Source organism: Pseudarthrobacter sp. WHRI 8279, assembly GCF_040224115.2.
Classification (GTDB): domain Bacteria; phylum Actinomycetota; class Actinomycetes; order Actinomycetales; family Micrococcaceae; genus Arthrobacter.
The window spans coordinates 3076642-3306518 of the sequence record NZ_CP168162.1; the positions used below are offsets into that span (position 1 = coordinate 3076642).

The 229877-nt window shown below is 65.4% G+C and carries 200 protein-coding genes, 6 rRNA genes and 1 pseudogene (2 of these 207 only partly in view); 82 read left to right on the forward strand and 125 right to left on the reverse strand.

Annotation, left to right across the window (positions count from 1 at the left end; all coding sequences use genetic code 11):
* The 5 genes from ABRP28_RS14205 to ABRP28_RS14225 all read left to right on the forward strand — a co-directional run.
* Positions 1–170 carry the 3' end of an aldehyde dehydrogenase family protein gene (locus tag ABRP28_RS14205; RefSeq protein WP_350006017.1) on the forward strand. It extends 1348 nt beyond the left edge of the window, so the window shows 170 of its 1518 coding nt (coding positions 1349–1518); its start codon lies beyond the left edge, outside the window; the stop codon is at positions 168–170.
* Positions 171–1826, forward strand: a complete 1656-nt coding sequence (locus ABRP28_RS14210; RefSeq protein WP_350006019.1) for a GMC family oxidoreductase N-terminal domain-containing protein — start codon at positions 171–173, stop codon at positions 1824–1826.
* 77 nt (positions 1827–1903) lie between these two features.
* The gene (locus tag ABRP28_RS14215; protein WP_350006021.1) at positions 1904–3658 is read left to right on the forward strand and encodes an APC family permease; all 1755 of its coding nucleotides are present in this window, start codon (positions 1904–1906) and stop codon (positions 3656–3658) included.
* 4 nt (positions 3659–3662) lie between these two features.
* On the forward strand, positions 3663–5351 hold the full coding sequence (locus tag ABRP28_RS14220; protein WP_350006023.1) for a helicase HerA-like domain-containing protein: 1689 nt from the start codon (positions 3663–3665) through the stop codon (positions 5349–5351).
* A gap of 69 nt (positions 5352–5420) precedes the next feature.
* Positions 5421–6413 carry a hypothetical protein gene (locus tag ABRP28_RS14225; protein WP_350006025.1) on the forward strand — a complete coding sequence of 331 codons (993 nt, stop codon included), beginning with the start codon at positions 5421–5423 and terminating at the stop codon, positions 6411–6413.
* A gap of 46 nt (positions 6414–6459) precedes the next feature.
* Here ABRP28_RS14225 and ABRP28_RS14230 read toward each other — a convergent pair whose 3' ends face one another.
* The 17 genes from ABRP28_RS14230 to ABRP28_RS14310 form a co-directional block, all read right to left on the reverse strand.
* Entirely contained in the window at positions 6460–7341 is an 882-nt protein-coding gene (locus ABRP28_RS14230; protein WP_350006026.1) for a type IV toxin-antitoxin system AbiEi family antitoxin domain-containing protein, read from the reverse strand.
* A gap of 176 nt (positions 7342–7517) precedes the next feature.
* On the reverse strand, positions 7518–9542 hold the full coding sequence (locus tag ABRP28_RS14235; protein WP_350006028.1) for an NHL domain-containing thioredoxin family protein: 2025 nt from the start codon (positions 9540–9542) through the stop codon (positions 7518–7520).
* Positions 9542–11716 carry a cytochrome c oxidase assembly protein gene (locus ABRP28_RS14240; protein WP_350006030.1) on the reverse strand — a complete coding sequence of 725 codons (2175 nt, stop codon included), beginning with the start codon at positions 11714–11716 and terminating at the stop codon, positions 9542–9544. Before ABRP28_RS14240 ends, ABRP28_RS14235 begins: the two co-directional genes overlap by 1 nt.
* A 115-nt stretch (positions 11717–11831) precedes the next feature.
* Positions 11832–12119 carry an HU family DNA-binding protein gene (locus ABRP28_RS14245; RefSeq protein WP_009358243.1) on the reverse strand — a complete coding sequence of 96 codons (288 nt, stop codon included), beginning with the start codon at positions 12117–12119 and terminating at the stop codon, positions 11832–11834.
* A 564-nt stretch (positions 12120–12683) separates the two neighbouring features.
* A 5S ribosomal RNA gene (gene rrf / locus ABRP28_RS14250) occupies positions 12684–12800 on the reverse strand.
* A gap of 212 nt (positions 12801–13012) precedes the next feature.
* Positions 13013–16138, reverse strand: a 23S ribosomal RNA gene (locus tag ABRP28_RS14255).
* A 512-nt stretch (positions 16139–16650) separates the two neighbouring features.
* Positions 16651–18173: ribosomal RNA gene (locus ABRP28_RS14260) — 16S ribosomal RNA — on the reverse strand.
* Together the 16S, 23S and 5S rRNA genes form the textbook arrangement of a ribosomal RNA operon.
* Before the next feature lie 566 nt (positions 18174–18739).
* Positions 18740–21772 carry a glycoside hydrolase family 2 TIM barrel-domain containing protein gene (locus ABRP28_RS14265; protein WP_350006239.1) on the reverse strand — a complete coding sequence of 1011 codons (3033 nt, stop codon included), beginning with the start codon at positions 21770–21772 and terminating at the stop codon, positions 18740–18742.
* Between the two features lie 93 nt (positions 21773–21865).
* A complete protein-coding gene (locus ABRP28_RS14270; protein ID WP_350006237.1) occupies positions 21866–22873 on the reverse strand; it encodes a LacI family DNA-binding transcriptional regulator in 1008 nt (335 codons plus the stop codon).
* 118 nt (positions 22874–22991) lie between these two features.
* A 5S ribosomal RNA gene (rrf, locus tag ABRP28_RS14275) occupies positions 22992–23108 on the reverse strand.
* A 212-nt stretch (positions 23109–23320) separates the two neighbouring features.
* Positions 23321–26446 (reverse strand): 23S ribosomal RNA (locus tag ABRP28_RS14280).
* 512 nt (positions 26447–26958) lie between these two features.
* A 16S ribosomal RNA gene (locus tag ABRP28_RS14285) occupies positions 26959–28481 on the reverse strand.
* Between the two features lie 663 nt (positions 28482–29144).
* Positions 29145–29450 carry a 30S ribosomal protein S14 gene (gene rpsN, locus ABRP28_RS14290; protein ID WP_009358853.1) on the reverse strand — a complete coding sequence of 102 codons (306 nt, stop codon included), beginning with the start codon at positions 29448–29450 and terminating at the stop codon, positions 29145–29147.
* A 2-nt stretch (positions 29451–29452) separates the two neighbouring features.
* Positions 29453–29620, reverse strand: coding sequence for a 50S ribosomal protein L33 (gene rpmG / locus ABRP28_RS14295; protein WP_013602737.1), 168 nt, complete (start codon positions 29618–29620; stop codon positions 29453–29455).
* A complete protein-coding gene (rpmB, locus tag ABRP28_RS14300) occupies positions 29620–29856 on the reverse strand; it encodes a 50S ribosomal protein L28 (RefSeq protein ID WP_013602738.1) in 237 nt (78 codons plus the stop codon). The genes rpmG and rpmB overlap by 1 nt, the downstream gene beginning before the upstream one ends.
* Positions 29857–30110: 254 nt before the next feature.
* Positions 30111–30872, reverse strand: coding sequence for an SGNH/GDSL hydrolase family protein (locus ABRP28_RS14305; RefSeq protein WP_350003667.1), 762 nt, complete (start codon positions 30870–30872; stop codon positions 30111–30113).
* Positions 30873–30921: 49 nt separating this feature from the next.
* A complete protein-coding gene (locus ABRP28_RS14310; protein WP_350003666.1) occupies positions 30922–31401 on the reverse strand; it encodes a MarR family transcriptional regulator in 480 nt (159 codons plus the stop codon).
* 70 nt (positions 31402–31471) lie between these two features.
* Between ABRP28_RS14310 and ABRP28_RS14315 the strand changes: the two genes are divergently transcribed.
* Complete coding sequence (locus tag ABRP28_RS14315; RefSeq protein ID WP_231457184.1) at positions 31472–31759, forward strand: YciI family protein; 288 nt, start codon at positions 31472–31474, stop codon at positions 31757–31759.
* Here ABRP28_RS14315 and ABRP28_RS14320 read toward each other — a convergent pair.
* From ABRP28_RS14320 to ABRP28_RS14345, 6 genes are all read right to left on the reverse strand, one after another.
* Positions 31756–32598: an SGNH/GDSL hydrolase family protein gene (locus ABRP28_RS14320; protein WP_350003665.1), complete on the reverse strand. Its 843-nt coding sequence runs from the start codon at positions 32596–32598 to the stop codon at positions 31756–31758. The genes ABRP28_RS14315 and ABRP28_RS14320 overlap by 4 nt on opposite strands.
* A 168-nt stretch (positions 32599–32766) precedes the next feature.
* Complete coding sequence (locus tag ABRP28_RS14325) at positions 32767–33807, reverse strand: siderophore-interacting protein (RefSeq protein ID WP_350003664.1); 1041 nt, start codon at positions 33805–33807, stop codon at positions 32767–32769.
* Entirely contained in the window at positions 33804–34619 is an 816-nt protein-coding gene (locus ABRP28_RS14330) for an ABC transporter ATP-binding protein (RefSeq protein ID WP_350003663.1), read from the reverse strand. Before ABRP28_RS14330 ends, ABRP28_RS14325 begins: the two co-directional genes overlap by 4 nt.
* Position 34620: 1 nt before the next feature.
* Positions 34621–35694, reverse strand: coding sequence for an iron chelate uptake ABC transporter family permease subunit (locus tag ABRP28_RS14335; protein ID WP_350003674.1), 1074 nt, complete (start codon positions 35692–35694; stop codon positions 34621–34623).
* Positions 35695–35714: 20 nt separating this feature from the next.
* The gene (locus ABRP28_RS14340) at positions 35715–36806 is read right to left on the reverse strand and encodes an iron chelate uptake ABC transporter family permease subunit (RefSeq protein WP_350003662.1); all 1092 of its coding nucleotides are present in this window, start codon (positions 36804–36806) and stop codon (positions 35715–35717) included.
* A gap of 10 nt (positions 36807–36816) precedes the next feature.
* Positions 36817–37908 carry an iron-siderophore ABC transporter substrate-binding protein gene (locus tag ABRP28_RS14345; protein WP_350003661.1) on the reverse strand — a complete coding sequence of 364 codons (1092 nt, stop codon included), beginning with the start codon at positions 37906–37908 and terminating at the stop codon, positions 36817–36819.
* A 223-nt stretch (positions 37909–38131) separates the two neighbouring features.
* Between ABRP28_RS14345 and ABRP28_RS14350 the strand changes: the two genes are divergently transcribed.
* Entirely contained in the window at positions 38132–38626 is a 495-nt protein-coding gene (locus tag ABRP28_RS14350; protein ID WP_350003673.1) for an FBP domain-containing protein, read from the forward strand.
* 75 nt (positions 38627–38701) lie between these two features.
* Here ABRP28_RS14350 and ABRP28_RS14355 read toward each other — a convergent pair whose 3' ends face one another.
* The 4 genes from ABRP28_RS14355 to ABRP28_RS14370 form a co-directional block, all read right to left on the reverse strand.
* Positions 38702–39853, reverse strand: coding sequence for a hypothetical protein (locus tag ABRP28_RS14355; protein WP_350003660.1), 1152 nt, complete (start codon positions 39851–39853; stop codon positions 38702–38704).
* 188 nt (positions 39854–40041) lie between these two features.
* The gene (locus ABRP28_RS14360; protein WP_350003659.1) at positions 40042–43533 is read right to left on the reverse strand and encodes an ATP-binding protein; all 3492 of its coding nucleotides are present in this window, start codon (positions 43531–43533) and stop codon (positions 40042–40044) included.
* On the reverse strand, positions 43530–44288 hold the full coding sequence (locus tag ABRP28_RS14365) for a DUF4194 domain-containing protein (protein ID WP_350003658.1): 759 nt from the start codon (positions 44286–44288) through the stop codon (positions 43530–43532). Before ABRP28_RS14365 ends, ABRP28_RS14360 begins: the two co-directional genes overlap by 4 nt.
* Positions 44281–45738, reverse strand: a complete 1458-nt coding sequence (locus tag ABRP28_RS14370; RefSeq protein ID WP_350003657.1) for a DUF3375 domain-containing protein — start codon at positions 45736–45738, stop codon at positions 44281–44283. Before ABRP28_RS14370 ends, ABRP28_RS14365 begins: the two co-directional genes overlap by 8 nt.
* 240 nt (positions 45739–45978) lie before the next feature.
* Here ABRP28_RS14370 and ABRP28_RS14375 point away from each other — a divergent pair, with 240 nt between their 5' ends.
* The 3 genes from ABRP28_RS14375 to ABRP28_RS14385 all read left to right on the forward strand — a co-directional run bounded on the left by ABRP28_RS14375 (position 45979) and on the right by ABRP28_RS14385 (position 49286).
* Entirely contained in the window at positions 45979–46281 is a 303-nt protein-coding gene (locus ABRP28_RS14375; RefSeq protein ID WP_350003656.1) for a hypothetical protein, read from the forward strand.
* Positions 46282–46342: 61 nt separating this feature from the next.
* Entirely contained in the window at positions 46343–48385 is a 2043-nt protein-coding gene (locus ABRP28_RS14380; protein WP_350003655.1) for an acyl-CoA dehydrogenase family protein, read from the forward strand.
* 64 nt (positions 48386–48449) lie between these two features.
* Positions 48450–49286: a TIGR04086 family membrane protein gene (locus tag ABRP28_RS14385; RefSeq protein ID WP_350003654.1), complete on the forward strand. Its 837-nt coding sequence runs from the start codon at positions 48450–48452 to the stop codon at positions 49284–49286.
* On the opposite strand, the pseudogene ABRP28_RS14390 reads toward ABRP28_RS14385, so the two are convergent.
* Positions 49287–49683: pseudogene (locus ABRP28_RS14390) on the reverse strand (YchJ family protein). It lies immediately after the preceding gene.
* A 132-nt stretch (positions 49684–49815) separates the two neighbouring features.
* Here ABRP28_RS14390 and ABRP28_RS14395 point away from each other — a divergent pair.
* From ABRP28_RS14395 to ABRP28_RS14420, 6 genes are all read left to right on the forward strand, one after another.
* Positions 49816–50556 (forward strand): hypothetical protein, encoded by a 741-nt coding sequence (locus ABRP28_RS14395; protein WP_350003653.1) that lies wholly within the window; start codon positions 49816–49818, stop codon positions 50554–50556.
* Between the two features lie 27 nt (positions 50557–50583).
* Entirely contained in the window at positions 50584–51588 is a 1005-nt protein-coding gene (locus tag ABRP28_RS14400; protein ID WP_350003652.1) for an aldo/keto reductase family protein, read from the forward strand.
* A gap of 8 nt (positions 51589–51596) precedes the next feature.
* A complete protein-coding gene (locus ABRP28_RS14405; protein WP_350003651.1) occupies positions 51597–52469 on the forward strand; it encodes an SDR family oxidoreductase in 873 nt (290 codons plus the stop codon).
* Between the two features lie 162 nt (positions 52470–52631).
* Positions 52632–53759, forward strand: a complete 1128-nt coding sequence (locus tag ABRP28_RS14410) for a sulfite oxidase (protein WP_350003650.1) — start codon at positions 52632–52634, stop codon at positions 53757–53759.
* 66 nt (positions 53760–53825) lie between these two features.
* Positions 53826–54209: an RNA-binding S4 domain-containing protein gene (locus tag ABRP28_RS14415; RefSeq protein ID WP_231457165.1), complete on the forward strand. Its 384-nt coding sequence runs from the start codon at positions 53826–53828 to the stop codon at positions 54207–54209.
* Between the two features lie 26 nt (positions 54210–54235).
* Positions 54236–55669 (forward strand): amidohydrolase family protein, encoded by a 1434-nt coding sequence (locus ABRP28_RS14420; protein WP_350003649.1) that lies wholly within the window; start codon positions 54236–54238, stop codon positions 55667–55669.
* Between the two features lie 7 nt (positions 55670–55676).
* Here the strand turns inward: ABRP28_RS14420 and ABRP28_RS14425 are convergent, their stop codons facing one another.
* Positions 55677–56183 carry a hypothetical protein gene (locus ABRP28_RS14425; protein ID WP_350003648.1) on the reverse strand — a complete coding sequence of 169 codons (507 nt, stop codon included), beginning with the start codon at positions 56181–56183 and terminating at the stop codon, positions 55677–55679.
* A gap of 144 nt (positions 56184–56327) precedes the next feature.
* Between ABRP28_RS14425 and ABRP28_RS14430 the strand changes: the two genes are divergently transcribed.
* Together ABRP28_RS14430 and ABRP28_RS14435 are read left to right on the forward strand one after the other, a co-directional pair.
* Entirely contained in the window at positions 56328–56945 is a 618-nt protein-coding gene (locus tag ABRP28_RS14430; RefSeq protein ID WP_350003647.1) for a uracil-DNA glycosylase, read from the forward strand.
* 15 nt (positions 56946–56960) lie between these two features.
* On the forward strand, positions 56961–57893 hold the full coding sequence (locus ABRP28_RS14435) for a hypothetical protein (protein WP_350003646.1): 933 nt from the start codon (positions 56961–56963) through the stop codon (positions 57891–57893).
* 21 nt (positions 57894–57914) lie between these two features.
* Here the strand turns inward: ABRP28_RS14435 and ABRP28_RS14440 are convergent, their stop codons facing one another.
* The 3 genes from ABRP28_RS14440 to ABRP28_RS14450 form a co-directional block, all read right to left on the reverse strand.
* Complete coding sequence (locus tag ABRP28_RS14440) at positions 57915–59165, reverse strand: HipA domain-containing protein (protein WP_350003645.1); 1251 nt, start codon at positions 59163–59165, stop codon at positions 57915–57917.
* Positions 59162–59428 carry a helix-turn-helix transcriptional regulator gene (locus ABRP28_RS14445; protein ID WP_350003644.1) on the reverse strand — a complete coding sequence of 89 codons (267 nt, stop codon included), beginning with the start codon at positions 59426–59428 and terminating at the stop codon, positions 59162–59164. The genes ABRP28_RS14440 and ABRP28_RS14445 overlap by 4 nt, the downstream gene beginning before the upstream one ends.
* A gap of 152 nt (positions 59429–59580) precedes the next feature.
* The gene (locus ABRP28_RS14450) at positions 59581–60174 is read right to left on the reverse strand and encodes a class I SAM-dependent methyltransferase (protein WP_350003643.1); all 594 of its coding nucleotides are present in this window, start codon (positions 60172–60174) and stop codon (positions 59581–59583) included.
* Positions 60175–60258: 84 nt separating this feature from the next.
* Between ABRP28_RS14450 and ABRP28_RS14455 the strand changes: the two genes are divergently transcribed.
* Genes ABRP28_RS14455 through ABRP28_RS14470 form a run of 4 tightly spaced genes read left to right on the forward strand, consistent with a single transcriptional unit; the run spans position 60259 to position 65008 of the window.
* Complete coding sequence (locus ABRP28_RS14455) at positions 60259–60960, forward strand: FadR/GntR family transcriptional regulator (RefSeq protein WP_350003642.1); 702 nt, start codon at positions 60259–60261, stop codon at positions 60958–60960.
* A gap of 20 nt (positions 60961–60980) precedes the next feature.
* A complete protein-coding gene (locus ABRP28_RS14460; protein ID WP_350003641.1) occupies positions 60981–62021 on the forward strand; it encodes an asparaginase in 1041 nt (346 codons plus the stop codon).
* Between the two features lie 6 nt (positions 62022–62027).
* Complete coding sequence (locus ABRP28_RS14465; RefSeq protein ID WP_350003640.1) at positions 62028–63461, forward strand: aspartate ammonia-lyase; 1434 nt, start codon at positions 62028–62030, stop codon at positions 63459–63461.
* A 32-nt stretch (positions 63462–63493) separates the two neighbouring features.
* Entirely contained in the window at positions 63494–65008 is a 1515-nt protein-coding gene (locus ABRP28_RS14470; RefSeq protein ID WP_350003639.1) for an amino acid permease, read from the forward strand.
* Positions 65009–65100: 92 nt separating this feature from the next.
* On the opposite strand, the gene ggt is transcribed toward ABRP28_RS14470, so the two are convergent.
* The gene (ggt, locus tag ABRP28_RS14475; RefSeq protein WP_350003672.1) at positions 65101–66957 is read right to left on the reverse strand and encodes a gamma-glutamyltransferase; all 1857 of its coding nucleotides are present in this window, start codon (positions 66955–66957) and stop codon (positions 65101–65103) included.
* Positions 66958–67121: 164 nt separating this feature from the next.
* Here ggt and ABRP28_RS14480 point away from each other — a divergent pair, with 164 nt between their 5' ends.
* From ABRP28_RS14480 to ABRP28_RS14490, 3 genes are all read left to right on the forward strand, one after another.
* Entirely contained in the window at positions 67122–68069 is a 948-nt protein-coding gene (locus ABRP28_RS14480; protein WP_350003638.1) for an L-lactate dehydrogenase, read from the forward strand.
* 133 nt (positions 68070–68202) lie between these two features.
* On the forward strand, positions 68203–69519 hold the full coding sequence (locus tag ABRP28_RS14485; protein WP_066272352.1) for an ATP-binding protein: 1317 nt from the start codon (positions 68203–68205) through the stop codon (positions 69517–69519).
* A 45-nt stretch (positions 69520–69564) separates the two neighbouring features.
* Positions 69565–70824: a low temperature requirement protein A gene (locus ABRP28_RS14490; RefSeq protein WP_350003637.1), complete on the forward strand. Its 1260-nt coding sequence runs from the start codon at positions 69565–69567 to the stop codon at positions 70822–70824.
* Here ABRP28_RS14490 and ABRP28_RS14495 read toward each other — a convergent pair.
* Positions 70802–71479: an HD domain-containing protein gene (locus ABRP28_RS14495; protein ID WP_350003636.1), complete on the reverse strand. Its 678-nt coding sequence runs from the start codon at positions 71477–71479 to the stop codon at positions 70802–70804. The two genes, ABRP28_RS14490 and ABRP28_RS14495, sit on opposite strands and share 23 nt — an antisense overlap.
* 9 nt (positions 71480–71488) lie before the next feature.
* Positions 71489–72370, reverse strand: a complete 882-nt coding sequence (gluQRS, locus tag ABRP28_RS14500; protein ID WP_350003635.1) for a tRNA glutamyl-Q(34) synthetase GluQRS — start codon at positions 72368–72370, stop codon at positions 71489–71491.
* A gap of 340 nt (positions 72371–72710) precedes the next feature.
* On the opposite strand from gluQRS, the gene ABRP28_RS14505 reads away from it, so the two are divergent.
* Positions 72711–73169, forward strand: a complete 459-nt coding sequence (locus ABRP28_RS14505) for an Lrp/AsnC family transcriptional regulator (RefSeq protein WP_350003671.1) — start codon at positions 72711–72713, stop codon at positions 73167–73169.
* Between the two features lie 3 nt (positions 73170–73172).
* Here the strand turns inward: ABRP28_RS14505 and ABRP28_RS14510 are convergent, their stop codons facing one another.
* A complete protein-coding gene (locus tag ABRP28_RS14510) occupies positions 73173–73628 on the reverse strand; it encodes an Lrp/AsnC family transcriptional regulator (RefSeq protein WP_231456079.1) in 456 nt (151 codons plus the stop codon).
* A gap of 105 nt (positions 73629–73733) precedes the next feature.
* Here ABRP28_RS14510 and ABRP28_RS14515 point away from each other — a divergent pair, with 105 nt between their 5' ends.
* Positions 73734–74384: a LysE family translocator gene (locus ABRP28_RS14515; protein WP_350003634.1), complete on the forward strand. Its 651-nt coding sequence runs from the start codon at positions 73734–73736 to the stop codon at positions 74382–74384.
* A 6-nt stretch (positions 74385–74390) separates the two neighbouring features.
* On the opposite strand, the gene ABRP28_RS14520 is transcribed toward ABRP28_RS14515, so the two are convergent.
* From ABRP28_RS14520 to ABRP28_RS14545, 6 genes are all read right to left on the reverse strand, one after another.
* A complete protein-coding gene (locus ABRP28_RS14520) occupies positions 74391–75368 on the reverse strand; it encodes a hypothetical protein (protein ID WP_350003633.1) in 978 nt (325 codons plus the stop codon).
* A 69-nt stretch (positions 75369–75437) separates the two neighbouring features.
* The gene (locus ABRP28_RS14525) at positions 75438–75812 is read right to left on the reverse strand and encodes a nuclear transport factor 2 family protein (RefSeq protein WP_350003632.1); all 375 of its coding nucleotides are present in this window, start codon (positions 75810–75812) and stop codon (positions 75438–75440) included.
* Between the two features lie 42 nt (positions 75813–75854).
* Positions 75855–76358: a DUF456 domain-containing protein gene (locus tag ABRP28_RS14530; RefSeq protein WP_350003631.1), complete on the reverse strand. Its 504-nt coding sequence runs from the start codon at positions 76356–76358 to the stop codon at positions 75855–75857.
* A gap of 97 nt (positions 76359–76455) precedes the next feature.
* Positions 76456–77655, reverse strand: a complete 1200-nt coding sequence (locus tag ABRP28_RS14535) for an NADP-dependent malic enzyme (RefSeq protein ID WP_350003630.1) — start codon at positions 77653–77655, stop codon at positions 76456–76458.
* A gap of 279 nt (positions 77656–77934) precedes the next feature.
* Positions 77935–78543: a TetR/AcrR family transcriptional regulator gene (locus tag ABRP28_RS14540; protein WP_350003629.1), complete on the reverse strand. Its 609-nt coding sequence runs from the start codon at positions 78541–78543 to the stop codon at positions 77935–77937.
* A gap of 138 nt (positions 78544–78681) precedes the next feature.
* Entirely contained in the window at positions 78682–79986 is a 1305-nt protein-coding gene (locus ABRP28_RS14545; RefSeq protein WP_350003628.1) for an MFS transporter, read from the reverse strand.
* Between the two features lie 119 nt (positions 79987–80105).
* Here ABRP28_RS14545 and rraA point away from each other — a divergent pair, with 119 nt between their 5' ends.
* From rraA to ABRP28_RS14560, 3 genes are all read left to right on the forward strand, one after another.
* The gene (gene rraA / locus ABRP28_RS14550) at positions 80106–80606 is read left to right on the forward strand and encodes a ribonuclease E activity regulator RraA (RefSeq protein ID WP_350003670.1); all 501 of its coding nucleotides are present in this window, start codon (positions 80106–80108) and stop codon (positions 80604–80606) included.
* A gap of 105 nt (positions 80607–80711) precedes the next feature.
* Entirely contained in the window at positions 80712–82364 is a 1653-nt protein-coding gene (locus ABRP28_RS14555) for an MDR family MFS transporter (protein ID WP_350003627.1), read from the forward strand.
* A 212-nt stretch (positions 82365–82576) separates the two neighbouring features.
* On the forward strand, positions 82577–84013 hold the full coding sequence (locus tag ABRP28_RS14560; RefSeq protein WP_350003626.1) for a sugar porter family MFS transporter: 1437 nt from the start codon (positions 82577–82579) through the stop codon (positions 84011–84013).
* 134 nt (positions 84014–84147) lie between these two features.
* Here ABRP28_RS14560 and ABRP28_RS14565 read toward each other — a convergent pair whose 3' ends face one another.
* Entirely contained in the window at positions 84148–84669 is a 522-nt protein-coding gene (locus ABRP28_RS14565; RefSeq protein ID WP_350003625.1) for a GNAT family N-acetyltransferase, read from the reverse strand.
* A gap of 122 nt (positions 84670–84791) precedes the next feature.
* Between ABRP28_RS14565 and ABRP28_RS14570 the strand changes: the two genes are divergently transcribed.
* Positions 84792–85076 (forward strand): hypothetical protein, encoded by a 285-nt coding sequence (locus ABRP28_RS14570; protein WP_350003624.1) that lies wholly within the window; start codon positions 84792–84794, stop codon positions 85074–85076.
* On the opposite strand, the gene ABRP28_RS14575 is transcribed toward ABRP28_RS14570, so the two are convergent.
* The 7 genes from ABRP28_RS14575 to ABRP28_RS14605 all read right to left on the reverse strand — a co-directional run bounded on the left by ABRP28_RS14575 (position 85064) and on the right by ABRP28_RS14605 (position 93211).
* Positions 85064–85822, reverse strand: a complete 759-nt coding sequence (locus tag ABRP28_RS14575) for an ATP-binding cassette domain-containing protein (protein WP_350003623.1) — start codon at positions 85820–85822, stop codon at positions 85064–85066. The two genes, ABRP28_RS14570 and ABRP28_RS14575, sit on opposite strands and share 13 nt — an antisense overlap.
* Positions 85823–85856: 34 nt before the next feature.
* The gene (locus ABRP28_RS14580; protein ID WP_350003622.1) at positions 85857–86903 is read right to left on the reverse strand and encodes an iron chelate uptake ABC transporter family permease subunit; all 1047 of its coding nucleotides are present in this window, start codon (positions 86901–86903) and stop codon (positions 85857–85859) included.
* Positions 86896–87903, reverse strand: a complete 1008-nt coding sequence (locus ABRP28_RS14585; RefSeq protein WP_350003621.1) for an ABC transporter permease — start codon at positions 87901–87903, stop codon at positions 86896–86898. Before ABRP28_RS14585 ends, ABRP28_RS14580 begins: the two co-directional genes overlap by 8 nt.
* A 24-nt stretch (positions 87904–87927) precedes the next feature.
* Positions 87928–88875 carry a siderophore ABC transporter substrate-binding protein gene (locus ABRP28_RS14590; protein ID WP_350003620.1) on the reverse strand — a complete coding sequence of 316 codons (948 nt, stop codon included), beginning with the start codon at positions 88873–88875 and terminating at the stop codon, positions 87928–87930.
* Between the two features lie 239 nt (positions 88876–89114).
* On the reverse strand, positions 89115–90278 hold the full coding sequence (locus ABRP28_RS14595) for a mannitol-1-phosphate 5-dehydrogenase (protein ID WP_350003619.1): 1164 nt from the start codon (positions 90276–90278) through the stop codon (positions 89115–89117).
* Positions 90278–92404, reverse strand: a complete 2127-nt coding sequence (locus ABRP28_RS14600; protein WP_350003618.1) for a PTS mannitol transporter subunit IICBA — start codon at positions 92402–92404, stop codon at positions 90278–90280. The genes ABRP28_RS14595 and ABRP28_RS14600 overlap by 1 nt, the downstream gene beginning before the upstream one ends.
* Positions 92405–92482: 78 nt before the next feature.
* Positions 92483–93211, reverse strand: coding sequence for a TetR/AcrR family transcriptional regulator (locus ABRP28_RS14605; RefSeq protein ID WP_231456097.1), 729 nt, complete (start codon positions 93209–93211; stop codon positions 92483–92485).
* Positions 93212–93373: 162 nt separating this feature from the next.
* Between ABRP28_RS14605 and ptsP the strand changes: the two genes are divergently transcribed.
* Positions 93374–95059, forward strand: a complete 1686-nt coding sequence (gene ptsP / locus ABRP28_RS14610; protein ID WP_350003617.1) for a phosphoenolpyruvate--protein phosphotransferase — start codon at positions 93374–93376, stop codon at positions 95057–95059.
* A gap of 35 nt (positions 95060–95094) precedes the next feature.
* Here ptsP and ABRP28_RS14615 read toward each other — a convergent pair whose 3' ends face one another.
* Positions 95095–95877: an alpha/beta hydrolase gene (locus ABRP28_RS14615; protein ID WP_350003616.1), complete on the reverse strand. Its 783-nt coding sequence runs from the start codon at positions 95875–95877 to the stop codon at positions 95095–95097.
* A 49-nt stretch (positions 95878–95926) separates the two neighbouring features.
* On the opposite strand from ABRP28_RS14615, the gene ABRP28_RS14620 reads away from it, so the two are divergent.
* Positions 95927–96334 (forward strand): helix-turn-helix domain-containing protein, encoded by a 408-nt coding sequence (locus ABRP28_RS14620; RefSeq protein ID WP_350003615.1) that lies wholly within the window; start codon positions 95927–95929, stop codon positions 96332–96334.
* A gap of 12 nt (positions 96335–96346) precedes the next feature.
* Here the strand turns inward: ABRP28_RS14620 and ABRP28_RS14625 are convergent, their stop codons facing one another.
* Positions 96347–97567, reverse strand: coding sequence for a helix-turn-helix domain-containing protein (locus ABRP28_RS14625; protein WP_350003614.1), 1221 nt, complete (start codon positions 97565–97567; stop codon positions 96347–96349).
* Between the two features lie 233 nt (positions 97568–97800).
* Between ABRP28_RS14625 and ald the strand changes: the two genes are divergently transcribed.
* A complete protein-coding gene (ald, locus tag ABRP28_RS14630) occupies positions 97801–98919 on the forward strand; it encodes an alanine dehydrogenase (protein WP_350003613.1) in 1119 nt (372 codons plus the stop codon).
* Positions 98920–98943: 24 nt separating this feature from the next.
* Here the strand turns inward: ald and ABRP28_RS14635 are convergent, their stop codons facing one another.
* The 6 genes from ABRP28_RS14635 to ABRP28_RS14660 all read right to left on the reverse strand — a co-directional run bounded on the left by ABRP28_RS14635 (position 98944) and on the right by ABRP28_RS14660 (position 107149).
* The gene (locus tag ABRP28_RS14635; protein WP_350003612.1) at positions 98944–100017 is read right to left on the reverse strand and encodes a Gfo/Idh/MocA family oxidoreductase; all 1074 of its coding nucleotides are present in this window, start codon (positions 100015–100017) and stop codon (positions 98944–98946) included.
* Between the two features lie 198 nt (positions 100018–100215).
* Positions 100216–101919 (reverse strand): ABC transporter family substrate-binding protein, encoded by a 1704-nt coding sequence (locus ABRP28_RS14640; RefSeq protein ID WP_350003611.1) that lies wholly within the window; start codon positions 101917–101919, stop codon positions 100216–100218.
* A 52-nt stretch (positions 101920–101971) separates the two neighbouring features.
* Positions 101972–104209 carry an ABC transporter ATP-binding protein gene (locus ABRP28_RS14645; RefSeq protein WP_350003610.1) on the reverse strand — a complete coding sequence of 746 codons (2238 nt, stop codon included), beginning with the start codon at positions 104207–104209 and terminating at the stop codon, positions 101972–101974.
* Positions 104206–105192, reverse strand: coding sequence for an ABC transporter permease (locus ABRP28_RS14650; RefSeq protein WP_350003609.1), 987 nt, complete (start codon positions 105190–105192; stop codon positions 104206–104208). The genes ABRP28_RS14645 and ABRP28_RS14650 overlap by 4 nt, the downstream gene beginning before the upstream one ends.
* A gap of 2 nt (positions 105193–105194) precedes the next feature.
* A complete protein-coding gene (locus ABRP28_RS14655) occupies positions 105195–106178 on the reverse strand; it encodes an ABC transporter permease (RefSeq protein WP_190612978.1) in 984 nt (327 codons plus the stop codon).
* Positions 106179–106540: 362 nt separating this feature from the next.
* Complete coding sequence (locus ABRP28_RS14660; protein ID WP_350003608.1) at positions 106541–107149, reverse strand: helix-turn-helix domain-containing protein; 609 nt, start codon at positions 107147–107149, stop codon at positions 106541–106543.
* A gap of 126 nt (positions 107150–107275) precedes the next feature.
* Between ABRP28_RS14660 and ABRP28_RS14665 the strand changes: the two genes are divergently transcribed.
* The 6 genes from ABRP28_RS14665 (at position 107276) to ABRP28_RS14690 (ending at position 112577) form a co-directional block, all read left to right on the forward strand.
* Positions 107276–107833, forward strand: coding sequence for an NAD(P)H-dependent oxidoreductase (locus ABRP28_RS14665; protein WP_231456108.1), 558 nt, complete (start codon positions 107276–107278; stop codon positions 107831–107833).
* Between the two features lie 134 nt (positions 107834–107967).
* On the forward strand, positions 107968–109212 hold the full coding sequence (gene ligD, locus ABRP28_RS14670) for a non-homologous end-joining DNA ligase (RefSeq protein ID WP_350003607.1): 1245 nt from the start codon (positions 107968–107970) through the stop codon (positions 109210–109212).
* Between the two features lie 148 nt (positions 109213–109360).
* The gene (locus tag ABRP28_RS14675) at positions 109361–110233 is read left to right on the forward strand and encodes a hypothetical protein (RefSeq protein ID WP_350003606.1); all 873 of its coding nucleotides are present in this window, start codon (positions 109361–109363) and stop codon (positions 110231–110233) included.
* Positions 110234–110325: 92 nt separating this feature from the next.
* Complete coding sequence (locus tag ABRP28_RS14680) at positions 110326–111618, forward strand: PLP-dependent aminotransferase family protein (RefSeq protein WP_350003605.1); 1293 nt, start codon at positions 110326–110328, stop codon at positions 111616–111618.
* Between the two features lie 44 nt (positions 111619–111662).
* Positions 111663–112091, forward strand: coding sequence for a universal stress protein (locus tag ABRP28_RS14685; protein ID WP_350003604.1), 429 nt, complete (start codon positions 111663–111665; stop codon positions 112089–112091).
* 150 nt (positions 112092–112241) lie between these two features.
* Entirely contained in the window at positions 112242–112577 is a 336-nt protein-coding gene (locus ABRP28_RS14690) for a hypothetical protein (RefSeq protein ID WP_350003603.1), read from the forward strand.
* 6 nt (positions 112578–112583) lie between these two features.
* On the opposite strand, the gene ABRP28_RS14695 is transcribed toward ABRP28_RS14690, so the two are convergent.
* The 7 genes from ABRP28_RS14695 to ABRP28_RS14725 all read right to left on the reverse strand — a co-directional run bounded on the left by ABRP28_RS14695 (position 112584) and on the right by ABRP28_RS14725 (position 121512).
* The gene (locus ABRP28_RS14695; protein WP_374152980.1) at positions 112584–113201 is read right to left on the reverse strand and encodes a phosphatase PAP2 family protein; all 618 of its coding nucleotides are present in this window, start codon (positions 113199–113201) and stop codon (positions 112584–112586) included.
* Positions 113202–113210: 9 nt separating this feature from the next.
* Positions 113211–114698: a dihydrolipoamide acetyltransferase family protein gene (locus tag ABRP28_RS14700; RefSeq protein WP_350003601.1), complete on the reverse strand. Its 1488-nt coding sequence runs from the start codon at positions 114696–114698 to the stop codon at positions 113211–113213.
* A gap of 21 nt (positions 114699–114719) precedes the next feature.
* Positions 114720–115700 (reverse strand): alpha-ketoacid dehydrogenase subunit beta, encoded by a 981-nt coding sequence (locus ABRP28_RS14705; protein WP_350003600.1) that lies wholly within the window; start codon positions 115698–115700, stop codon positions 114720–114722.
* Complete coding sequence (pdhA, locus tag ABRP28_RS14710; RefSeq protein ID WP_350003599.1) at positions 115700–116929, reverse strand: pyruvate dehydrogenase (acetyl-transferring) E1 component subunit alpha; 1230 nt, start codon at positions 116927–116929, stop codon at positions 115700–115702. The genes ABRP28_RS14705 and pdhA overlap by 1 nt, the downstream gene beginning before the upstream one ends.
* A gap of 150 nt (positions 116930–117079) precedes the next feature.
* Positions 117080–118198 (reverse strand): histidinol-phosphate transaminase, encoded by a 1119-nt coding sequence (locus ABRP28_RS14715; protein ID WP_350003598.1) that lies wholly within the window; start codon positions 118196–118198, stop codon positions 117080–117082.
* A 54-nt stretch (positions 118199–118252) separates the two neighbouring features.
* Positions 118253–120139 (reverse strand): pectinesterase family protein, encoded by a 1887-nt coding sequence (locus ABRP28_RS14720; RefSeq protein WP_350003597.1) that lies wholly within the window; start codon positions 120137–120139, stop codon positions 118253–118255.
* Positions 120139–121512: a polysaccharide lyase family 1 protein gene (locus ABRP28_RS14725; protein ID WP_350003596.1), complete on the reverse strand. Its 1374-nt coding sequence runs from the start codon at positions 121510–121512 to the stop codon at positions 120139–120141. Before ABRP28_RS14725 ends, ABRP28_RS14720 begins: the two co-directional genes overlap by 1 nt.
* A 254-nt stretch (positions 121513–121766) precedes the next feature.
* Here ABRP28_RS14725 and ABRP28_RS14730 point away from each other — a divergent pair, with 254 nt between their 5' ends.
* Entirely contained in the window at positions 121767–122192 is a 426-nt protein-coding gene (locus ABRP28_RS14730; RefSeq protein WP_350003595.1) for a phage holin family protein, read from the forward strand.
* 53 nt (positions 122193–122245) lie between these two features.
* On the opposite strand, the gene ABRP28_RS14735 is transcribed toward ABRP28_RS14730, so the two are convergent.
* Positions 122246–123592, reverse strand: a complete 1347-nt coding sequence (locus ABRP28_RS14735) for a hypothetical protein (RefSeq protein WP_350003594.1) — start codon at positions 123590–123592, stop codon at positions 122246–122248.
* Between the two features lie 2 nt (positions 123593–123594).
* Positions 123595–123897, reverse strand: a complete 303-nt coding sequence (locus tag ABRP28_RS14740; protein ID WP_350003593.1) for a hypothetical protein — start codon at positions 123895–123897, stop codon at positions 123595–123597.
* A 244-nt stretch (positions 123898–124141) separates the two neighbouring features.
* On the opposite strand from ABRP28_RS14740, the gene purB reads away from it, so the two are divergent.
* Together purB and ABRP28_RS14750 are read left to right on the forward strand one after the other, a co-directional pair.
* Entirely contained in the window at positions 124142–125584 is a 1443-nt protein-coding gene (gene purB / locus ABRP28_RS14745; protein ID WP_350003592.1) for an adenylosuccinate lyase, read from the forward strand.
* Between the two features lie 140 nt (positions 125585–125724).
* Positions 125725–126417 carry a histidine phosphatase family protein gene (locus tag ABRP28_RS14750; protein ID WP_350003591.1) on the forward strand — a complete coding sequence of 231 codons (693 nt, stop codon included), beginning with the start codon at positions 125725–125727 and terminating at the stop codon, positions 126415–126417.
* On the opposite strand, the gene ABRP28_RS14755 is transcribed toward ABRP28_RS14750, so the two are convergent.
* The 3 genes from ABRP28_RS14755 to ABRP28_RS14765 form a co-directional block, all read right to left on the reverse strand.
* Positions 126414–127340, reverse strand: a complete 927-nt coding sequence (locus ABRP28_RS14755; RefSeq protein ID WP_350003590.1) for a serine/threonine-protein kinase — start codon at positions 127338–127340, stop codon at positions 126414–126416. The two genes, ABRP28_RS14750 and ABRP28_RS14755, sit on opposite strands and share 4 nt — an antisense overlap.
* Entirely contained in the window at positions 127337–127534 is a 198-nt protein-coding gene (locus tag ABRP28_RS14760) for a hypothetical protein (protein WP_350003589.1), read from the reverse strand. Before ABRP28_RS14760 ends, ABRP28_RS14755 begins: the two co-directional genes overlap by 4 nt.
* A 194-nt stretch (positions 127535–127728) precedes the next feature.
* Positions 127729–128241 carry a MarR family transcriptional regulator gene (locus ABRP28_RS14765; RefSeq protein ID WP_350003588.1) on the reverse strand — a complete coding sequence of 171 codons (513 nt, stop codon included), beginning with the start codon at positions 128239–128241 and terminating at the stop codon, positions 127729–127731.
* A 154-nt stretch (positions 128242–128395) separates the two neighbouring features.
* Between ABRP28_RS14765 and ABRP28_RS14770 the strand changes: the two genes are divergently transcribed.
* The 5 genes from ABRP28_RS14770 (at position 128396) to ABRP28_RS14790 (ending at position 133620) form a co-directional block, all read left to right on the forward strand.
* Positions 128396–128899, forward strand: a complete 504-nt coding sequence (locus ABRP28_RS14770) for a GNAT family N-acetyltransferase (protein WP_350003587.1) — start codon at positions 128396–128398, stop codon at positions 128897–128899.
* Positions 128900–128970: 71 nt separating this feature from the next.
* The gene (locus ABRP28_RS14775; protein ID WP_350003586.1) at positions 128971–129408 is read left to right on the forward strand and encodes a hotdog domain-containing protein; all 438 of its coding nucleotides are present in this window, start codon (positions 128971–128973) and stop codon (positions 129406–129408) included.
* Positions 129409–129600: 192 nt separating this feature from the next.
* Positions 129601–130677: an extracellular solute-binding protein gene (locus ABRP28_RS14780; RefSeq protein ID WP_350003585.1), complete on the forward strand. Its 1077-nt coding sequence runs from the start codon at positions 129601–129603 to the stop codon at positions 130675–130677.
* Positions 130678–130735: 58 nt separating this feature from the next.
* Positions 130736–131803: an ABC transporter ATP-binding protein gene (locus tag ABRP28_RS14785; protein ID WP_350003584.1), complete on the forward strand. Its 1068-nt coding sequence runs from the start codon at positions 130736–130738 to the stop codon at positions 131801–131803.
* On the forward strand, positions 131800–133620 hold the full coding sequence (locus tag ABRP28_RS14790) for an iron ABC transporter permease (RefSeq protein WP_350003583.1): 1821 nt from the start codon (positions 131800–131802) through the stop codon (positions 133618–133620). Before ABRP28_RS14785 ends, ABRP28_RS14790 begins: the two co-directional genes overlap by 4 nt.
* Here ABRP28_RS14790 and ABRP28_RS14795 read toward each other — a convergent pair whose 3' ends face one another.
* Positions 133621–134676 (reverse strand): FAD-dependent monooxygenase, encoded by a 1056-nt coding sequence (locus tag ABRP28_RS14795; protein WP_350003582.1) that lies wholly within the window; start codon positions 134674–134676, stop codon positions 133621–133623.
* 56 nt (positions 134677–134732) lie between these two features.
* On the opposite strand from ABRP28_RS14795, the gene ABRP28_RS14800 reads away from it, so the two are divergent.
* Positions 134733–135272 (forward strand): helix-turn-helix domain-containing protein, encoded by a 540-nt coding sequence (locus tag ABRP28_RS14800; protein ID WP_350003581.1) that lies wholly within the window; start codon positions 134733–134735, stop codon positions 135270–135272.
* Positions 135273–135369: 97 nt separating this feature from the next.
* Here ABRP28_RS14800 and ABRP28_RS14805 read toward each other — a convergent pair whose 3' ends face one another.
* The 3 genes from ABRP28_RS14805 to ABRP28_RS14815 all read right to left on the reverse strand — a co-directional run bounded on the left by ABRP28_RS14805 (position 135370) and on the right by ABRP28_RS14815 (position 138556).
* Positions 135370–136557, reverse strand: a complete 1188-nt coding sequence (locus tag ABRP28_RS14805; RefSeq protein WP_350003579.1) for a 4-hydroxybenzoate 3-monooxygenase — start codon at positions 136555–136557, stop codon at positions 135370–135372.
* Between the two features lie 120 nt (positions 136558–136677).
* A complete protein-coding gene (locus tag ABRP28_RS14810; RefSeq protein WP_350003577.1) occupies positions 136678–137421 on the reverse strand; it encodes an IclR family transcriptional regulator in 744 nt (247 codons plus the stop codon).
* A gap of 31 nt (positions 137422–137452) precedes the next feature.
* A complete protein-coding gene (locus ABRP28_RS14815) occupies positions 137453–138556 on the reverse strand; it encodes an FUSC family protein (protein WP_350003575.1) in 1104 nt (367 codons plus the stop codon).
* A gap of 165 nt (positions 138557–138721) precedes the next feature.
* Here ABRP28_RS14815 and ABRP28_RS14820 point away from each other — a divergent pair, with 165 nt between their 5' ends.
* From ABRP28_RS14820 to ABRP28_RS14845, 6 genes are all read left to right on the forward strand, one after another.
* On the forward strand, positions 138722–139561 hold the full coding sequence (locus ABRP28_RS14820; protein WP_350003573.1) for an amino acid-binding protein: 840 nt from the start codon (positions 138722–138724) through the stop codon (positions 139559–139561).
* 306 nt (positions 139562–139867) lie between these two features.
* On the forward strand, positions 139868–141226 hold the full coding sequence (locus ABRP28_RS14825; RefSeq protein ID WP_350003569.1) for an MFS transporter: 1359 nt from the start codon (positions 139868–139870) through the stop codon (positions 141224–141226).
* Between the two features lie 77 nt (positions 141227–141303).
* Complete coding sequence (locus ABRP28_RS14830) at positions 141304–141987, forward strand: GntR family transcriptional regulator (protein WP_350003567.1); 684 nt, start codon at positions 141304–141306, stop codon at positions 141985–141987.
* Positions 141984–142772 carry an aspartate/glutamate racemase family protein gene (locus ABRP28_RS14835; protein ID WP_350003565.1) on the forward strand — a complete coding sequence of 263 codons (789 nt, stop codon included), beginning with the start codon at positions 141984–141986 and terminating at the stop codon, positions 142770–142772. Before ABRP28_RS14830 ends, ABRP28_RS14835 begins: the two co-directional genes overlap by 4 nt.
* Before the next feature lie 32 nt (positions 142773–142804).
* Complete coding sequence (locus ABRP28_RS14840; RefSeq protein ID WP_350003563.1) at positions 142805–144232, forward strand: amidohydrolase family protein; 1428 nt, start codon at positions 142805–142807, stop codon at positions 144230–144232.
* 8 nt (positions 144233–144240) lie between these two features.
* A complete protein-coding gene (locus tag ABRP28_RS14845; RefSeq protein WP_350003561.1) occupies positions 144241–144966 on the forward strand; it encodes an aspartate/glutamate racemase family protein in 726 nt (241 codons plus the stop codon).
* A gap of 6 nt (positions 144967–144972) precedes the next feature.
* Here the strand turns inward: ABRP28_RS14845 and ABRP28_RS14850 are convergent, their stop codons facing one another.
* From ABRP28_RS14850 to ABRP28_RS14890, 9 genes are all read right to left on the reverse strand, one after another.
* Positions 144973–145893, reverse strand: coding sequence for a diacylglycerol kinase family protein (locus ABRP28_RS14850; protein ID WP_350003559.1), 921 nt, complete (start codon positions 145891–145893; stop codon positions 144973–144975).
* 104 nt (positions 145894–145997) lie between these two features.
* Positions 145998–147371, reverse strand: coding sequence for an NAD(P)(+) transhydrogenase (Re/Si-specific) subunit beta (locus ABRP28_RS14855; RefSeq protein ID WP_350003557.1), 1374 nt, complete (start codon positions 147369–147371; stop codon positions 145998–146000).
* The gene (locus ABRP28_RS14860; protein WP_231457821.1) at positions 147368–147685 is read right to left on the reverse strand and encodes an NAD(P) transhydrogenase subunit alpha; all 318 of its coding nucleotides are present in this window, start codon (positions 147683–147685) and stop codon (positions 147368–147370) included. The genes ABRP28_RS14855 and ABRP28_RS14860 overlap by 4 nt, the downstream gene beginning before the upstream one ends.
* On the reverse strand, positions 147685–148854 hold the full coding sequence (locus ABRP28_RS14865; RefSeq protein ID WP_350003554.1) for a Re/Si-specific NAD(P)(+) transhydrogenase subunit alpha: 1170 nt from the start codon (positions 148852–148854) through the stop codon (positions 147685–147687). Before ABRP28_RS14865 ends, ABRP28_RS14860 begins: the two co-directional genes overlap by 1 nt.
* 175 nt (positions 148855–149029) lie before the next feature.
* A complete protein-coding gene (locus tag ABRP28_RS14870) occupies positions 149030–149362 on the reverse strand; it encodes an MmcQ/YjbR family DNA-binding protein (protein ID WP_350003553.1) in 333 nt (110 codons plus the stop codon).
* Positions 149352–150221 (reverse strand): IclR family transcriptional regulator C-terminal domain-containing protein, encoded by an 870-nt coding sequence (locus tag ABRP28_RS14875; protein ID WP_350003551.1) that lies wholly within the window; start codon positions 150219–150221, stop codon positions 149352–149354. The genes ABRP28_RS14870 and ABRP28_RS14875 overlap by 11 nt, the downstream gene beginning before the upstream one ends.
* 38 nt (positions 150222–150259) lie before the next feature.
* Positions 150260–151792: a tripartite tricarboxylate transporter permease gene (locus tag ABRP28_RS14880; RefSeq protein ID WP_350003550.1), complete on the reverse strand. Its 1533-nt coding sequence runs from the start codon at positions 151790–151792 to the stop codon at positions 150260–150262.
* A complete protein-coding gene (locus ABRP28_RS14885; protein WP_350003548.1) occupies positions 151789–152343 on the reverse strand; it encodes a tripartite tricarboxylate transporter TctB family protein in 555 nt (184 codons plus the stop codon). The genes ABRP28_RS14880 and ABRP28_RS14885 overlap by 4 nt, the downstream gene beginning before the upstream one ends.
* 71 nt (positions 152344–152414) lie before the next feature.
* A complete protein-coding gene (locus ABRP28_RS14890; RefSeq protein WP_350003546.1) occupies positions 152415–153386 on the reverse strand; it encodes a tripartite tricarboxylate transporter substrate binding protein in 972 nt (323 codons plus the stop codon).
* A gap of 227 nt (positions 153387–153613) precedes the next feature.
* Here ABRP28_RS14890 and ABRP28_RS14895 point away from each other — a divergent pair, with 227 nt between their 5' ends.
* The gene (locus tag ABRP28_RS14895; RefSeq protein WP_350003545.1) at positions 153614–154486 is read left to right on the forward strand and encodes a shikimate dehydrogenase; all 873 of its coding nucleotides are present in this window, start codon (positions 153614–153616) and stop codon (positions 154484–154486) included.
* A gap of 29 nt (positions 154487–154515) precedes the next feature.
* Here the strand turns inward: ABRP28_RS14895 and ABRP28_RS14900 are convergent, their stop codons facing one another.
* The 12 genes from ABRP28_RS14900 to ABRP28_RS14955 all read right to left on the reverse strand — a co-directional run bounded on the left by ABRP28_RS14900 (position 154516) and on the right by ABRP28_RS14955 (position 165921).
* On the reverse strand, positions 154516–155319 hold the full coding sequence (locus ABRP28_RS14900; protein ID WP_350003543.1) for an IclR family transcriptional regulator C-terminal domain-containing protein: 804 nt from the start codon (positions 155317–155319) through the stop codon (positions 154516–154518).
* A gap of 22 nt (positions 155320–155341) precedes the next feature.
* Positions 155342–156019, reverse strand: a complete 678-nt coding sequence (locus tag ABRP28_RS14905; protein WP_350003542.1) for a 3-oxoacid CoA-transferase subunit B — start codon at positions 156017–156019, stop codon at positions 155342–155344.
* Between the two features lies 1 nt (position 156020).
* A complete protein-coding gene (locus ABRP28_RS14910; protein ID WP_350003540.1) occupies positions 156021–156710 on the reverse strand; it encodes a 3-oxoacid CoA-transferase subunit A in 690 nt (229 codons plus the stop codon).
* A gap of 4 nt (positions 156711–156714) precedes the next feature.
* Positions 156715–157947, reverse strand: a complete 1233-nt coding sequence (locus ABRP28_RS14915) for a thiolase family protein (RefSeq protein WP_350003538.1) — start codon at positions 157945–157947, stop codon at positions 156715–156717.
* Complete coding sequence (pcaC, locus tag ABRP28_RS14920; protein WP_350003536.1) at positions 157944–158384, reverse strand: 4-carboxymuconolactone decarboxylase; 441 nt, start codon at positions 158382–158384, stop codon at positions 157944–157946. Before pcaC ends, ABRP28_RS14915 begins: the two co-directional genes overlap by 4 nt.
* Entirely contained in the window at positions 158381–159199 is an 819-nt protein-coding gene (locus ABRP28_RS14925; RefSeq protein WP_350003534.1) for an alpha/beta fold hydrolase, read from the reverse strand. The genes pcaC and ABRP28_RS14925 overlap by 4 nt, the downstream gene beginning before the upstream one ends.
* Entirely contained in the window at positions 159192–160682 is a 1491-nt protein-coding gene (locus tag ABRP28_RS14930; protein WP_350003532.1) for a lyase family protein, read from the reverse strand. Before ABRP28_RS14930 ends, ABRP28_RS14925 begins: the two co-directional genes overlap by 8 nt.
* Positions 160679–161257, reverse strand: coding sequence for a protocatechuate 3,4-dioxygenase subunit alpha (pcaG, locus tag ABRP28_RS14935; protein WP_350003531.1), 579 nt, complete (start codon positions 161255–161257; stop codon positions 160679–160681). Before pcaG ends, ABRP28_RS14930 begins: the two co-directional genes overlap by 4 nt.
* 4 nt (positions 161258–161261) lie before the next feature.
* Positions 161262–162149 carry a protocatechuate 3,4-dioxygenase subunit beta gene (gene pcaH / locus ABRP28_RS14940; protein ID WP_350003530.1) on the reverse strand — a complete coding sequence of 296 codons (888 nt, stop codon included), beginning with the start codon at positions 162147–162149 and terminating at the stop codon, positions 161262–161264.
* Positions 162150–162203: 54 nt separating this feature from the next.
* Entirely contained in the window at positions 162204–164078 is a 1875-nt protein-coding gene (locus ABRP28_RS14945) for a TIM barrel protein (protein WP_350003528.1), read from the reverse strand.
* On the reverse strand, positions 164078–164959 hold the full coding sequence (locus tag ABRP28_RS14950; protein WP_350003526.1) for a shikimate dehydrogenase: 882 nt from the start codon (positions 164957–164959) through the stop codon (positions 164078–164080). Before ABRP28_RS14950 ends, ABRP28_RS14945 begins: the two co-directional genes overlap by 1 nt.
* A gap of 134 nt (positions 164960–165093) precedes the next feature.
* Positions 165094–165921, reverse strand: a complete 828-nt coding sequence (locus tag ABRP28_RS14955) for an IclR family transcriptional regulator (protein ID WP_350003525.1) — start codon at positions 165919–165921, stop codon at positions 165094–165096.
* 230 nt (positions 165922–166151) lie between these two features.
* On the opposite strand from ABRP28_RS14955, the gene ABRP28_RS14960 reads away from it, so the two are divergent.
* A complete protein-coding gene (locus ABRP28_RS14960; protein WP_350003523.1) occupies positions 166152–167471 on the forward strand; it encodes an MFS transporter in 1320 nt (439 codons plus the stop codon).
* 146 nt (positions 167472–167617) lie between these two features.
* On the opposite strand, the gene ABRP28_RS14965 is transcribed toward ABRP28_RS14960, so the two are convergent.
* On the reverse strand, positions 167618–168694 hold the full coding sequence (locus ABRP28_RS14965; protein ID WP_350003521.1) for an ATP-dependent DNA ligase: 1077 nt from the start codon (positions 168692–168694) through the stop codon (positions 167618–167620).
* 60 nt (positions 168695–168754) lie between these two features.
* On the reverse strand, positions 168755–169678 hold the full coding sequence (locus ABRP28_RS14970) for an AEC family transporter (RefSeq protein WP_350003519.1): 924 nt from the start codon (positions 169676–169678) through the stop codon (positions 168755–168757).
* A gap of 140 nt (positions 169679–169818) precedes the next feature.
* Here ABRP28_RS14970 and ABRP28_RS14975 point away from each other — a divergent pair, with 140 nt between their 5' ends.
* Both ABRP28_RS14975 and ABRP28_RS14980 read left to right on the forward strand, forming a co-directional pair.
* Positions 169819–170811: a TIGR03885 family FMN-dependent LLM class oxidoreductase gene (locus tag ABRP28_RS14975; protein WP_350003517.1), complete on the forward strand. Its 993-nt coding sequence runs from the start codon at positions 169819–169821 to the stop codon at positions 170809–170811.
* The gene (locus ABRP28_RS14980; RefSeq protein WP_350003515.1) at positions 170808–172502 is read left to right on the forward strand and encodes an alpha-amylase family protein; all 1695 of its coding nucleotides are present in this window, start codon (positions 170808–170810) and stop codon (positions 172500–172502) included. The genes ABRP28_RS14975 and ABRP28_RS14980 overlap by 4 nt, the downstream gene beginning before the upstream one ends.
* Positions 172503–172534: 32 nt before the next feature.
* Here the strand turns inward: ABRP28_RS14980 and ABRP28_RS14985 are convergent, their stop codons facing one another.
* Positions 172535–173050, reverse strand: a complete 516-nt coding sequence (locus ABRP28_RS14985) for a flavin reductase family protein (protein WP_350003513.1) — start codon at positions 173048–173050, stop codon at positions 172535–172537.
* 252 nt (positions 173051–173302) lie between these two features.
* Between ABRP28_RS14985 and ABRP28_RS14990 the strand changes: the two genes are divergently transcribed.
* A complete protein-coding gene (locus ABRP28_RS14990; RefSeq protein WP_350003511.1) occupies positions 173303–173803 on the forward strand; it encodes an SRPBCC family protein in 501 nt (166 codons plus the stop codon).
* A gap of 120 nt (positions 173804–173923) precedes the next feature.
* Here the strand turns inward: ABRP28_RS14990 and ABRP28_RS14995 are convergent, their stop codons facing one another.
* Genes ABRP28_RS14995 through ABRP28_RS15015 form a run of 5 tightly spaced genes read right to left on the reverse strand, consistent with a single transcriptional unit; the run spans position 173924 to position 179149 of the window.
* Positions 173924–175276 carry an LLM class flavin-dependent oxidoreductase gene (locus ABRP28_RS14995; protein WP_350003509.1) on the reverse strand — a complete coding sequence of 451 codons (1353 nt, stop codon included), beginning with the start codon at positions 175274–175276 and terminating at the stop codon, positions 173924–173926.
* Positions 175273–176241: a TauD/TfdA family dioxygenase gene (locus ABRP28_RS15000; protein WP_350003507.1), complete on the reverse strand. Its 969-nt coding sequence runs from the start codon at positions 176239–176241 to the stop codon at positions 175273–175275. The genes ABRP28_RS14995 and ABRP28_RS15000 overlap by 4 nt, the downstream gene beginning before the upstream one ends.
* Before the next feature lie 56 nt (positions 176242–176297).
* Positions 176298–177179: an ABC transporter permease gene (locus tag ABRP28_RS15005; protein ID WP_350003505.1), complete on the reverse strand. Its 882-nt coding sequence runs from the start codon at positions 177177–177179 to the stop codon at positions 176298–176300.
* Positions 177179–178063: an ABC transporter ATP-binding protein gene (locus tag ABRP28_RS15010; RefSeq protein WP_350003503.1), complete on the reverse strand. Its 885-nt coding sequence runs from the start codon at positions 178061–178063 to the stop codon at positions 177179–177181. The genes ABRP28_RS15005 and ABRP28_RS15010 overlap by 1 nt, the downstream gene beginning before the upstream one ends.
* A 3-nt stretch (positions 178064–178066) precedes the next feature.
* Positions 178067–179149 (reverse strand): ABC transporter substrate-binding protein, encoded by a 1083-nt coding sequence (locus ABRP28_RS15015; RefSeq protein ID WP_350003501.1) that lies wholly within the window; start codon positions 179147–179149, stop codon positions 178067–178069.
* Positions 179150–179633: 484 nt separating this feature from the next.
* Between ABRP28_RS15015 and ABRP28_RS15020 the strand changes: the two genes are divergently transcribed.
* Both ABRP28_RS15020 and ABRP28_RS15025 read left to right on the forward strand, forming a co-directional pair.
* A complete protein-coding gene (locus ABRP28_RS15020; protein ID WP_350003499.1) occupies positions 179634–180863 on the forward strand; it encodes a pyridoxal phosphate-dependent aminotransferase in 1230 nt (409 codons plus the stop codon).
* Between the two features lie 195 nt (positions 180864–181058).
* Positions 181059–181295: a hypothetical protein gene (locus tag ABRP28_RS15025; RefSeq protein WP_350003495.1), complete on the forward strand. Its 237-nt coding sequence runs from the start codon at positions 181059–181061 to the stop codon at positions 181293–181295.
* A 79-nt stretch (positions 181296–181374) separates the two neighbouring features.
* Here ABRP28_RS15025 and ABRP28_RS15030 read toward each other — a convergent pair whose 3' ends face one another.
* The 3 genes from ABRP28_RS15030 to ABRP28_RS15040 form a co-directional block, all read right to left on the reverse strand.
* Entirely contained in the window at positions 181375–181662 is a 288-nt protein-coding gene (locus tag ABRP28_RS15030; protein WP_350003493.1) for a MoaD/ThiS family protein, read from the reverse strand.
* Between the two features lie 7 nt (positions 181663–181669).
* The gene (locus ABRP28_RS15035) at positions 181670–182776 is read right to left on the reverse strand and encodes an exo-alpha-sialidase (RefSeq protein WP_350003491.1); all 1107 of its coding nucleotides are present in this window, start codon (positions 182774–182776) and stop codon (positions 181670–181672) included.
* 64 nt (positions 182777–182840) lie between these two features.
* Positions 182841–183041: a hypothetical protein gene (locus tag ABRP28_RS15040; protein ID WP_350003490.1), complete on the reverse strand. Its 201-nt coding sequence runs from the start codon at positions 183039–183041 to the stop codon at positions 182841–182843.
* 293 nt (positions 183042–183334) lie between these two features.
* Between ABRP28_RS15040 and ABRP28_RS15045 the strand changes: the two genes are divergently transcribed.
* From ABRP28_RS15045 to ABRP28_RS15070, 6 genes are all read left to right on the forward strand, one after another.
* Positions 183335–184039: a hypothetical protein gene (locus ABRP28_RS15045; protein ID WP_350003488.1), complete on the forward strand. Its 705-nt coding sequence runs from the start codon at positions 183335–183337 to the stop codon at positions 184037–184039.
* 141 nt (positions 184040–184180) lie between these two features.
* Positions 184181–184927, forward strand: a complete 747-nt coding sequence (locus ABRP28_RS15050) for a class F sortase (RefSeq protein WP_350003669.1) — start codon at positions 184181–184183, stop codon at positions 184925–184927.
* Between the two features lie 67 nt (positions 184928–184994).
* Positions 184995–185513 carry a universal stress protein gene (locus tag ABRP28_RS15055; RefSeq protein WP_350003486.1) on the forward strand — a complete coding sequence of 173 codons (519 nt, stop codon included), beginning with the start codon at positions 184995–184997 and terminating at the stop codon, positions 185511–185513.
* Between the two features lie 244 nt (positions 185514–185757).
* The gene (locus ABRP28_RS15060; protein WP_231454212.1) at positions 185758–186102 is read left to right on the forward strand and encodes a metal-sensitive transcriptional regulator; all 345 of its coding nucleotides are present in this window, start codon (positions 185758–185760) and stop codon (positions 186100–186102) included.
* 54 nt (positions 186103–186156) lie between these two features.
* Positions 186157–186396 (forward strand): heavy-metal-associated domain-containing protein, encoded by a 240-nt coding sequence (locus ABRP28_RS15065; RefSeq protein ID WP_231454211.1) that lies wholly within the window; start codon positions 186157–186159, stop codon positions 186394–186396.
* 27 nt (positions 186397–186423) lie between these two features.
* On the forward strand, positions 186424–188721 hold the full coding sequence (locus ABRP28_RS15070; protein WP_350003483.1) for a heavy metal translocating P-type ATPase: 2298 nt from the start codon (positions 186424–186426) through the stop codon (positions 188719–188721).
* A 39-nt stretch (positions 188722–188760) separates the two neighbouring features.
* Here ABRP28_RS15070 and ABRP28_RS15075 read toward each other — a convergent pair whose 3' ends face one another.
* Positions 188761–189033 carry a DUF2277 domain-containing protein gene (locus tag ABRP28_RS15075; RefSeq protein ID WP_043448476.1) on the reverse strand — a complete coding sequence of 91 codons (273 nt, stop codon included), beginning with the start codon at positions 189031–189033 and terminating at the stop codon, positions 188761–188763.
* Positions 189034–189247: 214 nt separating this feature from the next.
* Here ABRP28_RS15075 and ABRP28_RS15080 point away from each other — a divergent pair, with 214 nt between their 5' ends.
* Positions 189248–189511: a WXG100 family type VII secretion target gene (locus tag ABRP28_RS15080; protein ID WP_231454209.1), complete on the forward strand. Its 264-nt coding sequence runs from the start codon at positions 189248–189250 to the stop codon at positions 189509–189511.
* A gap of 116 nt (positions 189512–189627) precedes the next feature.
* Here ABRP28_RS15080 and ABRP28_RS15085 read toward each other — a convergent pair whose 3' ends face one another.
* Positions 189628–190680, reverse strand: a complete 1053-nt coding sequence (locus tag ABRP28_RS15085) for an EamA family transporter (protein WP_350003478.1) — start codon at positions 190678–190680, stop codon at positions 189628–189630.
* 72 nt (positions 190681–190752) lie between these two features.
* Between ABRP28_RS15085 and ABRP28_RS15090 the strand changes: the two genes are divergently transcribed.
* Positions 190753–191298, forward strand: a complete 546-nt coding sequence (locus ABRP28_RS15090) for a CGNR zinc finger domain-containing protein (RefSeq protein ID WP_350003476.1) — start codon at positions 190753–190755, stop codon at positions 191296–191298.
* Here ABRP28_RS15090 and ABRP28_RS15095 read toward each other — a convergent pair.
* The 3 genes from ABRP28_RS15095 to ABRP28_RS15105 form a co-directional block, all read right to left on the reverse strand.
* Complete coding sequence (locus tag ABRP28_RS15095; protein WP_350003474.1) at positions 191295–191657, reverse strand: hypothetical protein; 363 nt, start codon at positions 191655–191657, stop codon at positions 191295–191297. The genes ABRP28_RS15090 and ABRP28_RS15095 overlap by 4 nt on opposite strands.
* A 103-nt stretch (positions 191658–191760) precedes the next feature.
* On the reverse strand, positions 191761–192351 hold the full coding sequence (locus ABRP28_RS15100; protein WP_350003472.1) for a hypothetical protein: 591 nt from the start codon (positions 192349–192351) through the stop codon (positions 191761–191763).
* A gap of 58 nt (positions 192352–192409) precedes the next feature.
* Positions 192410–193762 (reverse strand): MATE family efflux transporter, encoded by a 1353-nt coding sequence (locus tag ABRP28_RS15105; protein WP_350003470.1) that lies wholly within the window; start codon positions 193760–193762, stop codon positions 192410–192412.
* Between the two features lie 107 nt (positions 193763–193869).
* Between ABRP28_RS15105 and ABRP28_RS15110 the strand changes: the two genes are divergently transcribed.
* The 3 genes from ABRP28_RS15110 to ABRP28_RS15120 all read left to right on the forward strand — a co-directional run bounded on the left by ABRP28_RS15110 (position 193870) and on the right by ABRP28_RS15120 (position 200256).
* Positions 193870–194304 (forward strand): DoxX family protein, encoded by a 435-nt coding sequence (locus ABRP28_RS15110; RefSeq protein ID WP_350003469.1) that lies wholly within the window; start codon positions 193870–193872, stop codon positions 194302–194304.
* A 442-nt stretch (positions 194305–194746) separates the two neighbouring features.
* On the forward strand, positions 194747–199144 hold the full coding sequence (locus tag ABRP28_RS15115) for an SGNH/GDSL hydrolase family protein (RefSeq protein ID WP_374152862.1): 4398 nt from the start codon (positions 194747–194749) through the stop codon (positions 199142–199144).
* A gap of 140 nt (positions 199145–199284) precedes the next feature.
* Complete coding sequence (locus tag ABRP28_RS15120; RefSeq protein ID WP_350003466.1) at positions 199285–200256, forward strand: acyl-CoA thioesterase; 972 nt, start codon at positions 199285–199287, stop codon at positions 200254–200256.
* A 26-nt stretch (positions 200257–200282) separates the two neighbouring features.
* Here the strand turns inward: ABRP28_RS15120 and dnaB are convergent, their stop codons facing one another.
* Positions 200283–201665, reverse strand: coding sequence for a replicative DNA helicase (gene dnaB / locus ABRP28_RS15125; RefSeq protein ID WP_013602891.1), 1383 nt, complete (start codon positions 201663–201665; stop codon positions 200283–200285).
* A 661-nt stretch (positions 201666–202326) separates the two neighbouring features.
* Here dnaB and ABRP28_RS15130 point away from each other — a divergent pair.
* Together ABRP28_RS15130 and ABRP28_RS15135 are read left to right on the forward strand one after the other, a co-directional pair.
* The gene (locus ABRP28_RS15130) at positions 202327–202602 is read left to right on the forward strand and encodes a hypothetical protein (protein ID WP_350003464.1); all 276 of its coding nucleotides are present in this window, start codon (positions 202327–202329) and stop codon (positions 202600–202602) included.
* A 5-nt stretch (positions 202603–202607) separates the two neighbouring features.
* Positions 202608–203177 (forward strand): hypothetical protein, encoded by a 570-nt coding sequence (locus ABRP28_RS15135; protein WP_350003462.1) that lies wholly within the window; start codon positions 202608–202610, stop codon positions 203175–203177.
* Between the two features lie 29 nt (positions 203178–203206).
* Here the strand turns inward: ABRP28_RS15135 and ABRP28_RS15140 are convergent, their stop codons facing one another.
* From ABRP28_RS15140 to ABRP28_RS15175, 8 genes are all read right to left on the reverse strand, one after another.
* Positions 203207–205294: an Ig-like domain-containing protein gene (locus ABRP28_RS15140; RefSeq protein ID WP_374152863.1), complete on the reverse strand. Its 2088-nt coding sequence runs from the start codon at positions 205292–205294 to the stop codon at positions 203207–203209.
* Between the two features lie 235 nt (positions 205295–205529).
* A complete protein-coding gene (locus ABRP28_RS15145) occupies positions 205530–206156 on the reverse strand; it encodes an FMN reductase (protein ID WP_350003459.1) in 627 nt (208 codons plus the stop codon).
* Between the two features lie 88 nt (positions 206157–206244).
* Positions 206245–207102: a PhzF family phenazine biosynthesis protein gene (locus tag ABRP28_RS15150; protein ID WP_350003457.1), complete on the reverse strand. Its 858-nt coding sequence runs from the start codon at positions 207100–207102 to the stop codon at positions 206245–206247.
* 72 nt (positions 207103–207174) lie between these two features.
* Positions 207175–207627 carry a 50S ribosomal protein L9 gene (gene rplI, locus ABRP28_RS15155; protein WP_231454198.1) on the reverse strand — a complete coding sequence of 151 codons (453 nt, stop codon included), beginning with the start codon at positions 207625–207627 and terminating at the stop codon, positions 207175–207177.
* A gap of 17 nt (positions 207628–207644) precedes the next feature.
* Positions 207645–207884, reverse strand: a complete 240-nt coding sequence (gene rpsR / locus ABRP28_RS15160; RefSeq protein ID WP_003800144.1) for a 30S ribosomal protein S18 — start codon at positions 207882–207884, stop codon at positions 207645–207647.
* 126 nt (positions 207885–208010) lie between these two features.
* Complete coding sequence (locus ABRP28_RS15165; protein ID WP_066272611.1) at positions 208011–208601, reverse strand: single-stranded DNA-binding protein; 591 nt, start codon at positions 208599–208601, stop codon at positions 208011–208013.
* 70 nt (positions 208602–208671) lie between these two features.
* Positions 208672–208977: a 30S ribosomal protein S6 gene (gene rpsF / locus ABRP28_RS15170; protein ID WP_050683795.1), complete on the reverse strand. Its 306-nt coding sequence runs from the start codon at positions 208975–208977 to the stop codon at positions 208672–208674.
* A gap of 321 nt (positions 208978–209298) precedes the next feature.
* Positions 209299–210720 carry an amino acid permease gene (locus tag ABRP28_RS15175; RefSeq protein ID WP_350003453.1) on the reverse strand — a complete coding sequence of 474 codons (1422 nt, stop codon included), beginning with the start codon at positions 210718–210720 and terminating at the stop codon, positions 209299–209301.
* A 404-nt stretch (positions 210721–211124) separates the two neighbouring features.
* Between ABRP28_RS15175 and ABRP28_RS15180 the strand changes: the two genes are divergently transcribed.
* From ABRP28_RS15180 to ABRP28_RS15200, 5 genes are all read left to right on the forward strand, one after another.
* Positions 211125–214142, forward strand: a complete 3018-nt coding sequence (locus ABRP28_RS15180; RefSeq protein ID WP_350003451.1) for an Ig-like domain-containing protein — start codon at positions 211125–211127, stop codon at positions 214140–214142.
* A gap of 267 nt (positions 214143–214409) precedes the next feature.
* On the forward strand, positions 214410–215978 hold the full coding sequence (locus ABRP28_RS15185) for a polysaccharide biosynthesis tyrosine autokinase (protein WP_350003449.1): 1569 nt from the start codon (positions 214410–214412) through the stop codon (positions 215976–215978).
* Between the two features lie 89 nt (positions 215979–216067).
* Entirely contained in the window at positions 216068–217201 is a 1134-nt protein-coding gene (locus ABRP28_RS15190; RefSeq protein WP_350003447.1) for a glycosyltransferase, read from the forward strand.
* 71 nt (positions 217202–217272) lie between these two features.
* A complete protein-coding gene (locus ABRP28_RS15195; protein WP_350003446.1) occupies positions 217273–218298 on the forward strand; it encodes a hypothetical protein in 1026 nt (341 codons plus the stop codon).
* 38 nt (positions 218299–218336) lie between these two features.
* Positions 218337–218678: a transcription initiation protein gene (locus ABRP28_RS15200; RefSeq protein WP_350003444.1), complete on the forward strand. Its 342-nt coding sequence runs from the start codon at positions 218337–218339 to the stop codon at positions 218676–218678.
* Positions 218679–218877: 199 nt separating this feature from the next.
* Here ABRP28_RS15200 and ABRP28_RS15205 read toward each other — a convergent pair whose 3' ends face one another.
* Together ABRP28_RS15205 and ABRP28_RS15210 are read right to left on the reverse strand one after the other, a co-directional pair.
* The gene (locus ABRP28_RS15205) at positions 218878–220194 is read right to left on the reverse strand and encodes a hypothetical protein (protein ID WP_350003442.1); all 1317 of its coding nucleotides are present in this window, start codon (positions 220192–220194) and stop codon (positions 218878–218880) included.
* 243 nt (positions 220195–220437) lie between these two features.
* Entirely contained in the window at positions 220438–221514 is a 1077-nt protein-coding gene (locus ABRP28_RS15210; protein ID WP_350003440.1) for a hypothetical protein, read from the reverse strand.
* 353 nt (positions 221515–221867) lie between these two features.
* On the opposite strand from ABRP28_RS15210, the gene ABRP28_RS15215 reads away from it, so the two are divergent.
* Complete coding sequence (locus ABRP28_RS15215; protein WP_350003438.1) at positions 221868–223337, forward strand: oligosaccharide flippase family protein; 1470 nt, start codon at positions 221868–221870, stop codon at positions 223335–223337.
* A gap of 269 nt (positions 223338–223606) precedes the next feature.
* Here the strand turns inward: ABRP28_RS15215 and ABRP28_RS15220 are convergent, their stop codons facing one another.
* The 3 genes from ABRP28_RS15220 to ABRP28_RS15230 are packed head-to-tail and all read right to left on the reverse strand — an operon-like array spanning position 223607 to position 228020.
* Entirely contained in the window at positions 223607–225124 is a 1518-nt protein-coding gene (locus ABRP28_RS15220) for a hypothetical protein (RefSeq protein ID WP_350003436.1), read from the reverse strand.
* A gap of 50 nt (positions 225125–225174) precedes the next feature.
* A complete protein-coding gene (locus tag ABRP28_RS15225) occupies positions 225175–226200 on the reverse strand; it encodes an aminoglycoside phosphotransferase family protein (RefSeq protein WP_350003435.1) in 1026 nt (341 codons plus the stop codon).
* The gene (locus tag ABRP28_RS15230; RefSeq protein ID WP_350003434.1) at positions 226197–228020 is read right to left on the reverse strand and encodes a hypothetical protein; all 1824 of its coding nucleotides are present in this window, start codon (positions 228018–228020) and stop codon (positions 226197–226199) included. Before ABRP28_RS15230 ends, ABRP28_RS15225 begins: the two co-directional genes overlap by 4 nt.
* 613 nt (positions 228021–228633) lie before the next feature.
* Here ABRP28_RS15230 and ABRP28_RS15235 point away from each other — a divergent pair.
* Positions 228634–229877: the start of an AAA family ATPase gene (locus tag ABRP28_RS15235; RefSeq protein ID WP_350003432.1), read on the forward strand. It continues 1447 nt past the right edge of the window; only the first 1244 of its 2691 coding nucleotides appear in the window; its start codon is at positions 228634–228636; its stop codon lies beyond the right edge, outside the window.

Genomic DNA, 229877 nt, shown 5'->3' on the forward strand with positions numbered 1-229877 from the left:
ACTACCACCCCTACCTCCCCCAGGCCGAGTGGGGCGGCTTCGGCCAGTCCGGCGTCGGCCGCGAGCTCGGCCCCACCGGCCTGGCGGAATACCAGGAAGCCAAGCACATCTACCAGAACACCAGCCCGCAGGTCACTGGCTGGTTCGCTGACCACGGCAAGGAGAACTAGATGCACTTCGACAACATCGAGGACCTCAGCGAGCGCTCGTTCGATTACATCGTCGTGGGGGGCGGATCCGCGGGGGCCGCCGTGGCCGCGAGGCTGAGCGAGGATCCGGACGTGACCGTGGCCCTGGTGGAAGCCGGGCCCGATGACCGTAACCTTCCCGAGATCCTGCAGCTGGACCGCTGGATGGAACTGCTCGAATCCGGCTACGACTGGGACTACCCGGTGGAACCGCAGGAGAATGGCAACTCCTTTATGCGGCACGCCCGGGCCAGGGTGATGGGCGGCTGCTCCAGCCACAACTCGTGCATCGCCTTCTGGGCACCGCGCGAGGACCTGGATGAGTGGGAGTCCAAGTACGGCGCCACCGGCTGGAACGCAGACGCCGCCTGGCCGCTGTACAAGCGGCTGGAAACCAACGAGGACGCCGGCCCGGACGCGCCGCACCACGGCGACTCGGGCCCCGTGCACCTGATGAACGTGCCCCCGGCGGATCCTGCCGGCGTTGCGCTCCTGGACGCCTGCGAACAGGCCGGCATCTCCCGCGCCAAGTTCAACTCCGGCACCACCGTGATCAACGGCGCCAACTTCTTCCAGATCAACCGCCGCGCGGACGGTACCCGGTCCTCCAGCTCGGTCTCCTACATCCACCCGATCATCAGCCGCCCCAACTTCACCCTGCTGACCGGCCTCCGCGCCCGCCAGCTGGTGTTCGACGCGGACAAGCGCTGCACCGGCGTGGACGTGGTGGACTCCGCGTTCGGCCGGACCCACCGGCTTTCCGCGAACCGCGAGGTCATCCTGTCAACCGGCGCCATCGACTCCCCCAAGCTGCTCATGCTCTCCGGCATCGGCCCGGCAGCGCACCTCGCCCAGCACGGGATCGATGTGCTGGTGGACTCCCCCGGCGTGGGCGAAAACCTGCAGGACCACCCCGAAGGCGTGGTCCAGTTCGAAGCCAGGCAGCCCATGGTCCAGACGTCGACGCAGTGGTGGGAAATCGGCATCTTCACCCCCACGGAGGAGGGCCTGGACCGCCCGGACCTGATGATGCACTACGGCTCGGTCCCGTTCGACATGAACACCCTGCGGCACGGCTACCCCACCACGGAGAACGGCTTCAGCCTCACGCCGAACGTCACCCACGCCCGCTCGCGCGGCACCGTGCGCCTGCGCAGCCGCGACTTCCGCGACAAGCCCATGGTGGACCCGCGCTACTTCACCGATCCGGACGGCCACGACATGCGCGTCATGGTGGCAGGGATCCGCAAGGCCCGCGAAATCGCGGCCCAGCCGGCCATGGCGGAATGGACCGGCCGGGAGCTTTCACCCGGGATCGAGGCGCAGACGGACGAGGAACTGCAGGACTACATCCGCAAGACCCACAACACCGTGTACCACCCCGTGGGCACCGTCCGGATGGGACCGTCCGACGACGACATGTCGCCACTGGACCCCGAGCTGCGGGTCAAGGGCGTCACCGGCCTGCGCGTCGCCGATGCGTCCGTCATGCCGGAGCACGTCACCGTCAACCCCAACATCACCGTGATGATGATCGGCGAGCGCTGTGCCGATTTGATCCGTGCGGGCCTCACCCGCGCCAGCCGAAACGGCGAAACCACGACGTCGGAGCGGGAACTCGCCGCCTCCCTCGCCTGACTTCCAGGCCACCGGCCGTCCGTGCGCCGCAGTGCGGACGGCCACCACTATCGTGCTTTTTTGATTGAGGAGTCCACATGGCGGAACCCAGCAAGAGTATTGATTCAAGCGGCATGGACGAGTTTGGCTACGCGCAGACCCTGGACCGGAGCATCGGCAAGTTTGCCAGCTTCGCAGCCGGCGTCAGCTACATCTCCATCCTCACCGGTGTCTTCCAACTGTTCTACTTTGGCTTTTCCATGGCCGGACCCGCCTACGCATGGTCCTGGCCCCTCGTCTTCGCCGGCCAGCTGATGGTGGCCCTGTGTTTTGCCGAACTGGCGGGCCGCTACCCCGTTGCGGGATCGGTGTACAACTGGGCCAAAAGACTCGCCTCCGGCACCTCGGCCTGGCTGGCCGGCTGGCTGCTGATGCTCTCGTCCATCGTGGCGCTGGGCTCCGTGGCACTGGCTTTGCAGCTCACCCTGCCCCAGCTTTGGTCCGGCTTCCAGTTCGTCGGTGACGGCACCGGCCCCTACGATTTCGCCATGAACGGCGTGGTGCTGGCCAGCATCATGATCACCATCTCCACCCTCATCAACGCGTTCGGCGTAAAGCTCATGACGCGGATCAACAGCATCGGCGTGTTCGTGGAGCTGACCGCAGCCGTGCTTCTCATCCTCGCGCTGGGCTGGCACGTGGTGCGTGGGCCGGAGGTCCTCTTCGACACCGCCGGCTTCGGGGAAGGCCACGACCTCGGCTTCTTCGGCGTGTTCCTGATCGGTGCCATGGCTTCGGGCTACGTTATGTACGGCTTTGACACCGCCAGCTCGCTTGGGGAGGAGACCAAGGACCCGAAACGTACGGCACCCAGGGCCATCCTGCGGGCCATCACGGCCTCATTCGTACTGGGCGGCCTGATCCTGCTGTTCGGCATCCTGGCCGCCCCGGACCTGGCGGATCCCAAGGTGGGATCGGCCGACGGCGGCCTGCAGTACATCGTGCTGTCCGTCCTGGGCGGACCGTTTGGCAAGGCCTTCCTGGCGTGCATCGTCGTGGCCGTGGTGGTGTGCACCCTGGCTGTCCATGCCGCCGCCATCCGCATGATGTTCGCCATGGCCCGGGACAACAACCTGCCCTTCAGCCGGCAGCTCAGCAAAGTGGATCCGGTCCGCAGGACCCCGACTGTTGCGGCTATCGTGATCGGCATCCTGGCCGTGATGCCACTGCTCATCAACGTCACGCAGCCTGCGATTTTCACCATCATGTCCAGCATCAGCATCGTCCTGATCTACCTTTCCTACCTCCTGGTCACCGTGCCCATGCTGCGCAACCGGCTCCTGAAAAAGTGGCCGCTCGCCGCTGACGGTTCCGAGCCCGGTTTTTCCCTGGGCAAGTGGGGGCTGCCGGTGAACATCCTGGCGGTCCTGTGGGGCGGTGCCATGACGCTGAACCTGGTGTGGCCGCGCCCGGAGATCTACAACTCGGTGCCGCCGTTTGAGTGGTACCTGCAGTGGGGCGGGGTGATCTTCGTGGCCGCCGTCACGGTGGGCGGGGCCCTGCTGTACCGGCTGAAGATCCGCCATCAGACGGGCGTGCTGGCCGAGCATGCTGCGGCCGTCGCGGCCCATCCGTCATCGGGCGCCGCACAGCAGGCCACTCCCGCTGCGCTGGACGTGGTGGACGCCAAGGTGCCTTACCGCACCTGTTCCCACACATCAGCTGCGGGGCTGGCGGTCCCCAGCGGAAAGGTCGATGACGGCACCCACCCCAGTGCCGTCGTCGGCCTTTCCCCATGGAGGGGAACGAGGGGTGGTCCTGCCGCTCCTGAAGGGCGGCCGCCGCTAAGCTAGCGCCATGGCCAACAAAACCACAGCAGAGAAGCTCGCCACCCTCCAGAAGGGCTACACGCTGGAAGGCGCCACCATAGAGCTGGGGGCCGCCATTATCGACGGCGAGCTCCATAAGGATGCGCCGGTGCGGCTGCCGCTTTCCATGATGAACCGGCACGGACTGGTGGCCGGTGCCACCGGCACGGGCAAGACCGTCACGCTGCACATGATGGCCGAACAACTTTCCACCGCCGGAGTGCCGGTCTTCCTGGCGGACATCAAAGGCGACCTGTCTGGGCTGGCCACCGCCGCCACGGGCAGTGAGAAGCTCACCGCGCGCACCGAGGGCATCGGGCAGTCCTGGCAGGGCCGGACGTTCCCGGTGGAGTTCCTGGCCCTAGGCGGCGACGGCAACGGCGTCCCGGTGCGGGCAACGGTGTCCTCGTTCGGGCCCATCCTGCTCTCGCGGATCATGGAGCTGAACGACACGCAGGAATCCAGCCTCCAACTGGTGTTCTACTTCGCAGACAAGAACGGCCTGGAGCTCATCGACCTGAAGGACCTCCGCGCGGTGATCCAGTTCCTCACCTCGGCAGAAGGCAAGGACCAGCTGGAGGAACTCGGCGGGCTGTCCAAGGCCACGGCCGGCGTCATTTTGCGGGAACTGGTGAGTCTCGAGGCGCAGGGACTGGAGAAGTTCTTCGGCGAGCCGGAGTTCGACACCGCGGAGCTGCTTCGGACCGCCCCGGACGGACGAGGGGTGATCACCTGCCTGGAGCTGCCCACCCTGCAGACAAAGCCCATGCTGTTCTCCACCTTCCTGATGTGGCTGCTGGCCGACCTTTTCGAGGACCTGCCCGAGGCCGGCGACCTGGACAAGCCCAAGCTGGTGTTCTTCCTCGACGAAGCCCACCTCCTCTTCAACGACGCCTCCAAAGCCTTCCTAGAGGCCATCACCACCACGGTCCGGCTCATCCGGTCCAAGGGCGTGGGGATCTTCTTCGTCACCCAGACCCCCAAGGACGTTCCGGCGGAGGTCCTCGGCCAGCTGGCCAACCGGGTGCAGCATGCCCTCCGCGCGTTCACCCCCGAGGACGCCAAGGCCCTCAAGGCCACGGTGTCCACGTTCCCCATGAGCGACTACGACCTCGAGGAGACGCTCACGTCTGCAGGCATTGGCGAGGCAGTCATCACGGTGATGAACGAGAAAGGCGCCCCTACGCCTGTGGCGCTCACCAGGCTCCGCGCCCCCGAGTCCGTCATGGGACCCAGCGACGAAGCCCTGGTGCGCAGCACCGTTGCGGGCTCGGCCCTGCTGGCAAAGTACGGGACGGCCGTGGACAACCACTCGGCTTTCGAAAAACTGTCAGGGAAGGCCGCAGCGCCCGCCGGATCGGGTTCGGGCGGGGCTGTTTCGGGCGGGGCAGGCCAGGACGATGTCGACGCCGAGGCGCGCCGGATCGAGGAGGAGATCCTTGGGCGGCCCAGCAGCAGGCCCGCTCCGTCCCCCACAGCGGGACGGCGCATGCCCGCCGAAAACGCCCCTGCCCCGCGGCCGGGTGCGGGAGACTCGATGGCGGGCGACATCGGCGGAATGCTCGGCGGCGCCCTGGGCGGCGGGCTGAAGAGCATGGCCAGGTCCATCGGCACACAGCTCGGACGGGAGCTGCTGCGCGGCGTGTTCGGCACGTCGTCCCGGCGCCGCCGCCGTTGAAAGGTACCGCATCCGGCTGACTCAACTGCCGCCGTCGGACGCATGGCAGGTAACGTATGGAACGTGCAGATGAGTCAAGCGTTGGTGAGGATCGCGGCCGGATGGCTGCTGGGACTCATGCTTGCCGTCGCCGGCGCCGTGGTTGCGGTGAACCTGGTCAACAACACAGTGGCCAGCCCGCAGCAGCCCGTACGCGAGTATCTGGACGCGCTGCAAAGCGGTGACGGCGGCAAGGCGCTGGGGCTCCTCCGGGCCACGGTCCCGCCCAGCAACGCCGCCATGCTCGACGGCACGGCCCTGCAGACCGCTACGTCCCGGTTCACGAATGTGGAGATCGGCGATCCGGAGGAACGCCCGGACAACCAGGTCATGGTGCCCCTGGAGTACACCATTGACGGCAGCAGGCTCCGCACCGAATTCCTGCTGCGAAAGACCGGAACTGAGTGGATCTTCTTCAACACCTGGGCTTTCGTTCCGTCCAGGCTGCCCACGGTGGACATCACGGTGGTTAACTCCAGTGAGGCCACCGTCAACGGGGTGCCCGTCAACATGCCCAACGGCCGGAACTCCTTTGCGGTCTTCTACCCCGGCGAATACGAGGCATCCGTGAACGGGGAGTACTTCTCGGCGGCCCCCACCCGGGCCACGGTCACGGCACGGGACGCCCCGGTGGCCCCGCTCAACCTCCTCACCCAGGCCACGGACGACCTGAAGAAGGACGTGTCCGCGAAGGTTCGGGAATTCCTGGACGGCTGCGCCGCTGTTGCAGCCAAGGAACAGAAACTCCAGCCGGACTGCCCCTTTTACTACGCCAGCAACAACACGGTGCAGGACGGCAGCATCAAGTGGACCGTGACGGAATACCCCAACGTGTCCATTGAGCCCTTCGACGGGCGCTGGGTGGTGGCTCCCCTCGACGGAAAAGCCAAGGTGGAAGCCCTCCAGCAGAACCTGTTCACCGGTGCCTGGTACCCGCTCAGCGAGGAAGTGGACTTCAGTTTCACCACCCGCCTGGACGTCAGCGGGGACACGGTCAAGGTCACGCCGGTACTGAGCTTCTAGGGCCGGTCCGCCACGCTGGCCCAGTTTTGGTGGCCAAACAGCAGGTCTACCAGCCGTTGTGGCGCCAGCCGGGCGAATAACCGGGCCGGTTTGGTTGCGGCCACCGCAGCGAGCCCCGGGCAAGAACCTCGCGGACCTGCGCCAGGACAGCTTCGGGTGAATGAACCACGTCGTCGTAGAAGAATCGCAGCACGGGAAGGCCCTGCAGTATTGCGGAGTTGTCCCTGCGGCGGTCCTTCTTGAACTGCCTGGCTTCGAGATGGAAGGCCAGCCCGTCAATCTCCACGATGAGGAACCCCTCCAACAGGAAGTCAACACGGCCGATGCCATCGATCCACACTTGGGTTTCGGTAAGAATGCCTGCATCCCGGAGCAGCACCCGGGCCAGGGTCTCCAGGAGGGAATCCGCGCCCCGGTCCACCTTGGACACTACATTCCGCGCTTTGCCGCACCGGGGTCCGTCCAAGTGGCGGAGCAGGTATGGCGTATCGATGTCTCCGCGGTTGTATGCACACTCCACCATCACCAGGGACTCGAGTTCCGGCAGGCACAGCAGGGCATGAAGCAGGACATCAGGCAGGGCTGCAAGCGTCCGGTGGCGGGGCGGCTGCGTCAAGCCGGTGCGGTGGCTGATACACCGTACTGCGCTTCGGCCGTTGCTCTGCCAGTAGTGGGGCCTGACAGGAGGGTGGAGCCGCCAGAGGCTGTATGCAGGGGCTGCGGAAACGCAGGTGACCAGACCGCGGGCGCGCCCCGCAGCCACCAGTTCAGGGTCTGCGTCAGCCACGGCCAGGAGTCCCCGGTCCAGCCGAAGCACCTGGCCGCTGCGGACCGCACGGCGAAGGTCCGTGTCCGTGGCACCGGCGGCCAGCACATCCCGCCGCAGCAACACTCCACCAGCTGATCTAAGGATTTCCGTCGGGTCCATCAGGCCAGAATGTGTGCCATCCTGGCCCGGCGTCAGCCTCGAGCCGTGCTATGTGAACAAGACGGCCCCAAGTTGGCCCACTTTTTGGGGGAAGCAGCAACAAAGAGGCCCGGTTCCCACTCCTCATGGGGTGGAAAACCGGGCCACTTAAGCAGGCTCAGGATTACGGCGGCGCGTCAGTCCATGCCGCGCAGGTCCAGCACCAGCTCGGTATCACCATCGCCTTGGAGCACCACGGGGATGCCCCAGTCCTGCTGGTACAGGTGGCAGGCAGCGTGGTCCGGGATCTCGCCGTCCTCGGTCTCGGGCCCGTCGCAGGCGGCAGCCCGGGCGGTGATGTGCAGGATGCCCTCCGGCACGTCCGGTGAGAGCTCCAGTGTGCGGAGCAGCCCCACCGAGGTTCCGCCGCCGGATGCCAGCAGCTCCGGCGGCGTGGAGGAGATCTTCAGCTGGGTGGGATCACCCCAGCGGTCATCCAGCTTCTGCCCTGTGGGGGCGGTGAAGCGGACTGTCAGCTCCAGGGGGCCGGGGGCAACGGGGCTCTTGGGCCGGTGCGTCTGGACCGCGCCTTCGTCCACCTGCTGTGCTTCCTTGGGGATGGGGACGAACACCACCTGGTGCTTGTTCGCCTCCACCACCACCAGCAGCGGCTCAGAACCGGCCGAGTGCGTGTGGTCCACAATCACGTCGGACGGCTCCAGGAGGCCGCGCGCCAGGGTGGACACTGTGCGGGTGGCGGGATCGTACCGCCGCACGGCGCCGTTGTAGGTGTCGGCCACCGCCACGGAGCCGTCCGGCAGGACGGTAACACCCAGGGGGTGCTGCAGCCGGGCTTCCGCTGCCGCGCCGTCCCGGAAGCCGAAGTCGAACAGCCCCTTGCCGATCGCGGACTCCACGGTAACCGTGCCGGCGTCGTCAATGGCCAGCTTGCGGAGGGCGGACGTTTCGGAATCAGCCACCCAGATGTTGCCCTCGGCGTCCTCGGCCAGGCCGGAAGGCTGGGCGAACCAGGCCTCGTGCGCGGGGCCGTCTAGCAGGCCTTCCAGGCCGTTGCCGGCCACGATGGCCACCGTCCCGGTGAGGGGGTCGAAACTGAAGATCTGGTGCACGCCGGCCATGGCCACCACCACGGCGTTAAGCTTCCTGGACCATACGACGTCCCAGGGCGAGCTCAGGGCCACATCCAGCGGGTGCCCGCCGAGCTGGCCCGTGAATCCCGCCGCGTCCTCGTCCACGCGCGCCGGTCCGGACTCCAGCAGGCGCTGGACGCCGCTGCCGGCAAGGGTGGAGGCCTTGCCGTCCGCGAGGGACAGCCCACGGAGCCGGTGGTTGACGGAGTCGGCAATCACGACGTCGTACCCCGCCTTGGCTGCCACGTCTTCCGGCAGCAGAACCAGGCCTTGGGGCTCGTTGAACTGTGCCACGGCGGAATCCCCCGCGGCCGGGCCGTCCGCGTGGCCCCTCACGCCGGAGCCGAAGGTGCCCAAGACGGTATGGAAGTCCGTGCCGAGTTCCACCAGGCGGTGGTGGCCGGTGTCGGTGACCAGCCAGGAACCCTTGCCGGCATCACCGTCTGCTGCGGCACCTGCCCCTGTGCCGCCGTCGGAGGTTCCATTCACGGCGGTGGATCCGCGGCCCGGCGGCAGGAAGAGGGCCTTGCCGGGGAAGCGCAGGGTGCCGGAGGTGGGCTCCGGGGCGACGTACGGGCCGGAACCGCGGTGAAGCGTGCCCTTGGCCTCATGTTCGGCGATAAGCTCAGGAATCAGCACGGCCAGGCCGTCCGCGTGGCCTTCGCCGGAGAGGTGCGCCACGATGTAGCCCTCGGGGTCGATGACCACAAGGGTGGGCCAGGCGCGGGCGGTGTACGCCTTCCAGGTCTCCAGCTCGGGATCGTCCAGGACCGGGTGATGGATCTCGTAGCGCTCAACAGCGGCGGCCAGCGCCACCGGATCTGCCTCGTGCTCGAACTTGGGCGAGTGGACGCCCACCGTGACGAGGACGTCGGAGTACTGTTCCTCCAGCGGCCGGAGTTCGTCCAGCACATGCAGGCAATTGATGCAGCAGAAGGTCCAGAAATCCAGCAGCACGATCTTGCCGCGCAGGGCTTCAAGGTCCAGGGTCTTGCCGCCCGTGTTCAACCAGTTGCGGCCCACCAGTTCGGAGGCCCGGACCCGGGCATGCGTGCGTACGGTTTCGCTCATCAGCGTCCTTCCAGCTTGTTGCGTTCAGCCAGCCTGGCGTCGCGTTCGGCCAATTTGGCAAACATATCGTTGTAAGCGGTGAGATCGGCGTCGTTATTCCTGTCCGCCGCCCTGTCCACGCGTTTGGTCTCCCGCTGGTCCGAGCGGGACCACATGATGGCCACACCGATGGCCACCAGCAGGGTGGGCACCTCGCCGATGCCCCAGGCCACCGCGCCGCCCATCTGCTGGTCCAGGAGGGCCGAGGGGCCCCACTCCCTGCCCAGGTTGCCGAAGTAGTCCGCGGCGAGGAGGTTGGTCCCGCCCATAATGGCGACGCCGAAGAAGGCGTGGAAGCCCATTGTGGCCAGGAGCAGCAGGAGCCGCATGGGGTACGGCGCCCGGCGCGGAAGCGGGTCGGTGCCGATCATGGTCAGCACAAAGATGTACCCCGTGAGCAGGAAGTGCACAATCATCAGCTCGTGGCCCACGTGTTCCCGCATGGCGAAGCCGAACAGGTCCGAGTAGTAGAAGAGCACAATGGACCCGGCAAAGTTGGCTGCCGCGAAAAGCGGGTGGGTGACCAGCTGCGAGAACTTGGAGTGGATGAACACCAGCAGCCACTCCCGGGTTCCACGGGAGCCGTCACCCCGGGCGGGCAGGGCCCGCAGGGCGAGCGTCACCGGCGCCCCGAGCACCAGGAAGATCGGGGCCACCATGGTCAGTGCCATGTGGTCCACCATGTGCGCCGAGAACAGTATGCGGCCATAGACCGACGGCGGTCCCGACGTGATGTAGGTCAGCACCAGGAGTCCTATGACCCAGTTCACGGAACGGAACCACTGCCACTTGTCACCGCGCCGGTAGACCTTGGCCACGCCCAGGAAGTAGGCGACGAGGCCGAACAGCGCTGCGGCGATCCAGAGCCAGTCCAGGCGCCACTCGGTGAGCCAGCGCTCCGGTGTGAGCTCAGGCGGAAGCTCGTAGCCTGTGAGGATGAAGGCGGGCGAGGCGTCGGGGGCGAAGGTGGTGGGCTCCGGCGGGGCGGAACGGCCCAGGGCGACGGCGACACCGGAAGTTGCGCCCATCACCAGGAATTCCGCCAGGACCAGCTGCCAGAGCACACGCCGCGAGGACAGGGTGGAGCCCTTGCGGCCCAGCTGCGGGATGACCCACTGCCGGTGCATGAATCCAACCCCGCCCAGGACCACGGTGGCCGCGGACTTGGCCAGGATCAGCTGGCCGTAGGGGGAGCCGAAGAGGTCCCCCCAGTTGGTGATCCTGATGCTCGCGTTGATGACACCGGAGGCGAACACCAGGACGAAGGCGAAGCCGGCGACGGACGAGAACCGGCGGAGCGTGGGTTCCGTAATGTCGGCGGACGCTGCGGCTTTGGGGCCGGTCAGGATTCCGGAGAGCAGGGCCAACATGATGATGCCACCGACCCAGGTGCTGACACCCACCAGGTGCAGGCCCAGGGAGTTGATGGCGCCTTCGTGGTCTGCGGAACTCGACGAGTGGCCGATCAGGGCGGTGGGCACCAGCCCCACCAGGGCCAGGACCAGCGTCAGAGCGAGTCCCCCGAGGGACCTCACGCCGAACAACGCCGTCGTCACTATTGCCGCGATGATGGTGACGGCCAGCCAGGCGCGCCCGGTCTCGATGTCCGTCATGAAGAAGACCAGGGCCTGGGTAAACTCAGCGTCGCCGGAGAGCGCCTGCCCTGCGACATCGGAGTAGGTAAGGACCAGGACGGCAATTGCGGACAGTGTCCACGCGGCACCTGCCACGGACGCCACGGCCAGGGCGCGGCTGAAGGCGGGATGCTCAGGTGCCTCACTGCCGGCAGCGTCTTTGGCCCGGCTGCGGGGGCCCGCACCCCGGGGAAGGATCCCGACGGCGAAGAGCAGCCCGCCGATGACGGTCGCCAACGAGACGTTGTGGATGGCCTTGCTGACGGGGAGGCCCCAGCGGACAAACGCCCCGGGGTCGGAGACCGCCCGGGCGGCAGCAGCGCCGGAGAAGATCAGCGCCGCTGCAAGGCCCATGAACAGGGCAGCCAGCCCGGCCATCTGCCACCCCCGGGGAATCCCCAGGGAACTGCTGTCCTTGCCCGGCGCACCCTTGCCCGGCGCTCCCTTGGCAGGAACGGACTGGGGGTGGGTGGAACGTGGTTTTGCGGCAGAAGACACCATTCCATTGTCCGCTACGCCTGCCCGGCCCGCGAATCGGGCTTAAAAGCAAAAGGAGCGGCAACCTTGTGGTTGCCGCTCCTTTTCCGCGCCGGCTCAGTGCCGGGGAGGAAGAAGCTTACTTCTTGTTGGAGACTGCAGCCTTCAGCTTGGAGCCGGCGGTCAGCTTGACGCTGTGGCCTGCCGCGATCTGGATGGTCTCGCCGGTCTGCGGGTTGCGGCCGGTGCGTGCTGCACGGTCGGTGCGCTCGACGGCGAGCCAGCCCGGGATGGTGATCTTCTCGCCCGCGGCGACAGAAGTCTCGAAAACCTCGAACAGTGCGTCGAGGACGGAGTTGACGGCTGCCTGGCTGGTGCCGGCCTTGCCTGCTACCTCTGCAACAAGTTCACTACGGTTCTTAGCCATTTATGTCCTCCTGGACGGTCATGATTCTGGAGCCTGAACGCGGCATGCGCACAAGCCACTGTTCGAAAACTTACCAGCTTGGACCCCTCCGTTCCGCAAATTCCGCGTGTTTCCGCCACTTTTTGAGGTTAATCACCGGGTTCGAGGGGTTTTGAGCCCCGGATTCAGCCACCAGCGGACGCTCCTCGACGCAATTCCCGCTCCACCCCTGCGACGCTCTCTCACTTAAGGTCGGGTTTCCCGGGACGCTCTCTCAGTCGATGTCGGGTTTCCCGGGACGCTCTCTCAGTCGATGTCGGTTTTCCCGGGACGCTCTCTCAGTCGGTGTGGGTGGTGGGGGGCCGGCAGGAGGTGGAATTGCATGCCCCGGGGGAACCGGCATCATGTGAGAGTGGATCACCCCGGAAACCAGCGTTAAGTGAGAGAGGATCCCCGGGGAGCCGGAGTTCTTTGAGAGCGTCGGAGGTGGGTCCTGGGGTGGTCGTCCGGGTCTGGTCCCTGTGGTGTGTGTGTGTTAAATGTGGGAGGCCCCAACCATGGTGGTTGGGGCCTCGACCAATGTGTGTCCGGCGGTGACCTACTCTCCCACACCCTCCCGGGTGCAGTACCATCGGCGCTGTGGGTCTTAGCTTCCGGGTTCGGAATGGGACCGGGCGTTTCCCCCACGCTATGACCGCCGTAACCCTGTTACCCGCCACCAACCCCGTGGGGGTGGTGTGGGAAGTCTTGTGTGGTTACAACATTGTGGTGTTGATATTCAGTTGTTGGTTCCTTGCCAGCAAACCGGGTGGGTTTGTTGGTTGGGAACCACATAGTGGACGCAAGCAGTCTTGTTATCTTTTTACCCTTTCCTGGTGTGAACGTCTTTTGAATCCGTTCACGGAAGAGGGTGTGTGGTGTAAGTTATCGGCCTATTAGTACCGGTCAGCTTCACGAGTCGTTAGTCCTCGCTTCCACATCCGGCCTATCAACCCAGTGGTCTGGCTGGGGGCCTCTCACACACAAGGTGTATGGAAATCTCATCTTGAAGCGAGCTTCCCGCTTAGATGCTTTCAGCGGTTATCCCATCCGAACGTAGCTAATCAGCGGTGCACTTGGCAGTACAACTGACACACCAGAGGTTCGTCCGTCCCGGTCCTCTCGTACTAAGGACAGCCCTTCTCAAATTTCCTGCGCGCGCAGCGGATAGGGACCGAACTGTCTCACGACGTTCTAAACCCAGCTCGCGTACCGCTTTAATGGGCGAACAGCCCAACCCTTGGGACCTACTCCAGCCCCAGGATGCGACGAGCCGACATCGAGGTGCCAAACCATGCCGTCGATATGGACTCTTGGGCAAGATCAGCCTGTTATCCCCGAGGTACCTTTTATCCGTTGAGCGACGGCCATTCCACAATGTACCGCCGGATCACTAGTCCCGACTTTCGTCCCTGCTCGAGATGTCTCTCTCACAGTCAAGCTCCCTTGTGCACTTACACTCGACACCTGATTGCCAACCAGGCTGAGGGAACCTTTGGGCGCCTCCGTTACTTTTTAGGAGGCAACCGCCCCAGTTAAACTACCCATCAGGCACTGTCCCTGACCCGGATTACGGGCCGAAGTTAGATGTCCAAAGTGACCAGAGTGGTATTTCAACGATGACTCCACCCGAACTGGCGTCCGGGCTTCAACGTCTCCCACCTATCCTACACAAGCCACTCCGAACACCAATACCAAACTATAGTAAAGGTCTCGGGGTCTTTCCGTCCTGCTGCGCGTAACGAGCATCTTTACTCGTACTGCAATTTCGCCGAGTTTATGGTTGAGACAGCGGGGAAGTCGTTACTCCATTCGTGCAGGTCGGAACTTACCCGACAAGGAATTTCGCTACCTTAGGATGGTTATAGTTACCACCGCCGTTTACTGGGGCTTAAATTCTCAGCTTCGCCTTGCGGCTAACCGGTCCTCTTAACCTTCCAGCACCGGGCAGGAGTCAGTCCGTATACATCGTCTTGCGACTTCGCACGGACCTGTGTTTTTAGTAAACAGTCGCTTCCCCCTGGTCTCTGCGGCCCCGATCCCCTCCACACCGCGTGGGTGTATCAAGGTTGGGGCCCCCCTTCTCCCGAAGTTACGGGGGCATTTTGCCGAGTTCCTTAACCATAATTCTCTCGATCGCCTTAGTATTCTCTACCTGATCACCTGTGTCGGTTTGGGGTACGGGCGGCTAAAACCTCGCGTCGATGCTTTTCTCGGCAGCATAGGATCACCAAATCCCCCCAAACGGGGGTCCCATCAGATCTCAGGCATCATGAACAGCGGATTTGCCTACCGTTCGCCCTACATCCTTAGACCGGGACAACCATCGCCCGGCTTGGCTACCTTCCTGCGTCACACCTGTTAATACGCTTGCCTCCCAGGATCAGGTCCTGCGCTCCACCAAAACCCTCACACCACAAGGGCGATCGGGCAGGTCTCGGGCAGTTAGTATCCCCTGTTCAGCATGGGCGGTTTTTCGCCGGTACGGGAATATCAACCCGTTGTCCATCGACTACGCCTGTCGGCCTCGCCTTAGGTCCCGACTTACCCAGGGCAGATTAGCTTGACCCTGGAACCCTTGATCATTCGGCGGACGGGTTTCTCACCCGTCTTTCGCTACTCATGCCTGCATTCTCACTCGTGTAGGCTCCACCGCTGGTTTACACCGCGACTTCACCGCCCACACGACGCTCCCCTACCCATCCAGACGCCTGAACCACAAGGGCTTAGCTAATATCTGAATGCCACAACTTCGGCGGTGTACTTGAGCCCCGCTACATTGTCGGCGCGGAATCACTTGACCAGTGAGCTATTACGCACTCTTTTAAGGATGGCTGCTTCTAAGCCAACCTCCTGGTTGTCTTCGCAACTCCACATCCTTTCCCACTTAGCACACGCTTAGGGGCCTTAGTTGGTGGTCTGGGCTGTTTCCCTCTCGACTATGAAGCTTATCCCCCACAGTCTCACTGCTGCGCTCTCACTTACCGGCATTCGGAGTTTGGCTGACGTCAGTAACCTTGTAGGGCCCATTAGCCATCCAGTAGCTCTACCTCCAGCAAGAAACACGCAACGCTGCACCTAAATGCATTTCGGGGAGAACCAGCTATCACGAAGTTTGATTGGCCTTTCACCCCTACCCACAGCTCATCCCCTCCATTTTCAACTGAAGTGGGTTCGGTCCTCCACGACGTCTTACCGTCGCTTCAACCTGGCCATGGGTAGATCACTTCGCTTCGGGTCTAGATCACGCCACTGCAACGCCCTATTCAGACTCGCTTTCGCTACGGCTGCCCCACACGGGTTAACCTCGCGACGTAACACTAACTCGCAGGCTCATTCTTCAAAAGGCACGCCGTCACAACTACAAGGTTGCTCCGACGGATTGTAAGCACACGGTTTCAGGTACTGTTTCACTCCCCTCCCGGGGTACTTTTCACCTTTCCCTCACGGTACTGGTCCGCTATCGGTCATTAGGGAGTATTTAGGCTTATCAGGTGGTCCTGACAGATTCGCACGGGATTTCTCGGGCCCCGTACTACTTGGGATACTCATCCGGGCGGTACACAACATTACGGTTACGGGGCTAACACCCTCTCTGGCCGGCCTTTCAAAACCGTTCACCTATGCCTGCACATCACACCCCACCAGCCCGGCAGAACTGGTATGGAAAGTCCCACAACCCCGACCATGCAACGCCCGCCGGCTATCACACATGGAACGGTTTAGCCTGATCCGCGTTCGCTCGCCACTACTAACGGAATCACTATTGTTTTCTCTTCCTGCGGGTACTGAGATGTTTCACTTCCCCGCGTTCCCTCCACGCACCCTATGTGTTCAGATGCGGGTCACCAGGCAACTCGCGCCCCTGGCGGGGTTTCCCCATTCGGACACCCTGGGATCACAGTCCGGTTATCGACTCCCCCAGGCTTATCGCAGATTCCTACGTCCTTCTTCGGCTCCTAATGCCAAGGCATCCACCGTGTGCTCTTAAAAACTTGACCACAAAAGATCAATCAGTAATTTTCGAGAGAACCATGAAAACCACCGCTCCATCCCGAAAGACAGAACAACAGATCCAGGTTCATATTCTTGGAAATTGCTTCTTATAAAAGATGCTCGCGTCCACTATGTAGTTCTCAAACAACAACCCCAAACCACACACCCCACACACAACCCCCGAAAGGATCACACGCATGATCGGTGCAGCCAGGAAACCAGAAACACACAAACCCGCAAACCCCACCCCACAAAAAAGGGGGCAGAACCCGCGGCCCTGTTGCCTCAGGACCCAACAGTGTGCCAAACACTAAACCACCAACACCCCCCAGCACCTTTCCAGGAACCCCACAAAGGGAGAACCGTACTCAGCACCGGACAGAACCGGCAGCCGCTATTTGTTGATATTCCACCCTTGAGCACCCGCCGCAGAACTAGCGTCTGCGCAACGGGCATATACTCCTGACAAACCCCCACCACCACATACGCGGCATGAAAATTTGTAGGTGCTCCTTAGAAAGGAGGTGATCCAGCCGCACCTTCCGGTACGGCTACCTTGTTACGACTTAGTCCCAATCGCCAGTCCCACCTTCGACAGCTCCCTCCCACAAGGGGTTAGGCCACCGGCTTCGGGTGTTACCAACTTTCGTGACTTGACGGGCGGTGTGTACAAGGCCCGGGAACGTATTCACCGCAGCGTTGCTGATCTGCGATTACTAGCGACTCCGACTTCATGGGGTCGAGTTGCAGACCCCAATCCGAACTGAGACCGGCTTTTTGGGATTAGCTCCACCTCACAGTATCGCAACCCTTTGTACCGGCCATTGTAGCATGCGTGAAGCCCAAGACATAAGGGGCATGATGATTTGACGTCGTCCCCACCTTCCTCCGAGTTGACCCCGGCAGTCTCCTATGAGTCCCCACCATCACGTGCTGGCAACATAGAACGAGGGTTGCGCTCGTTGCGGGACTTAACCCAACATCTCACGACACGAGCTGACGACAACCATGCACCACCTGTAAACCGACCGCAAGCGGGGCACCTGTCTCCAGGTGTTTCCGGTTCATGTCAAGCCTTGGTAAGGTTCTTCGCGTTGCATCGAATTAATCCGCATGCTCCGCCGCTTGTGCGGGCCCCCGTCAATTCCTTTGAGTTTTAGCCTTGCGGCCGTACTCCCCAGGCGGGGCACTTAATGCGTTAGCTACGGCGCGGAAAACGTGGAATGTCCCCCACACCTAGTGCCCAACGTTTACGGCATGGACTACCAGGGTATCTAATCCTGTTCGCTCCCCATGCTTTCGCTCCTCAGCGTCAGTTAATGCCCAGAGACCTGCCTTCGCCATCGGTGTTCCTCCTGATATCTGCGCATTTCACCGCTACACCAGGAATTCCAGTCTCCCCTACATCACTCTAGTCTGCCCGTACCCACCGCAGATCCGGAGTTGAGCCCCGGACTTTCACGGCAGACGCGACAAACCGCCTACGAGCTCTTTACGCCCAATAATTCCGGATAACGCTTGCGCCCTACGTATTACCGCGGCTGCTGGCACGTAGTTAGCCGGCGCTTCTTCTGCAGGTACCGTCACTTTCGCTTCTTCCCTACTGAAAGAGGTTTACAACCCGAAGGCCGTCATCCCTCACGCGGCGTCGCTGCATCAGGCTTGCGCCCATTGTGCAATATTCCCCACTGCTGCCTCCCGTAGGAGTCTGGGCCGTGTCTCAGTCCCAGTGTGGCCGGTCACCCTCTCAGGCCGGCTACCCGTCGTCGCCTTGGTAAGCCATTACCTCACCAACAAGCTGATAGGCCGCGAGTCCATCCAAAACCACAAAAAGCTTTCCACCCCCCACCATGCGATGAGGAGTCATATCCGGTATTAGACCCAGTTTCCCAGGCTTATCCCAGAGTTAAGGGCAGGTTACTCACGTGTTACTCACCCGTTCGCCACTAATCCCCCAGCAAGCTGGGATCATCGTTCGACTTGCATGTGTTAAGCACGCCGCCAGCGTTCATCCTGAGCCAGGATCAAACTCTCCGTTGAAGAAAAACAAAAACGAACACAACATGGCACCACGGGAAAACGCGGCCACCACACTGCAAAATTTGAAACCAGCTGTAAAAACCAGACCACACCACGGGGTGGCGGACCTGGCCAAAACAACCAATCAATAAAACAATTGGTATCAACAAACTTGGCACACTATTGAGTTCTCAAACAACAGACACACCCGGCACCACCACCAGCACTTCTCAGCCGTGGATCGCTCCGGAGCAACTTCTCAAACTTACCGGCTTTCGAGAAGCTTTGCAAATCGGCGTTTCCGGCGCTTTGCGTTCCTCTCAACCGTCCCCACCCTTATCCGGCGCGCCAGCAGGCGAACCATTTTCAGGCTGTTTGTAAGGGGGTTGGTCGCTATTTTTCCGCTTCAGCGGCGGCGACTCAGAAAACAATACACGGCTGACGGCTGCTCCGCAAATCCGCCCTGGACAGGCCCCATGCCTCCAAAAACCCCGGAATTCTGGGACTTTCGGAGGCGTGGAGCCCGATTCAAGCCCTTTGCAGGAGGACGTGGCCCAGTATGTACTGGCTCACATATCCCTTTACCGTCAGCTGCCCACCTTCAGGGTCAGGCTGAAGTCTGCATCCCGCGGCTTGAGGCGGTACTGCTCCAGGACCCCGGGACCGCAGGCAGCAGTACCCACCCCTCGCAGCGCATGGTCGAGGTACAGGTAGGTCCGCCCGTCCGCCTTCAAGTCCGGCCGGTGTGCCGCCGCGTCCAGGGAATGCTGGCTGTAGGGCCGGACGGTCAGGGCAAAGGCGTCACCGCTGATCTCGAGCATCCTGCCACCCAGCTGCAGCGCGGCGGACCTGGTACCGGACCGGGCACCGCATTCCTGCGGCCGCACGTAGTCCACATCCATATCCTCCAGGGGAAGCGAGAACCAGCCGGCCCGAGCCCCCTGCCCGGTGTCCGGGTAGCTCTGGTGGGGACCCTGGCCGAACCAGCTCACCGCCCCGGTATCTTCGCCCAACACGAGTTCCAGCCCTATCCGCGCCCACTCCACCTCAGAGCCGCGATTGACCCAGGAGCCGTCACGCCGGACCCGGGTCCGGAGCCCAACAGCCTCCCCGTCGGTGGTCCAGGTGTAGTCCACAAGCACGCCGTACTGTTTGTCTGCCGCACTCACCCGCGTACACACCGTGAGGGCCTCGCCGCCGTCGGGTCCTGCAGCTGCAGAGATGCTGAGCAACCGGGTGTGCAGCCGGTCCAGCCTTGCGTCCTGCCACTGGGTTGCCAGCGGCCGCTCGTCGGCACCGCCCCACTCCCGGCCGAGATCATTGTCGGTCGGAGCCCACCACAAGTTCAGCGCCAGCTTCTCCACCGGAATGCCGCCAATCGAGGCAGGCATGCCGGTGGCCCGGTCGAAGACAACCGGCCCCAGTGTGAGCACATTTCCCTGGACCTGGACGGACTCGACCGGCGCCGGCGCCACAGGCGCCGCAGGCTCCCGGACAGACTGCCCCCACGCAACTTCATGCCCCGCATCCGCCCAGTCGGAATCCGCACCGAGAACCGCCTGAACAGTGAGGACGGCCGGCTGGCCATCAGGCAGCCCTGCTGCCAAGGCGGCGACACTGGCGGGCAACTCCACAACCGTTTCGGACTGGGGTGCGACGTGCGCAACCTCTACGGAGCCGGCGTCGACCGTGCCGCCGTCGGCCGCCACCTCGTAGCGGAAGCTGAATGCGGAAGTGTCCGCAAAGTCCTGGCCGTTACGGAGGGTGAAGCCGGACCAGTCGCGGGCGACATCAATGCGCAGCGGCGCGATGACCTTCTTGAAGTCCAGCAGACCGGGCCGGGGATTGCGGTCCGCGTCAACAAGCCCATCAGTGACGAAGTTGCCGTCATGGACTTCCTCGCCGAAGTCGCCTCCGTAGCCGTAGTGCTCAACGCCGTCATGCGTGGCAACCGTGATGCCGTGCTCCAGCCATTCCCACACAAACCCGCCCATCAGGCGCGGGTACTTCTCAAAAAGCTCCTGGTACTCGCTCATGCCGCCCGGGCCGTTACCCATGGCGTGCACGTATTCGCAGAGCACAAAGGGCATGGTCCTGCGTCGGGAGTCCAGTGCGGCATCTTCCAGGGCAGGCTCTATCCCTTGGCCGATCAGTGCCGTTTCCGCCTGGCTGGCGTACATCCGGGAGTAGACGTCCACGTGCGCGGAGGACCAGTCTCCCTCGTAGTGGATGGGACGGGACGGATCCCGGTCCTTGGCCCAGCGCGCCATGGCGGCCAGGTTCCTGCCGGTACCCGCCTCATTGCCCAGGGACCACATGACCACCGACGCGTGGTTCTTGTCCCGCTCAACCGTGCGGCGCATGCGATCCACCAAGGCGTCTTTCCACCGGGGGTCGTCGCTGGGGTTCTGTGCCCATCCGGCACTCTCAAAGCCGTGCGTTTCCAGGTCGCACTCGAGCACAACGTAGAAGCCCAGCTGGTCCGCCAGGGCGAGGAATTCCGGATGGGGCGGGTAGTGCGAGGTCCGGATCGCGTTGATGTTGTGCTGCTTCATGAGCCGCAGCTCCGCCTCCACGACATCCCGGGGCACCACCCGGCCAAGCCGTGGATGGTGCTCGTGGCGGTTCACGCCGCGCAGCAAGATCCGCCGTCCATTGATTTTGAACTGCGCATCCTCGATGGTGATACTGCGGAAGCCAATCTGGAGTGCGACGTTCTCTCCAAGGGTGCCAACGGTGGCCTCGTAGAGCTTCGGGACCTCCGCGGACCAGGGCTCGACGGCGGGAACACGCACCTCGGTGCCGGCGGGCAGTTCCAAATTCAGTTCGGGAACGCGGACGACGGCGTCAATCGCCTGGCCGCCACGGCTCGCCTCGATCTTGAGCGTGCCTTCGCCGGTGACGTGGTCGTAGTCTGCGTGGACGAAGACGTCGTCAATGCCGGCATCGGGCCTGGCCTGCAGGGTGACATCGCGGAAAATACCTGGGAGCCACCACATGTCCTGGTCTTCAACGTAGCTGGCGGCCGAGAACTGGGCGACGCGGACAGCGAGGGTGTTTTCTCCCTGCTCCAGGATCCCGGAGACATCGAATTCGTGGGCGAGCCTGCTTCCACGGGTGGTCCCGAGCTCCACGCCATTCAGCCATACGGTCCCTGCCGACTCGATGCCGTCGAACCGCAGGAGGGCATGCGGAAAGAACTCCGGCCCGGCCTCAAACACCACCAGATGGTCCCCGATGGGGTTGGCTTCCGGAACGTGCGGCGGCTCCACTGCGAACGGGAACTGAACGTTGGTGTAGGCGGGGGCGCCGTGTCCGTGCATCGGCCAGCTGGAGGGCACGGGCAGGCTCGTGAATCCGCACAGGTCCTTGCCCGCTTGCCAGTCATCGCTGGGGGCCGTCCGGACGCCGGGGCTAAGGCGAAACTGCCAGTCCCCGTTCAGGGACAACCGCGGGGCATCGCTCTTCAAGTAGGCCCGTGCGGGCAGGGTGCCCCGGCCCGCGGCAAGGGATTCGAGGTCCTGGATATCGGCGGAGCCAAGCTGCAGGTCCATGCCTGCTGAACCAGGGCTGCTTTGCGGGGTGCTGTCCGCCAGGGCGGATGGTGTTTCGACTGACATGGGCTTCCTTGCTTCAGGGAGTCGCTGCTAAAAAGCGTGAACGTTCACGGGCCGTGAATAAGCCTAACCGTTTGTGCCCACGTTGAGTAGGGGTCAGGCCGATTGGCGAAGGACGAGCTGGTGGTTCAGGGTTAGCGAGCTATCGGGGCTTCCCGCCCTGATCCTGCCGGACAGGAGATCATCCACGAGGTCGACGGCGGCCCGGCCTACCGCCTTGAGGTCAAGTGAGAGGGTGGTCAGCTCCGGTGTCACCAGCTCGCCAAGGGGTATGCCGTCCATCCCGATCACGGCGCAATCCTCCGGAACCCTCCGCCCGGCGTCCCGCAAGGCCTTCAGCGCCCCTGCCGCCATAAGGTCGTTGTACGCCACGAGCCCGTCTATCCCGCCTTCGTCCTGGATCAGGGCGCGAACTGCCGCCCGGGCTGATTGGGCCGACTCCCCTGCCTGCCGGACAGTGAGCGAAATGCCGGCTTCTGCTGCCGCTGCTGCAACAGCCCGCCCACGGGTGGTGGCGGGCCGCTCCTGGTCCGCGTCAAGGTAGGCGATCCGCCGGCGCTGCCTGGACTGCAGCCGTTCCAGGGCGATCCGGGCGGCATGGGCGTAGTCAAAGGAGATGCCGCCGGCTGCCTGGCTTGAAGGGTAGTCGAGAACCACCACGGGCCGGCGGCCCATCAGTGATTGGGCCGCATCTGAGCTGGGACCGAGGTAGCCCACGAGGGCATCAACCTGGGGCCCCAGCCGCTCGACGGCGTCCAGGCCGGTTCCGCTGCCGTGGCCAAAATCATCAACCACCACGTTCCAGCCCCGCTGCGTGGCTTCTTCAACCACACTGGAAGCAAACTCCGGGAAGTAGGGGTTGGTCAGATCAGGGATAGCGAGTCCCAGGGATGTCCGGGCACCCTGTACCAGGGCTTTGGCGAACCTGCTTGGTGAATACCCCAGTTCTGCCGCCAACCGCTGGACGCGCTCCCGCGTGGAAGCGCTGATACCGGGCATGTCATTCATGGCACGGGTGACGGTCTGCCGGGATACCCCTGCAGCCGCCGCAACGTCCAGGATAGTCGCGCGGTGTACCTGTGGGCCGCTGGAAGTCGGGGTCATGACCGTAAGTCTAGGGGGCCGCCAACTGCCTGGTGGTCCGCCGATTTCGAGGCGGGTGTGGTGTGTTAAATGTGGGAGGCCCCAACCATGGTGGTTGGGGCCTCGACCGTTAATGTGTGTCCGGCGGTGACCTACTCTCCCACACCCTCCCGGGTGCAGTACCATCGGCGCTGTGGGTCTTAGCTTCCGGGTTCGGAATGGGACCGGGCGTTTCCCCCACGCTATGACCGCCGTAACCCTGTTACCCGCCACCAACCCCGTGGGGGTGGTGTGGGAAGTCTTGTGTGGTTACAACATTGTGGTGTTGATATTCAGTTGTTGGTTCCTTGCCAGCAAACCGGGTGGGTTTGTTGGTTGGGAACCACATAGTGGACGCAAGCAGTCTTGTTATCTTTTTACCCTTTCCTGGTGTGAACGTCTTTTGAATCCGTTCACGGAAGAGGGTGTGTGGTGTAAGTTATCGGCCTATTAGTACCGGTCAGCTTCACGAGTCGTTAGTCCTCGCTTCCACATCCGGCCTATCAACCCAGTGGTCTGGCTGGGGGCCTCTCACACACAAGGTGTATGGAAATCTCATCTTGAAGCGAGCTTCCCGCTTAGATGCTTTCAGCGGTTATCCCATCCGAACGTAGCTAATCAGCGGTGCACTTGGCAGTACAACTGACACACCAGAGGTTCGTCCGTCCCGGTCCTCTCGTACTAAGGACAGCCCTTCTCAAATTTCCTGCGCGCGCAGCGGATAGGGACCGAACTGTCTCACGACGTTCTAAACCCAGCTCGCGTACCGCTTTAATGGGCGAACAGCCCAACCCTTGGGACCTACTCCAGCCCCAGGATGCGACGAGCCGACATCGAGGTGCCAAACCATGCCGTCGATATGGACTCTTGGGCAAGATCAGCCTGTTATCCCCGAGGTACCTTTTATCCGTTGAGCGACGGCCATTCCACAATGTACCGCCGGATCACTAGTCCCGACTTTCGTCCCTGCTCGAGATGTCTCTCTCACAGTCAAGCTCCCTTGTGCACTTACACTCGACACCTGATTGCCAACCAGGCTGAGGGAACCTTTGGGCGCCTCCGTTACTTTTTAGGAGGCAACCGCCCCAGTTAAACTACCCATCAGGCACTGTCCCTGACCCGGATTACGGGCCGAAGTTAGATGTCCAAAGTGACCAGAGTGGTATTTCAACGATGACTCCACCCGAACTGGCGTCCGGGCTTCAACGTCTCCCACCTATCCTACACAAGCCACTCCGAACACCAATACCAAACTATAGTAAAGGTCTCGGGGTCTTTCCGTCCTGCTGCGCGTAACGAGCATCTTTACTCGTACTGCAATTTCGCCGAGTTTATGGTTGAGACAGCGGGGAAGTCGTTACTCCATTCGTGCAGGTCGGAACTTACCCGACAAGGAATTTCGCTACCTTAGGATGGTTATAGTTACCACCGCCGTTTACTGGGGCTTAAATTCTCAGCTTCGCCTTGCGGCTAACCGGTCCTCTTAACCTTCCAGCACCGGGCAGGAGTCAGTCCGTATACATCGTCTTGCGACTTCGCACGGACCTGTGTTTTTAGTAAACAGTCGCTTCCCCCTGGTCTCTGCGGCCCCGATCCCCTCCACACCGCGTGGGTGTATCAAGGTTGGGGCCCCCCTTCTCCCGAAGTTACGGGGGCATTTTGCCGAGTTCCTTAACCATAATTCTCTCGATCGCCTTAGTATTCTCTACCTGATCACCTGTGTCGGTTTGGGGTACGGGCGGCTAAAACCTCGCGTCGATGCTTTTCTCGGCAGCATAGGATCACCAAATCCCCCCAAACGGGGGTCCCATCAGATCTCAGGCATCATGAACAGCGGATTTGCCTACCGTTCGCCCTACATCCTTAGACCGGGACAACCATCGCCCGGCTTGGCTACCTTCCTGCGTCACACCTGTTAATACGCTTGCCTCCCAGGATCAGGTCCTGCGCTCCACCAAAACCCTCACACCACAAGGGCGATCGGGCAGGTCTCGGGCAGTTAGTATCCCCTGTTCAGCATGGGCGGTTTTTCGCCGGTACGGGAATATCAACCCGTTGTCCATCGACTACGCCTGTCGGCCTCGCCTTAGGTCCCGACTTACCCAGGGCAGATTAGCTTGACCCTGGAACCCTTGATCATTCGGCGGACGGGTTTCTCACCCGTCTTTCGCTACTCATGCCTGCATTCTCACTCGTGTAGGCTCCACCGCTGGTTTACACCGCGACTTCACCGCCCACACGACGCTCCCCTACCCATCCAGACGCCTGAACCACAAGGGCTTAGCTAATATCTGAATGCCACAACTTCGGCGGTGTACTTGAGCCCCGCTACATTGTCGGCGCGGAATCACTTGACCAGTGAGCTATTACGCACTCTTTTAAGGATGGCTGCTTCTAAGCCAACCTCCTGGTTGTCTTCGCAACTCCACATCCTTTCCCACTTAGCACACGCTTAGGGGCCTTAGTTGGTGGTCTGGGCTGTTTCCCTCTCGACTATGAAGCTTATCCCCCACAGTCTCACTGCTGCGCTCTCACTTACCGGCATTCGGAGTTTGGCTGACGTCAGTAACCTTGTAGGGCCCATTAGCCATCCAGTAGCTCTACCTCCAGCAAGAAACACGCAACGCTGCACCTAAATGCATTTCGGGGAGAACCAGCTATCACGAAGTTTGATTGGCCTTTCACCCCTACCCACAGCTCATCCCCTCCATTTTCAACTGAAGTGGGTTCGGTCCTCCACGACGTCTTACCGTCGCTTCAACCTGGCCATGGGTAGATCACTTCGCTTCGGGTCTAGATCACGCCACTGCAACGCCCTATTCAGACTCGCTTTCGCTACGGCTGCCCCACACGGGTTAACCTCGCGACGTAACACTAACTCGCAGGCTCATTCTTCAAAAGGCACGCCGTCACAACTACAAGGTTGCTCCGACGGATTGTAAGCACACGGTTTCAGGTACTGTTTCACTCCCCTCCCGGGGTACTTTTCACCTTTCCCTCACGGTACTGGTCCGCTATCGGTCATTAGGGAGTATTTAGGCTTATCAGGTGGTCCTGACAGATTCGCACGGGATTTCTCGGGCCCCGTACTACTTGGGATACTCATCCGGGCGGTACACAACATTACGGTTACGGGGCTAACACCCTCTCTGGCCGGCCTTTCAAAACCGTTCACCTATGCCTGCACATCACACCCCACCAGCCCGGCAGAACTGGTATGGAAAGTCCCACAACCCCGACCATGCAACGCCCGCCGGCTATCACACATGGAACGGTTTAGCCTGATCCGCGTTCGCTCGCCACTACTAACGGAATCACTATTGTTTTCTCTTCCTGCGGGTACTGAGATGTTTCACTTCCCCGCGTTCCCTCCACGCACCCTATGTGTTCAGATGCGGGTCACCAGGCAACTCGCGCCCCTGGCGGGGTTTCCCCATTCGGACACCCTGGGATCACAGTCCGGTTATCGACTCCCCCAGGCTTATCGCAGATTCCTACGTCCTTCTTCGGCTCCTAATGCCAAGGCATCCACCGTGTGCTCTTAAAAACTTGACCACAAAAGATCAATCAGTAATTTTCGAGAGAACCATGAAAACCACCGCTCCATCCCGAAAGACAGAACAACAGATCCAGGTTCATATTCTTGGAAATTGCTTCTTATAAAAGATGCTCGCGTCCACTATGTAGTTCTCAAACAACAACCCCAAACCACACACCCCACACACAACCCCCGAAAGGATCACACGCATGATCGGTGCAGCCAGGAAACCAGAAACACACAAACCCGCAAACCCCACCCCACAAAAAAGGGGGCAGAACCCGCGGCCCTGTTGCCTCAGGACCCAACAGTGTGCCAAACACTAAACCACCAACACCCCCCAGCACCTTTCCAGGAACCCCACAAAGGGAGAACCGTACTCAGCACCGGACAGAACCGGCAGCCGCTATTTGTTGATATTCCACCCTTGAGCACCCGCCGCAGAACTAGCGTCTGCGCAACGGGCATATACTCCTGACAAACCCCCACCACCACATACGCGGCATGAAAATTTGTAGGTGCTCCTTAGAAAGGAGGTGATCCAGCCGCACCTTCCGGTACGGCTACCTTGTTACGACTTAGTCCCAATCGCCAGTCCCACCTTCGACAGCTCCCTCCCACAAGGGGTTAGGCCACCGGCTTCGGGTGTTACCAACTTTCGTGACTTGACGGGCGGTGTGTACAAGGCCCGGGAACGTATTCACCGCAGCGTTGCTGATCTGCGATTACTAGCGACTCCGACTTCATGGGGTCGAGTTGCAGACCCCAATCCGAACTGAGACCGGCTTTTTGGGATTAGCTCCACCTCACAGTATCGCAACCCTTTGTACCGGCCATTGTAGCATGCGTGAAGCCCAAGACATAAGGGGCATGATGATTTGACGTCGTCCCCACCTTCCTCCGAGTTGACCCCGGCAGTCTCCTATGAGTCCCCACCATCACGTGCTGGCAACATAGAACGAGGGTTGCGCTCGTTGCGGGACTTAACCCAACATCTCACGACACGAGCTGACGACAACCATGCACCACCTGTAAACCGACCGCAAGCGGGGCACCTGTCTCCAGGTGTTTCCGGTTCATGTCAAGCCTTGGTAAGGTTCTTCGCGTTGCATCGAATTAATCCGCATGCTCCGCCGCTTGTGCGGGCCCCCGTCAATTCCTTTGAGTTTTAGCCTTGCGGCCGTACTCCCCAGGCGGGGCACTTAATGCGTTAGCTACGGCGCGGAAAACGTGGAATGTCCCCCACACCTAGTGCCCAACGTTTACGGCATGGACTACCAGGGTATCTAATCCTGTTCGCTCCCCATGCTTTCGCTCCTCAGCGTCAGTTAATGCCCAGAGACCTGCCTTCGCCATCGGTGTTCCTCCTGATATCTGCGCATTTCACCGCTACACCAGGAATTCCAGTCTCCCCTACATCACTCTAGTCTGCCCGTACCCACCGCAGATCCGGAGTTGAGCCCCGGACTTTCACGGCAGACGCGACAAACCGCCTACGAGCTCTTTACGCCCAATAATTCCGGATAACGCTTGCGCCCTACGTATTACCGCGGCTGCTGGCACGTAGTTAGCCGGCGCTTCTTCTGCAGGTACCGTCACTTTCGCTTCTTCCCTACTGAAAGAGGTTTACAACCCGAAGGCCGTCATCCCTCACGCGGCGTCGCTGCATCAGGCTTGCGCCCATTGTGCAATATTCCCCACTGCTGCCTCCCGTAGGAGTCTGGGCCGTGTCTCAGTCCCAGTGTGGCCGGTCACCCTCTCAGGCCGGCTACCCGTCGTCGCCTTGGTAAGCCATTACCTCACCAACAAGCTGATAGGCCGCGAGTCCATCCAAAACCACAAAAAGCTTTCCACCCCCCACCATGCGATGAGGAGTCATATCCGGTATTAGACCCAGTTTCCCAGGCTTATCCCAGAGTTAAGGGCAGGTTACTCACGTGTTACTCACCCGTTCGCCACTAATCCCCCAGCAAGCTGGGATCATCGTTCGACTTGCATGTGTTAAGCACGCCGCCAGCGTTCATCCTGAGCCAGGATCAAACTCTCCGTTGAAGTAAAACAGACACAACCCCAAGCCCCGGGAAAACGGGACCAAAAGGCTGCACAAAATTTGAAACCAGCTGTAAAAACCAGACCACACCACGGGGTGGCGGACCTGGCCAAAACAACCAATCAATAAAACAATTGGTATCAACAAACTTGGCACACTATTGAGTTCTCAAACAACAGACACACCCGGCACCACCACCAGCACTTCTCAGCCGTGGATCGCTCCGGAGCAACTTCTCAAACTTACCGGATCATTCACTCCGAAGCAAATCCGTGTTTCAGGATTTCCATCTGAGGAGAACCGTTCCCAACCTCTTCAGGAGCGCTCTAAAGCCCTACCAGAATTGGTGTTGATTTTTGGGGGTTTGGCCGCCGTGGTTACCAGCTCTTCGCTGTCTCCCTCGCGGCGACTTAGAAAACAATACACCTGCTCCCGCGCCACCGCAAATCCCCCTGCCAGGAGGGTCCGATCCCCGCCGTTCCGCGGAAGTACGGGCCATTGGCACCCTGGGAGGGGCCTCCGCCGTCGTACTTTTGTTTTGTGTGCTGCGGCACAGTCGTGGAGCCGTCGCGGAAGCCCGGGGTGAGGTGCAGGTTTAATGCAGAAGAGCCGGCAACCATAAGGTTGCCGGCTCTTCTCAAGCAGCTGGTAGCAGCAGTGCTGGATTACCAGGAAGACTTGGTGATGCCCGGGAGTTCGCCCTTGTGGGCCATGTCGCGGAAGCGGACACGGGAGATGCCGAACTTCTGGAAGGTACCGCGGGGGCGGCCGTCGATGATGTCGCGGTTACGCAGACGGATCGGGGACGCGTTGCGGGGCAGCTTCTGCAGGCCCAGGCGGGCTGCTTCGCGTGCTTCGTCGGTTGCGTTTTCGTCAACCAGGGTCTTCTTCAGCTCGAGGCGCTTTGCAGCGTAACGCTCTACGATGACCTTGCGCTGCTCGTTGCGAGCAATCTTGGACTTCTTAGCCATGTTTAGCGCTCCTCTCGGAATTCGACGTGCTGGCGGATCTTGGGGTCGTACTTCTTCAGGACCATGCGGTCCGGATCGTTACGACGGTTCTTGCGGGTTACGTAGGTGTAACCCGTGCCCGCGGTCGACTTGAGCTTGATGATCGGACGTACGTCCTTGTCCTTAGCCACTAGAGCTTCACCCCACGAGCCAGGATCTGGGCGACGACTACGTCGATGCCGCGTACGTCGATGGTCTTGATGCCACGTGCGGAAACCTGCAGCGTGACGTTACGGCGCAGGGACGGAACCCAGTAGCGCTTCTTCTGAATGTTTGGATCGAACCGACGCTTGTTGCGGCGGTGCGAGTGCGAAATGCTGTGCCCAAAGCCCGGCTCGGCTCCGGTCACTTGGCAGTGTGCTGCCATGACTTCTCCTCAAGAATTGAAAGTAATGATCCGCATATCTGCTGCTGGACCATGCTGCTAAGGGCGACCCAAAAGTGAAGAAGGGCAACGGTTAGTCACGCAACTTGAGCCCCTAACTACCGGCCGCCCTGGAGAAATTACCGGGCAACCGGAGCAATTGCGCACGCTCCGCGCACTTAGCGCCTACCAAGTCTACGAGTTCACGCAATTAAAGACCAATCCGGCGCTGGAAGGTGTATAAGCGGTCCGTGCAGCTAGAGGCGCGTGAGCTCGGGATACTTCGGCTTCAGCCCGTCCCCGGAGGACTTTCCGGTCACCCTGCGGACCACCCAGGGACCGGCATACTCGCGGAACCAACGGGCGTTGGCGCGGAGGGCATCCACCCCGCTGAGTTCGGGCACGGGGGTCATGGTCGGGATGTCGATGGAGTGGTCGTGTTCCAGGACATCCAGCACCCGCTTGGCCATATTGGCATGGCCGGCCGCGGACATGTGCATCCGGTCCTGCGCCCACATTCCCCAGTCGTAGTACTCGCTGAAGCGCCAGTAGTCCACCAGGAGAGCACCGTGGTCTCCAGCGATACCGCGGACCAGTTCGTTGTAGATCGCCGTGCGGCCCCTCATGGTGCTGAACACCTTCGAGCCCCGCGCGTCGAAGCCTGTGAACATGACCACGGTGGCGCCGGTGGCGCGCAGTTTGGCGATGGCGTCGTCGTACTCCACCAGGAGGTCGTCAATGTCGATCCTGGGCCGGAGGATGTCATTGGCGCCGGCGTAGATGGTCACCAGGGTTGGTTTAAGTTCGACGGCGGCATCCACCTGCTCAGCCAGGATGTGGCGCAGTTTCCTGCCGCGGATGGCGAGGTTGGCGTAACCGAGGCCAGGGTCAGCGGCGGCCAGCTGCTCGGCCACACGGTCTGCCCAGCCGCGGACACCGTTGGGGCGGGTGGGATCGTCGTCGCCCACGCCTTCAGTAAAGGAATCTCCGAGCGCGACAAACCGGGAAGTAAAGTCCATCCGGTTAGTTTGCCACCCGTTGCCGGGAGCAACCAACCAGCCGGTGGAGTCAGTTCTCCCGGAGGATCCAGTGGTCGGAGTCCAGCCGGCCCACTACCTTTTCACCAATCCTTGCCAGGTCCAGGACGTCCTGCTCTGTGAGTGCGTCAAGGAACAGGCCACGAACGTCCTCGACGTGCCCGGGCGCCAGCCCCACGATGGTGGCCATACCCTCTTCGGTCAGATGGGCGGTGGTGACACGGGCATCGTGGGGATGGGGGCGGCGCTCAACCCACCCGCGCTTCTGCAGCTTGGTCACCACGTGCGAAAGCCGGGAAAGGGAAGCACTGCTGCGGGCAGCGAGCTCGCTCATGGGGAGGAACCGGCCCTCAGCCTCGGAAAGCATTGCCAGGACGGTGTAGTCGAAGAGGGACAGCTTTCCCGCAGTGTGGAGTTTGGTGTCCAGGGCTGCGGGCAAAAGGGTGTTGATGCTCACCAGGGCCAGCCAGGCACGGCGTTCGTCGGCGTTGAGCCAGCGCGGTTCGGTCATATCCCCATTCTACGAGGGCAGCGTGGTTGATTCTTCAACTAGACTCTCTGGCGGCCGGTAGGCTGGGGCCATGTATGTTGTCTCCCTGAGCTACCGGGTTCCGCAGGACATCGTGGATTTCCATAACGCCGGCCACATCGCCTGGCTGCAGCAGGCTTTCGACGACGGCGTCTTTATTGCGGCCGGCCGCAAGGTGCCCAGGACCGGCGGCCTGCTGCTCTCCCAGGCTGACCGCGCCACCCTGGATGCCTGCCTAGCGCAGGACCCGTTCTACACGAATGGCGTTGCGGATTTCGAGGTCATGGAGTTCCACGCCGCGAGGGTGGCACCGGGCTACGAGATCCTGCTGGACAGCTAGGACCCACTCGGGCCGTTGGATGCGCCCGCCAGTTTCTTCAGTCCGCCCTTCCGCGGCACCTTGACCGGATCCGGCCAGCGCGGCCCAAGCGCGTCCCCCAACGTAACGCCGCGCAGCTTACGGCCGAAGAGCGGCAGCACCCAGTCGCGGATCCAGCGCCGCTGCTGCCGCTCCCATTCCCGCAGGCTGTGCCGCGCCGGCGGCTCCCAGTCCTTCAGCGCAATCTTGTGCGGCACACCCAACTGGTCCAGCACCTGCCCCGCAAGGTACTTGTGTCCCGCCTTGGACATGTGCAGCCGGTCCGAGTCCCACATGCGCCGGTCGTGGAACGCATCCAGGCACCAGTAGTCCACCAGCACGGCGCCGTACTTTTCGGCAATGGCCCGCACTTGCTGGTTGTAGTAGGTGTTGCGCTTCTTCAACGGCTCCAGCACTGCGGAGACCTTGACGTCGAACCCCGTGAAGAGGACCACCGTTGCACCGGTTTCCGCCAGCTGCGCCACGAGCTTTTCGTAGTCCGCCATGAGCGCCGGCATGTCCGTTGTGAGGTCCAGGATGTCGTTGCCGCCTGCATACAGCGTGACCAGCGTGGGCCTCATCCGCAGCGCCGGTTCCAGCTGCTCGTTGACGATGTGCCGAAGCCTTTTGCTGCGGATGGCAAGGTTTGCGTAGCGCCACCCCGGCTGGGCCTTGGCTAACCTCTCCGCCACCCGGTCCGCCCAGCCGCGGACCCCATTGGGCAACCGCTCGTCCCGGTCCCCGACCCCCTCGGTAAAAGAGTCCCCCAGCGCAACAAACACCCGCCGCCCGGAGTCCGGAAGCAAAGGTTGAGCAGGCACCAGCACAACCTAGCCGCCAAAAGGAAAGGAAGAACGACGGCGGGATGAACAGTAAGTGCGGGAGCGTCACCGAAAAACCCGCATTAAGTGCGAGAGCGTTCTGAGGGCGGCAAACGTCTGCGACACATCGAGCCGGCGGCGCACCCAGCTCCCGCCGCTCAGCGAGACCTACCCCTCGGCTTTACCCTGCCGCCAGTAGCCCATGAACGCCACCTGTTTCCGGTCAATCCCTACATCCCGCACCAGGTACCGCCGCATGTCCTTGATGACGGCGGCTTCGCCGGCGATCCAGGCGTAGAAGGGCATGGCTCCGGCGGGCATGCCCGGGTTCTTGGATGCCTGGATCTCGCAAGTCTCCATCCGTGCCGGGGTCTCCCATAGGATGTCCACGTCCACGTTGACGTCCTCCGGCTCGGGGCCCGCGCCGCCGTCGGCCGCTTTGATTCCCACCCAGCCGGGCACGGGCACGGCCTTGCGCACGGCGTCCTGGAGCAGTTCGCCGTGCGGGCGGGACCGCCCGATGGACGCACCGCGTGCCAGCCAGGTGATCTCGACGTCGGCGGGTGAGGTCAGCTCCATGAAATCGCCGGCTTCGGGGACCTCCAGGAAGGCGTGCCCCGTCATGTATTCGGGCAGGCTTTCCAGGATGGCGGAGATGGCGGGAACGGAGGTTTCGTCGCCGGCGAGCAGGATGCGCTGCGCCAGCCCGGGCCGCCATTCGATGCCCGAGTAGGTTTCGGCCGTGACACAGTGCGCAGCCCTGTTATTGGGCCCGATGATGGTGATGGCGTCACCGGGCTGGGCGTTGAGCGCCCAGTTGGCCGCCGGCCCGCCGTTGCCGGAGTCATCGAAGTGCATCACGAAGTCCACGTCGATCTCCGGGTACACCGCGTCCAGGCGGGCCTGCCGGACGGTGTAGGTGCGCATGGACCCGCGCACGGCAGGGTCCATGGCCAGCCATTCCCGGTACCAGCCGGCCTGGCCCATTTCGAAAACGGGAAGCGGCAGCGGGGTGCCGTCTGCTGCGAGGGATGGGATCATCAGCTTGATCCGGAGGTCCAGGGTGTCGCCGTGGACGCCGAAGTCCCGCAGGGCATACCCGCCGAACGTGATCCGGCGGAAGTTGGGGCTGAGTTCCTGGACCGACGTGACAGTGACTTCGAACGCCAGGGTCATGGGCTCAGTGGAGGAGATGTCGCGGGTTTTCATGAGACGAGCTCCAGTTCGTTGGCGGGGACGTGGTGGCGGCCGATGGGAATGATCAGGGGCGTGCCGGAGACGGGGTCCGGGATGACACGGGATTCGAGTCCGAACACGCTGCGGACCAGTTCCTCCGTGACTACCTCGATCGGCGAACCCACTGCCACCACGGCGCCATCCTTCATGGCGATCACGTTGTCCGCATACCGGGCTGCAAGGTTGAGGTCGTGCAGAACGATGGCCACGGTGGTGCCGCGCTGGCGGTTCAGGTCCGTCACGAGGTCCAGGACCTCCACCTGGTGCGCGAGGTCCAGGTAGGTGGTGGGCTCGTCCAGGAGGAGCACGTCGGTTTCCTGGGCCAGGGCCATGGCGATCCAGACGCGCTGCCGCTGCCCGCCGGAGAGTTCGTCCACGTTCCGCCCGGCGAGGCCCAGCGTCTCCGTGGCCTCGAGCGCGCGGTGCACGGCAGCATCGTCACGCTCGCTCCAGCTACGGAAGAAGCCCTGGTGCGGGTAGCGTCCCCGGCCCACCAGGTCCCGGACGGTAATGCCGTCCGGGGCGGTGGGGTGCTGCGGCAGGAGCCCCAGGGTGCGGGCCAGTTCCCGGGCGGGAAGGGAGTGGATGTCCTTGCCGTCAAGGGTAACGGCGCCGGCCGCCGGCTTGAGGAGCCGGGACAGTCCGCGGAGGAGGGTTGACTTCCCGCAGGCGTTGGCGCCCACGATCATGGTCACCTTGCCCTCGGGAATCTCGGCACTGAGGCCGTCCACCACGCAGCGCTGGTCGTATTTCAGCGTCAGGTCCTTGGCGTTGAGAACTGCCACCTCAGGCATCCTTTCGGTTGGCCGTGACCAGGAGCCACAGCAGGAACGGGGCACCGAGCGCTCCGGTAATAACTCCCACCGGCAGCACCGTGCCGTCCAGCAGCAGGGGGGCCACGTTGGCGGCCACATAGTCGGCCGCGAGGACAATCACGGCGCCCACAAGGGCCGACGCCGGGAGGCTGGCTTTGCCGGTGAACCGCCGGGCGATGGGACCGGCCAGGAAGGCGACGAACGAAACGGGGCCGGCTGCCGCCGTCGCCACCGCTGCCAGCGCCACGGCGGTGATCACCAGCGCCAGCCGGGTGGCGCCTACCCTGATCCCCAGTCCGGCGGCGGCATCGGGGCCGAGCTCCAGGATGCGCAGCGGACCGGCAATCACCACCACCGCGGGGAGCAGGACGGCGAGGGCCAGGGCCAGGACGCCGGCGCGGTCCCAGCTGGCGGAGTTCAGGGAGCCGTTGAGCCAGACGAGGACATCCGCGGCAGTGCGGATGTCTGCGCGGGTCATCAGGAAGTTGACCACCGCGTGCAGCGCTGCGGCGATGCCCACCCCGGCCAGGATGAGCCGGTTGCCGGCAGCATCACCGCGGCCGCTTCCGCGCAGGGTACCGCTGCTGGAGATGGCGTAAATGATGGCCGCAACAACCAGCGCACCTCCCAGGGCAGCACCGGAAACCGCGGCCCCGGAGGCCCCGAAAACCACGATGGCCAGGACCGCGGCAGCGCTGGCACCGTAGCTGATACCGATGACGTCCGGACTTGCCAGCGGGTTGCGGAGCATGGTCTGGAACAGGGCGCCCGCCAGCCCGAACGCGACGCCGATCATGGTGCCGATGACGGCCCGCGGCAGCTTGTTCTCCATCACGATGAAGCTGGCGCCGGGGATCTTTTCGCCGCCAGTCAGGTGCGCGATGAGGATCTTGAAGAAGTCCGGGATGGTCACCGTGTAGCTGCCCAGCAGGACGGACACGGCGAACAGGACCACGACGGCGGCAGCCAGGAGGGCGGTCCGGTTCAGCACCCGAAATGGCAGAAAACGGGGGTATTTGCGCGCCGGACTGCCGTCAAGTGCCATCTCGCGGGGGTGGAGGAGGGTCACAGGCCGGCCCCCTTGCCGCGGCGGATCAGCCAGACGAAGACGGGTGCGCCGACGAGGGCGGTCATGATGCCGGCCGGAACTTCGCCGGGCAGGAGCACCACGCGGCCGATGATGTCCGCGCCAAGCAGCAGTGCCGGGGCAAGGACCAGGGAGAAGGGCAGGATCCAGCGGTAGTCCGGGCCGGTGAGGAAACGGACGGCGTGCGGGATGACCAGGCCAACGAAGGCGATGGGTCCCGCAAGCGCGGTGGCCGATCCGCACAGCAGCACGATGCCGAGTGCAGTGACGGCGCGGGCCAGGCCCACCCGCTGGCCCAGGCCCCTGGCGATGTCGTCACCCAGGGCCAGGCTGTTGAGGATTCGGCCGGTCAGGAGCACGATGACGGCGCCCGCTGCGAGGAAGGGCAGCCCGGACAGCACCACGGACCAGTCCCGTCCAGCGATGCCGCCCACCTGCCAGAAGCGGAACCGGTCCAGGGTGTCCTGGCTGGAGACCAGGATGACATTCATCAGGGAGTACAGGCCGGCATTCAGCGCGGCACCTGCCAGGGCGAGCTTCACCGGGGTGGCCCCGTCCCTGCCGAGGGAGGCAATGAGGTACACCACGACGGCGGCGGCAGCGGCCCCGACGAAGGCGAACCAGATGTAGCCTGAGAGCGAACCGACCCCGAAGACGTAGATGCCGGTGACCACCGCGAGGGCGGCTCCGGCGTTGACGCCCATGATGCCGGGGTCGGCCAGCGGGTTGCGGGCCACACCTTGCATTGCTGCGCCTGCGAGGCCCAGCGCGCCGCCCGCCAGCAGGCCGAGGACGGTGCGCGGGATGCGGGCGTGGACCACGGCGTAGTCGCCGTTGGCAGGATCGAACGCGGTGAGCGCCTGCCAGACGGTGGCCAGGGGAAGGCCACGCGCGCCGATGGCCAGGGAGGCCCCGGCCAGAAGGGCAAGTACGACGACGGCGGCCAGCAGCCAGGCGGCCCGCGTTCCGCCGAACGCGCGGCCGGGGGTTCCGCCGGCACGTGCCGGTCCCGGCACCAGGGTGCCGGGACCGGGCTCACGGCGCGCCGCCGTCGTCGTACTGTCCGTCATGGAAATGTGCCTACTTCACCGCGTCCGCTGCGCTGGCAAGCTGCGGCAGGAACGTGTCCAGCGACCACGGCAGGCTCAGCGGGGAGGAGGCGGAGATGGACAGGGTCAACGTGTTGTCCGAGTCGGCCACCAGGGCGCCGTTCTTGATGGCGGGGATCTGGCCCAGCAGGGGGTCGGACTTGATGGAATCAGTGGTGGCCGCGTCCGGAACCCAGGTCACGAAGATATCGGACTCAAGCTCGTTGGCCTTCTCGGCTGACCAGGGGATAAAGAATTCCTTGGAACCCTTGGAGTTCTCCTCCACCACGGGCGCCAGCTTCATGCCGATCTCGGAGAGGAAGCGGGGGCGGTTGTCATTGGCGGTGTACACGTTGACGCCGTCAGCAGAGGCGGGCTCCAGGTTGCCGTAGATGAAGCTCTTGCCGGTGATCTGCGGGTACTCGGCAACCTTTTCCTTGATGGTGGCCTCGGTGTCGGAGACCAGCTTGGCGGCTTCGGCATCCTTGCCGAGAGCCTTTCCGATGATTGAGGTGGAGTCCTGCCAGGAGGTTCCGTAGGCCAGTTCGGGGTGTGCCACCACTGGCGCGATCTCTGTGAGCTTCTTGTAGTCCTCCTCGGTGAGGCCCGAGTAGGCGGCCAGGATGACGTCCGGGGTGAGCTTGGCGATCTCGGTAAAATTGATGCCGTCCGCCTCGGAGTACTGCACCGGGGCTTTGTCCGAGCCGAATCCGGCGCCGAGTTCCTCCAGCGCCGCGTCCTTCCACGGGGTGGAGCCCTGCTCGTTGCCGCCCCACTCGTTCTTGGGCACGCCCACGGGCACAACACCCAGGGCGATGGCGACGTCGTCATTAACCCAGGAGACAGTGGCCACCCGGGCGGGCTGCTTCTCGATGGTGGTTTCGCCGTAGACGTGCTCGATGGTGACGGGGAACTGCGAGCTGCTGGAGCTGGAAGCGCTGGCGTCGCCGGCGGAGGAGGCGGGCCCCGTGGAGCAGGCGGACAGGGTAAGCGCCGCAGCGGCCAGGACGGCAGTGGCTTTGCCGGCTGATTTGAACAGCGTGCGGCGCGTGGCGCTGGGCCCGGAGAAGAGGGGGGAAGTCACGGAACTCCTTAAGTCATGAAGCGAACTTAAGTAAGGCTAGCCTACCCTCCCGCTCATTACGCAACGTTTCTGTATCTTATTCCCGTTCGTGACGAAGGACACAGTTCCGCGGGGTTGGGCGGCCTTGGACAGGGAAGATGCGGTTTGGCAGGATGTTCCTGCCGGAACGCACCGGCTGGACCGCCGGCCGCAGCCGGCGACGGATGGGGAGACGAAGGCAGCCATGCAATCCATCACGCCTCAGCAAATCCGCTCATCGTTTATCAATGCCAGCCGCTCCGAAGCGGCTAAACTCACCCTGCCCAAGGATTTCGACGCCCTCGACTGGGGCACCCTTGACTTCCTGGGCTGGCGGGACGAAAAGATGCCCCTCCGCGGCTACCTAGTGGTCCCTGGTCCGAAGGGAGTCACAGGCATCATGCTCCGGGCGCCCGAAGGCGGGGCCCGGAAGAACCGCCCAGTCCTTTGCGAGCTGTGCCGCGACGTGTTTTCCAAGGAGGATGTGCTCCTCTGGGTGGCCAGGCGCGCCGGGCAATCCGGCCGCAACGGCAACACCGTGGGCACCTTGATCTGCGCCGATTTTCTCTGCTGCGGCAACGTCCGCAAGGAACCGCCGGCCAATGAGATCAATCCGGACCCCGCCGCCGTCGTCCTCCGCCAGGTTGAAGGGCTGAAGGAGCGGACTGCCCAGTTCCTGGCCCGGGTACAGGCGAAGTAACCGCCACACATCGTACGGACAGTAAAGCGGAAGCCCTCCCCCACCGAAAGTGGAGGAGGGCTTCCGCCTGGAGGGTCAGCGGTAGGAAAAACTCATCAAGACGGATTTAAGGGTCCGGCCCTCGTCACCCCAGTACCAGGCCTTCGCCGCCACATCGTCCGCAAACGGCTCCCCGGTGAACAGCACGTCCGCGGTCAGGATGCGGTCACCGATCTGTATGAGCCCGTACTGAACTTTTCCGTCGGGCGAGATGGGCGATCCTGGCGTCAGTCCCATCCGGTATTGGGTGGCGCCATGAGCGTGGTCAACGAAGAACGACGAACTGGGGGTCGGAACAGAGTGCCCGATCAATCCGGGCACCGGGTCCGTCTCGAGCACGAACCTGGTAGCAGGCCCCGCCGTGACATCATCGACCTGGCTGTAGTAGATGTTGATCTGCTCGTTGCCGCCGGCATCGTAGACGGTGGCCGTCTCCACAGCCGGGGACGCAGAAACCTCCTCATGCTCCACGCGCCAGCCCTCCGGATGGGCAAAGGAAAGGCGGCCGTCTGCGAACGTGAAGGTCACCGGTCCCGCGGGAACGGGGGAAGAGGTGGCAGCGGGAGCGATGGCCGGGTAGGAGAAGCTCATGAGCAGGGCCTTCAAAGCTTGGCCTTCCGTTCCCCAGTACCAGGCTTTCGCCTCCTCGTCGTTGGCGAACGGCTGACCCGTGAACTCCACATCCGCGGTCAAAACCCGGTCGCCCAGCATGACCAGCCCGTCCTGCGCCTTCCCGTCCGGCGAGACGGGCAGCCCTGGAGTGAGCCCCATGCGGTATTGTGCGGCGTCGCCGCTGCGGTCGACAAAGAACGACGAATGGGGCGTTGGAACAGACTGCCCCACCAATCCCGGCACCGGCTCCGCCTCCAGGACGGTCCGGGCAGCAGAGCTGGCTACGACGTCAGCAATCTGGCCGGTGTAGATGCTGATTTTGGCCTGGCTGGTGGGATCGGACACCGTTGCTGTGCCTACATAAGGCGATTCGGATGCATGGAAGAACTCAACGTGCCATTCCTTTGGGTGCTGAAACGACAGCCCGCCGTCAGGAAAGGTGACGGTCACCAGGCTGTCGGGGTGGAAGGCAGGCGGAGCCGGCTCCACCAAGGTATCGGCCGCACAGCCCGCGAGGGACAGCAGCGCCGCAGCGATTGCTGCCGGGAAGAAAGCCGCACGTTGTGATGGGCGCATGCGAGGGCCTTTCAAGAGGACGCCATCGTTCTCTTGGGGAACAGGGCGGAACCCAGCATTCCGCAGTACCTATGGGATTTACTCAGGCGGGGTGAGTTGGTAAAGCCCAGATTGACACACGGGAAATACCCTCACCAGAGCTTCCATAATAATTCCACCAATTTGTTATATAGGTCACGCCAGGGGCATCAGCGCAGAACGATGTCCACGGGATTCGCTTCGGACCGCCACCCGCCCTCCTGGCCACGCCGCGGTGCAATGACCGGAGCCGTGAGCACTCCGGACCGGTTGGTGCGCTTGTCGCGGAGGATTTCGGTGACGGAGCCAAGGTGCCGGGAGAGGTCAATGACGTTTTCGGGGGCGGCCAGCAGCAGCTGGAACCCGAATTCGTGCAGCGCCTTGATCCCGGCGCCGGCGAACTCCTCGGAAGCCAGCACAAAGGCCTCGTCCATCATCACGGTGCCGTACGTGGTGAAGCCCTGCTCCGCGATGCCCAGCTGGTAGCTCAGCGCAGCAGCCATGATGAAGGCGGTGAAGCGCTGTCGCTCCCCGCCGGACATGGATCCGGTGTCCGCGTGCATGAACACCTCGGATTTCTTCGCTCCGCCCTTCTTGCCCGACGCCGGCCCGGCAACTTCACGGTGCTCCTTGCACTGGATGAACAGGTGGCCGCGCACGTCCAGCACCTCGGCCCTCCAGCGCCGGTCCTCCGGCGCCTGCGAGCCCAGCCGCTTCACCAGCGTCTCCAGCGACTTGTAGCGGGCGGTGAGCTCGGCCTCGTCGTCCCTTTCCCCGCGTGTCTCCCCGCCTGCGGCGACTGTCCTGGACGCGTCGGATTTGGCGGGGCGGGTGTGCCGGGCCTTCAGGGCGTTCTGGATCGCGTCCTTAAACTGCTTGGCCGTGGGAGGCAGCGTCTGCTTGATGTCCAGCTCCAGGAAGCTCCCCTCGTGGAAGTTGACCTGCGAGAGGATGCCGTTCAGCGGCAGGATGCGGCTGGTGATGGAGCGCCGCTCCTCATCCAGCAGGTGCAGCAGGGTGCTGAAGGATTCATGCGTGCGCTGGTTGAAGAACTGGCGGAACTCCGCTTCCTGGGCAGGGAGCCCGTCGCTCACAATCGCGTGGTAGCGGGTTTCAAACTCGCCGGCCGCGCCGATGGTGGTGCCGTGGTCCGCGGAGATGGCGCTCCCCCAGTCACGGACGAAGGCCTCGAAGATACGGGTGAGCCGCTCGGCAGTAGCCTGCCCGCGGGACTCAGCGGTGTGCAGCTCCCCCAGCAGGGCTGTGCGCACCCGGTTGGCGAGGTTGTCCAGCTCGTGCATTTCCGTCACGTCGCCGAAATCGGCAAAGTACGGTTCCAGGGCAGTGACGGTGGCGTCCGACGGCGGCGCCTGGGCCAGGCGCTGGCGGGCAGCTTCCAGCAGGGAAGCGGCAGCGGTCAGTTGCCTGTCCAGGGCCTTGTACTCGCTCTGCAGGACGGCGGCGGCCTCGGTGCTGGACTGGTGTTTCTGGCGCACTTCCTCGATGCTGGCCCGCAGCGGCTCCAGGTCCGCCTGGGCTGCGAGGGCGTCTTTCAGCCGCTGCTCGAGCCGCACGAGCTCCTCGGCCGCGACTGCCGCCGACACCTGTTCCCAGGAGCGCTGGTCCTCGGCGATGCGGCGCAGGGCCTCGAGCTGCCGGGCCATGCCCTGGTGCGAGTCTTCCCGGCTCTGCGCCAGCTCCGCCGCCTTGGCCACCTCCTGCCGCAAGTCCTCCACCTGGCCGGCCACAAGCTCCAGCTTGGCGGCGTTGTCGAACCCGAGGACGTAATCCTGCCGGCTGGTGAAACGGTCGTCCTTTTCCACGGTGTGGCGGTTGCGCTTCACCACGCCGCCCAGGCTGAGGCCGCGGTCCAGTGACGCCAGCTCGTCCGGGTCCTCCACGCAGGGGTAAGCGAAATCCAGTGCGATGCGCTCACGGATCCAGGAGCCTGCTTCGGCCGCGACGCCCGTGGCGAGGATGTCCAGCTTGGTCAGCAGGTCGCCGTCGCGCACGTCCTCAAGCGCCAGCGCGCCGCCGGAAAGCGGCTTGGATACGTCCACGGCCCGCAGCGCGCCGCGCACCGCGTGATCGTTGAGGTACCGGGTGACCGCGGCGAAGTGCTCGCCCGGCACCAGCAGCGTGGTGGCCAGGTTGCGGAGCGCCCGTTCGGCGGCGGGGCGCCACTTCTCCTGCCCCTCGGCGAGGTCCATCAGTTCGCCGGCGAACGGCATCCGGTCCTCCGGGATGCCGGTTGCGGCGGCAATTGCGGCCCGGTTTTCAATGCTCGACGGCGGCAGCAGCGATTTGCGCGTCTTCAGCGACACGAGTTCCTGCTCAGCCGCGGCAAGTTCGCGCTTCTTCGTTGCGTGGGCGTCGAACGCTTCAAAGCGGAGCTCCTGCAGGGCCTGGGAATCGTCCTTGAGCTCGGCGGACCTTGCCGCCGCCTGTTCGTGCGCCTGCTCCCAGCCCTCCTCCGTCCACTCGAGCTGCAGGCCGGCGTCGGCCAGCGCCTGCCGCGCGGTCTCCTCCACCTGCTGGCGCAGCTTCAGCCCGACGCGGGCGTTTTCCAGGGACTGCTCGATGGCGGAGATGGCGTTGCCGCCCTGGTTGTTGTAATCCGCTTCCAGCTGGCGCAGGTCCTTGGCCAGCCCGTCCCGGACAGTCCGCTCAGCACCAAGCTCTTTGGCCTTGCCCTGCGCAAGCCCCCTGAAGCGCTCAAGCATTCCCTGGTGGACCGTGACGGCAAGTTTCTGCCGGTAGGCTTCGAACTCTTCACCGGCGAGGTCCCGCAGCCGGTTTGCGTCCAACAGCGCCTGCGCATACTCCCGGTTCAGCCCGGGAACCGGGGCCAGCTGGTCCCGCTGCTGCCGGACGTCCTCCAGCCGCTGCCGGATGGACATCAGGTTGCTGAATTCCTCCACGACGTCGTCCGCCGCGGCAAGGGTGGCCGGGGCGTCCAGGACCTGGTCCCGAAAGAACGTGTTGACGCTGCCGCCCAGGCCCTTGCCGGCCTGGATGACGCGCAGCAGCGGCAGGGCCTGGTCCGAGTTGATGCCCAGCAGCCGCCGGAACCGCTCGGCGAACGCTTTGTGGACGTCGAAAACCTGGGCATCGGGGAAGATCGTCTCCAGGGCAGCCTTGGTGAACCGCTTGTCCGCGATGCCTTCGAGCGCTTCCAGGTCCAGCGGTTCGTGGTCGATGACGTAGAAACGCCCGACGCTCGACTCCGTGCCGTTCTTGGGCAGGTCGAACAGGGCCGAGACGGTCACCCGCGTGCCGGCCGCGTTATCGAACGTCAGGGCGACGGCGGACCATGTGGCGCCGGGCCGCTGGAAGGCACTCGCCGAGCCCTCCCCCACGGCCTTGTCGCCGACCTTGCCCCGCATGTAGGTGAACGTGGTCCTTTTGTCCTCAACAGCGCCGCCCGAACGCTGGGCAGCGGCCTCGTTGGACCTGGGCCGGGCATCAAACACCCGCAGCATGGCATCGAACAGCGTCGACTTGCCCACACCCGAATTACCCGTAAGCAGCGTGCCGTTGCGGTCCACGTGCATCGTGTGGGCTCCGTGGAACGTGCCCCAGTTGACCACCTGCACCAGGGCAAGGCGCATCTGGCCGGGGTTTGTCAGCTCCCCCATCGGGAGCATGGAAGCGATGCTCACTGTGCGTCCTCCGTGTCAGGGTCGCCGTCCGGGGAAGTGGCTGGTCCGTCGTCGAACTCCAGGAGCGCCTCTGTTCCCGCCGGATCCGTGGTTGCTGACTTCAGGGCTTCTATCTGGGCGGGGATGTCGCCGATGTTCTCGAACGGCAGGGCCAGGGGCAGGGCGTTGGAGATGGTGTAGACGTCGTCCAGTCCAGTGGGGAGGAGGAGCTGCCGGGCCAGGAGCTTGGTGATGGCCCGGTTCACCACGTCCGAGTCCCGCAGGGCGTCCTGCTGGCCCGCGGGCTGGTAGTGCGCCACCAGGTCGGCAATCTCCTCGCGGGTGATCGTGGGGTCCGTCTGCGCGGTGACGTGGCGGTCCAGGAGCAGGCGCAGGCGGAGCAGCACGATGGTCTCCACCCGGCTGAGGGCACGCTGCTGCCGCAGGATGCTGGAGCGGGTGCTGCCGCCGATTGCGTCGGGGTCCACCGGGCGCAGGACGGCGATCTTGCGCTCGTGGTCCAGCTCCAGGGTGAGGAACAGCTCGGAGAGCCGGCTCCGCAGGATCACCTGGTTGTCCAGCAGGACGGTCCAGAGCTTTTCGTCCCGGCCGCCGTCCACATAGGGGCCCTTGAGGAGCTTCACCAGCGCCTGCCGCACCTTCATGGACAGGACCCCGGTATCGCCGGGGAAGAGCGCGGCACCGTCAACGAAAGTGTCGCGGGGCGTGACGGCGAAAGGCCGCTCCGCCGTCGTCGTGGTTGTCTCTTCAGTCATCAGGATCCTTTGGAAGCGTAACCAGCGGCAGGTAGGCCCTGCGCGTGGTGCCGTCTATCTGTTCGTAATCCAGGGCTTCGAGGCCCTGGTTGTCGAAGCCGGCGCCGGCGTGGAGCGCGTGCGAGAGGAGCGCGCGGATGGTGTTGATGTGCTGCTCCCCGGGCGGCAGTTGCTGCCACGCCTCGGAAAGGGTGGCAGCGCCGGCCAGGGCCGCCCGCACCACCTCCGGCTTGGCTTTCCCGGTCCTCGGCGAGCGCACGCGGTCAGAGTCGCTGAAGGCGATGGGATCGGCAAGTTTGGGCGGGGCGGCGAACTCGTCGGGATCGAAGAGCTTCACCATGGACAGTGACTCGAACCCCGCATTGAAGAGGACCGGCCCGGGGACCAGGCCGGGGCGTTCCCGCTCATAGGGAAGGGACCTGATGGCCTGCTCCGCCTCCCGAAGGACCTGCCGGAGCCGGACGGACTGGCGGAAGTCATCGCTCTGGACGTAGGTGTTCAGGCTTTCGCTGAGCTTGCCGTAGATCCGCTGGATCTGGCTGTGCTGCTGGCGCAGTTCCGCCACCAGGTTCTTCAGGGTTTCCCTGTCCTCCGGAGAGAGATCGTCCGCGAACTGCCGGCCGAGGACCTCGCCGATGGCGGAGCGGAACCGCAGCTGCTGCTGGGGGTCCTCCAGGAACGCCGTAAAGGACCGGAAGGTCCGGCCCTCCGGGCTTTGGCGGAGGCGTTTGTCCGCTTCCAGCACCTGGGCCATGGTGGCGCCCTTGGTCAACGACTCCTCGATGATCTGGTTGCGCAGCTCGCCTACCAGTTCCTCGATCCTGTCACGCATCTTCTTGTAGTCTGCGGGCAGGCTTGCAGCCAGGTCCAGGATGTTTCCCGCGGCCTCCACCGCCTCGTCATCATCCAGCAGGCCGTCGAACTCGCCGCTGCTGATGTCCTGGATCAGCTGCTGGCGTTCGTCGATCTCCTCTTCCAGGGACTCCAGCCGGGCGCTCTGGTCCGGGTTGGTCTCGTTGGCAAGCTTTTCGACGTCACCGAGCAGCGTGCCCAGGCGGGACCCGTTGAGCGTGGACCGTTCGCTGGAGAGGCTGTCCAGGAACGCCAGCACGCGTGCCGCAGGTTCGGTCACCTCGTAGACGATCTGGCCTGACTGGTTCCGCCGCGTCAGGAACTGGCGGCGCGTCCACTCGTCGCCGAAGGACTTTCCGTTCGCCCCTCCACCCAGCCCGGGCTCCTGGCGGCGGAGCTCCTCAAGGAAGGAGTCGACGTCGGCATGGAACTCTTCCAGCGGCAGCTGCGGCCGGGTGCGGGTGAAGGATGCCTGCAGCACCGCGATCACCCAGGGCGCCGAGCGCGTCAGCGCCCAGGCAGGTCCCTTGGTGAGGAGTTCGAGGTCCCGAAGCCGGGCGCTGATGGCATCAGCGGATGACCTGGCGGAGCGGGGCACACACTCTCCTTGGACTGTTTGCGGGGGCGGGGCGGCGGCCGGGATCGGAAAACCGCCAACTACAAGGTTAACGCAGGCGCCGCGACCACTCCGTGACCTACCGGGCGGTAGTGTTTCGATCCCATATCAACAGGGTCTGCGCCGGTTGAAGCTCTGGCTGGGCGGGAGGTCTCCCCCTACGCTCGTGCTACTGGTCTCAACCAAACTCTCAACACATGCAACGACGCAGCAGGGGGACTCATGCAGTTTGATCTCAGTTCAGTGGAAAACGCCACCTTGGTCTTTATGGGAACCTTGATGCTTGGCGCCATCCTCGCCGTATTTGTCCTGACGGCGGGGCTGATCGCCCTGCTGCTCCTGGGGGCGGGAAAGCTGGGCTGGACGCTGGCCTCCACCGTGCTTGTGGCAGTGGTCCACGGGATCAATACCGGCTGGGACAAGCTGGTGCACCACGCCTCCACGGTGGATGTTGCAGGCGATTTCCAGGCCCAGGCCTCCCCTAGCACCGGAACCTACCCGCGGGTAATCTTGAGGGACAGCTGAAGGGTTCTCCAACCCGGCGGATCCGTGGCTACACCGGCCAATCCGGCCAAGGAGATGACCCATGAGCTCCGCCACTGACAGCCCCGCAACAAGCCCTGCCACCGGCCTCCCCACCTCCACAGGACCGGCAACAGACTCCCCCGCGGAGGAGACTCCCGTACCTGCCGGCAAGATCGGCGCCGGCGTCACGGCTGATGAGGCCCGTGCCGTTGCAGAAGCCGCGCGGGAATCCGGCTGGGAGCGTCCCAGCTTCGCCAAAGGCCTCTACCTGGGCAGCTTCGACCTCAGCCTGGTCCACCCCTGGCCCACCCCGGACCCGGAGTCCGTGCAACGGGGCGAGGAATTCATGGCCCGGCTGCTGGAATACGCCGGCACCATGGACGGCCGGGTGATCGAGCGCGATGCCAAAATTCCCGACGAATACATCCGGGGCCTTGCCGGCCTGGGCGTTTTCGGGATGAAGATCCCCCGGGAATATGGCGGCCTGGGACTGTCCCTGGTGTACTACGGCCGTGCCCTGGCCTTGCTGGGCAGCGTGCACCCGAGCCTCGGCGCACTCCTCTCGGCGCACCAGTCCATTGGCGTGCCGGAGCCCGTGAAGGTTTTCGGCACGCCCGAACAAAAGCGGGAGTACCTGCCGCGCTGCGCGGCCGGCGCCATCACTGCCTTCCTCCTGACAGAACCTGATGTGGGCAGCGATCCTGCCCGGCTGGGCAGCACTGCAACGCCCACGGACGACGGCGATGCGTACCTTCTGGACGGCGTGAAGCTCTGGACCACCAACGGGGTGATTGCGGAACTGGTGGTGGTGATGGCCGTGGTGCCGGCACACACGGATGCTGACGGCACCCGGCACAAGGGCGGCATCAGCGCCTTCGTGGTGGAGATGGATTCGCCCGGCATCACCGTGGAAAACCGGAATGCGTTCATGGGGCTGCGGGGCATTGAAAACGGCGTGACCCGGTTCCACCAGGTCCGGGTGCCCGCCGCCAACCGGCTGGGCCGCGAGGGGCAGGGCCTGAAGATTGCGCTCACCACCCTGAACACCGGCCGGCTATCCATTCCGGCGCTGTGTGTGGCATCCGGCCGCTGGAGCCTGAAGATCGCCCGGGAATGGTCCAACGCCCGGACCCAGTGGGGCAGGCCGGTAGGCGAGCACGAGGCAGTGGGCAAGAAAATCGCGTTCATCGCCGCCTCCGCCTTCGCCCTTGATGCGGTGTTCGAGCTCTCCGCCGAACTCGCGGGCGCCGGCCAGAAGGACGTCCGGATCGAGGCCGCCCTGGCCAAGCTCTGGGCCACGGAGATCAGCTGCCGGGTTGCCGATGAACTGGTCCAGATCCGGGGCGGCCGCGGCTTTGAGACCGCGGAATCCCTGGCGGCACGCGGCGAGCGCGCCGTTCCCGCGGAGCAGCAGCTGAGGGACCTGAGGATCAACCGGATCTTCGAGGGTTCGTCGGAAATCATGCGGCTGCTGATCGCCCGGGAGGCGGTGGATGCGCACCTGGCTGCCGCCGGCGACCTTGCGTCGCTGGACGCGAGCCTGTCCGAGAAGGCGAGGGCCGCCGTCGGCGCTTCCGGCTTTTATGCCAGATGGCTCCCCAAGCTGGTGGCGGGCGCCGGCATGGACCCGCGCTCGTACAGCGAATTCGGGCGGCTGGCCAAGCAGCTGCGCTTCGTGGAGCGCTCGTCGCGGCGCCTGGCACGCCAGACGTTTTACGGAATGGGTCGCTGGCAGGCGAAGCTCGAACGCAAGCAGGCGTTCCTGGGCAGGGTGGTGGACATCGGGGCCGAGCTGTTCGCCATGACGGCGTGCTGCGCCAGGGCGGAAATGCTGCTGCACACCGCCCCCGAAAAGGCCGCCAGCGCCTATGAGCTCGCGGAGGCCTACTGCGAGCAGGCCAGGGTGCGGGTGGATGAGTACTTCGACCAGCTGTGGCGGAATACGGACGACGCCGACCACGCCCTCACGCGGAAGGTCCTCGCCGGGGATTACACCTGGCTGGAGGAGGGCGTCCTGGACCAGTCCGAAGGGACCGGTCCGTGGATCGCTGACGCCTCCCCCGGAGCCTCCCGGCGGGAAAACCTGCACCGTAAATACCGGTGACGCCACAGGTCACGAAATAGTAAGCATCCTTGCTATCACTGGTGGGTGATGCTTGAGTGGTGCCATGAGCAGCTCAACAGACCCAGAGAACCTGCCCCCGAGGCGCGCCCGCGAGGATGTTGACCGAAACGGGAGCCGCCGCGGCGATACCGTGGGCGGCGAGCCCACCCGCTCCTACCCGCAGGTGCCGGCCAGCGATGCCACACCCACCTCCACCTACGACCGGGTGCCTGACCGTACCGGACCGGCCGGCGCCTCCGCCGAACGGGAGTACGTTTCCGCGGCTCCTGCGCCGGCTGCCGATCCCAACCTGACCGACCGGCAGACGGCCGTGGCCCGGGAGAAGGAGCAGTTCGGCGGCATCAAGGTGGGATCCGCGTTCTTCGGCTGGCTGACCGCCACCGGCATGGCCGTCCTGCTCACCGCCTTTGTGGCAGCGGCAGGAACTGCTGTTGGCCTTGCCACCAACACTGATGTGAATGAGGCTGTCAGCCAGGCAGCCCGGAACCAGGGCACGGTGGGCCTGGTGGGCATCATCGTCCTGCTGGTGATCCTGTTCTTGTCCTACTACTCCGGTGGTTACGTGGCAGGCAGGATGGCGCGCTTCAATGGTGCCAAACAGGGCCTCATGGTGTGGATCTGGGCGCTGATCGTAGCGATCCTCGTGTCCATCCTGGGCCTGGTGGCAGGGCAGCAGTTCAACGTGCTGGCCAACCTCAACAGCTTCCCGCGGATCCCCATCAACGAAGGCCAGCTGACCACCACCAGCATCATCGCCGCCGTCGTGGTGGCCGCGGTTGCCCTGGTTGGCGCCGTCCTGGGTGGACTCGCCGGCATGCGGTTCCACCGCAAGGTGGACCGGGCCGGCTTCACGCCGGACAGCGCCTACGACAACGAGTAGTCAGGGTTGGACGTCCCCGTCCAGGTAGAGCCAACGGCGGTTTTCCCGCAGGAACCGGCTGGCCTCGTGGAGGACGCCGCGCTCGCTGCCGTGCCGGTAGTACGCCTTGAACTCCACCATTCCCTCGGTATCCAGCGGTCCGCCGCGGGACGTGGAGAGGATGTCCAGGCGGCGCCACTGCATCCCCGGGTCCAGCTCCAGCTCGGCAGGTGCTGTCCGGGGGTGCCAGGTGCGCAGCAGGTAGTCCGTGTCCAGCAGGGCGAACGCACAGTAGCGGGAACGCATCAGTTGCTCAGCGGTGGCAGCCTCGGCGGCGCCCCGGTGGAAGCGTCCGCAGCTGCCCGTACTGCTCCCCGGACAGGCACGGGCAGTTTTCCTGGTCGGTGGATACCGTCATGCACCAGATGCTGTCACACGCGGTAACAGCTTTGCTACAACCGGGGGCGCGCCCCTGCGTCCGACGGCACGGCACCCCAAAAATCCGTAAGGTGGAGAGGGAGCTGTTGCCCAGGCAGAGAGGAGAGATGACGTGGAAAATCCGGATACGCTCATCCTCAACCTGACGTTCCTGGGCACCGTGGGCGTCGCCTTCCTGATGTTCCTGGTCCTTTTTCTGCTGGGGGTCATCACCCTGGTCCTGGCTGGACTTGGCCGCCTTGCGGCTGCGGTGCTGATGGCCTTGTTCGGCCGGCGCTCCAGGAAAGAATCCCTCCCGCTGGTACAGCTCTACGGGACGCGGCTCCAGCACCGCGGAGGCGATTCCGACGGCGATGCTGCCGCCGGCCCAGTGCCGCGGAAAGCGCGCCGCCACTGGCGCGCCGCGCTGAAGCCTGCACACGTGAAGGCGTCGCTGCGCACCGCCGTCGGCCATCACCCGGCACTCACTGCCGCCCGCCGCGAACCGCCGGTCCTCGCGGATGACTGGGCCGCGGCCGTCGCCGACGCAGACGCCCGGGCAGCGGCCAAGGCGCGGGCCGCCACTCCGGACATCAAAGTTTCAGTGCGGGACTTGCCCGATCCCCAGGTGCCGGCAGAAGAGGTGGCGGCAGTGGCGCCCCTGGTTGAGTCCGCGCTGGATAACAGCCGCCCCTCCCGGGAACTGCCCCGGTCCTTCAAGAAGCCGCAGGTTCCCCACGCCCTGGGGCCGCTGGACACCGGATCGCTGGTGTCCCTGTCCGGCCCGGCGCACATCAGCAGGGCCGCGGCGGAGGCCGCCAAGGACGCAGGTTCCAAAGGCTCCGCTTCGAAGGGCAGACAGCCCTTACCCTGAGCAACCATCTGGGTTAGCGTGAAACCCATGGAATTCAGATACCTCGGAAACAGCGGATTCAAAGTCTCGGAAATCACGTTCGGCAACTGGCTGACCCACGGCTCGCAGGTGGAGAACGACGTCGCCACCCAGTGCGTGCGGGCAGCACTCGACGCCGGCATCAGCACCTTCGACACAGCCGACGTCTACGCCAATACGGCCGCGGAAACGGTCCTGGGCGCCGCGCTGAAGAATGAGCGGCGCGAGTCGCTGGAGATCTTCACCAAGGTCTATGGACCCACCGGGCCCAAGGGCAAGAACGATCTTGGCCTGTCCCGCAAGCACATCATGGAGTCCATCAACGGCTCGCTGCGCCGGTTGCAGACGGACTACGTGGACCTCTACCAGGCCCACCGCTACGACTTCGAAACGCCGCTGGAAGAAACCATGCAGGCCTTTGCGGACATCGTCCGGCAGGGCAAGGCCCTGTACATCGGCGTCAGCGAATGGACCGCCGAGCAGCTGCGCGAAGGCCACGCGCTGTCCAAGGAACTGGGCTTCCAGCTGATCTCCAACCAGCCCCAGTACTCCATGCTGTGGCGGGTCATCGAGGCTGAGGTTCTCCCGGCGTCGGAAGAGCTGGGCGTATCGCAGATCGTCTGGTCGCCCATGGCCCAGGGCGTGCTCAGCGGAAAATACCTGCCCGGCCAGCCTGCTCCGGAAGGAAGCCGCGCCACGGATGAAAAGGGCGGTGCGAAGATGATCGAGCGCTGGATGCGCGACGACGTCCTGGCCGGCGTGCAGGAACTCAAGCCCATCGCCGAGGAAGCCGGCCTGTCCATGCCGCAGCTGGCCGTGGCCTGGGTGCTGCAGAACCCGAACGTTGCCTCGGCCATCGTCGGCGCCTCGCGGCCGGAGCAGATCGCGGACAGCGTGGCGGCGGCAGGGGTGAAGCTTGAACCGGAGGTCCTGAAGAAGATCGACGACGCCATCGGATCGCTGGCTGAGCGGGACCCCGCCCAGACCAAGTCACCCGCCGCGCGGGAAGCATAGGGCGGCCCGTGACTTCCGCAGCGGAACTGCCTGCTGACGTCCTTGCCCTCGGCGTCACGGGTTCCACCGGCGGGCTGGGCGGAATGGTGGCGCGGCAGCTCGCTGAACTGGGTTCCGCCCAGCGGCTGCTGGTCCGCGATCCTGCCCGCGCCCCCGTGGTGGAAGGCGCCACGCCGGCCGTGTGCAGCTACGCGGATTCCGCGGCTGCCCGGCAGGCGCTGGACGGCGTGAAAGTACTGTTCATGGTGTCCGCCGCGGAAACGCAGGACCGGGTGCAGCAGCATACCGCCTTCGTTGATGCCGCGGCCGGCGCTGGGGTGGAGCATGTGGTGTACACGTCCTTCTACGGCGCGGCGCCCGATGCCACCTTTACCCTGGCCCGGGACCATCACGCCACCGAGGAGCACATTAGGGCGTCCGGCATGGACTTCACGTTCCTGCGGGACAATTTCTACCTGGACTTCCTGCCGCTCCTGGCCGGGGAGGACGGCGTGATCCGCGGACCGGCGGGCGACGGTGCCTTCTCAGGGGTGGCTCGCGAGGACATCGCCCGCTGTGCCGTCGCCGTCCTGCGGGACCCCGCCATCCACAAGGGCGCCACGTACAACCTGACCGGGCCGGAGGAGCTAACCCTGGAGCAGGCCGCGGGCATCATCACCGAGAGCACCGGCCGCACCATCACCTACCAGCCGGAGACGGTGGAGGAGGCGTACGCTTCGCGGGCTTCCTACGGCGCCCCGCCCTGGCAGGTGGACGCCTGGGTAAGCACGTATACAGCCATCGCGTCCGGAGAGATGGCGGGGATATCGCCGGATGTCCACGGGCTTACCGGCGAGGACCCCATCAGCCTGCGCGAGTTCCTGGCACGGCCAGTCCTGTAAATTCCCAGAGTTTTTGTCCAGATATGCCGACTTCCGGGGCCTCCAGGTGCGCGTATCTGGACAAAAACTCCAATTGGGTGGGGCGTTGACGGGGCTGCGGGGCTGGCGTAGACCTGTGGAAAGGGGGGACGTCCCAGCCGGCCAAGCAGGAGTGGCACCACCATGAAACAGATCTTCACGCACCAGCAGTCCGCCGGTCCGGCCGCAGCGGTGGAAAGTCAGGCTCCGCCCATGGCCGGGCCCACCACCGGCCCGATTACCCGGGAGGAACTCCGGCTGGGGGCCCGCAACCACTCCATGCCTTTGGAGGCCCTCCGCCGGGACATCACTCCCCCGGGGCTGCATTACGTCCTGACCCACTTCGACATCCCGGACATTGATGAGTCCTCCTGGCACCTGCGGATCAGCGGCGCGGTGGACATGGCCATGGAACTGACCATGGCCGCCCTGCGCAGGGACCCCTTCATCACCGTGCCCGTCACCCTGGAATGCGCCGGGAACGGGCGGTCGCTCCTGGATCCGCGGCCCGTCAGCCAGCCGTGGCTGCTCGAAGGCGTCGGCACCGCGGAGTGGACCGGAGTGCCGCTGGCCTATCTCCTGGGAAAGGCGGGCGTCCAGCCCCACGCAGTTGAGGTGGTGTTCACCGGAGTGGACGAGGGCGTCCAGGGCGGCGTCCCCCACCGCTACGCGCGGAGCCTGCCGATCCATGAGGCCCTGCGCCCCGACGTCGTCCTTGCCTACGCCATGAACGGCAGCGAACTGCCGCCCCAGCACGGATACCCGCTCCGGCTGGTGGTGCCCGGCTGGTACGGCATGGCCAGCGTGAAATGGCTGGAATCCATCGAGGTGGTCACCACGCCGTTCAAGGGCTTCCAGCAGGACGTTGCCTACCGCTACCAGGCGTCAGAGGACGACGCCGGCACTCCGGTATCGCGGATCAGGGTGCGTTCGCTGATGGTTCCGCCGGGCATTCCGGACTTCCTTACCCGCAACCGGATGCTGAAACCGGGCCCGGTGCTGCTGCAGGGCAGGGCCTGGTCCGGCGAAGGGGCGGTCACGTCCGTGGAGGTAGGCATTGATGGCGCGTGGCTGCCGGCCCAGCTCGACAAGCCCGCCGGCGGATACGCGTGGCGGAAGTGGACCGTGCCGTGGGTGGCGGATCCGGGCGCGCACGTGCTGTCCTGCCGGGCCACGGACGCAACCGGCGCCACCCAGCCCCTGGAACAGAACTGGAACTACCAGGGGATGGGCAACAACGTGGTCCAGCGCATCAGTGTGACCGTGGGGTAGCTGGGCTGGCTGGACCGCCGCCCGGCCCGCCGGGAAAGGCGGGCCGGGCTATACTCGGTGCCAGCCATGACCAGCCTTCCTTCTTCCCCCGCCAGTGTCCGCATCGACGCGTGGCTGTGGGCCGTCCGTGCCTACAAGACCCGCTCCGCGGCCACGGCTGCCTGCCGTGCGGGCCACATCCGGCTCAACGGCAGCCCGGCCAAGGCATCAGCCACGCTGGTCACCGGCGATACCGTAACCGTCCGGATGTCCGGCTACGAACGCATCCTGGAAGTGCGCCGGCTGATCAACAAGCGCGTGGGGGCTGAGCCGGCCTCGCACTGTTTCACCGACCACACACCGCCGCGCCCGGTTGCCCCAGCGCTTGGCCTGCCGCAGCGCGACCGGGGAGCCGGCCGGCCAACCAAGAAGGACCGCCGCGAGATGGAACGGCTGCGCGGTCCGGCGTGACAGGCCTGGTCCTCGCAGACGTGCGAATGCCGGGGGACGCCGCACTGTACAGCGTCCACATCAGCGCCGGCCGCGTAAGCCGGCTCGGTGCAGGTGTCGGGTCCCCGGGCGCCGCGCGGGTTATCGACGCCGGCGGGCGCTGGCTGATTCCGGGTCTGTGGGACGAGCACGTCCACATGACCCAGTGGGCGCTGCATGCGAACCGCATTGATCTCTCCGGCGCCGTCAGCGCCCAGGATGCTGCCGCCGTCGTACGTTCTTCCATGCCCGGCGCAGATCTAGCGGTGACCGCCGTTGGCGTCGGCTTCCGTGACGCGCTGTGGGCTGACACGCCCTCCGTGGCGCTGCTGGATTCCGCAACCGGCAGCCAGCCCGCCGCGCTGGTCAGCCACGACCTGCACTGCGTGTGGCTCAACTCCGCTGCCGCCCGCCGATATGGGGTGCGGGTGGACGCCTCCGGGCTGCTCCGCGAGGACCCGGCCTTCGCCCTGACCCGGGAGCTGGGCCGCCTGCCGGACGCCGTCGTGGATACCTGGGTGGCCGGGGCCGCCCGGGCGGCTGCTGCCCGCGGTGTGGTGGGCGTCGTGGATTTCGAAATGACTTGGAACCGGGACCCGTGGCTTAGGCGCATTGCCGGCGGTTTCGACGTCCTCCGCGTGGACGCCGGTGTTTACCCGGCCGACCTCGAACGCGCCGTGGCGGCCGGCATGCGGACCGGGCAGGTGGTCGACGGCGGCAAGGGATTGCTCCGGATGGGACCCCTTAAGGTGCTTATTGACGGGGCATTAAATACACGCACCGCCTATTGCGTGGATCCCTACCCCTTCGGCGGGCATGGGCTCCTGACCGTGGAGCCGGAGGAGCTGCTGGCGCTGCTGGGGCGGGCAAGGGACACCGGATTTCTCCCCGCCGTCCACGCGATTGGGGACGCGGCAAACCAGGTGGCCCTTGACGCGTTTGAGCGCGCGGGTATTGGCGGGCGGATCGAGCACGCCCAGTTTGTGCGCCGTGGGGATTTGGCGCGTTTTGGCTCGTTGGGCGTGCTGGCCAGTGTTCAGCCTGTCCATGCGCTGGATGACCGAGATGCGGCAGAAACCAACTGGCCCGGACGGACTGACCGCGCTTTCCCGCTGCGCTCCCTGCTCGATGAGGGGGCCTCGCTGCTGCTGGGCTCGGATGCCCCGGTGGCGCCGCTCGATCCTTGGGCTGCCATGGCGGCGGCCACCGTGCGGGCACGCGATGACGGGCGCGGGCCGTGGCATCCCAAGGAAGCCATCACGCGCGGGCAGGCACTCCTGGCCTCAACCCGGGGGCGTGCGCGGGTCCGGGAGGGGGATCCTGCTGACCTGGTGCTCCTGGACGCCGATCCTTTGGCTGCGCCGGACGGGGTGTTCGCTGCGATGCCGGTGGCCGCGACGCTGGTTGCTGGGCGTTTTACGTACGACGCCGGCTTGGCCTAGGCCTGGCTTACCCCCTGGTGCGCGCCCTCACCAGGTTGGCGAAGGGGAGCTTACCGTGTTCTTCAACGAAGGCTGTGTGGTAGTCAGCTTCCGCCTTTCCGAGGTTTTCGGCGGGCAGTTCCTTCCAGGCGATGAGTAGCTTTTCGGCGTCGGCGAGCTGCCAGACCAGGCGGCCGTCCCAGTGCCCCGGCGGCTTCCCCTGCCCGAAGTCCAGGAACTCCTGGATCTGCCGCCGGAGGCCGCGGTTGCCTTTGCTGCCCGGGCCTGCCTTGCCCAGGTAGAGGACGACGGCGGTGTCCACCCATTCGGTGGCGAGGGCGGGCTCGGGCAGCGACGGGTCCTTCTTCTTGAAGACGCCTGCGGTGCTTTTCCTGAGGAAGCGGGGCTGGAACCCTTCCGGCGCCAGGACGGCGAAGACGCCGGTTCCCTGCGGGACCCGCATGACCTCAAGCGAGCCGATGGGACGGAAGCCGGCGAAACCATCGGCTTTCAGGCCGTTTTGGGTGAACTGCATTCCCTTATTCAACAGCACGTGTGGCAGCTCAAGGCCGGGTCCAGCAGAAGGGAGAGAGCACTTCACCTGCCCACCCATTAGCGCGGAAGCGTAGAGTGGCCTAAGACGCCTGATTCTGGACGCCTTGCTGCTGAGGGAGAAATCGTGACGATTGATTGGGACGAGAAAAAGGCCCTGCTACAGGAACCGAACATTGCGAAGGTAACCCAGCTTTGCGATGAACTGATGGAGAAGAAGCCAGGGTCTGTCGTCCCTTACATCGACCCTGTGCACGATGAGGACGAGTGCCGGATCGTCAGCCTGCAGGTCAGCCCCGGCAAGGGGACCGAGTCCGGCTTTGTCTCGCACAACAACGACGATGAGGCTGCCCGCCGCGCCACCCAGATCTACGAGTTGGCAGAACTTGATCCCCGCTATGTCATGCCCTGGCACGCCTATCCCTGGGTCCGCGACGCGGATATGCCGTCAGCCCTGAACGTGCAGGAGAAAACTGACGGACTCCGCCCGTTCCGGCAGTTCCTGAAGATCAACTCGAGGGTCTCGGCCGTCATCGCCCACGGCACCGACGCCTCCACGTTCCTCACCCTCTTCGAGAAGACTTACCACCAGTCCCTGAAGAACAGCGGCATCAAGGTCTACAAGGCCACAGCCCTGGGAGGACGGGCCTTCGCCGTCTCGGAAGCAAAGCAGGAAGAGCTTCTGGCCAAAAACGTGGACATCTACAAGGACGCCATGCAACGGGCAGGAATCCAGCACCTCTAATATTCCCCTCAAGGCATGGATCTCATCGCCTGGCTGCTCGAGTCCGATCCGGCCCTCCGCTGGCAGGTCATGAGGGACCTCACCGGTGCCCTGCCTGAACAAGTGCGTGCCGAGCGGGACCTGGTTGCCACCCGCGGCTGGGGCGCGCGCATGCTTGCTCTGCAGGGTGGGGACGGACAATGGGACGGCGACACCTACTGGCCGGACCACGACGACGACCCTCAAGGCCAGCCCTGGACCGCAACCACCTACAGCCTTCTGCTCCTGCGTGACTTCGGCTTGAACCCTGCCAGCGAGGAAGCTCGACGGGCTGTCAGCCTGGTCAGGGAGAAGAGCCGTTGGGAGGAGGGCAACCAGCCCTTCTTCGAGGGCGAGACCGAGCCCTGCATCAACGGCATGGTGGTGGGGCTTGGCGCCTACTTCGGGGAGAACGTCGACACCGTGGTGGAGCGGCTGGTCAGTGAACAGCTTCCGGACGGCGGATGGAACTGCGAAGCAGGGCGCGGATCTACCCGCTCTTCATTCCACACCACCATCTGCGTGCTGGAAGGGCTGCTTCAGCACGAACACGCCACCGGCGGGTCCGGTGCATCCCGGGCGGCCCGGCACCGCGGCGAGGAATACCTGCTTGATCGAAGGCTGCACAGGCGCAAAAGCACAGGCTCCGAAGTGGATCCCGGATGGCTGCAGTTCTCCTACCCAACCCGCTGGTTCTACGACGTGCTCCGCGGGCTGGACTACTTCCGCTCCGCCGGAGGCACGCCCGATGAACGACTGGGAGAAGCCGCAGAGGTGGTCCGCGCCGGGCAGCAGCCGGACGGCACGTGGCTGCTGGAGAACACCCACCCCGGAAAGGTGCACTTCACACTGGAGGACGGCGACGGGAAACCCAGCCGGTGGAACACCCTCCGCGCACTGCGGGCGCTGAGGTGGCAAGAGGGGAGATAGACGGGACCTGCAGCACCAGGCCTACCCCTCAAGCAGCCGCCGCCGATGCTTCAACTCCTTGACCCAGGCCCTGGTGACCATATCCGGAAACGGGGAGCCGCCGTCATCGAAGTTCTGTACCGGATGTCCGTTCAGTCCCCGGAAGGCGGACCCGGACTCCAGGTCCGCAAGCAGCGGCCCGGCCGCTTTCAGGGCAATCTCCACCACCTGGGCTGCGGCACGCCCCGTCAACCCAAGCCCGGTGGCCCAGCCGAGGAAGTGACGGCGTGAGACACCGGTGCGCTTGCCGTTGATGGTCAAGGCAAGGGTCTTGTCCCCGTAGACCACTGTGGAGGGGATGTCGTAGACCGGCGCGATGGTCCACTCGCCCGAAGGCTGCTGGACCACTGAGACGTTCTTGGCATGCAGATCTCCGTTGCCTGCCAGCCATGCATAGGCGCACTGGATGGCCAGGTTCCTCAGGGCGGGAAGTGGCGCAGCGCAGTGGTCCGCCAGCGCATGGCAGACCTGCCCGTAGCCCACGTTGTACTTGTCCGCAGGATAGAGCTTCAGCACCTGCGCCCCGTCCTCGACCGCCAGCCGCTGAACACCGCCCCGCTGGCCAGCCGGTCCGGGAACCCGGTCGAAGCGCTCAACCAGCAACCCTGGCCTTCCGGCAACGTCCCGGATCAACCTGACTTTGCTTAGGGGGATCCTTAACTTGGAGGCGTAACGGAACATCACCAGCTCGTTCTCCACCACATGCGGAAATTCGGGGGCGTTGAGTTTGAGGATGAACTGCCGCCCGGTACCGGTCACCGGAACCGAGATCATGCCGGCGGAGAGCTTGTCCTGCACGCCTGCCAAGGCTACGGGGTCGATCAGGTCCGGGTCCCCCAGCAGCTGGTCGAAGTCCACCGGCTTCTTCGGGTCGAGGCGGACTGCATGGTCATCCGGGTCCAACTGCTCCCCGTGGCCGACGATCTGCACGTCGCCTACGGGATTCGCGCCGGCTGCAATGAGCAGGGACAGGTCGTCATCCGCGCTGGTCTTGATGGAGCGCCTCAGCGCATTGAGGCGGCGGCCCTCGGGCAGGAGCCCGGTGAAATAGGGCGGGGCGGCGCCGGCCGCGGACAGCACCGGTTCGCTGCTGAGCGGCAGGGAAGTCGCGACGGCGGGCGCGCCCGTTTGGAGGTAGGCGGGCAGGTAGCTGAAGCGGGTACCGCCGTCATGCCTTTCCAGCCGCGCTGCAAGGACACCCGCCTTATAGATGTCCGCAATACGATGCCTCATTGTTCAGCGCTGTTCTCAGCTGGCGGCCCGGCCAGCGCGCGGGCAGCCGGGCTGGTCCGGGCGGCAACCTGCAGTTCCAGGCCCAAGGTTTCAAGGACGGTGACCAGGGAATCCAGCTGGACGCTCGGCTTGCCCTGTTCGACGAACCGGACAAAGCGCTCGGAGACGCCGGCCAGCTGGGCGAGGTCGTGCTGTGTCAGCCGGAGGACTGCGCGGCGGGCACGCACTTCTCCTGCGAGCATCGCCGCAAAGCTCTGGGTCATGGCACTCCCCATAGGTACGATCGTTCCGTTCACGCACTCATTGCCAGTGTAACGCGAGCTGCCATCCACCAGAAGTGGGAGAATCGGCACGAACATGCCGGTGGAGCTGGCCTCGCGCAGGCGAAGGGCGGGCCGGGCGGGCGAAGCGTTTGCTAGGCCGTACTGACAATTACGTAGCGTTCGTCCGTGATCTCCCGGCCCCACAAGGCTGGATCCGTCAGCATTGTCACAGTGGCTTCCCTCCGATGGGAGCGGACCAGTTCGAGGCAGCGGTCCGCGGGAATCCCCTCACCAGTTCCCCACAGCCCTTCCACCAGAATCATGGTGCCCGCTCCCCGCAGCAGTCCGGCCCACCGAGCCAGCGCGGCGTCAGGATCCGGGAGGGCCCACAACACATGCCGGGCAAGGACAACGTCAACAGAGCCATGCGCGCGCGGTGGTGCCGACGCATCGCCCACCACGAAGTCAGCGGACACGCCCGCATCCGCCAGCTTGGTCCGCGCCCTGGCCACCATCTGCTCGGACAGGTCCACACCCCAGACCTGGTGCCCGGCCTCGCCCAGCAGAAGAGAAAGGCTGCCGGTCCCACAGCCAAGATCCGCCACGTCGCATCCCGGCATAGGCATCAGCGGCAGCAGCAAGTCCTCCCATGCCTGCCGGACGGCAGGGTCAGCTAAGCCGTGGTCCGCTTCAACATCGAAGTTCCCAGCCTGGCTGTCCCAGTATCTGCGCACGGCATCAGTCATGCCGCACAGTCTCGCACACCGCTTTCCGCGCTTCCGGAGGCGGCCCATGTTGACACTACGTGTGACCCCTGCCATATTTAAAGCGTGAACCTGTCAGACAGCCGGACAGCAGGACAGCCTGCACCCCTTGCCCGGCTCAGCGCTGCCGAAGCGGTCTTCAACGCGATCCGGCAGGACATCGAGTCCGGAGCTGTTCCGGTAGGCAGCAAGCTCAGCTCCGAGGCCACCCTCTCCCAGCAGTACGGTGTAAGCCGCTCGGTGATCCGCGAGGCCCTCCGCTCCTGCACGGCCCTGGGCCTGACCGTTACTAAAACGGGCAAAGGCACCTTCGTTATGGCAGACAAGGTGGCCAACGACCTCACCCTCGGCCAGTACTCGGCGCGGGACCTCACGGAAGCCCGGCCGCACATCGAGGTGCCCGCTGCCGGCCTGGCCGCGGAGCGGCGCAGCGACGAGGAACTGGAAACACTCCGCCACCTCGTGGCCGCCATGCGCACCGAGACCGACCCCGAGTCCTGGGTTGCCTTGGACTCCAGCTTCCACGCAGCCATCGCCCGCGCCAGCGGGAACAGGGTGTTCGCCAGCGTAGTGGCGGACATCCGTGACGCCCTGGCCCACCAGTCCGAAACCCTGAACATGGTGGCGGACAGGCAGCACGCCTCGGATGCCGAACACCAGGACATCCTGGCAGCCATCGAGGCAGGCTCCGCCGGGGACGCACGCGCCGCAATGGCCCACCACCTGCATGCCGTGGGCCTGGCCCTCGAATCCATTCTCAGTAAATAATCCAATCAGCCAAGGAATCCATGCTTTCCCCTGCCCTTTCACCTGCCCTCAGTGCTGCCGCCCTCCCGCAGCACACCGCCCTGGTCGCTGCCACCCGTGACGGACTGGTGGAAAGCGTCCACTACGGCTCAGCCATTGCGCTGGAAGCTGACGGCACCACAGCCGCGGCGGCGGGCGATCCCCTTGCACCGTTCTACCCCCGGTCCTCGCTCAAGCCGCTGCAGGCCGTCGCCATGGTCCGCGCCGGACTCGAACTTCCCGCCGACCTCCTCGCCCTGGCTGCCGCAAGCCACTCTGGCGGCGCAAAGCACCGCCAGGGGGCCCTGCGGATCCTTGAGCAGCACGGCCTCAGTGTCAGCGATTTTGGCAACAGCAGGGACCTCCCCTACGGCCCAGCTGAACGGGAGGAGTGGCTGCGGAACGGGGGCCGCGCCACCCAGCTCACCCAGAACTGCTCCGGCAAGCACGCCGCTATGGCCGCCACCTGCACCATCAACGGCTGGCCGGTCAAGGGCTACCTGGATCCTTCGCACCCGCTGCAGCGGCTTGTGGCCGCCACCGTCACCGAACTAACCGGCGAGGAGCCCCGCGCCCTCAGCACAGACGGCTGCGGAACGCCCCTGTACGGCCTCACCCTGCCGGGCATGGCCCGCGCTTTCGGAACTATTGCCCGCGCCGCCGCGGACGACGACGGCAGTGCGGAAGCCGCCGTCGGCCTCGCCATGCAGCAGCATCCGGACATGGTGGCCGGGGAGGGCCGCGACGTCACCGAACTGATGCGCCTGCTTCCGGGAGCGGTGGCGAAGGACGGCTTTGAAGGCGTCCAGCTGGTGGGCCTGGCGGACGGCCGCTCGGCAGCCGTAAAGATTTCCGACGGCGGCGACCGTGCCCGCATGCCTGCCACCCTCAAGCTGCTTGAGGCGCTGGGCCTGGACACCACCGGGCTTGCCGCCCTCGGAACCGCCCCCGTGATGGGCGGCGGTCTCCAGGTGGGCCTCCTGCAGGCCACCGATTTCCTGGCCGAACGTTCCCTGTCCACACCCGTCAACGAAGCCCCGTAAGGACACATGACCATCATCGATACCCCCGCCTCCGCGATCCCACCTGAGCACACCCGGTCCGAGCACGACCTGCTCGGGGACCGCGACATCCCGGCCGGCGCCTACTGGGGCGTGCACACGCTCAGGGCCGTGGAGAACTTTCCCATCACCGGCCAGAAGCTCTCCTCCAACATGCACCTGGTCCGGGGCCTCGCTGCGGTCAAACTGGCTGCCGCCCGCACCAACCGGGAACTGGGCCTGCTGGATGCCGAACGCTCGGACGCCATTGAGCAGGCCTGCCAGGACGTGCTCGACGGCAAGCTGGCCGACCAGTTCGTGGTGGACGTCATCCAGGGCGGTGCCGGGACGTCGTCGAACATGAACGCCAACGAGGTCATTGCCAACCGCGCCCTCGAAATCCTGGGCCGCCCCAAGGGCGACTACGCCCGCCTGCACCCCAACGACCATGTGAACCTCAGCCAGTCCACGAATGATGTCTACCCCACAGCGGTGAAGCTCGGCACCATTTTCGCCGCACGGGAACTGCTGGACGCACTGGCTGAACTGGAAGAGGCCTGCGCCTCCAAGGCGCTCGAGTTCCGCACGGTGGTGAAAATGGGCCGCACCCAGCTCCAGGACGCCGTACCGATGACGCTCGGCCAGGAGTTCGGCAGCTACGCCATCACCATTGGCGAAGACCGGCTCCGACTTGCCGAAGCCGATCTCCTCATCCACGAGATCAACTTGGGCGCCACAGCCATCGGCACGGGCCTGAATGCACCCGCGGGCTACGCAGAAGCGGCCTGCCGGCACCTCGCCGAAGTGACCGGCCTGCCGCTGGTGACCGCCCCGGACCTGATCGAAGCCACCCAGGACGTCGGGGCCTTCGTGCACCTGTCCGGCGTGCTCAAGCGCGTGGCCGTCAAGCTCTCGAAGATCTGCAACGACCTCCGCCTGCTCTCGTCCGGGCCGCGCGCCGGCTTCGGCGAAATCAACCTGCCGGCCGTCCAGTCCGGCTCGTCCATCATGCCCGGCAAGATCAACCCGGTGATCCCGGAAGTGGTCAGCCAGGTGGCCTACGAGGTCATCGGCAATGACGTCACCATCACCATGGCGGCCGAAGCCGGACAGCTGCAGCTGAACGCGTTCGAGCCGGTCATCGTCCACAGCCTCCACAAGAGCATCTCCCATCTGGAAGCCGCCTGCCGCACCCTTACGGCGCGCTGCATCCGGGGCATCACCGCGAACACCGAGCATCTCCGCCGCACCGTGGAGCAGTCAATCGGCCTGGTCACAGCCCTCAATCCGCACCTGGGCTACGCCACCGCCACCGCCATCGCCAAGGAAGCCCTGGCAACCGGCAAGGGCGTGGCCGAACTCGTCCTGGAACACGGACTCCTCACCAATACCCAGCTCCAGGAACTCCTCAGCCCCGAGCGCCTCGCCAACCTGAGCAAGTGATCCCCATGCCAACGGATACCCCAAGGACCCCCATGCCGAATTCCCCACTCCCGGACCACGTGATTGATGGTGGTCATGCCCATGCTTCCGAGTCGGCGCTGCATGCCGAGGACCAGGGCTACCACAAGAATTTGAAGCCCCGGCAGATCCAGATGATCGCGATCGGCGGCGCGATCGGCACCGGCCTGTTCCTGGGCGCCGGCGGCCGCCTGAACGCAGCAGGCCCGTCCCTGGTCATCGCCTACGCGGTGTGCGGGTTCTTCGCCTTCCTGATCCTCCGCGCCCTGGGCGAACTGGTCCTGCACCGCCCCTCCTCGGGCTCGTTCGTCTCCTACGCCCGGGAATTCTTCGGCGAGAAGGCCGCGTTCGTTTCCGGCTGGTTCTACTGGATCAACTGGGCCACCACCACCATCGTGGACATCACCGCCGCCGCCCTCTACATGAACTTCTTCGGCAACTACATCCCCTGGATGGCAGCGGTCCCGCAATGGGCCTGGGCCCTCACCGCACTCGTCGTGGTCCTGGCCCTGAACCTCGTCTCGGTCAAGGTCTTCGGCGAAATGGAATTCTGGTTCGCCCTGATCAAGGTCGCAGCCCTGGTCATCTTCCTCATCGTCGGCACCTACTTCGTCATCTTCGGCACCCCCGTCGACGGCCAACAGGTCGGCCTGAGCCTGCTCTCGGACAACGGCGGGATCTTCCCCAACGGCCTGCTGCCCATGATCATCCTGATGCAGGGCGTCCTGTTCGCCTACGCCTCCATCGAACTCGTCGGCACCGCCGCCGGCGAAACCGAAAACCCCGAAAAAATCATGCCCAAGGCCATCAACTCCGTGGTCTTCCGCATCGCGGTGTTCTACGTCGGCTCCGTGATCCTGCTGGCCCTGCTGCTGCCCTACACCTCCTATGAAAAGGGCGTCAGCCCCTTCGTGACCTTCTTCGGCTCCATCGGCATCCAGGGCGTGGACGTCATCATGAACCTCGTGGTCCTCACCGCAGCCCTGTCCTCCCTGAACGCCGGGCTCTACTCCACCGGCCGGATCCTGCGCTCCATGTCCGTCAACGGCTCCGCCCCCCGCTTCGCCTCCCGCATGAACAAAGCCGGCGTCCCCTACGGCGGGATCGCGATCACCGCCGCCGTGTCCCTCCTCGGCGTCCCCCTGAACTACCTCGTCCCCGCCCAGGCCTTCGAAATCGTCCTCAACGTCGCCTCCGTCGGCATCATCATGACCTGGGCCACCATCGTCCTGTGCCAGATCCAACTCCACCGCTGGGCCAACAAAGGCTGGCTCGAACGCCCCTCCTTCCGCATGATCGGCGCCCCCTACACCGGCTACCTTTCCCTCCTCTTCCTGGTGGGCGTGCTCATCATGGTCTTCATCGAATCCCCCCTGACCATGCTCGTCACCGCCATCGCCTCAATCCTGATGGTGTTCGGCTGGTACGCCTGCCGGGCCCGCATCCGCGAAATCGCCCAAACCCGCGAAGGCCACACCGGTCTCTCCCCCGTCATCGCCAACCCACCCGCGGCCACGTTCAAGAAGTAAACACCTGCCTTAACGCCCGACGGCGGCACCCCAGGTTCCTGAATCATGGAACCTGCGGTGCCGCCGTCGTGATTTACGCAGGGTTTACCGCATTACTCGCGTGGCTCATGTGAGGGTTTGACCACGATCGCCGCGCCCCCGCCGCGGCGCGTCGGCTCGGCCGCGGCGGTGGCTTTCTTTCCGTCGTCGCTGAACTCGATGGCCGTTGCTGCACCGATCTCCGCCGCAGAGGTGAAGGCGTCACCGGCCGGCACGAGCTTGTGGCCGTACTGCGTGTCCAGGGAGGGGAAGGCCTCAATAAACGCTGGCTCAGCCGTTACGTTCACGGTGTTCCGCTGGGACGCCCGCGGGGCGGCCAGCGCCTCCCCGATGGTCATGCCGAGGTCGATGCGGTTGATCAATGTCTGCAGCACGGTGGTGATGATGGTGGAGCCGCCCGGCGAGCCCAGGGCCAGGAACGGCTCGTCATCCTTGAGCACAATGGTGGGCGACATGGACGACCGCGGCCGCTTGCCGGGCTGGATACGGTTGGGATCGGTTTTGCTGAACACGGGGGAAAAATCGGTGAGCTCGTTGTTCAGGATGAACCCCCGGTCCGGCACAACGATCCCCGACCCGCCGGTTTGTTCGATGGTGAGCGTATATTCCACCACGTTGCCCCACTTGTCCGAGACCGTCAGGTTGGTGGTGTTGATGTTCTCCGTGTCCTTGTCATCGGCGCGCGCTGCCGGCTCAACGTCGCAGGTGCCGTTGTAGTCCGCTGCGTCACCTGCCGCCACTGGCTTCGTTGCTGCCCGCAGCGGATCAAGCTCGCAGGCCCGTTCCTTGCCGAAGACCGGGTCAAGGAGTTCCTTTGTGGGGACATCCACAAATGCCGGGTCCCCCACGTACTTGGCGCGGTCCGCGAACGCCAGCGCAGTCGCCTCAAGGTAGTGGTGCAGGGCGGCAGGGCGGTCCTCCTTCAGCCCGGGAAGGTCGAACTCCTCCAGGATGTTCAGTGCCTCGCCCACGGTGGTGCCGCCGCTGCTGGAGGGCGCCATGCCGTAGACGTCGTAGCCCCGGTAGTTCACGTGGGTAGGGTCCTGGTCCAGCGCTTCGTAGTCGTCCAGGTCCTCGGTGGTCATCACGCCTGCGGGACCGGGCAACTCCTCGGTTCCCGGTGCTGAAGGAGCATTACGGACTGTCCGCACGATGTCCTCGGCCACCTTGCCCTCGTAAAAGGCGTCCATGCCGTGACGGGCCAGGAGTTTGTATGTATCGGCCAGGTCCGGGTTCTTGAAGGTCGTTCCGACGGCCGGAGGGGCACCACCGGGCAGGAACAGCTCCCTTGTTGCCTCAAACGGAGCAAAGCGTTCCTGGTTGTCCGCCGTTTGCTGGCGGAACGTCTCGTCCACCGTAAACCCGGCGGTGGCCACCGTTATGGCGGGTTTCAGCACATCGTCGAGACTGAGCCGCCCCCAGCGCTCCAGCGCCCGCTCCCACGTGGCCGGCGTGCCGGGAACACCCACGGAGATCCCGCTGGTGGCCTGCTTCTTGAACGAATACGGCTTGTTGTCTTCCGGGTTGATAAAGGCATCCTCCGGCATTTCGGCCGGGGCAGTCTCACGGCCGTCAATCGTGCTGACTTCCTCCGACTCCGCGTCGTAGTACACAAAGTAGCCGCCACCCCCGATCCCGGCGCTGTACGGCTCGGTAACGCCCAGGGTTGCGGCCGCGGCCACGGCTGCGTCCACGGCGTTGCCTCCCCTGCGCAGGATTTTGATGGCGGCCTCGGAGGCGTCCAGGTCGACGGTGCTGACGGCGCCGCCGTAGCCCGTGGCTACCGGGGTTTTCTTGGCCTTATCGGCCTGCCCGGAATCGGCAGATGCCGGACTGGTCAAGGCACAGGTTGTCACGCTCATCGCCAGCGCTGCAGTGACCGCAGCGAGCCGGCGTCCCAGATATGGCATGGTTGCTCCTGAAGGGGTGCGGGTGAGGTGGATCACACGCTACTCCTCCCGTAATGGACACTCAACGCTCCCGCCTACCCTTGCTGCCTCGGTAGCATGAAGCCACTGCCGGCAGTTGCACCACCAACACGGTCCCCGTTCGGGCCGGGGAAACGAGGTACCCCATGTCAGGATCCAAACTTGCGGTTGTGGGAGCCGGGAGCGTGGGAACCTCCCTTGCGTACGCTGCCCTGATCCGCGGTTCGGCCAGCAACATCGCCCTGTTCGACGTCAATGCCGCCAAGGCTGAAGCCGAGGTGCTGGACCTCGCCCACGGCACCCAGTTCGCTGCCGCCGCCGCGTCCATGACCGGCGGCGGGGACATCGCAGCGACGGAAGGGGCCGACGTCGTCGTTATCACGGCCGGAGCCAAGCAGGCGCCCGGCCAGACCCGGCTGGACCTCGCGGGCACCAACGTGCGGATCCTGGAAGAACTCATGCCGCGGCTCCTCAAGCACTCCCCCGACGCTGTCTACGTCCTGGTCACCAACCCCTGCGACGTCCTCACCGTGGCAGCCCAGAAAATTTCGGGGCTGCCGGCGGGGCGCATCTTTTCTTCCGGAACCGTCCTGGACACCTCGCGGCTGCGCTGGCTGCTGGCCCGGAGGGCGGGGGTGGCCGTCCCCAGCGTCCACGCCAGCATTGTGGGCGAGCACGGGGACACCGAGTTCCCGGTTTGGTCCACCGCCACCATTGGCCCCATCCCGGTCCGCGATTGGATGGTGGACGGGGAACGCGTCTTCACCCCCGAGTACCTGGCCGAGACGGCACGCGAAGTGACGCAGGCGGCGTACAAGGTCATCGCAGGCAAGGGCGCAACCAACTACGCGATCGGCCTCTCCGGTGCGCGCATCGTGGAAGCCCTGCTCCGCGACGACAAGGCGGTGCTGCCGGTGTCCACGGTGCTGGACGGACAGCACGGCATCTCCGGCGTTGCCCTCTCCCTGCCGAGCGTTGTGGGGCGGGGCGGCGTCCACACCGTCCTGGAGATGCCCATGGACGACGGCGAGCTGGCGGCCCTGCAGCATTCCGCGGACACCCTGCGGCATTCGCTGGACACCCTGGGCGTCTGACCGCCACCGCCGGCCTGGCCGGCCGTCATGCAACGCTCCCGCAACCCCCCGTCCGCGGCGGGTCGCATATGCTCGGCACAGCGCTGCACACCGTTTAAACAGTTCAACGACGAACCACCTCAGGAGTAGACCCATGACCAACTGGCGCATCAGGGATTTCCATTCGGCGGACCTGGACGGGATCCTGCATCTCTGGGAAAGCCTCAAGGCGAGCAACGTGGAACCGGTCTATGCCCTGTCCGAGGTGCTGGCCTCCTGCGAGAAGGACCATGCCGTGGTGGCGGTGCAGGGCGAGCAGGTGGTGGGCGCCGCCGTCGGACGCGCCGCCCATGACCAGGGCTGGATTGTCTTCCTGGCAACGCTGCCTGAGTACCGCGGCCGGGGAATCGGCACCTCCCTGCTCGCCGCCGTCGAGAACCGGATGGCGCCCCACGGCCTCAATAAGCTCTCAGCCCTCATGCCGGAGTCCGAAACGCGGGTGGAGGCGTTCCTCAGCCGCGGTTTCGCGTTGAAGAAGAACCTGCGCTACTTCGAACGCACCATCCCCGTCCAGCGGCAGGAACTCGGTGCGCTCGGCCAGCTCGGCGGACGCGTCCTGGCCCGGGACCTCTGGGAAAACGTGGCCGGCATGCGCAAGGAAAAGGAACTGCTGGAACGCCGCCTGGTCCTTCCCCTTGCCGAAGCAGACCTCGCCGACGAGTTCGGCGTGGTCCCGCCGCGCGCCGTGGTCCTCTTCGGCCCGCCCGGCACCGGCAAGACCACCTTCGCCAAGGCCATCGCGTCCCGGCTGGAATGGCCGTTCGTGGAGGTCTTCCCCTCCCGGCTCGCCGCTGATCCCCAGGGCCTGGCCGGCGCGCTCCGGGAGACGTTCCTGGAGATCGCCGAGCTTGAGCACGCGGTGGTGTTCATCGATGAGGTGGAGGAGATCGCCTCCCAGCGCTCCGGCGAGCCGCCGTCGCCCCTGCAGGGCGTCACCAACGAGCTGCTCAAGATCATCCCGGCCTTCCGCGAACAGCCCGGCCGCCTGCTGGTCTGCGCCACCAACTTCATCCGCGCCCTGGACTCGGCCTTCCTGCGCCATGGCCGGTTCGACTACGTCATCCCCATCGGCCTGCCGGACCGGCAGGCCCGCGAAGCCATGTGGCAGCGCTTCATCCCCGCGCCCGTGGTGGACTCGGTGGACGTGGAGCTGCTGGTGGAACGCACCGAGGGCTTTTCCCCGGCGGACATTGAATATGCCGCGCGCAGTGCCTCCCAGCGTGCGCTGGAGAAAGCAGTGTACGACGACGGCGGGCTCGCTTCCGGAGGCAGCCTGTCCGTCCGGGAGGCGGTGCGGAAGGGTCCATCCACCCAGGACTACCTGGACGCCATCGGCGACACTCGGACCACGGTCAGCGCCGAAGCGCACCAGGAGTTCCTGGAGGACATCGACGCCCTGGGCCGCGTTTAGGACACAAGTTCCGGAGCGGGAACGGCGGGGCGTAATCTTTGACCCATGTCCTCCAATCCCCTCCGCCATGCCATGGCGCGCATGGGCGGCCGGGACCCGCACGAGACGCACCGGGCCGCCACTCCCCTTGAACTCTTCTTCGACCTGACCTTCGTCATCGCCTTTGGGGTTGCCGGCAGCCAGTTCGCCCATGAGATGGCGGAAGCCCACGTCCTGGCCGGGCTGCTGGGCTTCTGCTTCGCGATGTTCGCAGTGATCTGGGCGTGGATCAACTTCACGTGGTTTGCCAGCGCCTATGACACGGACGACTGGATCTTCCGCGTGGTCACCATGCTCCAGATTGTGGGCGTCCTGATCCTGGCCATGGGGATCGAGCCCATGTTCCATTCGCTGGTGGAGGGCGAGCATGTGGACAACGCGGTGATGGTGGGCGGCTACGTGATCATGCGGCTGGCCCTGGTGTCCCAGTGGCTCAGGGCGGCGCGGCAGGACCCGGCCCGCCGCGAAACGTGCCTGCGTTACGCGCGATACCTGGCGCTGGTGCAGTTGGGGTGGATTGCGGTAGCCGTGATCGAGGCTGACGTTCCCACAACACTGCTGATGATTGTGCCGCTGATCGTCCTGGAAATGTTCACCCCCTTCGCCGCCGAGCGGAAGACCAGGACGCCCTGGCATGCGCACCACATCGCCGAACGCTACGGCCTGCTGGCCATCATCGCCCTGGGTGAATGCCTGATCGGTGCCATCGAGACACTTCGGGCCATCGTGGCCAACCACGGCTGGAGCGTTGATGCGGCGCTGGTCGGTTTTGGCGGGACGGCGCTGGCGTTTGCCATGTGGTGGATCTACTTCATGTTGCCGGCCGGACGAGCCCTGCACCTGCGCCGGAACCGGTCCTTCCTCTTCGGCTACGGCCACATCCCCATCTTCGCCGCCATTGCCGCCACCGGCGCGGGCCTGCACGTCGCTGCCTACTACATTGACCACGAAGCCCATATCAGCGGCGCTGCCGCCGTGGCCAGCATCGCCATTCCGGTGGCGCTGTTCAAGGGTTCCGTGACGTGGCTGTACAGCATCATGGTGGGCCCGGACCGCACGGTGATCACGGTTGCCGGCGGTGTGCTGGCGGCGATGGCCGTTTCAGTCGGCCTGGCGGTAGCTGGCGTTTCGGTCCCCGTCTGCCTGCTGGTCATTGTGCTGGCACTCGGCGCCTCGATCGTGGTCGACGAACGCCGCGGGTCCGGCCGGCTGCATCTTGCCCTTCAAAAGCTGGAAGCAGGAACTACCGGTCCCCGGGCGACGTAGCGCCGGAAGCATCACTTTCCGCAGCGTTCGGCTCCCGCACAGCCTCCGGCCCGGCGTCACCGTAGGACAGGTTCTCGTAATCCGTGGTGTCCTCCTCATCCAGGCGGTCATCCAGTTCTTCCAGCAGCCACGGATTCACGCGCGCGAGGATTTTCCGGATCTCCTCAACCTCCACTGCGGCGTACAGCACGGGACGGGCATCCCTGTACTTGGTGACGGGCGGCCTGTCCGGCCACTTTTCCGCCAGGGCCCGGACGCGCTCCGGCAGCGAGTTGTGCGCGTTGTCCGCGATTTTGACCAGGGCGGCATCGTGGTGTTCGGCGATCTCGCGGATCCCTGCCTGGTAGTCGTCCGGGTTGCTGTGCAACCGGGTGGTGACCCGTTCAATGATTTCCACGGCCCGCTCAGATACGCCCATGTCCAGCAGGGCCTGCCTGGTCATGGGGGTGTCCTCGGCGATGTCATGCAGGTAGCCGGCGATGCGGATGTCGTCGTCGAAGTCGGCCAGCGCGTCCCCCACCGCGAGAACGTGGTCCTTGTACGGCCTCTTCAGTTTGTCCTTCTGGCGGTTGTGGGCCACCTCGGCGAGGACCTTCGCTGTTTCTACGGTGAATGTGGGTGCCGGGGTCTGCTCCGCAGCATGCTGGTCTGACATGCCCTAAGCCTACGGGCCGCTCCAGACCCAGGGCTTCCGCGGCAGGGAGTTCGGATCGAAAGCAGCCAAAGCTTTAGCGAGCGGTCCTGCCGGCAGCCCCAGCGATTCCAGCAGCCGGTCCCGTACGGCAGCGGGGGGAGTTCCGGCGTCGGCGAGGTCCTGCAGGGTTACTGCCCCGTCACGCTTGGCCAGCCGGGCACCGTCGTTGTTCACCACCAGGGGAACATGCGCATATTCCGGAGAAGGAATATCCAGGAGGGACGCCAGGTAGGCCTGGCGCGGGGTGGACGGCAGGAGGTCGTCGCCGCGCACCACCTGGTCGATGCCCTGTTCCGCGTCGTCCACCACCACCGCCAGGTTGTAGGCGGTCACGCCGTCATTGCGGCGCAGCACGAAGTCATCCACCACTCCAGTGAACTCCCCGTGCAGGAGGTCCCGCACGGTGTACTCGGCGGCGCCGGCGCGAAGCCTGATGGCGGCCGGCCTGGTTGAGCGCTTGAACTCCAGCTCAGCGGGATCGAGGTTCCGGCAGGTTCCCGGGTACGCTCCCTGCGGTGCGTGGGGAGCCGAGGGCGCCTCCTGGATTTCGCGCCGGGTGCAGAAGCACTCATAGGTGAGGCCCGCCGCCTCCAGCCGTGAGATCGCTTCGGCGTACAGCGGGCCGCGGGCGGTCTGGCGCACCACGCCGCCGTCCCAGGTGACCCCTACAGCCTGCAGGTCCCGCAGCTGCCCGGCCTCCGAGCCGGCGCGGGCCCGGTCAAGGTCCTCCACGCGGAGCAGGAACCTGCGCCCGCCGGAACGGGCAAACAGCCAGGCCAGGATTGCGGTGCGCAGATTTCCTACGTGCAGTTCCCCGGAAGGGCTGGGGGCGAAGCGGCCGGCGGAGGTCATGGTTCAACACTAGGCGCGGGACGCGGTGCCCGGGGACAACACAAGGACCCCTCAGCTACCGATGACTTCGGAGATCCGACGCCGGTAGTTCAGGGGCCCTTGCCGTGTTTACAGAAAGACCATGGTGTGAACAAGAGTCAATCAGGGCAGCCTCCTTGCGGGAAGCGGTGTCCAGTGTCCGGGTGGTGTGCCGGCAGCCTGTGAGCCTGCGGGGATCAGCGGTAGCTTTGCCCTCATTGCCAACATTTCACCAGCATCCGTACAGTTGGTGCAACAGGCGCGGCCGCCGTTGAACAGTCTGACCACTCTCCGCGGCGCAGAGGGACAGGAAGTGATCAGATTGCAGGAACTGGACTCCACCGACAAGCGGATCCTGGGGGCGCTGGATGAGGATCCACGGGTTCCCATCATGGTGTTGGCCCAGCGGCTGGGGCTGGCCCGCGGCACGGTCCAGTCGCGGCTGGAGCGCATGACGTCCTCGGGCGCCCTCCGCCCCAACAGCAGCAGGGTGCTTCCCGCCGCGCTGGGACGGGGAGTAGCCGCTTCCGTGAGCGCGGAGCTGGACCAGAGCCACCTCAACGAGGCCATTGCGGCGCTCCGGGACATTCCGGAAGTCCTTGAATGCCATGCTCCCGCCGGTGATACGGACCTGCTGATCCGCGTGGTGGCCACCAGCCCGGACGACCTCTACCGGGTGTCGGAGGAGATCAGGCTCTGCCCGGGGATCGTGCGGACGTCCACCAGCATGTTCCTGCGTGAAGTCATTCCGTACCGCACCACAGGGCTGCTTAGGGACTGACCCTTACACCGGAGGGCCCGCGTTGGACTTCAGGTTCTTCATCACCAGCGTGGACGTGAGCCGCTCCACGCCGGGCAGGGACGTGAGAACTGCGTCGTAGAAGCGCTGGTACGCGGGCAGGTCCTCCGCGATGACCTTCAGCAGGTAGTCGGGAGAACCGAAGAGCCGCTGGGCCTCCACAATGTTGGGGTTGTCCGCCACGCGGTTCTCGAAGATCTCCATGGTTGCCTGGTCCACCTGGCGGAGCGTGACAAAAACAATCGCTTCGAATCCCAGGCCAACGGCGGAGGGGTCGATGTCCGCCTTGTAGCCCCGGATGACGCCCGACCGTTCCAGGTCACGGAGCCGGCGGTGGCAGGGCGCAACCGTCAGGCCCACCTTTGCAGCGAGCGCCGTGGCCGTCATGCGGCCGTCCTCTTTCAGGTGGCGCAAGATGTTTCTGTCAATATGGTCGATCACGCAAGAATCTTACCTCCAGCGCTGCTTTGTCAGCGAAAAGGGACAGCACTTCCGCGTCCAAAGTATCTAGTGTTTCTCCTGTTGGATCGCACCGCAGGAGAAACGATGAACCCCGAGCTTTTTATGGCCTTTGTGCTGGTGGCCGCCGCCCTGGCCTGCACCCCCGGGGTGGACTGGGCGTACTCCATTGCTGCCGGCCTCAGGCAGCGCAGCTTTGTGCCGGCCGTGGCGGGGCTCTGCGGCGGATACGTCCTTCACACGGTCCTGCTGGTGGCGGGGCTGGCGGCAGTCCTGGCGGGTGCGCCCGGGGTCCTGGGATGGATCACCCTGGCCGGCGCCGCGTACCTGATGTGGCTTGGCGTCAGTACCCTCCGCTCGTGGCGGGCAGCAAGCTTCACGGCCGGCGGCGGCAGCGGGGGCGGCACGGGGCTCCGCACCTTCCTTCAGGGGATGGGAACCAGCGGCATCAATCCCAAGGGCCTGCTGTTCTACGTGGCGCTCGTTCCCCAGTTCGTCAGCGCCGACGCTCCCCTGCCGGTCCCGGTGCAGTCAGGCCTGCTGGGCATGACGTTCGTGCTGCTCGCGGGGCTGGTGTACACCGCTGTTGCCCTGCTGTCCCGCACCCTGCTGCAGACCCGGCCCGGCGCCGCCCGGGCGGTGACGCTGGCCAGCGGAATCATTATGGTTGCCCTGGCGCTGGTGCTGCTTGCCGAGCAACTACTGCCGGTGATGGCCGGCACGGGCGCAGCCGGGTAGGCAGCCCTAGTCGCCGCTGAGCTTCTGCCAGTCCTGTTCCCAGATCCGGCGCATCTCCTCATCCTTGCGGATGGGCACCGGGGCGGCAATCTCCCGCTGCGGCACCGGGTCCTCGTGCCGCCGCCCCCAGTCCCGCGGATTGAGCGACCTCCGGCTGGAGTCAAGCAGCAGCAGGGCCCGGTCAGTGAGGGCGTCATTGCGCAGCGTCATGTGGGTTTTGCGGCGGCGCAGCACCTCGGTGAGGGTCTGGTTCGCAGCCTCCAGCCGCCCCTCCCGCCGCAGGGCCCGGGCCCGTACCAGCAGCAGCGCGGCCGAGAGGTCGTCCGCGTTGAGCAGCCCGTCGGTCCAGTCGATCACTGTCCGGCTCCTGCCCAAGGTCAGGGCCAGGGAACAGCGCGCCAGGGCCATGGGGAGCGACGGCGGCAGCCCCGAGAGGGCGTCCAGCGCAGCTTCCGTGCGGCCCGTCTCCCGCAGCGAGTGCGCAAGTGCCAGGAACACCGACTCCTCGCTGAACAGGACAGGGATTTCCACCCGCTCCGCCAGCTCGATCCGGGTAACGATCCGCGTGAGGTAGGTCGAAGAGTAGCGGTTGGCCTCGTCCTCGTTCCTGGTGGTGAGGCCGCGCTGGAGAAGCTCCGAAGCGCGCAGGTAGCCGCCCTGCTTGTAGACCAGCAGCCCGGACATGAGGTAGCAGAGACCGGCCCATCCGGGATAGGCCCGTGCGAGCGTGATCAGCTGCTCGGGCTGGCGGCTGGCGAACACGGCGTCGTGCACGGCCTTGGCCGGCTTGGGCATCATGCGCTTCAGCCGGGGGATTTCACCGTCCACCGAGAGCAGCGAGGGGTGGCGTCCGCCGAGCACGCCGGTAAGCAGTTCGCCCACTCCCCCGGCGAGGTCATGGACGGGGGTGCGCAGCTGCGGCGCGCCGAACGGTGTGAGGTCGCGGCTGTCCCAATAGATCGGTGCAGTGTCCCCGGCGGTCATCTTTCCATGCTAACCGTGCACGGCCGCCCACGCCGAGGCCCGGCGGCCGGCCCGACAGCACAGACAGGCTTAGGCCCGCTCCATGAACCATTCGGTGAAGGCGGCGGCGCGGCCTTCACCGTCGAACCGGATGACCCACAGGTTGTCGTAGGAGGGCCTCCCGGCGGAGTAGGTAGTCACGCCCTGGACGAAGGCGGTGTCACCGTCCGCACCCAGGAGCTGCCACGAAAAGGTCCAGTCTGCCGGTTCGTCCCGGGCCGCAAGCCAGCGGTCCACGATGCCATCCCGGCCCAGCCACGGGTCCGGATCGCCCGGCCGCGTCTCGTACCGCGCGTCCTCGGTAAAGAGGTCCCTAATGTCGCCGGGCAGATTGCTGGCCCAGGCGGTTTGGTATTTTTCCATCCAGGCGTGCACGTGGTCCCGGGCTGAAGTCTGGTCCGTCATGGTGCCGTTCTACGCCCTGCGGCATCCAGGCCGCAAGTTCTTTCAGCCGTTGGCGGCGGCGACCCAGACGCCGATCACCCAGGTGCTGGCCGCGAGGCAGGCCAGGCCGAACTCGGCAAGCATGCCCAGCCCGGTGGCTTTGAGGGCGGCCCAGCTGGAGGTTGTCGCGGAGCCGATGTTCCGGGTGCGCAGGAATTCGCTCAGCAGCAGGCCCGCGGCAAAGCCCACAAAAAGCCCCACCACGGGAATGATGAACATGCCCACCACGCCCGCCATCAGGGCAACGGCGATGCTTCGGCTCGGAATGGCGTGCTCCTTGAGCTTCCTGCCGGTGAGGACAGCGCTGGCGGCCATGCCTGCCACCACGAACACCATGGCCACCGCGAACACCACCCAGCCCGCAGTGCCGGCCCCGCCCCAGATGGCCCAGGCGAGCAGTCCCGCGCCGATCAGGATGCTGCCGGGGAGGACCGGAATCACGGTGCCGGCCACGCCCACAAGGATTGCCAGGCCGCACAGGATGGTCACCACGGTTTCCGAGTTCATGGGTCCCAGTCTAGGGTTGGCGCCCGCTTAACCCCGACGGCGGTGCCTCCCGTGCAGGGGAGGCACCGCCGTCGTACGTTCCTTCAGGGAAGGGAAGCTACTCGGCTTCCACGGCGGCCGCGACCGCCGCCGTCACGGCAGGGGCAACCCGCGGATCCAGGGGGCTGGGCACGATGTAGTCCGCCGAGAGGTCCTCCGCCGCAAGATCGGCGATGGCGTAGGCTGCGGCGAGCTTCATGGCCGGGGTGATGCGGCGGGCTCCGGCATCCAGGGCACCGCGGAAGATCCCCGGGAAGGCCAGGACGTTGTTGATCTGGTTGGGGAAGTCGCTGCGGCCGGTGGCCACCACGGCGGCGTACTTCACGGCGACCTCGGGGAGCACTTCAGGATCCGGGTTGGAGAGCGCGAAGACGATGGCGTCCTGGTTCATGAGCTTCAGGTGCTCCTCGTCCAGCTTGGAGGAGGAAACGCCGATGAAGACGTCGGCTCCGGCGAGGGCCTCGGCTGGGCCGCCTTCTATGCCGCGGGGGTTGCTGCGGCCGGCGATGTCAGCCTTCTTGCTGGCGGTGTCCGCTGCAAGGTCTTTGCGGGCGCTGTTGATGACGCCGCGGGAGTCCAGCAGGACGACGTCGGTGATGCCGGCGGCCAGCAGGATTTCGGCGACGGCGATGCCGGCCGCTCCTGCGCCGGAAACCACCACGCGAAGGCTTTCAAGGCCGCGGCCGGTTACCTTGGCGGCGTTGGTCAGGGCGGCGAGGGCAACCACGGCAGTGCCGTGCTGGTCATCGTGCATGACGGGGCAGTCCAGCGCCTCGATGAGCTTTTCCTCGAGCTCGAAGCAGCGGGGTGCGGAGATGTCCTCGAGGTTCACGGCGCCGAAGCTGGGTCGCAGGCGGACCAGGGTCTCCACGATCTCGTCCACGTCGGTGGTGTTGAGGACCAGGGGGATCGAGTCGAGGTCGCCGAAGGTCTTGAACAGGGCGGACTTGCCCTCCATAACAGGGAGTGAGGCGCTGGCTCCGATGTTGCCGAGGCCAAGGACGGCTGTCCCGTCGCTGACCACCACCACAAGCCGCTGGGCCCAGGTGAGCGTGCGCGCGAGTTCGGGCTTGGCATGGATGGCGCGGCTCACCTCAGCCACTCCGGGGGTGTAGGCGATGGACAGGTCCCGCTTGTTGGACAGCGGAACGGTGCTGGCGATGGAGAGCTTGCCACCCTGGTGGGCGTCGAAGATCTCGGCTTCGGTCAGGGCGGTGGCTGCGGAATTGTCGGTTGCTGCAAGTGCGTCAATGGACACGTCGTTGTCTCCTGGTGCTGGCCGTGGGCGCACGGCTCGTGGGGCATGAGCCGTTGGCTCGGCGGTGGCTAGGGTGCGGCAGGATACCCAGGGGTGGCGGGCCCGTGGAAGCTTGGGGGATTGGTCCCCGCTGCTCCGTTTGGACAATCGTAGGGCCCGCCAAAGCGGACGGCGCGCGACTTGACACCACTAAACTGCTGCCTAAGCGTTTTATCCGCGCAGCATGTGGCCCACGTCACGGCATTATGGCTGATTTAAGGCCGAATTGGTCTAGACCTGTTACGCGCTTTGATGGAGTGTGTAGCCGGGCTCACGGCCCGGTGCCAGACGGGCGCACGCCTTTTTGAGGTCCTCTTCCGCCTCAAAGAGGGACAACCGGCGGTTGCGGACGGAGTGGACCAGACCAGTGATGGCCAGCAGCAGCACGCGTGCGGCGGTGGCATCGCCGGAGGCTGCGGCAACCGCCTCCTCGCTCAGCGAGTCGATGTCACGCAGGAGGGCGGTGGTATCCCGCTCCGGAAGGTAGACGCCGCGGCTAAGGCACTGCTCCACCGCGGGTTGCATCACCCGCATATGGAAAATCTCCATCACCAGGTTGCTGAGGGCCCGGCCGCGGAAGCGGGCCGCCGTGGTCCGGCCGGTTCCCTGGAGCTCCTCCAGCTGGTGGCGGTAGAGCGCGAGCATCAGGTGCGCCGGGGAGGGAAAGTACCGGTAGAGGGTACCCATCGGCACGTCTGCCCTCGCCGCCACTTCACCCATGTCCACAGACTCCAGGCCCTTGCGTGCAAACCCGCCTGCAGCTTCCAGGATCTTGGTATAGCGGTGCCTCTGGCGCGGCGCTGAAGGCCTCGGGGCCATGGGCGGATGGTCTGAAATGGTGTCTGGCATCAGCATTTCCGGGTTGTGTTTCTATGGTGCAGCAGCCACGGTCATCCCCTACCGGACCGCCGGCAAATCCCGTTCAACTATACGGCACGGCAGTGTGCCGTAATTAGTCAGCGGCCTTAGTTCTTGCCCCTCCGCAAGTCAGCGGACGCTCTTGATTTTCACCACGAAAACGGCGCCAAGGAGGCCGATGACGGCAGCGGTAACGAACAGGGAGCGGTAGCCTCCCCATGATGTGACAGCAACCAGGGCCAGCACCGGGGCCACCACCTGCGGTAGGGAATTGGCCACGTTGATGATGCCCATGTCCTTGCCGCGGTCCGATGCGAGGGGCAGGACCTGCGTCAGGAGGGCGAAGTCCACCGCCAGGTACGCCCCGAACCCGATCCCCAGGATTGCGGCGCCCGCCAGGGCTGCAGGCCACACGGGGAAGAGCGCCAGGATCAGGGCCGCCATGGCGATGATGGCCGAGGAGCCGATGACGAACGGCTTGCGCCTGCCAACCCTGTCGCTCCAGGGACCGGCCACCACGGCCGTGATCATCACCATCAGCGTGTAGGTGCCGGTGAGCACCAAATAGCCAGCTGGCGGGTTCTCATGCTTCAGGATGTCCCGGAGGAAAAAGAGCAGGTAGACGATGGTCAGCTGGTTGCCGACGTTGACCAGGAAGCGGGTAAGCCAAGCCCAGGCAAAGTCCGGGTAATGCCGCGGGCTGATCCAGAACCCCCGAAGGAACACCCCAAGGCGGAAGCGCGGCAGGACGCCCTTGGGGAGCACGGGATCATCGCGGTGGAAGAGGTATGGCAGCACAGACAGGAGAAGGGCTGCTGCGCAGAGCCAGTAGCCCACCATGAAGTTGCCAGACACCACTGCGCCGAAGACCGCGCCGAAGAGGATACCCAGCGTCTGGCCCATGGCTGCCAGTCCGCCCACCTTTCCGCGTTGAGGCACAGGCACCCTGTCCGGGACGGCGGCGGTGATGGCAGCGTAGGCAGCGTTGGCCCCCAACTGGACCAGGCACCAGAACAGCACCATGAGGGCCACCGTGCCCGCTCCGGACATGCCCAGGAGGGCCGCCGTTGCCAGCACCGCACCCGCCAGTATCCAGGGCGAACGGCGGCCAAAGCGGGACGTGGTGCGGTCCGAGAGGGCGCCGAAGAGCGGGTTTGCCACCAGTGATACCGCGGCTCCGCAGGCGGTGGCGAGGGACAGGATGGCTTCTTTGTTCGCTTCATCGAAGCTGATGGCCTGCAGCCCGATGAAGATTTGGATGGGGCCGAAGAACGCGGCGTTGATGCCCACGTTCACCAGGACCAGCCCGGTCACCCACCGTGCGGTGACCTTCCGCGTTGGTTCGGCGAGTGCCGCCGTCGCACCGCCCTGCAGACTGGCCCCGTGGCCCTGGCGTGCGGGGTCAAGGGGTGCGGGCGTATCGGACAGACTCATGACGTGTTCCCCCGGCTGCGGCTAAATGGCGACGGAGTCAGACTATCGTGGGCGGTACCGCCCCGCCGGGTATGACGGCGGCGGGCATCAGGACGGCCACGAGCATCGAGGAGAACACCATGAGCGCAGCGTCAACGCCGGCGGAGGGCATCGCCGCCGTCAACACGGCGGACCTGTATGACGAACGCGGAGACGAACTGGCGTCCGTATCACTGCAGTTCCAGTCCCTGGGTGGCCGCTCCCATTTCAGCGGACAGGCACGTACCATCCGCTGCTTCCAGGACAACGCCCTGGTGAAGTCCACGCTGGCCACGCCCGGCAACGGCAAGGTACTGGTGGTGGACGGCGGCGGTTCCCTGGGCACGGCCCTGATGGGGGACATGATCGCGGAGAGCGCCGTGGCAAACGGCTGGGCCGGCGTCGTTATCAACGGGGCGATCCGCGACCGCGAGGCAATTGCCGCCCTGGACCTTGGCGTGAAGGCCCTGGGCAGCAACCCCCGCAAGAGCGCCAAGGCCGGCGCCGGCGAGGTGGATGTGGATGTGCTGATCGACGGCGTGGCCATCCGTCCCGGGTGCATGATCTGGTGCGACCCGGACGGGATCCTCGTGGAGCGGTAGCCTCGGGCGGGAAAAGTTTCCCCGCGGGAGGAATAGGACTGGGCATGCGATAGTTACTGAAAGCAACTATCATTGCGTGATCCCTTTCCTTCCCCTGGAGTACCCATGCCCACCGCACCTGCCGCGCGCGCCGCCGGAGAAACCCTGACACGGCGCCAGATTGTCACCGTGATGGTGGGCCTGATGCTGGGCATGTTCCTGGCATCGCTGGACCAGACCATTGTGTCCACGTCCATCTACACCATCGCCAACGACCTGGACGGGCTCTCGCTCCAGGCCTGGGCAACCACTGCCTACCTGATCACCTCAACGGTCAGCACACCGCTGTATGGCAAGCTAAGCGACATCTTCGGCCGCCGCCCGCTGTACCTGACCGCCATCGTGATCTTCCTGGTGGGCTCCCTGTACGCAGGGTCGGTCCACTCCATGACCGAACTGGCGCTGGCCCGCGGCGTCCAGGGGCTTGGGGCGGGCGGCCTGCTCGCACTCGCGCTGACCATCATCGGCGACATCGTCTCGCTCAAGGACCGGGCGAAGTACCAGGGCTACTTCATGTCCGTATTCGGCATCTCCTCCGTATTGGGCCCCGTGGTGGGCGGCGCGTTCGCCGGTTCCGCCAACATCCTGGGTTTTGAGGGCTGGCGCTGGGTGTTCTTCATCAACCTGCCCATCGGCCTGGCCGCGCTCGCCGTGGTGTTCCTGTTCCTGCACCTGCCGGCCAAGCACGTGAAGCAGAAGATCGACTACTTCGGCGCCGCGGCCATCACGCTGGCCATCGTTCCGCTGCTGCTGGTGGCGGAGCAGGGCCGCAGCTGGGGCTGGACGTCCTTCAACTCCTTCCTCTGCTACGGCCTGGGCGTGGCGGGCATCGCCTGGTTCCTGCTGGCCGAGAAGCGGGCCGGCGACTACGCCCTCATTCCCCTGCGCCTCTTCCGGAATATGACGTTCGGCCTGTCCTCGCTGCTGAACTTCATCATCGGCATCGGCATGTTCGGTGCCATTGCCATGCTCCCGCTGTACCTGCAGCTGGTCAAGGGCCTCACGCCCACGGAAGCAGGCCTGATGATGATCACCTTCACCGTAGGAATCCTCACCGGCTCCATCACGGCAGGCCGCACCATCTCGGCGTCCGGCACGTACCGGATCTTCCCCATCATGGGCACGGCCATCCTCACCGCGGCCGCCACCGCCATGGGGCTGTCCCTGGGCGTGGACACTGGCCTCTGGGTTCCCGGCGTGATCGCGGTGTTCTTCGGAATGGGCCTGGGCTTCTGCATGCAGCCGCTCACCCTGGCCATGCAGGTGTCCGTGCCACGCCGGGACATGGGCGTGGGCACGTCATCGGCCGCATTCTTCCGCTCCATGGGCGGCGCCGTTGGCACCGCAGTGTTCATTTCCATGCTGTTCAGCCTGGCGGCCGCCCGGATTGCCGACACCATGACGGCTGCGATGGGAAGTCCGGAGTACCAGGCGGTCCTGCAGGACCCGGCTGTGGCAACGGACCCCGCCAACGCCAAGCTGTACGAGTTCTTCCAGAACGGCGCGTCCAATGATTCCCTTAATGACACCAGCTGGCTCCACACCGCCAACAGCACCCTGACGCGCCCCATCACGGAGGGCTTCGCCTACGCCATCGACGCCGTCATGCTCACCGCGGCCGTGCTCACCGGCATCGCGTTCCTGATCAGTTTCGCGCTGCCCAACAAGAAGCTCACGGATCCCAAGGCGGCCTCCCAGGAAACGGTGCCGGCCCACTAAGCCGCCCCGCCACCCCTGAAGGACGACGACGGCGGCCCGCTACGCCGCCGTCGTCCCCTGTTTGCGGACAAGCGGCCCCGCAGCCAGCACCCGACTGGAATGGCGCCCCGTGGCATGGAACACTGTGTAACGCGTGTGCGCCGGCCCAGGGCCGGTTCCGCAGCCGACGACGTCCGCACCGCATCCACCAAAACCCAGACCAAGGGAGACCCATGCCCACTGCACAGGAGCAGACAACCGCCCAAATACCGCAGCGCGTGATCTGGCTGGCGCTCGCGGGCGCGGTGGGCGGATTCCTGTTCGGCTTTGACTCGTCGGTGGTCAACGGCGCCGTGGACGCGATGAAGGACGAGTTCGCACTCTCCGAGGCCGTAACCGGCTTCGCGGTGGCCGTCGCGCTGCTTGGCTGCGCTGCGGGCGCCTACCTCGCGGGCAAGGTGGCAGACCACTACGGGCGCATCCCCGCCATGAAGCTGGGCGCGCTGCTCTTCCTGGTGAGCGCCCTGGGCACGGGCTTCGCCTTCGGCGTCTGGGACCTGGTCTTCTGGCGCCTGGTGGGCGGCCTGGGGATCGGCCTCGCCTCGGTCATTGCCCCGGCCTACATCTCCGAGATTTCGCCGCGGCACGTCCGCGGCCGGCTGGCCTCGCTGCAGCAGCTGGCCATCACCACCGGTATCTTTGCGGCGCTGCTCTCCGACGCGCTCCTGGCAACCGGCGCCGGCGGCGCCGACCAGGCCTACTGGCTGGGGATCGAGGCCTGGCGCTGGATGTTCCTGGCCGGAGCCCTGCCCGCGGTGGTGTACGGCTGGATCGCTTTTACCCTTCCCGAGTCTCCGCGGTTCCTGGTGTTCCAGGGCAAGGAAGACGAAGCCCGGAAAGTGTTCGATTCCATCGTCCCCGCCGGCGAAACGGACCGGCACATCCGCGAGATCCGGGACGCCATCGAAGAGGACAAACTGGCCGGCCAGAAAGGCTCGGTGCGCGGCAAGACGTTCGGCCTGCAGGCAGTGGTATGGGTGGGCATCACCCTGTCCGTCCTGCAGCAATTCGTGGGCATCAACGTGATCTTCTACTACTCCACCACCCTCTGGAAGGCCGTGGGCTTCCAGGAGAAGGACTCCCTCACCATCTCCGTGGCCACGTCCGTCACCAACATCCTGGTCACGCTGGTGGCGATTGCCCTGGTGGACCGCATCGGCCGCCGGCCCATCCTGCTTGCCGGTTCCGTGGGCATGGCGGTATCCCTGGGTGCCATGGCCCTGGCCTTCTCCACGGCCGTGGGTTCCGGTGACGAGATTTCCCTGCCCGGCGTGTGGGGTCCGGTGGCGCTGGTGGCGGCCAACGTCTTTGTGGTCAGCTTTGGCGCCTCGTGGGGTCCGCTGGTGTGGGTCCTGCTGGGTGAGATCTTCCCGTCCCGTATCCGCGCCCGCGCCCTGGGCCTGGCTGCGGCGGCCCAGTGGGTGGCGAACTTCGTGATCACGCTCAGCTTCCCCGTGATGGCCGCCGGCTCGCTGCCGCTGACCTACGCCATGTACGCCCTGTTTGCCGCGGCGTCCTTCTTCTTCGTGATGTTCAAGGTCCCCGAGACCAACGGGATGTCCCTGGAGCAGGCCGAAACGCTGTTCGTGCGCAAGGGCTCCGCCGCGTAGGGCAACGCTCCTTCACTTACTGCCGGATTTCCCCGACGCTCCTTCACTTACTGCCGGTAAACCGTAAGCCCTCCTTCACTTGTTCTTGTGCGGGAGGGTTTACGCATTCCCGGGCACAGGGCGCGGCAGCGCAATCAGAGCGGAAGCTTCATGCCTTCATGGTCCGCGGCGAAGCCGAGCCGCTCGTAGAAGCGGTGCGCCGCAGTCCGCGATTTGTGGGTGGTCAGCTGCATCAGCGTGCAGCCGCGGCGGCGGGACTCGTCGATGGCCCACTGCATCATGCGGTTGCCAATGCCCTGGCCCCGGACACTGGCCGCCACCCGCACTCCTTCGATCTGCGAGCGCCACGCACCGTGCCGCGAGATGCCGGGCAGGAAGCTGAGCTGGAAGGTAGCCACCACAGGACCGTCAACTGCTCCTTGCGGCGCCACCTCCCCCACGACGAGCAGGTGGCAGGGGTCGGCGTCGATCGCTTCAAAGGCCCGCTTGTAGGGTTCCATATCCCCTTGGCGCTCCCGCCCGGCACCCATGGAATCATCCGCGAGGAGCCGCACGATGGCAGGCAGGTCCCCGCGCACGGCGGGGCGGAGCCGGAAAGTCCCGCCGTCGACGTCGGCCGTCATCAAAAAGGGCGGTGCACCAGGGTTGCGGATCATCCCTCCAGCATTCCACGCCGGCTGCCCGGGGCCGGGAGCGTGGATTCCTTGTGATCCGCCGCGCCCCATGCTTGGCTGGGGACCAGTGTTGGAGTGCATGGCCTAATTGGGGGAGGTCCGTGATGGATCAGAAGACAGCGTCAGGCTTGCCGGGGAAAACCCTGCGGGCGGGAATCATTGTTGGAGTGGTTGGCGCCTTCGCGGTCATCCTCGCACCCCAGATCATGCAGTCGCTGCAGTTGGGTCCGTCCTACTCGCAGGCTGTGGGCGCGGGCCTCAGCGTGGCATTCCAGCTGGTCACGCTGTTCTTCCTGCCGTTGTCCGCGGCGTTGATAGCCGCCTCCCTGGTGATGCGGCACCTGGCCTCAGTGCTCAGCGGGACGGCAGCGCCTGGTCAGGCGAAGTAGACGCCGATCCGGTTGCCGTCGATGTCCTCGATGCGGATGTCGATGTCGTAGACGTCGCGGAGCATGGCCTGCTGCATGATCTGGCGGGGGCTGCCCTGGTGGACCAGCCGCCCGTCCTTCATGGCCAGGATGGTGTCCGAGTAGCAGGACGCGAAGTTGATGTCGTGGACCACCAGGACGATTGTCTTCCCGAACTCATCGGCCAGCCGGCGCAGGAGCCGCATCATCTCCACCGAGTGCTTCATGTCCAGGTTGTTTAGAGGCTCATCAAGCAGCAGGTAGCGGGTGTCCTGCGCGAGCACCATCGCAATGAAGGCCCGCTGGCGCTGGCCGCCCGAGAGTTCGTCCACGAACTTGTCCGCCATGGGCGTCAGGTCAAGGTGCGCGATGGCCTCTTCCACCTTGGCAAGGTCCTCTACCGTGGGCCGGCCGCCGGAGTGCGGGAACCGGCCGAAGGCCACGAGGTCCCGGACTGTGAGGCGCATGGTGAGGTGGTTCTCCTGCCGCAGGATGGCCATGGTTCGGGCGAGTTCCCGGCTGTCCGTTGCGGCGATGTCCAGGCCTGCCACGGATACGGAACCGGATTCGAGCGGCTGGAGCCTACTGATCAGCGAGAGCAGGGTGGACTTTCCGGCTCCGTTGGGGCCGATGATGGAGGTGATCCCGCCCGCGGGGATGACGCAGCTGACGGCCTCCAGGACGGGCTGGCCGCCGTAGCTCTTGGAGACGTTCCGGACCTCAATCATTGCGGGGCCCCCGCGGCGCCGGGATGGGGACGGGTCATTTCAGGGAGCCTTTCAAAAGGAGGTAGAGGAACAGGATGCCGCCTGTGAACTCGATGACCACGCTGAGGGCGGTGCTGAAGCCGAACACCTGCTCCAGGAGCAGCTGCCCGCCCACCAGGGCAACGGCGCCGATCAGCACTACGATGGGCAGCAGCCAGGAATGGCTGAACCCGCGGCACACCTGGTAGCCCAGGCTCACCACCAGCAGCCCGAAGAAGGTGACGGGACCCACCAGCGCGGTGGACACTGCCACGAGCAGCGAGCATCCCAGCAGCACGCGCATCACCACCTTCCGGTGGTCCACGCCCACGTTGATGGCAACGTCCCGTCCCAGCGCCAGCACATCCAGGGTGTGCCGGGCGCGCCACACCACGGCACAGACAACCGCCACGATCCCTGCCGAGACGCCCAGCAGCGCCGGGTCCACGTTGTTGAAGCTTGCAAAGAACAGGTCCTGGAGGATGATGAACTCGCTGGGCTCCATGAGCCGTTGCAGCAGGGAGGACAGGCCGCGGAAGAGGCTGCCGAGGACCACCCCCACCAGCAGGAGCAGGTGCAGCGACCTGGTGGCACCCGTGAACATCCAGCGGTACAGCAGTGCGCTGAACACCACCATCAGCAGCACTTCGACGCCGAACTGCAGCGTGGGAGGGGCGGCCACCACGGCGGCGGCTCCCAGGGCGAACGCCAGGACTGTCTGCACCAGGATGTACAGCGAGTCGAAGCCCATGATGGACGGCGTCAGGATGCGGTTGGCGGTAACGGTCTGGAACAGGAGCGTGGATACGCCCACGGCAACGGCCACCAGCAGCATGGCAGCCACCTTGATGGCGCGGCGCGGCAGGATGTAGCCCACGCTGCCCTTCAGGTCGAAGAACAGGAAGAAGCAGACGACGGCGGCAGTCACCGCGAGCAGGATGCCCGCCACCAGCTGTGGCGGGGCGCTGCGGACGGCGGTTTTGAGCTTCCAGGGAAGCGCGGACAGCCGCTGGCGGGCGGGCGGTCGCTCCACCTGCGGCCAAAGCGCTGTGCTGTCAGGCATTGCGTTTCCTCAGGATCAGGACGAGGAAGAGGACAGCGCCCAGCACGGACATCACCATGCCCACGGGGACCTCGTAGGGGTAGCGGATGGTGCGGCCGAGGATGTCGCAGACAAGCACGAACGCGGCGCCGAACAAAGCTGTCCAGGGAACCGCGCGGCGCAGGTTGTCCCCGAAGATGAGGGACACGATGTTGGGCACCACGAGTCCAAGGAAAGGCACTGCGCCCACCGTTGTGACCACCACGGCTGAGATCAGCGAGACGATGATGAGTCCCAGCCGCATCGTCCGGCCATAGTTCAGGCCCAGGTTGGTGGTGAAGTCCTGTCCCATCCCGGCCACTGTGAAACGGTCCGCGGCCAGCAGTCCCAGCAGCATCAGGCCGGCGACAATCCACAGCAGTTCGTAGCGGCCGCGGAGGACACCTGAGAAGTCGCCGATCATCCAGTTGCCCAGGGTCTGCAGCAGATCATAGCGGTAGGCAAAGAAGGTGGTGACAGCCGCAATCACACCGCCCAGCATGATGCCAACCAGTGGGATCAGCAGGGTGTTGCGGGCCGGCAGGCGCCGCAGGATGGCCAGGAACAGCGCAGTCCCCAGCAGCGCGAAGGCGCTGGCCACCAGCATCTTCACCAGCACCGGTGCCTGCGGGGCAAAGACCGTGACCACCAGGATCCCCAGGGTGGCCGATTCGACCGTCCCTACGGTGGACGGCTCCACAAAGCGGTTGCGGGCCATGAGCTGCATGATGAGGCCGGCCACCGCCACCGCCATCCCGGCCAGGACCACAGCGAGGGTCCGGGGAACGCGGGAGATCCAGAAGACATCCCTGGCGGCAGCGTCCCCGGCCAGCAGGGCCGGAAGCGAGACGTCGCTAACCCCAACAAACATGCTGGCTGCCGCGAGGGCAAGGACGGCAACTCCGGCCGCAGCCAGGCCTGCACCGCGCCGGGCCTGGCTGCGGACGGCCGGCGCAAGCGGGTGTACGGCGGTGAGGGTCATGGGCTTGGAGCCTGGCGGGCTGTGTTAGGCCACGGAGCCGGCGACGGCGTCAACCATGGCCTTGACGTTGTTCAGGCCGTAGCCCACGATGTACCAGCCGGCAGGGTCGAGGTTGATGACTTTGTTGTTCTTTGCGGCGTTGGTGGACTGGACGAGTTCGTTGTCCAGGATGGGGTTGGCGGCCGAGCCTTCGGTGCCCACCGCGGTGTCGCGGTTGATGACGTACAGGATGTCCGGATTGACCTGCTTGATGTACTCAAAGGACACAGCCTCGCCGTGGCTGCCTTCGACCTTGACATCAGCCGCGGTGGGGACGCCCAGGACATCGTGAATGATGCCGAACCGGGAACCCGCGCCGTACGCGGTGACTTCCCCTCCCGAGGTCAGGACAATGAGGCCCTTGCCGGCGCTGGCTGCCTTCGCCTTGGTTTCAGTGACGGTCAAGTCCACGGCGGCCAGCTTCTCCTCCACCTCGGTTGACTTGCCGAAGATGGTTCCCAGCTTCCCGGTCTGCTCCTTGAAGCTTTCCATCGGCGCGGCCGCATCGATGGACAGGTCGATGGTGGGGGCGATCTTGCTTAGTTCCTCATAGGCGCCGGCGGTCCGGCCGGAGATGATGATGAGGTCCGGGTCGCCGGCGCTGACGGCCTCGAAGTCCGGCTCCTTCAGGGAACCGATCTTGGTGTACTTCTCGTCGGCGTACTTGCTGAGTGCCTCCGGGTATGCCGCCTCCGGCACGCCAGCAGGTTCAACGCCCAGCGCGTCCAGGGTGTCCAGGACGCCGAGATCGAACGTGAAGACCTTCTCCGGGTTGACCGGTACGTTGTCCGTGGTGCCCTGGGCGTGCTCCACGGTGATGGTGGCTGCCTCGTCAGCAGGCGTTGCCGTCGCGCTTCCGCCGCATGCGGTGACGGCCAGCAGCGCCGCTCCCGCCGCAAGTGCCCCCAGGTAGCTCGACAGCCTTTTCTTCACTTTTTTCTCCGCTCGGATAATACGTCACAACTTCGTTGTCTAATAGCCCAGAGCCTATAAGTAAGGGAAGGCTAACTTCAAAGCGGGAGGGGCCGTATTCCGTCACAAGTGGGGGACATCACAACGCACGACGCCGGCACTACGGTGAGTGCCGGCGTCGTGGTTGCAGGAGGGGCTGGGGAAAAACCGCCTCAACTTCGGGAGCGCTGCCAAAAAAGCCGCAGGATGTGCGAGAGCGTTTAGGCCGGGGCTTTGGCCACCTCCGCCTGCCGCTCCTCCACCAGGGTGGCCAGCGCGTTGAACAGCGGGTGGTCCGGTTCCAGGCCGGTGATGCGGGCCGTGGCGTCCGCGGGGCTGGAGGAGGCCAGGATCCCGGCCAGCTCGGTTGCCTCGGCGTCCGCCGGATCGGTGAAGCGCAGGGCCGCGGCGATGGCGCCCAGGAGCGCCTCCGGCACAATGCCCCGCTCCGCCAGCTCGGCGGCCGGCCCGATGAACCGCTCATGCCGGCTCAGCTTCCGCAGGGGCGCGCGGCCCACCCGGTTCACCGTGTCAGGCAGGTACGGGTTGGAGAACCGGACCAGGATCTTCTGGACATAGGCTTCCTGTTCGTCATTACTGAAACCATGCTTGGTGACCAGCAGCTGCTTGGTCTCCTCCAGCACCGCCCGCACGTCCTCGGCCACGTCCTGGTCTGCCATGGCCTCGGAGATCTTCTCCAGGCCCGCCTCGAACCCGAAGTAGGCCGCAGACGCATGGCCGGTGTTCACCGTGAACAGCTTCCGCTCAATGTACGGCGAGAGGTCGTCAACGAACGTGGCACCCGGGATGACCGGTTCCGCCCCCGCAAAGGCGGTGCGGTCGATGACCCATTCGTAGAACGTCTCCACGGTGACGTCCAGGCCCTGCCCGGGCTCCTGGTTGGGCACGATCCGGTCCACGGCGGTGTTGGCGAACACGGCTTTCCCGTCCAGCGCACTGGCGGCAGCCCCCGGCTGGGAGGCCACCTCCTTGGCCAGGATGTCCGTGGCGTTGATGGCGTTCTCGCAGGCCATGACCTGCAGCGGGGCCAGGTTCGTGTCCCTCGCCGCAATGCCCTTGGCGATGGCAGGGGCAACGAACTTCAGGATGTGGGGCCCCACGGCCGTGGTGACGATGTCCGCCGTCGCAATCTCTGCGATGAGCTCCTCTTCCTGCGTGGTGGAATTCAGCGCCCGGAAATTATTGACCGTCCGGACCGCAGGGTTCTCCCCCACCTCATGCACGGCGTAGCTGTCCGCCGCTGCAAGGCGGGCAATGAGGTCCTCCGCCACGTCGGCGAACACCACCTCATACCCGGCATCGTGCAGGAGCAGTCCCACAAAGCCACGTCCGATGTTCCCGGCCCCGAAATGAACAGCCTTCACTATGAGTTGACCTTTCCGAAGAGTTCCAGGACTTCATCCACCGAGGTGGCCGCCTCCAGCCGGGCAACCTGCTCCTTGCTGGTGAAGACCTTGGCGATGGAGGACAGGATGTGCAGGTGCTCGTTGTTGACCCCTGCAACGCCCACCACGAACTTGACCTGCTTGCCGTTCCAGTCGATCCCCTGGGGGTAACGGATCACGGATACCGCGGACTTCCGGATGTGGTCCTTGGCGGCATTTGTTCCGTGCGGGATGGCCAGGAAGCTGCCCATGTACGTAGACACTGATTCCTCGCGCTCGTGCATGGCGGCAATGTAGCCCTCGTCCACGGCGCCGCGCGCCAGCAGCAGCCTGCCGGCCTCGTCGATCGCGGCATCGCGGGTTGTCGCGGAACCGTCCAGCACCACGCTTTCACGCGCCAGGATCTCGGGTGCGCCGGCAGTTCCCTGCGTACCGGCCGTGCCGGCTGCTGGAGCCGCGTCCGCGGGAGCGTCCGCAGCGTGGGCGCCGCGGGAAGCGGCGGCACCGGCAGAAGCTCCTGCCGCAGCCGCCGTTGCCGGGCCGGCAGCGGATGCGCCGCCGGGCGTTCCCGCACCGGCGTCCGGACCTTCCGCTGCCACGGCACCCTCGGTGTTGCTCTCCCTGACCAGTTCCACGATTTCGTCGTAGCGGGGGCTGCTCATGAAGTTGTCAACGGAGTAGTGGACGGCGCTGGATGTGGCGGGCTTGGCCCGTTCCGTCAGGTCCTGGTGGGTAATGACGACGTCGTAGTCGTCGCGAAGGTTGGCGATGGCCGCGTTGGTGACCTTGACCTCCGGGAACCCGGCAGCCTTGATCTTGTTGCGCAGCACTGAGGCGCCCATGGCACTGGAGCCCATGCCGGCGTCGCACGCGAAGACGATGTTGCGGACCGGTCCTGCCAGGACGCCAACACCGCCGCCCGCGGCGGCAGCACCTGCACCTGCACCCGTCAGGGTGGAGGAGACGGAGCTCTTCTTGCCCTTCATCTGCTCCATCCTGGAAGTGGCAGCGCTCAAGTCGCCCTCATCGCTGTGTTTGGTGGTCTTCATGATGATCGAGGCCACAACAAACGATGCGGCCGTCGCCAGCAGGACTGCGAGGATCACTCCGATGTAGCTGTCCCTGGAGGTCTGGGCGAGCACGGCGAAGATGGAACCGGGGGCGGCCGGCGCCACCAGGCCCGAACCGGTGATGGCCAGGGTGGCGATGCCCGTCATGCCGCCGGCGATGGCGGCGAGGATCAGGAGCGGGCGCATCAAAACGTAGGGGAAGTAGATCTCGTGGATGCCGCCCAGGAAGTGGATAATGGCGGCACCGGGAGCGGATGCCTTGGCGGCGCCGCGGCCAAAGAACATATAGGCGAGCAGGATGCCCAGGCCGGGGCCCGGGTTGGCCTCAAGCAGGAACAGGATGGACTTGCCCTGCTCCAATGACTGCTGGACGCCCAAGGGGGTGAGCACGCCGTGGTTGATGGCGTTATTCAGGAAGAGCACCTTGGCCGGCTCGATGAAGATGCTGGTGAGCGGCAGCAGGCCGTTGTCCACCAGGAACTGGACCACCCTGCCGGCGCCCTCACTGAAGGCCGTAACCACCGGGGCAATGCCGTAGAAACCGAGCAGTGCCAGCAGCGCTCCCCAGATGCCCGCCGAAAAGTTGTTGATGAGCATCTCGAACCCGGGCCGGATTTTGCCGTCCCAGATCGAATCGATCTTCTTCATGGTCCAGCCGCCCAGCGGGCCCATGATCATGGCACCGATGAACATGGGGATGCCGGCACCCACAATCACGCCCATGGTGCCGATGGCGCCGACAACGCCGCCGCGGACGTCATAGACCATCCTGCCGCCGGTGTAGGCGATCAGGAGCGGCAGGAGGTAGGTGATCATCGGGCCTACCAGGCCAGTGTTTGCCACGCCGTCCGTCTCGCCGAAGCCGCCCAGCTGCGGAACAGGCAGCCAGCCCTTCTCGATGAACAGCGCGGTAATGAGTCCCCAAGCAATAAAGGCGCCGATGTTTGGCATGATCATGCCGGACAGGAACGTCCCGAACTTTTGGACGTGCACGCGCGCGCTGGTGCGGGGTTTTGCAACTGTCTCTGTTGCCATGTGATTTCCTAACCGTCATTCCTGCGGCTTCGCAGGGTGGTCCGATACTTACGACGACGTTCTGCCGGAATTGCGGGTTCAGCCCGCCGGGCTGGTGGAGATGCGGTGGAGCCATTCAAGGAAAAGCTTGAGTTCCGAGCTTGAAAGCTGGTCAGAGTGCGAGGCCTGAAGTGCGGCGTTCAGGGCAATCGCTGCCACCACCACCGAGGATTTCCCGGCACCGCCCGGGGCCGCGCCGCTGGCGGGCTCGGCGGACACCGCAAAGATCATGGCATCCCGGGTCATGGTGGACAGTTCGAGGTTCCGTTCGGAGGCGGGCTCCGCAATCAGCATCAGCGTCACGCCCACGTTGGCCGCCAGGATGGACCTGGCCGCCTCCCGGGGCTGGACGTTCAGCTGGCCCGCCGCCGCTGCCTTGTTCAGCATCTCCTCCATCAGCGCCTCGGCATCTGCGACGATTGCCGGGCGGCTTTCCGGGCGGATGTTGCCGAACATCACCAGGTACAGCTCCGGCTGGTTAAGCCCGAACTGGACGTGGTTGTCCCACATTCTCCGGATATCCTCGAGCGGCTGTCCGGAGGGGGCGAAATCCCTTTCGCCCGCGACATACTCTTCAAACCCTGCGGCGACGACGGCGTCGAACAGACCTTCCTTGTCACCGAAGTGGTGGTACAGCGTGGGGGCTGTAACCCCCGCCAGCTGGGTGATCTGGCGGGTGGAGACGGGAGCGCCCCCGGAGTTTGCCAGCAATTCCGCGGCAGCACGAAGCAGCCGCATTTTGGGGGGAAGCTGGCCATCCAAACTCATAACCGCTACCCTAGCACCTATAGCATTGCTATATGAACTGAATCACATACAATTTTTTTCAGGCACGTTTCCCGCCTCCGGACGCAGCAGTCTTCCGGCGGAACGGCATGGCGCCGGACATATCGGGCGGGCCTGGCAACCGGCAGAGAATGAGGACCTTCAGTGCAGAACTTCCCAGGAGTAGGCGTCAGCCCAGGCCGCGTCATCGGCACCGTCCGGCAGATGCCCAAACCCATCAGCGAACCTCCTGCCGGCGAGCAACTTGCACCCGGCACCACCGCTGAGGAAGCAACTGCAGCCCTCAAGGCGGCATCCCAGGCGGTGCACGATGAACTGAAGGCACGCGCCGCCCACGCCACCGGTGACGGCAAGGCCGTGCTGGAAGCCACTGCACTGATGGCCAAGGACACCATGCTGATCAAGGGCGCGGCCAAGCTGGTTGCCCGCGGAACCTCTGCGGAACGTGCCATCTGGGAGTCGGGCTCCTCGGTGTCCGAGATGCTCCACAACCTGGGCGGCTACATGGCCGAACGCGCCACCGACGTCCTGGACGTCCGCGCCCGGATCGTCGCCGAACTGCGGGGCGTGCCCGCGCCCGGGATCCCCTCATCCAGCATCCCGTTCGTCCTGGTGGCGGAGGACCTGGCCCCGGCAGACACCGCCACCCTTGACCCCAACAAGGTCCTGGCACTGGTCACGGCCGGCGGAGGCCCGCAGTCCCACACCGCCATCATCGCCCGGTCCCTGGGCCTTCCCGCCGTTGTTGCGGCGGTGGGCGTGGACGAGCTCCCGGACGGCACGGAAGTCTATGTGGACGGTGCCGCAGGCAGCATCACCTCCGAACCCGACGAGTCCCTACGCGCAGCAGCGGAAGCGTGGGCTGCCACGGCGTCCCTGCTGGCGGAGTTCAGCGGAACGGGCTCGACGGCGGACGGCCACCTGGTGCCGTTGCTCGCCAACGTGGGCGGCGGCAAGGACGCCGAGGCGGCCGCGAAGCTGGGCGCGCAGGGTGTGGGCCTGTTCCGTACCGAGTTCTGCTTCCTTGAACGGGACACCGAGCCGAGCGTTGAAGAACAGGCCGCAGCCTACAAGAGTGTTTTTGACGCCTTCCCCGGGAAGAAGGTAGTGCTGCGCACCCTTGACGCCGGCGCAGACAAGCCCCTTCCGTTCCTGACTGACTCCACCGAGCCCAATCCGGCGCTGGGCGTCCGTGGCTACCGCACCGACTTCACCACCCCGGGTGTCCTGGACCGCCAGCTGGAGGCAATCGCCCTGGCGGAGAAGCAGTCCCAGGCAGACGTCTGGGTCATGGCGCCCATGATCTCCACCGCCGAAGAAGCCGCACGCTTTGCCTCCATGTGCGCGGACGCCGGCATCAAGACGCCCGGGGTCATGGTGGAGGTTCCGTCCGCCGCCCTCACGGCCGAAGCCATCCTCCGGGAGGTGGGCTTCGCCAGCCTCGGCACCAACGACCTCACCCAGTACGCCATGGCCGCAGACCGCCAGCTCGGCCCGCTGGCCAACCTCAACACCCCGTGGCAGCCGGCCGTCCTGCGCCTCGTTGGGCTGACAGTTGAAGGCTCCAGGGCGGAGGGGAACAACAAACCCGTGGGCGTCTGTGGCGAAGCGGCTGCAGACCCGGCCCTCGCCGTCGTCCTTACCGGCCTGGGCGTAAGCACCCTGTCCATGACGGCGCGCTCCCTGGCTGCCGTGGCCGCGGTGCTGAAGACCGTCACGCTGGAAGAAGCCCAGCAGCTGGCCAAGCTCGCCCTGTCCGCTCCCAGCGCCACGGAAGCGCGCGCCTGGGTCCGGGAGAAGCTGCCGGTCCTGGACGAACTCGGACTGTAGGGGCGCGGTCCGGCCGGTCAGGCCCTGCTCCCCTCCTAGGCGGTGACGCCGAAGCCATCCAGGGCACGGACCCAGCTGCTGATGGCCTCGGCCGCCGCACCCGGGGCGGTGTGCTGCAGGACGTGGCCCTGCCCCGGGATTTCGGCAATGGTGCCCTGCCGGGCGGCAGCAGCAAGGCGTTGGCACCAGGGGCGGCGCGCGATGGGGTCCCGGGCGCCGCGAAGGACAAGGACGGGCTGGCTCACCGCAGCCACCCTTTCCTCCATGGGGTAGTCCATCATCACGGGCAGCTCGGTAAGGTACCAGCGCGGGCCGGCCCTGAAGTAGTCGCTGAACACGAGGGCGTTTGAGGTCAGGCTTTCCCTGAACAGTGCATCGCGCGTCAGTGCCAGCGCCTGCCTGGTGACCGTCTTCCTGGGGGAATCCACCACCGGCCCCATCAGCACTGCGCCCGCCACCCGGCCAGGTTCCTGGAGCGCCAGTTCCACCGCGGACTGCGCCCCCATGGAGTGCCCCACCACCACATAGCTGGAAACCCCGGCCTCCGCCAGGACAGTGCCCACGAACGCCGCGAAGTCACCAATCTGTAGTTGGCGCGGGGGCCGCGAGGCCTTTCCGAAGCCCGGGAGGTCGAATGTGTAAACGTCCGCTTCCTTGGCCAGTTCAAGATGCAGCCGGGCAAGGTACCGGTGGGACACACCAATACCGTGCAGCAGGACGTACGCGGGCCTTGGCGGAGCCCCTGCGGGCATTACCGAGGCATAAAGCGTGCCCCGGAGTCCGCCCGCCTCGACGTCCCGGCCGCCACTGAGTTCCATCAGCCGAGCTTACCGCCCCGGCCGCGGCGGCCGCCGGTAGGCTGGGTGCATGGCACTGATAGCTCCCCGGATCACCGGCCCGCTCCCGTCGGAGGATGCAGAGAAGCTGGGCCGGGCACTGGCTGGCAGCAACGACATCACGGTGTTCGTGGACGGCACCGTCCACAGGCTGCCGCCCCAGGCGAGGGACGCCGTCGTGGATCTCCTGCACCGGTTCAGCCGCGGTGAGGCGGTGACCGTCAGCAGCGTCGAGGACATGCTCACCACGTCCAAGGCAGCAGAGCTGGCTGGCATCTCCCATACATACCTGCGCAACATGACGGACCGCGGCGAGATCCCGGTGGAGTACCGCGGCACCCACCGCCGGATTCCGCGGGCCGCCATCATGGCCTGGCTGGAGGGGCAGAAAAAAGGCGAGCTTCGCGAGGTGGGGACGGACCCTGGGGCGGGCGCCTAGATCGGCTGTGTGTCAGATCCTGGGCCGGCCCGCCCAGCGGCGCATCTTCAGGGCGGCGTGGAGCTCCAGGCGGGGCATTCCCTTGAGCGGATCCACGCCGAGCAGCTGCCGGATCCGGCCCAGCCTGTTGTAGATGCTGCTGCGGTGCAGGTGGAGCCTGGTGGCCACGTCCTGGACGGAGCCGTCGTTGTCGTAGAGGAGTTCCAGGACTGGCAGAAGCTCCCCGTTCCGGTCGTGGTCCTCGAGCATCCGGAAATAGACCGAACCCGAGTCAGCCCAGGCGCTGGCACCTCCCCCTGCGGACGCGAGGAGCTGGTACACGCCGGTGGCCCGGCAGTCAACGAGTTCACCGAGCTGGGGGTCCACGGCTGCGGCCTGGGCCGCCACCTTCGACTGCCGGTAGGCCGCGGCAAGCTCCCGTGGCCGGGCGAAGCCCTCGCTGATACCCAGGATGATGCGGTGGACCGGACGGCCGGAGCGCTTGGCGAGTTCAAGCTGGTAGTGCACCAGCACCTGGGCGTGACTGGCCCTGCCGGACAATTCACGGAACAGGACCACGGCATGCGTCTCCGTGCCGGCACTGAACAGGGCGGAATCCACGCCGATGGTGGCCTGCAGCGCGGCAGACCTGTGGATCAGGGTAGACGCGATGGGGTCCGGCCCACCGGACCAGCCGTCAGCATCAAGCACCGTAACCACCTGCCAGGGACCGCGGCCCTGGATCTCCTTCCAGCCCGCCACGGCAGCCACGGCATTGGCTTCGCCGGCGCAGGCGGTTAGGAACTCCCGCTCGCGCCCGCGCCGGAACTCCGACTCCGCCGTGTTCGAGTCGAGCAGGAGCCCCGAAAGCATCTCGACCTCATGGTTCACAGCCGGCAACTGGGTGAGGATCGCCGTCGGACTCTCATCTGCCGAATCCTGCTGCACCCACAGATAGCCCACACGGAACCCACGCACCATCAACGGAACACAGACGCGGCCCAGCATGCCCAGGTCCTGGTTGGCGGGAACCACCACGGGCCGAACCGCCGTGGCAATACCGTGCGAGAGCTGCCATGCGCTGACATCTGCCGGGACTTTCTTGCTCAGCAGGAAGTTCACCCGGACCCTGTCCGCGTGGGACTGGTTGGAGCTGTACGCAAGCAGCACGCCGTCCAGGTCCTCAAGCGACAGGCCACGGCCCAGCTTCTGCGCCACCTGCTCAACCAGTTGTTCCACACCCTGCTGCTGCATGCGCCAACACTACTGCCCGGAAGTCCCCCGTCACGAACGGACACGAGGCGACACCTGCCGCCCCCGGACTCGACAATCGTCGAGTATGGAAGCTTTAGCCCCCCGGAATTGCGCGGTTTCCGCTCCGCTGCCATTCGGCACTGATGTCGGCTGGCTCACAACCGGATTTATCGTTGATACACGAAATCCTTCCGCACTTTCCGGCTGTTCAGGCCGAGAATATGGAGCCCGCAATGATCATCGGCGTCCCCAAAGAAATCAAGAACAACGAGTTCCGGGTGGCCATCACCGCCGCCGGTGTCCACGAGTTCCGCAGCAACGGGCACACTGTGCTGGTGGAGCGCGGCGCGGGCCTGGGCTCCGGCATCACCGATGAGGAATACGCCATTGCCGGTGCCGAGATCGTCAACGAGGCCGACGACGTCTGGGCACGCGCCGACATGGTCTTGAAGGTCAAGGAGCCCGTCAAGGCCGAGTACCACCGCTTCCGCAAGGACCTGGTCCTCTTCACCTACCTCCACCTTGCGGCCGAGCCCGAACTCACCCGCGAACTCATCAACTCCGGCGTCACCGCCATCGCCTACGAGACCGTCCAGGAGGGCCGCACCCTTCCCCTGCTGGCCCCGATGTCAGAGGTTGCGGGCCGGCTTTCCGTGCAGGTTGGCGCGTCCTCGCTTATGGCGCCTGCGGGCGGAAAGGGCGTCCTGCTGGGCGGCGTTCCCGGCGTCCGTCCCGCCAAGGTAGTTGTGCTCGGCGCCGGCGTGGCAGGCACCAACGCCGCTGCCATGGCCCTCGGCCTGGGTGCCGACGTCACCATCCTGGACATCAACATCAACCGGCTGCGCGAACTGGACGCCCAGTACCAGGGCCGGCTCAAGACCGTGGCGTCCAACAAGTACGAGATCGAAAAGTCCGTGGTGGACGCGGACCTGGTGATCGGTTCCGTCCTCATCCCCGGCGCCAAGGCCCCCAAGCTGGTCACCAACGACCTCGTGGCCCGCATGAAGCCGGGCTCAGTCCTGGTGGACATCGCTGTGGACCAGGGCGGCTGCTTCGAGGACACCCACACCACCACCCACCAGGAGCCCACGTATAAGGTGCATAACACCATCTTCTACTGCGTGGCCAACATGCCCGGCGCCGTGCCGAACACCTCCACCTACGCGCTGACCAACGTCACGCTGCGGCACGCGGTGTCCCTCGCCAACCTGGGTGTCAGGGGAGCCTTCGACCGCGACCCCGCCCTCGCAGCCGGCCTCAACATCGCCGCCGGCCACGTGGCGCACCACTCCGTGTCCGAGGCCCACAACCTGCCCCTCGTAGCGGACTGGCACGAACTGGTTTCTGCGTAGGTCTTACTCGTCCAGCGTTTCCGTTTAAGACCTGCCGCTCGCCAGTTCCCGTGCTTCTTCTATTAATTTGAGGGACTCGACGGCGTCCTCTGGGTCTACTGGGAGGGGCAGGGCTGAGGTTGCGCCGCCGTCCAGGATTTTGTCTGCCAGGAGCCGGTAGAACTCGGGGTAGGCGCCGCGTTCGGTGGGCAGGGCGTCCAGGTGTCCGTCACGGCCCAGGAACCCGGCCCACTCCGGCGCCTCCTGCCCGTATTCCGCATCCAGGGGGCTGCCGCCCGCTGCGACGTATGGTTCCTGCGGGTCCACCCCGTGCTTGGTGAATCCGCCCACGGAACCCAGCACGCGGAACCGCGGGGCCTGCTGCGCGCAGAGCATGTTCATGGTGAGGTGGCTGATCACGCCGGAGTCATGCCTCAGGACCAGGAAAACGTCGTCGTCCGCCCGTTCGTCCGAACGCCGGGCCTTCAGTTCCGCGTGGACCACTGCGGCCGGTCCGAAGAGCTGGAGGGCCTGGTCGATCAGGTGGCTGCCGAGGTCGAACAGCGTTCCGCCGCCCTCGGCCGCAGTGGCGCGGGCCTTCCATGCCTTCGAGATGGCGGGCGACCACCGCTCGAAACGCGATTCAAACCGGGTCACCCGGCCCAGGGCATCGGCCGCCAAGAGCTTTCGCAGGGTCAGGAAGTCCCCGTCCCAGCGGCGGTTCTGGAACACCGTCAGCACCCTGCCCAGTTGCCGTGCCAGCGCGATGAGTTCCTGGCCCTGCCCGCTTGTCACGGCGAAGGGTTTGTCCACCACCACATCAAGGCCTGCTTCCAGGGCTGCCTTTGCCAGCGGGTAGTGGGTGGCGGGCGGGGTCCCCAGTACCACCAGGTCCACGTCCCCGGCGCGCTCGAGGACTGCCTTGCCGTCCGGCACGGTCTGCACACCCTGGTACTGAGCGGCCGCGGCGGCTTCCCTCCCGGCGTTGGACGTGGCAATCATGCTGAGCGAGTAGCGCGGGTCCGCAGCTATCAGGGGGGCGTGGAACACGCTTCCGGACAGCCCGAAACCCACGACGGCGGTACGGATGGTGCGCGGGGTCGCTGCAGTTCCGGTCATAGTGGCTAGGCTACTCCTCCACATCGGTGAGAGATGGTTACGGAAATCCCCACGTTATGTGAGAGATGGTTACGGAAAAAGCCGCATCAAATGGGAGAGCGTGTGGGACGGCGAAGGCCGGCAGGCCCTGGATGTTCCAGGAGCTGCCGGCCCTGCCGCGCTGCTGCTATTCAGTTGTGCCCCGCGGGGCAGGTGGGGTTACTTCTTTTCCCAGCCGAGGGTGGTCCAGTCCGGAACCTGGGACAGGCTGCGGAACAGGGACGGGCCGTAGTTGGCCAGTCCGGTGCGGACGAAGGAGATCTGCGGGCCGTTCATGACCACACCCATGGAGAAGTACTTCGCCATGTGCTCCTTCTCCACTTCCATGGCCGCCTTGTTGCGCTCGGCGTTGTCCTCGATGGACGCCAGGTCGGCGATCTTCTTATCCAGTTCGGCGTCGCCCAGCTGGTTCTCGTTGGTCTTGGAGTCGTAGTACTGCTTGACGGCTTCAGTTGCGTCCGCGCCCACGGTGTAGCCGGAGACGCTCATGTCGAACTCACGAGCACCGAGGACCTTGCCGAAGTCGGCCGAAGCGCGCTGGTCAATGCCCACGTCCATGCCGCCGGCCTGGAGCTGCTGCTGCAGGGTCTGGGTGAAGGCGAGGGTGGTGGGATCGTCGCCGAAGTTGCTGATCTTGAAGGCTGCGGGCTTGCCGTCCTTCTCCATGATGCCGTTTGCGTTCTCGGTGTAGCCGGCGTCCGTCAGTACCTTCTTGGCGGCATCCGGACCGGTTTCCTTCACGGGGTAGTTGTCCTGGTAGTACTCGGAGAACGGCAGGAGCATCATGGAACCGGAGCTGGGCTCTTCCCAGTTCAGGCCGTTGAAGCGCACCTTGCGGAGGGCTTCACGGTCAACCGCGGCGAAGATGGCCTCGCGGACGGCAACATCGGTGATGCGCTGGGCGTTGAGGTTCATGCCGCCGGCGAACAGGCGCTGGCCGCGGCGGACCTCTGAGTTGTTGGTGCCCTCAAGCTGCTTGTACAGGGAGATGGTGTTGGCGGACATGGCGTCGATCTCGCCGTTCTTGAAGGCAGCGATCTGGGCACTGGTCTCCAGCTGACGGAAGACGACGCTCTCCAGCACCGGCTTGTTGCCCCACCACTTCTCGTTGGGAACCAGGGATACCGTCTTGGCGGCAGTGTCGTACTGGTCCAGCTTGAAGGGCCCGGCCATCCATTCGGGGTGCATGTCGCCGTTGAACCCCTCGTTGAAAATTTCAGGAGAGTTGACGGCGGGGTGGATGAGGCCTGTGAAGAGGGAATCCAGCGGGTAGACCGGCTGGGTCGTCTTGACCACCACTTCCTTGTCGTTGCTGCCGGCTTCCACGGATTCAACGAACTCGTAGTTGCCGGAGCTGACGATGTCGTAGCCTGCGTCCGGGCTCTTGAGGATGTTCCAGGTGTTCTGGAAGGCCTTGACGTCGATCGGGGTGCCGTCGTTGTAGGTGGCCTTCTCGTTGACCTTGATGGTGATGGTCTGCTTGCCGTCCTGCACTTCGTTTTCCACAGACTCGCAGAAGTCCTTGTTCGGGGTCACTTCGCCGTCGAACGCAATGTCCCAGCAGCCCCAGGTTCCCGCCTGGTCGATGGGACGGTGCAGCGCGGTGTTGTCTGCGCTGTTGCCGTTGTTGGAGAAGCCATTGAAGTCCGGGCCGATGTTGCCCAGCGGAAGGGTGACCTTGCCGCCCTGTTCAAGATCGGCTGCCGGCTTCTCGTTGATGCTGATGAGTTTGGACAGATCGCTGCCTGCCTCCTGGCCCTTGGCCGTTTCCGGGCCGGTGGACCCGCCACCGCCGCCGCAGGCCGTCAGCGCCAGAGCTGCGGTGATGGCCGCCGCTCCGCCGATCCTGTTCAGATTCCTCATGGTGTTCCCTTCGTTGGTGCGAGTGGTGGTGCTTGTGATGGGTCGAAGAAACCTAGGGCGCATGGTGGTCCGCCGATTCGTGGACTACCAGCATGTCCTCGTCCAGTTCTCCGTCAGGGAAGAAGCAGGCGAAGCGTTGGTCCAGGGCGGGCAGGAAATCTGCCGCCAGGGTTTGGGCCGCCGGGGACGGTGCTACATGCTCCAGCGGCGGTTCGAGGGTCAGGCACTTTTCCTGCTTCGCCGCCGGCAACGCTGCGAAAACAGGGCAGCGGGTGGCGAAATTGCATCCCTTGGGGGCATCAAGCGGGGAGGGCAGGTCACCCTGGAGGATGATGCGTTCCCGCGTGCGCTCCAGCTGGGGGTCCGGCACGGGGATGGCGGAGAGCAGAGCCCGGGTGTAGGGGTGGCGGGGGTTGTCGAATACCCGGTCCACTTCGCCGATTTCCACGATCTTCCCCAGGTACATCACCGCCACCCGGTTGGAGATGTGCCGGACCACGGAAAGATCGTGCGCCACCAGCAGGTAGCTGAGGCCCAGTTCGGCGCGCAGCTTGTCCAGGAGGTTGATGACTCCGGCCTGCACGGAGACGTCCAGGGCCGAGACAGGCTCGTCCAGGACCACCAGTTTCGGGTTGACGGCCAGTGCGCGGGCTATGCCAATGCGCTGGCGCTGCCCGCCGGAGAACTGGTTGGGGAAGCGGTTGACGTGGTCAGGCTGCAGGCCCACCAGCTTCATCAGTTCCATGATGCGCTTTTTGGTGTCGGCCTTGTTCATGCCCGCGTTCTGGAGCGGTTCGGCGAGGACCTCAAACACGGTGAACCGGGGATCAAGAGCGCCGGTCGGGTCCTGGAACACCATTTGGAGCTCCCGGCGCATCGCGCTCCTGGTCTTGGCGTCGGCGGCCTGCTTGTTGCTGATGCCGCCGATCACCACCTCGCCGTCCTGGTCCTTGTGGAACTCCATGATTTCCAGCAGGGTGGTGGTCTTGCCTGAGCCCGATTCCCCCACGATGGAGAAGCATTCCCCTTCGCGGATATCGAAACTCACTCCGTCCACGGCTTTGACGGTCCCGATGCGGCGCTTCAGCAGTGCGCCCTTGGTGAGCGGGAAGTGCTTGCGGACGTCCTTCAGCTGCAGGACGGCGGAGCGTTCCTCCCTAGGGATGGCGTCGAAGCGGGATACCGGTACCGGCGGTGCGGCGAACACGTCATGGACATCCACGTCGCCGCCCAGCGAACCGGATTTGATGCAGGCGGCGCGGTGGGCGGACGGCCCCGGAACAGGTGCGAGCGCCGGTTCACCCTCCAGGCAGGCGTCCGTAACGAGGGGGCAGCGGGGCGCGAACGAGCAGCCGGTGGGCGTGTGGACCAGGTTGGGCGGCATGCCCTCGATGGGCACCAGCGAGGACTTCTCCGCAACATCGACGCGCGGAACGGCTCCGAGCAGGCCCATGGTGTACGGCATCCGCGGGTTGTAGTAGATGTCATCCACCGCCCCGGTCTCCACCGGCCTGCCGGCGTACATCACCACGATGTCGTCCGCCATGCCCGCCACAACGCCGAGGTCGTGGGTGATCATCACGACGGCGGCTCCGGTCTCCTCCTGCGCCGTATGCAGCACCTCCAGCACCTGCGCCTGGATGGTGACGTCCAGCGCCGTCGTCGGCTCATCTGCGATGAGGACCCGCGGATTGTTGGCGATCGCAATGGCGATCATCACGCGCTGGCGCATGCCGCCGGAAAACTCGTGCGGGAAGGCCCTGAGCCGTTCCCTGGGGCTGGGGATGCCCACCATGGCAAGAAGTTCGACGGCGCGGGCTTCTTTCGCCTGCTTGCTCATGCCGGGGTTGTGGATGGTCAGTGCTTCGATGATCTGGTTGCCCACGGTATAAACAGGCGTCAGCGAGGACAGCGGGTCCTGGAAGACCATGGCCAGCTCATTGCCGCGGTACCCGCACATGGCCTTGTCGCTCAGGCCCAGCAGTTCCTTGCCCTTGAGCCGTACGGAGCCGGTGACCTCCGCCGTGGAGGGCAGTAGGCCCATGATGGCAAGGGAGGTCACCGATTTGCCCGAGCCGGACTCCCCCACGATGCCGAGCGTTTTTCCGGGCATGAGGTCGAAGTCGACGCCCCGGACCGCGTGAACCACACCGTTTTCTGTGTTGAAGCGTACGTTCAGGTCCCGGACGGAAAGGATTGCGTCCGCGGGGGCGTGAAGGCCCGCAACGTGCAGCCGTTCCACTGCTGACTGCGGCTGTTTCACCGGTCCTGCGGCAATTTCGCTGCTCATGAGGCATTCCCCTTCACGCGGGTTTTCAGGGCGCGTTTCTTGGCGCTGCCGGAGGAGCTTGAGCTTGGATCGAAGGCGTCACGCAGTCCGTCGTTCATCATGGCCAGTGATCCGGTGAGCAGGAACATTACGGTCAGCGGCACCCAGAACATCCAGGGGAACGTCTGCACCTGGGAGGTGGCTCCGCCGATCAGCACGCCGAGGCTCACATCCGGAACCTTGATGCCGATGCCGATGAAGGAGAAGGCAACTTCCGCGAGGATGGCACCGGTGACGCCCCGGGTGATGTCCAGGACCAGCAGCGACCCGATGTTGGGCACCAGGTGGCGCCACACGATCCTGCGGGCCGGAACACCCATGTACTGTGCGGCCTTGACGAAGTCACGCTGCATTAGGGACATGGAGAGGGACCGGATGAGCCGCGCTGTTCCCATCCAGCTGAAGACGAGCAGCACAATGATCAGCAGCAGCCAGGACGGCAGGTCCCGCCGGAGCCCTTCACCTCCGCCGCTGGTGGCCACGGCCACGACCAGCAGGGCCGGCATCATGATGAGCGCCTCAAGGATGAAGAGCATCACCTTGTCCACCTTGCCGCCGAAATAGGCCATGGTGCATCCGTAGACGGCGGCAACGAGGACCGACACCAGCCCAACGATCAGTCCGATCAGGATGGAAATCCGGGTGCCCTCCACGGTCATTGCGTAGAGGTCGATCCCGGCCTGGGACGTGCCCAGGTAGTGTTCGGCCGAGGGCGGCATTCCAATGTTGAAGGGGTCGATGGTCTGCTTGTCCCACGGGGTGAAGTATCCGCCCACGAAGGAGAAAACGGTCAGGGCAAGGAAGATGGCAAGCCCTGCGACAGCTGTCTTGTTCCGCATGAAGCGGCGGAAGATGATGGTGTTTTTGCCGATCACGACGTCGGCGCCCTCCAGGTGGGCGTCCTGGGCGACGGCGGCGGGGTCTACTGCATTGAGGTTGGTCACGGTTACTGCACCCGCACTCTCGGGTCAACAAGGGTGGTGGCGAAATCCGCCAGGATGGCTCCCAGGGCGAAAATTACGGAACCGTAGGCCAGCGTGGCCGTGGCGGCGTTGACGTCCTGGAGTGAGATGGCGTCGATGCTCCACGAACCCACGCCGGGCCAGGCGAAGATTTTCTCCGCGAAGAAACCGCCGGCGAAGATGGCCGGGATGGTGAAGGCGATGCTTTGGGCCACCGGTATGAACGAGACCCGCAGCGCGTGCCGCGAGATGGCCTGGTTTCGGGTGAGGCCCTTGGCGCGGGCGGTCCGGACGAAGTCGGCGTTGACGTTGTCCAGGAGGTACTGGCGCTGGGCAATCTGGTAGGACCCCCAGCCCACCAGGGTGATGGCAACCGTGGGGACGGCGTAGTGCGCCAGCATGTCGATGAACTGCGCCCAGCCCGGTTCCATCCCCGGGGTGGAAATGCCGGTGACAAAAAAGATGCGTTCGCCCACGGTCTCGTTGATGTTGATGGCACCCAACTGCACCAGGAAGTAGGCAATGGGGGCCGGCACGATGTACGCAAGGTAGCTGTACGACGTGATGACGCGGTCCTGGAACTTGTACTGCCGGGCGGCGGAATAGACGCCGAGGGCAACGCCGATGACCAGGGTCAGGATGATGGAAGCCAGGAAAAGGCGGGTGGAGATCCAGACGCGGTCCCCGAACTCCGCGTTGATGTAGGCGCCGTTGGGGCTGCGGCCCCAGTCCCAGCGCGTGAGAATGGCAGTAAGCCATTCGACATAGCGTTCCCAGGGGCTGAGGTCAGGGTCCAGGCCCTTCAGGCGCATCGAGTTTGCCACCTGCTCCGGGGTGGGACGGGGAATCCGTTCCTGTTCCAGCAGCGCGGGCTTGAGGGAACTGACCGCAAGGAAATATCCCGCTGACGTTGTCAGGAAGATCATGAAGACGTACGTGATGCCGCGCTTGGCGAGGTACCTGAGCATGCCGCAGCTACTTCTGGATCGTCGCCGCCGGCAGCTGGACGGTCAGACACCGCGTCATCCGCAGGCGGGCCAGGCTGTTGGGCAAATCAACAATCACGTGCTGGATCCTTCCGTTTTCCCCTGATCAGCGGGGGGGGTTGCGCCGCTTCACCGGGTCCTTGCCAGCGGGTAGCTGGCGTCCCGCAGCCTTTCAGGCTTAGCCCTGGTGGACTATGTCGCGGGTCACATTCCAGAGGAAACTATCACAAGCCGGAACCGAAAATGCGGGCCAATGCCCCGAAAGCTACCCGCCCGTATCAGATCGTTATGAATAGTTCTGTGAAGTTGGTGTGACTGGACACACATTCGGCCTGTGGCCTACTCTACGCTTCGCGGACCACCCGTGTGACAAGATCCCGCCAGGAAGCGGCAAGCCTGTCAGGCGCAATCCCATGGACTTTGACAAGGCTTAACAGCCGCTCCGGATCGAGGGTGGCCGCCAGGGACCCGGCCATCAGCCAGGGGTCGGGCCCAAAGCCTTCTTCCCGCAGGAGGATCTCGATATGGCGGTGCCACAGGACGGCGGCGGGGGCTTCAAAGCGCCCGCGCGAGGCATGCTCGGCGGCCAGCACCAGGTCCCCGAACTCCATGACGTAGGAGATCCGCTCCGCGCCGAAGGCGATGAGGCGTTCCAGCCCGGGCGCGCCAGGACCCAGCGGTGGCGGCCCGAACATGAACCGGGACTGGAAATCGGCCTCGGACTCGCTCAGCAGCGTCAGCATCAGCCCTGCCCGGCTGCCGAACCGGCGGAAGACCGTCCCCTTGCCCACCCCGGCATGCTCGGCCAGCCGGTCCATGGTCAGGCCCTCCGCCCCGCAGTCAGCGATGAGCTCCCGGGCAGCAGCAAGGAGGCGTTCCCGGTTCCGTGCGGCGTCCCGGCGTTCTGCCGCCGTTCCCGCCGGCAGGCCCGGCCGCGGTGGGATGAAGCTCACATCCGACATTCCAGACCTCGGGAATAATAAGCGGACCGCAGTCCGTTTAGATGGGTGAAGGCACTAACAAGCCTCAGCTTAGACCGGCCCGCGGCCCTCCCGCGGACCCAGACCCCAGGAGTTCCCATGACCAAGAGCACCGTCCTTACCCTTGTAGGCAGCCTCCGCGCCGAGTCCACCAACCAGAAGCTGGCGGAAGCCATCCAGCTGAACGCGCCGGAGCAGGTTGACGTGGTGATCCACGGGAACCTTGGCAACATCCCGTTCTACAACGAGGACATCGACGTCGAGGGCCAGGTCCCCGAGGCAGCGGCTGCTCTGCGCGCTGCGGCCAATGAGGCAGACACGCTGCTGCTCGTCACTCCGGAGCACAACGGCACCGTTCCCGCCGCACTGAAGAACGCCATCGACTGGCTGTCCCGCCCGTTCGGCGCCGGCGCCCTCGCCGGCAAGCCCACCGCCGTCGTCGGCACCGCGTTCGGCCAGTACGGCGGGGTCTGGGCCCAGGACGAGGCCCGCAAGGCAGCAGGCATCGCCGGTGCGCAGATCCTCGAGGACGTCAAGCTCGCCGTGCCGGGATCCATGGTCCGCTTCGCCGAGGTCCACCCGAAAGACGACGCAGAGGTTGTGGAGCAGATCAAGGGCGTGTTCGACGCAATCACCGCGTCACAGCCCGCGGCTTAGCCGCCGCCCCCGGTACCCGGCGCAGCCAACGCGCCGGGTACTGCTTTTTAAGCCCGCCCACCCTGCGGATCCAGCCGCCCGGCCGACACAGTGGAACTCTGGCTGCTGCACCTGATCATTGCTACCGTGACCGCATGAGTCCCTCAAAGACCCCGGCCGAGATCCTCACCATCGCCGGAGCCGAGGTCCGCATCTCGAGTCCGGACAAGGTGCTGTTCCCCGAACCCGGGCTGACGAAGCTCGACCTGGTGAAGTATTACCTGGCGGTCGCGGACGGTGCACTCCGCGGCGCCGGGGGCCGGCCGATGGTCCTCAAGCGCTTCCCCAAGGGCATTGACGCCGAGCCGTTTTTCCAAAAGCGCGTGCCCGAAAACCACCCTGCCTACGTGGACACCGCCACCCTGCACTACGCGTCGGGGACGTCGGCGGAGGAAGCCGTCATCCGGGACGCCGCCGGCTTGGCATGGGTGGTGAACCTCGGCTGCCTTGACCTGAATCCCCACCCCGTGCGCGCGGAGGACCTGGAGCACCCCGACGAACTCCGGGTGGACCTCGATCCAATGCCGGGCGTGGACTGGTCCCAGATTGTGGACGCCGCCTTTGTGGCGCGGGATGTGCTCGGCGACGCCGGCCTGGTGGGATGGCCGAAGACCAGCGGCTCGCGGGGGCTTCACATCCTTGTGCGCATCGCACCGCGGTGGTCCTACCGGTACGTGCGGCTTGCCGCCGAGACCCTTGCCCGCGAGGTGGAGAACCGCGCGCCCGGCCTTGCCACCGCACGGTGGTGGAAGGAGGAACGGGGTGAGAGCGTGTTCGTGGACTTCAACCAGAACGCCAAGGACCGCACCGTGGCGTCCGCGTACTCCGTGCGGCCCTTGCCCGACGCCCGGGTTTCCACCCCCTTGACGTGGGACGAGGTCCGGACCGCCAGGCCGGACCAGTTCACGGTGCTCACAGTGCCCCGGCGCTTTGCGGACAAGGGTGACCCGCACGCCGGTATTGATGACGCGGCGGGCAGCCTTGACGGGCTCCTGGCACTGGCGGCGGAGCTCGGACCCGCCGAAAAGGCGCCGCGCAGCGGTGACGGCTCCGGCCGCCGGCAGTCGGTGATGCCGCTCATTGAAGTTGCCCGGACCAGGACCAGGCCCGAAGCGCAGGCCGCCCTCGACGAATGGAAGGCCCGGCACGCGGACCTTGTCCCGGCCCTGCATCCGGCCGATGTGCTGGTGGACGGGATGCGTGGATCGAGCTCCCTCTGGTACCGGGTGCGGGTGAACCTGCAGCACGTCCCCGAGCCGGAACGTCCGCCGCAAGAAGAACTCATTGCCGACTACGACCCTTGGGCGGGCAGGGAGTGGCCTGGCCGGCCAGGGTCCTGACGGGTTCCCGGCGGGAACTTGGCGCGGGCCTGTCAGGCAGCGCACCGTGATCAACTCTTGTCCCAACCGGTACCTTCCCGGCATTCCCGGGCCTGGCTGCCCGCCGTAACGTTAATCCACCAAACCGGACCGGGATGGCGGTGGAGGCATGCAGGCAGGGAGTGCAGGAAGACACAGGGCAGGGCTGTGGACGGCGGCAGCGGCCTTCCTGGCTCTTCCGCTGTGGCTCGGCGGATGCGTGGCAGCGGCACCCCCGGAATCCACGCCGGCACCTGCGGCTCCGCTTGCCCTCAGCAAAAGCACACCGGCCGTCCCGCGCCCCCTTACCCCAGGCCCGCAGCCGCAGGGTCCTGCCCGCACGGAGGCGGCCGCTCCCCCGGCCCGATCGCTGAACCAGGCATCTGCCGGACTTTCGGCAGCGGCCGGAGGGCCAGGCGCTCCGCTGGCAGGCACTTCCGCGCCAAGCACTCCGGATCCGGGCAGTGAGGATCCGGGAAGTGACGATCCGGGCAGTGAGGAACCCGGCACCTCAGCTCCCCGGGACACCGGCGATGCTGCGGCGCTGCGGCCTTCCGCCCGCCCCCTTCCCGCCGGCAGTCCGGCCGCCGCGCCTGTGGTGACGGCCTACTACGTGCTCCTGGACGACGGCGGCCGGAACGGTGTGCGTTTCGGTTGCAACGACAGCCTGGTGGGCATTTCCCACGCAAGTCCCACTGGCGGGGAGGTCCTTCCTGCCGCGGTCGGGGCGCTGCTGGACACGCCGGGAAGCGCCGCTGTGGGGACGCACGAACCGGAGTTCTACAACGCCCTTGCCGGTTCGCGCCTGAAGTTCCTCTCGGGAAGCTTCGACGGGACCACGGTCACCGTCTACCTTGCCGGCACGATGCGCCCCGGTGGCGCTTGCGACCTGCCCCGGATGGAAGCGCAACTGACGCAGACGGCCGTTGCTGCCGTGGGCGCCATCAGGGCGGAGATTTACGTCAATGGCCTCACCCTCAATGAAGTTCTGAGCCTCGATTAACTGCCCGGGTATGAAAGTTGCCAATCCCCAACAGGAGCTTATTTAGAAACACCTGTTGCTTTTAGGGCAACACATCGCTGTATCCTGTGGGTGTGAGCCACGAAACACTCGACGCCGCAGCAGGGACGCTGCCAGCAGAAGCCATTGATGCCATCGAGCGGGCGGCTACCTCCGCACACCGCCACGAAGAACTCTTCTCGGAGCGGGCCGCGAATATCCGCCAGTCGGCAGTGAGGGACGTCTTCGACATCTCCCTGCGGCCCGGCCTCGTTTCGCTCGCCGGAGGAAGCCCCTACCTGCAGTCCCTCCCGCTGGACCGCCTTGCCGCCACGGCCGCGAAGATCATTGCGGAAGACGGCCTTACCGCCCTGCAGTACGGAAGCGGGCAGGGATCGGAGGAACTCCGCACCCAGATCTGCGAGGTGATGGCAGCTGAAGGAATCACCGACGCGCTGCCGCAGAATGTGGTCATCACCGCAGGCTCGCAGTCCGCGCAGGACGTGGCCACCAAGGTTTTCTGCAACCCCGGCGATGTGGTCCTGGTGGAGGATCCCACGTACGTGGGAGCACTCAACACCTTCGAGGCGTACCAGGTCCAGGTGGAAACGGTGGAAATGGACGCTTCAGGCCTGGTCCCGGAGCAGTTGGAGGCCCGGATTGCCGCCCTTCAGTTGGCCGGCAAGAACATCAAATTCCTCTACACCATCCCCAACTTCAACAACCCCTCGGGCATCACCATGGCGGCGGACCGGCGCCAGGAGATCGTGGACATATGCCGCAAGGCGAATATCCTCGTTGTGGAGGACAACCCCTACGGCCTGCTCCGCTTCAGCGGGGAACCCCTGGCGCCGCTGCGGGCAGCAAATCCGGACGACGTCATCTACATGGGGTCCTTCTCCAAGATCTTCGCTCCTGGCCTCAGGATCGGCTGGGCACTGGTCCCGGAACACCTTCAGCGCCGCTACTACCTGGCAGCCGAAGCCGTGACGCTCTGCCCGCCGGCCTTCAACCAGATGCTGGTCTCGGCCTACCTCCGCGACTACGACTGGAAGGGCCAGATCGGGACGTACCGCGTGCTGTACGCCGAGCGCTGCAGGGCGCTGCTGGCAGCCCTCGAGGACTACATGCCCGCGGGGACCACCTGGACACAGCCGGAAGGCGGCTTCTTCGTGTGGGTGACGCTCCCCGAAGGCGTGGACACCTACCCCCTGCTGCACAAGGCGATCGACGCCGGCGTTGTGTTCATCCCGGGAGCCGCCTTCACGCCGTCGGACGATCCGTCCAACAAGCTGCGCCTCGCTTTCAGCGCCGTGCCGCCCGAGGCCATTGCCGAAGGCGTCCGCCGCCTGGCGCCGGTGCTTCAGCAAGCCATCGCCGCGCTGTAGCCTTGGCGTGACCAGCGCCACAGAAACCAAGCAAAGGAGCACACATGAGCGGAATCATCGTTGTAGGGGTGGACGGCAGCGCAACTGCCAGGAAGGCCGCCGAATCGGCCCGCGACCTCGCAACAGCCCTTGGCGCCTCCCTCCACGTGGTGTCGGCCTTCGACAGCGACCGCACCGAGGTGTTTGGCAGCGGCAGCGACCGGTGGATCGTCTCCGATGCCGACGCAGCGGAACATGTGGCGCGGACGGTTGCGGACTCGCTGGGCAGGGCCATCAAGGTGACCTACTCCGCCGCCCGCGGCAGGCCGGCCGACGCCCTCATCAAGGAAGCCCTGAGGATGGACGCCCGCATCATCGTGGTGGGAAACCGCAGGATGCACGGCATCGGGCGCGTGCTTGGCAGCGTAGCCAACAGCGTGGCCCACAACGCGCCCTGCGACGTCTACATCGCCAATACGTACGACGCCGAATAGCAGACTTTACGGACACCATGCGGAAGGCGCGCCCCGCATGGTGTCCGTTCTCACGCCCAAAAGCGCCTGTCCGGCGTCAACCCGGCGATAAAATTGAAGCAGCCCCCAACGGTGCGGACACCTAGCATCCACCACCACTAAGGGGCCCCATTGATTACCCTCCAGCGCCGCCAGCTTGCCGGCCACGACATCCTCCTCGCCCGCCATGGCAACCACATCTGCTCCATGCGCGTTGACCGGAGCAACGACCGCGTCGTGGCGTTGCTGGACGACGGCAGCGTGGACAGCGCCCCCAACCTGATTGCGCCCGGGATCAGGCTCCCCGAGACCGTGGGCAGCGTGCTGCGGGAGGACTGGAAGCTCCTGACGGCCTGGGCCGGCATGGCGACGGCCATGGCTGTCCTCATGACGGGCGCTGCCGTGGCCCTGGGTACCACCGCGGATCCGGCCACGCTTGAGATGCTTACCGCCTACACCGCCTACTGAGGCCGGCTACGCCACCATCCGGCCCTGCAGGGCCCACCAGATCCCGGCCATCACCACGCCGCCGAACAGCGAACCGGCAACCACCTGGGCGAGAGTGTGGGCGCGAAGCACCACCCTGGACCAACCGACAGCGGGCACCAGGAGCAGCAGCGGAAGCCACGCCGGCCCCAGCACCAGTACGCTGATCACTGCCGCCGAGGACATGGCCGCTGCGTGCCCGCTGATCTTCCAGAACGGGCTGACTCCCGCGAGCACCACAACGCCCGCCACCACGGCGAGGACCATCACCACCACACTTTGCGGGGCGCCCACTGACGCCAGCACCAGGAGCCCGGCCGTGATGGAGGCCAGCGCCATCAGCAGCACGGGAGCGCGCTGCCGGCGGTCACTGACGTGGTGGTCGGTGACCTTGCCCCGCCGCACCAGCACGAGCAGCAACAGCAGCGGAAACACGCAGACAAACAGGGCCGCCAACGCACCATATCCCATGGTTCCCGGGAAGCCGGGCTGCGATATGGGGCTGATCAGCAGCTGGACGGTGACCACCACCGGAGGCTGGAACACCTCCGTCAGCCACCGCGCGGTCCTGTTCTTGGTCCGGAGGGCGGGGCCGTTGATTGCCAGTGTCCTGTCCTAGTCGAGGAGGAGCGCAGGCTCCTCCAGGATCGCGGCGACGTCGGCCATGAAGCGGGCGGACAGGTCGCCGTCCACCACGCGGTGGTCAAACGATCCGCCCAGGGTGGTGATCCAGCGCGGGATGACTTCCCCGTCGAGGACCCACGGCTTCTGCTTGATGGTTCCGAACGCCACGATGGCAACCTCACCGGGATTGATGATGGGTGTGCCGGTATCGATCCCGAGGGCTCCGATGTTGGTGATGGTAAGCGTGCCGCCCTGCATTTCGGCGGGCTTCGTCTTTCCGGACCGGGCCGTGACGGCCAGGTTATTGAGCGCCAGTGCCAGTTCCTTCAGGGAAAGGTCCTGGGCGTTCTTGATGTTCGGCACCATCAGCCCCCGCGGTGTGGCCGCCGCAATGCCCAGGTTCATGTAGTGCTTGACCTGGATCTCGGCGGCGTCGGTCCCGTCGGCATTGTCCACCCACGTGGCGTTGACGCTGGGGTTCCGGGCGGCAGCCCAGATCACCGCCTTGGCAAGGATAAGCAGCGGCGAAACCTTGATGCCCTCGAAGTCCCGTGACGACTTGAGCCTTTTGACGAATTCCATGGTGCGGCTGGCGTCCACATCCACGAAGATGCTGACGTGCGGTGCCGCGAAGGCGGAATCCACCATGGCCTTTGCCGTGGCCTTCCGGACGCCCTTGACGGGAATCCGCTCGATGCGCTGGTCCTGCGGCTTGCCCGCCTTGCCCCAGAAGCCGTCAGCCTTGTCCAGTTCCGCGTCCCGCTGGGCCTGGTAGCTCACCAGGTCCTCGCGGGTCACCTCGCCGCGGGATCCTGTGGCCACCACATCCGCCAGGTCGATGCCAAGGTCCCGCGCGATCTTGCGGACAGGAGGCTTCGCGAGGACCCGGTTGACCAGGCCGGTGATGGTGCCGCCCAGGGTGGGACGGTTGTCGACGGTGGCGGCCGGGCTGGTTGCCTGGCCCGGCGCCTGAATCACTTCGGCCGGCGAATGGGGCTGGACGGGCTCCACTTCAGGGGCATTGGGCGACAAGGCGGAGGCGGGCGATGTCTTCCGCGGCCGCCGTTTCACGGCGTCGGCCTTGGGGCCGGAGCCGACGAGGGGCCCGCCGGCCGGAGCACTCTCCGTGGCCTGCGCACTGTCTGCTGCGCCGCCGTCGGACGCTGGAAGCTTGCCGTAGAGCGGCTGCCCGGGAGCCTCAGGGGCGCGGACATCCGCGGGGGTGGGGTCTCCGGACACGTCGTCGCTGACACTGATGATGGCGGTGCCGACGTCGATGGTCACCCCTTCCGGGACCAGCAGTTCAGTAACGGTCCCTGCGAAGGGTGAGGGCAGTTCCACGAGGGACTTGGCCGTTTCGATCTCGCAGAGGACGTCGTTGATGGCGACGGCGTCGCCCGGCTTGACCTTCCAGGAGACGATTTCCGCCTCGGTGAGGCCTTCGCCGACGTCAGGCAGGTTGAACTTGTTGAGAGTCATGGTGTCCTCGGTTGGGAAGCCTCAGTAGGAGAGGGCGCGGTCCAGCGCCTCCAGGATGCGGTCGATGTCCGGAAGGTAGTCTTCCTCCACCTTGGCAACCGGGTAGGGCATGTGGAAGCCACCCACCCTGATGACCGGCGCCTCAAGCGAGTGGAAGGCCCGCTCACTGATCCGGGCAGCGATCTCGCCGCCGATTCCGCCGAAGGTGGGCGCCTCATGCGCCACGACCAGCCGCCCGGTTTTCTGCACAGAGGCCGTGACGGTGTCGAAATCCAGCGGGGAGATGGACCGCAGGTCGATCACCTCCACGCTCCGGCCGTCCTCCTCAGCGGCGTTGGCGGCTGCCAGCGCAACCGGCACCAGGGGGCCGTACGCCACAACGGTGGCGTCCGTCCCTTCGCGCAGCACATGGGCCTTGAAGGGATCCCCGGCCAGGCCCGGTGCGGCAATGTCCACCTCGCCTTTGAGCCAGTAGCGGCGCTTTGGCTCGAAAATGATCACCGGGTCCTGGCATTCCACGGCCTGCTGGATCATCCAGTAGGCGTCATGGGCGTTGGAGGGGGTGATGATGCGCAGGCCGGCAGTGTGGGCGAACAGCGCCTCCGGGGATTCGGAGTGGTGCTCGACGGACCCGATGCCGCCGCCATAGGGGATGCGGATGACGACGGGAACTGTGAGGTTCCCATTGCTGCGGGCATGCATCTTGGCGAGCTGCGTGGTGATCTGGTTGAAGCCGGGGAAAACAAAGCCGTCGAACTGGATTTCGCAGACCGGCCGGTACCCGCGCAGCGCGAGGCCAATGGCGGTTCCAATAATCCCCGATTCGGCCAGCGGCGTGTCCACCACGCGGTCGGGACCGAACTCGCCGATCAGACCGTCCGTCACCCGGTAGACGCCGCCCAGCGGACCAATGTCCTCACCCATCAGCAGGGACTTTGGGTTGCGGGCGAGTGTTTCACGCAGGCCTTCGTTGATGGCCTTGGCGATGGTCATGGTTGTCATCAGTGGCCTGCCTTTGCTGCGGGCTGTCCGGCATCGGCCGGCTGCTCCCCGCCTGCGAACCCTGCGGTGTATTCCTCAAACCATGCAAGCTCCTCCGCCACCAGGGGATGCGCTTCGGCGTAGGTGTTGGCGAAGGCGGAGCGGATGTCCGGGGTCTCAAGGTCATGGGTGGTGCGGCGGACATACGCGGCGAGTTCATCGCCGTCGGCCTTCACCTTGGCGAAGAAGTCGTCGTCAGCCAGGCCTTCGGCGCGCAGGTATTTTTCCACCCGGGCCAGGGGGTCCTTCGCCCGCCAGGCATCTTCCTCGGCGGACGGCCGGTACTTGGTGGGATCGTCCGCGGTGGTGTGGGCGCCCACCCGGTACGTGAAAGCTTCGATCAGGACCGGGCCCTTGCCCTGGCGGGCGTGTTCCAGAGCCCATTCGGTGACGGCGTGGACGGCGATGACGTCGTTGCCGTCCACCCTGATCCCCGGAAAGCCGTAGCCCTTGGCACGATTGGACAGCGGCACGCGGGTCTGGACGTTGGTGGGCACGGAGATGGCCCAGTGGTTGTTCTGGCAGAAAAACACAACGGGGGCGTTGTAGGACGAGGCGAACACCATCGACTCGTGGACGTCGCCCTCGGAGCTGGCACCGTCGCCAAAGTAGGCGATCACCGCTGCGTCCTCCCCGTCGGCCGGCGCTGCCAGCTTCTGGTCGCGCTGGATGCCCATGGCGTAGCCGACGGCATGAAGCGTCTGGGCCGCCAGGACCAGGGTGTAAAGGTGGAAGTTCGTGTCCTTGGGGTTCCAGCCGCCGTTGGATACGCCGCGGAACTGCCGGAGGAGTTCGGCAAGGTCCACGTTGCGGGTGTAAGCGACGCCGTGCTCGCGGTAGGTGGGGAAGATATAGTCCTGCGGCCGGCTGGCCCTGCCGGAGCCGATCTGTGCGGCCTCCTGCCCGGTCAGCGGGACCCAGAGCGCCAACTGTCCCTGGCGCTGCAGGGCAGTAGCTTCCACGTCGAAGCGCCGGATGGCGGCCATGTCCGCATACAGGCCGCGAAGAACCTCCGGAGTGACCTTCCGGGCGTACTCGCTGAAGACGGGGTCGAAGCCAAGCTTTCCGTCCGGGCCCAGGAGTTGGACCATCTGCGCGGGGGGCTCGCCCATAACCGCTTCGGCATCAGCCTCACGCTGGTCGTCTACCGCTGTTCCGTCGAACTCGGTGGAAGGCAGATGTGTGCCCATACCGTCTCCTCGCTTGCCGCATGCGGATGCAGTGCAAATGTCGCTGGGATATATGCCTCAAGAGGAATAGATTCCCGGCGCGGCATATATATTGCTTTACTGATCCTAACTTTATCTTCAGTAGGTAGGCGCCGGGCCACTTGTTAAGCGCTAGGAACCCCGTGGCGCGTTTGTATAGTCCGCACACAACTGGAGGAACCTGGTGTTGGCCTCCGCTTCGCCGATACTCACCCTGACCCCTTCGCCCGGGAATGCCCGGACGGAGAGTGCGTGACTGCCCGCAAGCTCGGCAAATCCGGCGCTGTGCTCGCCCAGGTCCAGCCAGATAAAGTTTCCCTGCGCGTCGGGAACAGCCCAGCCCAGGCTCCGCAGCCCTGCGGTGACACGCTCCCGTTCATCCACCAGGCTTTGTACCCTTTCTACAACCTGGGGGTGGTTCCGCAGAGAAACAATCGCCGCCGCCTCAGCGATCTGCGACACGGCGAAGGGGGTTGCTGCCACCCTGATGTGCTGCGTCAGCGCGGGGTTGGACACGCTGTAGCCCACCCTGAGCCCTGCCAGGCCGTGCGCCTTCGAGAACGTCCGGAGCACCACCACGTTGGGGTACTTGCGGTACAGGGCAATGCCGTCCACCGAGCCTTCGGCCCTGACGAACTCCTGGTAGGCCTCGTCAATCACCACCACCACGTGCGGGGGGATGCGCCTGATGAATTCCTCGGTTTCGGCTGCGCCCAGGGCGGGCCCGGTGGGATTGTTGGGCGTGCACAGGAGGACCATTTTGGTTCGGGCAGTCACGGCTTCCGCCATGGCCCGCAGGTCATGCCTGCCATCAGCAGCCACGGGAACGCGCACGCTGCTGGCTCCGGAGAGGCCAACGCTGATGGGGTACGCCTCGAAGGACCGCCAGGCGTAGACCACCTCATCCGGCATGCCGTCATCGTTCCCGCCGGCAAAGGTGGCCAGCAGCTGGTTCAGTGCGCCCAGGCTGCCCGCACCGGTGACGATGTCCTCCATGGGAACGTCCAGGAAGCCGGAGAGCTCCGCACGCAGTTTGCTGCTGAGCGGATCTGGGTAGCGGTTGAAGTCGGTCTGGTGCGCTATGGCTTCAAGCACGGCGGGAAGCGGGGGCAACGGATTTTCGTTGGATGACAGCTTGTAGCTGGCCATCCCGTCAACGGTGGCGGGGGGCTTCCCGGCGGCGTAGCGGGGCAGGCTGGCCACAACGGGACGGGGCTGGACACCGCCTTTGAGGGTCTCAGAAGACGTCATGCAGACCAGCCTACTTCCCCGTCTCCGGGAGGGAAGCAGGCTGGTCCAGCGCGATCAGGCCCGGCTGCCGGACGCCGCTCCGGTGGTGTCCGCCCTCGTGCCCGCCAGCTGCGGCGCCCAGCCGTCAGCTCCGCGGAGGTAGGCGTCCACCGTGTACTCCCCGGCCAGGCCAGGATCAAGCTGGGGCCGGGTGGGGGTTACTTGGGAGCCCGGACCATTGTTGTTGAATTCGTGGAAGCGCGCTTCCTGCCAGGAGAATCCGCTCATGTCCGTCCAGGGCGCACTGGAGATGTGGGCGCCCAGCCAGGAGTCCCTGACGAGCACCTGGGCAATCGCGTCAACGTCTCCGCTGGGGTGCCAGGGGCGGCCCAGGTGCACAGTGCCGGCCGCGGCATCGGAGACGAACCGGCAGCCGGCGAACAGGTAGCCGTGCTTGATCTGGATGTTGAGGCTGCCGGCCGACACGTATCCGTTGTTGCTCCCGGATCCCCGGTCCAGGGACCGGATCTCGCAGCCGGCGAAGACCGCCGTTCCCCGGCCGAAGATGAAATCCACATCCCCTTCCACGTAGCAGCCGGTGAAGAAGAACCGTGACTGCACTCCGCGGGAAGGCGAATCGACCAGCAGGGTGTCCTGGTTGCCCAGGCAACGGACATTGCGGAGGACGGCCCGGTCGCCTGTCAGGAAGAGTGCCACCGCCTGCCGGTTCTTCATCTCCTGGTTGGCGGCTTCGTCGAAGTCGTTGCTGAACGTGAGGTTCGCGGCCGTGAAGTCCGGTCCGTCAATCCGCACGCTGGCGCTTCCGCCCGTGCCGTAAGGCCCGGTGCCGTCAGGTTTTGGAGTGCCGGAGGCGTTGTTGTAGACCAGTACAACGTCGTCCGCCTTCTCCCCCAGCCCAATAAAGGAGATCCTGGGCTTATTGGCCGGAACCCTGATGAGTTCCCGGTAGGTTCCGGGCGCGATGCGTATCTGGGTGCGCCGTATGCTTCCGGCCGGGACTGCGTCCACGGCCGCCTGCACCGTCCGGAACGCCGATCCTGCCCCGACCTCCAGGACAACGGGCTTCTCAATGGGGCGTTCGCTGGGCCAGAAGATGCCGGCAAGGGCATCCAGTGGTGCGTCAACATGCTGGAAGTACCCCGGCGGTACTGCCTGCTGTGCTTGCAACTCCGAGGCCACCAGCCTGGCCACGGCAAGGGCGCCTTCGGCCTGGAAGTGCGTGTTGTCCTCCACCCCTTCCGGATACTGCGGATATTGGCCGGGCGCCGCGTAAAGGAAGTGCGTCTTTGTCCCTTCTGCACCAAGCTTCTGCCACAGGCCCTTGGAGGACGCGGTGAGATCCACGAGGGGCGTTCCGGTCGCTGCAGCGAGCTCGCGGACAGCCTGGGGGTAGGCGCCGTGTGAGTCCTGGGCGACGCCAAGGGCGTTGAACCGGCGGCGCTCCACCGGAGTGACCAGCACGGCGGTCGCGCCGCGGCCAACGGCACTGTCGATATATTTCTGCAGGTATTCCTTAAACGTGGTCTGGGGGTCGGTACCCCTGGCCGGATCCTGCACCTTTTCGTCGTTGTGCCCGAAGGAGATGAGCAGGTAATCCCCGGGCTGGAGCATGGCCGCAACTTCGTCCAGGAGGCCGGCATCGGCGAAGCTCTTTGACGAAGCGCCGGACCACGCGTAGTCCACTACCTCGGCCTGCGGCCCCAGCAGCAGGGGGAGCGCCTGGCCCCAGCCTGCGCGGGGACGTTCGGACTGCTGGTAGGCGGACGAGGTCGAGTCCCCCACCACGAAAATCACCGGGTGGGTCCTGTTCTGCGCGGTGACGGGGCGGACCGCGGCCTGCGAGCGCGCAGCACCAGGTCCGGAGAGTCCTGCGGCGGCGCTTGCCGCTCCTGCTGCCACAGCGGCCAGGATGGAACGGCGGCTGGGTTTGAGGCGGCGCATCAGTTGGCCTCCCCTGCCGTAAAGACTGGCCCGACGGCGTCCGCGAGGAGGGCGGGAATGGCCTGGGCCGCGTTCACCTGGGTCCGCAGCACCGGCCTCCAGCTGTCATCGGAACCCAGCTGCCGGTCAGCCGGAGCCTCCGCGTTGTACGCTGCCCGAAGATCGACGACCTTGCCGTTGACGGCGTTTCCGCTGGTGGCGATGACCTTCCCCTTGAAATACGCGATGATCGAGGAAACCGGGACATCGACAGGAATAGTGAACGCGTTGGCTTCCGCGTACAGGTGTGATTCCACGCCTGCCCCGAAGGTGTATCCGTAGGGGACCTCGGAGTCGGCGGAGGTCCTGAAGTGGTTGTTGTAGACGTCCACCTGGCCGTACCGGACCCGGGGTGCGCGCTGGCCAACGTTCTGGAACACGTTGTGGTGGATCGTTACGCGCAGCTTTCCCACGTCGCCCCTGGTGGTGGAGTCCGTGGATCCGATGAGCAGGAGCTTGTCGTGCTCGGAGAACCGGTTGTAGGACATGGTGACAAGGTCCGAGCCGTTGGTGACGTCAACGGCACCGTCGTGCACCTGGTGCGGCCGGCCGAAGTAGGTGGGCTGGGCGCTGTCCAGGTTGGGGGCATCGGTGAAGTGGTTATGGTCAACCCATACGCGGGTGGAGCCATTGATGATCTGCAGCAGGTCATACTCGCTGTTCCAGTTGCCGGTGGCGCCATCGGTCGGGTCCCAGGCCGGGAAGCAGTCGGCAGCGTCCCGCACCGTGAGGTTCCGGAAGATCACGTTTTCTGCCCGGTTGATCCTCAGGGCTGCGCCGGTGATGCTGCTGTCCGGCCCGGCTCCCACGATGGTGGTGTTGCTGGGGATATCCCAGCGGATGGTGGCGGCCTGTTGTGCCGCGGCTGCGCGCCGCGCAGTTTCCTGGGGCCCCTCGGGTTCCCTGGTTGTTCCATACCGGGCGGGATCGAAATCGTAGAGGTACTGGGCCAGGGAGTAGCCGGTGCCGGCAGCATAGTCTTCGCAGCTGAGCGGAGCGCCGTTCGCATCTGTATTTGCCGCGATATCCCCGTGTATCCGGATGATCTTCGGGTCCGTGCCGCCACTTGAAAACGCAGCCAGCAGTTCGCTTCTGCTGGACACGTCGTACACGCGGTCAGGACCGGCAGCGGACCCGCCCGTGGTGCCGGCACCCGCCGCCGCCCAGCCGTCGTTCTCCGGAAGCACCTGGCGTTCGAGCAGCTGTCGTGCGGTCTGGGCTGTTGGGTCCGCCTGTGGCGCGGCTGTTGCGAACGCGGGGACGGGTGCTGCGAGCAGCGAGACGGCAAGGGCCGCCGCCAGAGACACGGGTGTGAGGGGCTTTTTGTGACGCATGATCTCTCTTCCTCCATTGGAATGAACCACGCTTCGGCGCAGGCGAAGCCTGCGGGTCGGAAAGCGATTTCTCTACTATGAGAAACCGCTTTCCGAATGTCAAGAGCTCAGTCGAAATTTGACAGGAGTCTTTTCCTGAATGTCATACCGCGCTGCCCGTGCATGACCTCCGCCAGCGCCAGTGCCTGAAGGCCGTAATGCTCGGTGCACCGTGCCTGCAGCCCGCTTTCAGGCAGGTGTGAAAGCATTGGCACATGCGCTCCTTCATTGGCCGGGTCCTCATCAATGGGTTGGCCCTCTGGGTTGCCAGCTGGATCCTTCCCGGACTCGACATCTCCACCTCGGCAACAACAGACGCGGTAGCCCAGACGGGCATTTCCCAGGGAACGGATGTAGCGGGCACTGCCCTGGCTTACGTGTTCATCGGCCTCATCTTCGGCTTGGTCAATGCATTCATCCGCCCCCTGGTGAGCTTCCTGTCCCTTCCGATCACCATCCTCACGCTGGGCCTCTTCACCATCGTCATCAGCGCAGCGATGCTGTACCTGACCTCATGGATCAGCAGTTTCACGCCGGTGCAGTTCACCATCGATTCGTTCTTCTGGACGGCGGTGCTCGCTGCCATCATCATCACCCTCATCTCGCTGGTGGCCGGCCGGGTTACTGGAGTCCGCCGCTAGCAGGCCGGGCTACCGACCGCCGCTGGCCATGGCTGGCCGACCAAACAGCAGGACTACCGCGTGCCATGTCCGCGCTCCTGCCTGCGGGGATCAGCGGCCGGGAGATGAGGGGCGGCGGTCTTCGCCCTCGACAGGGAAAACCGCGTGGCTTTCGCGGTGCCGCCGACGCCCAGGATGGCGCCCAGCGCCGCAGTGGATTGCACCAGCGAGGGGTCGCTGCTTGCTGCGACCAGCCGGGCACCGTGTTGGTAACTGTGTAGCTGGTGGCCAGGGCCAATGCCTACGTCCTCCCCTGTCTGAACGTACAAGTCATTGGTCATGGTGACCGTGACTTGGTTTCTGGTGTCCCGGTTAGGTGCGCCATCGGCCCCGGGGACCCAGTCCGTCCGGTGCTCCAGGTGGAGGCTGGTGACGTCCGGCTTCGACGCGATGTGGGCAACGGGCGAGCCTGCGGTCAAAACGTACTTCAAGTTGTACTCACTAATGAAGTCCTCGCTTGCTGCCAGGTTCATGGCGTGGATACCTCCTTGGCTGTAACCAACTCCCACCACGGGGTCGCCCCTTCTGGCGCCGGCCGCTTGAAGCGCGTCGCGGACTGCCTTGTTGACGCTTTCTGAGTTGTCTCCCACGCCTTCGACTATTCCGCTCAGGTCAAAAGGATTTGTGCCCCCCGGTGGCGCGTGCAGTTGGGTTCCAGGAATCACCACCACGTAGGCCCTGCGTCCGTCGTTATCGACTTCGATAACTTCGATATATCCGGTGCCGCGTTCATCAATGACCCGGACACGTTCCAGCAGGCCCGACGGGGAAGCATCCAGGACAATCGGAACACTCTCTTCCTTCGTGGCTTCCACCGGGCGAGGCCTTATCGCTGGAAGCACGACGTCCGCCAGGGTCTTGAGGAAGGGAGAGGCAAACGCGGCATTGCCGAGGATGTTCTCTGCGGCGCTGCGGTTGAGAAACCCTGTCCTCCAGAAATCCGTATGGCGGTCCAGCTCACCTGCGGTGTCCGGAATTCCGAGGGCGCGCGCAGTCGCTGCCACCGCCTCCGCCACCTCGTACTCCTGCCGGCACGCCCGGACCTGGCTGCTGATGCGCTGGAGTTCGGTTCGAACGGCCTGGAGGCTCCGCCCGGACTCGCCCACCGCATCCAGTGCCATGGTTCCGGTCCATCGGGGCAGGTCCTGGAACGGAATGAGGTCTTCCCAGATGCGGCGGGCCTCAACCTCGATGGCCGCGAGCTTTCCCGCCAGGGCATCCACCTTTTCTGCACCTGCCGCCAGCTCCTCCAGCTGGAAGCTGATGCCACCCACACCGCCCCGGATTTCGAGGTGACCGTCCTGCGCCGGGCCCGTGAGCCTGAGCGGGCCGCCGGTGCCAGAAGGCGTGGCCTCGGCCATCCCTAGAACCTGCCGCCGTTGGAGCAGCCGGCAACCAGCGTCTCCCTGCTGTGCCGTTCCACGGCAGCCTTTGCTTCGGTCAGTGAGTCGAGGGCGCGCCGCAGGGCCGCCGCCTGCAGAGCCACGGTGTCCCGGTACGCCCGCCCTGCCGGTGATTCCCACTGCAGCAGCTGGATGTCCCTGAATCCTGCAAGCACCTCCTCTCCCCGAACCATGCAGGCCGCCACGCGTGCAGCCAATTGGTCCACCTGGGTAACGCGGTGCATGTCGGCCCGCAGGTCCACCCCTGCCAGCTCACTGCGCACCTTCCCACCCCACGGACACCCAGAACCGCCGCCAAAAGTCCCGTCCGCATCCCGCAACTGGCCCTTCCATACCGCCCCACTTCCGTAATGCCCGGCCAGGACACCCACCGCCTGGCCACTCTTCCTTCACCCAGACGCTACGAGAGGACTCCCCCGGACTACAGGGCCGCCGTCGGCTATGTGGACAAGTAACGTGGACGGCCGCCGCTTAAGGGGCCGCGGGAGTTCGTGAAAGAATCAGCACATGCCTGAAACTGCCGCCACAGCTGACACCCGTACGCCCTCAGGACGCCTGGCCCTTGCCGCGTCCCCGGAAAAGATCGCGCTCGGCCCGCTGGACGGCCGCTACCAGTCAGCCATCGCCCCCCTGGTGGACTACCTCTCCGAGGCGGCCCTCAACCGTGACCGCGTGGCCGTGGAAGTCGAATGGCTGATCCACCTCACCAGCAACAACGTCCTTCCGGGCGCGGGCCCGCTGACCGCCGCGCAGCAGGACCAACTCCGCGCCATCGTCACCGAATTCAACGCCGCCTCGGTGGCCGAACTCGCGGACATCGAAGCCGTTACGGTCCACGACGTCAAGGCCGTGGAGTACTACATTGGCCGCCGACTGCCCGCCATCGGCATCGAAAACCTGACCGCCATGGTGCACTTCGGCTGCACCTCGGAGGACATCAACAACCTCTCGTACGCGCTCGGCGTCAAGGGCGCCGTGGAGGACGTATGGCTGCCCGCCGCCCGCGCCCTGGTGGCCCAGATCAGCAGGATGGCGGAGGACAACCGCGCCGTCCCCATGCTGTCGCGCACGCACGGCCAGCCCGCCACGCCCACCACCCTGGGCAAGGAACTTGCGGTCATCGCCCACCGCCTGACCCGCCAGCTGGACCGGATCGCCCGGACGGAGTACCTGGGCAAGATCAACGGCGCCACCGGCACCTACGCCGCCCACGTCGCTTCCGTTCCCGGCGCTGACTGGCAGCAGGTGGCCAAGTCCTTCGTGGAGGGGCTGGGGCTGACCTGGAACCCGCTGACCACGCAGATCGAAAGCCACGACTGGCAGGCGGAACTGTACGCCGACGTCGCGCGGTTCAACCGCATCCTCCACAACGTCTGCACGGACATCTGGAGCTACATCTCCATCGGCTACTTCGCGCAGATCCCGGTGGCCGGCGCAACAGGCTCCTCCACCATGCCGCACAAGGTCAACCCGATCCGATTCGAGAACGCGGAAGCCAACCTGGAGATCTCCAACGGCCTGCTGGACACCCTCGGCGCCACCCTGGTGACGTCCCGCTGGCAGCGCGACCTGACCGACTCCTCCAGCCAGCGCAACATCGGCGTGGCGTTCGGCCACTCACTGCTGGCAATTTCGAACGTGGCCAAGGGCCTGGAGCGCCTGGACGTGGCCGAGGATGTGCTGGCCGGAGACCTGGACACTAACTGGGAAGTGCTGGGTGAGGCGATCCAGATGGTCATGCGCGCCGAGGCGATTGCCGGCGTCGAAGGCATGGAGAACCCCTACGAGCGCCTCAAGGACCTCACGCGCGGCCAGCGGGTGGACGCTGCCCGCATGCAGGAATTCGTGCAAAGCCTCGGCCTTTCACCTGAAGCCGAGGCCCGGCTGCTGGCGCTGACGCCCGGCAGGTACACCGGCATCGCGGACCAGCTGGTAAACCACCTTAAGTAGCTCCTGCTGCCATTCCGCGGACGGCACAGCAGCAAAGACGGTACGGCAACAAAGTACGACGGCGGCGCCGGGCTCACAAAGGGTCCGGCGCCTTTTGTTGCGGGTCACCCGGCCGGGCCCGGGAGTGCGAAACTGGAAGCATGAAGTTGCTGCTCATCCGCCACGGACAAAGCCCGGGCAACGTGCTCGGCCAGCTGGACACCGAGCACCCGGGGCCCGGCCTCACGGAACTCGGCGAACGCCAGGCAGAGGCGATGGCCCGCTCGCTGGCGAATGAGCCCATCGGCGCCCTCTACGCGTCCACGCTTATCCGGACCCAAATAACGGCCGCGCCGCTTGGCCGGGTACACAGCCTGGAGGTCGAGGTGTTGGAGGGTCTGCACGAGATTGAAGCCGGGTCCCTGGAGAAACTGACGGACCAGGAGTCCCACAAGCGCTACATGGGAACGGTCTTCTCCTGGGCGGCGGGGGACCTGGACCGGAGGATGCCCGCCGGACCTGACGGCCATACTTTCTTCGACAGGTTTGACGCCGCCATCCGCCAGGTGGTGGAGCGGGCGCTCGACCAGCGGCATGAGGCGGCGGCTGTTGTGAGCCACGGCGCCGCCATTCGAACGTGGGCGGGACGCCGGGCGGAGGACGCGGATCACGAGTTTGCAGCCCGCCATGTGCTGGCCAATACCGGGATCGTTGCACTGGAAGGCGACCCGGACCGTGGCTGGAAACTGCTCCACTGGGACGGAAGCCCGGTGGGTGGACTGGCTTTGGCTGATCCAACCGCGGAGGATCCCACCGGGCAGGACGTCGCTGGGCAGGACGTCGCGGGCGCTTAGGCCAGCTGCCGGATCCGGCGGGCGGGAAACACAGCCATTCTGCGGCAAGGGGTAGTGGCTTCGTCGACGGGTACGGGCATGAGCCGCGCGGCCATGCCCGCGGCCTCCGCCGCCGTCGGCCGTTCCGCGCTGTCCATGGCAGTCAGGGACCGGAGGAAGGCAGACCAGCCGGGCCCCAGGGAGTCCGGCACATGCGGGCTGCGAAGTGTCCTGGCCACGAGCGACTCGATGGCCGTCCCGGGAAATGCCTTGGATCCGGTGAGGAGCTCCAGGAGGACCAGCCCCATCGCATAGACGTCCCAGGAAGGAAGGACGGGACCGCGCGAAGCCTGTTCCGGGCTCATGTAGTGCACGGTACCTGAGGAGACACCTGGTTCGGCAGGTGAGCCGGCAGCCGCCGCGATGCCGAAATCCACGATGCGCACCGGGCTTCGCCGCAGCCCGCTCAGCATCAGGTTGGCCGGTTTGATGTCCCGGTGGACCAGCCCTTCCCCATGGAGATGGGCCAGGGCCTCGAAGAGCCCGCGCGCCCAGCCGGCTATAACATCCGGGTGGTGCCGGCCGGTCCGGGCGGCCTCCGAGAGGCTCGGGCCCAGGGCCAGCTCCTCCACCAGGAACGGCCGCCCGGCCAGCGCCGTTCCGCCGGGAACAACGCCCAATCCGATGAACCTGACAATGGAGGGGTGCTGGAGGGATGCCAGCACGGCAGCCTCGTTGCTGATCCTCTCGAAGTGCTTCGCGGAATCGTCCACGGCCACCTTGACGGCTACATCCGGCCCGCCATCAAGGTCGGCGGCCCGGAAAACCTGCGCCAGGGTGCCTCGGCCCAGGAGGTCCTTGAGCTGGTAGCGGCCCGCGACGACGGGCCCGCCAGCGGCGGGAGTGGCAGGAAGGTGCCCGCCCTCGGGGGACGCGATGCTCATGCGGAGAGGGCGGCGGAGTATGGCAGCGCGGCTTCAGCCTGGGAGGCGCGGGCGTACGGCGACCGGATCCAGGCGTCGAGCTGGAATCCGCAGCCGCAGCGCCATACGGGTGGAAGCTGGACAGGAGCGCCGTCCTCGGGTTCAAAGGAATAGCCGACGGCGGCCGGCCCCACCGCGGGAGTAACGAGATCCATGGGTGCGCCGCAATGGAAAGCCCGGCCAGTCCCTTTGTCCTCCAAAATCAACGAGACGCTGGAATCCGCACGGTCGGCTGCGGACTCCAGGGGTAAAAGCTCAGTAAAGGTAACCAACACGCTCACGACTCCGGCTGTAAAGTTTCGGGATTATTCGTAAGCATACATATTGCTAGTCAATCTAGCTAGTCGGGCTAGTTACTTTTTTCCTCAGCGTGCGATTTCTGCAGTGCTTCCGTCATGCGCGTCAGGAATTCCACCACAACCCGGGCCTCCTCGGCCGAAAGGCCTTCGGCGACTGCCATCATCTCCCGGTGCATGTTGCCGAGGGTCAGGCGGACCTCCCGGTCGGATTCCACGGTGGGGACCACCACCACCGACCGGCGGTCCGTGGGATGGGCCTCCCGGCGGACATGGCCGCTGGCTACGAGCCTGTCAATGAGGGACGTCGTTGAAGCGCTGGTGATGCCCAGGAATTGGCTGATGTCCTTGGGAACCACGGATTTTCCAGAGGCTTGGGCCCGCAACAGGTAACGGAGGGCCAGGATGTCCGTCTCACCCATGCCCATGGAGTCACGGGTGGAGCGGCGCACCGCCGTTTCGGCTGTCCGGTAGTCGCGGAGGGACTTCAACACCGCGGCGCTGTAATCCAACTGACCGTCGGGCCCGTACCAATATCCGGACCCCTCATTACCCGTAGAACGCATGCAATCATATTAGACCAGCTGATAACTAGACGGCCAAGTAAGTTGCGGGCGGTGGGGCCCAGTACGTTATCCGGGTGCTTACCGGCAGGAAACACCGGCGTAACCGCCTCCTCCTAGCCTAGGTATGCATAACCCTTCGGCGAAGCGAGGCAGAATGCAGACCAACCCCCGGCTGAACATCAGGCAGGTGCCCTGGTCAAACCCCGTCGGCGCCGATCTGCGGCGCGCCCAGCAGGCCGAACTCGACGCCCGCTTTGGCACCCCTGACCACGAACCCGGCCCACCGCCGTCGAGCGCGGACTGCGCCGTCTTCCTGGTGGCCTACGACAAAGGCTCGGGCCAGCCCGTGGGCTGCGGCGGGCTGCGGATGATCGACGCCACCACCGCAGAGATCAAGCGTCTGTACGTCATCCCGTACACCCGGGGCTCGGGCGTGGCCAGCTCCATCCTGGCGTCCCTCGAGGCTGAAGCGTTCAAGCTTGGGTACACCCGCATCAAGGCCGAAGCGGGATCCGCCCAGCCTGACGGCCGGAACTTCTACGAAAACTCGGGCTTCGAGGCCGTACCCAACTTTGGCCCCTACATCGGATTGGCGCACTCCTACTGCTATGCGAAAAGCATCAATGCCCGCAGCGCCGCCCAGACCGCCATGGCCTAGTCAGGCATCCCGTATCAGGGCGGGCTCCGTCACAGTGGGTGTGGCTGCAGCGCCTCAGCTAACCTCGGCCTATGGAAACCGCAGACATCACCTTCCGCACCCGCAAGTGGGTCCGGCCCGAGGACCTGAACGCCAACGGGACGCTGTTCGGCGGGAGCCTGCTGAAGTGGATCGACGAGGAAGCCGCCATCTACGCGATCCTCCAGCTGGGCAACGGGCGCGCCGTCACCAAATACATCTCAGAGATCAATTTCGTCAGCTCCGCAGTGCAGGGCGATTTGATCGAGATGGGGCTGACAGCCACGCGCTTCGGCCGGACCTCCCTGACCATGCGCGCAGAGGTCCGGAACATGATCACCCGCCAGAGCATCCTCACCATCGAGGAAATCGTCTTCGTGAACCTGAGCCCCTCCGGCAGGCCGGAACCGCACGGCTACACCGACATCACCTACGACCGGGACAGGATCCCCACCCACCACCTCACGGAGACTCACAGCGGCGACGCATAGTGGGGCTGCCTAGCAAAGGCTGACGTTTTACCCCCTGTTTACCCGCCCGCCCCCGGCCGTTCCTTTGACTGGACCAGAGTAACCAGCCGGGCTGTTTATCGAATCGATAGCCATAACAGCCGTAAATTCTCCCTGCCCGGCATTAGGCTTGCCGGACATGCTCCGATTCCAGTCCAGAAATGAGTCCAGATCGTGCGTACTTTGAAGACTTTGGTTGCCGCCGCCGTCGCCGCCACCCTCCTTGCCGGCTGCGGCGGAGGTGAGGCATCACCCGGCGCATCGGGTGATGCCTCCTCAGCCCCGGCCGGCGGTTCCGGAGACACGCTGGTGGTTTACACCAACTCCAACGGTGAGGGCCGCGGGGAATGGTGGACCGCCAAGGCCGCCGAGGCCGGCTTCAAGATCGAGATAGTCGGTGCGGGCGGTGCGGATGCGACCAACAAGCTGATCGCGGAGAAGAACAACCCCATCGCCGACGTCGCTTTCGGGCTCAACAACATGTACTTCTCGCAGATCCAGGCCGAGGACGCACTGGAGGCGTACGAACCCTCGTGGGCGGGACAGGTGGACAAGGAACTGGGCGACGGCGAGACATACTGGCCGCTGGTCAAGCAGGCCATCCTCCTGGGCTACAACTCGGACAAGATCCCCGCGGACAAGGCGCCACAGGACTGGACCGACCTGTGGACCAAGGACGAGTTCAAGGACCGCTACGAGCGGGTAACCGGCCTGGGCACGGCCACGGCACAGCTGGTCTTCGCCGGAATCCTCAGCCGCTACCAGGACGACTCCGGAGACCTTGGCGTCTCGGACGAAGGCTGGAAGCAGGTGGAGCAGTACTTCCAGAACGGCAGCCCCGCCGTTGCGAAGACCGATCTCTTTGCCCGGATCGCCTCCGGTGAAGTGGACATGGGCCAGATGCCGTCCTCAATCATCGCCGAACGCGAAAAGTCCTTCAACGTCAACGTGGAAACAGTGATCCCCTCTGTTGGCGTCCCGCTGGCCGTGGAACAGATCGCGCTGGTGAAGGGCACGGAGAAGAAGGAACAGGCGCAGAAGTTCATCGACTGGTTCGGCAGCGCCGAGGTCCAGGGCGAGTTCGCCAAGCAGTTCAACTCGATGCCGGTCAACAAGGAAGCCGAAGCCCAGGCCAATCCCGAGGTGGTGGACTTCTTCGCGGACCTCAAGCAGCAGGACATCGACTGGGACTTCGTGCAGGAGAACATGGGCGCCTGGGTGGAAAAGATCGAACTGGAGTACATGACGTAACCCGGCACGCTGCCGGTCCCCGTCCACCCACCCGCTTGCTTCATCAGACAGGCTTGCCATGATCCGCTTGGACAACATCGAAGTTTCCTTTGGTGATTTCACCGCCATCCCGAACCTTGACCTGCACGTGCTCCCGGGAGAGTTCTTCACCCTCCTGGGGCCTTCAGGCTGCGGGAAAACGACGGCGTTGCGCACCCTGGCCGGCTTCATCCAGCCTTCCTCCGGGACGGTGCAGGTTGACGGCAAGGACGTGACCCGGCTTCCCAGCGACAAGAGGCAGGTGGGCATGGTGTTCCAGAACTATGCCCTCTTCCCCAGCATGAGCGTGTGGGAAAACATCGCTTTCGGGCTGCGGGTCCGGAAGGAGAAACCCGCAGACAGCGACCGCCTGGTCCGGGACATTGCACGGCGGGTGGAGCTCAGTGACGAGCAGCTGTCCAAGAACGTCGCCGAGCTCTCCGGCGGGCAGCAGCAGCGCGTGGCGGTGGCACGGGCCCTGGTGCTGCGGCCCAAGATCCTGCTGCTGGATGAGCCGCTGTCCAACCTGGACGCCAAGCTGCGCCACCAACTCCGCCAGCAGCTCAAGGACCTGCAAAGCGAATTCGGGATCACCACGGTGTACGTCACCCATGACCAGGATGAGGCCCTGGCCATGAGCGACCGTGTAGCCGTGTTCAACAAGGGCGTGGTGGAGCAGGTGGGAACGCCGCAGGAGATCTACGACCATTCGGCCACCGAGTTCGTGTGCAACTTCATCGGGGACAGCTCGGCCCTGACTCCTGGATTCGTGGCCGAGCTGAACCGGCTCTCAGGGGTGGGGCTCAGCACGGACGCCAAATCCTACCTGCGGGTGGAAAAGGCGTCCCTGGCCCCCGCTCCCGAAGGAGGCACCGCCGTCGGCCTCGCCGGCACAGTGCTGTCCCGCACCTATCACGGCCTGCACAGCCGCTACGTGGTCCGCAGCCACGGTGCCGACATCCGCCTGCTGGTGAAGGAGGAAGGCGGCGCCCACCACGACCCCGGCACGGAAACCACTGTGTACCTTCAGCCTGCGCACGTCCTGCAGTACCATCCGGACACAGGTGCCGCCCTCCGGCAGCGGGACCCGGCAGCAGTCCTGCCATGAGCGGCACGGCCGTTCGCACCATGGTCCGCTCGCCCTTCGTGCTGATCGTGGGGGCCGTCCTTACCTGGTTCATTGCCGCGTTCCTGGTCTGGCCCAACATCAACGTCCTGATGGCCACCTTCTTCCCGGACGGCAGCTTCTCGGGGCGCGCTGCGGAAAAGCTCTTTTCGTCCCAGCGCGCCATGAAAGCGCTGGGCAACAGCTTCCTGCTGGCGGTGGCCCTGTCCATCACGGTGAACCTGGTGGGCGTGTTCATTGTCCTTGTAACGCACTACTTCCGGATCCGCGGTTCCAAAATCCTTTTCCTGGGCTACGCGTCCACGTTTATCTATGGCGGCATCGTCCTCGCTGCCGGGTACAAGTTCATATACGGGGACAAGGGAATCGTTACGTCCCTGCTGGTCAAGGTGTTTCCCGGCATGGACCCGGCATGGTTCTCCGGATTCTTCGCCGTCCTGGTGGTGATGACCTTCGCCACCACCACCAACCACATGCTGTTCGTGGCCAACGCCCTCAAAGGCGTTGACTACCAGACCATCGAAGCGGCCCGGAACCTGGGGGCCTCCACGTGGACCATCCTGCGGCGCATCGTGCTGCCCATGCTCAAGCCCACCCTGTTCGCCGTCACCATCCTGTCCTTCCTGACCGGCCTCGGCGCCCTGAGCGCTCCCCAGGTGCTGGGCGGGCGGGACTTCCAGACCATCACCCCGATGATCCTGACGTTCACCAACAGCCCCACCTCGCGGGACCTGGCAGCGCTGCTGGCCGTGATCCTGGGCCTGGCCACCATCCTCATGCTCGCCGTGATGTCCCGGCTGGAAAAGGGCGGCACCTACTTTTCGGTGTCCAAGGTGTCCTCGGCGCTGCAGAAGCAGGACATCACCAACCCGGTGGCCAACGTCGTGATCCATGCGGTGGCTTACCTGCTGTTTGCGGTGTACACGCTGCCGGTGGTGCTGATTGTGCTGTACTCCTTCGCCGACGGCGCCGCCATCCAGACCGGCGAGCTGGCGTTTGGCAGCCTCACGCTGGAGAACTACGAGCGGGTCCTGACCCAGCAGTCCGGGCTGCGGCCGTTCATCGTGAGCGTGGTCTACAGCGCACTGGCGGCACTGATCGCCGTGGGCGGTCTGCTGTTTGTGGCCAGGCTGCTGCAGAAGTACAAGAACTGGGTGGCTTCAGTCTTCGAGTACCTGCTCCACATTCCCTGGATCCTGCCGTCCGCGCTGCTGGCCCTGGGCCTCATCATCAGCTACGACCACCCCAACCCCCTGGTGGGCGGGGCGGTCCTCACCGGGACCACCGTGATCCTGCTGATCGCTTTTGTCACGGTCAAGATTCCCTTCACGCTGCGCATGCTCAAGGCGTCCTTCGCCTCGGTCAACTCCTCGCTGGAGGAGGCGGCGGCCATCATGGGCGCGAAGACCCTGTACGTGTTCCGGCGGATCCTGCTGCCTTTGGTGCTCCCCGCGGCCGCGGCGATTACGGCGCTGAATTTCAACAGCCTGCTGGACGACTACGACACGGCAATCTTCCTGGCGCATCCCCTGGTCCAGCCGCTGGGCCTCGTCATCAAAGCCAACACGGACGGCGCGGAGGGGGTTGACGGCGTAGCCAACACGTTCGTCTACACGGTGCTGCTGATGGTCATCACCGGAGTGACCATGTATCTCGTCTACGGCCGCTCCAGCAGGGAAAGGTCCCGCAAGAAGCGGCTGCCGGCCGTTCCCCCCGCGTCCGCGGTCCCCGGTCCGGGGCTTCCCGGAACACCCGTTTCCGGAGAGGACGCGGCGCAGCCTGCAGCACCAGTCCGCTGATCAGCCCGCGGAACCGCTGACGACGGCGGCGCGGCCGTTCCGCCGTCGGGCCAGCTTGAGGAGGCCATCCCGCAGCGGCTGGGCGCCGTCCGCGAGGGCGACGCGCCCCATTGCCGAGGACGCCAGGCTGAGGGCACGGGTCCGCAGGCGCCGCTGACGGTCGTAGGCGTGCAGCGCCTGGCCTTCGGGCAGAGTGTTGAGAAGGTCCGCCAGTGTCACGGCGTCCACCAGCGACTCGCAGGCGCCGCGCCCCAGGGTGGGCAGCATGGCGTGGGCGGCATCGCCGATGAGCACGGTCCGCCCGCGGACGTAGGAGCCCAGATGCGGAACGGTCCAGAGCCGCTGGACCAGGCATGCTTCGGGAGTGGCTGCGGCCAGCGTGCGGCGGATGGCGGGGGCATGGGTGGCATAGCGCTCCCGGGCGTATTCCAGGGCTGACGCTGCGTCAATCCCGTACGGACCCATGCCGGACCGGTAGCTGGCCCACCAGAAGGATCCTCCCCGGGCGGCGGCCATGCCGAACAGGTCGCCGCGGCCCCAGTACTCGCCCACCTCGTCGTGGCTGACCGTTGTAGGCAAAGTCCCACGGAGGGCGAGGTCCGGGGTGAGGCGGGCTTCCGTTCCGGCGCCCCAGGCCTCCCGGCGGACTGCGCTGTGCACGCCGTCGGCCCCGACCGCCAGGCTTCCGTCGTCGGGAAGTGACCTGACGGTGCTGGTGATCCGGCGGACGGTTCCCGGGACGGCACCGTCCAGCAACCGCAGCAGGTCAGCCCGGGAAATGCCGAACATCTCCCCCGCGTTCACGGTGACCCAGGGCTCTCCCTGGGCGTCACGGACCGATCCGCTGCCGAGCACCGGGCTGACCGCCCGCGCCTCTTCAAGGATTCCCAGCCGCGCAAGGGCACGTTGGGCGTTGGGCCACATTCCCAGCGCGGTGCCCACGGCCGGAAGTTCGGGCCGCTTCTCGTACACCGTCACCTGGAACCGGCTGGAGTCCAGGGCGGAGGCCAGCGCCAGGCCGGCAATGCCGCCGCCAACAATCGAAATTGTTTCCATGCTGGTGATTTTACTACTTTTGTAGTGAACCGGAAGGGGTCAATTACACTGGGCCCATGCCTGACCGCCGGACCCAGCTCCTCGATGCCGCCCTGGCCGTTGTGGCGGACAAGGGCATGAAGGGCCTCACACACCGGGCTGTGGACGCCGCCGCCCAGGTGGCGGAAGGGACAACCTCGAACTACTTCCGCAGCCGCGCCGCCCTCGTGGAAGCGGTGCTGGACCGCTTGGAACATTTGGACGGCCAGCTGCTCCGTGACCAGGGCATGGCCGGTCCGCCGCGCACCCTTGACGAACTTGCGGGCCAGCTGGCCGGAATGGTGCTGGCGCTGGCCGGCGAGCACGCTGGCCTGACCCGCGCCCGGTTGGCCCTCTCCCTGGACCGGCCCGAAGCGGTGACTGCAGGACATTTCCGACTGGTGGGCGGCCTGGTGCCGGCCCTCACCGCTTTAGGGGTTGCTGATGCCGCCGCGCGCGCCCGGGACCTGGCAGATTACGGGGACGGCGTGCTGCTCCACCTGCTCACGGTCAGGCGCGACGAGCAGCCCGATGCCGCAGCCATTGCCGCCGCAGTCCGGCGGCTGCTCGCCCCCTAAGGCGCGCTTCCCGCCGTCGTACCTCCCGGAGTTTTTGTCCAGATATGCAGGGTTAAGTGCCCTTTCACCCTGCATATCTGGACAAAAACTCTGCGTGTCAGGCCTGGCCCGGCCAGCCGGTGTAGGCCTCGGCGAGGTAGGCCATGCCGTGCCTGGAAGACACCACCGAGTTCAGTTCGCCGAGCTGGCGGGCGCGGGAGAAGTCGTCCGCATCGGCGGGGGTGTGCAGCATGGTGGTCATCCAGTAGGAGAACTGCTGCGCCTTCCACACCCGGGCCAGGGCGCGGTCGCTGAAGGAGTCCAGGAGGTGGTCCGAGCCTGAGTTGTAGTGGGTGTCCAGCCCCTCGAAGAGCATCTTGACGTCGTGGATGGCCAGGTTGAGGCCTTTGGCGCCGGTGGGCGGGACGGTGTGCGCGGCATCGCCGGCGAGGAACAGGTTGCCGTGGCGCATTGGTGTATGGACGAAGCTGCGGAACGGCAGGACCATCTTGTCGATCACCGGGCCCTCCTTGAGCTCAAAGCCGTTGCCGTTGACCCGGCTGCGGAACTCCGCCCAGATCCGGTCATCGTTCCACTCCGCCACGTTCTCCTTGGGATCGCACTGGAAGTACATGCGCTGGACGGTTTCGGTCCGCTGGCTGATCAGGGCAAAACCGTTGGCGGAGTTGGCGTAGATCAGCTCGTCGGCACTGCGCGGAGCCTCAGCCAGGATCCCGAACCAGGCAAAGGGGTATTCGTGGAAGTACCACTTGCGGCTGGCCTCGGGAATCTGGAAGCGGCAGTGGCTCCGGGACCCGTCGGCGCCCACCAGGAAGTCGGCCTGGATCTCAAACTCCGTCCCTTCGGCGTCCGTGAACCAGACCTTCGGCGAGCCCTCGAGGTCATGCACGGTAGTGTCCGTGACGCTGTAGCGCACGTCTCCGCCGTCGGCCTTCCTGCGGGCGGCGAGGTCCAGGAACACATCCGTCTGCGGGTAGAGCCATACGGACTCCCCCACCAGGTCCTTGAAGTCCACGCGGTGGCTCTCCCCGTTGAAGCGCAGCTCGATGCCGTCGTGCCGGTCGCCGTCGCGCAGCACCCGGTCCGAGACCCCGCTGTCCACGAGCATGTTGACGGTGCCGTGTTCAAGGATGCCGGCGCGGACGGTCTCCGAGATGTCCTTGTGGCTGCGGACTTCTATGACGGTGGACTCAATGCCAGCCTTGGCCAGCAGGTGGGACAGCATCAGGCCGGCCGGGCCTGCGCCCATGATGGCCACCTGGGTGGTGATGATTGTGCGGGGCATGGCGTTCTCGCTTCGTTGCGGGGCCGCAGCTGCGGCCGTGTATGGCTTCTGCCAACAGTGTGCGCTCCGGCAGGTAAGGGGCGGCACATGAATTCCGTTCAACGGAAGAAGGGTGCCGGACTACGCGTTGTTCAGCCGGCGCGCTATCCCCCGGGCTGCCGTCTGCAGTGCGGGCACCAGTGCCTGCAGCCGCATTTCGCGCAAAGGGACTACGACGCCGAGCGAAGCCACCGCGCGCTGGCGGGTGTCCAGCACGGGGACGGCGATGCCCCACGTGTCCGGGTCCACCACGCCCTTCAGCTGGGCAAAGCCTTGGTGGAAGGTCTCGCTGAGCAGCACCCGGAGAATATCGGTGGTGATCTTTCCATCCGGATCCGCGAATTGGTCCAGGTAGTCGCCTTGCAGCAGCCTGTCCTGGTGGGCCATCAGTGCCAGCCCCGCGGACGAGGTATGGACAGGCATCCGGCCGGCCACCCTGGCCCGGTTGGCCACGGATCCGCGGCGGGACAGCCGTTCAACAAAAAGCGCGTCCCAGCCGTCCAGCACGGCCAGGTTCACATTCTGGTTGAGCACCTGCTGGATGTCCTCCATGAACGGCATCGCCGCCTGGCGCAGGGCAAGCGTGGGGGCGGTGCGGTTGACCAGTTCCCAGAGCCGCAGGCCGGGCCGCACCAAGCCGCCGGGAGCGGCGTCCAGGAGTCCGTGGTCCGCAAGCTGGCGGACCAGCCGGTGGGCAGTGGTGAGGGGCAGGCCCGAGCGCTCCGCCAGCTCGGACAACTGCAGGGCACTGACATCCTCCGGGAAGGCGGAGAGCAGCCGGACAATCCTGTCCACCATCGAGTCCCCCGAGGAAGAATTCGCCACTTCACCCCCGCTTCCGTTGAATGGGACCACCCTACCTTCGCGGCTGCTGCCGCGGCGAAGGCACCTGGGCGGGTGCCGGCGTCGTACGTCCGCGGTAACGGCGCCACGCCTCCGGAGCCAGGACCACAGTGATGCCGACGGCGGCGCCGATCACCGTTTCTATGATGCGGTCCCGGAGCAGGACGGCCGGGGAGGCGGGGACCACGAGGAGGGTGGATACCAGCGCCAGCGGCGTAACGAAAATCTGGGCCAGCAGGTACTGCCTGATGATGAACAGTTCCGCGCCGAACTGGCACAGCGCCATGACCAGGACGGTCTGCCAGGGCGGCAAGCCCAGCAGCAGGATGCCCGCCATCACGCCCAGTCCAAGCACGGTGCCTATGATTCTTTGCATTCCGCGGCGGACCCGGTGGCGGGTGGTGTGGCCCACCAGCGGAACGACGGCGGCCACCATAGCCCAGTAATTATGGCCGAAGCCGAGGCGGCTGCCAGCCCAGGTTGCCAGCGCGCCGGCCAGTCCTGCAGCTACCAGGTAGCCCAAGCCTTCAAGCACGGCGGCACGCTTCTCGTCCGGGGTGCGGCGGATGGGGCGCGGCCAGGTCCATGCTGTCCGGTGGCTGGGGAGGACCCGTGATGAGAAACCGATCAGCAGGGACAAAGCGGTGGTCAGGGCAGCCACCAGCATGGCCTCCCAGAGCGGTGGCTGGTTGGGGATGGAGGCGATGGCAGCGAAGGCGAAGATGTGGAACAACGATCCTGCCGGGCGCAGCCGGAACCACGAGATGGCCACGGAACAGCCGCCTGCCACCAGGGTGGTGGCCAGCACCAGGAGCCACGTGGTTCGGGCCCCGTCCAGTCCCCAGGCCCCGCCGGCCCGGGCAGCGAGCGCTGCAAGGAAAATGACCAGCAGCATCAGCAGGCCGGCCCGCAGCTGCAGTGCGAAGCGGGTCCCGTGGGGTTCGCCGCGGCCGTAGATACCGGTGAAAGCCCCGAACGAGGCGAAGATGGCAAGGTCCAGCCGGCCCAGCAGCACAAGCGTGAAGAGTGGCACGAAGACACCCACCGCGCACCTCAGGGCCGGGTGGTGGTCCTTGTTGGCGGGGGCAATGCTGAACATCTCGGTGAGCATCTTCACGTGGAATTGGGCCTTCCTGCGGTCCGGGGCGTCTGGGTGGATTCATTGTCCGGTTGAGACGGGCGGCCGCGCTGACGTTCCTCAAAAATCCTACGCCCGGCATGCTTCGCACGATCGGAACGGCCGGGCAACACCGACGAAACAGCACCACGCGATCCTTGGACCATGAAGCCCGGTGCAAGCAAAACCCCCGCGTCTGAACTGAGCTGCGAAGTCTGCGGCCTGATGCCCGAACCAACAAGGACCCGGCTGACCCTGGCCAACGTAGCCGTGATGCTGCCGATTGAGCTCCTGGTCCACGCCCTGGTGGTGGACACTCAGCTTCCCTACCTGGCCAAGGTCCTTGTGCTGACCGTTACCGCCACCGTCCTGGTGATCTGGGTGGCTGAACCTTCCGCGGCGCGGGTGCTTCGCGGGTGGTTGCATGCGCCGGCCCTGCGGCACCGGCGGCGGCTTGCCGGCGCACCGGCTTTGTGGCGGGCGCGCACCGTCCTGCAGGATGAGCCGGGGGCGCTGCAGAAAATCACCAAGGCCCTGGCCCGCCTGGACACCAACATCCTGGGCATCCACGTCCACCCCGTGGCCGGCGGCGTGCTGGACGAGTTCGTCCTGTCCTCGCCCGGAGAGGTGAGCGAGCACCAGCTTCTGGACGCACTGCATCTGGCGGGCGGCACACACTCCCACGTCTGGCCCACCACCGCCCTGGCGATGGCGGACGGACAGACCAAAGCGTTGAGCCTGGCTGCGCGGATCGCTGATGCGCCGGATGAGCTTCCGCTGGCCGTGGCGGAGCTGCTGCGTGCACGGATCCTTTCCCCTGCCGAGGCAGCCTTGGAAAGGTACGACGCCGGCACGCGGCTTAAGATCCCCACGGCCTGGCATGGCCCCATCACCTTTGTCCGGCCGGGTGAACCGTTCACGCCGGCGGAATCCGCCCGGGCCCACCGGCTTGCTGAGCTGGCCGAGATCCTGGCGCACCGGCCCGCCGCGTCTTCGCCCAACTAGGTAGCAGCAGATGTCGTTTTGGGGCCGCATAACGACACCTACTGCTACCTAGTTGGGGTTCGCGGCAGTCACAAACGTAATTTATGGGCACAGCAAGCCCCTGGCAGGGAAAACCCTTGACAGTGGCACGGGTCACTTCTACCTTTGATTTTGGGATCCCAATTTGGGATCCCAAAGCTGGAGGAATCAACCCGGCGCTCCGGATCGCCACCTCCTTGTATTGAAGCCAACCGGCCCCTCCTCCTGCGGGCAGGCGCACTCGCACTCTTAATCCCCATCCGTAAACTTCCCCGTGAAGGAGAAGCTGTGTCCATCCCCAATACTGAAACAGCCGCCGCTGACGGCACCCTGGACCCGTCCACCGCAAATGAACCTCAGAAGGACGGTGGGCAACGGCGCACCACCGTCCGCTGGAAGCTCTTCCTGCTCCTGTTGGTCCTGGTGGCAGTCAACTACATCGACCGCGGCTCCATCTCCGTGGCCCTTCCCATCATCCAGGAAGAATTCAACCTGGCCCCCGAACTGGTGGGCCTGCTCCTCTCGGCCTTCTTCTGGACGTACGCCCTGATGCAGATTCCAGTCGGCTGGCTGATCGACAAGTTCGGGCCCCGCAAGGTGATGACCGCATCCTGCGTGGGCTGGGGCGCTGCAACTGCCGCTTCCGGCATGGCGGGCGGCTTCCTGAGCATGTTCATCGCCCGCATGGGCATTGGCGTCACCGAGGCCGGCGTTATGCCGGCCGGCGGAAAACTCAACGCGATCTGGATGCACAAGTCTGAACGCGGCCGCGGTGCGACCATCCTGGATGCAGGCGCTCCCCTGGGTGCTGGGCTCGGCGGCATCATCATCGCCGGCCTGATCGCCTCAACGGGCAGCTGGCGCATGGCCTTCGTTATCGCCGGCGCAGCCACGGTCCTCATGGGCCTGGCCGTGTGGTGGTACGTCCGGGACAATCCACGCGACCACCGCGGCGTCAATGAGGCCGAAGCGGCCTACCTCGAAGCCTCACACGCCGCAGAGGACGCCGAGGCCGAGCTCGACGGCAGCCAAGGCAAGCGGGCACTCCTCCCCTACCTCAGGTTCCGTTCCTTCTGGGCCATGTGCTTCGGGTGGCTGGGATTCAACGGCGTGTTCTACGGCCTGCTGACCTGGGGCCCGCTCTACCTCGCCCAGGCCAAGGGCTTCGACCTCAAGACCATCGGCTGGTCCACGTTCGTGATCTTCGGAGCAGGATTCGTCGGTGAGATCATCGGCGGCACCCTCGCCGACAAGTGGCGGGCTTCCGGCGCCTCGGCCAACCGCGTGATGCGCACCCTCCTGGGCATCTCCAGCGCGGTGGTGATCGGCGGCCTCATCGGCGTTACCGTGGTCCCCGACCCCACCACCGCCGTTGTCCTGCTCTCCATGGTGATGTTCTTCCTCCGCTGGGTGGGCCTCTTCTGGAGCATCCCGTCCATCCTGGGCGGACGCACCAACGCCGGCGTGCTGGGTGGTGCCATGAACTTCAGCGGCAACATCTCCGGCTTCGTCACTCCCATCGCCGTCGGCCTGATCGTTGGCGCCACGGGTTCCTACACCTGGGCACTGCTCTACTTCGTAGGCTCGGCAATAGTGATGGGCGCCTCGGTCCTGACCCTGAACTACAACAAGCGGCTTCCTGTCTAAGCTAGCCATCCAAGGCATCACCCGATCCACGCCCCGCCGCCGGGAGCCGTGCCACAAGAAAATCCGAATGGAGCACCATGCTTACCGCAGAAGATACCCAGGACAAGGAACGCCCGCTGCGCGAGGCCGTCCGGGATACCCTCCGCACCCGGATTTTCGAAGGACACTACGCTCCCGGCACGCGGCTGGTGGAGAGGGACCTGGCGGCGGAGTTCTCCGTCTCGAGGCTGCCCGTGCGCGAAGCACTGCGCATGCTCCGCCAGGAAGGACTCATCAGCGACCGCGGCGCGCGGGGCGCAGAAGTAAGCACACTGAGCCCCAAGGATGTGGAAGACCTCTTCGATGTGCGCCAGTCCCTTGAAGTCCTGGCATGCCGGCTCGCTGCCGTACGGGCAACCACAAAGGACCTTGCCTACCTGAAAGGCCTGCTGGACGACGCCGCTGGCTTCCTCGCCAAGGGCGCCGTCATGGAGGCCCACCGCGCCAACAGCGAATTCCACGACGCCATCACCCGCATTGCGGACAACAGCTTCCTCAAGTCCGCACTGGAGCCGCTCCAGGGCCGCATGCACTGGCTGTTCCGCCACGTCAGCGACCTGCCCGAGCTCATCCAGGAACACCGCGACCTCTATGCAGCGATTGCCAGCGGAGACCCGGATGCGGCGGCGGCCCAGTCCGCCTCACACATCGGCAAGTACCGCGAGCAGTTCCCCGAGGACTTCCAGAAAACCGAACCCCAACTTCACCGGAAGAAACTATGAGACTCCTGGTCATCAACCCCAACATCAGCGACGATGTCACCGCCCTGATCGAATCCGAAGCACTCCGCTCCGCTGGATCCGGCACCGATCTGGTGGTCCGCACCGCCGGCCACGGGGTGGAATACATCGAGACCCGTTTTGAGTCCCTCGTCGCGGCTGGCGCCGTTGCCGAAATCATTGCCGAACACACCCGCCCCGGCGCTGAGCCTGTGGATGCCGTGGTGGTGGCAGCCTTCGGTGATCCGGGCCTGCCCGCGCTCAAGGAACTGGCCGATGTGCCTGTGGTCGGCATCACCGAAGCTGCGCTCTGCGCCGCCGCCCTGCAGGGCCACCGCTTTTCCATCATCGCCATCTCGGACCGGATCAAGCCCTGGTACCACGACTGCGTGGAACGGTTCGGCCTGGCCGGAAGGCTGGCCTCCATCCGCTCCATCAACGAGTCCCTCAACAGCATCGGCTCGGTCCAGGAGGATTTCAAGGAAACCCTCCTGGCACTGAGCCGGCAGGCCGTCGCGGAGGACGGGGCCGACGTCGTTATCCTGGCCGGAGCCCCGCTCGCGGGCCTGGCCCGCGAGCTCAAAGGGCAGATCCCCGTGCCGGTAGTGGACGGCATCTCCGCCGGGATCCGGATGGCCGAAGCCGTGGCGGGGCTTCAGTCCGGCCCGCACCGCGCAGGTGCTTTCGCCCCGCCGCCCCCCAAAAACCGCAAGGGACTGAGCGGAAACCTCGACGCCGCCCTTACCGCCGCCCAGGCGGGTACCGCCTCCGCTGTGCCCGCCACCTAGACCACGAAGCTTTCGCCAGAAGGAGGACACCGATGTCCCGCCAGCCTGACCTTGTCATTGCCAACGCCACCGTAGTCAACAGTTACGGGCGGCAGAACTCCCATATCGTGATCCAGGACGGCCTGGTCGTCCAGCTCCTTGATGTCACGGAAGCGGTGCCCGCCGCCGCCCGGACCATCGACGCCGGCGGCCGCCTGGTGATTCCCGGCGGCGTGGACGGCCACTGCCACGTTGCCCAGGTGACCGGACGCTTCCGCACCCTGGACGACTACCGCACCACCTCCACCGCGGCCCTGTGGGGCGGCACCACCACCATCATCGACTTCGGCATTCCCCGGGATGCCCAGGAGACACCGCTTGCCGCCGTCCTGCACAAGAAGGAACTGGCCACTGAATCCAGGTGCGACATCGCCCTCCACGGTGCTGTGGTCAGCTGGGACGAAACGGTGCCGTGGCAGCTGGAACAGCTTGCCGCCGAAGGTGTGCGCTCGGTGAAGATGTACACCACGAACCGTGGCACCACCATGGCGGACGGGGACACGATCCTCAAGGTCATGCGCGAGATGGTCCGGCTGGACGGGCTCACGTACATCCACGCCGAGCACGATCCCATCATCAGCGACTGCACGGAGCAGCACGCCCAGGACGGCAGGATCGGCATCGAGCACCTGCACAGGACCCGGCCGGAACTGGCTGAAGAGATCTCGGTCAAGGAAACGCTGGCGCTGGCTGAATACACCGGCGCTCCCGTGTACTTCGTCCACCAGTCAACACCCGGGGCAGTGGACCTGGTCACGGAAGCCCGCGCACGTGGCCTGGAGGCCTTCTCGGAAACCTGCCCGCACTACGTCACCCTGGATGACACCGTCTACGGCTCACAATTCCCCGAATGGTTCGCCTGCTGCCCGCCCATGCGCAGCCCCGAAACGGTGGCGGCACTGAAGGAGCGCATGGCCTCAGGAGCCATCCATACCGTGTCCTCGGACCACTCCTGCTACGACCTGTCCCAGAAGCGCGAGCGCACCGATGACGTCCGGGCCATGCCGCACGGCCTGCCGGGAGTGGAAACCCGAATGCCCGTCGCGTTTACCGTCATGACGTCCGCCGGTGCCGGCGTGGAGGACTTTGTAGAGGCGTTTTCTGCGGGCCCGGCCCGGATCAACGCCCTGCCCGGCAAAGGCCGCATCGCCGAAGGATTCGACGCCGACCTTGTGATCTTCGACCCCGCTGAGGAACGCACCGTAGACGGCGCCGCCCTGCACATGGGGACGGACTTCTCACCCTTCGACGGGAAGGCACTGACCGGCTGGCCCGGCGTCGTCGTTTCCCATGGCCGCGTAGTGCTGGATGCCAATGGTTTCCACGATCCCGGCGCGGCCGGTCGCTTCCTGGCCCGCAACGGCTTCCGCCAGCACCAGTCCGCCACCTCCACCGGCGCCACACACGCCGCAGCACTCTAGGAGCACCAATGCCATCAACAACGCGTCCCCGCAGGATCGGCATGATCGTGCCGTCCTCCAACACCTGCCTGGAGCCGCAGACCTACCGGATCCTGGGCGGCCGCACCGACGTCACCGTCCATTTCACCCGCATTCCGGTCACCAGGATCGCCTTGGACAACTCCTCCGACCGCCAGTTCGATCCGGCGGTCATGCGGGAGGCCGCCAAGCTGCTGACGACGGCGGACGTGGACGTTATTGCCTGGAACGGCACCTCCGGTTCCTGGCTTGGTTCCGCGCACGACCAGGACCTGGTCCAGGAGATCACCGAAGCCACCGGAGTACCCGCCACTACGTCCACCCTGGCCTACCTTGAGGCCTTCCGGACTTTTGGCACAGAGCGGATAGCGCTGTTCACCCCCTACACGGAGGATGTGAACCACCAGGTGATCGCTTCCTACGAGCGGGAGGGCATCAAGACCGTGGACCACCGCGCCTTGGGCCTGAGCGACAACGAGTCCTTCGCCCGGGTAACAGACGATGAGATGCGTCCAGGCTCACTGGAACTCGCAGCCGCGGCGCCGGACGCCCTGGTGTATCTGTGCACCAACCTCTATGGCGCCAATATCACGGCGGAAATCGAGGAGGGTACGGGAGTGCCGGTGCTCGATTCCGTGGCCGTGACCCTCTGGCATGCGCTGCGGCTCGCCGGCGCACCGCTGCTGAACCCGCGGTGGGGGAGGCTACTCGCCTAGGAAGAGCTACATCCGGAGGGTCAGGGCGGACGGGTCCATGGTCATGACGACGTGCTTGCCCTGCCCTTCGTGATCGCCGTCCAGCTGGTAGTCGTCGTTGTGCTCCAGGGCGATCTCCACGGTCTTGCCTTGGAAGTATTCAACAGCGGTGTCCTTGCTCCGGCCCTTGCCGATCATCCCGGCCACCACTGAAAGCCAGCCCAGCTTCCCGTGGTGGGGCGCCAGCACGGCCACGTCCAGCAGGCCGTCGTCCATCTTGGCCTCCGGGAAGATCTCCAGGCCGCCCTGGACCTTGCCACAGTTGCCCACCATAACGCTGCGGACTCCGCGGTGAACCGCGGTCTGGCCATCGATCACAATGGTGGCCTTGACCGGCTTGCCAGGCAGGTTCCGGATGCCAGCGTCCACGTAGGCCAGCCAGCCCACTTTGTCCTTCAGGTCCTCGTTGGTATCAGCCATGATGGTGGCGTCGTACCCCACGCCGGCCATGACCAGGAACAGCTGCTCCATGTCCGGATCGCTGCGGCGGGCACGGACCACGTCGATCTTCCGCTCGATGCCGGTCAGGGCCCCGGCCATGGCGCCGTCGTAATCGGTGACGTCCATGCCGAGGTTGCGGGCCAGGAGGTTTCCGGTGCCCAGCGGAAGCAGCCCCATCGGCACGTCTCCTCCGGACAGCACTTCAGCGACGCACCGGACCGTTCCGTCACCGCCGGCGGCGATGACGATGTCCGCCCCCTGCGCGAGAGCTTCCTTGGCCTGGCCGACACCGGGGTCCTCCTTGGTGGTTTCGAACCACATCGGCTCGCCCCAGCCGTTTTCCACGCAGTGCTTTGCCACCAGGCCGCGCACGTCGATGTCCACCGGCTTGGCGGGATTGACGATGATTGCAGCGCGCTGGAGAGAGGTGGAGCTGTTGGCAGTCATGGTGTCCTCTGGTGGCAAGTGGAAAGGCTACTTCTGAAAGAAGACTAGCCTGCCCCGCGCGGGCTTCGAAGCAGGTTGGCAGGAGCTTCGCCGCGAGGGCGCGGCTACAAGGCCTTCACGGCGCCGAGCACCTGCGCCAGCGAGTCCTTGGCATCGCCGAACAGCAGCGACGTCTGCGGCTCGTACAGCAGGTCGTTCTCGATCCCGGCGAACCCTGGCCGCATGGAACGCTTGAGGAAAACCACCTGCCGGGCGTCCGCCACTTCCAGGATGGGCATGCCGTAGATGGGTGAGCCGGTGGACGTCTTGGCTGCCGGGTTCACGACGTCGTTCGCGCCCACCACCAGCGCCACATCCGCCGTCTTGAACTCGGGGTTGATCTCCCCCATTTCCTTGAGGGACTCGTACGGCACGTTGGCCTCGGCCAGCAGCACGTTCATATGTCCGGGCATCCGACCGGCCACGGGATGGATGGCGAAGTCCACCTCGATCCCGCGGCTTTCCAGCGCCAGGGCCAGCTCGGCCGCAGTGTGCTGGCCCTGGGCCACGGCCAGCCCATAACCGGGAACAATGATGACGCGCTGCGCGTAGCCGAGCAGGACCGCAACGTCCTCGGCGCTGGAAGACCGGACGGGACGCTCACTCACGGTGGTGGATCCCGCCGTCGAACCTCCCCGGAACGCTCCGAACAGGATGCCCGCCACGCTGCGGCCCATCGCAGCCGCCATGGCCCGGGTGAGGATAGTGCCCGAGGCACCCACCAGGGTGCCGGCCACCACCAGCAGCACGTTGCCAAGCACCACGCCGGAGGCGGCGACGGCCAGGCCGGTGAATGCGTTCAGCAGGGAGATGACGATGGGGACGTCGGCGCCGCCCACGGGCAGGACCAGCAGGATGCCAGCCGCCAGGCCCAGGACCAGCAGCAGCACCCCAAGCGGAAGGGAACCGGTAAATACGACGACGGCGGCGGCCGCCACAGCGGCAAGCAGCACCGCCGCCATCACCACGGGGAGCCCGCGGAACACCACCGGCCGCGTGGTCATCAGTTCCTGCAGCTTGGCGAACGTGACCCCCGAGCCTGCGAAGGACACGGCACCCACCAGGAGCGTGAACACGATGGCCAGCCGCACCCAGGGATCGGCTGCGTGGCTCAGTTCGAGAAGCGCAACGAGGGCAGCCGCTCCGCCGCCAACGCCGTTGAAGGCCGCAACCAGCTGCGGCATCTGCGTCATCTTCACGCCCCGGGCCACGGGCGCCGCCACCACCGTGCCCACGGCGATGGAACCAAGGATCCACGGGACGTTGTCCAGCTGCGCGGACAGGAACACGGTGACGACGCCGATCAACGCACCCAGCGCACCGATCAGGTTGCCGCGGCGGGCAGTCCGCGGGGAACTGAGCCCGCGCAGCGCCAGAATGAAGAAAACCGCGGCGACGAGGTACAGCAGTGACGTCCAGACCGGATTAAGGAGGCTCACTTGCTGTCCGCCTTCGTCGACGGGGTCCTGGCAACCTGTTTCCTGGCATGGAACATGTGCAGCATGCGGTCGGTCACCACGAAGCCGCCCACCAGGTTGGCGGTGGCAAGGACGACGGCGAGGAGCGCCACCGCGAGCACCCATGGGTCCGCTGCCTGGCCGGCCACAATGATGGCACCCACCAGGATGATGCCGTGGATGGCATTAGCTCCGGACATCAGCGGCGTGTGCAGGGTGCTGGAGACCTTGGACACCACCTCGAAGCCGACGAAGACGGCCAGGACCGTGATGGTCAGCAGGCTCATTCCGTCCATCAGAGTGCTCCTTCCCGCGAGGTGGCGGCCCGCTCGGCAAGCAGGTCCGCCGTCGGCTGGTGCCGCACCGTGCCGTCGTGGGTGAGGCAAGCCCCGGCGATGACCTCGTCGCTGAAGTCGGGGACCAGCGCACCGTCCCGGACCATCAGCACCAGCAGGTTGGCGACGTTCTTGGCGTACAGGCGGGAGGCGTCCGACGCCATGGCGGAGGGTGCGTCCTTCAGGCCGACCAGCGTAACGTGGCCGGAGCCGTCCGCGGTGGGGATGGGCACATCCTGGCCTGGCACGGCGCCTTCCACGTTGCCGCCCGAGTCCGCAGCGAGGTCGACGACGACCGAACCGGCCCGCATACCCTGCACCATCTCGCGTGTGACCAGGAGCGGTGCCCGCCTTCCGGGGACGGCCGCCGTCGTGATCAGTACATCCGCCTGTGCCACGTGCGGTGCCAGCAGCTGGCGTTGCCGGGTGCCGGCGTCGGAACTGAGCTGGCGGGCGTAGCCGCCGGCGGCCTCTGCCGTTTCGAGGTCCAGCCGGATGAAGGTGCCGCCCATGGAGGCTACCTCGTCCGCGGAAGCGGGGCGGATGTCGTTGGCGAAGACCCGCGCGCCGAGCCGCTTTGCCGTACCGATGGCCTGCAGGCCCGCCACCCCCGCCCCCAGGACCAGGACCCGGGCGGGCGGGACGGTGCCGGCGGCTGTCATGTACAGCGGGAAGAACCGGGGCAGCCGGATGGCTGCCTCAAGGACGCAGCGGTACCCGGCCACGAGGGCCTGGGAGCTGAGTGCGTCCATGGACTGGGCCCGGGAGATGCGGGGCACGAGTTCCAGGGCGAAGGATGTCACGCCGGCCTCGGCGAGCGCATGGACGGTTGGCAGTTCGGACGACGGCGACGCCAGGCCCACGGAGACGGCGCCCCTTTTCAGGGACCGGGCAGTGTCCGGGTCGAGGGGCCGGACGTGGGCGAGGACGTCCAGCTGGGCGGGATCAAGGCCGGGGACAATATGTGCGCCCGCCTGGCTGTAGGCGAGGTCCGGGTACCCGGCCGCCGCGCCGGCGTCTTCCTCGAGGAGTATCTCGACGCCGAGCGCCACCAACTGCTTGACCGTTTCCGGTGTGGCGGCCACGCGCCGTTCACCCTCCCGGCGTTCCCGCGGTATGCCCAGTTTCACCCGCCGACTCCCCTCGCTGCATGTATGCGGGAGCGCCGCCCTGCTGGGCCGTCCCTGGTCCAGGTGGGCCAGGGGGCTTCGCGGAGCGGCGCTGCTGCACGTAGTTGGCTTGAGTCTATGGCCCGCACCGCCGGTGCGGGAGTAGGGCGGCGTGCTTGGGTGGCAAACAGTTACCTTACGTATCGCTTGGACGTCCGCGGCTGCTGTGTTCCCCGCCCGCCAGCCGGTAGGAGTCCTGCAGCAGTTCCGCCAGCAGCTTCGCGTCGATCCGGTCCAGCCGCACCAGTACCAGCTGGGGAGAGCGCTCGTGGTGCGGGGTCCAGAAGAAGGTGTCCGGCTCCGTTCCCGCCAACGCCTCGCGTTCTTCGGTCTTGACGGCGAGGACTCCGGGTTCCCAGATGCGGGCCATTAAGGTCCTGGCGAACCAGGCGGGCTGGCCCCAGCTCAGCCGCTCCGTGACGCCCGGCATCGCCAGGGCAATCCTGCGGACCTCGGCTTCAGTGGCCATGAACCACAGTTGCACCCGCCATTGCAGGCCGCAGTACATCCATCCCGCCGAAGCGTCTTGCGGGGCGGCCCTGGTAGTCCAGCCCTATGTCACGCGCTGTTTCCTGCAGGAGCGGGACAACAGTCTGTTCAATCACATCCTGGCTGGAGCGGTGCGTCTGCAAGGAGACGTTGACGGCGCCGACAGCCTCGTCTCCGCACCAGATGGGAACGGCAACGCCGCGGAGGCCGTTCTCCAGTTCCTGGGAGACCATGGACCACCCCTGGCTCCGGGCAAGGCTGACCTCGTCCTTGAGGGCCTCCAGGCTGCCGACGGAGTGCTCGGTATAACGCTGCAGGTGGACTGATTCGTAGTACGCATCCAGGCTGCCGGCCGGCAGGGCAGCGAGGAGCACCCGGCCCATGGACGTCGCCCACGCCGGAAACCTGGTGCCCACGCTGATGGATACGTTGAGCAGGCGCGGGGACGGGACACAGGCGACATAGGCGACGTCCGCCCCATCAAGCACGCAAAGCGACGCCGTCTCGCCGAGCTCGGACGCCAGCAATTTGAGGTGCGGCTCGGCAACACGGGGAAGGGACAGGATGGAGAGGAAGGAGGAACCCAGCTCCAGGGAGCGGGCGGTCAATTCAAAAGATTGTCCGTCGGTCCGCAGGTAACCAAGGTCCGCCAGCGTTAGCAGGAACCGCCGGGCAGAAGCGCGCGTTATGTCCGTCGCCGCCGCGATCTGGGAGACGGTCAGGCGGGGGGTTTCCGAGGTGAACGCCCTGAGGACGTCAAAGGCCTTCCCCACCGACTTCACAAAGTACGCCGGATGTTCTTCCATGAACTTCTTGCCCTTCCGAGAAATACGGGACACCGGGTCCACCTGGGTGGACCCGGCATCCTTGAGCGTATCTAGCTGGAAACCTTCGCCTGGTCCGCTCTGGCACCCTCTGCCTTGCGCCGCTTCAGCTGGGCGCGGAGGGGAGGGACAACCAGCGCCGCGGCAGAGATGGCAAGGAGCACCAGCGCAATGGGACTGGTGAAGACGGATGCCCACCCGTCAGTGATGAGGGCGCGGCGCAGGTTTGCCTCCGCCAGAGGCCCCAGGATCAGGCCCAGAACGGCGGGTCCTGCAGGGAAACCGAAGCGCAGCATGAACAGCCCCACGGCGCCGAAAATCATCATCATGAACACATCGAAGACGCTGTTGTTGATGGAGTACGTCCCCACCATGCAGAAGATCAGGATGATGACCCACAGGTAGTGGCTGGGCAGTTCCAGCAGTTTGACCATGCCGCGCATGCGCAGCAGGCTCAGCCCGAGGGTCAGGATGGTGGCGATCAGCATGATGGTCACCAGCGAGGAGACGAGGTCCGGCCGGCTGCTGAAAAGGCTGGGCCCCGGCTGGATGCCCCAGATCATCATGGACCCGATCATGACGGCCATGACGGAATCGCCGGGGACGCCGAGCGCCATGGTGGTGGTCACGCTGCCGCCAAGGGTTGCCGTGCTGGAGGTATCGCCGGCAGTCAGACCCTCCAGGGAGCCCTTGCCGAACTCCTCCGGGTGCTTGGAGACTTTCCTGGCGTTGTCCCACGCGATGATGCCTGCGATGTCGCCGCCCACTGCCGGGACAAGGCCGACGACGGATCCGGTCACCGCGCCGATTCCCATCGGTTTGAACAGCCGCTGCATCAGTTTCCGTCCGGGCATCCACTGGCCCAGCTGGGTGACGGGCTTGACGTGGTGCAGGTGCCTGCGCCTGGTGAGGATCTGGTTGAGGACTTCCGCTACGCCGAAGAACCCGATGATGACCGGAATGAACGGTATGCCGCCGTTCAGTTCCAGGACATTCAGGGTGAAGCGCGCGTCACCGGTGATGGGATCACGGCCCACGGTGGCCAGCAGCAGACCGAAGGCTCCGGCGGCAAGGCCCTTGAGGATTCGTCCCGAGGAAACACCCACCATCATCGTCAGGCCGAAAACCACCAGCGCGAACATTTCCGGCGGCCCGAACTGCCGGGCGAACTCCGAAAGGGGTACCGCGGCAACCGCCAGGATGAGGATGCCAAAAAGCATGCCGAAGGCCGAGCCGAAGGCGGACGTTGTCAGGGCCAGCCCCGCTTGTCCTTTCAGGGCAAGCGGGTAGCCGTCAAAGGTTGTGGAGATGGAGGCAGGAGTGCCCGGGGTGTTGATGAGGATGGCCGGCACCCGGTCCCCGAACTGGGCCGCCACATAGATGGTCAGCAGGACGGCGAGGCCCTGGATAGGTTCCAGCGTCAGTGTGAACCCGCTGGCCAGGGCCACGGCCATGGTGGCGGTCACACCCGGGAATGCACCCACGAGCATGCCCACCAGGATGCCCAGGCCGATGTACAGGAGGGTATCGACCTGGAGGACGGTCACGATGCCGTCCGTAACGGGTGAGGCAGCGATCTGGATCATAGGTTCACCCGCAATGCGACGACGAAAAGGAAATGGAGGAGGGCCGTAACGATGGCCGGGAACACGATCAGTGGCCTCCAGCCCCGGCCGCCGTACAGAGCCGTCAGCGCGACGCACGTTGCGAACGTAATCAACCAGAACTGGAGGACGTTCCACAGCAGGAGGTAGCCCACCAGGATTACCGCCGTCAGCAGCATCCTGCCGATGCCCCACCCGCTGAGCGGATCAGGGAGGTTGGCCCGGCTGACCCCGCGCAGCACGTTGATCACCACCTGCAGGACGCCGAAAACGATAAGACTCCATGCGAGCATGGTGGGCCAGAAGGGAGGCCCGAGTTCCACCCGGACCCCTGAACGGATGCCCTGGGCGAGCACCAGGACCAGGATGCCGAGGCCTATGGTGACCGCAGCTGGAACCAGTTCCCTGAGCCGGTGCGCGCGGTCCGTAACCAGCACCTCGGACGCCGGGTGGATATGGGCTTCGGCGTGGTCCTGCTCAGGGTCTGTTGGGTTGAGGCCTGCCGGCGGCCCTGTTGCTGTGTGATCGTTCATTGCGGTTCCTCAGTAGGGGCCGGCCAGCGGAAGGCTGGCCGGCCCGTCTGCCTCGAAGTGTGTGCCTGGCGCTACTTGCCCTGCGCGAGCTTGATCCACGGTCCGTAGCGGTCGGCTTCCTCGTCAAGGAACGCCTTCATCTCCTCCGCGTCCTTGAAAGTGGGTACAAGGTTGGAACCTTCGATGACCTTCTTGTACTCCGGGTCCTCAACAGCCTTGCCCATGGCGTCGGAGAGCTTGCTGACAACTTCCTCGGGTGTACCGGCCGGAGCCATGATCCCCACCCATGAAGCATTCTGCAGGTCAATCCCTTCTTCCTTGGCGGTGGGGACGTCCGGGTTCTTTGGATCCCGTTCCTCCGTCAGCATGGCCAGGTAGCGGAGCTTGCCTGCGTCCACCTGGTTCTTCTGCGTGCCGATCGCATCGATCGAGAAGTCGACGTCACCGGCCGCCGCAGCGGCAACGGCCGGGGCGGAGCCGTCAAACGGTACAGATGTGAGCTCGATTCCGGCAAGTTCCTGGAAGCCCTGGGCGGGGGAATCCCAGACCGAGCCAACACCCGGGCTGGAGTAGGTGACCTTTCCGGGATTGGCCTTGGCGTCCGCGACGAGGTCCTTGAGCGACTGATAGGGGCTGTCCACCGGGACAGCGATGGCACCGGGTCCGGCCAGGCCCTGGCCAATCGGCGCGTAGTTGGACGGGTCAATGTCGTAATCCTGGAACTGCAGGGTGGCTACCTCTACGCCCATCATCGAAAGGTTGTAGCCGTCCGGCTTTTGGTCCTTCAGCCAGTTGTAGGCCACCGACCCGTTGGCCCCCGGCTTGTTTTCGACGATGACCTCGACGCCCAGCTCTTTTTCCAGCAGCGGTGCAATGGTACGGGCCGTCAGGTCCCCCGAGCCGCCTGCGGCCCAAGGAACGGTCAGCCGGATGTCCTGCGCGGGGAAGTCGGCTTCGGAACTGCTGTTGCTGCCCGAGGCGCAACCAGTCAGCGCAAGCAACCCCGCCGTGCCCACTGCGAGTGATTTTAGAAGGGTTTTCACTACGGTTTTCTCCTTTGATACCCGTAATCCGACAAGGCTGCCGGCTATCATCTCCGACAGTGCACCTCATCTGGGATTTTGTACGCATCACGAACATGTGTGCATAAAACGTACAGTAGTTGTAATCTAGTTCACATCGAGGCCCGGAACAAGGCCGCGGCCGAAATTGTGACCAAGCAATCCGACCCATGGACGCTTCGCACTGGCGGGGCCGGAAGGTGGACAGAATGAGTACTCCGGCGGAGTCATACCTGGTGGGGTTGATCGGCGAAGGAACCACGCACTCCCTGACCCCTGCCCTCCACGAGCGGGAAGCCGACCATCACGGACTGCGGTACATCTACCGGACCGTGGACCTGACTGTCCTGGCACGTCCGGCCGGAGACGTGGGGGCCCTGCTCTCGGCCGGACGCGACCTCGGCTTCAATGCCTTCAACATCACCGTTCCCGCCAAACAGGTTGTCCTTGGGTACCTTGACGATCTCTCGGATGATGCGGCGCGGCTGGGGGCCGTCAACACCGTCCTTATCCGTGATGGCAAGTTCATCGGCCACAACACCGATTACTCCGGATTTGGCTCCGCCCTTGAGGAAGGCCTTCCAGGCGCGTCCCTTGGACGTGTTGTGCAGCTGGGCGCTGGCGGCGCCGGCGCCGCTACGGCCTACGCGCTCCTGGCAGCAGGAGCTGAGCACCTGTGCGTCCTGGACCTTGATCCCGCCCGTTCCCGGGAGCGGGCCGAGGCCCTGGCGCGGCACTTCCCGGACAGGAACATCGAATGGCGGCCGATGAGTGAGGTGGCCGATGTGATGTCCGACGCCGACGGGCTGGTGCATGCCACCCCTGTGGGGATGCACGCCCATCCGGGCATGCCCCTGGACGGGGACCTGCTCCAATCCCGGCACTGGGTGGCCGATATTGTCTACCGCCCGATCGAAACTGGGCTGCTCAAGGCAGCCGCTGCCAAAGGGTGCCGCGTGCTGGACGGCGGCCACATGGCCGTGGGCCAGGCAGTGGACGCCTTCCGCCTCATCACGGGCGTGGAACCGGACCGCTCACGCATGAGGGAGCATTTCCTGTCCATGCTCCGGCGGGGGGCCTAAGCATCAACAGTATGCGCCCCCTGGACCGGCTAACCCCGTGCGCTGAGGTCGGCGGAGATGAGTTTCGCCGTCGCAATGATCTCCTGTGCCACCGAAGCCAGGAAGGCGTCCGGGTCCGGCTTGGCAGCGACGGACTGGGCCTGCAGGGACACGTTGACAGCGGCAACCACCTTGGAGCGGTCGTACACAGGGGCGGCCACGGACATCAGGCCAAGCTCCAGCTCCTGGTCCAGCAGGCACCAGCCCTGCGCCCGGACTGTCTCCAGGACTGACAGAAGGTCCTTGACGGTGCCCAGGGCGCGCGGGGTCAGCGGTTTGATCTCGGCGGCGGCCAGATAGGACTTCAGGTCCGCCGGCGGCAGTCCCGCGAGCAGGACGCGGCCCATCGACGTGGCGTACGCCGGGAAGCGGGTGCCCACGGTGATGCCCACATTCATGATCCGGCGGGTGGTCACCCGGGCGATGTAGGCGATGTCAGTCCCGTCGAGCACTGCGGCAGAAGTGGATTCCCCCAGCTTCAGGGACAGTTCCTCAAGGTGCGGCTGCGCCATCTGCGGCAGCGACAGCCCGGACAGGTACGCGTAGCCCAGCTGGAGCACCTTGGCCGTGAGCGCGAATGTTTTACCGTCGGTCCGCACGTAGCCCAGTTCCACTAGGGTATGCAGGAACCGCCGGGCAGTGGCGCGCGTCAGCCCGGTGCGGGCTGCCACCTCCGTCAGGGTCATCACCGGGTGGTCCGTATCGAAGGAACGGATCACGGCGAGCCCGCGGGCCAGGGACTGGACATACTGGTCGCTGGCCTGCGGGGCCCCCGCTGATGCTGCGTCGGTCATGGTTACCAATCCTAGGGCCGGTTCAGGCCGCGGCAGCCGCCTTCAGCGGGACGGGAACCAGTTCCTGGAGCTCTTCAAGGGTGCAGCCGAAGGTTTCGCGGACGGTGATGCCGCCGGGTCCGGTGAGGAAGACGGCTTTGTCGGTGTAGACGCGGGTAACGCAGCCGACGCCGGTGAGCGGGTAGGTGCAGGACTCCACGATCTTGGAGGCACCCTCGCGGGTGAGGAGGGTCATCATGACGAAGACGTCCTTGGCGCCGGTGGCCAGGTCCATGGCGCCTCCGACGGCGGGAATCGCCCCGGGTGCCCCGGTGTGCCAGTTGGCGAGGTCACCGGTGACTGATACCTGGAATGCGCCGAGCACGCAGATGTCCAGGTGCCCGCCGCGCATCATCGCGAAGGAGTCGGCGTGGTGGAAGTACGAGGCGCCGGGGAGTTCGGTGACGGGGATCTTGCCGGCGTTGATGAGGTCCTCGTCGATCTCATCACCCTTGGCTTCCGGGCCCATGCCCAGCATCCCGTTCTCCGTGTGAAGCGTGATGCCCTGTTCCGCGGTGAGGTAGTTGGACACGAGGGTGGGCTGGCCGATGCCAAGGTTCACGAACGATCCTGGGGCGATGTCCCTGGCCACCAGGCGGGCGAGGTCGTCCCGGCTCAGCGGGGCCTCGGAGGTTCTGATGCTCGATTCCATAACGCCCATGTCAGGCCACCTTCTCGCTCGAGCCAGCATCCGCGGGGACGCGGACCACAGTATTGACGTAGATCCCGGGAGTGACCACGTTTTCCGGGTCCAGCGCCCCGGTGGGAACGATCTCGGAGACCTGGACGATGGTGTGCTTTGCGGCCGCGGCCATGATCGGACCGAAGTTCCGGGCAGTCTTGCGGTACACCAGGTTGCCCTTGCCGTCGGCCTTGAGTGCCTTGATGAGGGCGACGTCGGCATGGATGGGGGTTTCAAACACCTGGCCGCGGCCGTCGATGATCCGGGTTTCCTTGCCTTCGGCCAGCATGGTCCCGTACCCGGTGGGCGTGAAGAATCCGCCGATCCCCGCGCCGGCGGCCCGGATGCGCTCGGCCAGGTTGCCCTGCGGCACCAGTTCCAGCTCGATCTGCCCTGCCTTGTACCTGGCGTCAAAGTGCCAGGAATCGGACTGGCGCGGGAAGGAACAGATCATCTTCCTCACCCGGCCTTCCTTGATCAGCAGCGCCAGGCCCTGGTCTCCCTGGCCCGCGTTGTTGTTCACCACCGTCAGGTCCGTGGCGCCGCAGTCCAGCAGCGCATCGATCAGCTCGAACGGCTGCCCGGCGTTGCCGAACCCGCCGATCATCACGGTGGAACCGTCCTTGATTCCGGAGACGGCCTCCTGGACCGACTCTACAAAGTTCAGCATTGCCTTAGGCCTTTCCTGTGTTGGTGCCTGCGGAGGCGGTGACGTTTTCAAGCACCACGGCCAGGCCCTGCCCGACGCCGATGCAGATCGCGGCAACGCCCCAGCGTTCACCGGAGGCCTGGAGGGACCGGGCGAGGGTGCCGAGGATGCGGGTGCCGGAGGCACCGAGCGGGTGGCCCATGGCGATGGCCCCGCCGTGACGGTTCACAATGGAGGGGTCGATGCCCCAGGCGTTGATGCACGCCAGGGACTGCGCGGCGAACGCTTCGTTAAGTTCGACGGCGCCTACCTGGTCCCAGCCGATGCCCGCCTTCGCGAGGGCTTTGTTTGCCGCCTCCACCGGGGCGTACCCGAAAAACTGGGGATCGTTCGCGTGCGCCCCGCGCCCGGCGATGCGGGCCAGTGGGTCCAGGCCCAGCAGCCCGGCGGCAGCCTCGGATCCGATCCAGGCCGCGGAGGCGCCGTCAGACAGCGGGGATGCGTTGCCCGCCGTGACGGTGCCGCCTGCTTCGGCGCCCTCGGGCTCGTTACGGAACACGGTCTTCAAGGCGGCGAGCTTCTCGGCGGTGGAGCCGGGACGGATGCCCTCGTCCCGGACCAGGTCGGTGCCGGGCACCGGTGCCACCAGGTTGTCGTAGAACCCCTCGTCCCACGCCGCGGCGGACAGGTTGTGGGAGGCAGCGGCGAACTCGTCCTGCTGCTCGCGGGTGACTCCGTATTTCTCGCGGAGCCGTTCGGTGGCCTCGCCCAGGGAGATCGTCCATTCCTTCGGCATGGCCTTGTTCACCAGGCGCCAGCCCAGGGTGGTGGAAGCCAGGGTCATGTCCCCGGCCGGGTAGGGCTTCTCCGTTTTCGGCAGCACCCAGGGCGCGCGGGACATCGACTCCGCCCCGCCCACCAGCATCAGCTCGGCGTCACCGGCGTTGATCTGCCGCGAGGCGATAATCGCGGCATCAAGGGACGAGCCGCAGAGCCGGTTGACCGTGGTCCCCGGAATCGAGACCGGAAGCCCGGCCAGCAGCGTCCCCATCCGGGCGATGTTCCGGTTCTCCTCGCCCGCACCGTTGGCGTTGCCGAAAACAACCTCATCGATCCGCTCCGGATCCAGCCCCGGCGCCCGCTTCACGGACTCCCTGATCACGTGCGCGGCAAGGTCATCCGGACGGACCCCGGCGAGGCCGGAACCGAATTTACCGAACGGGGTGCGCACGGCGTCGTACACAAAAGCCTGGTTCATGGGGTTGCATCCATTTCTCGAAAAACCTGCTGGGCGGTCTTGAAGGCGGTGTTGGCGGAGGGCACTCCGCAGTAGATTGCGGTTTGCAGCAGGATCTCCTTGATCTCGTCCCTGCTGAGGCCGTTGGTGAGGGCGGCCCGGATGTGCATGGCCAGCTCCTCCCAGTGCCCGTGCGCCACCATGGCGGTGATGGTGACGGCGGAGCGCATCTGGCGCGTAAGGCCGGGCCGGGTCCAGATCCCGCCCCATGCGATCCGCGTGATCATGTCCTGGAAGTCGTCGGTGAATTCGTCCTTGGTGGTGTTGGCCCGGTCCACGTGGGCGTCACCCAGGACCTCGCGCCGGACCTTCATTCCGCCGTCGTAAATGTCCTGGCTGGTGGCGGCCGGCTGGACGACGCCGTTGCGTTCGGGGTTCTTCCCCTCGCTGCCGCTCACTTGGCTGCTCCCCGCGATTCGGCCCAGGTGATGAGGCTGCGCATCAGCTCGGCCACGTGGGCGGGGGCTTCGGCGGGGGCAAGGTGCGCCACGCCTTCTAGGGTGACAGCGGTGGCGGTTCCGCCGCCGGCCGTGATCCCGGCCGCCACGTCTTCAGCGAACGACGGCGGCGCCACCCCGTCCAGCGCCCCGGCGATGACCTGGGTTGGCACCCGGATGCTGCCCAGGTCCTCCCGGACGTCGAAGGCCGCCAGCGCTTCACAGCAGAAGGCGTAGCTGAACCGGTCGGCGTCGCGCAGGGCATGCAGGAGCCTGCTGCTGAGCTCGGGCTCGCGTTCCATGAAACCAGGGGCAAACCAGCGTTCCGCGGAGCCCTGGATCATCACCGGGGTACCCTGGCTGCGGACCGTTTCCGCCCGTTCCAGCCACCCTTCGGGCGTGCCCAGCTTGGCGCCGCTGCACTGCACGGACAGGCTCTTGAGGCGCTCCCCGTGCTTGATGCCCAGCTGCAGGCCGGTGGCACCGCCCAGGGAAACGCCGGCGTAATGGAAGGCCTCCCCGGGGGCGATGGAATCCACGAGCTCCACGACCGCATCAGCCAGCGCGGCGACGTCGAACGTTTCGGTGGCGGCGGGCGAGACGCCGTGGCCGGGCAGGTCCCAGGCCACCACGTCGTAGTCGTTGCCCAGTACGGAGGCGGTGCGGTTCCACAGGATGGTGGAGGTACCCAGGGACGGACCCACCACCAGCAGGGGATGCTCACCCAGCGGCCGCTGGGGAGAGAGCAGGGCGGCTTTCAGGGCAGGTTTAGCCACGGGGGCCTCCGTTCGGATCGGTATCGGGAAGTGCAGTGGGTGCCGCAAATTCCGGGAAGGCGGCCAGGATGCGGCGGGAAATGGCTGCCGCCTCGCCCAGGTAGTTGGCGGGATCGAGGAGTTCTTCGAGGCGGAGGTCGGTAAGCACCCCGGGCGGCACGGCGCCCCGGAGCAGCTTGCGGTAGGTGGCCCCCTGCGCCCCGGCTGGTGCCTGCAGGGTCTGGTCCACGATGGCCTGCAGCTGCTCCTTCCCGGTGAGGCCGTCCTTCTCCTCCAGCAGGGGCGACACCGCCGCACCCACCCCCTCGGCCAGGAGCAGCGGGCCGGCGAGGTCCAGGTTGCGGCGCATGGCGTCGGGGAAGGCCTGCAGGCCCTCGGCGAGCTCGCGGACGTGCCCGGCCGCCCCCAGCGCCAGGGCCAGGAGCTGCCGGAGGGCGGGCCACTCGGTATGCCACGCAGCGTCCGGGCGCTCATCGTTGAAGTTGGCTGCCGCCAGGTGCAGCTGCGCGGCAAGACCGGGCGCCTGCAGCGCAGCGCTGCGGACCAGGACGGACAGCACGGGGTTCTGCTTCTGCGGCATGGCAGAGGAGACGCCGCGGCCGGCAGCGCGCGGCTCGGCCAGCTCGCCGACCTCGGGCCTGCTCAGGAACAGGACGTCCGCGGCGATCTTTCCGAATGCGTCCAGCACTGCCGCCAGGGCGTTGCCCAGGGACGTGACCACCAGCCGGTTGGTGTGCCAAGGCGCTGCCGCCGGGGCCAGGCCCAGCTGTGCCGCCAGGGCATCGGCCAGGCTGAAGGGGGTGCTTGATGACCCGGAGGCCAGGACGGTTCCTGCGGCCAGGGTCCCCGCCGCGCCGCCGAACTGGACCGGAAACGCCAGGCCTTCGAGCTGGCGGCCCGCGGCGGCGACGCCGTGGAACCACTGCGCAGCCCGCAGGCCGAACGTGAAGGGCAGGGAATGCTGGGTCAGGCTCCTGCCCACGCACAGCGTGTCCGCGTGCTCTTCCGCCAAACTGGCGAGCGCCGCCGCGGTGCGCTTCAGGTCGCCCATCAGCGCCTCCACGGTATTGCGGGCCAGCAGCATCAGGGCGGTATCCAGCACGTCCTGGCTGGTGAGGGAGGTGTGGACTGCCTTCCCTGCGCCGATGCCGGCACCATCCAGCGCCTGGACATTCTTCCGCAGGTCCGCCAGCAGCGGGATCACCGGGTTGCCGCCGCCCTGGGCACGGCGGGCTATGCCTGCCACGCTGTACCTGCCGGGCTCGGCCGCGGCGGAGACGACGGCGGCGGAACCGGCGGGCGCCAGGCCCGCCTTTTCCAGCACGGCGGCCCAGCCAGACTCGACGGCGAGGATCGCCGCCAGCACAGCCTGGTCACCCGTCAGCGCACCCACCAGGGGCGAGGCCGAGACGGGACTAAGCAGGCCGGCGTCGCCCTCTCCCCCGAAGACGCCCGCATCTCCCAGGCCGGCGGACCCGGTCACTGGAAGTCCAGGAAGACTGTCTCGCCCTCACCCTGGAGGCGGACGTCCCAGGTGAGGCCCCCGTCTGCGTCGCGGCGGGCGATCAGCGTCTTGCGGCGCTCGGGATCCAGGGAGCTGAGCAGCGGGTCGTTGGCGAGCGCCTCCGTGTCCTCGGGGAGGTAGATGCGGGTGAAGAGGCGGTTGGTCAGGCCGCGGGCGAAGATGGCCACGGAGATAAAGGGCGCCGCCGCCGGTTTGCCAGGGACCGGTTTGGCGGGGCCCGGGTTCACCGTGGTGAAGGTGAAAACTCCGGAGTTGCCCACGGCGCCGCGGCCCCACCCGGTAAAGGTGTAGCCGTCGCGGACCAGGGACCCGGTCTTCTGGACAATGTTGCCCTCGGCGTCGGGCTGCCAGATTTCCAGGATGGCGTCCGGAATGGGCTGGCCGGAGCCGTCGTAGACGGTTCCCTGCAGGCGGATGGAGCCCGGCGAGCCGGGGGCGAGGAGTTCGTTGTCCTTCTCGAACGGCAGGGCGTAGCCGTAAAACGGTCCGACGGTCTGCCCCGGGGTGGGGACAAGTTTGGCCTGGTTGCTCATATCCCTATTCGCCTGCCTCTTCGTTGCTGTCGCCTGCCGGACCGAACGCCTCGTTTTCCGTCCACGTCCGCTTGGGGCCGGTCAGGACGATGTCCCAGTTGTAGCCAAGGGCCCACTCGGGTTCGGTGAGGCTGTGGTCGTACGTGGCCACCAGGCGGTCGCGGGCATCCTGGTCCACGATGGTCTGGTAGATCGGGTCCAGCGGGAACAGCTGGTCGCCCGGGAAGTACATCTGGGTGATGATCCGCTGGGTGAATTCGGTGCCGAACAGGGAGAAGTGGATGTGCGCCGGGCGCCAGGCGTTCAGGTGGTTCTTCCACGGGTACGCGCCGGGCTTGATGGTGGTGAACCGGTAGGACCCGTCCGGGCCGGTGATGCAGCGGCCGATACCCGTGAAGTTCGGGTCGATTGGCGCCGGGTGCTGGTCGCGTTTGTGGATGTACCGGCCGGAGGAGTTGGCCTGCCAGATCTCCACCAGCTGGCCGGCAACGGGGCGGCCTTCGCCGTCCAGGACCCGGCCTGCCACGATGATCCGCTCGCCCTGGGGCTCGCCGTTGTGCTGGATGGTGAGGTCGGATTCGAGGGCGTGCACATCCTGGTGGCCGAAGGCCGGCGAGTACAGCTCGATGGTCTCCGGGTCCGCGTGGTGCAGGCTCTTGGTGGGGTGCCGCAGGATGCTGGAGCGGTAGGGCGGGTAGTCCAGCCGCGGCTGGATCTCGGCGGGGGAACCCTCTTTGAGGGCCCGTGCGTACGCTTCGCCCAGCGCGTTGATCTCTGCGCTGAGGTCAGCCTGGGTTTCAATGGCGCGGTCCAGGGGCATGTGGGCTGCCTTCGGCTCGGCGGGCGGCACAGACTCGTCGGTATCAAGATGGGCGTTGGTTTCTTCCGGCACGGCTGGCTCCTTTCTGGTTTTCGTTTAATCGGTGGGTGGTGCCTTGCGGGCTTTTCAGGTCCGGTGCAGCGAGTCGTACTGGACCGCGTGCCGGACTGGTGCGTTGGGCGCCCCGTACCCGTCATAGCCGCCGCGGCGCTCCACCATTTCAAAGAACACACTGCCTACCGTGGCGGTGTAGAAGTGGAGGAATTCACCGTCGGCATCCCGGTCGTAGAGGAGGTTGAGCTCCTTGAGGGTGGCCAGGAACCCGGGTTCGAGGTCGAACCGGGCGTCCAGGTCCTCGTAGTAGTTCGCCGGGATCTGCAGGAACTCGAGTCCCCGGTCCCGGGCGGCCCGGGCGGTGGCCACAAGGTCCGCCACGGCGAACGCGATGTGCTCCTGGTACGTCTTCCGGGCTTCGTTCTGCGCCTGCTGCACCGGCGCCAGGTTCAGCACCAGCCGCACCGCGCCGTCGGAGGTCTGCATGACCTGGGAGCGCACCAGTCCGCTGGGGCTGGGCACTTCGGCGAAGGGCTGCGGTTCCAGGGCCAGGGCGCTGGTGTAGAAGAGGACAGCTTCGTCAAAGTGCTGCCAGGGCTGGGCGAGGTTGACGTGGTCAATGACGGCGCTGGCGCCGCTCGAGGGGTGCTCCAGGCCCTCCCCGAATTCACGTGTCCAGGCGGCGGTGCCGTCGGGGCTGCCCTGGCACAGGAAGATCTCGGTGGAGTCCGGCGCGGAGATGCCCTGGAAGACTTCCTCATCGGCCTGGACCTTGCGGGCCACCACGGGCGCCTTGAGCTGCTGGGCCCGGGCTGAGGCGATGACGGGCGAATCGACGTCGAAGCCCAGGGCGGCGATGGCGGGTTCGGCATGGACGGCTGCCTGCTCGTTGATGATCACGCGGGCCTGGCCCATGGTCCACAGCTGGACATCCTTGGTGCGGTGCCTGCCCTCGAACCCGAAGCCGAGCTGCCCCAGGAGCTTTTCCAGCTGCGCGGTGTCGTCCGCCTTGACCTCGGCGAAGTTGAAGCCTGCGGGTTCACTCACCTTGGGCAGCGTGGCCAGTTCCATGGGATAACGACGGCGGGACGCGGCACCGGAGCCGGCTGCACCACTTGCGGAGGTGCTTGCCAGCCATGTTGCGCTCTGTTCCTCCAGCCAGATCAGCGAACGCATGGCGTCCACCGCGGTGCGGTCCACATCCGACTGGCGGAAGACGTCGTTGAAGACTTCGAGGGACACGGGACCGGAGTAGCCGGCCCGGACCACGTGGCCCATGAATTTCCCGAGCTCGAACTGGCCCTCGCCCGGGAAGACGCGGTAGTGGCGGCTCCAGGAGAGGACGTCCATGGAGAGCTTGGGGGCGTCCGCCACCTGGACAAAGAAGATCTTTTCGGGGTTGAACGCCTCGATGGGCGCGGTGTCCCAGTCGCGGGAGAGGATGTGGAAGGAGTCCAGGCAGGTGCCGAAGTTGGGGTGGTCCACCATCTCCACCAGCTTGTACGCATGCTCGTAGTCGTTGACGTACTTGCCCCACGCCAGGGCCTCGTAGGCCACCTTGACGCCGTGGTTCCCGGCCAGCTCCGCAAGTTCGGAGAGCTGGGAGGCGCGGAGGCCGTCGTCGTCGATTGTTGCCGTGGCCACGTTGGAGCAGACCAGGATGGTGTCCATGCCCAGGCGGGACATCAGCTTGAACTTTGCCTCGGCCCGGCGGAGGTTGGCTGTGAGCAGGTCCGGCGTGACGCCGTCGAAGTCCCGGAACGGCTGGTAGAGGTCCAGCCCCAGGCCCAGGTCGGCAGCCATTTTCCGCACGTCCTCGGGGGTCAGCGGCGAGGTGACCAGGTCCTGCTCGAAAATCTCAATGCCGTCAAAGCCCGCAATGGCGCAGGCCTGCATCTTTTCCTTCAGCGTGCCGGAGAGGCACACCGTGGCGATTCCGGTGCGCATCAGGCGGCCACCTCCTCGGCGGCCACAAGCTCCAGGAAGTGGCTGCGCATGCGGTCCGGGTCCGCTTCGAGGCCGGTGAAGATGCGGAAGGCGTCGGCCGCCTGGCCCACCGCCATCCGGCCGCCGTCCAGCACCTGGCAGCCTTTGGCGCGGGCGGCGCGGACCAGTTCGGTGTCGATGGGGCGGTAGACAATGTCCGCCACCCAGTGGCGGGACTCCAAGAGGTCCAGGTCCAGCGGGACGCCGGGGTGCGCGGCCATGCCCACGGGAGTGCAGTGCACCAGCCCGTCAGCCAGCCGCATCAGCTGCGGCAGCTCCGCCGTCGTCCGTGCCGCCACGGTGCTGCCCGGGAAGAAACCGGCCAGTTCAGCCGCGCGGGCGGCGCCGCGGGCGGCGTCCATGTCCACGAGGTCCAGGTGGCGGACACCGGCGGTAAGGAGGGCGTAGGCGACGGCGGAACCCGCCCCGCCGGCGCCCAGCTGGACCACGCGGTCCAGCTTTGCGGCGGGGAGGCCGGAAGCCAGCGCGGCGGCAAAACCGGAGAAGTCGGTGTTGTGTCCTATGAACCGGCCGTCCTCGATCACCACCGTGTTCACGGCTCCAAGCCGCTGCGCGTCCGGTGACACTTCATTCAGGTGCTGCAGGACCAGTTGCTTGCAGGGGTGGGTGATGTTCAGGCCGTTGAAGCCGAGGGTGCGGGCACTCTTCAGGAGGTCACCCACGGATTCGCCGGGAAGGCCCAGTTCCAGGAGGTCGATGGGCCGGTAAAGGTAGCGCAGGCCCTGCACATCCCCTTCGCGTTCGTGCATGGGCGGGGTGAGTGACGGCATCACGCCATCGCCGACCAGTCCCACCAGGTAGGACTCAGTTCGATTACTCATCCGTGCAGCTCCTTTGGTACGGCACCGCCCACCGCGCTGGGCGGCAGTTCCGGTGCTGGAAATTACGATACAACATATGTTCTCGATTCGCACTCATGTTCGTAATGCGAACATGAGTGGAATGGTGGAAGAAATCAGCGCTGCGGCAGCCTCGCCGACAACTCGGCAGCGGCCTCCTTCAGCAACGGCACATGTGCAACCAGCTGCTCCACGCTGAGGCGAAAGACCGGCACGGCCGTTGCCAGCGAGGCAAACGCATGGCCCTGTGAGTTGAAGACCGGAACAGCGACAGCACGCATGCCCAGTTCGTTCTCCTCATCCATCACGGCGTAGCCGCTGCTCCGGACCTGCTCAATTTCAGCCCGGAAGGCGTCCCTGTCCGTGATGGAGAATTCCGTCAGCGGCGCAAGCTCCAACTCCTCCACCAGGCGCTGCCGCTCGCCGTCCTCTGCGAATGCCACCAACGCCTTGCCTACGGAGGTGGTGTGGAGCGCGCCAAGATGCCCCGGATCGCTGGTGACGCGGAACGTTTGGGGACCGTCCACTTTGTTCACGGTGAGGTAGTGGTCGCCGTCGCGGACACTGAGGATGGTGGCCTCGCCAGTCTGTTCCGTCACGCGCCGGAGGACCGGCAGGGCCGCGCCCGCGAAGCCGTGGTGGTTCGAGACCCGCTGGCCCAGCTGAAAGATCCGCAGGCCCAGGTGGTACCGGCGGCCGTCCGGCTCGTAGTCCACGAACCCGTCCCGCGTCAGGGAACCCAGCAGGCGGTACGTGGTACTGAAGGGCAGGTCCGCCCGCCGGGAGATTTCCGCGGCACTCGCACCGCGGGGCTCATCCCCCAGGAGGACCAGGAGGCCCAGGGCTTTGCCCACCATGTCAGTACGGTCTGCCCTGGCCTGCCTGGCGTCGGCCTTGATATCGCCAGCTGCGTCATCGTCAGCTGTGGTTCGGTTCACACTCATACCTCGATGTTGCCACAATGTGAGAGCTATTTCTAGATGGTGATTATTTTCTTGACAGGTGACTGCCCTCACAGCCATCATTGCTGTATCGCACAAGTAGCTCTCACCATGTGGCTACTCGCCGGGTCTTCTTTCGGACTCAGCCGCATCGCGCCCCGCCCGCACCAAGGCAGCGGCGGCTGCGACCCCCAGATCCATCCCGCGACAATGTCGTCACACAAAGGAACTCCATGAGCCAGACACTTCCGTCCGCCGGAACGGACACTGACACCCAGGGCCGCACCCCCAAGAAAGCAGCCGTCGCCAGCTTCCTGGGCAGCGCAGTCGAATACTACGACTTCTTCATCTTCGGCTCCGCCGCTGCGCTGATCTTCCCCACGGTCTTCTTCCCCGACGCCGATGCCAACGCCGCCATCATGTCTTTCGCAACCTTCGGCTTCGCCTACGTGGCCCGTCCCGTGGGCGCCGTCATCCTGGGGCACTTCGGTGACAGGGTGGGCCGCCGGAAGGTCCTGATGTTCACCCTCCTGCTGATGGGCGCCTCCACCTTCCTGATCGGCTGCCTCCCGGACTTCAACACCGTCGGCTGGTGGGCTCCCGCCCTGCTGGTGCTGGCCCGGCTCTGCCAGGGCCTTTCCGCGGCCGGAGAGCAGGCCGGCGCCTCCTCCATGACGCTGGAGCACGCCCCGGATAACCGCCGCTCCTTCTTCACCTCCTGGACCCTCACCGGCACCCAGGGCGGCCAGATCCTTGCCGCCCTCGTCTTCATCCCCGTCCTGGCCCTTCCGGACGAGATCAAGTACGGCATCGGCTGGCGCATCCCGTTCTGGCTGAGCGCCGTCGTCGTTGTTGTCGCGTTCATCATCCGCCGCACCCTGCACGAGCCGCCCGCCTTCGAGGAAGCCCAGAAGACCGCCCAGATCTCCAAGCTGCCGGTTGCCGATCTGCTCAAGGGCCACTGGCGCGACGTCCTCCGCGTCATCTGCTGCGCCTTCATTGCCGCCGTCTCCACCGTGTTCGGCACCCTGGCCATCAGCTACGCCAAGACCGTCGCCGGCGTGGACGGCACCACCACCCTGTGGCTCGTGGTCGGCGCCAACCTCGTGGCACTCGGCACCCAGCCCCTGTTTGGCATGCTCGCTGACAAGATCGGCCGCAAGCCCGTGTTCATCTACGGCGCCGTGGCCAGCGCCGCGCTGACTCCCGTGTTCCTGCTCAGCCTGGAATCCGGCAGCGTGCCGCTGATGTTCCTGGCCGCAATCGGCTTCTTCTCCTGCGGCTATGCGGCCTCCAACGCCGTCTGGCCGTCCTTCTACGCCGAAATGTTCAGCACCAAAGTCCGCTTCTCCGGCCTGGCCATCGGCACGCAGCTCGGCTTCCTGATGGCAGGGTTCGCGCCGGCCATCGTTGCAGCCATGGGCGGCATCAAGCCCGGCGGCTGGGTGCAGATCAGCATCTTCACCGCCCTTATCTGCGGCGTCGCGGCCATCTCGGCACTGACGGCCAAGGAAACCTTCAAGGTTCCCACCACGCAGCTCGGCCTGAAGTAGCTCCGGGGCTGCGCGCTCCTGCCCGGTTACTCCACGACAGCCCGCCATTCCTCCCCGGAATGGCGGGCTTTTTGCGTTCGAAACTTTGAGCCGGGGCGCAGCAACTGGGCGGGAACGCACGACGGGCGGGTGGCCGGCAAGCGTGGCTACGGCCGGCCGGTCTCCAGTACCGACCCCAGGTCGAAGCTGACCGGCTCCTCCAGCTGGGCGTAGGTGCATGACTCCGGGTCCCGGTCCGGGCGCCAGCGGTTGAACTGGGCCGTGTGCCGGAACCGGTCCCCCTCCATATGGTCGTACCGCACCTCCACCACCAGTTCCGGGCGGAGCGGGACGAAGGACAGGTCCTTGCCGGCGCTCCAGCGGCTGCCCTCGGCGTTGCGGGGCGTCCGTTCCCCCGCCTCCTGCTTGGCCCAGGCCCAGGGGTGGTTATCGAAATCCGTCACCAGCGGCTGGAGCTGTTCAAACAGTTCCTTGCGGCGCTTCATGGGGAAGGCACCGATGACGCCCACGCTGGCCAGGCTGCCGTCGTCCTTGTACAGCCCCAGCAGCAGCGAGCCGATGGCATCCGGCCCGCTCTTGTGGAGGCGGTAGCCGGCCACCACGCAGTCGGCAGTGCGCTCGTGCTTGGTCTTGAACATCACCCGCTTGTCCGGCTCGTACCGGCCGTCCAGGCGCTTGGCCACGATCCCGTCCAGGCCGGCGCCCTCGAACTGCTCAAACCACTGTTCCGCGGTGTCCTTGTCTGTTGTGGCGGCGGTGAGGTGGACCGGGGCTTTGCTTTCCGCGAGCGCCTTTTCCAGCGCTGCCCGCCGCTCGGTGAAGGGCCGGCCGGTGTAGTCGTGATCGCCCAGGGCAAGAAGGTCGAACGCCACGAAGGAGGCCGGCGTCTGGGAAGCAAGCAGCTTGACCCGGCTTGCCGCGGGGTGGATCCGCTGTTGCAGGGCGTCGAAGTCGAGGCGGTCCCCGGAGGAGCCCACCAGGATGATCTCTCCGTCCACCACGCAGCGTGGCGGCAGGTTTTCCTTCAGTGCCTCCACAAGCTCGGGGAAATACCTTGTCATGGGTTTTTCGTTGCGGCTGCCGATCTCCAGCTCGTCGCCGTCGCGGAAAATGATGGACCGGAAGCCGTCCCACTTGGGTTCGTAGCTGAGCTCCCCGTCCGGGACACCGCTGACGGCCTTGGCGAGCATGGGCGGGACGGGCGGCATCACGGGAAGTTCCATGCTGCCCATTCTTGCCCGGCGACGGGCTTCGGCGTAAGACCACCGCACACAAGGCTCAGGCTAGCCCGCCAGCAGCCAGACGATGAGGACCAGCGCCGGGGCCGCCGCCGCCGTCGACAGCAGGATGGTTTCGCGTGCCACCGCCACTCCCCGCCCGTACTTGCTGGCAAACAGGAACACGTTCTGCGCCGACGGCAGCGCCGCCATCAGCACCACGCCAAGGAGCATCGGCTGGTCCAGGTTGAAGACAAAGCGGCCGACGGCGTACGCCACCGCCGGCATCACGGCGGTCTTCAGCGCGGTGGCCGTTAGGATTTCCGCCGTGTTCCTGCCGCTTTGCAGCATCCGGGTGCCGTGCAGGGACATGCCGAAGGCCAGCAGCACCACCGGAACGGCTGCCCCGCCCAGGAGCTCCAGCGGCGCCATCACAGGGGCGGGAAGCTGCACCTTGATCGCGGCCAGGACCACGCCGAGCAGGGAGGCGATGATCATCGGGTTGCGGAACGGCTGGGAGAGCAGCAGCCGGGGTGACACCCGGCCGGCCGCGGAGAAATCCAGCAGGGTAAGGATCAGGGGCGCGAACAGGAGCAGCTGGACCAGCAGCACCGGTGCCACCGGGGTGGCGTCACCCAGGGCGTACAGCGTGATGGGGATGCCGATGTTGTTGGCATTGACGTAGGAACTGGCCATCGCACCGACGGCTGTCTCGGCCAGCGGCCGCCGGAACCACAGCCGGCTGGCCAGCACGTACAGCAGCGCCGTGGCGGACGCTGTGACCAGGGCGAGCGGAACGTAGGCGGAAAAAACCACGGTGAGGTCAGATTCCAAAACCACCGTGAACAGCAGGACGGGGTTGGTGATGAAGAAGGCTGTACGGGTGAGCGCTGAGACCGTCGGCTCCCCGCCCAGCCCGCAGCGCGCCGCAATGTACCCGACAGCGATGACGGCGCCGATCACAGCAAGCCCCACCAGCACACCGCCCACGCGTGGTACTTCCTTCCAGCTCCGCCGCCTGCGCAGGAGTTCCGGGAAGCGCAGTACTACAAGCCTAAAACTTATCGGACAAGTGGCGCCGGCCAGCCCAGCCCTCGACACGGCACCCTTCCGGACGGTAGAGGTTAACGATGGTTACCGTCGGCTTCCACGCCTCACACGAACAAATCAGTCCTGCCCAACTGCTCAAGGACGTCCAGCACGCGGAACGGGCAGGATTCGATGCCGCCATGTGCTCCGACCATATTGAGCCGTGGTCCGCCCGGCAGGGCCACTCCGGCTTCGCCTGGTCCTGGCTGGGGGCGGCGCTGGCCACCACCAGCCTGCGCTTCGGCGTGGTGACCGCACCGGGCCAGCGCTACCACCCGGCCATCATCGCCCACGCCTCCGCCACCCTGGCAAGCATGTTTCCGGACCGCTTCTGGATGGCGCCCGGCAGCGGCGAGAACATGAACGAGCACGTCACCGGCGACGCCTGGCCGCCCAAAGAGGTGCGGCAGCGCCGGCTTGAAGAGTGTGTGGAAGTGATCCGCCGGCTGCACCGGGGCGAAGAGGTGACCCACCACGGGCTTGTCACCGTGGAACAGGCCCGGATCTGGGACGTTCCGGACTCCCCGCCGCCGCTGATAGCCCCGGCCATCAGCGTGGAGACCGCACGCCGCTCTGCCACCTGGGCGGACGGCCTGGTAACCGTCAACCAGCCCGCCGACAAGTTGAGGGACATGCTGGCGGCCTACCGGGACAACGGCGGCCGTGGCAAGGCGGTGCTGCAGGTGCACCTGTCCTGGGCTCCCCGCGAACAGGACGCCGCGGCCATTGCCCTGGACCAGTGGCGGACCAACACGTTCGCCCCGCCGGTCCCATGGGACCTTCCCACGGCCGGGCATTTCGACGGCGTCAGCGGGCATATCGGCGAGGAACAGGTCCGCACGGCGGTCAACGTCTCGGCAAGCCTGGAGCAGCACGCAGAGTGGCTGGCAGGTTACGCGGACCTGGGCTTCGATGACATCTACCTCCACTTCGTGGGGCAGGAGCAGGCCCCCTTTATCGATGCGTTTGCCACCGACGTCCTTCCGCAGCTGCGCGGCTCGCGGGCGCAGGCACGGGCGCAGGCACCGGCATGAGGCTCGCCGAAACCTCGGACCTCTGGTGGAAGAACGCGGTGATCTACTGCCTGGACGTTGAGACCTTTTTCGACGACGACGGCGACGGCACCGGGGACTTCGCCGGCCTCACCCAGCGCGTGGACTACCTGGCCGCACTGGGCGTGACCTGCATCTGGCTGATGCCGTTCTACCCCTCCCCGGACCGGGACGACGGGTATGACGTAACGGACTTCTTCACCGTGGACCCCCGGCTTGGCACCATGGGCGACCTGGTGGAGTTCATGCGGGCGGCCAGGGACCGGGGCATGCGGGTCATCGCCGACTTCGTGGTGAACCACACCTCTGACCAGCACCCCTGGTTCGTCGAAGCCCGCAAATCCAAGGACAACAAATACCGGGACTACTATGTGTGGCGCAGCGATACTCCCCCGGACACGTCCTCCGAGGTGGTGTTCCCGGGCGAAGAGGACTCGCTATGGGAAAAGGATGACGCCACCGGGGAGTGGTACCTCCACATGTTCGCCAAGCACCAGCCGGACCTCAATGTCACCAATCCCGACGTGCGCAATGAGATCGCCAAGGCGATGGGGCTGTGGCTGGAACTGGGCCTGGACGGATTCCGGCTGGACGCAGTGCCCTTCTTCCTGGAAACCCGCGGGCAGCCCAGGGACGAGGCCGCCAACCTGGATCCGCACGGCTTCCTCGCCGCCCTGCGCAGTTTCGTGAGCCGCCGCAACGGCAGCGCCGTGCTGCTGGGCGAGGTCAACCTGCCCTACAAGGAACAGGTGGAGTTCTTCGGCGGACCGGACGGCAACGAACTGAACATGCAGTTCGATTTCATGTCCATGCAGTACATCTACCTGTCCCTGGCCCGCGGGGATGCCCGGCCCCTGGCTGAAACGCTCAAGAGCCGCCCGCCGCTGCACCCGGACAACCAGTGGGCCATGTTCGTGCGCAACCATGACGAGCTGACCCTGGACAAGCTCAGTGACGGCGAGCGCGAAGAGGTCTTCGCAGCTTTCGGCCCCAAGAAAAACATGCAGATCTACGGACGGGGCCTGCGCCGGAGGCTGCCGCCGATGCTGGACGGCGATCCTGAGCGCCTCCGCATGGTCTATTCGCTGATGTTCGCCCTGCCCGGCACACCGGTGCTGTTCTACGGTGAGGAAATCGGCATGGGCGAGGACCTCCGGCAAAAGAGCCGGGCAGCGGTGCGCACCCCCATGCAGTGGACCGACGAGAAGAACGGCGGATTCTCCACGGCCAAGGCCGCGGACCTGGTGGTGCCCCTCGCCCGGGGGGAATACGGCCCGGAGCACGTCAACGCCGCGGCCGCCAAACGCGACCCGGACTCGCTGTTCAACTTCATGGTCACGCTGATCCGCCGCTACCGCGAGTCCGCGGAGCTTGGCTGGGGGGAATTCGCGGTCATTGAGCAATCCGAGCCGGCGGTCTTCGCGCACACCTGCAGCACGGACACCGGAGCGCTGGTGCTCCTGCACAACTTCGGGGAGGAGCCGGTGAAGGCCAGCGGCACCCTGGCCCCGGAAGATGGGCCGCGCAATGCCTTCAGGGACGCCATCCTGCTTGACCTGTTCGACGGCGACAACATACCGCTGGAGCCCGACGGCGGTTTCACCGTTGAGCTGGAACGCTACGGCTACCGCTGGTACCGCCTCCACCGCAAAGGCGACCGGCTGTCGCCTTAGCCGCGCGGCGGAGCCAGGACGTTCCGGTCAGCTCATGCCACGCTCTCCAGTGTGCCCGGCCGGGAGCCGAGGCCCACGTAGGCACCCTTGAAAAAGACAAGGGGCTCTGCTCCAGCCCGGGCACTCAAGGCACGGACTGCGCCCACAACGATGGTGTGGTCGCCGCCGTCGTACTCCTGCTCAAGCTCGCAATCCACCCACGCCAGGGCCTGGTCCAGGATCGGGCTTCCAAGCGGCGACGGTGAGTGGCTGACTCCAGCGAATTTGTCCGTTGCGGAGCGCGCAAACTGGGCTGCCAGGTGCTGGTGTTCAGCAGGGAGGATGTTGACGGCGAACCTGCCCGTTGCCCGCAGCAGGGGCCAGGTGGCGGAGGTCCGCGCCGGGCTGAAGGACACCAGCGCCGGTTCCAGCGAAAGGGACGAAAACGACTGGCAGGTCATGCCGGCGGGCCCGGTCTCGGCCGAGGCGGTGATCACCGTCAGCCCTGTGGCGAAGTGCCCCATAATATGGCGCAGGCGCCGGGGACTGAGGTCATATTGGTCCGTCATGGGTGTCCTTTCAAGGGGGATGACCTCAATCAACCACCCCGGCATCCAGACCTCAACTTCGGCTGAAACCTGCCGACCCCTTGCGCAACGCGGGGCCGCCGGGCTTCATCCGGCGACCAGGAATGCCCCCTGACCGGACCAAGTGTTACCCCTGGTTTCGTGCCGTGACGCAGGAGGACGGAAATCCTCCCTGCCATGCCCGGGCTGGCCTAGATTGCTAAAAAGCCCAGCACATTACAGGAGGTGTACCACGTGTCGTTGACTACGCAGCGGACTACTCACCGGCTTACCATCGAGGCCCCGGCCGACCTGGTCTTCACCGTACTGCGGGATTCCTCCCACTGGCCGTTCCTGGACGGGCTGACCGTCTACTCCGAACGGGTCAGCGGCGATGACGCCGACCATGAACTCCGCACGTCCATCGTGGCCAACGGTGCCCTGAACTCCAGCCGCTGCCACCGCCTCTTCGATGCGGCTGCACACCGCGCCGAATTCCGGCAGGTCGGTTTGGAGCACCCCCTGTTGAGGCTCGGCGGCAGCTGGGTGATCCTCCGTGCGGATGGCAACTCGGAGGTGACCCTCACCCACGAGTTCGAGGTGGATGGGACAGCAGCCGGGGACCTCCCGGAGCTGATGCACCGCACGATTGATGAATACAGCCGTCGCGAGCTGGAAGCGCTGCGCCTGAGTTCGGAGCGCCTGAGCCTGCTGGTGCAGCAGCACTCGGCAGGTGCGGACGCCAGCGAGGCCTAGCGCGGCGGCCGCGCACTGGAGGCGTCCGCCCGCTGCAGGGGCCCCAGCACCATGCTGTGCACAAAGGAAAGTGCCCCGCCATTGCTGGATCAGCAATGGCGGGGCACCTTTTGGCCGGGATTACGCAGGCAGTAGCACCCGGTTGTGGGAGTTGGCCGGTATGGCCAGCCCGTAGTGGTCCCGCAGTGTGCGTCCCGTATATTCGCTCCGGAACAGGCCACGGTCCTGCAGGATCGGGACCACCTGGTCCACGAAAATCTCCAACCCGGAGGGCAACACCGGTGGCATGATGTTGAATCCGTCGGCCGCGCCCGACTGGAACCAGCCCTGGATGGCGTCAGCCACCTGCTCCGGGGTGCCGGCGAACGTCCGGTGCCCACGGCCGCCGCCCAGCCGGCCGATGAGCTGGCGCACCGTGAGGTGTTCACGGCGCGCGAGGTTCACGATCAGCGTGTACCGGCTTTTGGCGCCCTCGATCTCGTCCTCCGGGGGGAGGTCCGCCGGAAGCCGGGCGTCCAGCTCCAGGGATTCAGGTGCCACCCGCAGCACGTTGGCGAGCTGCCGGCGGGCGTGTTCGGGCAGGATCAGTTCGTCCAGCTCCCGCTCCAGTTTCAGGGCCTCGGCCTCGGACGCGGCGATGACGGGAACAATGCCCGGCAGGATCTTCAGGGATCCCGGGTCCCGGCCAGCCGCCGTCGTCCGTCCCTTAAGGTCGGCGTAAAAGTCCTGCGCATCGGAGAGGGCCTGGTGGGCAGTGAATACGGCCTCCGCGTACCGCGATGCGAACTCCTTGCCGTCCTCGGAGGAGCCGGCCTGGATAATGACGGGGCGGCCCTGGACGGACCTGGGGACATCCAGGGCGCCTTCCACCCGGAAATGCTTCCCTTCGTGGTTGGCCGCATGCACCCGGGAACTGTCTGCCCACACTCCGGCGCCCTTGTCCGCCACTATGGCGTCGTCTTCCCAGCTGTCCCAGAGTTTTTGCGCCACGTCCAGGAATTCCGCGGCCCGCTCATACCGCTGCGAGTGGGCCGGCTGGCCGGCCAGTGAGAAGTTTCGGGCTGCAGCGTCGCCAGCTGTGGTCACGACGTTCCAGCCGGCCCTGCCTCCGCTGATGTGGTCCACCGAGGCGAAGCGCCGCGCCAGGTTGTACGGCTCGTTGTACGTCGTGGAGGCGGTGGCAATCAGTCCGATCCGCTCGGTGACGGCCGCTATGGCCGCGAGCAGGACGGTCGGTTCCAGGCTGGTGTACGGCCGCTGGGCCACGTTCCCGTGCAGCACCGGTGAATCGGCGAAGAAGATCGAATCGAGCTTTCCGCGCTCCGCAACCTGGGCCAGCCGTTGGAAATGCCTCACGTCCGTGCTGGCGAAACTGTTGCTTTCCGGCAGCCGCCACGAGGCCTCGTGGTGGCCTGTGCTCATCAGGAAAGCGTTCAGGTGCAGCTGCCGGGGTCCGCTTTCCGGCGCGCTCACTGGTTTTCCCCGGCTGCTGTGAAGGCCGGCGCCTGGGAGATTCCAGGCACGACGACGGTCTCGGAGTAGGCGGACGAGTCGCCCGTGATGGAGGTGCTGCTGCGGCCGTCCACTCCGCGGGGGACGTCGCCGGCGATGGTGACGCGGTTCAGCTGGCGGGGCTGGCCGTCGTAGTTGTCCGGGGCGTAGTGCTGGGTGATGCGGTTGTCGAACAGGACCAGCTGGTCCGGCTCCCAGTTCACCCGGACCACGTTCTCCGGCCTGGTCACGTACGCCTGCAGGAGGCGCAGGATGTCCTTGGATTCGGTGTTGGACAGGCCAACAATCCGCAGCCGCTGGGCAAACCCGCCAATAAAGAGCCCGCGCTCACCGGTCAGCGGATGGATACGGACAACGGGATGGGCCGATTCGAAGTGGATGCGCGTGAATTCCCTGCGCCGCTCGTCCGCGTTGGCATGCTCGAGGTTCTTTGGGACGGAGTAGTCGTAGTCGTTGGTGTGGATTGCCCAAAGGGTGTCGGCGAATTTCCGCAGTTCCTCGGGCAGGTCCTGGTAGGCACCGGCCGAGGATGCGATCAGGGTTTCGCCGCCGTAAGCCGGCAGGGTGATGCTTCGCAGGGTCGAGGCCTGGGGCGGGTTCACGACGAACGTGACATCCGTGTGCCAGTTGTTGGCACTCCCGTTTTCGCTGTCCACCGGCAGGACGGCCGGTTTGCCGTCCACCGAGGCCACCGTGGGGTGGGCTTTGGTGAGCGGGCCGAAGTGGCTGGCGAACCGCACCTGGTCCTCGTCGGTGCCGATGTTGGCTTCCCGGAAGACGAGGGCTTTGTGGGTGTTCAGGGCGGCACGGATCTGCGCCACAGTGTCCGGCGGCAGGTCCCTGCTGAGGTCAAGGCCGCGGATTTCCGCGCCGATGCGGGCACCCAGCTTGGTGAACTGGAGTTTGGTTTCGGTAATGACGGTCATTGGATCTTCCTTTGCAGTTCAGTCGGACGGTTCAGTGCAGTTCGGTTGGGTGGGGTTCAGGATGTGGAGCCGACGGCGGTGCGCCAGCGGGAGAAGTGCCGTTCCAGGGCCACGAGCAGAGCGTTGACGGCGAGGCCCAGCACGGAGACGCTCAGGATGCCGGCGTACATGTCCGGGATCAGGAAGCTCATTTGCGAATTGACGATCAGGTAGCCGAGCCCGGCCTTGGCGCCCACCATTTCGGCGGCGATCAGGACCAGGATGGACGATGTTCCGGCCATCCTGATCCCGGTGAAGATCGTGGGGACCGCAGACGGCAGGATCACCTTCTGGAAGAGCCGGAAACTGTTCAGCCCCAAGGATTTGGCGGCACGGATGAGCAGCGGGTCCACGGTCCGGACGCCGGCGATGGTGTTCAGCAGGACCGGGAAGAAGGCGGCGTAGGCCACGATGGTGATCTTGGATTCCTCGCCGATGCCCAGCAGCAGGGTGAACACCGGCAGCAGTGCCAGGGTGGCCGTGTTCCGGAAAAGCTCCAGGAGCGGGTTCAGGAACGAATTCAGCCAGCCATACCAGGCGATCAGGAGCCCAAGCACCACGGCCGTGACCACTGCAATCCCGAATCCGGATACCGAGCGGGTGAGGCTCGCCTGCAGATGGCTCTGCAGCTGCCCGGCTTCCACGAGCCTGGCACCGGCGGCGAGGACCTCGTGCAGCGGCGGCAGGAACACGCGGGTGGAGGGGCTGGCCAGATACAGCGGCCCCACTTCCCAGAGTGCCAGGAAGAGCACCACGGCAAGGGATTTCCAGCCGGCGCGTGCTGCCTGGTGTGCCACATAGGAGAGCCTGCCCGCCTTCTGGCGTTCCGGCGCAGGCAGGGCTGGAGAGGGGTCGACGGCGGCAGGCGCCTCCGGGGGACGGGTCAACACTGTACTCATCAGGCTGCGCTCCTTTCGAGCGGCTGTTCATCGGGGGCCGTGCCGTCAGGCAGGATCTTCCGGTGGCCGGAGTCCCGGGCGAGGCGGACTTCGTCGTGCAGCAGTGACCACACCTGGTGGCGGTGTTCCACAAAGGCGGGGTGCGAGCGGATGTCCGCGTCGCCATCACCCTCGGGGATGTTGATGTCCACGATTTCCTTGAGTTTTCCCGGCCGGGCGCTCAGCACCGCCACCCGCTGGCCGAGGTACACCGCTTCGTCGATCCCGTGGGTGATGAAGACGATGGTCTTCCCGGTCGCCTTCCAGATCCGCAGGAGCTCGTCCTGGAGCTGTTCACGGGTCTGGGCGTCAAGGGCGGCGAAGGGCTCGTCCATCAGCAGAACGTCCGGCTCATAGGCGAGGCTCCTTGCGATGGCCACGCGCTGCTTCATACCGCCGGACAGTTCGTGAGGATAGCGGTCCCCGAACCCGGCAAGGCCCACCAGGTCCAGGAATTCGCTGGCCTTCGCCGCCCTTTCCTTTTTGGACAGGCCAGCGTTCTCCAGGCCTATTGAAACGTTGGCCGACGCCGTCCGCCAGGGAAACAGCGCGTACTGCTGGAAGACGACTGCCCGGTCCTGGCCCGGTCCGGTCACCTCCTTGCCGTCCACCAGGACCTCTCCCGCTGTGGGACGGGAGAGCCCGGCCAGCAGGTCCAGGAGCGTGGTCTTGCCTGAGCCGCTGGGGCCCACGAGGGTGAGGAACTCGCCGGCGGCGACGTCCAGGCTGAGGCTGTCGATGGCGGTGAGGACTAAGGGCTCCTCCTGGCGGCGGCTGCCGGCGCCCTTGCCTGCCCGGATACTGAATTCCTTGGTGACGTTTCGGAGGCTGATTTTGGGGGTCATCGTCTATCCTTTCGGGGTTGCGGCCGGCGCCGGGGTTTCCAGCAGGTTGAATTCGTTGGTGTAGAGCGTGGAGGTATCTAGGTCGCCGGTGATGATCCCGGCCGACTTCAGGTAGTCGGCCCAGCGGGTGAAATCGGTGTCCTGGATCCGGCCACCCGGCGAGGCAACGCCCACGCTCTTCCAGTACTTCAGCGCCTCGGTGCTCTCGTTGCGGCCCCGTTTGGCGATGATTTCCTCGAATTTGGCGATCACCTGCTCCCGTGGGGTGCTCCGCTGCCACTCGATGGCCTTGGCCACCCCGGTGACCAGCGTCCGGCTGGTCTCCGGGTTCTTCGCCAGGAAGTCATTGCGAAGGACGTACTGCCCTGCGTCGAACGGTCCTCCGATGACGCCCACGTCGGTGAAGAGGGCACGGACGCCTCCCTCCGCGAGCGCACGGTCCTGCAGCACCCCGCCCAGTGTTCCGACGTCGACCTGCTTCTTGCGCAGGGCAACTTCGGTTTCGTTCGGCGGAACCACCACCAGCTGCACCTGCTTGATCTCCTCGGGAGTCAGGCCGCTGTTCTTGAGGTGCGTGGTGATCACGGCCTCGTGGTGGGCGCCAAGGGTATTTACGGCGATCTTCTTGCCGATCAGGTCCCTGGCGGTGCGGATGGGGCTGCCTTCCTCCACGTAGTACCCCGTGAAGGTCTCGTTGTCCTCCCCGTAGTAGTTGATGACGGCTTTGACGGGCGCACCGGCCTCGATCAGCTTGATCACGGCGCCGGTGAACGCTCCTCCGATGTCCGTCTGGTCGGTGGCCACGGATTGGATGCTCTGCGGCCCGCTGGTAGTGTTGCTGACCCATTCGAGCTTGACGTCGCCCAGATAGCCGAGGTCTTCCGCCACTTCCACCAGGGCTACTGTGTTGGGCGAACCCTGGTACCGGACGGTTTTCACCTCAGCGCCGCCGTCGCTCCCGGCCTGTTGTGCCGTAGCGGGACCCCCGCAACCGGACAGCGCCAGCGTGACTGCCACGACTGCAGCCATGGCGAATGCCGTGCCTGTGGTGCGGATAGTTCGTGCGGGCAGGAGTCGGTTTTTCATGGTGGTGGGTCTTTCTGCAGTTCGGGTGTCGATCCGGACCATCTGGCTCGTGGCAACCACTAGAACAGAGAAGAATCACCGGCAGAAGCGGCGGCTTAACAGCGCGAAACGGCAAGCAACTGCGGGAAAACGGGAGTAACAGAAGTCCTCGCGGCGTAGTGTTCGGACACTCCGCTGCACGTTGTGCCGCCGGGGGACACACGGCGCATCGGGACGTAAGGCAATCAGGTACCGGAGGTTCATGGCGGTTCATACGGCGACGCGCAGGTCCACGGCGGCGCAACGTGCGCCGTACTTTGAACGGTGGATGCCGGCGCCCTGCCCGCATGGGCATCACTTCAGAGGGGGCACCGGCCCAGAAATGCCTGGTGGGTGTCGCCAATATTTCTGCCGGTGAGCTTCGTTTGTTACCCGCGGCCCGCCGTCGCCTGCAGCGGATCTGCAACCGGCGCGCCGTCGTCGTTTTGGTGTGAAAAAATCAACCATGCGCCCCATGCAGCACTCCAGCAAGCTCCAGAACGTCCGGTACGAACTCCGCGGACCCATCCTCCAGGCCGCCAAGGCCATGGAGGCGGAGGGGCACCGGATCCTCAAGATGAATCTCGGGGACACTGCCCCGTTCGGCCTGGAAACGCCGGAGTCCGTGGTGGTGGACATGATCCACCACCTGCGGGGCGCCCAGGGGTACAGCGATTCGAAAGGGATCTTCTCCGCGCGTACGGCCATCTCGCAGTACTACCAGACGCGCGGCCTGATGCAGATCGGCGTGGAGGACATCTTCATCGGCAACGGCGTCAGCGAGCTCATCTCGATGTGCCTACAGGCTTTCATGGAAAACGGCGACGAGATCCTGGTACCCGCTCCGGATTACCCGCTGTGGACTGCCGCGGTCACGCTGACCGGTGGCAAGCCGGTGCACTACCTCTGCGATGAGGGGGAGAACTGGTGGCCGGACATGGCCGACGTCGAGGCAAAGATCACCAGCCGCACCAAGGGGATCGTGATCATCAACCCCAACAACCCCACGGGCGCCGTCTACCCGCGGCACATCCTGGAGCAGTTTGCGGCACTGGCCCGGAAGCACCACCTGGTCCTGTTCTCCGACGAGATCTACGAGAAAGTGCTGTATGAGGAGGCCCAGCATATCCACACCGCTGCCGTGGCCGACGACGTCTGCTGCCTGACGTTCAGCGGGCTGTCCAAGGCCTACCGCATGCCCGGCTACCGCGCAGGCTGGGTTGCCGTCACCGGACCGCTCGCCGCCACTGCCGCCTACCGTGAAGGGCTGGAGCTGCTGGCGTCGCTGCGCCTCTGCCCCAACGTTCCGGCGCAGCATGCCATCCAGACCTGCCTGGGCGGGTACCAGAGCATCGACGCCCTGGTGCGGCCCGGCGGCAGGCTCCGCGAACAGCGCGATCTCGCCTACCAGCTCCTGACGGAAATCCCAGGTGTGACCTGTGTTCCCGCGGCGGGAGCCATGTACCTGTTCCCCCGCCTCGATCCGGAGCTCTACCCCATCAGCAGTGACGAGCAGTTTGTCCTTGACCTGCTGAGGGACCAGAAGATCCTCATTTCGCATGGTTCCGCCTTCAACTGGCCCACGCCGGACCACTTCCGGTTTGTGATCCTTCCGTCGGTCCTGGATATCCGGGAGGCTGTGCACCGCATTTCCACGTTCCTTGCGGCGTACCGCGCCAGCGTGGAACTGCCGTAGCCTGCAGGGGCCGCGGCCGCCGTCGGGCATTGCCGGCCTGTTCCGCTGCCGCGCATGAACCCGTGCCGGGGAAACAGCACCGGCGCGAAGAACTAACCGGCGCCTAACCGCGGGGAAACGCGGGCGCAACATTGTCCCGGCAAACTGGATTCTGCAGGCAAGAGCCGGCAACAGCCCCAGCCAGGAGGCCCCGCCATGAAGCAGAAAGCGACACCACATGTGACCCGGGTCCGCGCCCTGGACCAGCTCCACCGCGGCGACGAAATTGAAGCCCGCCTCTCGGTGGGTCCTTCCTACGACGACGTTGTGATCCGCCGCGGAAGCGTCCAGGAAACGGCTCCGGGCATCGGTGTCGTCTGGATCCAGGACCGGCTTACCGGCCTGCGCAAAGCCATCAATACGGACGAGTGCAGCGTCTGGCGGCTCGCCTGAAACTCTCGGGATCCGCGGCCCGGGTGTAGCCAGCAAGGGCTGCCCGCCGCACCGGAATCTTCGACCCAGGGGCCGCCGCTCAGCCGCCGGCCACCGACTGAATGACCAGCACCTCCTGGCCTGGCGACACCTCGGTGTCCAGGCCCTGCAACCGCCGCACCTCGTCCCCGCCGACGTACACATTCACGAAGCGCCGCAGCGCGCCGGTCTCGTCCCGGAGCCGCCGGGCCAGCACTGCGAAGTCCGAGGTCACCGAATCGAGGAGCTTTCCCACCGTTACAGGCCCGTCGGCGGGTGCAGTCAGGATGGACTGCCCGCCGGCCAGCGGCTGCAGGACGCTGGGAAGCACCACCCTGATTTCCTGCATGCTGCCCTCAGGCACCGGCTATCACGGCCGCCCGGACACAGAGCACATCCGGAAGGTGGGACACCACCTCCTGGAAGGTCCCGCCTTCATCCGCACTGGCATAGACCGTTCCGCCGCGCGTCCCAAAATAGACGCCGGTGGGTTCCGCTGCATCCACGCAGGCAGCGTCGCGCAGCACGCTGTTGTACTCCCCAGTGGGCAGGCCGTTGCTGAGCCTCTTCCAGGTGGACCCGGCGTCGTCCGTCCTGTGGACGGCCAGCTCGCCGTTCGGCGGAATGCGTTCCCCGTCCGCTTTGAGCGGGATGACCCATGCCGTGCCCTCCCGGCGCGGATGGGTCAGCATCACGAAGCCGAAATCCGCGGGAAGCCCCTCCGCGATGGAATTCCAGCTGTCCGCATTGTCATCGGTGCGGTAGACGCCGTGGTGGTTCTGGGCATAGAGGCGGCCGTCGACGGCGGCATCCGCTGCGATCTTGTGCACGCACTGCCCAAACTCGGGGTTTGGATCCGGCATGAAGTAGGCGGAGATGCCGTGGTTGCGCGGCTCCCAGGACGTGCCGCCGTCCAGCGACCGGTACACGCCTCCGGTACTCATTGCCACGTGGACCGTTTCCCCGGCCGGATGGACCACGATGGAGTGCGCGGCGGCTCCGCCGTAACCCGCGCCCCACTCACTGCGGTGTGGATGGTCCCAGAGCCCGCGGTTCAGTTCAAAGTGTTCTCCGCCGTCGGTGGACTTCCAGACCGAGATGGGTTCAGCTCCCGCCCATACAACCCCGGGACGCGACTCGGCGTCCGGATGGATCTGCCAGATGCGCTCCAGCGCGGCACCCGTGTCCTCCGGAAACCTGACGGCGCCCTGCTCCGGCTCGGACCAGGTGGCGCCCAGGTCATCGGAGTGCGCAACGGTGGGACCCCAGTGCTCGCTGCGGACGCCCACCATGGTCCGGGTGCGGCCGTCCCTGGTGTCTATTCCAATGCTGGGGATCTCGCTCATCAGGAAATGCGGGCCGGTGAAAGACCACTGGCGCCTGTCCTGGCTGGTGGCCAGCCAGAGGCCCTTTTTGGTCCCTATCGCTAAGACAAAACTCTCTGCGGTTGCCATGCCCACCATGCAACCACCGCGCACTGCAGCCCGCAACGGTTATTTTGTGTCCCGGCCGGGCCTCCCGGGCCAGCTAGTCCACAAACTCCGACTGGGTCTCGATGAAGTCCCAGTCCGCCGCGGTCAGGACGGCCGCCGGATTGCCCGGATGGGGGCCGCCGGCTTCCGCGATTCCCTGGAGCACCGGCAGGGGCAACTCCTCCGCCCGAAGGTTTTCCCGCAGCCATTCCTTGCTGGCCAGGTCCAGGTCAAGCCACCACATGTAGATTTCCATGACGCCATGCACCTTTCGTATGTTCCAACGTTAGGCCCGGGCGGATGCGCGGACAAGGTACACCCGTGACGGGCAGGTAGCCAGTGCAGGGAGTCCCCCGATGATGCGGGTACCCGCAAGTAACCGCATGGTCCGGCCGCCGGAAAAGACGAGTACCCCCTACTCAGGACTGCCTTTAGCCCTCCCCCTAGCCTGAAAACTCAAGCAAGCTGACCGTGTTGCTGGGGCATTCGGCGCAAGTGCTGGGCCTCCTCTTCATGGTCCGTTTCACACAGCGAACTGGGGAGAAAACAATGAAACGTACCTTTGTGACTTTGGGGGTCGTCGGGCTGGGGCTGCTTGGCGTGACGGCACCGGCCATGGCAGCGCCTGAGAGAGTCACCGTCTGCCACAACGACGGAGGCAGCTGGTCGCCGCTCGAATTCAACATCAACGGCCTCGAAGGCCACGAACAGCACCCGCTGGACATTATTCCGCCCACGTCCAAGTCGCCTGGCAAGAACTGGACGGACGCCGGAAAGCTGCTCTACGTCGACAAGTGCGCGCCGTTGCCGCCAGGCGAAACGATGCCGGAGGTGCCGGGCGAGGAACCTGAAGAGGAGCCTGTCGAGGAGCCGCCGGCTGAAGAGAATCCGGTAGTGGAGACACCGGCCGAAGAGAAGCCGGCCGCGGAAACACCGGTGGCCGAGACGCCGTCGGCGGAGACACCCGCGCTGACGCCTGCTGCTGAACAGCCCGCGGCAGTTCCGGCGGAGGCATCCGGCGTCGTCCCGCAAGCCGCCGCACCGGCTGCGCCTGCCCCGCAGGCAACCGTCCAGCGGCCGGTCGCCGCCACGGGGGCCACCAGCCTCGGCACCAACCAGGGGTACAACGCCCAGACCGCCGTCGGTGGTCCTGAAAGCACCCCGTCATGGCTGGCCGGACTGGGAGCACTGGCGGCAGCAGGAGCGGCAGTGGCTTTCCGCCGCCGGTCCCGCCCGTTCACCCCCGCCGGCTGACACAGCCAGGAACGGCATAACCGCAGCCCCGTCCCGTGGTTCGTGAACACGGACCTGGCTGCGGCCCTTGACGGGGAAGGCGTCCCTCCAGTGCCCGGCGGGGCGCCTTCCCTCTTTTTCGTCGAAGCATCGAGGAGCACCATGGCCAAGGTCCACAGCCCGCAGGCAGCGGACGGGAAGCGCGTGCGGCGGCGCTGGAACCGTGGGGACCTGGCCATCCTCCTCTGCGGCGTCCTGGCTTTCCTGTCCATCACCTTTGGCGGGCCACTGCTGACGCACACCGCCTCGGATGGCAGCTCGCAGGGGTCATTCACGGCTGATGCGCCAGTCACCGCCGGCATCCCGCCCACGGACCCGGCACCCATCGCGGCGACGGGTACAGCAGAAGAAACCTCCGCACCTTTGGAATCCTCCGCCAGCCCCGCCCCGGCACCCGCGCTGCCCGCTGCCGCCGAGCCCCGCCGTGTCCGGTATCCGTCTGCCGGCTTCGACGTCCCTGTCCACCGCCTGGAGCTGGACAGCGACGCCCAGGCCAACCAGACCATCGTGCCGCCCGAAACCAAGGATGGCTACTGGCTGGCTCCCTTCGGCACCCCCGGCCACGGTTCGGCCAACACCACCTACGTCATCGGCCACAGCTGGGAAGGGGCGGAGGCACCCTTCAACCACCTGAGTTCAGCGGCAACAGTGGGTGACAGGTTTGAGGTGGACACCGCAACCGGCACCATCTCCTACCAGGTGGACACCGTCACCACGTACCTCAAAGCCACCCTCAAGGACAGTCCCATCTGGGAGATCGTGCCCAACCGCCTGGTCCTGATCAGCTGCTACACGGAGGACCCGTGGGGAAAGAACGTGGTTGTCATGGCTTCGCCCGCACTTCCCTGACGGCGCGGAAGTCCCGTTCTCTCCACCCGCCCTATCCAAGAGCATTCAAGGAGGCTGAAAATAGGTTATGAGCCCGGAACAGATGAGCAGCAGCCCGCCCCTGGTGGTGGGGATCGCGCCCGGACAGCATGCGGAAGTCCTGCAAACCGCCGTCGCCCTCGCCGCCCGACTGGAGACACGGCTGCTGTGCGCCTATGTGGATGAGGCCAGCTTCCTGGTTGACTGGGACCCTGCGCGGCCCGCCCACCGGCTCTCCCTGCACCCCGATACGGACGACCCCAACATCGGCGCCGTGGCACTGGAGCTTAAGTCGGCGATAGAAGCCGCTGTGGCCGGCGTTCCGCCCGGAACCGCGGCCGCCGAGTGGACCCTGCAGACCCTCGCCGGAGATCCTGCCCGCGCACTGGCCCGGCTGGCCGCCGAAACCGACGCGCCGATGATCATCGTGGGCACTTCCGAACGTGGCTTCTCCCACCGCCTCGCGGAAGCCCTCAGCGGGTCGGTAGGTGCCTGGCTTTCGCACCACCAGAGCAGGCCTGTCCTCATAGTTCCCTACCGGATGCCCGCCCATGACGACCGGCCGTGAAACTAAAGCGAAAGTAGTTATTCGGGGTGCTGGCGGAGCGGAGTACCAGCCAGTAAGCTGATTCAAGCAAGGCGGGTTCCAGCAGGATGGAAGCCGTGAATTGCTCAAAAGCTGCTCCGGAGTGCGTATCCCCCAATAACGCACTCCGGAGCTTTTTTGTGCCCCGGCAAGGGGCCGCACGCGCTTCTCTCAATACCCCCTGGGGGTACTTGAAAGATACCCCACTGGGGTATAGGCTGTCGTTATGAGCGGAATCGAAGAAGCAGTCAGCGGGCACGCGGTGGACCTGCAGCCGCCGCACGGATACACCGGCAACAAAGAGGCTTACCTCCGCCGGCTCAAGCGCATCGAGGGGCAGGTCCGCGGGATCGCCCGCATGGTGGATGAGGACAAGTACTGCATCGACATCCTCACCCAGGTTGCCGCGGTCACCAAGGCCCTGCACGCAGTCAGCCTTGGACTGGTGGAAGAGCACATCGGCCACTGCGTCGTGGGAGCCGCCTCCGAACCAGACCCGGCGGCCCGCGCCGACGCAATCGACGCCAAAGTCAAGGAAGCCGCCGACGCCATCGGCCGGCTGCTTCGCTGACGAATAAAGACCAAACCAGCGCCGGCTGACGCCGGCAAACCTGAAGGAGCAGCCATGAGCACCACTTCCCCCACCACTACACGGGTCAGCGTCTCGGGAATGACCTGCGGCCACTGCGTTTCGGCAGTCAGCGAGGAACTCGAAGCACTGGCCGGCGTCGAAGAAGTGAGCGTGGAACTGAACGCCGGAGGCATCTCCACGGTGACCATTACCTCCAGCACGGAGCTGTCACCTTCCGAGATCGGGGAAGCGGTAGCCGAGGCCGGTTACCTCGTCGTCGCCAACGAAGCCTAAAGACCCCACAGAAGCAGGGAAGCGCCAATGAGCAACCAGGAACTCCTCCACCAGGCCGCCACCCGCGTGGTGGAACTCGACATCGAGGGCATGACCTGCGCCTCCTGCGTCAACCGGGTGGAGAAGAAACTTGGCAAGCTCGACGGCGTGCAGGCCTCGGTGAACCTGCCCCTGGAATCAGCCCACGTTACGGTCCCGGCAGGGATCACTGACGAGCAGATCAAGGCAACAGTGGAAGCCGCGGGCTACAAGGCAACAATCCGCCGGCCGGACAGGCAGGACGCGAGCCCGGCCGGCGAAGCCGTGGACCTGCCCGCAGCGAAGCTCCGCCCACGCCTGATCCTCGCGGCGATCCTTACCGTCCCCGTTTTCATCATTTCGATGGTGCCGGGAGCCCAGTTCCCGCACTGGGGCTGGGCGGCGGCCCTCCTGGCCCTGCCGGTGGTGACCTGGGCGGCCTGGCCGTTCCACCGGGCTGCGGCCATCAACGCCCGGCACTTCGCGTCCACCATGGACACGCTGGTGTCCATCGGCGTGACAGCGGCGTACCTGTTCTCTGCCTGGCAGCTGTTCGCGGATCCCCGCATGACTGAACACCCGGGAATGGAAGGCATGGAGACCGGCGGCCTCTATTTTGAGGTGGCAGCGGTGGTCACCACCTTCCTGCTCCTGGGCCGCTACCTGGAGGCCAACGCCAAACAGAAGGCCGGCGACGCCCTGCAGGCACTCCTGAACCTGGGCGCCAAGGATGCCACAATCCTCCGTGACGGCAAGGAACAACGGATCCGGGCCGACCACCTGCAGGTGGACGACGTCCTGGTGGTCCGTCCCGGCGAAAAGATTGCCACCGACGGCGTGGTGACCAGCGGGGACTCGGCGGTGGACGCTTCCCTGGTGACCGGCGAGTCGGTTCCGGTGGAGGTGGGCCCCGGCAGCCGGGTCACGGGCGCCACCATCAACACTTCCGGCCGCCTGCTGGTGCGGGCAACGCGCGTCGGTTCCGAAACAACCCTTGCCCAGATGGCACGGCTCGTCTCCCAGGCGCAGACCGGCAAGGCACCCATCGCCCGCCTCGCGGACCGCATCAGTTCCGTCTTCGTCCCCGTGGTGCTGGCCGTCGCGGCGCTCACGTTCGTCCTGTGGCTTCTCTTTACGGGACCGGATGTGACCAGCGATGACCTGCGCTCGGCCTTTACTGCCGCCGTCGCCGTCCTGGTGATTGCCTGCCCGTGCGCGCTGGGCCTCGCCACCCCTGTTGGCCTGCTGACCGGAACCGGCCGCGGTGCCCAGCTGGGCATCCTCATCAAGGGGCCGCAGGTTTTGGAGGACACCCGCACCGTTGACACCATCCTGCTGGACAAGACCGGGACAGTGACCACCGGAGTCCTTGCCGTGGATACGACCCTTGCCTTTAAGGGCTTCAGCGAGGACGAGGTACTTCGCCTCGCCGGGGCTGTGGAGGCAGCCTCAGAGCATCCGGTGGCCAGGGCCATCGCTGCCGCCGCCCAGGCGGACGCCAGGAAGTTGCCAATAGCGGACGACGGCGGCGCCCTCCCTGCCGTGGAACGGTTCCGTTCCGCGCCCGGCGGCGGCGTTACCGGAACCGTCGAGGGCAGGGTGGTCACGGCGGGCCGGACAGGTTGGCTGGAGCAGAACAACATCACCATCTCGGAGGAACAGCACGCAACACTGGCAGCTGCGGAAGCCTCCGGCGCCACGGCGATCTGGGTTGCCGTGGACGGTGGTGTTGCCGGCATCATCAGCCTCCGCGACACCCTCAAGGAAGGTTCGGCCGCCGCCGTGGCACACCTGAAGCGGCTGGGCCTGCGCCCCATCCTGCTCACCGGCGACAACGCCGCCGTTGCCGCCCAGGTGGCGGCCGCCGTCGGCATAGCTAAGGAAGATGTCTACGCAGGGGTCCTGCCCGAAGGGAAAGTGGAGGCGGTGCGCAGGCTCCAGGCCAGCGGCGCCACCGTGGCCATGGCCGGCGACGGCGTCAATGACGCTGCCGCCCTGGCCCAGGCGGACCTGGGCATTGCGATGGGCTCCGGCACGGACGTGGCCATCGAAGCGGCGGACCTGACGGTGATGGGCAACAACCTGGCCCAGGTGGCGCTGGCCATCGAACTCTCGCGCCGGACCCTGGCCACCATCAAGACCAACCTCTTCTGGGCCTTCTTCTACAACGCCGTGGGCATCCCGGTGGCTGCCCTGGGCCTACTCAACCCGATGATCGCCGGTGCCGCCATGGCTGCCAGCTCCGTCCTGGTGGTGGCCAACTCGCTGCGGCTGCGAAGCTTCGGCAAACAGCCGCAGGCTAGCTAGGCACCGGGCACGGCAGCAGCGGACACGGCAGCTGACGGCTCAGGCGGCGCCGTACCGCACGGCCGCCCTGGCCCTGGCCTTGGCTGCCTCGGCTTCCCGGTCCTTGGGCGGCGCTTGCGAAACCAGGGACTCCAGGAGGTGCTGGGTGATGTGGGCAATCTCGTGGACGGCCTCGTCAAAGGCTTCCTGGTTGGCCTTGGAGGGCTTGGTGCTGCCGCTGATCTTGCGCACGTACTGCAGGGCGGCGGCGTGCACTTCCTCCGACGTGGCGTGCGGTTCAAAGTTGTGGAGGGTTCGGATATTCCGGCACATACAGCCATGCTAGGCTCTGGAACGCCTGGGATCGACCCCCTCCCCGAACGGTTTGCGCAGGCGCCGGCCATGGGGAGGCCAGCATGGGCAGGGCTGCCCATCGACGCCGTCTCAGCAGCCGGGGTAGGTTTTAGGCAATGGATCTTCCGGATGAGCCGGGAGGCCGAGGGGGATGCCGACTGGTTCGGATCCACGATTCTATGAGGAGAAACTGATGGCTATTTGGGGTGCAGACGTTCAGCAGCTTCGTCAGCTGGGCAGCAAGCTTCAGGCGGGCGCAAGCGAGATCGACAACCAGAAGTCGAATCTCAACAGCCTTCTCAACAGCACCGACTGGAAGGGACCGGACGCGGACAAGTTCCGCGACGAATGGTCCGGTACCCACACCACCATGCTGACCAAGGTGGCCGACGCTCTCAGGGAAGCCGGCAACAAGGCCAAGCGCAACGCCGAGCAGCAGGAGCAGGCCTCCAACTGATCCCTGCGGCTGCGCAAGCTCCGCAAGGCGGGCCCGGACACCTATGGGTGTCCGGGCCCGCTGCGTTTAAAGCCTGGGAGTCCCGGTGGCTGCCCGCCTGAGGAAGGCCTCGGCACCTAAGGGACGGGCTCGACGTCGTTGGCGTGTTCCAGCGGTGACGCCGCCCCGGGCAGTTCCCGGCCGTGCTGCTCCTCCCCGCCCGCTGTGCCGCCGGCAGCCGGCCCCCGCAGCTCATCGAGCCGGACCAGGACCACGCCGCCCACGATCAGGACGCCGCCCAAGAGTTGGATGGCCCCCGGGAGTTCACCGAGCAGCAGCCACGCCCAGACCACAGCGAAGAGGACCTCGGTCAGCGACACGAAGGACGCCACCTTGGAACCCAGCGCCCGTGCGGCCATGATGCCGGAGACGTAGGCCAGCACTGTCGCCAGGACCACGAGCCCCGCCAGCGGCACCCACCAGGGCGTGATCCAGGGTCCGAGTCTGGTGTCGGCAGCGCTGAATGCCATGGGCAGCAGGCCGGTGGCGGCAGCAAGCCACATCACGGCGGCACCTACGAACAGCCCGCCCGAGGCCAGCACGATCGGCGGCAGTGTGTCATTTTCCTTCGCGGTGATGAAGAAGTAGATGGCAAGGCACACGGCGGCGGCCATTCCCCAAAGGACGCCAACAACATCGATCTTGACCGCTCCGGTCAGGTCAAGGACCAGGACCAGGCCGGCCAGGGACAGCAACGTCCCGCCGAAGGTCAGCAGCCGCGGCCGTCTGCGGCTGGCGGCCCACAGCCAGAGCACAATGATCACCGGGGCGAGGTATTCGAGCAGCAGCGCCACGCCTACCGACAGCCTTGCGACGGCATTGAAATAGAAGAGCTGGCAGGCCGCCACGCCGATCAGCCCGAACAGCCCGATGGTCACCCAGTTGTCCCGCAGCTGGTGCCAGCGGCCCCGGAGGGCGGGAATGGCGGGCACGGCGAGGATCAGGGCTGCACCGGTAAGCCGGGCCGTGACGGCCGCCCCGGGGCTCCACCCCGCTTCCAGCAGCGCCTTGGCGAAGGACCCGGAAAGTCCAAAGACAGCGGAGGAGAACAGAGCAATGCCCAGGCCGGAGGCGAGGAAGCTGCGCCGGGCTGCGGGCAGACGGCCGGGCGCGCGGCGTGCAGCGGACATGGGTCGCCTCTCGTCAGGAGTAAAGTGGGCTTATGGTCATGACAGTACGGGACAGCACTGTAAGGAGTCAAGATGGTTTTTGCCCCTGACACTGAGGTGGCCCTGCGGACCGTGGTGAACCTCGTCAATTCAGCTGCGAACGGGAGTGAGGGCCTTGCCAGCCAGGCGGATCTGGACCGCTTCCTGGCGGCCGAGGGCTTCAGCGGGTCCCGCACCAGGGACGGGGATGAACTCGAAAGCGTCCGCCGCTTGCGCCGCGAGCTTTCCGAGCTGTGGACGGCGGATGAAGACGCCGCGGTGGAAACCATAAACCGCCTGCTGCGCGAGGCCCGCGCACTGCCCCAACTGGTCAAGCACGACGCCTGGGACTGGCACCTGCACGCCACCACGCCGGAAGCTCCGCTGGTGTACAGGATGAGCACGGAGGCTGCGATGGCCCTGGCGGATGTTATCCGCGGCAAGGAGATGGACCGGATGCGGACCTGCGAGGCGGAGGATTGTGATGCCGCAGTCCTGGACCTCAGTCGGAACAGGTCAAAGCGCTACTGCGATACCGGCAACTGCGCCAACCGTGCGCACGTCGCCGCCTACCGGGCACGGCAGGCGGCCACCGGCTAGTGGCTGTCCCGGGTGTCCGTGCCGTCAGCCGGCGCGGGCGGGTCCTGCGGGCCTGGAGCCGAGCCGGAGCCGTGGGACGGCCTGCGTGCTGAACTGAGATTCACGCCGGATCCCTTGCCCAGGTGCTCGGCATTCTCCTTGTGGCTCATGGAGAGCATTGCGGCCACAACCAAAGTGACAATGAAGGCGATGCCGGCCGCAGTGAAGGCCAGGTCAAACCGGGGGGCGCGTGCGCTGCCGCCGGAGGCGAAGACCACTACGGCAAGGAAAGCCACCACCGCCCAGAACGCGGAGAACATCAGCGGGCCCTTCACCGAGGTCCGCACCTTGCGCGGTTTTCCTGGATGCTGGTCTGCCACGGTGATTCCTCCCTGCAGGCGGCACGCAGGCCGGCCTGGTTTAAGTGTTGCGGTGTTTTGCCCGGCAATATTTCTACAAGAAGTAGAACCGCGCTTTCCTAGTTTACGGCTTTCCGGCGGCGCTGCGGGCATCGTGCCGCAGGGTCAGGGCTGAGAGGACCCACAGGACTCCCGAGATGATCGCTCCTCCGCCCGCCACTCCCAGCAAGGCGTGGGCGCCCAACCCGATGAAGAACGGCAGGAGTGCCGCGGTGCCCAGGCCAACGACTCCGGAGGTGATCCAGTCGCGGGCCAGGACATGGCTGCCACGGAGCTTCAACCCGCAGGCCAGCTCCAGCGCCCCCGCCAGGCCCAGGCCCACGGCAGCAACCACACCAAACAGCAGGTCGCCATGCAGGACCACCAGGGAAAATCCCGAGCCGGCCATGACCGCACCGGCGGCCGCCAGCATCTTGCCCGGCGCGGCACCCTGGGGAAGCCCCGTGGCGGGAACACTCCTGAGCATCAGCACTCCGGTGGCCAGAAGGTACAGCCCGCCGGCCCACCCCATGACCTCAACGGAGGGCGCCGCCCAGAAAATGGTGAGGGCACCAAACACCAGGGCTGCCGCAGAGCGGAGCAGGACCGGCTGCCAGAGCTCGGGCCTGGCGTCGGTTCCGGGAGTGGTGCCTGCAGGGGTCCTTGGTTGCGTCACCGGTCCAGTTTAGTAGCGGTGCGCCGCCGGCCGAACTTTCCCCCATTCCGGCCGGAGCTTACGCGGAACCGAGCACCATCCACCGGCCTGACCGGGCGCGGAGGCCGAGCGTCATTGCGCGGGCCGCCATGTAGCCCAGGGCAAAGGCTGCCCACAGCCAGCCCAGGCCAGCGCCGCCCGGAACTCCCAGCAGCGCAACGGCCGCGAGCATCGGCACGTAGGCGGCGAGATTCACCACGCCCGCCAGGGCAAGGTACTTCGCGTCCCCGGCTCCTATCAGCACGCCGTCCAGCACAAAGACGTAGCCGGCGAGGGGTTGGCCCGCAGCGAGGACCCACAGAGCCAGGGCCAGCATCCGCTGCACCTCGGGATCGGAGGTGAACAGGGCTCCGGCCCACGGAGCCGCCAGCGCAAGGAGCAGGCCCGTCACCGCGCCGAATCCAAGGCCCCACCGGACCATGGTTCCGGTCAAAAGCCGCGCTTTGACGGCATTCGAGGCTCCCAACTCCTTGCCGATCAGGGCTTGGGCGGCAATGGCCAGCGCGTCCAGGGCAAAGGCGAGGAAGGAAAAGATGGTCATTGCCAGCTGGTGGGCGGCAAGGTTGGCTGTGCCTTGGGCTGTGGCCACGAGGACCGTTGCCAGGATGGCGATCCTTAGGGTCAGGGTGCGCAGCATCAGCCAGGACCCCACGCGGGCCATGCTGCGGATGCCCCGCCAGCTGGGGAGGAGTCCCACGCCGTTGCGTAGGGCATTCCGCCTGACGATGGCCAGGTAGACGCCGGCCATGGCCCATTGCGCCACGCTTGTGCCCACCGCGGAGCCTGCCACCGACCAGCCCAGACCGTACACAAGCCACAGGTTCAGGATGATGTTCAGGGTGAACCCGGCAGTGGCCACCAGAAGCGGCGTCCGGGTGTCCTGAAGTCCGCGGAGGAGGCCTGTTCCGGCAAAGATCAGCAGCATGGCCACCAGCCCGGGCATGGACCAGCGAAGGTAATCGACGGCGAAGGCGCGAACCTCGCCTTCCGCGCCCAGGAGTCCAATCAGGGGATCCGCCGCCAGGAAACCGGCAACGGCGAGGAGCACGCCGAGCAGCAGTGCCAGCCACACGCCGTCGCGCCCGGCTGCCAGGGCCTTCCCAAGCTGGCCGTCGCCGATGGCCCTGGCCACTGCGGGTGTGGTGGAGTAGGCCAGGAAAACCATCAGGCCCACCGCGGTATGCAGCACGGCCGAGGCCAGCCCCACCCCAGCCAACTGTGCCACGCCCAGGTGGCCGATAATCGCGGAATCGGCAAGCAGGAACAGCGGTTCTGCCACGAGCGCACCGAACGCCGGCACGGCCAGCCGGAGGATTTCGCGGGCCTGCCCCTTGCGCGGTGCAGCGGTAGCAGGGGCAGATAGGTAGGGCACGATGCCAGCCTAATCGGCTGGCCGCAGGCAGACAGCCTCACATGACAAGGGACACATTGTGACGTAAACAGTTGACTCTTCAACTATTTCTCAGGGACACTGGAGCCATGAACCAGTCACGACTCACCACGACCGCCATTACCGCCCTCCGGATTGTCCTGGGCTTCCTTTTTGCAGCGCACGGCTGGCAGAAGTTCAACGAATGGACCATCGCGGGCACACAGGCCTCGTTCGCCAAGATGGGCGTTCCGGCAGCGGAAATAGCCGCCCCGGCCGTTGCCATCCTGGAACTTGCCGGCGGCATCGCGCTGATCCTGGGCATACTTACCCGCGTGGCGGCTGCACTCCTGGCACTGGACATGCTGGGCGCCCTTTTCCTGGTCCACGCACCGGCCGGCGTTTTTGCCGCCAACGGCGGGTATGAACTGGTGCTGCTCCTCGCCGCCGCAGCCTTCGCCCTGGCCCTGACCGGCGCCGGCCGCGCCTCAGTGGACCGCGCCCTCTTCGGCCGCAGCAACTCAAAGCTTGCCATTCTGGCCTGACCCTGCACCGCCGGCTCAGCCCGGAAACCGCGACGGCGGATGGGCACCCGGGTGCGCATCCGCCGTCGGCCGTTAACTTGCCCAGCCCGCCGCCGGAACCGCCGGATCGCCGGAAGACTGCAGGCTCGCCGTTCCGGAACGGCGAAGCGGGGGCTTTCCGGCGATTCCGCCGCCGATGGTCCTTCGAACAGTCCGCATCCTGCTCACAATCCCGAACATTCAGCACCACAAAGTCACGGGAAAGTTGGGAAAACGCTTGCCACGCATGCTCCCCGACTGATAGACCATTGAGTGCCGCAGCGAGAGCTGCGTCACCCTTCCAGGTCTCAGCCCTTTCCGAGTCATCACCCGGAACCCTTCGCGGTTTTCCCGCAGGACGCCTCCCGCGCGTCTTTGAATCGTTCCAATCCTGGGCCTGCCTTGCCATTGCTCATCGAAGGAGATGTTCGTGAACAAACCCCCGCAAGTGACCCCGGTTCCCCAGGAGGGGCCGCCGCCCCGCCGCAGGCTGCCGGCAGGAGCAAAAGCCGTCACCGCCGCGGTGGCCTCAGCCGCCATCGCCTTCACAGGGCTCCCGGCCGTTCAGGCCGACACTGCCCTCCCGGCAGTGGGAAGCGGCTTCAAGTTCGACTTCGGACCCGGAGTAACGGCAGACGGCTATACTCACGTGGACGCCGCGACCCCGTACTCCGCCGCCGGAAAATTCGGCTTCACGGACACGGCAGTCACCTCCGGAGTTGACCGGGGCACGGGAGACCCCCTGCGGTCTGACTTTGTGCAGGTCCAGGGAAGCTCCTTCCTGGTGGACCTGCCCAATGGCGACTACACCGTCAAGCTCATTGCCGGCGACGCCGCCGAGGCCACGAACATCGCCATCACCGCCGAGAAAATGGCCAAGGTCCAGGTTACGGATAAACCGGCCAGCCAGTACCTGGAAATGGAATTCCCCATCTCCCTGGTGGACGGACAGCTCAACCTCGATTTCAGCGGCACGGCGGCCAAAATCAACTCCCTGGTCATCGCCGCACGGGCACCGCGGACCGCCACCACCGACCCCGGCGTCTACCTCGCCGGCGACTCCACCGTCCAGACCTACGATCCCGGGTACGTGCCCCAGGCGGGCTGGGGACAAATGATCGACCGCTACTTTGACAGCAGTGTCTCTTTTAAGAACCATGCCATCGGCGGCCGGAGCTCCAAGAACTTCATCACCCAGGGACGGCTGGACGAGATCCTCCGCGTCATCAACCCGGGCGACTACCTGATGGTCCAGTTCGGCCACAACGACGCCACCATCGGCGTGGATGACCGCTACGCCTCCCCCACCGATTACAAGGAGTACCTCCGCACGTACGTCAACGGTGCCCGGCAGCGCGGTGCAACGCCCGTGCTGGTGACCCCCGTGGGGCGCCGGGACTACGACGAAGCCACCGGCAAGTTCCGCGTCAGCTTTCCGGAATACGTGGCCAAGATGCAGGAACTCGCTGCCGAGGAAAACGTGGCCCTGGTGGACTTGTCCGCCTCGAGCCGCGCCTACTATGACCAGATCGGCCCTGAGGACACCAAATCCGTCTTCCTCCACGTTGATGCCGGCGTGTATCCCAACCGCCCAACCGGGACCGTGGACAACACCCACTTCCAGGAATACGGGGCCATCCAGATTGCCCGGCTCGTGGCGGGCGGCGTGAAGCAGCTCAGCGTCCCGCTGGCCTCCCGAGTGAAGGAAATCGCGCCGCCGTCGTCCGTTCCCGCCAAGCCGCAGGGACTGGTTGCCGGAAGCGTCTCCAATGCCGGGGCACTGTTAAAGTGGCAGCCCGTTGAAGGGGCTGACATCTACAAGGTGTACCGCAAGCTCGCTTCCGAACCGGACAGTGCCTACAAACTGACCACCACGGCAACGGTTCCCACAGCCAACCTCACCGGACTCGCAGAAGGCACCGCTTACAGCGTCCGGGTGGCGGCCATGAACGGCAGGGGACTCTCCGAGCCAAGCGACGCACTCGCCGTCACCACCAAGAAGGCCAAATACAAGTTCGATTTTGGCCCCGTGGGAGCTCCGCTCGAGGCGGGCTACACCGAAGTCAACCGGACCATGGGCTACACTGCCGAGCGCGGCTTTGGGTTCAAGGACATCTCGGTACTCGCCGACAGGGACCGGGGCGCGGTGACCAGCAACCTGCTGCGGGATTTCGTGCTCAGCGGCTCCAGCTTCGAGTTCCAGCTGGACGTCCCCAACGGCACTTACGCGCTGAAGACCTACCACAGCGACTGGATCGGCTCTACCCGGACAGACGTCGCCGCCGAGGGCACGCCCTACGGCCAGGTGTCCTCCGGCAGGGAATCCTCCGCCACCAAGATCATCAGCCAGGTACTGGTGTCCGACGGCCAGCTGAACCTGGCCATCAGCGGCTCCGGCCAGCGGCTCAACGGCCTGGAGGTCACCCCGCTGCTGGTGGGACCCACCAACCTGCACACCACCGCCGTCGATGCCGCAGCCGAACCGCCAACCGTGGACCTCGCTTGGGATGCCGTGGCGGACGCGGCCAGCTACAAGGTGTTCCGCCAGGCCTCCTTTGAGACCGAACCGCAGCTGATCGCCGGGGATGTGACAGCAGCGTCCTTCACGGACGCCACAGCCTTCGCCGGCCTCAAATACAAGTACTTCGTCACGGCATTGGACAGCACCGGACTCGAGTCGGTTCCGTCCAACACGGTGGAGACCGCCCTGGTTGACCCCAACACTCCAGCGCCCGCCGCCACCGGCAAGGTGGACATCAAGGCCGTGGAGAAAACAAGCGTCACGCTCAAGTGGCAGAAGGTTTCCGACGCTGCCGCCTACCTCGTCTACCGGTCCACCTCTCCCGACGGCCCCTTCGGGTACGTGGGACGTGCCACCGAGGTTAACTACACCGACTACACGGTCCTGACCACCATCAAGTACTACTACCGGGTCACCACGGTGAACAAGGGCGGCGAATCTGCTCCCTCCCCCGTGATTGGAACTGAAAAGGTCACGGTGGTGAACCGGCAGATGGAAGACCTGGACCGCGCACCGGTGGCTCTGCTGACCGGCGAAGGCGTGCGGGTGGGCTGGCGCATGCTTGGCCTGGACCCTGAGCAGATCGGCTTCCATGTCATCCGCGACGGCGTCCAGCTCACCGAAGAGCCGATCCGCGGCAGCACCACTTTCCTGGACCCCTCCGGGACGGCTTCGTCCCGGTACGCCATCAAAACCGTGGGCAACGGCGGGGAGGAGCTCACCGCCGAGTTCGTGCCGCTGGCACAGAACTACCTGGCTGTGAAACTGGACAAGCCCGCCGATGACTACACCAAGGACGGCCAGCCCTACAGCTACTCCGCCGGTGACTCCAGCGTGGCGGACCTGGACGGCGACGGAACGTACGAGATCCTCCAGATGTGGTCCCCGTCCAACTCCAAAGACAACTCCCAGGGAGGCTACACAGGGCTGGTGTACGTTGACGCCTACCGCATGGACGGCACCAGGCTCTGGCGGATCAACATGGGACCGAACATTCGCGCCGGTGCCCACTACACCCAGCTGCTCGCCTATGATTTTGACGGCGACGGCAAGGCCGAAGTTGCCATGAAGACGGCGGACGGCACCCGGGACGCTGCCGGGACGGTGGTCGGCAACGCGGGGGCGGATTACCGCAACAGCAGCGGCTATGTACTGACGGGTCCGGAGTTCCTCACCGTCTTCCATGGAGCAACCGGCACCATCATGGATACCGTGGCCTACGACCCTCCCCGCGGTGACGTGGCAGCCTGGGGCGACGGCTACGGCAACCGCGTGGACCGTTTCCTCGGCGCCGTGGCGTACCTGGATGGGGAGCGCCCGTCCATGATGTTCAGCCGCGGCTATTACACGCGCACGGTGCTTGCCGCCTACGACCTGGTGGGCGGCAAGATCAGCAAGCGCTGGATGTTCGACTCTGACACCGCCGGTGCCCAGTACCGCAGCCAGGGCAACCACAACCTGTCCGTGGCGGACGTGGATGCCGACGGAAAGGACGAGTTCGTCTTCGGTTCCATGACCATCGACGATAACGGCAAGCCGCTCTACAACACCGGCCTCGGGCACGGTGACGCCATCCACACCAGCGATCTTGACCCGTCCCGCCCGGGCCTGGAGACATTCGCCGCCCACGAGGACATGGGGTCCAGCGGCAACAGGGGAGCCACCTTCCGGGATTCCCGCACCGGGGAGATCCTCTGGAGCATTCCTGCTGCCAAGGACACGGGACGCGCTGCGGCGGGTGACATTGATCCGCGGCATGCAGGGGCCGAGGGCTGGGCCATCGGCGGCGACGCTGCCTGGAACTCTCCGGTGGGCGAGCTGCGGTCCGCCAAGGGCCAGCTGATTGCCAACAGCATTCCTGCGGCCAACTTCCTGGCTTGGTGGGACGGCGACCTGTTGCGCGAGATCGTTGACCATGACTGGGATGCGGCCACCACCACGGGTACGCCCAGCATCGCCAAGTGGAACTGGGAAACGGAATCCAGCGACCGGCTGCTCACGGCCACCGGCGCGAAGTCCAACAACGGCACCAAGGGAACCCCGGCCATCCAGGCCGACCTCCTCGGTGACTGGCGGGAGGAAATTGCGTGGCCGTCGTCGGACAGCACGGAGCTGCGGATCTACACCACTACTGCCGGGACGGAGGTCCGGCTCCGGACGCTGATGCACGATCCTGTGTACCGGCTCTCGGTTGCCCGCGAGAACGTCTCGTACAACCAGCCGCCGCACCCGGGCTTCTATATCGGTGAAGGCATGGAACTGCCAGCCCAGCCGGACATCGTTTACACCCGCGCAGGCTAGCTGCGTTCAGGCCGCAGGTGCGCTGCCCCGTCCGCCAAACCTGGCGGGCGGGGCAGCCGCGTTTGCCGGCGGTGTTCCCGCAACAGCTTTGTTGCGGGACCCGACCGGTGGGTAACCCCCGGCGTCAGTATGATCGCAGCATGACCGAGATCCGTGCCTCCAACTCAGTGACCCTCCGTTTCCTGGCCGCTCCCACAGACGTTGGCCACAGCGGCTCCGTGGACGCTGGCACCGTCCTGGAGTGGGTGGACAAGGCCGCCTATGCCGCAGCCGTGGGGTGGTCGAAGTCCTACTGCGTCACCGCGTACGTGGGAAACATCCACTTCGCCGATCCGGTCAACAGCGGTGACATGGTGGAGGTGGAGGCCACCATCGTCTACACCGGACGCTCTTCCATGCACATCCGCACGGTGGTTTCCTCCGGGGACCCCAAGGGCGGTCCGGCCACCATGCGAAGCCAGTGCATGGTGATTTTCGTGGCGGTGGGCGAGGGTGGAAAACCGGTCCCGGTGCAGCAGTTCGAGCCCGTCACCGCCGACGAGATCGAACAGCGGGACCATGCGCTGGCACGGATCAAGGTCCGCGAGCAGATCGTCGAAGCCATGAACCGGCAGGAATATACGGATGCAGGAACGGCCGAGCGGGTGACCCTGCGATTCATGGCAGCACCCACCGACGTGAACTGGGGCGGCAAGGTCCACGGCGGAATTGTCATGAAGTGGATCGACGAGGCGGCCTACGTATGCGCCTCCAGGTATTGCGGCATGGACACCGTCGCCGTCTTCTCCGGCGGGGTCCGTTTCTACCGTCCGCTGCTCATTGGCCACGTGGTGGAGGTGGAAGCGCGGCTGGTTTACACGGGGACCAAGGGCATGCACGTTGCGGTCCACGTCCGCTCGGGCGATCCGAAGAGCCGGGAGATGAACCTGACCACCTACTGCCTGACAGTGATGGTGGCCCGCGACGCCGATGGCAACTCCGTGCCCGTACCCCCTTGGGTGCCGGTCAGCGAAGAGGACAGAAGGCTGCACGCCCATGCCCGCGAGCTGCTTGAGATCAGGGGCACGGCACCGGGCAACCGCCTGCCCAACCACCTGCTGGGGCAGGGCTAAGTCCGGAGTCCCGGTGGCGGCAGGTCCTAGAAGCCGCCGCCTCCGGCGTCGGCCGCCATATTGGCGAACCGGGAGTAATGGCCCTGGAAGGCGACCACGATGTCTTTGGTGGGGCCGTTACGGTGTTTGGCCACCAGGATGTCAGCCTCTCCGGCGCGGGGTGATTCTTTGTCGTAGACGTCCTCACGGTGGAGCAGGATCACCATGTCGGCGTCCTGCTCGATGGAGCCCGATTCGCGGAGGTCGGAAACCATGGGCCGCTTGTCCTGGCGCTGCTCGGAACCGCGGTTGAGCTGGGACAGCGCGATCACGGGGACCTGGAGTTCCTTGGCCAGGAGCTTCAGTGCACGAGAGAACTCGGAGACCTCCTGCTGGCGGGACTCGACTTTTTTGCCGGAGCTCATGAGCTGCAGGTAGTCCAGGATCACCAGTTTGAGATCGTGCTGCTGCTTCAGGCGCCGGCACTTTGCCCGGATCTCCATCAGCGACATGTTGGGGCTGTCATCGATGAACAGCGGGGCATCATTCATCCGGCCCATGGTGGTGGCGATTTTGGACCATTGCTCGTCCTTGATGGTTCCCTTGCGGAGGTCCTGCAGTCCAATGGTTGCCTCTGCGGAGAGGAGGCGCATGGCGATCTCGTTCCTGCCCATTTCGAGCGAGAACATGACCGTGGCCAGGTTGTTCTTGATGGCGGCGGACCGGGCAAAGTCCAGGGCGAACGTGGACTTACCCACGGCCGGACGGGCTGCGATGACGATCATCTGGCCGGGGTGGAGCCCGTGGGTGAGCTCATCCAGCTCGTAGAAGCCGGTGGGCACGCCGGTCATGCCCTCCCCGCGGTGGCCGGACGCCTCGATTTCGTCCACCGTGGACTCCATGACGTCTTTGAGGACCACGTAGTCCTCCGCGGTACGCCGTTCTGCCACGGCATAGACCTCGGCCTGGGCCTGGTTCACCAGGTCCTCCACCTCGCCGTCCGAACCGTAGCCGAGCTGGACGATCTTGGTGCCCGCGTTTACGAGGCGCCTGAGCACGGCACGTTCAGCAACGATTTCCGCGTAGTACCCCGCGTTGGCGGCGGTGGGAACGGTCTGGATCAGCTCGTGCAGGTAGGCGGGGCCGCCGATCCTGTTGATCTCTGCGCGCTTGGTGAGCTCATCGGAGACAGTGACGGCGTCCGCGGGCTCGCCGCGGCCATAGAGGTCGATGATTGCCTCATAGATGGTTTCGTGTGCCGGGCGGTAGAAGTCCTGGCCGCGGAGGATTTCCACGACATCGGCGATGGCATCCTTGGACAGCATCATGCCGCCCAGCACCGATTGCTCGGCGGGGATGTCCTGCGGCGGCTTGCGGCTGGCGTCAGATCCGCGGGTTGTCTCGACCGGATCCAGATGCGCGATTGACAAAGCTGCCGTCCTCCATGTGAGCCGGCGCCTTGGTGGCACCGGTGGTTAACCGTCCTGCTAGGGCGTTGCCCGAAAACTGGGCTCCGCTACCTGTCCAGGTGTACCAGCGGGGTGTGACAATGCTGGGGATCCAGCGCTGCGGATGGGGAGTTCGAGAGTTATCCCCAGTATCCACAGGTTTTCCACAATGGGCCTCTTTTTAGGGTTCCAGAGGTTCTACGGCTGCTGTCATCGGCGTCCGTCCGGAACCGCAGGAGCCCTGAAAAACAGGTACCCCGCTACGCTAGTCCCCCGTGCCCCAGCGGCAAAGTCAACGGGCACCAGGCCCTGTGGAAAACCTGTGCACTAAGGGGCATAGCTTGTGCACAGCCTGTGGGAAAGACTGTGGACAGCAAAAAACTTTCGCGCCAAATGTCAGTCTGACCTGCGGAAACGTGGCTGACACCTTGTGGAGTAGATGTTTTTTCCAGATATTTTCATCCACAGCCTCTGATGGCGTGCACGGAGCAAAACCGCCCCGTCCGTGGCAGTGACGCACTTCATGTGCCTCCGCCGCGGGTGGTGCAGGCCCGGGTCAGGGAGTAGGTCGCGTGAGATGCGTGCGGTATGCGCAGAGGTGAATATTGCTGTGGATAAACCGGATCTGGCATAAGCTCTATACATGGGCGAACTGCTGCTGGTTCTGCTGCCGGCAATTGTGTTGGTGGCGCTCATTTGGGGGCTTGCCACGGCCCTCAGTCCGCGTGATTCGGGCCTGTCCGATGCCGAAAGGTACCAGCGTGACCTGGCCGAGCGTTCAGCGCAGCACTATGCGGCCCAGGTCCAGGCTGCCACGGCGGCCCGGGCACGCCTGGAGTCCATCACGCGGCCCAGTCAGAACACCCAGGCGATGCATTCAGATCTGGCCCCTGCCAGGAAGTACACAGAACGGCGTTAGAAAAAATGGAATCGCTTGTGGTCCCTGTCCTCATCCTCCTGGCCGTGGCTGCCGGAGTCATCCTGGTTGCCCGCGCCATCAGCAGGCGAAAGGCCACTGCCGCCGCCCAGCCGCCGGCGCCTGCACCCAACTCCGCCGATCTGGCCCGCACTGCCGCCGCCAAACTTTCCGAGGACGAACACCGGCGGCTCTATGCCCTGATCGCGCAGGGCCAGGCCATGGCCGCGATCAAGCTGTACTACGAAGTCAGCGGCGACGGCCTGCGCGCGTCACGCGACGCCGTGGGCGCGCTGGCAGCACATCCGCAGCCCTACCGGGGCGCGGAGGCGGCGCATGCCGAGGTTGAAGACGACGATGACGAGCCGCAGCGGTTCCCGTACCGCTACCGGGCCATCGCCAGCAAGGGCGACGTAACTCGCGAGGTCAGCAGCAACATGCTCAATGACGAAATCTATGGCCGGATACGCACCCTGGCCCGGAACGGTGACACAGAAGCTGCTGCAACGGCGCTCACGCGGCACTCCGATATCTCCATGAAGCAGGCGCGGGAATTCATCGAGCTGCTGGACGAGTAAGCCCTGCCGGACCCACCCCCCTGACCGGCCTACCTGAGCGTAAGGACGAGCTTGGGTGCGGCGGCGCTGCTTGTTTCCTTGGAACTGAGGTCCAGGCCGTCGCTGTTGGTGGAATCCAGCCCCAGCGAAAGCTCCTGGCCGAGCTCACCGGCCAGGCTGGCCACGGTAAGCGGCACGCTGTAGTTGGTGTTGGCTGTTGTGGGGCCGAGCGTGGCGACGCTGGCCCCCAGAGCGGGGCGGTTATTGTAGGTGATTCCGCCCTCGGTCCAGCTGTCATCCGCAACGAGCTTGACGTTCTGCGTACCCTTGGAGCCGCTGCCGGCGCTGCGCAGCTGCAGTGTCGCGCTCTCCAGGGTCCGGCCGGCGTAGGCCGAGAGGTCGAACTTCAGGTACGTGATCTCAATCGGGCTCTTATCAACACCCAGCAGGGTACTCGACCCATAGTTCGTCGCCGTCGCTGTGCCCGCCACATAACTGTCCGCGGTGGCCGTCAGGGTGACGGTTTCTGGTGTCCCGCCGCCACCTGCCGCCGCTGTGGTGAAGCTCCAGGTCTTGTCCGATGCCAAGGCGTTGCCGGCCACGTCCTTCACGCCACTGGAACCGGCCTCGATCGTCGCGGTGTACGTGGTGTTGGCCGCCAGGTCGGCGCCAGGGTTGAGCGTCGCGACTTTACCTGTGCTGTCGAGGCTTACCGTGGCCGTCACCGCCGTCGTCCCTGCCTCTAGGGTGAACGTGCCCGGCCCAACGGTCGAGGGGTCCATGGCTTCAGAGAATGTGGAAGCCACGTCCGCCGTCACCGCCACCCCGGTGGCATCCTCGAGCGGGGATGTGCCCGTCACAGTCGGAGCGATCGTGTCACTGCCACCGCCGCCACCACCGCTGCTCGAATCGTAGAAGTGCCAGTACCGGCTGGTGGCGTTCACATCCGCGAGCAGCAGCAGTCCGCTGCTCGCCGTGCCGCGCGCCGCGCTGTTGAGGTTCTGCTTCGTTGACGTCACGTTGTGGACATACTGGTCGGCATCGACGATTCGGGCGGTCTTAGCGGTGCTGAAGCTGATGTTGTCCAGTGGCGTCGACTTCTCGTAGATTGCGCCGCCCGAACTGGTGCAGCTACCGGCGTTCGTGGTCCCGCCCGGCTTGGGGTAGGTAGCGAAAGTACGCAGTCTTTGGGTGCTCTCGTCGATCAGGACGATCACCCGGTTCGGGCACTCGGACACAGTCGCGATCGTGTGCGCCGACCAGGTGGTTCCGTTCAACGCCAAGAGCTGGATCAGCGGCTGGGCCGCCGATGTGAAGGATGTCTTGATGGCGGCGAAGACCTGGCCACCCGAGGAGTCCAGCCATTTCAGGTTCATGTGGTCATCACCGCTGCGCTGCCCCGAGACCGCCGGCACGGCCGCGGTCCAGTCGGCGTTTGACGCTCCGTCGACGTGGTAGCTCCAATACATCCCGTCGGAGGAATCATCGACCTGCCGGCTCCACATCACACCAATCTTGCCCGGCCCGAACGCTATCACCGCTGACGAGTCGTCTACAGAGACGTTGCTCAGCGACGCAGGATGCGGGAACGGCGTCCCCCAGGTCGTACCATCCGTGGCTGTGACGTTGAGGTAGATGCGGTTTCCCTGCTGCCACGTGGCCCACACCCGGCCGGTCGAGTCCTTGTCGATGGACAGGGTCTCAACGCGGTAGTTGTTGATGTTTGAGGAGCTTTGCAGCGAGTACGTCTTTGTCCCCGGATCGTAGCTGTAACGCCGCATCGTCGAAGGGAAGTTGGGCTCCGCCGGCAGTCCGTCATTGACGAAGCGGTAGCTGGCCACATACAGCGTCGCCCCGTCCCAGAGCACGTCATGATGCGTGTTGGACCGGGTATCGGTTGCGACGCCGGTATCTGACCACGTGCTGTTGGCGGCATTGAACCGGAAGATATGGAAATCCGAGCTGTCAGTGTCCCAAAGGTTTCCCCACCAGAGCCCATCGTTGAACCACAACGCACTCGTCGCGCGCTTAGTACCCGTTGGCGTTCCCGTCCCCGAGTGCGATGGGCCTTCGATCCCGACGTCACCCTCGGCAGCAGACGCCCCCACGGGCAGCACCACAAAACCTAGGACGAGCATCAACGCTGCAAGCAGTGCGGTGGGCAATGGGGTCAGCGGCCGGCGCGGACGGCCATCCCTCGGGCTATCACCTCCCCGGTTTACAGCATGAATACGCCGGCCTGTCCCATGTCCGCCCATGTGCGCTCCCCGGAGTTAAACGTCGGTCCCCACGCCCGTTCAGTGTCAACCGCGGAGACCATAATTGCAACCCCTAATTTGGAAATTGACGCTGCCGGGTCCTTGCGGCGGGCGGTCAGCCGTTTCCGGAGATCCCGGCGAGCAGCTGCTCGAAGGGAAGGGACTCCATCGGAGCGGGCTTCCGGCCCGGCTGCGGCCCCTCGAGGAGCCGCGTGAACTCCCCTGCCGCCCGGTCGATCCGGTCCGAAAGCGAGGAGCCGCCGTCGTCCGTGGTGCCCCAGTCCTGGGGGCCGGCAAAGACGCCCGTAGGCGCGGTCCTGGTGCGCAAATAGCTGAACAGCGGGCGCAGGGCGTAATCCAGGACCATCTGGTGGCGGTCCGTGCCGCCGGTAGCGCCCAGCAGGACGGCCTTGCCATCCAGTGATTTGGGGTCGAGGACGTCGATGAAGGATTTGAACAGGCCGCTGTAGGACGCACTGAAGACCGGCGTCACCGCGATGATCCCGTCAGAGGCTTCCACGCCGGCTATCACCCCTGCCAGCCGGGGCGCGGCGTAGCCGGTGACAAAATTGTTGGCGATGTCCACAGCGAGGTCGCGGAGTTCGACGACGTCCACCTGCACACTGAAGCTTGCACCGTTCAGTTGCCGCTCTGCTGCGGCCGACAACTGGTCAGCCAGCAGCCTGCTCGACGACGGTACGCCAAGCCCGGCGGAAAGGACTGTAATGCGGCGGGTCTCCATGGCACTTCTCCTGTTACTCGTTCATTCCAGCATATATGCATATGCATCTACCTTGTGAACGGTACGGGCTTACGGAGTATTCCCGGTGCTAGAGGACAACTGATCCCCGGATGCAGGTGGTGGAGTGTCCTCCCACCCAGATGCGGCCGTCTTCGGCTTTGATGTGGAGGCGGCCCGCACGGCCCAGTGCCGCCCCCTGGGCCGCCACGTACTCCTGAGGGGCCCTGTTGCTGCCGATCAGCCATTGCGCAGCCGCCGCGTTGAAGCTGCCAGTGACGGGATCCTCCATCATGGCGTCGCCAGGGATGAATGTGCGGACCTCAAAGTCTGTGCCGCCCTCCCCCCACCCTGGCCCGACAATCCCGACCTTGAGGTTGCCCAGCGCCGCGAAGTCAGGCTCCACGGCCCTGACCTGTTCCGCCGAACCAAGCAGCACACCGATCCATTCGGGACCATTCACCAGCCAGGATGCATCCAGCAGGTCGGCTTCGGCGAGGCGGAGCCCCGCCGCAATACGGCTCCGGATCGTGCCGTCCACCGGACCAAAACGGGACATGGGCGGCGCTGCGAAGGCGAGCCTCCCGTCGTCGCGCTTGATACGGATCAGGCCAGCGCCGCACTCCTGGACAACGAAACCCTCGGACTGCGGAGTTCCTCCGCACTCGAGCCAGGTGTGGGCGGAACCCAGCGTGGGGTGGCCGGCAAAGGGGAATTCCTCACTGCCGGTAAAGATGCGGACCCGGTAGTCTGCACGCGGATCGGTAGGGGGCAGCAGGAACGTGGTCTCCGACAGGTTGGTCCAGTTGGCGAACTGCTGCATCTGCTTCGGCGTCAGCCCCTCGGCATCAACGACGACGGCGAGCGGGTTTCCACGGTAAGCCTCGCGGGAGAAGACATCAACCTGGTGGAACGGGCGGCTGCGGGTGGGAGGTACGGTGCTGTTCACCGTATGAAGCTATCAAGCAAAAGACCCCCGCCGCCGGAATCCGGCAGCGGGGGTCTTTTAAGCAGTCAGGGACTACTTGCCAGCTACTACATCGAGTTCGATGACAGCGGCAACATCCTCGTGCAGACGGACGTTGGCCTGGTAGGAACCAACCGACTTGATGTGCGTCGGCAGTTCAACCTTGCGCTTGTCGATGCGGCCGAGGCCAGCGGCCTCAACAGCGTCGGCGACGTCGCCCTGCTTGACGGTGCCGAACAGGCGTCCGGTCTCGCCAGCCTTGACAACAAGCTTGACCGGCTTGGAGGACAGTGCGGCGGCCTGCTTCTGAGCATCTTCCAGGGAAGCGTGCTCGCGGGCAGCGCGGGCAGCCTTGATGGACTCAACCTGCTTTTCGCCGCCCTTCGACCAGGTCAGGGCGAAGTTGCGGGGCAGCAGGTAGTTACGTGCGTAACCGTCCTTGACCTCGACAACGTCGCCAGCAGCACCGAGACCGGTTACTTCGTGGGTCAGAATGAGCTTTGCCATGTTAGTTAATCCCTTCCTTAGCCGCGGCCAGCGCCGGAGTAAGGCAGCAGAGCAACTTCGCGGGCGTTCTTGATTGCCTGGGCGATCTTGCGCTGTTCCTGCACCGTGACGCCAGTGACGCGACGGGCGCGGATCTTTCCGCGGTCGGAGATGAACTTGCGCAGCAATGCTACGTCCTTGTAGTCGATGACAGTGATGTCAGCGGCCTTCAAGGGGTTGGACTTTGGTTTGGGCTTACGGAGTTCAGCCTTAGCCATCGTGGAGCTCCTATTCTAGGGAGCCCGTGGATGTTGATCCACGGGATGGTGGTGGTCCGACGGCGGCATTCACCTGGGTGCCTGAAGGCACTTTCGGCTGTCCCGGCGTCGGGCCTTAATGGGTGTTTAGAAGGGAGGTTCGGAATCGGGGCCGTTGCCCCAGCCGCCTGCGTTGGAGACGCCGGGCGTTGCCCAGGGGTCGTCCTGCGCAGCCTGCTGGTTGCCGCCGCCCCAGCCTCCACCGGAGTTGCCGCCCTGGTTTCCACCAGAGTTGCCGCCTCCGAAGCCACCGCCGCTGTTGCCGCCGCCGAAGCCGCCCTGGGCGCCGCTTCCGGCACCCCCAGCGCCGGAGCGCTGGGTGCGGTTGACCTTGGCATTGGCGTATCGCAGGCTGGGGCCGATTTCATCGACCTCAAGCTCGATAACGGTGCGCTTTTCGCCTTCTTTGGTTTCGTAGGAACGGCTCTTCAGGCGGCCGGTCACAATCACGCGCATGCCCTTGGTTAGGGACTCGGCGACGTTCTCGGCTGCTTCACGCCAGACAGCGGCGCGGAGGAACAGGGTTTCCCCGTCCTTCCACTCGTTGGACTGGCGGTCAAAGGTACGCGGGGTGGAAGCGATGGTGAAGTTCGCTACTGCTGAACCGGACGGTGTGAACCGCAATTCCGGATCATTGGTGAGATTACCGATGACCGTAATGGTGGTCTCGCCTGCCATCTACTGCCTCCTTGTTGATCCTGGGTGAAGAGTGCGTTCCTGCGGTGAAGAATGAAAGTCGGTGCCGAAATTACTCAGCAACAACCTTCTGCTCTTCGGGGCGGGTGATCTTGGTGCGCATGATGGTCTCGTTAAGAGACAGCTGGCGGTCAAGTTCCTTGGCGGTGTCCGGCTTGGCGGTGAAGTTCACCACGGCGTAGATACCTTCAGACTTCTTCTTGATGTCGTAAGCCAGACGGCGACGGCCCCAGATGTCAACCTTTTCGATGGTTCCACCATCGTTTGTGATGACGTTCAGGAACTTCTGAAGCGACGGCTCAACGGTACGCTCTTCGACCTCGGGGTCGATGATTACCATCAATTCGTAAGGACGCATATGTGAACCCACCTCCTTTGGGCTAAGCGGTTACGGCATTTCCGTAACAGGAGGTTCATTTGCGATGCCGTGCAAGGCCCCGCCGCCGGAAGGGAGGCAGGACGCAGCACAGACTTCAATATCTTAGTGCATATGGAGCGGATAGGCGATTCGCGCTTGACTCAAGGCTACGGCCGTACTGGCGAGGACTGCATCACCAACTGCTCCTATGTGGAAAACGCACACGCGGAGTCCTGCCCCAAAGAGAGAACCGCCCGCACCGGCGCGCCAGGTGCGGCTGCCGGTACGGGCGGTTCTCTGCCAAGCGAAAAGACTGGAGAATTAGGACGCCGAAGTTGCCTCCGCAGCAGCCTCACGGCGTTCGCCGGCCTGCAGTTCCCCGCCACCCGGGCGCCCGGCGGACTTGCGGTAGCGCCACACCCCGACGCCAACCACGACAGCGGCAAGGGCCACGGACAGCAGGAGGGACTCGCGGGTGGACTCCAGGATGACCATGCCGATCAGCAGTGCCACGATGCTGACGATTGAGAGCCACGTCAGGTAGGGGAAGAGCCACATCTTCAGTTCAAGGTCCTTGCCTGCGGCACCCATGCGCTTGCGCAGGATCAACTGGGAGGACGCGATAACCAGCCATACGAACAGGGCAATGGCACCGGAGGTGTTGACCAGGAAGAGGAACACGGTGTCGGGTGCAATGTAGTTCAGTCCTACTGTCACGAAGCCCACCACGGTGGAGGCAAGCACGGCCGCCGCGGGAACGCCCCGTCGGGAGATCCTGGTCCAGGCCGCCGGGGCGTCCCCCCGCTTGGACAGCGAGAAGAGCATGCGGCTGGCGGTGTACAGGCCGGAGTTGAGGCACGACAGGACGGACGTGAGGACCACGATGTCCATGATGGTGCCGGCGCCGGGAATACCGAACAGTTCAATGACCGCAACGTAGGGGCTCTTGGCAACGCTGGCGTCATTCCAGGGCAGCAGGGTGACGACGATGGCGATGGAGCCGATGTAGAAAACCAGGATGCGCCACACAGTGGACTTGACGGCCTTCTTGACCGCGTCCACGGGGTTCTCCGATTCGCCTGCGGCGATGGTGGCGATCTCGGCTCCGAAGAAGGAGAAGACCACAACCAGGATGCCGGCCAGTACCGCACCAGGCCCGTTCGGGAGGAACCCGCCGTTGTCGATCAGGTTGCTGAGTCCCGGAGCGGGCACGCCGGGGACAAAGCCCAGGATGGCAGCCGCGCCGAACAGCAGGAACAGCACGATGGCAGCGACCTTGATGGAAGCGAACCAGAACTCGAATTCACCGTAGGACTTCACGGAACCAAGGTTGGTCAGCGTCAGAAGCACCATGAGGATCAATGCCCAGACCCACTGGTCGATGCCTGGAACCCAGCGGTGCATAATGGCTGCGCCGGCCGTCGCCTCAATGCCCAGCACGATGATCCAGAACCAGGCATAGAGCCAGCCGATGCTGAATCCGGCCCAGCGTCCCAAAGCCTTGTCTGCATACGTGGAAAAGGAGCCGGTCTCCGGGTTGGCCGCGGCCATTTCACCGAGCATCCGCATCACCAGGATCACCACCACACCGGCGGCCATGTAGGCCAGCAGGATTCCCGGGCCCGCCTGCTGGATGGCGGCGCCGGAGCCGACAAAGAGACCGGCACCAATGACGCCGGCAATCGCGATCATGGAAAGGTGCCGTGGCTTAAGCGACTTGGCTAACTGCTGGTCAGCGGGCATGGGAGCGCCGTCCTTCGGTGGTTATGCAAATGGGATTGGCAGGCAGAAGCTTGCCGGAAAGATCGAGGACCGCACCAATCAGTGGGGCCGGTCACATCTTGCTCTCACTGTAATTCGCGCTGTGAAGCGGAAGCTCTGTGCATCGGCACAGCCTTGGGCTGGCGAATTTTGGCCATGGCCCAAGTGAGAGTACCTCTTAGCATCAGAAGATGCCTGCAGGACAACAAGGAAACACGGAGGAAATAGTCATCAGGCCCCGTATCCCCTAGTGGCCTTCAGTCCCGTTTCCCCCATTGCCCCCGGCAATTTTGGAGGTCTACATTGGCTTCCACCCGCACTCAAGCAGGGGACGCCAGAGCAGCGGTACGCCGTCAAGGACTACCTGCGCCACCAAGGACCTGAATATGCAAAGAGCAAAAGTTCGCCATCTCGTTCCGCAAGCCCTTGCCCTGGCCGTAGCGCTTGTCCTGGGCCTTGTTGCTGCCGGCGGCACAGCCCAGGCCGCAGAGAATTACGGTTACCAAAGCATCAGCTACACGGGAGTGGCCAACACCCCCACCTCGGACAAACCGCAGAGCAAGCTGTGGTGGAACGACGGGTCCTGGTGGGCTGATATGTGGACCACGGGAACCGGCTGGCAAATCTACCGGCTGGACAGGGCTGCAAAGACCTGGGTGAACACGGGGGTCTCGATCGACTCCCGCAGCAACACATTGGCGGACACTTTGTGGGACGGCAACAAGCTGTACATCGCCTCGCACGTGGTGACGGTGTCAGGGGACTCCAGTACAAAAGCTTCGGTCCCGGGTCAGCCCGCCAAGTTGTACAGGTACAGCTACGCTGCCGGTAAGTACACGCTCGACGCCGGTTTTCCCACCAACATCAACAACAACAGCAGCGAGTCCATGACGATCGACAAGGACACTACGGGTGCCGTGTGGGCCACCTGGACGCAGGTTTCCGGAAGCTCAACCTCCGGATACACCAGCAGCGTCTACGTGAACTCTTCCGCCGCGGGCGGGGCAAGCTGGGGGACACCCTTTGTCCTGCCGGTCGCCGATCCGAACCCGGCACCGGATGACATCTCGGCAATCGTGTCCTATGGAAGCAATAAAATCGGTGTGCTGTGGAGCGATGCTCCCGCAGGAACCGTGTACTGGGCCACCCGCACGGACGGAACCTCGCCGTCCGCAGCATCATCCTGGAAAGTCCAGCCCGCCGTGCAGGGCAAAGGCCAGGCGGATGACCATTTGAACATCAAGGCGCTCCTGGCTGATCCTTCAGGGCGCGTGTACGCGGCGGTGAAGACCAGCCTGGATTCTTCGACCGACAAGACGCTTCCGCAGTTGCAGCTGCTGGTCTTCCGACCGGGAACCGGCTCCTTCACCAGATCCACCATCGCCACTCTGGCCGACTGCGTGACCCGTCCCCAGATCCTGCTGGACACGACCAACAATGTGGTGAGGGCGTTCCATACCGCACCCTCCACATCGGCCTCGGGATGTGCCTATTCAGGAGTCCCAGGCAGTATCTATGAGAAGACTGCCTCCATGGACAATCCGGTCTTCAGCAGCGGCCGCGGCACCCCGGTGATCCAGGACGGGGCATCTGCCAATATCAATGACGTCACCACCACCAAACAGGGCGTCAACGCCACCACGGGCGTAGTGGTCATGGCCAGCAACAAGGCCACCCAGCGCTACTGGTTCTCGGACCGGCCGCTTGGAACAGCGCCCGCACCGGGTGATACGGCGGCTCCGACGGTGACAGCCACGTCCCCGTCCGCTGGTGCCACCGGTGTGGCTGTCACGGCAAACGTGACGGCCACGTTCTCCGAAGCGATGAACGCTACGACCATCACGTCCAACACGTTCACGTTGACCACAGGGACGACGACGGTGCCGGCCGCCGTGACGTACAGCAGCAGCGGTAACAGTGCGACGCTCAACCCAAGTACCGACCTGGCGGCCGGCACCACCTATACGGCAACAGTCAAGGGCGGCTCCACTGGAGCGAAGGACGTGGCCGGCAATGCGCTGGCAACGGACAAGACCTGGACCTTCACCACAGCGGCGGCAAGCGGCGGGGGCACGTCCGAGACCGTTACCCTCACCGCCACCGCGGACAGCTGGGTAGCAGGCGGAGCGGCAGCCACGAACTACGGCACCTCCACCACGCTCAGCGTCGACAACACCCCGGTTGAGGCCACCTACCTGAAGTTCGACCTCTCGGCCTACGCCGGCCGGACGCTGGAAAGCGCAACACTGCAGCTGCGCAGCGCCGGCAGCGGGTCAATAGGAAAACAGAACATCAAACTCGTGGCCGATGACAACTGGAGCGAAAGCACCATCACTTACACCAACCGCCCCACCCCCGGCACCATCCTCGGCACGCTCGGCCCCACCACAGCCAACAACAACTACAGCGTCCCGCTCACCATCACGGGCCTCGCCGGTGAGCTCGGCCAACAGCTCTCCCTTGGCCTGGACGCCACGAGCACCGACGGCCTGGACCTCAACTCCAAGGAAGCCGGCAGCACCACCGCACCCAAACTCGTCCTCACCCTGTCCAGCGGCAGCGGCGGTGGTAGCAGTGATACGGCGGCTCCGACGGTGACAGCCACGTCCCCGTCCGCTGGTGCCACCGGTGTGGCTGTCACGGCAAACGTGACGGCCACGTTCTCCGAAGCGATGAACGCTACGACCATCACGTCCAACACGTTCACGTTGACCACAGGGACGACGACGGTGCCGGCCGCCGTGACGTACAGCAGCAGCGGTAACAGTGCGACGCTCAACCCAAGTACCGACCTGGCGGCCGGCACCACCTATACGGCAACAGTCAAGGGCGGCTCCACTGGAGCGAAGGACGTGGCCGGCAATGCGCTGGCAACGGACAAGACCTGGACCTTCACCACGGCAGCGGAAACCGGAGGCGGCACGTCCGAGACCGTTACCCTCACCGCCACCGCGGACAGCTGGGCAGCAGGCGGAGCAGCGGCCACGAACTACGGCACCTCCACCACCCTGAGCGTTGACAACAGCCCGGTTGAGATCACCTACCTGAAGTTCGACCTCTCTGCCTACGCCGGCCGGACCCTGGAAAGCGCAACACTGCAGCTGCGCAGCGCCGGCAGCGGGTCAATAGGAAAACAGAACATCAAACTCGTGGCCGATGACAGCTGGAGCGAAAGCACACTCACCTACACCAACCGCCCCACCCCCGGCACCATCCTCGGCACGCTCGGCCCCACCACAGCCAACAACAACTACAGCGTCCCGCTCACTGCCAGCGCTTTGGCCAGCGAGCTCGGCCAACTGCTCTCCCTCGGCCTGGACGCCACCAGCACCGACGGCCTGGACCTCAACTCCAAGGAAGCCGGCAGCACCACCGCGCCCAAACTGGTCCTCACCCTGCGCTAGGTCAGGGTGCGGAGGCCAGGCTGCAGGTAACCGCAATTTCCACATTCTTACCCCCGGGCAGCCACAAGCCCCGCTGCTTATCGGACCGCGGCGTCCGGCCTCGTACTAGCTTTGCAACACGCCAAAGCGGCACAGAGACACAGGAAACCCGCCGGAAAAGGGGCAATCATGGCAGAAGAAAAGGTCTTTCGAAACGACCCGGCCGCACCAGGCCCTTCCGCCGGACCTGCCCATTCAGCACGTATACCTGCAGGAGGGATCGGATTCTTGAGTAATCAGGATATTGGCGGCAGCGAGGCTTCAGCCTCAGGGATGGGACTGAGGGACTACGCCCGGGTCGCCAGGACGTACTGGAAGCACATTGTGGTTGTGACCCTGATCGTCACCCTGCTGGCCACGGCGTGGAGCATTTTCCGCCCCCGTATCTACGCAGCGGAAGCCAGCGCAGTTGTTATTGCGGTGGGGACCGACAACGTCAGCAGCCTGCTGGCCGGCGACACCCTGGCCAAAGCAAGGGCAAAAAACTACAAGTCGCTGGCTGAATCCCGGCTTGTAGCCGACAACGTGCGCCTGTCCACCGGACTGAACATGTCCAGTGATGCCCTGCTGGGCGCCATCTCCGTGACCGTCCCCCGCGACACAGCTGAAATCCGGATAACGGCCCAGTCCCCGGATCCCACCATTGCCCAGCGGGTGGCAGACGCCTGGATCGTCGAGCTGAGCAAGCAGGTCCAGGACAGGGAGAGGGCCGCCACCGCCGCTTCAGGTGAGGCCCTCGAAGCCGTTACACCACCCCTCTCCCTGGTACCCCTGGATCCAGCGGCTTTGCCAACAAAACCCGTCTCTCCCGGCGTGGCAATGACAGCTCTGTACGGGGCAGCACTGGGCCTCCTCCTGGCCTATGCTTCCGCGCTCCTCCGGGACCGGCTGGACCGCCGCCTGCACAACGCAGCTGAAGTGGAACACCTGTTCTCCGTACCGGTCATCGGCGCCCTTCCGGTGGATCTCCGGCTCACGGGTGAGAACAAGGTGCTGGGCGGCGTACCCGCAGCTCCAACGCCAGGGTCGCGGGCACAGAGCCCGGCCTTCGCCGAGGCGCTCCGGGAACTCCGCACCAACCTGACATTCCTTGACGTGGACAACCCTCCCCGGATCATCGTCGTGACGAGCTCGGTGAGCGGGGAAGGCAAATCGACTATTGCGGCCAACCTGGCCTCGGCGATGTCGGCCGGAGGGGAACAGGTCATCGTTGTTGACGGAGACCTGCGGCACCCCAGCATGGCCAAGATCTTCGACGTCATCCCCGGAATAGGCATCACCGACGTCCTCACCGGAAAAGCAGAGGTGGATGACGTTCTCCAGCAGCGGAGCGACCTGCCCAACCTGTCGATCCTGGGCTCCGGCCGGATCCCGCCCAATCCCACCGAGCTCCTTGGCTCCCACGCCATGAAGCAGCTGATCGAATCCCTGTCCGAGAAAGGCATCGTGATCATCGATGCCCCGCCGTTGCTCCCGGTGACCGACGCGGTACTCCTTGCCAGGATCGCGGACGGTGCCATTGTGGTTGTCCGGGCTGGCCGGACCACCAAGGACCAGCTGACCAAGTCGCTTGGAAACATCCGGAAGGTGCACGGAGCCGTTCTTGGCACGCTTCTGAACTGCGTGCCGGCGAAGGAATTTGACGGCTACTCGTACTACTCCTCGGATCCGGACTCTGCGGACAGCGACCCCTCCGGGGACGCGGACGACTCACCGGCAGTGGTTGAGCCCGAAAGCCCCCCTGCGTTCCGAGGTTCCAGCAGGGAACAGACCTCACGGAGCGTCACGTCCTTCTAGGCATCAACGCCTGCAGCTGCCACGTGCGCCGCAACCGGGCCAATCAGGGCAGCGGCGCACGTGGCCCACAAACTCATCTAGGAGAACCCATGTCCAAGTCTGTCGTCGTCATCGGGACACGCGGCTACCCAAGTTACTACGGCGGCTTTGAGACTGCAGTCCGGCGCCTCGCCCCATTCCTCGCCGACGCCGGCTGGGACGTCAACGTCTACTGCCGGGCAGGCCAAACCAAGGACGACGACGAAGCACGCGACCCGCGCATCCGAACCACCAACACAGTCGGGCTTGAGAGCAAGTCACTGAGCACCCTCTCTTTCGGGCTGACTTCCGTCCTTCACGCGCTGTGGCATAAGCCCCAGGTGGCGCTGGTCATGAATGTTGCCAACGGTTTCTTCCTGCCGCTGCTGAAGCTCCGCGGAATACCAACCGTGGTGAACGTGGACGGGATCGAGTGGGAACGCGCAAAGTGGAACCGGTTCGCCAAGTTCGTCTTCCGGCTGGGCGCACGGCTCACGGCCCGCTACGGCACCATCCTGATCAGCGACTCCCTTGAGATCCAGCGGCGCTGGAAACGGGACTTTGGGCGCAAGAGTGTCTTCATTCCGTACGGCGCCAACCTTGCCAGCCCCAGTGAGGTTGTCCCCGGACTCCAGCCTCAGTCTTATGTACTCATGGTGGCCCGGTTCGTTCCCGAGAACACGGTCTCAGAGTTTTTCCAGGCAGCTGAACGCCTGGCGGAGCAACATCCAGTGGTGATCGTCGGATCCAGCGGCTATGGGGGGCCGTTGGACGAGGCCGCGCAGCGGTTGGCTGAACATCCGAACGTCCAATGGCTCGGCCATGTCAGTGATGACAAGAAGCTCCTCTCACTCTGGCATCATGCCGGCGCATACTTCCACGGCCACAGCGTGGGCGGGACCAACCCGGCCCTGGTCCAGGCGATGGCCTGTGGAGCACCTGTGGTTGCCCGGCAGACGCCATACAACGCGGAGGTCCTGCGGGCGGATGAGCACCTTGTGGCCCCTGATCCGCTGGCTATCGAGAGTGCTTTGCGCCGCATGCTGACTGACCACGACCTGCGGGCGAAAGCGCGGGCGGCAAACAGGGCGCGCGCAGCTACCCATTACGACTGGGAAGATGTGTGCCGGAGGTACGAACTGACTCTTCAGGACGCTGTCCTGGGGGAAAAGGCCGCCAGAGTAGGCATGGGGGTGCGGCAATGACTTTTGGATTGCGCACCAGCCCGCCCGATTCGGCAGCGCAGGATCGCGGCGGAACCCCCCGAATACTGGTAGTGAATCCCCTTGGCGTGGCATTACGCCATTACACCGGGGCGCTTCTGCATCAATTTTCGGATGTGGGAATAGAAGCAGAACTGTTTTCCATCACCGAACCTTCGCAATCAGGTAAAAGCCGCCTTAAATGGCTCGGCGAATATACCGCAATGCTATATTCAGTCGGACAACGGACGCGAAAGCCGAATTCATTTGAAAGGGTGCTCCTCACCTGGCCGGTATTGGGTTTCCTGGACCTTCTAATAGTAAAAGTCCTTTGTGGAAATTCGGCAGTCGTTATCTACCACGATCCGCAACCCCTCGTCCGGTCCGTGGGCAGCAGCCCCCTGGTGGCGCGCTTTGCCGGACGCATGAAGAAGCGGCCCGGAACCCTGGTGCACAGCGACGAAGCTGCCCAAGCCATGGCCGCCGTCGGGCTGGCGGCGGGCCTGGCGCAGGTACCGCATCCAATGATGCCCCCTGCCGGCGCCGCCAAGGACCCCCATCTCAGCGGACGATCCGGTAAAAGGCCGCGGATTCGGGTGCTGGGACAGTACAAAGCCGACAGGGATCTCGACCTTTTGAAGTCATTGGCCAACAGGCTTGGCACGAAGTTCGACCTCGATATCGTGGGCCGTGGCTGGCCGTCCATCGAGGGGTGGCATGTGGATGCCCGCTTTGTCCCGGAGGAGGAGCTGGAGGAGCTGATCGTCTCCAGCGACACCATAGTCATCCCCTATAAGCGCTTCTACCAAAGCGGCATAGCCATGCGCGCGCTTGAGCATGGAGTGCCGATCGTCGGGCGCACCGGGACGAGCCTTGAGAAGCTGTACGGACCGCAATCACGGCTCTTGGTCGCAGCTGACCACGTACTGCCCGGCCAGGAGGTCGGGGCGTGGGTATCGGCCATCGAGTATGCGATGGGCCAAGGAAGAACCGAAACAGTCCTCGCTGCCAAACTCTTCCATGAGGAGGCGTCCGAGAGCTGGCGCCTGTTCGGCCGCAGCATGCTGGCCCAGGGATCCGCCCGTCTTCCCAAGGGCTGATCCGGTCTCAAAAGGTCCAAGCCCAGGAGAGCCCTCGCATGACGAAGTTCCTCATTTCGTTCCCCAGTGACGCCATGGTGGTCCCCGCCGGGGAGTTCGATGCGGTGGTCGAAGCCGCGCACGCCGTTATAGCTGAGGCCAAGGCAGCGGGCGTTTATGTGTTCGGCGGCGGAATCGATGAGGACGTGGACCCGGTACTTGTGGCCGCTGACGGCACCGTTACCGAGGGGACTTATCCAGGCCATACAGTGCCCGACGGCGGCTATACGGTTCTGGAGCTGCCCTCCAGGGAAGCAGCACTAGGGTGGGCGGCCAAGATCGCCGTCGCCTGCCGGTGCCCGCAAGAGGTCCGGCAGTTCCAGTACGATCCGGACAGCTGACCCCGGCCTAACCCGGCAAGTACCGTGGGCAGGGGCACCCATCCTGAAGACGCGCAATAAGCCTCAAGGCGCGCGAAGCAGCCCTGCTGGTGTGCAGCGGCGGCCTTTCAAACGGAGGGTTGGACTCTCCTCGCGCGCGCCCCTGCGCTGCCGGGCCCCAGGGCCAGGTGCCGCCTGGCGTGACCCAGCCCCGCCGGCTTCACCGGCGCGGGGTGGACCGCTGCAACATCGGCCGTTGCGGGAAGTGTAAGCCCGTAGCCGCCGGCACGGGCCCGGCCTGCAGCTTCAGGGGCACCGTCATGGCAACTACGGACCCCAACGTCAACCATAGGACCGGGGTGGATGCCATGGAGGAGGCGGACTCTGATGAAGCGACAGTGAGCACGAAGCCCACGGCCAGCCACACGGGCAGGCTCCGGGACCTCGGAACACGGCGCAGGAGTTTTACGAGGTGCACCAGGAGCACAAGGGCGGCAGCAATCATGGGCCAGCCGATCCACGCGAAATACAGCCCCAGCAGGCTCTCGCTGCCCACACCGGTGGACGCTCCTTCAAGCGCCGCCTGATATCCGGTTGTGCCGAAGCCCAGGCCTGCGGGCGACTGGAGGCCAAGCATGAACCCGGAGAAAAGGCCATCCGAATGGCTGGCGGTGTTGCCCTGCTCAATGAAGGTGGTAAACAGGTAGCCGCCAAGGCCAAGGGCTACAAGTATGCCGGCATACTTCCCCACCTTGGTCCAGATGAAATAGATCACCGTGACCATCAGGAAGAGCAGGATGCCCGCCCGGGCGTAGGCGAAGTAGAGGGTCAGGCCGATGGCGGCAAGCATCCCCAGCCGCGCGAAGCTCCGCAGCCTGGCAACGGCAGCAAAGGCTCCGAGGCCCAACAGGAAGCCCATGACCGGGGGGTTCATAAAGGGGCCGCCGGGACGGAAGGTGAGTTCGCCGTCGGACACCCCGTCAGCGAAGTAGGCGGGCGGCAGTCCCATGCGCATGCTGCGCGGGTTTCCGCCAACAACGTTCACGTGGTACCAGGCCGGGTCCAGGAGGGGCGCCTGCATGATTTCCTCGGCCAGGGCCCATGCCACGGTCAGCGCGGCCAGCAGAAGCAGGTAGGTGCTGACCTTTCGCCATTTGATGTCATCCCGGAAGACGAAACCGGCGAACACCAGGCCAAGCGGCATGAGTACCTGCCGTGCCTGGGCAATGCCGATGTCCATATCCGGTGAGCGGATAAAGCCGATACCCACCAGGATCACCAGGATCACCATCAGCCCAAGTGCCTTGTGCAGGCGCTTGTCCTGGGAGCTGAATGCCCTGATGACGGCGGCTGCAACAAGAACCGCAGCAGGCACGTCATCCAGGTACTGGAACGCATCAGACCGGGTGAGGGTGATGAGCGGCGCCTGCGACCAGCCGGCCGCAATGACCAGCAGGATTAGTACGTGGTAGGAGCGCCCCAGGATCAGCACCAGGCTGATGACGGCGGAAGCGGTAACAACGAAGGGCAGTAGCACGAGTTGGTCGTCCCTCTCGAGATTGCTGCAACGCCTCCAGAATCGCTGCAATGCCGGGTCAAGCACCGGAATCATCCGGTCAGGCTGCCTACACCCGCAGTATGCGATGCACTACGGCGTGACGGCATCCGTCCCTCCCCACGCTAGGCGGGCCAACATCCCGCAACAAGGGCAATGTCCGGAGTTTGTGGGAACCCACACCAAACCGCGGGCCTAAAGCTGCCTGCAACCCCCTGAACGACGTCAGATCGTCACGAACCTGCTGACCGCGTCCTTCCAGTAAGCCAGGAACGGCGCGGCGGCCAATGCGACTGTCCGCCCGTTCTGCAGATCCGTTATCTGACTATCCAGGTGCTCAAGCTCGGATGTCGCGGTGATTGTCCTGTGGGCAACCCCTGCCAGTTCGCGGACGGAAGCGGGGACTACGATCAGCCCGCCGGCCCTGGAGGCTTCCCCCAAGGTTCCGGAGTCAAATCCGATCACGGGCGTACGGTAGGCGAAGGCCCGGGAGGCTACCCCGGAGGCAGGCAAAATGTTGCCGTAGAACCGGCTCGTCTTGTCGTAGGGCAGGAGGATGGCCCTCACCGACTCAAAGAATTCATCCTCCTGCCGCCCTTCGACTGCACCCAGGATGGTGACTCCGGGTATCGGCGGCAGCTGTTCGGTTCCCCTGCCCGCGACCCGGATTTCGACCTCCGGCGGGAGTTCGCGGCGGAGCTCGACGAGCCTGTCGAATCCTTTGCCTTTGGATGCGTGACCGTAAAGTCCTACTGCCACCGGGCGCTGGGAGGCAGGCTTCAGGGCAGGCCTGGGCGGCACAAAGTGCCAGGTGCTCAGCACCTTGCAGGCGGGAAAGCTCTCCCGAAGCGCTGCCGCGCCGACTTCACTGAGTGCAAACAAGGTGGTGTCCCGCAACAGCCGCCGTTCCAGCCAGGCGCTGAACGGCCGCAGCGGAAGATGGATGCCGTGGTGGAACAGCTTGCTCCTGGCCACCCATTTGAAGCGGAAAGGCCACCACGCGGCCAGCGGCGGGTCATGCACGGTAGCCGTTGTGGCTATCTCCCGGGGTCGGCCGGCAAGCAGCCAAAATGGTCCCAGTGACGCCGCTGACAACTCAAAGTGAACAACCACCTGGCCCTCAGCGAGGGCTTCCTTTACTGCCCTGGAGAGCCTTCGCCGGTCACGTAACACATCAAGGAGCCCCACGTTGCCCGGTCCCGCTGTCCTGATTTCCCGGAAGCCGGCGAAGCTGGGCACGGCCGCGGCGATGAACTCTTCCGCATAGTCGCCGACTCCCCCGGAACCCACACGGGGTGCCACCAGAATCAGCGTTGCGGGAATCGGAGAAGTATTAGGAACAGGAACTGCGTCTGAATTTGCCACGTTACTCCGCTTTTGCACCAGAGGGACGAAAAATCGGGCCGTACATCCCCACATAATGGATTCGTCCGGCCTTGACAACAGTATGCACCAGCAGCCGTGATAAGAACCTGGAAATTGAGCAAACAATTCGTTTTCCAGCCACGGGCAGCCGGAATGACGCAAAGCTTGAGGCTTCCGACGCCGCGGAACAGCATTTAGCTCAATAACTGCTCAATTACTGTTATTTCCTCCCAATGGGCCACACCCAGACAGTAAACTTTTTTAATGAGGCCACAGGAAGGCTCCAACCCATGACAAACGTTGCTGGTGGACTTGCCCGTGTCGGCTTCCGGGGCGCGGTGTGGCAGGGGCTTGCCCTGGTGGGCGGGAAGGCGATCGTCCTCATCACCACCATCGTGCTCGCACGCCTCCTGTCGCCTGAACAGTACGGCCTTGTGGCCGCGGCGCTGGTCCTCATGGCCTACGTTGAAACCGTGGCCGATGCCGGCGTCGCGCAGGCGCTGGTCTATCTGCCTGCCTCCGGCGTCGCGGCCCGCTCGGCGCTGCTGGTTTCCGTGCTCCTTGGCACATCCCTTTCACTCTTGACGTTCTTTTCGGCGCCATGGATCGCCGGGCTTTTCCAGCTGCCGGACGTGGGCCCCCTGGTGCAGGTGCTGTCCATTGCCGTACTGGCAACGTCACTGGGCGCGGTTCCGGAAGCCCTGCTGCGGCGGGACCTGCTGTTCAGGAGACTGGCTGTGGCCCCGATTATCCGGGCGCTCGTCACAGGAGTACTCAGCCTGGTCCTCGCCTTCGCTGGGTATGGTGCTTTCTCGCTCGCGGCGGGTACCGCGGCAGGGGCGGTTGCGTACGCAGCGACGTGCTGGTGGCTTGTCCGCAAGGGCGCTCCCTGGCAGATCTGGCGCGTGGCCAAGGACGCCCTCCGGGCAAACCTCAAGTTCGGCGTTCCGGTGGCAGGCAGCAACCTCCTTGCGCGGCTCATCTTCGACATCGACTATGTGATCATCGGCGTAATCCTTGGGGCCCAGGCCCTGGGCTATTACACGCTGGCCTTCAGGCTTCCCGAAGCCCTGATCATCAACGTCTTTTTTGTGCTCTCCACGGTCCTGTTCCCGCTGTACACCCAGGTGCAGCATCAGCCCGAACGGTTGCGCGACGGCTACCTGAAGGGTGTCCGCGTGCAGTCCCTTTACGGCATGACGGCCGGCGTTGGGCTGGCAGTGCTGGCACCGATCCTCGTCCCGCTGGTCTTTGGCGGCCAATGGTCCGAGTCTGTCATTCCGCTCGTGTTCCTGGCCCTGTATGCGGCAGCACGGTCCCTTGGCGCAGGCGCAAACGACGTCTACAAGGCGATAGGCCGCCCCGGCATCTCCATCACGTTCTCGCTCATTCGGCTGGCCGTGCTGGTGCCCGTCCTGCTGGTGGCGGCCCAGTGGGGGATCATTGCCGTCGCGTGCGCCCAGATGGCAACAGCGCTGCTCTTCGCCGTCGGGATGCAAACGGTAGCTGCCAGGGTGCTCCACATCGGACCAAAGGCAATGCTGCGTGCTGTTCTGCCGGCCTTTGCCTGCAGTCTCGCCGTGGCCGGGGCCGGATCCATCATCTTCCTGCAACTCTATTTGGGGGCTCCCCTCACAGCGGCGCTGGTCTTTGTGACCGCCATAGCGGCCGTGTACGGCGTCCTCCGGTTTGGATTCCCAACGCTGCACAATGAGCTGCTACACCTCGTCCGCCGACGGCAGGATGCCACCGCCGAATAGAAGTGCTGCGACACGCCACCACCACCAGGGGGACAGGCGGTCGGGTCCATTGCTGGCGGGATATGGCTTGCCGGCATTGCCCACTGGCAGCCCTGTCGGCAGCTGGATGAAGGTTCGCGGGACAGGGGATCCGCGAAGAGCCGCTGGTTCAGCTGAAACGCCGGCCAGGCCCGGTCACCTACCTCATCGCCGGCGCTGATACAGGAGCGCAGAGCACGACGGCGGTCCCCCCAGGAAGGGCGCAGGCCCGCCGGCCTGCACCTGCCCGCCTAAGCCTGCTTGGTCCGGAGGGGCCCTTCCCGGCCCAGGTCCCGTAGAGAGGGGGCGTCCTCCTCGAACTGGAGGGAAGGTATGGCGTCCAGTTCCTCTTTCGCCGCCAGGTCTGAGCCGATGACCAGGCCCAGGATGATGAAATACGGCGCTGCCGAGTTGGGACTGAGCGCTACCTCATTGAAGGCGGCATTCAGGAGGAAACCGCCCAGGAGGCCTGCCGCCAAAGTCTTGTCGCGCAGGTTTTTGATCTGCAGGACGTATTTCGACAACTGGAAAAAGAACACCAGGTACACGGCCAGGCCCACTATTCCGAGTTGGCCGATCACCATGCCCAGTCCGCTCTCTGTCACGGCCGACGTGGACTCGGACCCTTCCGAAAACAGGCCGGCAAGGACTCCGGAGCTGCCCAGTCCGCGCCCGAGGGGATGCTGCGGGAACTCAACAAAGGCCGCGGTGAACCCGCCGATGTGTGCCGCAGTACTGCCTGTTGAACTGGAAACGGTAAACAAATAGAAGTTATATGCACCGGCAGCCAGCAGCACCAGGGCAATAAGGTGGCTGGTTCTCGATGCATAGTAGCGGGTCCAGAAGGCGAAAAAAACGATCAGGCCAAGAAGTGCACCCTTGCTGACGGCCAGGACCATCGCTGCCACGGTTGCGATCTGGCATAACAGCCCGCGGAGATACCACGCCGCCATGAACACGGCGAAGAGGAAGGTGCCAAAATTTACCGGGTCCGCGAAGGGGCCTGCCATGCGCCGCAGGAACTCTCCGGGAACCACCTGCTCTGAAGCAAAGAAGTTTTTAGGCAGGCCGGAGTCTTGCTGGACAGAGATTCCCTTTTTCTCCCACAGGGTCCGGAGGTCGAGGGACTGCCAGAAATCAGGCGTATTCGCTTCAATGAAGCCGAAGACAACCGCCACGAAACCCAGCATTACCAGGTAGCGGAGGTAGACGGCATGCCTGGCCCAAACGCTGGCATGCAGCCCGATGAGGAGGAACAGGAAGGGAGCCACGATGTTCCTGGAGGAGGCCGCTGCCGCCACCAGGTCATGCTGGAACAAGACAACGGTCGCAGCCCCGTAGACAACAAGGATGGCCAGGCAGGTTGTCACGGCTTTGATCAGCTTCCGAAGGGCAGGCCCGGAAGTTGGCTTCCTGGTCGCGATCAGGACCACATACAGCGCAACCGAGAAAAGGAAGTTCAGGATGATGGCAAATTGAAGCCGTCCGCTGTCCAGGGCACCCGCAACGGTCGTCAGATAGACGTTCTGCGTCGCTGACATGATTGTGGGAATGATGAGGAAAAACGAAATCTCGGCCTTGCGCTCAGCCAGGCGGTGAATCAATTGCGCTATGACGGAGAAGAAGACGACTGCCGCCACTGCCGCAAGGATCGCCATCGAACCGAGGCCGGCGGCGATGGTGATGAGCACCAGCCCGCCGCCGAACAGCAGAAAAGGGACGATGTCCAGCCTGGGCGAGAACCCGGAGGCCGTTTCCTTGGTGTACATCTTCTCCCCAGACTGTCGAACTTGCAGGCAATTAGGCGGCTGTCACAGCCCTAGGCAGGAACCGCTGCCCAGGTGGTGACCGCATGGCGCCAGAGCCAGAAGTCGCGGTCCGCCGTTACGGCGGCCTGGACGTGGCCGGTGTCCCCGTCATGCACGGACTGGCCGGCCAGCCGGTAGGCCATTGTTGCCGCAGACCGCGCCCAGGTTGCGATCACCAGGTAGGGAAGCAGTTCCGGCTCCACGTTGCGCAGCCGCAGGTGTTGTGCCAGGGGCGCCAGGGCCCATCCCCCGGGACTGAAGGCGTTCTCGAAGGCGCGAAGCTGCAGCCGGCGGGAAGACAACGCATCCTCCTGGGACTGGCCGATGTACTGCAGGTAGAAGATGAGGTCATGGGCAGGCAGGCCATCGATGCGCGAACGTTCCCAGTCCACCACCTGGAGGCGTCCGTTTGGCTGGAGGAAGAGGTTCTGGTAGCTGAGGTCTCCGTGTTCCACCACTGCCGGAAGCTGCTCGGTGCTCATTGGCGCCAATACCTTGTGGGTGCGCTCGATCAGCCGGGCCACTTCCGTGTCAGCCGGCAACAGCGAGGCCAGCTCGGCCAAAGGGCTGGTGATGGTCCGCTGGTACCAGTCCGCATTTTCCGGCACCGGCCTGGTGCAGGGCAGCGCCGCGACGAAGTTCAGGCCGGCGTCCAGGGCGCGGGGGAAGTCCTGCACCACGAGGTGGGGCTCCAGCAGGCTGCCCACCACGGCAGTCTCAATCAGTATTGTCTGGCCCCCGACGTCCAGCACTCCCACAACCTCAGGAGCACCCTGTTCGGACCCCACCCCGAGCGACTTGAGTTGCAGCAGTACATCGGCTTCCTTGCGCACGCTGTCGTTGTCTCCAGGCTGGCGGGGGATCTTCACCACAAGCCGGGGAACTTGGGCGTCCGTGGAGAAAATGAGGGCAACCACATGGCGCGAGGTGACAAACTGCGGCGTCAGCAGAAGCGTGTCCCACTGGCCGGTGAGGCCGTACTTCCTGAGCTCGAGCGCCCGGTAGTTATCGCGGAGGATCTGGTCGATATATTTCACAACGACTCCTGCCGGCCGGCTTCCAGTGACCGCCGGCCAACCACGGTGCCTTCTGCGGCGGCCACATTGAACAAGCCCAGGTTCAATGCCAGCCTCCCGATTGCAGCCTTGGCTTTTCCAAAGCGTACGCCCGAATAATGGGAGAGGGTATCGAGGACTGCGGTCCTCGAGGCCGTGGGTACAAAACGGGCCGGCCGTTCAAGTGAGGGCACATGCCAATAGACCGCCACATCATCGAAGCCTGACCGCTGCAGCGTGCGCTTCCACCCTGCGAGGGTGTGCGGGCCGGGACGGGAACCGAGTGTGCGCCGTACCTGCAGGCACATCCAGCCGCCCAGACGGAGGGAGGCTGCAGCGCTGGTAAACAGCGGTTCGTCCGGTTCGGAGAGCAGGACGACGTCGAATTCATGTTCCGGGGCGGCTCGGGAAGACGGCTCTATGCGGCGGGCGGACGGGTCCAGCAGGCTGATCGCCGCCACCGCATCGCTGCTGAGCCGGCCGCCGTAGCCAAGTTGTTCGGGCTGGCTTACGGGAAGCAGGAAACGCCAGTCCAGCAGCATCCACAGGTGCAGGGGGAGCGGTTCCGCTGCACCATCCACGTCCACCCCCTTGGGTGCGGTAACCTTCCACAGGAGCCTGCTAGCTTTCACCCGGACCTCGGACTCTGTTTGGCTGGCATCCAGGACGTGGGCCGAGGGAATCTCCTCGGCAAGCTCCAGATACGCTTTGCGCCATTCCTCAAGCTTTTGGGGAGTGTGTTCGCCCTTCCTGGCAAACATGACCTCGCCGGGGACATCAAGCACCAGGACGAGGTCAGGGCGCGGCTGGAACCGCAGGGCCAGCGCATCCGTCAACGCAGCCAAACGGCTTTCCGTCCGCGGGCCGGGGAGGAGGACGTCGAAGGCGAGGCGGTCCATCAGCACCACCCGGCCGCGGAGGGAGTAGTACCTGGCGGCAAGTCCGGCCCGGAATATCCTGAAGACCTTCCCGGCCAGGAATCCGCCCCGGATCTTCCGAAGCCACCGGTCCATGGGGCCGGCGGACCACAGGCCCATGTAGACGTAGGCAGAAGGCAGGGGACAGGTAGAGCGGAGGCCGTGCAGCAGGGTGGTCTTGCCTGCGCCGTCCGGGGCCAGCACTCCGGCCACCGGCCCCCGGCCCTTTAGCTTTGGACCCACCCGCCTCAGCACCCTGTTGGCCGAGCTGATGAACCGGGGCGGAACCAGGGTGCCCGTCCAACGGCTTTTCAGGCCAGCCGCGGCGGCAGGGATGTCTTCGAAATTTCCGGACTGCAGCAGGCCGAGGAGCTTCCCCGCTGTTCCGGCCCCGAACTTCCGGTCCAGGAACAGTGCCACGGGATTTTCCACCGTAGCCACGGCAGCTGCGGAGCGGGCTGCCGGGACCTTGGCTGGAGCAATCTCACCCTTGTCCAGCACCAGGTGCAGGATGTGCAGCCAGGCCTGGTCCTGGGCTTCCGGCAGCCACAAGGGCCCCACAGCCACGCGCCGCCGCAGGCAATCGGCTGCGAGGGCAGTCCCAAGCTCCTGGAACTGCCCAAAACTGATGTCCGAAACCACGTCCAGTTTCATCCACAGATCCTCGTCGGAGAGGTAGCGGAAGTAGAAGCGGTGGCTCCCGTGACCCAGGGCTATGACGCGCCGGAATCCCACGCCGGCAACAAGGCGGTCCAGTTCCGGGACCAGTTCAGCGGAAACGAGCAGGTCAACATCCCCCGCCGGGCGGACCAGGTCATCCTCACCCCTCAACAGAACCCACGGCACCCCGGACTTGTCGAGCTCCCGGAACACGGTAATCAGCACCGAATTAACCTCTGGAATTGCACCCGCGTTTTTGCCGCTTGCATATTCTCTGGCAAATTCCGGCCCGGAATAGGAAACCGGAAGTTGGGGGGAATTCGGCAATTCGCTCACCACTTCTTGATAGGTTGGAATTTCAGCCGCGCCTGCCCGCCGCACGCCGGCAGGCACCGCTGATCCGATGGCAGTCCCGAGAGCCTACCCCCTACCTAATGGGGTGGCACGAGTAGTGGGTACTCACATTTTTCCGCCCTGGCTCCCTGTAGTACGTAGGTAAAGGGCATCCTGCTGCTGCCTCCGCCGGGCATAGGTAGCCGACTGGCCCCTGCGGTCATTAGGTAGGGGAGGAGGTGGACTGCGGGCGATTAGGTAGGTAGGGCTTCCGCTGCCTCCTTGAGGAAAAGCAGGGGTGATCTTGAGCCAATACTAAGTGAACTATATATGGCGCTTTGCATAAATTCAGGGCTATATTCGCTTAACGGCTGGGAACCGTGCTGGAGGTGCAAACCGACAGCCTGCCGACCTAATGGTTATCCGTAACCTGATGGCGGCGCGCAATTATTGGAACAACTACTAACGAAAGAATGTGGTCTCCTTCTTCGAGGATTGGGGACCCATGTCATTGTTAGGGCGAAACAAGGAGCTGGACAGGCTTCTTTCTGTGATCCGCGGTCCCAAGGACACGGCCCTGGCGGTGATCGGCGGCCACGGGGTTGGAAAGTCGGCCTTGCTCTCAGAGATCCCCACACTTTCCGACTACAAGACCGTCTTCCTCGGAGCAAGCGCGTTCGAATCGGACTGGCCGTTGTCCGGCGTCACGGCCCTCCTCAACGCCATGGATGATCCCGTCCTCAACAGGATCGCTGACGAGCTCCTGCGCGATACTGCCGGGGCCCTGGACGTGCCGGCCATCTCCTCAATGCTCCTCAACGGCCTTCACCAGCGCGCATCCTCCCGGACGGTCATCGTCATTGACGACGCAGACCAGCTGGACCCGAGCAGCCAGGCCGTTATTGGCTTCCTGGCCCGCCGCCTGTCCGGGACCGACATTGCCATGTTCGTCTGCCTCCGTGATGAGATGCCTGAGAGCCCGTTCAGCGGCCTGGCCGTGCTGCACCTGCAAACGCTGAGCTACAGCGACACGGTGCGGATGCTTGAGGCGATCCCCGCAAGGCAAACCACGACGGCGGCTGCCCACGCAGTTGCCGCAGCTACCCGTGGAAACCCGCTTGCCGCCGTCGAACTCTACGGCCGGCTGCTGGAACGGCAGGCGGAGGGAAAGTTCGCCCTCCCGGTTCCCCTTCCCGGCAACGGCAGCTTCGAGGCGGAATTCGCCTTGGTGGTGGGCGGCCTGACGGTGCCCGCACGGAATGTCCTGGATCTGCTGTCCCTCTCGTGCCGAAGCGACATCACCACGCTGGAAAAGATCAGCAAGGACGTATGGACCGGCGTGGACGAGCTGCTGGCCAGCGGGATCGTCCACCGCACAGGCCCGCATCTTGCAATCCGGGACCAGCTGCTTCGCGGCTACGTTTTTGGTGCCATGACCCCTGCAGTACGCACCGCCAACCACCGGGCGCTGGCGGAAGCGTGCCAGGACACCGACCCTTACGCCCGCAGGTGGCACCTTAGCTTCACTGCATTGGAACGGCAGACCCCCTTCGGCCTGCTCCGCCATGCAGTCGACCTAATCCGGGGCGGGGAGCTGTCCTTCGCGGTGGAGTACGTCGAACGCGCCCTGACCATCAACCCGTGGGAAGCGGAAACCGCGGCGCGTCTGGCGGCAATCGCTGAACTCCTGTTCAACCGGGGTGAGTTCGTCTACGCCAGGCGCTACCTGGAGTGGGCGCAGCGGGTGAC

Coding starts and splice junctions, on each gene's coding strand:
- ABRP28_RS14210 (WP_350006019.1), top strand. CDS start 171: ATGCACTTCGACAACATCGAGGACCTCAGCGAGCGCTCGTTCGATTAC.
- ABRP28_RS14215 (WP_350006021.1), top strand. CDS start 1,904: ATGGCGGAACCCAGCAAGAGTATTGATTCAAGCGGCATGGACGAGTTT.
- ABRP28_RS14220 (WP_350006023.1), top strand. CDS start 3,663: ATGGCCAACAAAACCACAGCAGAGAAGCTCGCCACCCTCCAGAAGGGC.
- ABRP28_RS14225 (WP_350006025.1), top strand. CDS start 5,421: ATGAGTCAAGCGTTGGTGAGGATCGCGGCCGGATGGCTGCTGGGACTC.
- ABRP28_RS14230 (WP_350006026.1), bottom strand. CDS start 7,341: ATGGACCCGACGGAAATCCTTAGATCAGCTGGTGGAGTGTTGCTGCGG.
- ABRP28_RS14235 (WP_350006028.1), bottom strand. CDS start 9,542: ATGAGCGAAACCGTACGCACGCATGCCCGGGTCCGGGCCTCCGAACTG.
- ABRP28_RS14240 (WP_350006030.1), bottom strand. CDS start 11,716: ATGGTGTCTTCTGCCGCAAAACCACGTTCCACCCACCCCCAGTCCGTT.
- ABRP28_RS14245 (WP_009358243.1), bottom strand. CDS start 12,119: ATGGCTAAGAACCGTAGTGAACTTGTTGCAGAGGTAGCAGGCAAGGCC.
- ABRP28_RS14265 (WP_350006239.1), bottom strand. CDS start 21,772: ATGTCAGTCGAAACACCATCCGCCCTGGCGGACAGCACCCCGCAAAGC.
- ABRP28_RS14270 (WP_350006237.1), bottom strand. CDS start 22,873: ATGACCCCGACTTCCAGCGGCCCACAGGTACACCGCGCGACTATCCTG.
- rpsN (WP_009358853.1), bottom strand. CDS start 29,450: ATGGCTAAGAAGTCCAAGATTGCTCGCAACGAGCAGCGCAAGGTCATC.
- rpmB (WP_013602738.1), bottom strand. CDS start 29,856: ATGGCAGCACACTGCCAAGTGACCGGAGCCGAGCCGGGCTTTGGGCAC.
- ABRP28_RS14305 (WP_350003667.1), bottom strand. CDS start 30,872: ATGGACTTTACTTCCCGGTTTGTCGCGCTCGGAGATTCCTTTACTGAA.
- ABRP28_RS14310 (WP_350003666.1), bottom strand. CDS start 31,401: ATGACCGAACCGCGCTGGCTCAACGCCGACGAACGCCGTGCCTGGCTG.
- ABRP28_RS14315 (WP_231457184.1), top strand. CDS start 31,472: ATGTATGTTGTCTCCCTGAGCTACCGGGTTCCGCAGGACATCGTGGAT.
- ABRP28_RS14325 (WP_350003664.1), bottom strand. CDS start 33,807: ATGAAAACCCGCGACATCTCCTCCACTGAGCCCATGACCCTGGCGTTC.
- ABRP28_RS14335 (WP_350003674.1), bottom strand. CDS start 35,694: ATGGCACTTGACGGCAGTCCGGCGCGCAAATACCCCCGTTTTCTGCCA.
- ABRP28_RS14340 (WP_350003662.1), bottom strand. CDS start 36,806: ATGACGGACAGTACGACGACGGCGGCGCGCCGTGAGCCCGGTCCCGGC.
- ABRP28_RS14350 (WP_350003673.1), top strand. CDS start 38,132: ATGCAATCCATCACGCCTCAGCAAATCCGCTCATCGTTTATCAATGCC.
- ABRP28_RS14355 (WP_350003660.1), bottom strand. CDS start 39,853: ATGCGCCCATCACAACGTGCGGCTTTCTTCCCGGCAGCAATCGCTGCG.
- ABRP28_RS14365 (WP_350003658.1), bottom strand. CDS start 44,288: ATGACTGAAGAGACAACCACGACGACGGCGGAGCGGCCTTTCGCCGTC.
- ABRP28_RS14375 (WP_350003656.1), top strand. CDS start 45,979: ATGCAGTTTGATCTCAGTTCAGTGGAAAACGCCACCTTGGTCTTTATG.
- ABRP28_RS14380 (WP_350003655.1), top strand. CDS start 46,343: ATGAGCTCCGCCACTGACAGCCCCGCAACAAGCCCTGCCACCGGCCTC.
- ABRP28_RS14385 (WP_350003654.1), top strand. CDS start 48,450: ATGAGCAGCTCAACAGACCCAGAGAACCTGCCCCCGAGGCGCGCCCGC.
- ABRP28_RS14400 (WP_350003652.1), top strand. CDS start 50,584: ATGGAATTCAGATACCTCGGAAACAGCGGATTCAAAGTCTCGGAAATC.
- ABRP28_RS14410 (WP_350003650.1), top strand. CDS start 52,632: ATGAAACAGATCTTCACGCACCAGCAGTCCGCCGGTCCGGCCGCAGCG.
- ABRP28_RS14415 (WP_231457165.1), top strand. CDS start 53,826: ATGACCAGCCTTCCTTCTTCCCCCGCCAGTGTCCGCATCGACGCGTGG.
- ABRP28_RS14420 (WP_350003649.1), top strand. CDS start 54,236: ATGCCGGGGGACGCCGCACTGTACAGCGTCCACATCAGCGCCGGCCGC.
- ABRP28_RS14425 (WP_350003648.1), bottom strand. CDS start 56,183: ATGCAGTTCACCCAAAACGGCCTGAAAGCCGATGGTTTCGCCGGCTTC.
- ABRP28_RS14435 (WP_350003646.1), top strand. CDS start 56,961: ATGGATCTCATCGCCTGGCTGCTCGAGTCCGATCCGGCCCTCCGCTGG.
- ABRP28_RS14440 (WP_350003645.1), bottom strand. CDS start 59,165: ATGAGGCATCGTATTGCGGACATCTATAAGGCGGGTGTCCTTGCAGCG.
- ABRP28_RS14445 (WP_350003644.1), bottom strand. CDS start 59,428: ATGACCCAGAGCTTTGCGGCGATGCTCGCAGGAGAAGTGCGTGCCCGC.
- ABRP28_RS14450 (WP_350003643.1), bottom strand. CDS start 60,174: ATGACTGATGCCGTGCGCAGATACTGGGACAGCCAGGCTGGGAACTTC.
- ABRP28_RS14460 (WP_350003641.1), top strand. CDS start 60,981: ATGCTTTCCCCTGCCCTTTCACCTGCCCTCAGTGCTGCCGCCCTCCCG.
- ABRP28_RS14465 (WP_350003640.1), top strand. CDS start 62,028: ATGACCATCATCGATACCCCCGCCTCCGCGATCCCACCTGAGCACACC.
- ABRP28_RS14470 (WP_350003639.1), top strand. CDS start 63,494: ATGCCGAATTCCCCACTCCCGGACCACGTGATTGATGGTGGTCATGCC.
- ggt (WP_350003672.1), bottom strand. CDS start 66,957: ATGCCATATCTGGGACGCCGGCTCGCTGCGGTCACTGCAGCGCTGGCG.
- ABRP28_RS14480 (WP_350003638.1), top strand. CDS start 67,122: ATGTCAGGATCCAAACTTGCGGTTGTGGGAGCCGGGAGCGTGGGAACC.
- ABRP28_RS14485 (WP_066272352.1), top strand. CDS start 68,203: ATGACCAACTGGCGCATCAGGGATTTCCATTCGGCGGACCTGGACGGG.
- ABRP28_RS14490 (WP_350003637.1), top strand. CDS start 69,565: ATGTCCTCCAATCCCCTCCGCCATGCCATGGCGCGCATGGGCGGCCGG.
- ABRP28_RS14495 (WP_350003636.1), bottom strand. CDS start 71,479: ATGTCAGACCAGCATGCTGCGGAGCAGACCCCGGCACCCACATTCACC.
- gluQRS (WP_350003635.1), bottom strand. CDS start 72,370: ATGACCTCCGCCGGCCGCTTCGCCCCCAGCCCTTCCGGGGAACTGCAC.
- ABRP28_RS14515 (WP_350003634.1), top strand. CDS start 73,734: ATGAACCCCGAGCTTTTTATGGCCTTTGTGCTGGTGGCCGCCGCCCTG.
- ABRP28_RS14520 (WP_350003633.1), bottom strand. CDS start 75,368: ATGACCGCCGGGGACACTGCACCGATCTATTGGGACAGCCGCGACCTC.
- ABRP28_RS14525 (WP_350003632.1), bottom strand. CDS start 75,812: ATGACGGACCAGACTTCAGCCCGGGACCACGTGCACGCCTGGATGGAA.
- ABRP28_RS14530 (WP_350003631.1), bottom strand. CDS start 76,358: ATGAACTCGGAAACCGTGGTGACCATCCTGTGCGGCCTGGCAATCCTT.
- ABRP28_RS14540 (WP_350003629.1), bottom strand. CDS start 78,543: ATGCCAGACACCATTTCAGACCATCCGCCCATGGCCCCGAGGCCTTCA.
- ABRP28_RS14545 (WP_350003628.1), bottom strand. CDS start 79,986: ATGAGTCTGTCCGATACGCCCGCACCCCTTGACCCCGCACGCCAGGGC.
- rraA (WP_350003670.1), top strand. CDS start 80,106: ATGAGCGCAGCGTCAACGCCGGCGGAGGGCATCGCCGCCGTCAACACG.
- ABRP28_RS14555 (WP_350003627.1), top strand. CDS start 80,712: ATGCCCACCGCACCTGCCGCGCGCGCCGCCGGAGAAACCCTGACACGG.
- ABRP28_RS14560 (WP_350003626.1), top strand. CDS start 82,577: ATGCCCACTGCACAGGAGCAGACAACCGCCCAAATACCGCAGCGCGTG.
- ABRP28_RS14565 (WP_350003625.1), bottom strand. CDS start 84,669: ATGATCCGCAACCCTGGTGCACCGCCCTTTTTGATGACGGCCGACGTC.
- ABRP28_RS14570 (WP_350003624.1), top strand. CDS start 84,792: ATGGATCAGAAGACAGCGTCAGGCTTGCCGGGGAAAACCCTGCGGGCG.
- ABRP28_RS14575 (WP_350003623.1), bottom strand. CDS start 85,822: ATGATTGAGGTCCGGAACGTCTCCAAGAGCTACGGCGGCCAGCCCGTC.
- ABRP28_RS14580 (WP_350003622.1), bottom strand. CDS start 86,903: ATGCCTGACAGCACAGCGCTTTGGCCGCAGGTGGAGCGACCGCCCGCC.
- ABRP28_RS14585 (WP_350003621.1), bottom strand. CDS start 87,903: ATGACCCTCACCGCCGTACACCCGCTTGCGCCGGCCGTCCGCAGCCAG.
- ABRP28_RS14600 (WP_350003618.1), bottom strand. CDS start 92,404: ATGGCAACAGAGACAGTTGCAAAACCCCGCACCAGCGCGCGCGTGCAC.
- ABRP28_RS14605 (WP_231456097.1), bottom strand. CDS start 93,211: ATGAGTTTGGATGGCCAGCTTCCCCCCAAAATGCGGCTGCTTCGTGCT.
- ABRP28_RS14615 (WP_350003616.1), bottom strand. CDS start 95,877: ATGGAACTCAGTGGCGGCCGGGACGTCGAGGCGGGCGGACTCCGGGGC.
- ABRP28_RS14620 (WP_350003615.1), top strand. CDS start 95,927: ATGGCACTGATAGCTCCCCGGATCACCGGCCCGCTCCCGTCGGAGGAT.
- ABRP28_RS14625 (WP_350003614.1), bottom strand. CDS start 97,567: ATGCAGCAGCAGGGTGTGGAACAACTGGTTGAGCAGGTGGCGCAGAAG.
- ald (WP_350003613.1), top strand. CDS start 97,801: ATGATCATCGGCGTCCCCAAAGAAATCAAGAACAACGAGTTCCGGGTG.
- ABRP28_RS14635 (WP_350003612.1), bottom strand. CDS start 100,017: ATGACCGGAACTGCAGCGACCCCGCGCACCATCCGTACCGCCGTCGTG.
- ABRP28_RS14640 (WP_350003611.1), bottom strand. CDS start 101,919: ATGAGGAATCTGAACAGGATCGGCGGAGCGGCGGCCATCACCGCAGCT.
- ABRP28_RS14645 (WP_350003610.1), bottom strand. CDS start 104,209: ATGAGCAGCGAAATTGCCGCAGGACCGGTGAAACAGCCGCAGTCAGCA.
- ABRP28_RS14655 (WP_190612978.1), bottom strand. CDS start 106,178: ATGCTCAGGTACCTCGCCAAGCGCGGCATCACGTACGTCTTCATGATC.
- ABRP28_RS14665 (WP_231456108.1), top strand. CDS start 107,276: ATGACCAAGAGCACCGTCCTTACCCTTGTAGGCAGCCTCCGCGCCGAG.
- ligD (WP_350003607.1), top strand. CDS start 107,968: ATGAGTCCCTCAAAGACCCCGGCCGAGATCCTCACCATCGCCGGAGCC.
- ABRP28_RS14675 (WP_350003606.1), top strand. CDS start 109,361: ATGCAGGCAGGGAGTGCAGGAAGACACAGGGCAGGGCTGTGGACGGCG.
- ABRP28_RS14685 (WP_350003604.1), top strand. CDS start 111,663: ATGAGCGGAATCATCGTTGTAGGGGTGGACGGCAGCGCAACTGCCAGG.
- ABRP28_RS14700 (WP_350003601.1), bottom strand. CDS start 114,698: ATGACTCTCAACAAGTTCAACCTGCCTGACGTCGGCGAAGGCCTCACC.
- ABRP28_RS14705 (WP_350003600.1), bottom strand. CDS start 115,700: ATGACAACCATGACCATCGCCAAGGCCATCAACGAAGGCCTGCGTGAA.
- pdhA (WP_350003599.1), bottom strand. CDS start 116,929: ATGGGCACACATCTGCCTTCCACCGAGTTCGACGGAACAGCGGTAGAC.
- ABRP28_RS14715 (WP_350003598.1), bottom strand. CDS start 118,198: ATGACGTCTTCTGAGACCCTCAAAGGCGGTGTCCAGCCCCGTCCCGTT.
- ABRP28_RS14720 (WP_350003597.1), bottom strand. CDS start 120,139: ATGCGCCGCCTCAAACCCAGCCGCCGTTCCATCCTGGCCGCTGTGGCA.
- ABRP28_RS14725 (WP_350003596.1), bottom strand. CDS start 121,512: ATGCGTCACAAAAAGCCCCTCACACCCGTGTCTCTGGCGGCGGCCCTT.
- ABRP28_RS14730 (WP_350003595.1), top strand. CDS start 121,767: ATGCGCTCCTTCATTGGCCGGGTCCTCATCAATGGGTTGGCCCTCTGG.
- ABRP28_RS14735 (WP_350003594.1), bottom strand. CDS start 123,592: ATGGCCGAGGCCACGCCTTCTGGCACCGGCGGCCCGCTCAGGCTCACG.
- purB (WP_350003592.1), top strand. CDS start 124,142: ATGCCTGAAACTGCCGCCACAGCTGACACCCGTACGCCCTCAGGACGC.
- ABRP28_RS14750 (WP_350003591.1), top strand. CDS start 125,725: ATGAAGTTGCTGCTCATCCGCCACGGACAAAGCCCGGGCAACGTGCTC.
- ABRP28_RS14755 (WP_350003590.1), bottom strand. CDS start 127,340: ATGAGCATCGCGTCCCCCGAGGGCGGGCACCTTCCTGCCACTCCCGCC.
- ABRP28_RS14760 (WP_350003589.1), bottom strand. CDS start 127,534: ATGGATCTCGTTACTCCCGCGGTGGGGCCGGCCGCCGTCGGCTATTCC.
- ABRP28_RS14765 (WP_350003588.1), bottom strand. CDS start 128,241: ATGCGTTCTACGGGTAATGAGGGGTCCGGATATTGGTACGGGCCCGAC.
- ABRP28_RS14770 (WP_350003587.1), top strand. CDS start 128,396: ATGCAGACCAACCCCCGGCTGAACATCAGGCAGGTGCCCTGGTCAAAC.
- ABRP28_RS14775 (WP_350003586.1), top strand. CDS start 128,971: ATGGAAACCGCAGACATCACCTTCCGCACCCGCAAGTGGGTCCGGCCC.
- ABRP28_RS14785 (WP_350003584.1), top strand. CDS start 130,736: ATGATCCGCTTGGACAACATCGAAGTTTCCTTTGGTGATTTCACCGCC.
- ABRP28_RS14790 (WP_350003583.1), top strand. CDS start 131,800: ATGAGCGGCACGGCCGTTCGCACCATGGTCCGCTCGCCCTTCGTGCTG.
- ABRP28_RS14795 (WP_350003582.1), bottom strand. CDS start 134,676: ATGGAAACAATTTCGATTGTTGGCGGCGGCATTGCCGGCCTGGCGCTG.
- ABRP28_RS14800 (WP_350003581.1), top strand. CDS start 134,733: ATGCCTGACCGCCGGACCCAGCTCCTCGATGCCGCCCTGGCCGTTGTG.
- ABRP28_RS14805 (WP_350003579.1), bottom strand. CDS start 136,557: ATGCCCCGCACAATCATCACCACCCAGGTGGCCATCATGGGCGCAGGC.
- ABRP28_RS14820 (WP_350003573.1), top strand. CDS start 138,722: ATGAAGCCCGGTGCAAGCAAAACCCCCGCGTCTGAACTGAGCTGCGAA.
- ABRP28_RS14830 (WP_350003567.1), top strand. CDS start 141,304: ATGCTTACCGCAGAAGATACCCAGGACAAGGAACGCCCGCTGCGCGAG.
- ABRP28_RS14835 (WP_350003565.1), top strand. CDS start 141,984: ATGAGACTCCTGGTCATCAACCCCAACATCAGCGACGATGTCACCGCC.
- ABRP28_RS14840 (WP_350003563.1), top strand. CDS start 142,805: ATGTCCCGCCAGCCTGACCTTGTCATTGCCAACGCCACCGTAGTCAAC.
- ABRP28_RS14845 (WP_350003561.1), top strand. CDS start 144,241: ATGCCATCAACAACGCGTCCCCGCAGGATCGGCATGATCGTGCCGTCC.
- ABRP28_RS14850 (WP_350003559.1), bottom strand. CDS start 145,893: ATGACTGCCAACAGCTCCACCTCTCTCCAGCGCGCTGCAATCATCGTC.
- ABRP28_RS14860 (WP_231457821.1), bottom strand. CDS start 147,685: ATGGACGGAATGAGCCTGCTGACCATCACGGTCCTGGCCGTCTTCGTC.
- ABRP28_RS14870 (WP_350003553.1), bottom strand. CDS start 149,362: ATGGCCACTGAAGCCGAGGTCCGCAGGATTGCCCTGGCGATGCCGGGC.
- ABRP28_RS14880 (WP_350003550.1), bottom strand. CDS start 151,792: ATGATCCAGATCGCTGCCTCACCCGTTACGGACGGCATCGTGACCGTC.
- ABRP28_RS14885 (WP_350003548.1), bottom strand. CDS start 152,343: ATGAACGATCACACAGCAACAGGGCCGCCGGCAGGCCTCAACCCAACA.
- ABRP28_RS14895 (WP_350003545.1), top strand. CDS start 153,614: ATGAGTACTCCGGCGGAGTCATACCTGGTGGGGTTGATCGGCGAAGGA.
- ABRP28_RS14900 (WP_350003543.1), bottom strand. CDS start 155,319: ATGACCGACGCAGCATCAGCGGGGGCCCCGCAGGCCAGCGACCAGTAT.
- ABRP28_RS14905 (WP_350003542.1), bottom strand. CDS start 156,019: ATGGGCGTTATGGAATCGAGCATCAGAACCTCCGAGGCCCCGCTGAGC.
- ABRP28_RS14910 (WP_350003540.1), bottom strand. CDS start 156,710: ATGCTGAACTTTGTAGAGTCGGTCCAGGAGGCCGTCTCCGGAATCAAG.
- ABRP28_RS14915 (WP_350003538.1), bottom strand. CDS start 157,947: ATGAACCAGGCTTTTGTGTACGACGCCGTGCGCACCCCGTTCGGTAAA.
- pcaG (WP_350003531.1), bottom strand. CDS start 161,257: ATGAGCAACCAGGCCAAACTTGTCCCCACCCCGGGGCAGACCGTCGGA.
- ABRP28_RS14945 (WP_350003528.1), bottom strand. CDS start 164,078: ATGCGCACCGGAATCGCCACGGTGTGCCTCTCCGGCACGCTGAAGGAA.
- ABRP28_RS14950 (WP_350003526.1), bottom strand. CDS start 164,959: ATGAGTAATCGAACTGAGTCCTACCTGGTGGGACTGGTCGGCGATGGC.
- ABRP28_RS14955 (WP_350003525.1), bottom strand. CDS start 165,921: ATGAGTGTGAACCGAACCACAGCTGACGATGACGCAGCTGGCGATATC.
- ABRP28_RS14960 (WP_350003523.1), top strand. CDS start 166,152: ATGAGCCAGACACTTCCGTCCGCCGGAACGGACACTGACACCCAGGGC.
- ABRP28_RS14965 (WP_350003521.1), bottom strand. CDS start 168,694: ATGGAACTTCCCGTGATGCCGCCCGTCCCGCCCATGCTCGCCAAGGCC.
- ABRP28_RS14975 (WP_350003517.1), top strand. CDS start 169,819: ATGGTTACCGTCGGCTTCCACGCCTCACACGAACAAATCAGTCCTGCC.
- ABRP28_RS14980 (WP_350003515.1), top strand. CDS start 170,808: ATGAGGCTCGCCGAAACCTCGGACCTCTGGTGGAAGAACGCGGTGATC.
- ABRP28_RS14985 (WP_350003513.1), bottom strand. CDS start 173,050: ATGACGGACCAATATGACCTCAGTCCCCGGCGCCTGCGCCATATTATG.
- ABRP28_RS15000 (WP_350003507.1), bottom strand. CDS start 176,241: ATGACCGTCATTACCGAAACCAAACTCCAGTTCACCAAGCTGGGTGCC.
- ABRP28_RS15005 (WP_350003505.1), bottom strand. CDS start 177,179: ATGAGTACAGTGTTGACCCGTCCCCCGGAGGCGCCTGCCGCCGTCGAC.
- ABRP28_RS15010 (WP_350003503.1), bottom strand. CDS start 178,063: ATGACCCCCAAAATCAGCCTCCGAAACGTCACCAAGGAATTCAGTATC.
- ABRP28_RS15015 (WP_350003501.1), bottom strand. CDS start 179,149: ATGAAAAACCGACTCCTGCCCGCACGAACTATCCGCACCACAGGCACG.
- ABRP28_RS15020 (WP_350003499.1), top strand. CDS start 179,634: ATGCGCCCCATGCAGCACTCCAGCAAGCTCCAGAACGTCCGGTACGAA.
- ABRP28_RS15025 (WP_350003495.1), top strand. CDS start 181,059: ATGAAGCAGAAAGCGACACCACATGTGACCCGGGTCCGCGCCCTGGAC.
- ABRP28_RS15030 (WP_350003493.1), bottom strand. CDS start 181,662: ATGCAGGAAATCAGGGTGGTGCTTCCCAGCGTCCTGCAGCCGCTGGCC.
- ABRP28_RS15035 (WP_350003491.1), bottom strand. CDS start 182,776: ATGGTGGGCATGGCAACCGCAGAGAGTTTTGTCTTAGCGATAGGGACC.
- ABRP28_RS15040 (WP_350003490.1), bottom strand. CDS start 183,041: ATGGAAATCTACATGTGGTGGCTTGACCTGGACCTGGCCAGCAAGGAA.
- ABRP28_RS15045 (WP_350003488.1), top strand. CDS start 183,335: ATGAAACGTACCTTTGTGACTTTGGGGGTCGTCGGGCTGGGGCTGCTT.
- ABRP28_RS15050 (WP_350003669.1), top strand. CDS start 184,181: ATGGCCAAGGTCCACAGCCCGCAGGCAGCGGACGGGAAGCGCGTGCGG.
- ABRP28_RS15055 (WP_350003486.1), top strand. CDS start 184,995: ATGAGCCCGGAACAGATGAGCAGCAGCCCGCCCCTGGTGGTGGGGATC.
- ABRP28_RS15060 (WP_231454212.1), top strand. CDS start 185,758: ATGAGCGGAATCGAAGAAGCAGTCAGCGGGCACGCGGTGGACCTGCAG.
- ABRP28_RS15065 (WP_231454211.1), top strand. CDS start 186,157: ATGAGCACCACTTCCCCCACCACTACACGGGTCAGCGTCTCGGGAATG.
- ABRP28_RS15070 (WP_350003483.1), top strand. CDS start 186,424: ATGAGCAACCAGGAACTCCTCCACCAGGCCGCCACCCGCGTGGTGGAA.
- ABRP28_RS15075 (WP_043448476.1), bottom strand. CDS start 189,033: ATGTGCCGGAATATCCGAACCCTCCACAACTTTGAACCGCACGCCACG.
- ABRP28_RS15080 (WP_231454209.1), top strand. CDS start 189,248: ATGGCTATTTGGGGTGCAGACGTTCAGCAGCTTCGTCAGCTGGGCAGC.
- ABRP28_RS15085 (WP_350003478.1), bottom strand. CDS start 190,680: ATGTCCGCTGCACGCCGCGCGCCCGGCCGTCTGCCCGCAGCCCGGCGC.
- ABRP28_RS15090 (WP_350003476.1), top strand. CDS start 190,753: ATGGTTTTTGCCCCTGACACTGAGGTGGCCCTGCGGACCGTGGTGAAC.
- ABRP28_RS15110 (WP_350003469.1), top strand. CDS start 193,870: ATGAACCAGTCACGACTCACCACGACCGCCATTACCGCCCTCCGGATT.
- ABRP28_RS15115 (WP_374152862.1), top strand. CDS start 194,747: ATGTTCGTGAACAAACCCCCGCAAGTGACCCCGGTTCCCCAGGAGGGG.
- ABRP28_RS15120 (WP_350003466.1), top strand. CDS start 199,285: ATGACCGAGATCCGTGCCTCCAACTCAGTGACCCTCCGTTTCCTGGCC.
- ABRP28_RS15130 (WP_350003464.1), top strand. CDS start 202,327: ATGGGCGAACTGCTGCTGGTTCTGCTGCCGGCAATTGTGTTGGTGGCG.
- ABRP28_RS15135 (WP_350003462.1), top strand. CDS start 202,608: ATGGAATCGCTTGTGGTCCCTGTCCTCATCCTCCTGGCCGTGGCTGCC.
- ABRP28_RS15140 (WP_374152863.1), bottom strand. CDS start 205,294: ATGCTCGTCCTAGGTTTTGTGGTGCTGCCCGTGGGGGCGTCTGCTGCC.
- ABRP28_RS15145 (WP_350003459.1), bottom strand. CDS start 206,156: ATGGAGACCCGCCGCATTACAGTCCTTTCCGCCGGGCTTGGCGTACCG.
- rplI (WP_231454198.1), bottom strand. CDS start 207,627: ATGGCAAAGCTCATTCTGACCCACGAAGTAACCGGTCTCGGTGCTGCT.
- rpsR (WP_003800144.1), bottom strand. CDS start 207,884: ATGGCTAAGGCTGAACTCCGTAAGCCCAAACCAAAGTCCAACCCCTTG.
- ABRP28_RS15165 (WP_066272611.1), bottom strand. CDS start 208,601: ATGGCAGGCGAGACCACCATTACGGTCATCGGTAATCTCACCAATGAT.
- rpsF (WP_050683795.1), bottom strand. CDS start 208,977: ATGCGTCCTTACGAATTGATGGTAATCATCGACCCCGAGGTCGAAGAG.
- ABRP28_RS15175 (WP_350003453.1), bottom strand. CDS start 210,720: ATGCCCGCTGACCAGCAGTTAGCCAAGTCGCTTAAGCCACGGCACCTT.
- ABRP28_RS15180 (WP_350003451.1), top strand. CDS start 211,125: ATGCAAAGAGCAAAAGTTCGCCATCTCGTTCCGCAAGCCCTTGCCCTG.
- ABRP28_RS15190 (WP_350003447.1), top strand. CDS start 216,068: ATGTCCAAGTCTGTCGTCGTCATCGGGACACGCGGCTACCCAAGTTAC.
- ABRP28_RS15200 (WP_350003444.1), top strand. CDS start 218,337: ATGACGAAGTTCCTCATTTCGTTCCCCAGTGACGCCATGGTGGTCCCC.
- ABRP28_RS15215 (WP_350003438.1), top strand. CDS start 221,868: ATGACAAACGTTGCTGGTGGACTTGCCCGTGTCGGCTTCCGGGGCGCG.
- ABRP28_RS15220 (WP_350003436.1), bottom strand. CDS start 225,124: ATGTACACCAAGGAAACGGCCTCCGGGTTCTCGCCCAGGCTGGACATC.